Origin of the sequence: Nostoc sphaeroides, assembly GCF_003443655.1 — a bacterium.
GTDB lineage: Bacteria > Cyanobacteriota > Cyanobacteriia > Cyanobacteriales > Nostocaceae > Nostoc > Nostoc sphaeroides.
In genome coordinates this window covers 3,316,199-3,546,884 of the sequence record NZ_CP031941.1, presented here as the reverse complement: position 1 = coordinate 3,546,884, position 230,686 = coordinate 3,316,199, and the positions used below count along the sequence as shown (strand labels likewise).

Genomic DNA, 230,686 nt, shown 5'->3' with positions numbered 1-230,686 from the left:
TGAATCTTGCTCCCCTTCCCTTGTAGGGAAGGGGCTGGGGGTTAGGTCTGTATTCTATACAATTGAGAACCGCTATAATTCAGTTGATTGTCAGTGGTCATTTATCCCTAGTCCCTTGCATACTATTGACACTATCAGGGCTAAAGCCACTGAGATTCTGCGGACAGAGTGAAACTCTCGCTGCGGCCGTCAAACGCCGCTTAAACACTCAAAACAACTACCGACACTACCGATGTTGCAATCGCGTTTACTTTTATGTTTCAACGTTTTCAGAATCCATCACCAAGCCAAATCGCGGTACGCTCTACAACCTGCCATTGTTCACTCTTTCTTGTCATACTGCCATTAGGACTGTAAACCTAACCGTTGTTTCACAGGAGTCGGGATTTCTCCGATACTAGGATGCTTCAACACGTAGATGTTTTTTGTTCTTACTCACAATCTAATTTTAACATAAATAGCACATACCACTGCGATTAAAATCGCTCGTGCCGCTTCCCTAGTAAGGTCTGAAGACGCTGAGTTTCCCGCATCCCGCGAGGTTCTATGACAAATGACAAATGACAAATGACAAATGACAAACCAAATTAAAATTGCTGTTATCGGAGTTGGGCGTTGGGGAGTGCATCTGCTGCGGAATTTCTTAGCACATCCCCAAGTAGATGTAGTTGCTGTAGTAGATCCCCATCCAGAAAGATTAGCGGCGGTAAAGCAGCAATTTAAGTTAGATGAAGATGTAGTATTAACAACGCAGTGGGAAGATTTAAAGAAAGTGCCAGGATTGACAGGAGTGGCGATCGCAACTCCAGCTACCACCCACTATGCTTTAATTAAAGACGCTCTCCAACAGGGATATCATGTTTTAGCTGAAAAACCCCTAACTCTCAACCCAGCAGAATGCCGGGAACTTTGCCAGTTAGCAGAGCAGCATCATTTAATACTCATGGTTGACCACACTTATTTATTTCACCCAGCAGTTGAGCAAGGAAAAACTGTAGTACAAGCGGGTAAATTAGGAGATTTACGCTATGGCTACGCGACGCGCACCCATTTGGGGCCTGTCCGGCAAGATGTTGATGCACTGTGGGACTTAGCTATTCACGATATAGCTATCTTTAACGCATGGCTAGGTCAGACCCCTGTGAAAGTACAGGCAACGGGTATGGTGTGGCTACAGGGAGCAGGGGAGCAGGGGAGCAGGGGAGCAGAGGGCAAGAAAGATACAAATTCTCCTCTGTCTCAAGGTTTAGCTGACCTAGTATGGCTAACACTGACATATCCAGATAACTTTCAAGCTTATATTCATTTGTGCTGGCTGAATCCTGATAAGCAGCGACGGCTGGGAATTGTGGGCAGTCTTGGCAGTTTGATTTTTGATGAGATGTCGCAATCATCACCTCTCACCCTATTACATGGAGAGTTTCAACAGCAGGGCAATCAATTTATTCCTGTAAATCAAAAGCAGGTGGTGCTGGAATTAGAGCCAGGGGAACCATTGGGGCGAGTTTGCTCCTGCTTTGTTGTGTCTGTTCTCAACAATACTCCCTCTGAGGTTTCGTCTGGCTGGGTAGGCACTGAGTTAGTAGAAATTCTTGCTGCTTTAACAGTATCTCTTCAGCAAGGCGGCCAACCTGTTTTTCTTAACAAGGACTCTTAAACGTAACTCTCCTTTGAGATTCAAGTTTCTTCATTTTCATTTAAGTAAGTCGGTGTGAATAATTCAAACTATGTGTTTTTTAATGTAAAATTATTGTAATCCAGTTCGTAGTAAGGACTTCAGTCCTTCTTTTAGGACTAAAGTCCTTACTACAAACATGCAAATTATTTCCGCCGTCCTACTTAAATTGTGGCGAGAATTACCTCTCGGAAGCCCCATTTGCATAAACTTCTGTTTTTGGAAGAGTTACCAAGAGAGTTTGCTGCGGCGAAAGACTAATCTCGTAAGTCTCGTTCCCAAGTAACACCTGGAACTTCGAGGATTTTTCTTTGTCTACATCTGCTTTTACAGATTTGTTGATCCCCAAAGAGTGACTTCTTCCAGACTCCTGTAGGCTAGGGTAGCGGCTTGCTTTTGCCGCATCATTCACAGAGGAAAATCCAAGATCCCCTACATTTTCTTCTTTCTTGAGAACAGGTAACAGCGAGATATCAATCAAGGGTAAGGTAATCTTCAGCGTCGTACCTTGATGAAGCCCTGCGCTCTCAATAGTAATACTACCTCCCATGAGTTCGATTAAGTTCCGTGAAATTGCTAGTCCCAGTCCAGTACCTTCAAACTGGCGGGTGGTTGTACCATTCACCATCACAAAGGGGCGAAATAGTTTGTGCTGTTGAGTGGGATCAATACCTATACCTGTATCTTTGACAGCGATCGCCACCTGAGATTTACCATTACTATGTTGAATTTCTGTCGTAATGGTGATGCTTCCTGTGTCGGTGAACTTAGTGGCGTTGCCGATAACATTAATTAGCACCTGCCTCAATTTTGCCGCATCTGCCTTAATTGGTATAGCTTGGGGATCTAACTTGCATTTCAATTGCAAGCCTTTTTGTTGAACATTGACTGATTGTAAATTAATCACCTCTAACAAGATTTGTCGGAGATCAAGAGGTGTGGTAACTACAGAAAGTTTACCTGCTTCGATTTTAGAAATGTCGAGTAAATCATTAATAATATTTAGCAAATGAAGCGTTGTTTCATCGGCACGTTTGAGAAACTCCATTTCTTCTTCCCGGCTATCACATAAGCCATCTTCAACCAGGCGAATGCAGTTAATAATAGTATGTAATGGGTTTCTCAATTCATGGGAAGTCGTAGCCAAAAACTGGCTTTTAATTTGGTTAGCGCTTTTTGCTTCTTTCCAAGCTATTTCCAGTTCTTCTGACCCAGCTTTGAGCCGTTCTACCATTTGGTCTAATGCTTGGGCCAGTTGATTGAATTCCCGGATTTGAAAATTGTGCGGAACTGGTTGTGCGGCGTGGTGAGAGTGAATATTTAGAGCGTAGTCTCGCAATTCTTCTACAGGACGCGCTAAGTAAGGAGCTAGATATAAGGATGCTAACAAACTTGCACCAATCAAACCAACTGTCAAAACGATGAGAATGAGTTTGATTTCTTCTAAACCAAAAAGCGCATTATGAACACTAGTAACAGCTAAGACTACCCATTTTTGCTGCTGTTGGGTAAGTGGATTTGCAATAGCCGTATAGCCAGCTACTAATTCGTTCCCCTCTGTAAAAGACAAATTTATCGAATCATTTCGTCCGGCAATTGCATGTTTAATTATGCTCTTGACTTGAGAAGCATTTGGGTGCTGATTAATATTAGTTCCCACCCAGTTTGTGAATGGGTGTGCCAAAATTGTGCCATCTTCAGCAATCACTACCATAGCGCCTGTGAGCGATCCCGGCGGATTTCTGGTTTGTTGGTACAATGCAGACTGAATACTTAAGCTGTAAACTAAATTTCTTTGGTTATCGGAGACTGGTGCAGATAATACTACTTGCAGTTGATTTTGTGTGTTTCTTTTTCCAGTTATTCCTGCCGTTGGTGGAAAGATTGTTTTGACATCAATTCCGTCACTAGACAAAGGTAATGTTAACTCTCCTATTGCTTGATCCCCACAGCTACTAGCAATTATTTCCTGGCTTAACAGATTCGTTAATTGGATGCATTCAATACTGGCTGGAAGTTGTTGCTTTAACTGCGTGAGAATTTTTTGCTCTGGTATAGGTGAATCTGACGGAATCACGGTTGTTTTACTTACACTCAGTAAAGTAGCTTTTAAGAGAGCGATCGCATCTCCAATTCTCTCACCTTTACTGATAGCGCTTTCTGTTAAATTTTGACGGGCAGTCCCCAATATGCTAGAGCGTGCCTTATTTAAGGCAACAATCTCGCCTATAAGTAAAACTGGAACGAACAGAAGCAGTATTCTCGTTACTAAAATTCGACGAAAGGAAGATTGGCGGTGATTAGTCATCGAGTGTCTCACTTTGCATCTGCAAACCACAACAGCAAAGATATGTAATTAGATGAGCTAGATGAGACATTTTATTAAATTATCAGAATTTTATTTTCAATGTTTAAAGTTAACAAATTGCTATAATTCAAAAAGAAACGTGGTATACCAAAACTCATATATGCTAGATGCAAAAGGGGTTTGTGTTGCATATAAATACACTGGTGAAGTTGTAAAACAGTAGCTTGCAGGCATGGATTTTTTTGAGAATCTACACACTAGCAAAGAAAATATTCAAATTATCAAATCAATTTAATGTTGCAACATCGTCCTCACACTACAGTTGTTTTAGCAATGAGTGCAGATGGTAAAATAGCAGATTTTAGGCGATCGCCTGCTCGGTTTGGCTCAAAGATGGATAAAGCACACTTAGAAAAACAAATCGCTGCCTCTGATGCGGTTTTATTCGGTGCTGGTACTTTGGCAGCCTACGGAACAACACTTACTATATCAGATCCAACTCAAGTGCAACTTCGGGCGCAAGGAGGGAAGCCTCCGCAGCCAGTTCATATAGTGAGTACACACTCTGCAAACCTCAATCCGGAAATTAAGTTTTTTAAGCAACCAGTTAGACGCTGGCTACTCACGACAACAGCAGGAGAACTTTCATGGAAAGGACGCTTAAGGACGCTTCCTTCTACTCTGGGAACCAAAGTACAGGAATGCCCTCCAGAATTTGAGCAAATTCTGGTTTTTGAAACACCAACGCGAGAAATTGATATTTTCGCAGCTTTAAAGCATCTAGCCACTCTACATATAACACGCTTGGTGGTCTTAGGTGGAGGTGAATTAGTCGCCTCCTTGCTGGGATTAGATTTAATTGATGAATTATGGCTAACTGTGTGTCCGTTGATTTTAGGTGGTAATACTGCACCCACACCCGTAGATGGGAAAGGATTTTTACCCGATTTAGCTCCCAAGCTGCAACTGCTAGAAGTTCATACAGTTGAGCAAGAAGTCTTTTTGCACTATCGCCTGCAACGACCAGCAGATTAGATTACGCTAAGTAAAGTTATTGGGCATTGGGCATTGGGCATGGGCCATTGCGAAGAAATTAATCTCTACTTCCTCATCTCCCCCACTCATAACTCCTGTACAGACGCGATTAATCGCGTCTCTACTCATAACTCCTGTACAGACGCGATTAATCGCGTCTCTACTCAATACTTCCAACTCAATACTCCTAACTCCCCACTCCCCACTCCCTACTCCCTACTTTCTAAGATGGTGGAACAACTTAAGCCTCGCTATTCTGTCGTTTGGACGAACAAAATTGCTGAAGTACCCCAAAATGCCTGGAATGCTTTGGCAATGCCACTCAAAACGCCGTTTTTAGAATGGGAGTGGCTGAACAATCTCGAAACCTCCCATAGCGCTACGGCTAAAACTGGTTGGTTGCCGAATCACTTGACATTGTGGCGAGATAGAACGCTGATTGCTGCTGCGCCACTTTATCTCAAAGGACATAGTTCTGGTGAATTTGTTTTCGATCACCAATGGGCAGAGTTAGCCGATCGCATCGGAGTTCAATATTACCCAAAATTGCTGGGAATGACACCATTTACTCCTGCCGAAGGTTATCGGTTTTTAATTGCCCCAGGAGAAGATGAGGACGAAATCACAGCGATGATGGTGCATGAAATTGACACTTTTTGCGCCAAAAATCGAATTTCTGGGTGTCATTTTCTCTACGTTGATCCCCAATGGCGGCCGATGCTGGAACGGCATGGTTTTACAACTTGGCTACACCACAGCTACGTCTGGGAAAATGCTGGCTTTAAAACTTTTGATGATTACTTGAAAGTTTTCAACGCCAATCAGCGCCGCAATATCAAGCGGGAACGCAAAGCTGTGGAAAAAGCCGGTTTACGATTGCAACCTCTGAGTGGTGATGAAATTCCTCAGTCTTTATTTCCCTTGATGCACCAATTCTATGCTGACACCTGTGATAAGTTTGGCTGGTGGGGTAGCAAGTATCTCACACGGAGGTTTTTTGAGCAGCTATACGCCGATTATCGTCATCGAGTCTTGTTTGTTGCTGCATATAGCGAACAAGATAACTCTCATCCTTTAGGAATGTCCTTTTGTTTGTTTAAAGGTGACAAACTCTATGGACGCTATTGGGGGAGTTTTCAAGAAATAGATTGCTTACATTTTGATGCTTGCTATTATGCGCCAATTGAGTGGGCGATCGCTAACAATATCCAACTTTTTGATCCTGGCGCGGGTGGGCGTCACAAAAAACGCCGTGGTTTCCCCGCTATGCCCAATCACAGTTTGCACCGCTTTTACAATAATCGTTTAGGACAAATTATCCGTCCCTATATTAAGGAAGTGAATCAACTCGAACAGCAGGAAATTGAGGCAATTAATGCAGAGTTGCCATTTAGTAACCGAGATTCTTAAAAGTTTGCCAAGGCAGAGGGGGAACGACGAATTACACTTGATATAGAGTGAAAAAACCCTCAAGAAAGAAAATTTCTTTTTATAATGCTTATGGATTTGATAGTTGAAAATTTAGCTGCAATTGATGATAAACTTTCCCAGCGTCATATTGATCTTGATCCCGGTGGATATTTCATTATTTACTTGGATCGAGATGCAGGGTTAATTTATGCCAAGCATTTTACAAATGTGATTGACGATCGCGGTTTAGCTGTCGATCCCGAAACAGGAAAGGTAATTCCAGCTCGAGAAAAGGTAGAACGCACTCATACGACGGTTTTTAGTGCGAGGACGGCTAAAGAACTTTGCGTGAAAATATTTGAGGAAACTCAGCCCTCTCCTGTAACTCAATTAAATCATGCAGCTTATTTGGGTCGAGAATTTGTTCGGGCTGAGGTAGCTTTAGTCAAAGAGCAAGAGTATGTTCAAGATTAAGGCAATTTTAGATTTTTAATTTTGGATTTTGGATTGAAGGAAAAATCTAAAATCTAAAATCTAAAATTGAACAACTCTTTCATTACCCATCAGATGATGGCTGATTTATCTGATAGATATAGTAAGTCGCCATTGGGATAACGGTGGCGGCAATTAACAATCCTACAACCCAAGCAGTAGCGTTACCTTGATCAGTTTCTCCTGATTTCTTGAAAGTGCCTTCTACCTTTACATTGTCAGTAATTTTGGGTGGCCCTGGATCAGCTTTGCCAGAGAGGACAGCGACAAGGCGATCGCTTGCATCTAGAAATGCCTGATTGTATTTGTTACCATTGCGTAACGGCACACTTACTGTTTCAGTAGCTACACTCTCGGCAATCGAGTCAGTAAGTATTGGCTTGACTTCATCCCCGGTAATAATAGCAGTCCCATTAGTAACCGTATCAATAACTAATAAGGTTTCATTAGCTTGGGCTTCTTTTGTGGGAAACCATTTTTCAAACAGTTCTTTGCTGAAGCTTTCCGGTGTTTCACCGTAATCGAGGCGGCGAACAGTAACAATTCTAACTTTCTTACCTGTTTGCTTTGCCAAATCCTCGAAAGCGCTGTTAATCTTACCTTCATTCAGACGGCTGATGACTTCACCTTGATCTAAAACCCAGGTGTTATTCCCTGCTGTGAGGTTGGGTATTTGATTCACACCTGTGGCAAAAGCAGGTGCGACAAACAGCGAGGCTGCTAAAATAACCGTCACCAAAGGCAGAATTAGCCGGATGAGGTGTTTTTGACTATTAAATACTTGTTTGAAAAGCTGTTTCATCGTGTGATCCCTAAGACATACTTGCACCAAAAATACTACAAAATCACTGCAAAAATCACCTCGTTCCCGGTTTTCTCTAGGATGAAATTTCTCCTACTGCCAGCAGATATAGCAATTCTATTTGATTTGCTCTCCACTCAGAGGCTAAGATCCCCGACTTATAAGTAACTACGCAAAATTAATTACAGTCATTGCGAGCGTTCGCGCAGCGTCTCGTAGAGAAGCGAAGCAATCCCAGCTTTTGCGATTGCTTCATTTCGCTTCGCTGCATTCGCAATGACATTGTGTAATTAATTATGTTTACCTACTTACCAATTCACGAAAATCCTGATACATATAGATCAATACCGTTCAGTTAAGCCCAAAAACCTTGGTAGAGACGCGAAATTTCGCGTGTCTACAGGTTTAAAATCAGTACCAAAAATCTTTAACTGAACTGTATTGACATATAGATTTCTCGTAGGGGCATGGAAAAAGCCCATTGGTGTCAACTTAAGCTAAAACATTCAATTTACCGTCGTTAATGACTCAAGAATGTTTTTATTCAAATTAAACATTTGAATAAATGGTTATAAGTCTTACGCGTTGTCAGGAATCAACCTATTATCTGGATTATCAAATTCTGTTGTTTCCAGATTGAGAGAACAAAACTTTAATACTTGAAAACCACTACTTCATTTGCAAAACCAAGCACAAGTAATTTAGCACGATATATGTGAGCTTTTTAACAATATTTATTGAGATATATCTAGAAAATTTACGTAAGATGAAGCAGTATTAAATCTCCAAAAAGAAAAAGAACTGAACCGTTAACCCTTTACCTTAAAGTTGGGTTGTATCTCCTGTATGACTGCCGATGTTCAGGAAGTGCGCTGGAGGAATTGCAGCAGTTAATATTATATATATGACCATAATTTTAACTAACGACGACGGCATTGATGCCCCCGGTATCCAAGCTCTGCTGAAAGCTGTAAATGGCAAAAATGCTATTATTGCTGCTCCTGTTGATCATCAGTCTGGCTGTGGACATCAAGTTACCACTACTCGTGCCATCAACCTCCAGCGACGTTCTGAGACTGAGTATGCGATCGCAGGCACTCCCGCCGATTGTGTCAGAATTGCAATAACACAAATAATAGCAGATGTCAAATTTGTGCTTTCAGGTATCAACGCTGGGGGAAATTTGGGAGTAGACTCCTACATTTCTGGCACAGTGGCTGCGGTGCGAGAAGCCGCAATGCACGGTATTCCTGGAATTGCCATTTCTCACTATCGCAAAGCCAAGCAGAATTTTGATTGGGATCTGGCCGCCAAATTCACATCTGAAGTAATAGAAGACTTACTCCAGCGTCCCCTAGAACCGGGAAGCTTTTGGAATGTGAACTTGCCGCATCTGCAACCAGGAGAACCAGATCCGAATATCGTGTTTTGCCAAGCCTGTACCAAACCTTTACCTGTAAACTATCGAATTGAAGGCGATAATTTTTATTATGCAGGCGAATATGGCAAACGCGATCGCACTCCTGGTAGCGATGTGGATGTATGTTTTTCCGGCAATATTGCGGTAACTCAGTTAAGGGTTTGACGATTGAATCCATAATCCAAAATGGGTATTAGTCATCTAACGCTTGAATTAAGGACATATTTCAAAGTTTTGAAATATGGTAAAGTTTCAGTAGCACTCAACACTAATTTAAAAAAAAGCAGAAAAATATATTGATACGCAAATTTCCACCCCACAACTCATTGACTAATCTCATCTAGAACATTCAACTTTTATGCACTTACCCCATAAGAGTTGAACTAAAGCAATAGGATATTTAAAGGAAAATCTACAACCATTGAACAATCAACTTTTCATTAAGGAAAAATTACAAGCCACGCTTGAAAAGATTCAAATCAAGAGCGATGGCTCTCCCATTACTGATTTGCAGCTAGATAAAACCTTAGTCGAAGAAATTGAAAAATTGACGACGGAACTAGAGAGTGTCAATCCCAATCTTAATCCTCTTCTCTACGCTACTTCTTTGCTGAATGGAACTTGGCAACTACAATACTCCACTGCTAGAGAAATCCGTACTTTAGTTTCTCTCCCATTAGGATTAAAGCTGGGTAAAGTTTATCAAGTGATTGATGTTGCAAATAAATTGTTTTTCAATCTAGCTAAAGTTAAACATTCTCTGGGGCTAGCATCAGGATATGTGAAAGTGACAGCTAGCTTTGAGCCAGCCAAAGAAGATTTAGAGCCTCCAGCGAACAAACGTATCAACGTTTATTTTGACAAACGCTACCTATCGATTGAGAAGATTGTTGGCATTAATACCCCCCAACTCAACCCATTTAAGGTTGTTCCAGCCAATAATCCTATTAGCAGAAATGCAACACTGGACATTACTTACTTAGATGAAACCTTAAGAATTGGACGTGGAGGAGATGGAAGTTTATTCATTCTTAGTAAATCTGATGATTTACCTGACTTCAACTCCTAAATTTTAAATTGATCGCGCCGCAGAATTAATATGGCACTCTCAATAACGCATCTTTTCACCAAGCTAAAAACAGGTTCTGCGATGGTAGAGCTTAAAACATTAAATTTAAAATTAGGGCATGGTATAGAAGGAGATATTAATGCCGATCCTATAAGTCCAAGGCAAGTTTTAATTGTTAGGTATGAAGATATTTTAGATTTATTAAGCCATTTAAACAAAAGTTTTGTATATATTAAAGATTATCTATGGTAAGATGACACGATTTATTTAGAATAGATATTACTTTGATTTTTATGGTATTTGCAATATTTGGTAGAAAACATGTTTTATTTAATCAAGATGAACCCTGATTTTTGATTTGTTTAGATGTAGCTTCCATAAAATCGATAAAAACTTTTATGAGTTTATGAATTCCCTCACTACCTCCTGCAATTAAGCCTCCTGTCAACAATGCATCTAAACAACGTAAAATAACTACTTGTATTGGATTATCTAAATCAATAACTACAAGTGGCTCGATTGAGCGAATACCTATTGCGCTCATTAAAAGACCGAATAAAAGCGATGTCCATAAAGCAATTATTCGTGTATCAGATTTGTATGCTGTTTTTTGGCGCTCTTTTTCATTTATATCATTAATTTGTGGCTGGAAAATTTTTAATGAGTCTTGTTGGTTTTGTGTAAAATTTTGGATTATTTGCTGCTCTAAACTCATTCCTTCAGGTGGGAGTCCACTGATTTGATTGGATTCTAAATTCGGAAATTGGTTCTGTTGTCCTTCCATAAGTCTTATCTTCTCAGACATTAGAGCCTTTTCTTGCTGAATACTAATATCTAATTGCTCGACGAATGGGCCACGCCAAGTAGTTATAAAAACTTCTAAAGAACGCTCTAGCAATAAAGAAATAAATAAGAGTAATGTGAGTAGCTGGATAATATCATTAACCCCAAATGGTTTTAAAACAAATGGTTTAGATGATAACCAAGTTGACAAAGTTACTACTAGAAAAGTAATAATGATTAAGACAATAAATAGAGGAGATTCTGGAGAAAGCTTTCGCAACGTATCTATACTCCTATTTCACGTCACAATATCTAACACAGCCTGGAGGTGAGAACTACACCTGCTGAGTAATTTAACAACGTTAATTTGATAGAACAGTAAATAATTATTTATTACCCCGCCCTTTTTTCCAGGCGTGTGATATTGTGTATGACTGTAGAAGCGATGTTTTCAGCGAGCTACGCCTACGCACAGGGTAATCGAATGGTTCGTGATAAAACTATTGCTATACAAGCGTTCCAGAAATAAACGCTAGGCTTGAACGCACTTTGCGAAGCGGGGCAAGGGGCGATCGCGTTAAATATGAAAAGGTGCGTTGGACGACACTAGAGCAAGCGTAGCACCAACTAAAAACCCCTCCAAGGTTGAAGGGGTTAAAGTAATTTTTGGTAATGGGATGGTGGTTAGGGGAAGCAGCTTTTCCTTCTTTGTGAAGCATTTTCTGATCAAAGCAACGAGATGATAGTACAGCATTTCATAAATCCGTTAAGAACCTCTGCAATTATGTAGTTAGTAAGATAAGTTGCTGGTATTACCTAATGATGTCATCTGTGACTCGACAGCGTTTAGGTAATCTATATCATTCAAAGCTTGTACTGGTAACTTTTTAGCGTTGACAGCAGCTTTAACCACATCTAGTGCAGTCAGGCTTCCTGTTTGGTATTGAGAAACCAAAGCACTACCACTAGGAATACCTTGTGCTTTCAGGTGACCTTGATAAGCTAGAAATGCAGCATCAAAGGGTTTGAGGTAGCTGACGTTGGTAGCATGAGTGAATAAATTGTTAGAGTTGATAGCTATAGGTTCGCCACTATTGTTAATAGCTGTTTGAGCGCCATTGATTCCAGGTAATAAAGCAATAGAAGTAACAATCAGTACAGAATCAATCAAGGTGGAAAATTTCATAGGATTATCCTTAGTTAGAGTAAAGTGCAATTAGTGTTATTGAGTAATAGAGTCTTATTTTTTATCAGTCTCAACTTCCTGCACTCAGGTAACCTGAGCGGTTGGTTTATTCCTCACCCATTCGGGTGAGCTAATTGAGCGCAAGAACTGAAAAAATAAATCGAGAGCAAAGTTCAAGACAAACTTGAACAGATATATATTTAACTGAGGCAATCTAAAAATTTATGCAGCAACAGAATTTGTACGAGTAATTCTTCTCTCAATAACAGCTTCTCTTCCCGAACTGCCTCAACCAAGAAATTCCTTAACCGAACGGTATTGCTGACTTTTCACGTCATGTGGAAAAGCTAACCATTGACCTAACCCCCTAACCCCCTTAAGAGCTAGCGTTGGGGGAAAATTCAAAGTCTCTCTCCTTAAAGGAAGAGAGAAATAGAAGAGAGGTTTCCAGATACCGTGAAAAGTCAAAACGGTATTGGGGGTAGCCCAACCCAGGCATCGCATTTCTGTACTATATCCTTCAATAGCAGATTTATTGGTTCACTATGATTCAATCTATTTGTATATTCGGATTTACCGAACATACAAATTAGAGTAAACCGTAACTTTTTTTATGTCTAACTTGGGACGGTAATTATCAATTACTTGGTGGTAATAACCGAATTTACAGCAGGTTTAACTTTACATAATATAAATATGTAAGCACCAATTGAAGTGCAAAACTGATTCAACAAAAGCTAATTGATGCGAGGAAGAGTTATGACACTAGTTCGTTGGAACCCTTGGAGAGAAATTGACACTCTACAACGTCAACTCAATAATATATTTGAAGACACCAGAGTAGCATCTGCATTCTTGGACGGAGGCTTGAGCAAAGTTCCTGCTGCTGAAATACAAGAAACCGAAAATGCTATTCATCTGAAGCTAGAACTGCCAGGAATAGAAGCTAAAGACCTGGATGTGCAAGTCACAGAAAATGCTGTTTACGTTAGCGGTGAGCGGAAGTCTGAAACTAAAACTGAAGAAAAAGGCGTTACCAAAAGTGAGTTTCATTACGGTAAATTTGAACGCGTAATTCCTCTATCTGCTCGGATTCAAAATACTAACGTTAAGGCAGATTATAAAGACGGCATATTGAATCTGATACTGCCTAAAACTGAGCAAGAAAAGAATAAAGTTGTCAAAGTTAATTTGGAACAACCTGCTAACTAATAGGTTGCGTTCAGGCGGCTCTACCTCCTTTGCTTGATTGAGATAGCTAAGAGCTTGGTTACGCGAGTGACCAGGCTTTTTTGTCACAATTGTCTGCAATAGGCGCGTAATAAGTAAAGCTAATAGTTGATATCAGCTTTGCTGAAGTAATAAAACTTGATTAAATTTTGTAAAGCATTGTAAAGTACATTCACAGGCAAAAACAAAACCGCCTGATTCATAAATAACTAATCGCACTTATAAAACCATGACAGCAACCTTACAACAGCGCTCAAGCGCCAACGTATGGGATCGATTCTGTGAGTGGATCACCAGCACCAACAACCGTATTTACATCGGTTGGTTCGGCGTAGTAATGATCCCCACCCTCTTAGCCGCTACCGCTTGCTTCGTAATCGCCTTCATCGCCGCACCTCCAGTAGACATTGATGGCATCCGTGAACCTGTTGCAGGTTCCTTAATCTACGGAAACAACATCATCTCCGGTGCAGTAGTACCTTCCTCCAACGCCATCGGCTTGCACTTCTACCCAATTTGGGAAGCAGCATCCCTTGATGAGTGGCTCTACAACGGTGGCCCTTACCAATTGGTAATATTCCACTTCTTGATCGGCGTATTCTGCTACTTAGGTCGTGAATGGGAACTATCCTACCGCTTAGGTATGCGTCCTTGGATTGCGATCGCATATTCTGCTCCAGTCGCAGCAGCAAGTGCAGTATTCTTGGTATACCCCATCGGACAAGGATCATTCTCTGATGGTATGCCCTTAGGTATTTCTGGAACCTTCAACTTCATGATTGTGTTCCAAGCAGAACACAACATCTTGATGCACCCCTTCCACCAATTAGGTGTAGCAGGTGTATTCGGTGGAAGTTTGTTCTCTGCAATGCACGGTTCTCTTGTAACTTCTTCACTAGTTCGTGAAACAACCGAGACTGAATCTCAAAACTACGGTTACAAATTCGGTCAAGAAGAAGAAACCTACAACATCGTTGCAGCCCACGGCTACTTCGGTCGTCTAATCTTCCAATACGCTTCATTCAACAACAGCCGTTCACTGCACTTCTTCTTAGCAGCATGGCCTGTAATCGGCATCTGGTTCACCGCCTTGGGTGTAAGCACAATGGCGTTCAACTTGAACGGTTTCAACTTCAACCAATCCATCATTGATTCAAGCGGTCGCGTCATCAGCACTTGGGCTGATGTAATCAACCGGGCTAACCTGGGTATGGAAGTGATGCACGAGCGCAATGCTCACAACTTCCCCTTAGATTTGGCTGCTGGTGATGTTGCTCCTGTTGCTCTAACTGCTCCTGCTATCAACGGTTAATTCTAAGCTCTAACTAAATCTTAAAGCGCTCTCCCAATCTGGGAGGGCGCTTTTTAGTATCAACAAGAATATTAAAGAACTCGGAAGTACAGTTTTGTAACGGGGATTTAGACCCCGCCTAACATACTTGCGGCTTGTTAGAAGCCGGGGACTTAAACCCGCCGAAGTTTGTTAAGAAAGAAGATAATATTATATTTTGCGATCGCACATGCAAGTAGGAATAGAAGTCAGCTTTCAGGTAACTACAAATAGTGTGATCGAACGTAAGGCAGGACAAGCTAAATCTCGCTTTGAGCAAATTGAAACTTTTCTATTAAAGAGCTTGAGGTGCTTTGTAGTTTTTTAAAAGAATATTTTTTGTAAAAACAAGTAAAGCTACGTAATATATTAAAATTCGGGATAAAGCTAACTTAGTATCTATGGATAAAATTCGGTTTGTAGATTTATTTTCAGGAATAGGGGGTATTAGATTAGCCTTTGAACAGGCGGCTGATTCTTTAAATATAGAAAGTGAATGCGTTTTAAGCAGCGAAATCAATACAGATGCTCAATTAGTTTATGAAAAAAACTTTGGTCAAAAAGCATTAGGTGACATTCGATTAATTGATCAACTACCAGAACATGAATTTTTATTAGCTGGATTTCCTTGTCAGTCTTTTTCTCATGCTGGCAAAAAAGAAGGGTTTGTCGATATACGAGGTACGCTATTTTTTGAGATAACAAGATTACTTGATACCTATAAACCACAAGCTTTTATTTTTGAAAATGTCCGAGGGCTTTATAGTCATGATCAAGGACGAACTTTAGCAACAATTAAGCATGAAATTCAAAAAAGAGGTTATAGTTTTCATGCTTTTTTACTCAACAGTGCAAACTTTAGCTTACCGCAAAACCGTGTCCGCATTTATTTGGTAGGAATTTTAGATGCTTCTCCCACTTTTGAATTGATTTCTGACGTGGGGCCTAAAGACTCGCATTCATATAATCCTCAGCAGTTATCTTTGTTTTACCCACCAAAAAAATCTGTAACTGTCGCTGATATTTTGGAAAGTAATCCAGATGAAAAATATGATTGTTCATCAAGGTTTGTCAATGCGTTGAAACGAATATTTAATAATGATTTAAATCGCTTACATGGGATAAGGCTGATTGATTATCGGGGTGGAAACTCTATTCATTCCTGGGATTTAGGATTGCGTGGTGAGTGTAGTGCCGAGGAAATTGAACTGATGAACCGTTTCATATTAAAGAGACGAAATAAACAATTTGGGCAAGAACAAGATGGAAAATTATTAACTCAAGAGCAAATAGCTAGCTTTTTTGAACATTCCAATTTAGGCGATATTTTGAATTCACTAGTGACAAAAAAATATCTAAAACTTATTAATGATAAATATAAACCTCTGTCGGGTAACTTTTCATTTGAAGTTTATAAGTTTGTAGATCCAAATAAGATTTCGGTAACGTTAGTTGCTAGTGATGCTAATAGATTGGGAGTTTATCACAATCAGAGAGTGCGGCGACTAACTCCGCGAGAAGCTGCAAGGCTGCAAGGTTTTCCTGATAGTTTTATACTTCATCCCAATGACGATAAGGCTTACCATCAACTAGGAAATTCTGTGAGTATTAATGTTGTCAAAGCTGTAGCTCAGGAAGTGATTACAAAAACCTTATATTCTACTCAAGAAAGAAGAGTTAAATCTAAGCTTACACTTGCTAAATCTTTGAATTATGTTCCTTAACTTGTAGTAATAGCTGTTTGAGATTTATTAAGAACAGACTGAATAAATTTCGCTTTGGATTCTGATGCTGTCAGGCTGTTCCACTTTTCTACTGTTGGCTTATATAACCAATGCGCTATCTTCGCTTCCTCAACATACCCTTTTAGTTCAGGGTCAGGCCAAATATGAAGGCGATCCTCACATCCCACTTCTTTTGCTGCTACTTCAATATCATTCCATTGTCTTTTGAAGCATTCTCCCCATGAGCTTTTTGTCATAATAGAACTATTTTTATTCCCTAACACCTCTAAACCACAAATCCCAGAACTACATTTAAAGCTGTACGAATAAGTTCCCAGTATTCTGACTCCAGCACACCCACCAAACCCAAAATACGACTATGGTCAACAGCACGAATTTGCCCAACATCAATAAAACGGTCTTGGTCTAGTCCATTATTTGGTGTTGCTTTGACATTCACAACGTAGGGGGCTTGTTTACTTCCAGGTCGAAATGGCATAACAATTGTCAGCAACCCACACTGATTCATGATGTCATTTTGCACAATCAAACAAGCGCGGATTTTTTTTGCTTCAGCCCCCACTGTTGGATCAAGATTAACCCAACGTATTTCTCCTCGCCGATAAGTTAAATTATTCCCTGGCATTTATGCCATCTCCAGCAACGCTATCCCAGGCAGCAATTTCAACTTGATATTCTGGATCTTCGGCATCCTGCTTGAGGGCTGCAATCATTTCTGCTGCCAAAATTTGGCGGCGGTGTTCTGCCAGCAGTGTATTAATGTATGCACTACGATTTCCCTGTGCATACTGATCTACAAATCGCAGAATGTCTTCTTCTAAGGTAATTGTGACTTTGAGCATCTATAATTAATTTTTAGTATTACTATTTAGTATGATTTTATCATCATACTAAAATTTGCTAAACCTATACACCTAACCTATATAGGCAAATTACAGTAAAGCGTAGACACGTAGTGCCTTGCAGTCAGACATCGCTTTAGTCTATTTTTTTAGCTATAGACATTAAGCGGACAAATATTTTTGGCAATCAATATCAATCTTCTGCCCGCAACAACCAAAAGCCGCTATAAGTCATCCCGGAATCATCGGGTTGAACTAACAAAAAATGCAATCCTCGGCAATGCTTTTTTCGTTGTTCAAATGCTTGGGCTGCTGTTGTAACTTCTGGATCTTCAAATGTGGCAACAATCCATCTATCTACCAAGCCAGCCTCTAATATTAAACCGTCTGGTGCGCCAGATATGTAATTCAAGCCTACGGGACGGGCTTGCTGTAACCACCGCGCTAGGCGCATCGATTGCCGTCCACCATAAATTACTACACCGGGGACGGGCACTGTTGAAGCTAAACCCAAATTGATGGGTTTGCAATGTTCTGGGATGTGCAAAATGGGAATGGGGCGATCGCTAAAACTCGTTTCTACATCACTAGCAGCTAAACTTGCAAAACGCCATTGTTCTCCCCAAAGGTTTTCTGGCAATGGTGCTGGGGGTGGTTTATCCAGCGTTGAGGGATATTGCTTTTCTTGTAACCACTGCTTTAACGCCAAAGTGTGGCGGGTAGGTTCGACATTTATACTTAAATTGCGTCCAGCCGCTTCAATTAAACTTAGTGACTGCGGACGAAACACCTGGATCACATCTGGTAATTTTTCACCAGCAGCTAGCTCAAGTTGAGTAGTAACCCAATTAGAATTTGCTGCTGACTGGAGACAGGTGGCTTCATACTCAAAGCTACGACTTGCGTCACAAATCAACAACTCCCATAAAACTTGTCCAGATGCATCTTGTAAGGGACGACGATAAAAATCAACCTGCCAAATTTTCATAGTGTGGGGAGTGGGATGAGGGAGATGAGGGAGATGAGGGAGATGAGGGGGATGAGGGAGAAATAACCAATACGCCATTCCCCATCCCATGCCCAATGACTAATGACTAATGACTAATTCAAAAAGCCTGAATCCATTCTTTAACAGAATACTCAGTCCAAATGCCATTTTTCCAGTAGGGATCATTTTCGATTAACTGGCGCACAGTGGCTTCGTCTTCGGCTTCGTAAATTCCAAAAACTTTTGTGACATCTTTGGTGGGGCCAATGGTAATCAGCACACCGGATTCTTTTTGTTTTGCTAATCCGTCTAAATGAGCTTGACGGTGAGGGGTGCGTTTTTCTAGAACGTCTTCACAGTAAGTTCCCCAGAGTACATATTTAGTCATAATTGCTTGTTACTCCTACTGGTTAATAAAATATTGCTCTGGCGGTTTCTAAGAGGTTGAATGAACAAGTTTTTCCCTGTGACTTTAGGCACCTTGAGATCCCCCCTAACCCCCCTTAAAAAGCTACCGTGTATACACAAGTCTGAAATAGTTTATCTCACTTGGTTTTCACGTCAGTTTTACCCCACCCTAACCCTCCCCTTGTAAAGGGGAGGGAACAAGATTTTCCGGTTTCCCCCCTTTACAAGGGGGGATTAAGGGGGGTAATTTGACTTGTGTATACACGGTAGCCTTAAAAAGGGGGGAACCGGAATCAAAGTCCCCCAATTTATCGGGGGATTTAGGGGGATCTAAAACTTTTGATACCGATAAGAGGACTTTTCAAACATCCTCTAACCGCCCTTTTAACTCAAGAGCTAGACTCAATTTGTTGCCTCAACCAATTACGAAAACTAGCATGATAAATACTATAGTGGATTTCTGCTGCTATTGATTCTAAATGTAAAAACTCTCGCCACTTGTCTAAAATTACCTTGATTTCATATTCATCTGTATCTAATATTTCGGCGATCGCTTCTATTGATATTGGTTGCTCTTGAACTAAGATATTTAACACCTGCAAAGCTATTGGTTGCTGTTTACTGGTGGCTAAATTCATTTTTTCTAAATGATTTTGGTAATATATCTGTAAATTTTGGGGGTAAATATCCTCAGTAATATCTGCTAAAATTTCTTTAACATACATAAAATTCGTTTCATCATCAAAACCTTGCTCTGTCATGTTGAGCGAAAAGTCTCCGCGATTCTTCTCTTCGCTAACAATAGGCTCAGAATGAGATGATTCATTTAAATAAGTTTTAATATATTCTTGGATATCAGCGCGATTTTGTTCAGGGTAATTTGATAAATCTAAAGATTGGGCTGGTGTTTCAATTAATAATCCTGATTTATCTGCCAAAAAAGGACGACGACTAAGGATAAAATAAACTTTCTCAGGTAGATAACGGGGTAAATAGAAAATATTTGAGCCGCGTGGTTGATTGTTGATATCAATCCTATCGCAGCCATCTATAGTAATGATTAAACGTTGTTTTGGATGCAATCTATCGCTGATTTTTTGTAGTAATAATGATAAAAAACCACTGTCTTCTGTGGTAGAGTTAGAAAAGTTAGCGGTGAGATTTTTAATACCTTGATTTTGGGCGATTTCTATTAATTGAGTGCAAATTGTTGTCAGAAATTCCTCAACGCGATTTTTACCTGGAATTTCGACATTGTAATAAACAACTCCCGGATTTTGACTGACATAATGGGCAAGAATGGCACTTTTACCAATACCAGGAGCGCCGATAATAGTAAAGTAGCCCCGGTCAGATTGATTGAGAAATTTGTTGATAGCAGCAAAGACAAATTCACGACCGACAAAGTTTTGATTTTTAGCGGTAATGATTTGCTGAAATTCTAGGGGATATCTGGGGATATTGATCGGATTTTCAGCAATCGGTTTCATTTTTTAACCCCCTTCTAAATGGAGTAAATGAACACGCCCTGAACTGTCTCCTGCTATAATTGTCAATCCATCTGGAGAAACTGCACAGCAATATATAGGACTATCACCAATAAAAGTAGAGATTTCCTTACCTGTCTGCAAATCCCACACTTTCACAGTGTTGTCATAAGAACCAGAAACGGCTGTTTTTCCATCTGCGGCGATCGCTACTGCTAATACATAGCCGTTATGACCAGTCAGGGTAGAGATTTCCTTACCTGTCTCTAGATTCCACAGTTTCAGGGTCTTGTCATTTGAACCAGAAACGGCTGTTTTTCCATCTGGGGCGATCGCTACTGCTGTTACCGAGTCGTTATGACCAGTCAGGGTAGAGATTTCCTTACCTGTCTCTAGATTCCACAGTTTCAGGGTCTTGTCATTTGAACCAGAAACGGCTGTTTTTCCATCTGGGGCGATCGCTACTGCTGTTACCGAGTCGTTATGACCAGTCAGGGTAGAGATTTCCTTACCTGTCTCTAGATTCCACAGTTTCAGGGTCTTGTCATCTGAACCAGAAACGGCTGTTTTTCCATCTGGGGCGATCGCTACTGCTCTTACCCAGCCGTTATGACCAGTCAGGGTAGAGATTTCCTTACCTGTCTCTAGATTCCACAGTTTCAGGGTGTTGTCAATTGAACCAGAAACGGCTGTTTTTCCATCTGGGGCGATCGCTACTGCTCTTACCCAGCCGTTATGACCAGTCAGGGTAGAGATTTCCTTACCTGTCTCTAGATTCCACAGTTTCAGGGTCTTGTCAATTGAACCAGAAACGGCTGTTTTTCCATCTGGGGCGATCGCTACTGCTCTTACCCAGTCGTTATGACCAGTCAGGGTAGAGATTTCCTTACCTGTCTCTAGATTCCACAGTTTCAGGGTCTTGTCATTTGAACCAGAAACGGCTGTTTTTCCATCTGCGGCGATCGCTACTGCACTTACCGAGTCGTTATGACCAGTCAGGGTAGAGATTTCCTTTCCTGTCTCTAGATTCCACAGTTTCAGGGTCTTGTCATTTGAACCAGAAACGGCTGTTTTTCCATCTGCGGCGATCGCTACTGCTAATACATAGCCGTTATGACCAGTCAGGGTAGAGATTTCCTTACCTGTCTCTAGATTCCACAGTTTCAGGGTCTTGTCATCTGAACCAGAAACGGCTGTTTTTCCATCTGCGGCGATCGCTACTGCTCTTACCGAGTCGTTATGACCAGTCAGGGTAGAGATTTCCTTACCTGTCTCTAGATTCCACAGTTTCAGGGTCTTGTCATCTGAACCAGAAACGGCTGTTTTTCCATCTGGGGCGATCGCTACTGCTCTTACCCAGTCGTTATGACCAGTCAGGGTAGAGATTTCCTTTCCTGTCTCTAGATTCCACAGTTTCAGGGTCTTGTCATCTGAACCAGAAACGGCTGTTTTTCCATCTGGGGCGATCGCTACTGCTCTTACCCAGCCGTTATGACCAGTCAGGGTAGAGATTTCCTTACCTGTCTCTAGATTCCACAGTTTCAGGGTGTTGTCATCTGAACCAGAAACGGCTGTTTTTCCATCTGGGGCGATCGCTACTGCTGTTACCGAGTCGTTATGACCAGTCAGGGTAGAGATTTCCTTACCTGTCTCTAGATTCCACAGTTTCAGGGTGTTGTCATCAGAACCAGAAACGGCTGTTTTTCCATCTGGGGCGATCGCTACTGCTAATACGAAGGAGTTATGACCAGTCAAGGTACGCAGTAGGTTTCCGCCCGGAGTGGTTAAGCTGGCTGTAATGGGGCGAAATCTAGGAGTTTCACTTTTACTTTGTACTGCATCTGCCAAAATTTTCTGAATTTCTAGCTGGGGAAAACTCTGCAATCTTCCCCATAATTGTCCTATTAATTGATTGGGGTCTTGATTCAAAACATGGGCTGATAATTCTAGCGCACGTTGAATTAATTTCAGGATTTTGACTTTTTCGGAGTCTAGTTTTTCATTTGCTTCTAAATTATTTAATATTTCCAAATCTTCAATTAAGAAATAATCTCTAATTAGGGCTTCTACTCCAAAGTTATAATGATTAATTTTATCTTCTAAAAAATCAAACTTAGTCAATATTTCATAATACTGTTTTCTATCTTCGGAAACAAGAGTTTCTAGATTCCCTAGAAACGCTTTTAGTTTTGCAGGACTTTCTTTGTTACGATCAGCAAATTTACCCATATATTTATTTAGCCATCCTACATTTATAGTCTCTAGTAAATTAGTGAGTAAAGATGATCAAAATTACTTAGATTCACGAATTTAGGATCTTATTAATCTCATCATTACGATATAAAAATATATTCATATTTTTTTTAATATCTTCAAATATTTTTCTATTTTCTTTAAGTTCTACTTTTTTTCGTAAAAAGTCTAAAAAACTAGCATGAAAGATGCTGTAGCAAACTTCTTCTTCTATTTTCTGTTCTTTTAAATACTCACACCATCCAGCTAAAATCCTTTCTACTTCCAACTCTTCAACTTCTTTAAATTCTTCTTTTTTCTTAATAATCTCAGTAATTATTTTGCAGGTAGGAGATGTATTACTCTGCATTAGTATAAATAAAACAAATACCTCAATTTCTTTGTTTTTATCTTTCATTTTCATTCTGTCCCAATGACTATTATAATAATCCGTAAGACCTTTTGGAAAGTCACTTAACTTCAAATCATCGTATTCACCATTAGCAATTGCTGGCAATACATAACGCAAATACATGAAATTATTTTCACTTTTTACAACTACCTCTTGAATGAAAATATCATCATAAATCTTGCGCTCTTCAAGCCAATTACTCAACTTATTTTTATCATTTTTATCATTTTCCAAAAACAATTGCAGATATTCTTTTACATCTTCCTGACTTAATATTTGATATTTATGTATTCTTAAATCTAACTCATCGCTATGAGTTTCTGGAGACAAATTTAAACGTTTTGTTTTTTGGTTATAAGGTCTTCTAGTCAGCAAAAAATAGATTCCATCGGGAAGAATTTGTGGTAAATCTAATAGATTACTATTTTCTTTTTGTTTTACTTCATCCAGTGCATCAACAACAATGACAAGTTTTTGTCCTTTTAGTTCTTCACTGGTTTTTTGTAATAAAGTTTGTAAATTATCCGTTTCTGCGTTTTGTAGGGAATAACGCTTAATTAATTGTTGACGAATACTGGCTAAAAACTTTTCTGGTTTGTTGCGTCCTTCTGTGAAAACATTAAAATAACAAGGGCATTTATAACGTAAAACGTATTGAGCAGCGATCGCACTTTTACCCATCCCTGCATCACCAATCACAGTAAAATAACCCTTTTTTTCCTTTTCAACGAAATCTCTAATCGCCTCAAAAACAAAATCACGACCACAAAATAAACGATTTTTGTCATCCATTAAGGCTTTAAATTCTTTAGGATAAACATCTAAATCCCAATCGGGATAAGTTTCGTCTGGAGGAATCAGAAATTTTGCAGATGTACTCTGTTTAGCGACAGAGATAAAAATCTTACCAAATTCCTCTAATTCTGCTGATATATTAATGTTAGCTTTGCGGATCTCAGTATCTAAACCATTACTATCAATAAACTGGCGGATATATTCTACGAATTTAAACGGAATCATCAGGAATTTGGGTAGGGTTGAGTCCTAATTTTGTGAGAATTTTGATAACAGCTTCGTTTTTTTGAGCTTGTTTAATGAACTCTTGACCAGCTTGAGGAGCATATTTTTTAATTAGAGGAATAATTCCTGAAGTAATGGCAGCAAAATCTATCATTTTTATTCCCGAAAATTTATTTTTTTACTAGTAGCATCGGAGCTAACTATATAGTTAATACTGTTGATTAGTAGTATGGATGTAATATTACTTTATTTAATCAACTGGGATTAGTGTTATTAGATGCGATCGCCTCCTCTCCGTCTACCCATACACGATTATCATTATTAAGGATATTTTAAGTATTTTAACTCATTGACAAAAAGCACTTTATCTTAGCCTATCAGCGATGGGCTACGCCTACGCATTTGCTATTTCGGCGAACGCATTTGCTATTTTGGCGTGTCAACAAGTCTGAAATAGCTGATTAACCAGGGTTTTACCCCACCCTAACCCTCCCCCCAACGACTTGCTCAGGGCATCGCTTGTAAAGGGGAGGGAACTAGATTGATTTCCGGTTTCCCCCCTTTACAAGGGGGGATTAAGGGGGGTAATTACTCCTAACTTCTCAAGTTCACGCCGAATTTTTCCACTAAAGCTTCGCGGACTTTATTGTGTACTGGTTCCACTTCGGCCTCAGTCAAAGTGCGATCGCTAGCCCGATAAACTAGGCGGAATGCTAAACTCCTCTGTCCTTCGGGGACATTTTCGCCGCGATATTCATCAAATAATTCTACTGTTTCGAGCAAATCTTTACCCGCTTTGGTAATTACTTTTTCAATTTCGGTAACTGAGATTTTCACGGGTGCGAAAAAGGCAATGTCGCGATCGCTAGCTGGATAGGTAGAATAAGGCTGGAATGTTGGCACAAGAATTTCATCTTGTCCTAGAGACTCTAATAGCACATCTAGATCCAACTGGAAAACATAAACGGAATCTGGTAAACCTTTTTCTCGTCGCAATTGGGGATGGAGTTGTCCAAAAATACCCAGCCTGTTACCCCGAATCCACAGGGAAGCGGTGCGCCCTGGATGTAAGCGATTATCTCGGCAATCGGGTTGAAATTCTACCTGCAAGGCTAGTTGCCGAAATACACTTTCTAAAATGCCTTTAGCTTCAAACCAGTTGATGGGTTGTTCGCGTCCACTTTTTGACCATTTGCCAAGGGTGCGATCGCCTCCCACAATCCCAGCTAGGGTTTCTGTTTCTTGCAAACCGTCTTCTTCTTGCCAGAAAATTTGCCCGATTTCAAAACCGTTCAAGGCACCATTACCCTGCTCTAAATTGTATTGAAAGGCATCAATCAGCCCAGATATCAAATCGGTTCGCAGCGCTGAATATTCGACAAATAAGGGGTTTGACAATACTATATTTCTGTCTTCTCCTGGTTTGACTAAAGAATAGTGAATTAATTCTGTCAACCCTTCAGCCCGCAAGAAAGCTCGTAATTTGCGAATCAATTCTTCATCTAAAGGCAGATAGCCAGCTTCTGCTTTTTCTGGTAAAGTATCACAGAATTTGTTGTAACCATAGAGGCGGGCGATTTCTTCAATTAAGTCAATTTCTCGCTCTAAGTCGCGGTAACGATAGGGGGGAACAGAAACTGACCATTTAGGTTGATGGTTAGTATCTTCTTTTGAAGGAGTTAACTTACATCCCAATGCAGTCAGGATGCGCTCAACATCTTGTTCTTGGAGTTCACCTGTATCCTCTCCTAAATCTATCGGCCCCAATATTTGATTAACTCGGTCTAAACGCAGGGCGATAGAATGACTCCAGGTAGACGGATCGGGGCGGGTGTCGGCAATTTCCTGCTGGACAAGAATTCCACTAGCCAATTCGCTAATTAAGGATAAGGCGCGGCGATTAGCTATTTCCAATTCAGCGCGGTTAACTCCCCGTTCATATCTGCCAGAAGCCTCACTTCTTAACCCAACACTTCGAGAAGAACGGCGAATTGCTACGGAATCAAATAAGGCTGCTTCTAAAACTAGGCTTTGCGTCCCTTCATGGACTTCTGTCTCTTCCCCACCCATGACTCCCGCCAGTGCAACAGGCCTGTCGTTTGCGGTAATTAACAAATTTTGGGTTGATAGGGTGCGACTTTGTCCATCTAGGGTTTTGAGGGATTCTCCATTATTGACGAAGCGAACGCCGATGGTTAAATTTTCGCTACTTGCAACAGATTTTAGGCGATCGCCATCAAAGGCGTGTAGTGGTTGTCCCCATTCCAACAAAACGTAATTAGTAATATCCACAACATTACTGATGGGACGTACCCCAGCCGCCCGCAAACGCTGTTGCAACCATTCGGGAGATGGGGCAATTTTAACCTGTTCAATTACCGTACCGATGTATGCAGGACAAGCTTGGGTATCGGCAATTTTTAAAGCTAAATTTCCGCCACTTTTGGTAATGGAGACTTCACCAGGTTCAGGAATGCTCAACTTTCCACCAGTTAAAGCTGCTACTTCCCGTGCTACGCCTACCATACTCAGAGCATCAGCGCGATTGGCAGTTGCAGTCAAGTCTAAAATTACATCATCTAAACCCAACAACGGCCGCACATCACTACCCAATGGTAAATTTTCCTGGGTAAAAATATGAATTCCGTCTACATCGGTGGGCAAACCGAGTTCCTTTAAAGAACAAATCATGCCCTGAGAAGGGACACCACGCAATTTTGCAGGTTTAATTTTTAAATCGATGTTGGGTAAGTAAGTACCCGTAGTTGCCACTGGTACATAGATATCTGCCTTCACATTGGCAGCGCCACAGACAATATTTAAAGTCTCACCTGTACCGATATCGACTTGGCAAACACTTAATTTATCGGCGTTGGGATGGGGTTGACGCTCAAGCACTTTGCCGATAACCACGCCATTTGCCCAAGTGCGGCGATCTTCAATCTCTTCTACCTCAAACCCCGCCATTGTCAGGGTTTCGGCTAATTCTTCTGGACTAAGTTTGATCTCTACTAGTTCGCGCAGCCAATTTAGAGAAATACGCATGGAATGTGCTTGTTTTAGGAATCGTCTTTTGTTCTTATTTTAGGGTGCAAGAAGCGATCAATGGCTATTCGTCCCGCAAGGCTTACCCTTTCGCTTGAACAATCCTACTACGTTAGATTGGCAGAAGAATATATTACAAAAAATTGAGCTAATTATGTAAGAGATGCGATCGCAAAGAATAGTAGTGCTAAGAGTTGCAAATATTCAAGTAGAAATTTTGAGTAACGGAGAGGAAATCATTCAATAAGTCATTTAGATTATCAACAATTATTTGTAAAAACCCTGGAACGATATACAGGATAACGATATAATCTGGACTTGTTTTTTCTCTGTTATCAACCAATACGGTTCAGTTAATGCCAAAATCCTTAAACTGCGTAGGTTGGGTTGAGGAACGAAACCCAACATTTTTGGTGCTTTGTTGGGTTGCGCTTTGCTTAACCCAACCTACAATTTTTCTTAACTGAACCGTATTGTGTTATCAACAAGCCTGACAATTCAGGTCATCTGGAAAACCTCTCTTCTATTTCTCTCTTCCTTTAAGGACAGAGACTTTGAATTTCCCCCTTCTTGCTACGTGTTGGGGGTTAGGGGGTTAGGTCAATCGTTAGCTTTTCCACATAACGTGAAAAGTCAGATCAACAAGCCTAGTTTTTTGCTGTGAGCAATTACCACGATAGTGAGAAATCCGGGTGTTTTGTTTCCGAAAAAAAGCGTGTCAAAGGTTGGTCATCTAGTTTCTATTAACAACAAGTTGAACAATGTAGTCTTTGAGTGCGATCGCCTGTCCTTTTGGGTACGGGGAAACCTCTCTCAATGTCACCGAATATTTACCTAAAAATTGAATTGGTAAAGAATCACTACCTGGGATAAGGGTTAGCATTAATGTTGAAACTTGCAAATCATTTTTTATAATGTCTAATTCAATAATAACTTGCCCTTGCCAAATACAAGTTACATTAGTTGGACACCGAGAATCCTCGATAACTTTTGAAAATTTGATTTCAATATTTTCACTGGGTAGATAAGCTGTCTTTCCATATTTAAGATAAAATGGAGTATTTAAACTAGTTCCAACTTTAGCCATCAATTGTTGATGGTTACCTTGAGCAATTGATTGGACTTCTATTCTTGAAGGTTTGATATTTGATACAAGTCCATAGCTAGGAAGACAATTTACTCCACCAAGAAATGTTAATATAACTGCGCTTACTACACTTTTCATTTTTTATACTCCATAATCAAGAATTCTTATCAGTGCTTTTCAAAGAATTCGTTGCTTAATTTATCTTGAAGATTCACTCTAATTTTACTTTCTAGCATTATTACTCGATAGTTTAGCAATTATTACATTATGTAAAAGGGACATTATTTTTTCTCTGTTCTCAACAAGCCCAGATTTTTGCGATGAGCAATTACCACGGTTTTACAAGACTTTGGGTAATTATTATCTGTTAGGCTGTTAGGTGCGATCGCCGAGTCATGTGTAGATTATCGCACAAAGTAATGTGCATAAAAAACTCATTGGAGTAGTTAATTTAAGTCAAATGCATAAAGATTATTTTCAGTAATTCAGCGCGAGTAAACGGTTTGGTTAGATATCCAGATGCCCCAACTAGTTTGGCTTTTACTTTGTCTAAAACCCCTTTATTACCAGTGACAAAGATAATAGGAGTATTTTGAAATATGGAATTATTTCGTATAATCCGGCACAACTCATAACCGTCTATTCCTAGCATGTTTAAATCCAACAAAATTAAATCCGGTTTGTGCCTTATAATTGACAAAACGGCTTTTACTGGATCGTTAATAGTCACTACAGAAAAATTTTCATTTTCTAAGAAACGGCTAATTTCTTTGAGAATTGTGGGGCTATCATCTACAGAAACGATTTTGTGGACTTTTTGTGCCGTTACAGTAGCAGCCGTTACTGTTTGGCAAGCAGGATTTATGTTATTTGATAGTGTTGCTTCCTGAAAGTTCTCTTTTGAAGGAGCAGAAATCTCTGGTAATCGTTGAACAGGAGCTATATTCTCTTCAGAAATATCTTGGTAAGAGTTAAAGGTGATATTTAGTTCTTTTTTGGTGTCAACTAACTTGGGAATGAATTTTGAGATCAGCGATTGCTCCTCAAATAGCTTTGGTAATTTATCATAAGGTGGATCGGCTTCATGCAAGATAATCGCACCCTCAAGTATGTAAGGGTATAAAATGCGAGCCAGTTGGATTTCATTTTGATTCAAAATTACCGCCAGATGACACAGGCTGAAACCCTTCATCCAATTAGTTAAATCTGGCTGAAGTTTTGGTAAATCTTGCTTTTCAAATTTGCTGTTAATCAACAGATATGGACGTTGATATGGAGAAGAAATTTGGGGAACAAAAGCTTGCCAACTTTGTAATCTTACTTGGCAACGTTCTATAATTTTTTCTACCTCTAGCCGGCAAATTCTTGGCATTATCTCAAGTGGCTCTGCTAATTCATAAGTACCTTCTTTGATTAGCAAAAATGATTCAATCACCTCTTGAACTAATTCTTGAATCAGCACTGCTGCTTGTGTAGAATGTAGATGTTGTTGATTAATAAGCCAGGATATAGCCTGATATTCAGGAGGGTGGCTTCTCGAATTGCTGTCATCTTCGATTAACTGAGTGTGTGAATCAGGTTCAAACATTAGACGTAGTTGAACACGAACCTCACTGGTAAGCAGTGGAATTTGGCGGCTGAGGCGACGCAAATGACGTTCTAGCCGGTCAAAGGGTTCCACTGAGTGGGTAGCGTAGGTTATTCTTCCCTGTTCTAGGTAAATCGACCAAGAAACTGAGTTACTTAATGCTTGTAAACAAGTACTGTCGGAGCAATTGGATAACTGTCTTAACAAACTTAGAGGACGTAGTTTGGTGAATGCACCAGAATTATTCATATTTCTCAAGTTTTTTGCGGAATCAACAACCGAACATTTGTAAATTGAAAATATCAGCGATGAAATATTTTCTTCTTTGTAATATTTCTCTCTGCACAAAATATTCCTTTTGAAATATGTATATATGTTAAAAGGAATAGGGGCTTAGAACTTGTTTGTTACATTTGGCACATTCTACTTAATTGATCTATCTCAAAAAAAAATAGGTGGGTATGAATAAACATAAACACCTATCATAGCTAGACTATCAGTAGATGTTAGTTACCAACTCTTGGCTGAATACCTTAATAATGATGTTTATTTATGCCCACTTGCTTAAAAGAGTAAATTTGATTCCAAGTTTTTGCAGTTACACTGCTATACTTCTAGAGCTAATGAGCTTAATTATGGTTAATTATTTTTATGTAAAAGAACGATTCTTCTACATAAAATCTTTAAGAAGTTATCTAGGAAAGTTTACGTATTTATTGTACTGTAGGGTTAAAGGATATAAATTTTGGGTAGATACATTACAACAGGGAATGCTGGGTTTTGATAAACTCTTTTTTGCTAAACTAAGCTGTTCTCAAGTTCTTCTTAAATATGTCGAGAACTTCATGAAAAAAATTTGTTTAATAAAAGTTAGAGCATCTACCACTAGATACTATATTCTGTAAGTCGCCCTGGCGACTGTAATTATATACTCTGAGAAAAGGAAAAGAAGGCTTTGAATTATAACATAACACAAAAAGTTATGGATGATACATTAAGACTTGATGAAGTAGTAGAATTTGCTGAGAACCCAGAACCACGTTGTCCTTGTGTACTTTTACTAGACACATCTGGCTCGATGCAAGGAGATGCGATTGAGGCTTTAAATCAGGGTTTACTAAGTTTAAAGGATGAATTAGTCAAAAATTCCTTAGCCGCAAGACGGGTGGAAGTGGCGATCGTAACTTTTGATAGTAATATCAATGTAGTACAAGACTTTGTGACTGCCGATCAATTCAATCCGCCGATTTTGACAGCTCAGGGATTGACTACAATGGGTGCAGGAATTCATAAAGCTTTAGACATAATTCAAGAGCGGAAATCTCAGTATCGTGCCAATGGGATTGCTTACTATCGTCCTTGGGTATTCATGATTACCGATGGAGAACCACAAGGCGAGTTAGAGCATGTGGTGGAGCAAGCATCCCAGCGCCTACAGGGAGATGAGGCAAATAAGCGCGTAGCATTTTTTACAGTAGGTGTAGAAAATGCGAATATGACTCGTTTAAATCAAATAGCTGTGCGTACCCCCCTGAAGCTGAAAGGATTAAATTTTATCGAGATGTTTGTTTGGTTGTCAACTAGTATGTCGGCTGTTTCTCATTCACAGGTAGATGAACAGGTAGCACTACCGCCGATTGGTTGGGGAACTGTTTAATTAAAAATTAGAGCTTGATGTTTAAACACCTAGTATAGGTCGGCGGAAATAAACCTACCATTTCATTACAGCCAGAAAGCCCAAAATTAAAGCATGTCTGACTTTTGATTTTTGACTTCCGCCAAGCGGTACTAGCTGCTGAAAAAAAATCTATGAACATATCAAAACAGATTGCTCAATGGCGGATTGTGGCTGCGTCTGTATGTGGTACAAGTCACTTAAAAAATAATCAGTTATGTCAGGATGCTCATCACTGGCAAGTATTATCAGATAACGTTTTAGTGGCAGCCGCAGCAGATGGCGCGGGTTCTGCATTACTTGGGAAAGTGGGAGCGATGATTGCTGTGGAGACAGCAATAGAAAACATTTCCACTCTTAAACTCACCCGGAAAAGTTTGAGTGATGATGCTTATGTGCGATCGCTCTTAAATGATGCCATACTAGCCGCCAAAAAAGCTGTGGAGGATGAGGCGGCGACTTGTGACAAACAGCCTCAAGATTTAGCAACTACCTTAATTGTGATGCTCGCTACACCAGAAGTTGTGGCTGTAATGCAAATAGGTGATGGTTTGGCAGTGGCAAAAGATAGCATGGGCAACCTCCTCGCACTTACTATACCCGACAGTGGTGAATACATCAACGAAACTACTTTTTTAACTTCACCTACTGCCTTAGATACAGCGCAGATGAGAGTCTGGCGCACAGACATAGTAAATGTTGGCATCATCACCGACGGACTACAAATGCTGGCTTTGAATATGGTTGTTGGCGAACCTCACAAACCCTTCTTTTTTCCCCTATTTGAATTTGTAGCTAATGCCGAGGATAAGACAGAAGCGAAGGAGCAGTTGGTAAAGTTTTTACGCTCAGAGCGGATAACGCAACGCACTGATGATGATTTGACACTCATTATAGCTGCATTCAACAACTCATAAGCAAAAAATTTACAGGTTTCACATCTTACAATAACTCCGTTAGCGGTAATTTCATTATGCAGGTACTACGTTGTTCCCCTAGAAAAGAAATCCTCAGTCTCAATGTCAGTTTGGGACGTGGCGGTGAGGCTTGTGTTTATGCAGTGCCATCCGATAATAACTTGGTGGCAAAGATTTACCACAAGCCAACTACTGCCCATGCTGATAAACTCCAAGCGATGCTTGCCAACCCGCCAGAAAACCCGACGGCGAGTTTAGGGCATATCTCTATCGCTTGGCCAGAGGATTTATTACGGGCGGCAGATGGCAAAAATAGCATCTTGGGCTTTTTGATGCCACGCATTCAAGGGATGCGTCCAATCATCGACTTTTACAACCCCAGAACTCGCCGTCAACACTGCCCCCTATTCAACTATCAGTACCTGCTCCGCACGGCTCGTAACTTGGCGGCAGCTTTTGCTGCTTTGCACGCTAGTGGATATTGTATTGGTGATGTGAACGAGTCAAATATCCTCGTCAGTGATACAGCACTGGTGACTTTGATAGACACAGACTCTTTCCAAGTACTCGACGCAAACAGCAATGTTGTTTATCGCTGCCCAGTAGGTAAACCAGAGTTTACCCCACCAGAACTACAGAATAAAACTTTTGCCCAGCACGATCGCGAAATTTCTCACGATTTATTTGGGTTAGCGGTGCTGGTATTTCAACTCTTAATGGAAGGCACGCACCCATTTTCGGGGATTTTTCAAGGCGCTATTGAGCCACCGCCCTACGAAGCCCGTATTGCATCGGGTCATTTTACTTACAGCCAAAAGCGCTACGTACCCTACCTGCCTACACCCATTGCACCCGCTTGGGAAATTCTTCATCCTAGCTTACAAGAACTATTTGTCCGTTGTTTTGAAGACGGTCACAACAACCCACAACTGCGCCCCAGTGCCCAGGCTTGGCTATCAGCTATTGCTGAAGCCGAAGATTCTTTGATTACCTGCACGACAAATCCTCAGCATCGCTACAACAACCATATACGTAGCTGTCCCTGGTGTGAACGTACCGTGCGATTAGGCGGACGCGACCCCTTCCCATCACATCGGGCTATAGAAGCTAGAGAACATCTCCAACCGCGAATCAAACGGAAAAAGCACTACACCCAGACACCGCATTTTCCCCAGCGAACCATGTCACCGCACTCAGCTAATTATTGGCAACCAGTAATTACCCCAAGCGGTACATCTTATAAACCTTCCAAGAAGTCAAAGTTGTACCCGATTATTTGTTGCTTGCTAGGTTTTGGTTTATTGGGATATGCGGACGTAATGATTAAATTTACTCAGCCGTTGGTTACCCAAAATGCTTACACTCAACAAACACTGAAGTCTCCCCAGACAAGCAACAAACTCAGCTTCGCCGATTACTATCAGCAGGGTTATACTGCTTACAAAGACCGAGATTATGAAAAAGCAATTGCCAGCTTTACCGGAGCAATTGAACAAGAACCGACACATGCCAGAGCGATTGTAAATCGTGGCAATGCTCGCTATAACATGAAAGACTACGAAGGAGCAGTTGGAGATTATAGCGAAGCTCTTAAAATCAATCCCAATCAAACCAAAGCTCTTGTGAATCGGGGTAATGCCCGCTATATGCTAGCCGAATATAGCAACGATCCTGATTTAGAGTATAACCTAGCGATCGCAGACTATAATCGCGCCATTGGTCTGAATAATAATGAAATTGAAGCTTATATCAGACGCGGCATTGTCCGCACCCAAATGGCTAAATATAGCGGTGAATCTCAACAAGCTTACAAAAGAGCGATCGCCGATTTTACTCACGCGATAAAACTTAATGTATCCAAAGCAGAAGCTTACTTTCAACGTGGTGTAGTCTATTATCAAATTGCTCAATATAGCAGCAATTATGAGCAAGAATATCATCAAGCGATCGCTGACTTTAACCAAGCATTAACTATCAGCCCCAAACTAGCAAAAGTATATCTCAAACGAGGTATGGTTCGCTATGAATTAGCACAGTATGGCGGTAGTGAATCTAACAAAAATCAAGCGAAAGCTGTCGAGGATATACAGGCATCTGCCAAATTCTTCCTTGAGCAAGATGATATGGATAATTATCAGCAAGCACTCAGTAACATGTGTGTAGTCATAGAAAACAAATGTGACCCTTTATTCAACACTTCAAGTAATGTGGAAAAAACTAACTAAAAACAACAGGACTTCCGCAAAAACTGCCAAAAAGCTTAAATTATCGAACCGCCAAGACGCCAAGAGCGCCAAGGATTCGTAGAGTGTGCGTAAGTCCTGAACAAGTAAGTTTTTTAACTAGTATATTATTGGTTTGGATTTCAGAAATCAAGCCTGATTAGGGTTAGCGTCAGCTAACCCTAGTTATTTATTTGGTTAAATTTTTATTTAAAAGAGTAAATTATTTTCCTATTTATAGATATTCATATAGCTTTTATATAGAAAAGATTTTAATTTATATTTCCTTCATAATTTTACCGAAAATAACAGTTAGATTATTGACTGAGAAAAGAAAAAAGAAATCAATTTTTCTCTATCTAAGTGCATCCTCTTCATCTCGATAAAGTCAACTAATTTTGGATTTTGGATTTTGGATTAAAAGAGTTTTTTGGTACATGCCCCGCTAGGAAAATGGGCAGAACAAATCTACTCATAGCCTCGTGACGTTCGATGACTAATCCCAAATTGCAAATCTAAAATCTAAAATTGGCACGGTCAAATAATTATATCCCTACAAATCTCCGAGGTAATTGCATGAAAGCGGTGATTTTGGCTGGAGGACTTGGTACACGCCTCAGCGAAGAAACTAGTATCAGACCCAAGCCGATGGTTGAGATTGGTGGTAAGCCAATTCTCTGGCACATAATGAAAACTTACTCTGCTCACGGCATTAATGACTTCATTATTTGTTGCGGTTACAAAGGTTACATAATTAAGGAGTATTTTGCTAACTACTTCTTACACATGTCAGATGTTACCTTTGATATGCGATTTAACCAGATGAACGTGCATTCTGGTTATGCTGAACCCTGGCGTGTCACCTTAGTAAACACGGGTGATAATACAATGACAGGCGGACGCTTAAAGCGAATCAGTGAACATCTTGGTAATGAGACTTTTTGCTTTACTTATGGTGATGGTGTAAGTAATATTAATATCACCGAGCTAGTTAAATTTCATAAAGAACAAAAAACATTAGGAACACTCACAGCCGTTCAACCAGCCGGACGTTTTGGTGCTATTTCTTTAGGATATGAGCAAACTAAAATTACCAGCTTTCGGGAAAAACCCGAAGGTGATGGAGCTTGGATTAATGGCGGTTATTTTGTGTTAGAACCAGAAGTAATCAATTTGATTGCTGATGACTCTACCGTGTGGGAGCAAGAGCCATTAGAAAAGCTAGCTGATATGGAACAACTATCGGCTTTCAAACATGATGGTTTTTGGCAACCGATGGATACTTTACGCGATAAAAACTACCTAGAGGGGCTATGGACAAGTACTCAAGCTCCTTGGAAAGTTTGGTAAGAGAAGAGTTAGGAGTTAGGAGTTAGGAGTTAGGAGTTAGGAGTTAGGAGTTAGGAGTTAGGAGTTAGGAGTTAGGAGTTAGGAGTTAGGAGTTAGGAGTTAGGAGTTAGGAGTTAGGAGTTAGGAGTTAGGAGTTAGGAGTTAAATGACGAATGACTAATGACTAATGACTAATGACTAATGACTTTATAAATTTACTGTAATTTCAAGTGCGATAATACTAATGTATGATTTTGCAATTATAGGTGGGGGAATAGTTGGGCTTTCTACAGCGCTGGCTTTAGGAAAACGCTATCCCAATGCCCGTATTTTAGTCCTAGAAAAAGAGAGTCAATGGGCATTTCACCAAACCGGCAATAATAGTGGAGTGATTCATTCTGGTATTTACTACAAACCAGGAAGTTTCAAAGCTAAATTTTGCCGTGACGGTTCTCGCTCAATGGTAGAGTTTTGTCAAGAGCATGGAATTGAGCATGAAGTTTGTGGTAAGGTAATTGTTGCAACTGAAGAACAAGAACTACCACGCTTAGAAAATCTCTACAAACGCGGCTTAGATAATGGCATAGAAGTTAAGAGAATTAGCCCCGAAGAAGTTAGAGAAATTGAACCTCATGTAAAATGTGTAGGTGGACTTCGGGTATTCTCAACTGGTATTGTTAATTACAAGCAAGTTTGTTTGAAATATGCCGAGCTAATTAAACAGCAGGGCGGGGATTTACACCTCAATACAAAAGTTTTGAAAATCTCCCCAAGTGGTAAAAATCAGGTACTGCAAACAAACAAGGGTAACTTTGAAACCCGCTTTGTAATTAATTGTACTGGATTGCATAGCGATCGCACCGCCAAATTAGGTCAAGTTGAACCCCAAGCAAAAATTGTTCCATTCCGGGGAGAATATTACGAACTCACAAGAGAAAAACGCTATCTGGTTAAAACACTAATTTACCCAGTTCCCAATCCAGATTTTCCCTTCTTGGGTGTTCACTTTACCCGGATGATTGATGGTAGCGTCCATGCAGGGCCAAACGCGGTGCTGTCGCTCAAACGCGAAGGTTACAAAAAAACCGACTTTGACTTACGGGATTTTCTGGAAGTTATCACCTATCCTGGTTTCTGGAAATTGGCAGCAAAACATGCTGATGAAGGGATTCAAGAAATCATTCGTTCTTTTAGTAAAGCAGCCTTCACCAGAAGTTTGCAAAAACTAATTCCTGAAGTGCAAGCAGAAGATTTAGTTCCCACCCATGCAGGAGTCCGCGCTCAAGCCTTAATGAACGATGGCAAGCTTGTAGACGACTTTTTGATTGTTTCCGGTCAAAACTCCATTCATGTTTGCAATGCTCCTTCTCCTGCGGCGACATCTTCTCTAGAAATCGGTAAAGCGCTTGTGGCAGAAATTCCGCAACTCTCGCATCTAGATATTGCGGTAACTGCATAGATAACATCGTTATTACTTCCGGGCTGCTGAATAAAAGGATGAATCTTGTATAGTGGGCATCTTTTCCAGCCTGGAAATACAAGAGACGGGTAAGATACCCATCCCACAAGAAAAAGTGTAGTGCATCAATTAAGAACCGCTATAGAGTGCTGCTACCCAATAGGTTAGTCGCCAAACTATGTAATGACTGTTAGCCGAGTTACATATAGCGCTTCTGGGTTGAGTCCAATGACCTAACCCCCAACCCCTTCCCTACAAGGGAATGGGAGCAAGATTCAAAGCCTCTCTCCTCTTAGGAGAGAGGTTTGGAGAGAAGTCAAGTTATTTGCATACAAACGAAAAATATAGCGGTTCTCTCTTGAATGCAACACCCTTTAGGGCAAATATTTGTGCGCCCCTAATTTAACTCATCAATACAAAGGCATTAACCACAATGAAAATATTAGTAACTGGAACAGAAGGCTATCTTGGTTCGTTATTACCCCCTCTGTTAATTGAACGGGGACATGAAGTTATCGGTCTAGATACTGGTTTCTATAAAGTTGGTTGGCTGTATAACGCTAATGGAGTGACACCCAAAACCCTCAACAAAGATATCCGCAACATCACCCCTGATGATTTGGAAGGTGTTGAAGCCATAGTTCACATGGCAGAACTCTCCAACGACCCAGCCGGACAATTAGCGCCTAATATTACCTACGAAATTAATCATGTAGGTTCAGTTCGTCTAGCTAGCCTAGCTAAGGCTATGGGTGTGCGCCGTTTTGTATATATGTCTTCGTGCAGCGTCTACGGTGTTGCTACCGCAGGTGATGTCACCGAAAAATCCCCAATTAATCCCCAAACAGCCTACGCAGAATGCAAAACTCTTGTAGAAAGAGATGTTGCACCACTCGCAGATGATGACTTCTCTCCCACCTTTATGCGGAATGCAACTGCCTTTGGTGCTTCCCCCAGAATGCGCTTTGATATTGTTTTAAACAACTTAGCAGGGTTGGCATGGACTAGCAAACAAATCAAAATGACCAGTGATGGTACACCCTGGCGGCCATTAGTCCACGCACTGGATATTTGCAAAGCAATAGTCTGCACTTTGGAAGCACCACGGGACATTGTACATAACCAAATCTTCAATGTGGGAGATACAGCAAACAACTATCGCGTTAAAGAAATCGCGGAAATTATTGCTGATATTTTCCCAGATTGTAAATTGTCCTTTGGTGACAATGGTTCAGATAATCGCAGCTATCGCGTATCTTTCGAGAAAATCAACACAATCCTACCTGGATTTAAGTGTGATTGGAATGCCCGACTTGGTGCCCAGCAGTTATTTGATTTATTCAGTCAAATACACATGGCTGAAGATACTTTCTTGTTTAGAGGATTTACTCGCTTAAAACAACTAGAGTATCTGATTCGTACCGAGCAAATTGACAAAGATTTTTTCTGGAATAAAAAGTAGTTATAGTCGCCTAACAGCAGCGAACAAATAATCTAATATTCCGAATCAACACTATTTGATTCGGAGTTATCCTACCTATCAAATTATTTGCAATTAGTGAGTTAAAGTTTATGGCGATCGCAAAATGTCGTTTCAGTGGTCAACCCCTGCACCAAACCTTTATTGATCTAGGAATGTCGCCTTTAGCAAATGCTTATTTGACAGCAGAACAGCTAAATCATGCAGAGAAATTTTATCCTCTCCATGCTTATGTTTCTGAAGACACTCTTTTAGTTCAATTAGAACAGTTTGAAACACCAGATCACATTTTTAGCGATTATGCTTATTTTTCTTCTTACTCGGTAAGTTGGCTAAAACATGCCAAGGCTTACACCGAGATGATGGTAGAAAAGTTTGGCTTTAATCATCATAATCAAGTTATTGAAATTGCCAGTAACGACGGCTACCTACTGCAATATTTTCTAGAAAAGGGAATCCCTGTTTTAGGAATAGAACCAGCCGCAAATATAGCTAAAGTGGCTGAAGACAGAGGCATTCCTAGTATTAATAAGTTTTTTGGAGTTGAAACTGCCAAAGAATTATTGATACAAGGAAAACTGGCTGACCTTTTAATAGGTAATAATGTTTTAGCTCATGTACCAGATTTAAATGATTTCATTGCTGGAATGAAACTCATCCTCAAACCCAACGGTATTTTGACGATGGAGTTTCCTCACATTTTGCAACTTATTCAGCAAAATCAGTTTGATACTATTTATCACGAGCATTTTTCTTATTTTTCATTCCTGACTATCGAAAAAATCTTTGCAGCACACAACTTGCAACTTTTTGACGTAGAGGAATTATCAACTCATGGCGGTTCACTAAGAATCTATGCCAAACATGACTACGCTGTTCATCTTAGCATTAGTCAACGAGTTAGAGATTTGAAAGCTAAAGAAATTGCCGCAGGGCTGCATCGCATAGAGACTTACATTACATTTGGAGAAAAAGTCAAAGAAACAAAGCACAAGCTATTAAATTTTCTCTTGACAGCTAAAGCAGAAGGTAAGTCAATCGTTGGTTATGGCGCACCTGCTAAAGGCAATACATTGCTCAATTACTGTGGAATTGGTAAAGATTTTATCGATTATACAGTAGATTGCAATCCTTACAAGCAAGACTTATTTTTACCTGGAACTCATATTCCCATTTTTCATCCAGATAAAATCCGCGAAACTAAACCAGATTATCTTCTAATATTGCCTTGGAATCTCAAGGAAGAAATTATGGAACAAATGGCATTTATTGGCGAATGGGGTGGAGAGTTTGTAGTGCCAATTCCTGAAGTTAAAATTTACCCATCGCCTATTAGAGATAAGGTTTTAATAGTGTTGTAATTACTATTTATAAACCCAAAAATTGCCTGTTATTACTATACTTATCTGGCGTTGAGATCGTGGGCAATATTGAAGTGATTTCTAAAAAAAAATGCTTTGATGTTTTTCGGAAATCGCTAAAGAGTAATTAAAAGGTGTATCTACTATAAATTGTTGCTGCCGAACCATAAAAATTAGATTGGGAAGCAGCTTAATACCTTCTTAACTACAAATTAGAGCTTAATATGAATAAACTGCTGACTATTGCCATTCCTACATTTAATCGTGCCCACCTTCTAGATAAACAACTTACTTGGTTAGCTCAAGCTATTAAAGGTTTTGAAGACGACTGTGAAATTTTAGTTTCTGATAATTGTTCAACAGACAATACTCAGGAGGTGATCCAAAAATGGCAAAAAATACTTAGTAATATTACATTTAAATCGAATAAAAATTTAAAGAATTTAGGCGTAGTAAAAAATATTATGTATTGCCTAAATTCTACAACAACCAAATATGTTTGGACAATTGGTGATGATGACCCAATTCAAGATAGAGCCATTGCTTATGTTATTAGCAAGCTCAAGCAATATGAAGATTTATCATTATTGTTCCTCAACTTTTCTGGACGGAACCAAATTACTGGTGAACCAGTCCACCCACCAACAATTGTTGGTAATCGCTGGTTTGATATAGAGAGTGAAAATGGTGATGGTGATGGTAAAGCTATATTTGAACATTGTTTTTCAAAAAGTGTTGGCGCAGTGATTTTTCTGACTGCTACAATCTACCGGACTGACCTAGTAAAACGCGCTCTGCAAGATTGGCCTGATGCTGAGAATAACTGGATATCTTTAGCATATTTAGCCGGATATTGCGCTGCTAATGGTAGGGTAATTGTCACTAAAGAGACTTATTTGGAATGTGTTGTTGGTGTGAGTTATTGGCAGAAAGAACCAAAATCTGCACTGTTAATGCAATACAAACACATCCCCGAAGTGATTTTGAAATTAGAGAAAAGTGGATATTCTAAGCAGTTTTGTAGACGGATGCTTTTGCAGAACGGTAAAGAAGTCAACTTGAAAGTTTTCTTAGGTGCTTTAAGAAGATGGCCTATGTCCGCTATCAAAATAGTAGTTCCATTTTTGGCTTTAGTTAGTTTGTGTGCTTTTGACGTGATGGTTTCTAAAGAACTTGCTTTAGCAGAATCAAGTGAAATACCGACTCAAGAAGTGCGGACTTATAAGCCGTAAGCTATGAAATTGCTCACAAATATGTATTAAAAATAGGAGGAATTTACACCATGTTTAGCGTAATTAAACGCAAAATAGCTACATTGTCTTTTGACTTTGAATATTACATAGCCCGTTGGAAGCATAGCAGAAATTTGCCAGCATTAGAAGGAAGCGATCGCCAAATTCTTAAAACTCTCAAAAAAGATGGCGTTTACGTCACAACACTGGCAGATTTAGGGTTAAACTCTAGCTCAGAACTGCTCAGAGCTGCTTACCATCAATTGTCTCAGATGGAAAATCCCAACAACGACCATCTAGACGAAAAGTTACCGCAAATTTCTACAGTTACAGGTTTACCAGAATTTTATGCTTGGGGAATCGAGAAAAGGCTTCTTAACATCATCGAAAATTATATTGGTCTTCCTGTTGCTTTTCATGGTGTACATTTACGCAAAGATTTCAATAACAAACATCAGTTTGGGACGCTATTATGGCATAGCGATGCAGAAGACCGTCGAATTATCAAAATCATTATTTACTTGAATGATGTAGAAGAAAAAACTGGGCCTTTTGAATACATCCCCCGCTCTTTAACTTCCTTATTTAGTTGGAATTATTTTCAACTTTACTACAAACTTTGGAAGTCAGGTTATATGGGTATCGACGATGAACAAGTAAAACCAGTCATCCCCAAATCAGCTTGGAAATCCTGCCCAGGCCCAGCAGGTACTGTCATTCTTGTAGATACGAAAAATACTTTGCATCACGGCACAGTCCGCACAGAAGACCGGTCAACACTATTCTTGTGTTACACCGCCAATCCTCCTGAAAGACCAGACCTCTGCACCCAATATTGGGATGATACTTATCCCAGAGCAGAATTACGTTCTGCATCAGATGCAGTTAAAGTTTCGACTTAAAAACGCGCCGGAAGAATATCTAATTTAATTAACCGCAGAGGCGCAGAGGAAGAGAAAGACCCGATGAAATTTCTAGATTCCTGACACAAAATATCTCTCAAACTCTCATCTCTCTGTGCCCGGTTATTGAGCGAAGTCGAAATACTGCGCCTCTGCGTCAACGTTTAATTTCTTTACTCAACATTCATCTCAAAGCAATCAAATGATTTTTACCAAAACCGCACTCAAAGACGCATTCATTATTGATTTAGAAGAAAAGCCAGACCACCGTGGTTTTTTTGCTCGGTCTTTCTGCGCTCAAGAATTTGAAGCACACGGATTAAAGCCAACAGTTGCCCAATGTAACCTGTCTTTTAACTATAAAAAAGGCACTATCCGGGGAATGCACTATCAAATTCTGCCAGCCGCAGAAACAAAATTAATTCGCTGTACTAAAGGCGCAATCTATGACGTAATTATTGATATGCGTCCTGAATCTCCTAGCTTTTTATCACACATCGGTGTAGAGCTAACCCCAGAAAATCGCCGCGCTTTGTATGTTCCAGAAATGTTTGCTCACGGCTATCAAGCACTCACAGATGAGACTGAAGTCGTATATCAAGTAGGTGAATTTTACACGCCAGGGTATGAAAGAGGTTTACGCTATGATGACCCATTCTTTGCCATTGATTGGCCTCTAGATGTGACTGAAATATCTGAGAAAGATTTAAATTGGCCTTTGTTGAGAATGATGACTGTTGGCGGTACAGTTTCCAGATAACTATAGACTATTTCTCTGTGCCAGGTATTTTAGTGCAGAGAACTAATGGTCTGTCTCGTTAAATTTGAGTGATAAGAGAACGAACCGCAAAGGACGCAAAGAGCGCGAAGAAAGAAAGAAAGAAAGAAAGAAAGAAAGAAAGAAAGAAAGAAAGAAATTGAAATTTGATTTACCTATCAGAATTACTGACTTTTCACGTTATGTGGAAAAGTCCACCAAAAACCTAACCGCCTAACCCCCTTCCCGACACTCTAAGGGGGAAAATTCAAAGTCTCTCTCCTAAAAGGAGAGAGAAATAGAAGTGAGGTTTTTCACATCCCGTGAAAAGTTAGATCAGAATTAATGGGACAGACCACTAGTCGGATGTCAAGTTTAAATTGATGGGTAAGTAAGTTCGTAGTAAGGACTTTAGTCCTTATCCTCTAAGCAAGCTTTGTACTTACTACAAACTTTTCATTACTAGCTTAGATATTGTACTAGCACAACACACTGGCTCGTCTGCATGAAGTAATACAATAATTAATTAGGATAGAAATAAATGCCAAATAATCTTCTATCTCGTGTCGGAAATACTATCTCTTTTGTCTCTAAAAAAGTCCAAGCTCGCATCAATTACGCTAAGACGTTACAGGTTGTTTCCCTAAAGCCTAAACAGCCTTCTAAGGGGAATGTACTTCTTTCTTATCGGATTGAGCCATTCCTTTTAAAACCTGGTCAGCCAATGCCTAATGACCATACTTGGTACTGGGAAGTTTGGCAAATTGCCCAAACTTTTTTAACTTTAGGCTATAACGTTGATGTTATCCAATTTCACAATGATAAATTCGTTCCCCAAAAAGATTACGCATTTTTCATTGATATCCGTCATCGAATGGAAGCGCTTGCACCAAAACTCAATAAGGATTGCATCAAGATTTTCCACGTTGATATTGCGAATATGGTGTTTCGTAATGCAGCAGAATGCAACAGACTTCTAGAACTACAACGGCGCAAAGGTATCACCTTAAAACCACAGCGATTTGAAGTTCCTAACTTGGGAATTGAATATGCCGATTGTGCGATTGTGTTAGGTAACGATTTCACAACTGATACATTTAAGTATGCCAATAAACCAATGTATCGCATCCCAATTTCTTCGCCCGTGCTTTATCCTTATGCCGACAATAAAGATTTTGAAGCGGTAAGAAAGCGTTTTCTGTGGTTTGGTGGTAGTGCTTTAGTCCTCAAAGGATTAGATTTAGTTTTAGATGCCTTTGCCCAAATGCCGGAATACCATTTAACAATTTGTGGCCCGGTAAGTAGTGACAAAGAATTTGAGCAAGCTTTCTATAAAGAACTGTATGAAACACCTAACATCCACACTTATGGTTGGATTGATGTTAGTAGCTCTGATTTTATAGAGGTGACAAATAACTGTCTAGGGCTTGTTTATCCTTCCGTTTCTGAAGGACAGTCAGGAGCAGTAATTAGTTGCTTGCAAGCCGGGTTAATCCCGATTTTAAGCTACGAATCTGGTGTAGATGTTCACGATTTTGGTGTGATTTTTGATAATCTTTCTGTTGACGAAATTAAGGCGAAAGTTAGAAGTATTTCCAATTTGCCTGTAGAAGACCTAAAGCTGATGTCTCGTCAGGCTTGGGAATATGCAAGAGCAAATCATACCAAAGAAAAGTTTGCCCAAGTTTACAAAAATGTTGTGGAGCAAATTATCGAAAATCATAGCCAGAAAAAACAGACTGCTTCTATAGCGTCTAGCAAAGAACCAGTTATTAGCCATAGCTAATCTTAATTCCCATGAAAATGTACTTAATATTTAGCCGTAAAAAATTATTAAGTGCAAAATTATCCAGAATTTGTATCACAACCAACAGTTCCAAAAAGGAGTTTAGTTCATGATTATTATCGATCGCGCCTTACAAGCCCGTGCAGCAGCAGGAAATCCTATCAAGGTGGGAATGATTGGTGCTGGTTTTATGGGTCGAGGAATTGCCAACCAAATTGTCAATTCAGTGCCAGGAATGGAGTTAGTTGCTATCTCCAATCGCCAGATTGATGCAGCTAAACAAGCTTATTCGGAAGCAGGAATTGAAGATATTCAAGTTGTTGCAACTGTCAGCGAATTAGAAGATGCGATCGCTAACGGTAAATATGCAGTCACAGAAGACGCTAAGTTACTGTGTCGGGCCGAGGGCATCGATGCATTAATCGAAGTCACAGGTGCAGTGGAATTTGGCGCTCACATCGTTATGGAAGCGATCGCCCATTGCAAGCATGTGATCATGATGAATGCCGAACTCGACGGCACCATTGGCCCCATCCTGAAAGTCTATGCTGACAAAGCAGGTGTGATTCTCAGCGCCTGTGATGGCGATCAGCCAGGGGTGCAAATGAACCTCTACCGCTTTGTCAAAAGCATTGGTCTAACTCCCTTATTGTGCGGTAACATTAAAGGACTCCAAGACCCCTATCGCAATCCCACCACCCAGGAAGGATTTGCTAAACGTTGGGGTCAAAAGCCCCACATGGTGGCTAGCTTCGCAGACGGAACCAAAATTTCCTTTGAGCAAGCGATCGTTGCCAATGCCACAGGGATGAAAGTCGCTCAACGGGGAATGTTGGGATATGACTTCAACGGTTATGTCGATGAAATGACCCAGCTATATGATATTGAACAACTCAAAGAACTGGGCGGCATTGTCGATTATGTAGTTGGAGCAAAACCTGGCCCAGGCGTATATGTATTTGCCACACACGACGACCCCAAGCAACAGCACTATCTCAACTTATACAAATTAGGCGAAGGCCCACTTTACAGCTTCTATACTCCTTATCACCTCTGTCATTTTGAAGTTCCCTTGTCCGTAGCGCGGGCTGTCCTATTCGGTGATGCGGTTATGTCTCCATTAGCAGGCCCGCTAGTAGATGTTGTCACCACTGCTAAAATCGACCTGAAAGCAGGAGAAACCTTAGATGGCATCGGTTACTACATGACCTACGGACAATGTGAAAATTCTAATATCGTTCAACAGCAAAATCTTCTACCAATTGGTTTAGCTGAAGGATGTCGCCTCAAACGAGATATTTCTAAGGATCAAGTTCTCACTTATGAGGATGTAGAATTACCTGAAGGCAGACTCTGCGACCAACTAAGAACTGAGCAAAACAATTATTTCGCCTCAGAAAAAATCTTAGCAGCAGTTGGGTAATATCGGTTCCAAAAATATTCGCAACAAATCAATTGGCTGTAGGGGTGTACAGCTGTACGCCCCTAATACGTTTCGGATAAGATCCCCCCGCCTGCGGCGATCCCCTTAAAAAAGGGGGTAAAAAGAAGAAAAAAGCCCCCCTTTTTAAGGGGGGTTGGGGGGATCTCCGAGGCCCCTACCAACATATTTGTCACAAGAATTTCGTGAAGAGGATAAGAAGCTATACTGCGGGACACTAAAGTTGTTGATAATAACTTGCTGGGGAGCGTTGAAACAAACCCGATCGAAACTTTAGGTCAAATTCATGAAAATTGCTCTAGTCCATGATTATTTAACCCAGCGAGGTGGGGCAGAGCGTGTGTTTGAACTGCTTTGTAAGCGTTATCCCGAAGCAGATATTTTCACATCTCTGTACGATCCAGAAAAAACTATTGATCTAGGCGATCGCATAGTCAACACAACCTTTTTACAAAAGATTCCCGGTGCAGCAAAATATTTTAGGTCAATGGCTCCTCTATATTTTCCTGCCTTTCGTGCCTTGGATCTGCAAGACTACGATTTAATTATTAGCAGTAGCACCAGCTTTGCTAAAGCTGTGCGAAAAAATCCCAATGCCCGCCACATTTGTTTTTGCCATAATGTCACCCGTTTCTTATGGGATACAGCAACCTATTTAAGAGAGTACGGAGACTATAGATATTTTGCTCCTTTAATCGAACAAATATTTCAAGTAATGAGAAAGGTAGACCTGAAATATGCACAGGAACCTGACCTTTACATTGCTAATTCTAGTGTTGTTGCCCGCCGTATTGAAAGTATTTATGGCAAAAAGGCAATGATGGTAAACTATCCAATTGATACTAGTAAATTTCTTTTTTCCGATATAAAAGAAGAATATTATCTGGCCTCAGCCCGGATGATTAGCTATAAGCGCCTTGATATAATAGTTGAAGCTTTTAATTGGCTGGGATGGCGCTTATTAATATCAGGTGATGGGCCAGAACTTGCACGGTTAAAATCCAAAGCATTAAAAAATATTGAGTTCTTGGGACACGTAAGTGATAGAACCCGCAAAGACTTGTTTTCCAAAGCCAAGTCTATTATTGTCGCAGCCTTAGAAGACTACGGATTAGTTCCAGTAGAGGCTAATGCTAGTGGCACACCAGTCATCGCCTATGGTGCAGGTGGAGTATTAGATACCCAAATACCAGGTGAAACCGGAGTCTTTTTCAAAAGGCAAACACCCGAATCTCTACAAATTGCATTACTAGAAGCCAATGGCATCTCTTGGGATTACGATCGCATCCGTAATCATGCAGTAGCAAACTTTTCCGAGAATGCCTTCTTTGGGAAAGTTGAGCAAATCATTAACCAAGCTTGTGGTGTGCATCAATTATTCATTGGTCATTAGTCATTAGTCATTAGTCATTAGTCATTGGTCATTAGTTATTGTTTTTTGGTACATACCTCACTTTAAAAGTGGGCAAAAGAACTTTCTGATATCAGACTAATAATTCAAACCATGTTCTTTATAGACGTGGTATCTCAATGAATAATGGCTCTGGCGTTGCAGTTTTATTTCGTAATCTCTTCCCCCTATAAGATTACCTATTTATTTTTCTCTCTCCTTCTTGGCGTCCTTGGCGTCCTTGGCGGTTCGTAAAAAAAAGAATAGGTATTCTTCGGAGAATCTCTTAGCGTAAGTCTCGAAGACAAGGATAATAAAAGTGGTTCAAACTAGTCTAAATCCTCAGATAACTCCAGCTTCTGAAACTGAACCAAGCTATGGACAATTGTTTGCCGTATTTGTGCGAAGATTTCCTTGGTTTCTAGCAGTATTAATTACTTCTATTGCTATTGCAGGCATGGTAACTTTTAAAACCAAACCTACTTATAAAAGTTCCATGCAACTGCTAGTAGAACCAAACTATCAAGGTAAAAAAGAAGGAGCGGGGGTAGACAACCAATTTACCGACTCTAATGTGGTCATCGATACTGCAACCCAGCTTAACTTAATGCAGAGTTCAGGACTCATCCAAAAAGCAGTTGATAAACTTCAGTCTGATTATCCAGATATAAGTTCAGGTGAAATTAAAGCTTCCTTAGTCTTAACTCAATTAAGGAGCAAAGAAGATAATGTCGCTACTAAAATATTTCAAGTAGAATATACTGCTGGAGATCCAGAAAAAACACAAAAAGTTCTGGGCGCAATTCGACAAGTTTATGTGGAATATAACAAACAACAACAGAATTCGCGGTTACAAAAAGGTCTGCAAATTATCAGGGAACAGTTAAGTAAAGCCAGTGAAGAAGTAAACGCGGCTGAGACAAATTTACAAAGGTTCCGCAGAAATCAGAACTTAATTGATCCAGAGTCACAAGCCAAAGCGATTGAGACAGCTTTAAATAATATTGCCCAAGAAAGACAGACAACTCGTGCCCAATATGGCGAAGCATTAGCACGCCAAAAATCTTTGGAAGAACAACTTAACCGTTCTCCCCAAAATGCTCTAGTTGCTTCTCGTCTGAGTCAATCTACTCGCTATCAAGGTTTACTGAACGAAATTCAAAAAAGCGAACTGGCACTAGCACAGGAACGCTTACGTTTTACAGATCAAACTCCGAGTGTGCAAAAGCTCAAAGAACAGCTTCAAAGCCAGAAGGAATTATTGCAACAAGAGGTAGGAAGAACTTTAGGCGAAAAGTCTGCTGGTGCATTCACGAATGGAGACTCTCTTCTCGAAAAAGGACAGCTTGGCCAAATTGATCTCAGCCTAGCTGGTCAGTTAGTAGAAACGCAGACAACTATAGTTGCTTTAACTGCTCGCGATCAAACTTTAGCCCAAAAAGAAAACGAGTTGCGTTTTGAAATCAAACGCTTCCCGCCTCTTTTAGCTTATTACAATCGGATGTTACCGCAGTTGCAATTTAGCCGTGAAAGGTTAGAGCAACTTTTAAGAGCAGAACAGCAATTGCGGCAAGAACTTTCCAAGGGTGGATTTAATTGGGAAGTTGTGGAAGAACCTCAAAAAGGCGGACAATTAGGCCCCAATCTCCAACAGAACTTGCTGTTAGGTGCTGTGGTTGGGTTTATGTTAGGAGGCATTGCTGCCTTTATTCGAGAATCGGCTGATGATGCAGTTCACACTACTGCTGAGTTGGAGAAGCAAATGGCTATGCCGTTGTTGGGAACAACTCCCAAATTACCGCCAGCCAAACCCAAAGAATCAATGATCAAATTGCCTTTTGGTAAGCCAGAAGTTCTCGCGCCCTGGACAATTCAGGTATTGCAATCTCCACCGCGTTGGGAATCGCTGGATCTGATTTACAAAAACATTGAACTTTTAAATACTGTTGCTAACCTGAAATCTTTGATGATTACCTCAGCTTTAGCTGATGAGGGTAAGTCGGCTTTGGCGTTGGGTTTGGCGATGAGTGCTGCCCGTTTACATAAAAGGGTACTGCTGATTGATGCCAATTTACGCGATCCCAGTCTGCACGAACAACTGAATCTTCCTAATGAACAGGGGCTTTCAACTTTATTGGCGAGTGATGCAACTCTACCCAACCAGATTAGTCTTCAATACTCAGGTTCCGCCTACATCGATATTTTGACCGCTGGCCCCAGACCTGCTGATCCAGCTAATCTGTTGAGTTCCCCTCGGATGATAGAATTAATGGCAGCATTTGAGGAAAGCTATGATTTGGTACTCATAGATGCTCCCCCAGTTCTCGGCTTGGTGGATGCTATGCTCACCGCATCATCTTGTCGTAGCGTGGTTATGGTGGCAAGCATTGGGATTGTGACGCGAAGTCAGCTTAGTCAAGCTACAGCCATGCTGAGTAAGTTAAATCTGATTGGGGTTGTAGCTAATGGGGTATCAGACTCTAGTAGTAATTACGTACCTTATATCAAACAACAGCAATTAGCTCTGCGGCAAGCTGTGGAAAAGTAGTTAGTAGGGCGACGAAAGATCCCCGACTTCTTAGAGAAGTCGGGGATCTTTCTCGTTTCTAGCCTCTGGCTGGAAATGCATTAAAAGCGGCTTTGCCGCGAGTAAGGGAGGCGGAGCCTCAATGAGGGGCATTCCCAGTCGGAGACTGGGAACGAGGTAAACTCTCAATACGGTTCGCGGTTCGGTTAAGGCAAGAGACGCGATAAATCGCCGTCTCTACAAAGGGCTGATTATTTTGTCCAAAGTCCAATAGATTTTGATGAACAAAATTTAATTTTATTGCTATCAGGAAAATTTCAGTATATTTATGCTATCTTTATGGGTTATCAGAGAAATCACTGGCTCTTTAAAGAGTAAATAAAGAATTTATTTAAGCGATCGCTATTTCTACATACTCTTATATTCTAGATATTAAAGCACCTTCATAAAGGCTAGAAGACAATAGGGGACTGGTTTTGTTAAATATATCGATACAATCAACACCAAGCGTGCAATTAAACGTCGATATAGATTCATGGGTAATTTACCTCTACATTTTTCTACTGTCAGTAGTTACCGGAAAATACTGATTGCTCATGAATATTGATAGTAACGTTGATTTGTACACCTCTACACCGCAGAATTCTGCACAATGTGTGCTTGGCTGAGTGGCAAATAGTAATAACATATTTTGCCCTCAATTATCTCCAATTTGGACTGACAACAAGATTCGGATTTGGGTCTTTGGCATTGATAGCCTTTGATAACGCCTCAGCAATTCACTTTTGTATAAACCCAAAGACATTATGACAAGTTCAATAATCCCAACTCTAGAGAATTTATATGATGTAACCCAGGAACACCAAGATAATGGTGGGTACTGCACACTCCAGTGGCGACGGGGTAAGCTGTTGGTGAAGCCGCTTGGACATGTGAAACAACCATATCTGCCTTCATTAAATAGTAAGCGATCGCTAGTAGAATGCTTACAACATTCTCCGGTAAGTTTGGTAAGCATAGATCCCAAATTGGGTGAGGCTTTGCTCAGATTTTGGGCAGATGCATGTGAAGAAGCTGAAAAACCAATATTCCTAAGCATAGCCGCTAGTAATAAACTGTCTAACCAACCCTTCTGGCGACTAATTGATTGGATTGCTGCTTTGGTGTTATTGCTATTAGTAAGTCCAGTCATGTTGGGATTGGTTGTGTTCATGCAGGTTTACTCGCCAGGGGCAGTTTTTTGCCATGAGTGGCGTGTTGGAGAACGAGGTAAACTGTTTCGGACAATGAGGTTTCGCACGCAAAACACCACACCATTAGGGCGTTGGATAGGTAAATTCAGTCTCGATAATCTGCCACTGTTATTTAACGTGCTGCGGGGTGACATGAATTTGACCGGATCTCGTTGTTGGACTTTAGAAGATGCAGTACAGCTAAATAAATTACCAGAAATTAAAGCTTCGTGGGAAGTAGAAGCACAATCTCACTTGTTACATCTAGATAGCCAAACACTGTAATTTATCTGTGCGGTAATTGATGGTTTCATCTACCGCACTGAGGCTAAATCGGTCTATCTACCTTGCCAAACTATTATTATAAAATCGATGCATTTCCAACTTCCTCAAAAACTTCGGAGTCTGCTTAAAGCTTCTAGCTTCTGGCAGGATAACTATTTACTATTGCGAGAATTTAAACACTTTCGCAAGATTGTAATTTTAGCTCTGATATTCTCGATTCTAGCGGCAACTTTTGAAGGTGTAAGTATTGGTTTTTTACTAACATTTTTGCAAAGCTTAACTAGTCCCGATGCGAAACCTGTCCAAACAGGAATAGAATGGTTTGATAATTTAGTATTGGGGGCAAATACATCGGCAATTAATCGTCTGTACCGAGTATCTTCGCTGATTTTGTTGAGTACTTGGTTACGTGTTGCCTTCAATTACTTTGGACAAGTCTATACTGAATTATCTCAACTGCATTTTGGCGATCGCTTACGTAAGCAAATTTTTGAACAGTTACAATCCTTATCCTTAAGTTACTTTGCCAAAACTCGTTCTGGTGAACTAATTAATACAATAACTACAGAAATTGAAAGGATAAGACAGGGTTTCAGTGGCGCAGCCTTTTTAATAACTAGGGGAATCACAACTTTTGTCTACTTGATTTCAATGTTTTTGATATCATGGCAACTGACTGTAATTTCAGCATTACTATTTACACTTTTAGGTGTAGGTTTATCTAATCTCAATGCCAGAGTCAGAGAATCAAGTTTTGGCATGACAACTGCTAATGCTAATTTTACATCAACAGCCATAGAATTTATTAATGGCATTCGCACAGTTCATTCTTGTGGCACTCAAGAATTTGAGCGCCAGCGTTATTACAAAGCTAGCGATAAGGTAGTAAGCACTACAACTAAAGTTGTATTCACTTGGACACTTGTTAAACCAATTGCCGAAGGCGTAGCTACTACGGTGTTGGTGGGAATGATTATTTTGGCATTCACTAGCCTGGTTAGCAATGGAACGCTACAAGTTGCTTCTCTGCTAACATTTTTCTTTGTCCTATTTCGCTTCATCCCGTTTGTTCAAGATATTAATGGCACTAGAGCATTTCTCAATACTCTACATGGCTCGGCAGATAACATTAAGAATCTGCTCAAAAGCGATGATAAACATTATTTTCAGAATGGAAAACTTGAGTTTAAAGCCTTAGAAAGAGCAATAAATTTAGTATCTGTAGATTTTGGATACGATGAGAAAAATATAGTCTTGCATAATGTTACCCTAACCATTGAAAAGGGGAAAATGACTGCATTAGTCGGAGCTTCTGGTGCTGGTAAAACAACTCTTGCTGATTTAATTCCCCGATTTTATAATGCTACAGAGGGAAATATTTATATCGATGAACTTGATATCCGGCTGTTTGAAATTAACTCTCTCCGTCGTCAAATAGCTGTCGTCAGTCAAGATACTTTTATCTTCAATACTGATGTTTGGCAAAATATTGCTTATGGTACTCCACAAGCCACTAATGAGCAAATTCAAGAAGCTGCTAAACTAGCCAATGCGCTGGAATTTATTTTAGAAATGCCCGAAGGTTTTAATACCCAATTGGGAGATCGGGGTGTTAGATTATCTGGAGGACAAAGACAGCGAATTGCTATCGCACGGGCGCTACTAAGGAACCCAGAAATTTTGATTTTGGATGAAGCAACTAGTGCCTTAGATTCTGTATCTGAGCGCTTAATTCAAGATTCATTAGAAAAGCTATCTGTGGGTAGAACAGTAATTGCGATCGCTCACCGTCTTTCTACTATTTCTAAAGCCGATAAAGTCGTAGTGTTGGAAGCAGGGCGGATAGTAGAACAGGGCAAATATCAAGAATTACTCGGACGTAAAGGCAAGCTTTGGGAATATCACCAGATGCAATACTATAATTCGTAATTCGTAATTCGTAATTCGTAATTTTTAATTTACAAAATATAAATTACGAATTTACTCCATACTCAATTATTTATATAAAAAGGAAAAATAAATGGTAAATTTAGGCTATCATACTGCTAAAATTCAGGGTAGATTTAATCGCTCCTTATATAAAGCAGCCCTTTCTCAGATTGTCAGTATTCCGATAAAACAAACTCGGCAAGTTCCGATAAGTGTCTATGCTTTATCATGTGAACGTGATTTACCAGAACAAGTAGCAAGTATTCGCTCATTCATTCGTCATGTCGGCATTCCAGATACATTCGCTGTAGTTTCTGATGGCAGTTACACTGAGTCTAGTTGTAATTTACTCCGCCGCGTCCATCCCTGCGTTAAGGTAATACTTTTACAAAACTTCCTAAGAACGGATTTACCTCAATGTGTTCTTGATTATGCCCAACTGCATCCAATGGGCAGAAAATTGTCGGCATTAATGTCAATTCCTGTTAATGGAGCTACGATTTACACTGATTCAGATATTTTGTTTTTCCCCGGCGGGATTGACTTAATTGATTTGAGTAAGTCGGACGATAAATATTCGCTTTATCTACCTGATTGTTCTATGTCACTAGACGATCGCATTATTTATGATGATTCTGAAAAATTAAATCCAGTCAATGGTGGATTTATATTATTTAGGCATGAATTTGACTGGAGTTTTGCTATCGAACGTTTAGCAAATCTTCAAGAAACTCCTACTTATTTTACTGAACAAACAATTGTCCATTTGACAATGCATCACAATCATGGTGAGCCTTTATGCACAAATAAATATGTTCTAAATGTAGAAGATCAGTTCATTTATCCAGATAAATCTGCAAGTAAAAACATTGCTCTCAGACATTATGTGAGTGATGTTAGACACAAATTTTGGTTTAATGTTGGCATATAATTTTGATGAACTTAAGCCTCTATTTAGATGAGGAATGCAGTTAGTAATAACGTAAAAAATGGTGGTTAATGCTTAACTCAATCAATGATGCCAAGCGAAATGACGAACAATTGGACAGAGGTATTTTTGAAGAAGACTTAATTTATCAATGCTCCAATTTCGATGTAGGCGAGGGCGGAGGTGTTGAAACTTATTTAGCTTCTCTGTTTGAACATCGACCACCTGAAGTTAGCGATCGCGTGATAAGATCGCTTCAGAATGTTGACCAAAGCCAGTTTAAGCTGCTGCACCTCCACAGCCCAGATTTACTCTTGCAGCTTACAGGCGAGTGTCCTACGGTTTTCAGCGTTCATAATCACTCATTGTACTGTCCTAGCGGCACAAAGTATTTAGCAGGACAGCGAACAATCTGCGATCGCAACTTCTCTTACTTAGGTTGTACCTGGGGTAAATTAGCAGATAAATGTGGTAGCCGTAGACCATTAAAAACTTTTAAAGAACTTCAAATTACTCATCAGTTATTAGATGTCTTAAAAAAGGTAAAAATTACTTTTGTTGCTAATAGCGAATACGTGCGTCAAGAGTTGATTAAAAACGGTGTAAACCCTGAGCAGATTGTAACATTACATTGTGGTATTTCTATACCAAAAATAACAACTGCACGTCTAAGTTTAGATATCCATCAAAATCATAGAATTTTGTTTGTTGGACGAATTGTTTCTGACAAAGGTTTGGAATGGTTACTCAAAACCTTAATACATACTAATCCGCAAATTCAACTTGATATTGCAGGTGAAGGCTGGGAACGACCACGGTTAGAAAGGTTAGCGAATACACTCGGATTAAGTAACCGAATTACTTGGCATGGTTGGTGCGATCGCAACACATTAAATAACCTTTACGAACAGTGTTTTGCAGTCATCTTCCCTAGTGTTTGGCCTGAACCTGCCGGTCTTGTAACTCTAGAAGCATACTCTCGTTATCGACCTGTAATTGGTAGTGCAGTGGGAGGGATTCCAGAACATTTACGAGATGGAGAAACGGGTATTCTTGTTCCAGGGAATGATATCAAAAAGCTAGCTGATGCGATTCATGATTTGTATGGAGATTATGAAAAAAGCCGACACATGGGCGAACAAGGTCATGCTTTATTAATGAAAGAATTTACCATGAATGCTCATGTGAATAATCTCCGAACAATTTATGCAAAAACAATAGCTGAATTTCCTTCTAGAGGGAAACAAATATATAGCCTTTCTCAAGGGAAATAAGCTTAGTTTGGTACACAAAATTGTCTATTTTTTACCTATTAAATATAAAGGAAAAAACTATGTCATTGTCTCAACATTCTCAACAGCCTTTAGTTAGCGTTATTATCCCCACCTATAATAGACCAGAGTATCTCAAGCAAGCGATCGCTAGTGCTATAAAGCAAACTTATCAAAATATCGAAATTATTGTTTCTGATAATTGTAGCCCAGAAAATCCTCAAGCACTTGTCGAATCTTTTGGTGATTCACGCATCAGATTTTGGCGGCATCAGCAAAATGTGGGGATGATTGCTAATCAGCAACATGGCTTCAAAATGGCGCAAGGTAAATATGTTGCTAGTCTCCATGATGATGATATCTGGAATGAAGATTTTTTAGCAAAGCTAGTACCACCTCTAGAAGCAAACTCTGAGTTAATTCTCGCTTTTTGCGACCAATATATTATAGATGCAGATAGCATAATTAATCATGCTGGAACTGAAGAAAATACACGCGGTTATAAGCGAGACAAACTAGCAAAAGGAATTCATCAACCTTTTTACAAAATTGGATTGGTAGATAAAAGCATACCCACTGCTGCATCTTGTGTGATTCGTAATAATATTATCGATTGGGATAGTATGCCCTCAGAAGTTGGCGGGATGTGGGATTTATATTTAACTTATCTCTGTTGTATATCTGGTTACGGTGCTTACTATTATCCAGAAAGATTGACGCGATATCGTGCCCATGAGCAAACTGATACCATGCTCAGTGGTAGTCGAGATATGCAGGCAAAAATCCGCAAAGCTAAAAGCGAAATGTTTTGTTATCAAGTCTTTATGGAAGATGCTCGGTTACAGCAATTTAAAAGTTACTTTCAACAGAAATGGTTAGAAGCTAATACTACTTTAGGAATTGGCTTGCTACGAAGTGAACAGATAGCCGCAGCACGTCCTTATTTTTGGCAGGCGTTGAATCAACAAAGATTTGATGTGCGAACTGTGGCTGCACTTACTCTCAGTTTTACTCCGCGTTTTTTCGCAGACAAATTAATAGGGGTATCTAAATAATAGAGTAATAGTGTCTGAATTGTAATTTTTTTTTAACGAACCGCAAAGGACGCAAAGGACGCAAAGAGAAAGAAACCTTATCTAAAATTATTTCTTTGCGGCTCTCTTTGAGGTTTTATCATTAAGCAAGGTAGTGTATGAAACTTTGTATTGTTACTCATAAAATCAAAAAAGGTGATGGTCAGGGGCGGGTAAATTACGAAGTTGCTCAAGAAGCAATTTGTCGTGGTCATGAATTGACATTATTGGCTAGTGAAGTCGCACCAGAATTAGAAGATAATAGCCAAGTTAATTGGATTAAAATTCCAGTTAAAGGCTATCCGACAGAATTTGTGCGGAATTTTATATTTGCCCAAAAAAGTGCAGATTGGTTACGTCAACATCGCTCTGAGATTGATTTAGTTAAAGTCAATGGCGCAATTAATCTGGCTGCGGCTGATGTGAATGCTGTACATTTTGTCCACAGTTCATGGTTGCGATCGCCTGTTCATATTTCCCGCAATCGCCGCGATTTATATGGTTTCTATCAATGGCTATTTACGGCTTTTAATGCCCGTTGGGAAAAACAGGCTTTCCAAAAAGCGCAGGTTGTCGTAGCGGTATCCGAAAAGGTAGCGCAGGAATTAGTCAATATTGGTGTGCCGCGTTCTCGCATCCGCGTAATTATCAATGGCGTTGATTTAGAAGAGTTTGCCCCTGGTGAAAGCGATCGCCAAAAATTAGGTTTACCGGAAAATGTCACCTTAGCACTGTTCGCTGGAGATATCCGCACACCGAGAAAAAATTTAGATACGGTGCTGCACGCCTTGGCGAAAGTTCCCGATTTACATTTGGTGGTGGTGGGACACACTCAAGGTAGCCCTTTCCCAGAATTAGCAGCATCTTTAGGGTTAAGCGATCGCGTGCATTTTGTGGGATTTCGCCGTGATATCCCCCAAATTATGCAAGCAGTAGATTTATTTGTTTTTCCTTCCCGATACGAAGCTTGCAGCCTCGTATTGTTAGAAGCACTTTCTTCAGGGCTGCCTGTAATTACTGCCACAGCCACCGGAGGCGGTGAGTTGGTGACACCAGAATGTGGCATCGTCTTATCCGACTCAGATGATATTAATGCTTTAGCTGTGGCGTTGATGTCCTTGGTGAGCGATCGCGCCCTCATACAGCAAATGGGCAAAGCAGCTCGTTCTGTGGCAGAAAAACATAGCTGGACTACTATGGCACAAACTTATGTGGATCTATTCGAGGAGTTAAGCAAGAATGCGGAACACCGTTCTGATACCGACTTATCGCCGTCCACAAGACCTATCACGCTGCCTTTTGGCGCTACAGGAGCAAACTAAACCCGTTGATCAGGTGATAGTTGTTGTCCGTGACACGGATGCAGAAACTTGGCAATTTCTAGCGCAATTAAACGCGCCCAATCTGCCACTGCATACCGTAAAAGTCACACAACCGGGGGTAGTAGCAGCCCTCAACGCCGGACTAGCAGCAGTGGAGGGCGATATTGTTTCCATTACTGATGATGATGCCGCACCCCACCCGGATTGGTTAGAGCGCATCGCCGCTTACTTTACCTCTGATAGTCGCCTCGGCGGACTTGGCGGGCGTGATTGGATATACCACGGTAGCAAATTAGAAGACGAATCCCGCTCAGTAGTGGGACAGTTGCAATGGTTTGGGCGAGTGATTGGCAACCATCACCTGGGAGTAGGAGAACCCCGCGAAGTCGATATTCTCAAGGGCGTAAACATGAGTTTTCGTAAAGAGGCAATCGGACAATTGCGCTTTGACGAGCGGATGCGCGGCACTGGAGCGCAAGTACATTTTGAAATGGCATTCACTCTAAGATTAAAACGGGCTGGTTGGAAGATAATTTATGATCCTAATGTTGCTGTGGATCACTATCCAGCAAAACGTTTTGATGAAGATCAGCGAAATAATTTTAATGAAATTGCCTTTATTAATTTAGTCCATAATGAAACTTTAGTTTTGCTAGAGCATCTGCCATTTATCCGCCGGATTATATTTTTATTCTGGGCAGTATTCGTGGGTACATGTGATAGTTTGGGTTTCGTTCAATGGCTGAGATTTTTACCTAGCCAAGGGCAGTTAGCAGGGAAAAAATTGTTAGCATCCTGGCGGGGGCGTTGGCAAGGATATAAACAATTCGTAATTCGTAATTCGTAATGAATTTAATTTCTTTTTAGCTCTAGTAGTCTGTAAAGCTTCTTCTTAGTTTTAGTTCCCAGTTAGAACCTGGGAATTAAGACGGGTGGGCTGCTGTCTCCAGAGAGCCAGTAATCCAAAATCTAAAATCTAAAATCTAAAATTGAATGAATTCTAGACAGATACTTTTCAATAGTTTTTTACAAGAAAGCTATTCTCCTGAGGAGCGATCGCAACAGGGTTGGATGGCGATCGCAGGCTTTATATTACTAACTGTAGCTTGCTATTTTGCTGGTGCTACTGCCGCATTACGCCTAATTTACCCAGTGATGGCTTTAGTAGTAGCCATATTTTTATACTTGCGGCATCCCATTCTCTACATCAGCTTTACCTGGTGGATCTGGTTTCTCACGCCCTTAGCTACCCGCTTGGTTGACTATCGGGTGGGCTGGGATGCTACCCGTCAGATGCTCATAGCACCTTATTTAGTGGTATTTGTCACCATCGCAACATTCTTGCGACACTTTCCCCGCGCCTCACGTCAAGGGGGGTTGCCGTTTGTTTTGGCTTTTATCGGAGTCTTCTATGGCTTTTTAATCGGTCTGATTTATAACCCACCGATCCCAGTAGCACGCGGACTGTTAGATTGGCTCAGTCCAATTATTTTCGCTTTTCACTTATTTATAAACTGGCGAGATTATCCCAGTTATCGCCAAAATATTCAGCGAACTTTTCTTTGGTCTGTGTTAATTTTAGGAGCTTATGGCGTATGTCAATTCGTAGTAGCTCCTGAATGGGATAGGTACTGGCTCATCCAATCAAAACTATTCATGAGTTCTGGAAACCCTGTACCTTTCGGAATGCGCGTCTGGAGTACATTGCACTCAGTTGGCCCCTTTGGTTCCGTCATGCAAGCTGGGTTGCTGTTGTTATTTACCAGTTCAGGAAACTTAATTTTTCCTGCTTCAGCCGTTGGTTACTTGTCCTTCCTGTTGACACAAGCACGTACTAATTGGGGAGGCTGGTTATTAGGAATAATTATGATCGTGGGTTCAGTCAAAACCCGGATTCAAATGCGCTTAATCATCATAATTGTGTTAATGGCAATTTGTGTTGTGCCATTGACAACCATCGAGCCAATTGCTGGGGTTGTAGCAGCCCGTTTGGAAACATTTTCTAATCTTGAAGATGATAACAGTTTTAAAGATAGATCGGGAAGTTATGACAAAAACCTTGGTTTAGCCCTTTCTAATGGTCTAGGTAACGGGTTAGGAAATATTTGGAAAGTTAATGAAAAAACTGGTCAAATTGAAGTAGTGGTAATTGATAGTGGCATTTTAGATATGTTTTTCACCCTTGGTTGGTTTGGAGCCATCTTTTATATGGGTGGATTACTTTTGTTAATTATTAGTGTCAGCAGTTATGGAGAAGGTCGTTTCGATAGTTTTATCAGTGCTGCCCGCGCTATTGGTATCAGTTCTTCTACACAGCTAATTATCGGTAGCGGCATGTTAAGTGTGGCAGGGATGATTCTTTGGGGATTTTTAGCTATGGCTATGGCAGGACATAAGTATTATCAAAATCAAAAGAATTCATTAAGTAGTCATTAGTCATTAGTCATTAGTCATTAGTCATTAGTCATTTGTCATTTGTCATTAATAGGATTCCTATAGATTATGAAAGCAATTATTGTAATGCCACTAGCCGAGCAACGAGGTGGCGGTGAAATGATGCTTTGGGATTTGGTGCAGCAAGGGCGTAATGCTGGTGTTGAGTGGCTGGTGATATTTTTAGAAGATGGCCCGATGGTAGAACAAGTAAAGTCCCTTGGCATTGATGCGCGAGTTGTAGAAAGTGGACGTTTACGCCAAATCCACCGTTTTATTGCCGCCGTTTTTCGGATAGCTGCGATCGCCCGCCATGAACGTGCAGATATAATTGTCAATTGGATGTGGATCACGCATATATCTGGAGGTTTGGCGGCAATACTGGCAGGATTACCTGCTGTGTGGTATCAGCTAGAAGTACCTAGCGATAAAACTTGGTTAGTACGAATCGCTACTTTAATCCCAGCCCGTGCAATTATCACTCTCTCCCAAGATGGCAAGCAAGCACAGGCAGAGATTTGGCCTCACAGACCAACACCTTTGGTTTATCCTGGTGTTGCATTAGACCGATTTGAGCCTAATGCTTTACCAACTCCAGAAGAAGCACGGCGAAAACTGGGCTTACCTTTACACGGGCCATTGATTGGAATTGTTGGACGATTGCAACGATGGAAGGGAATGCACGTACTGGTGCAAGCGATGCCCAAAATTTTACAGAAGTATCCTGATGCTCATTGTGTAGTAGTTGGCGGTAAGCACGATTTAGAACCAGATTATGAGGACTTCTTAAAAGCTGAAATTGCCGCCTTGGGCTTGAAAGAGCAAGTAATTATGGCTGGGCTACAACGTAATATCCCGGAGTGGGTGCAGGCGATGGATGTATTCGTTCATGCATCAGATAAAGAGCCATTTGGGATTGTGATTATTGAGGCGATGGCGCTGGGTAAACCTGTGATTGCTGGTGATGCAGGCGGCCCGACGGAGATTATTACCGATGGCATGAATGGATTATTAACACCTTATGGTGATGCAGAGAAATTAGCGATCGCAATTCTCCGTTATCTTGATGAGCAAGAATTTGCCCAAAGTGCCGGAGTAGCTGCAAGACAACGCGCCCTCGATTTCTCAACGCAAAATTATGCTCAAAACTTTATTAGTGTACTTCGTTCTGCTAAGGCTTGATCCTCCCTAACCCTCCTTTTTAAGGAGGGAATTTAAAACCTGGTTTCCAGCAAGAGGCTGGAAATGCTTTTCATTGGGCTGCTGGCGCAAGTGTTGAGGCAAAGCCTCATATTAGGCATTCCCAGTCGGAGACTGGGAACGAGACGAAGGCGCTTTATCTTAAACTCTCACCCATGATTTATCCTTGCTCTTTAATTACTTGAGCTACTAGCAAGGCTAATGCTGCTGTAGCAGCGATCGCACCCCACTGAAGAACCGGATTTTTATCTAGCCAGTCGGAAATGCTAGGTATAACTAAGTTACCAAAATCTCCGTTAACTCTTTCGTCTTCAGCAACAGGTTGGTAAAAATTATTTGATGCATCTTCAGATTTCAGCTCAGAAGTATGTTGTAAATTGAAGCCGACGAGCAGTAACAGTGAATCTACTAATGATGGTGAGACGCGCTGTACCAAATCTAATATTTTAGCTACATCCCCAACTAAGTAGTCACGAGTTGGATGTTCGGCTGTATGGAGGATAGCATCAGCTACAAGTTTAGGCTCGTAGTAAGGTGGTATCCCGGTAGGCTTTACGCCTAATTTCGTCAGACCATTGTTCCAGAAGGGGGTATTAATGACTGCTGGCTTTACACTTGTGACACTGATAGGCCATTTTTCATGTTGCAACTCAACGCGCATCGCTTCGATAAAACCCTCCACCCCGTGCTTGGCTGCCGAGTAAGCACTTTGATAAGGGAGCGATCGCCTACCTTCCATTGAAGAGACATGGATCAATGCTCCCCTTCCCTCACGCTTCAGATGGGGTAGGGCCGCCATTGCACCATATACCTGTCCCATGAGATTGACATCAATGACATGCTTAAACTCTTCTGGTGTTGTATTGTCGAAAGTGGCAAAGATGCCGATAGCGGGGACATGTACCCATGTATCGAGTCGCCCGTAAACTTCCACAGTTTTATCTGCGATCGCCTTAACTTGCTCAAATACTTCCACATCACCTACGCAATAAGTTGCCTCGCCGCCAAAGCCGCGAATCTCCTCCACTAAAGACTTTAGCTTCGACTCACCGCGAGCCGAAACTACCACTTTTGCCCCGCGTCTAGCAAACTCAACAGCTGTAATCCGTCCGATACCACTGGAAGCTCCAACCACCGAAACAACCTGCTGATTAATTGGCTTTAATTTCATAAGTGTTACTCCTTAATAAAAATAGGGATTCGGGATTAAAACAATTGTTTCCCAATCCCCTCTCACAGGTGACAAGCAAGAAACTGGTTTAACGGATCTGTCAATAACTACTGGAGACAAATCTGCTAAGACACCTCAAAATTTACCAAGTGGCGTGCGTACTGCTGAGATAATATAAGCTTCTTCCATACTTATCATTACTTTAGTAAATTTGGAATTTAAAATAATGAAACAACTTTGAATTTTAAATCAATTATTTCTAGCTCTTGTAATAAATTGCTTTTGCTTGAATGATTTATCTTGCAATAACAAGCTTAGTTTTAGTTTAATTAAAACTAAAATAAGTTTATTTAACATTACTTTACAATAGCCTTTTTAACAATAAATCTTTCTTTAGAAGGAAATAAATTTTTCTAAAAAAAGTCGGGCTGAATAAAATGTTTGAATTTTGTTAGCGCCACGGAGAGCGAGTCCGCGTACCTTTACAGGGATCTTGCTAGCAAGAGCGTCTCGTAGAGAGCGTCATTTTGAATTTTGAATTGATTTATGTCTATGTGTACTAGTGCCAGCTAAATTTTAAGACTTTTCTGCAAAGGTATTAATTCTTAAGAGTGAATTTGGTAAATATCGATTATTTTATTGTCACAAAATACTAATTAGCTGCTAAAAGTATATACATAAGGAAGTTTTTAGCGAAATTTGTATACATAGAATTTAATTTATGTCAATTAATTGGCTTTTTTGATTAGAAGCCCAAGCGCAGCTATATAATACCTGTTTTTTCTGCAAAAGCAGCTTATAGCCAATACTTGCTATGAACTAGGGCGCGTTTTTAAAGCCTTAGATCCCCCCAACTCCCCGATAAATAGAAAGGCTTTAAGAGACTCCGACGAAGCCTTTTTAAGGAGAGTTAGTGCTATCTTGCGGTTTACCGAGCAAGTGCCGCGGATTTAGGGGCATCTAAAAATTTAGCAGGCTAAATGAGTAGTTTGAAAACACACTCTAGTCTTTTGCCCAAGCAAGGGATTGCAATGCGTTAAAGCTTATTGATGAAATATTATATAAGTTTTACTAATTATGGCTAATAGTAGCTATAACAATTTAACTGTTTAAATATTGATTAGATAATATGGTTCAGTCCCAAGAAGATGACATTTCAGTAGAAGCTAGTTCTCTTCCCCCTGTCCCCATTCAAGAAATCTCTGAGGATAGGGCATTAACAGAGACGGTACTTTTTCCAACTCCGAAACTGTTTTTGAAAATTTCTAAGCTAGAAATTCGCAAAAGCCTTAAAGCGCTAACTTGTGAGAGTGTCTTTGCTACGATTTTTTATAGTGTCATCGGCGGCGCGTTGCTCAGTAATTTCTTGCTAGAGTTAGGTGCTGGGCCAGTACAAATTGGTCTGCTGGCCGCTATCCCTCAGATGGTGAATCTGCTGCAACCACTGGGAGCGTATTTGGTAAACCGAAGTACTAGTTTTCGCTGGTATTTCCTGTGTATTTTCATCCCATCGCGGTTGGTGTGGTTGATTCTTCTACCAGCAATTGTGTTGGTTACTTCATCTGATCTGCCTGGATACCAAGTAGTGCAGTTGACTTTGGCAATTCTTTTGGTAGGTAATATCATCGAAGCTTTCGGTCGTGCGCCTTGGCTTGGGTGGTCTGCTGTGTTAGTACCTCAGCGCTTGCGGGGGCGATATTTTGGCTTTCGCAATAGCATTGTCGGCTTGACTAACCTCATTGGTATACCGTTGCTAGGTTTAGCAGTATCGGTTTGGCCTGGTGGAACAGTTCAAGGCTATGGTGCAATGTTAGTTCTAGGAATTTTGCTAGGGCTAATCAGTCAAATGTGTCAGTTCTGGATGACCGACGTAAATCCACAGCTTTTAAAAGCCACGGGTTCAGACACATCTCAACCGCAGACTCAGGGGATAGATTTTAGCTTTATCAAAGATGCTAATTTTTGCAAGTTTGTACTTTACCTAAGTATTTGGTGCTTTGCTGTTAACATCAGCGCTCCCTTCTTTAACCTCTATATGCTGGATAACCTGGATATAGATATTAGTGTGGTAACGATTTATCACGGTTTAGGAACTGGTGCGAACATGTTAATGCTGCTTTTATGGGGGAAACTGGCCGACCGAATTGGGAATCGTCCACTACTGCTATTAGTAGGAGTTTTGGTGGCGGTGACACCTCTGCTGTGGCTCTTAGTTAGAAGCGATCAAATTTCTTTTTGGATCTGGTTACCCTTGTTGCATATACTAGCTGGCGGGACGTGGGCGGCAATTGATTTGTGTACCAACAATCTGATGATGGGAATATCACCAGTGCGTTATCAGTCGAGTTATTTTGCGATCGCAGGTGCGATCGCTGGTATAACTGGAGCAATGGGTATCACTGTTGGTAGCTTTCTAGCAACTCTACCTTTTATGGAGGGTTTGCTGGGGCTGTTTCTTCTCTCAGGCTTATTACGAATGGCTGCACTTGTGTTTTTGGCTTTTGTTCAAGAGCAGCGCTCAGTACCAGTGAGTCAGTTAATGCGAGTCCTGTTTCCCATCAGGCAATCACCTAATTTGATTGAAGTAGAGGAATAAGTTTTTAACTATTAAGCTAAACCACATCTAGTGGTCTGTCTCATAAGTTCTGATTGATTAGTTTGTTACCAAAACCCTGTAGAGACGCGAAATTTGGGGTCTTTACAACCCCGCTACTAGTTTGCATATTCCAAATTAATATAACTCTTGTGGGGTGGGGCGATTTGCCCGCCCTAATTATGCAAGGTTATTTGTGGAACACCTTAATAGGGGCAGGGTTTGCCTTTGCCTCAGTTACACTCTCATAGCGCAATACAGTTCAGTTAAGGATTTGTGGTACTGATTTTAAACCTGTAGAGACGCGAAATTTCGCGTCTTTACCAAGGTTTTTGGGCTTAACTGAACGGTATTGTCTTATAGCGTTTCCCGGCCTAGTGACATACACTCGTAGGGGCACAGCAGTGCCCATTGGTGTCAACTTAACGTGAAAGCTTTTTCTAGACTGGCTTTTAGAGATCGTCTCTTTCGTCTCGTCGTCTCATTCCCCTGCTCCGACTGGGAATGCCCCTCATTGAGGCTCCGCCTCCCTTGCTGGCGGCAGAGCCGCCAAGAGCAGCATTTCCAGCCCAGAGGCTGGAAACGAGGTTTTAAAAGAGTTTTTGCTTAAGTTGACACCTATGAGCAGTGCCGTGCCCCTACACCTTGCGATATAATTTTGTACCTCATTTGAATGGGAACCGCTATATCTTGTAAAATACTAAGCTAAAAGTAGTGCTTTTTAAGGAAGCCATTGTAATCCTTTGCTCTGTAATTTACGCTCGATATGCTGCATTTCCTGGATAGTTTCTCCAGTAACGATCGCATAAATGTCAGTGTTGATTTTTCCGTATTTGATTTTCTCTAAAGCCGACAGAATAATTAAATCCTTGCGATCTAGTTCTGGTTTTAAGGCAACTAAAATTGAATCCAGCGTACCTTCCATGCGGTAATCGCTGGAATATTTAGCTACTTCCTTTCCCAATCCCACTAGGGTATTACGCTGTAAGCACAACGGAGTCGAGCCATTGACTCGGAAGTTGGCATCGATCGCAAAAAATTGTCCGTCTTTATCTTCCAGCACATCAAAGCCAATCACGCCGAAATAACCCTGTTTGTGAGCATACTGACCAAGGTTGGTAATCATCTCAAAGAACTTGCTCATGTCAGTGTTGCGGTAGTCAATCAGTCCGCCTAAATAGTTGCCTTCTGGAGTGACGAGTTGTCTGGTAGTGCCGATGAGGGTTATCTCTCCTAGTTTGTTGACATAGAACTGTACGCAGTAATTCTGCACTTCATTTTTGACGAACTCCGAGACAATAATCGTATCGAGCAACTTAATATCAAGATATTTCCTAATTTCTTCAAGGCAGTAGTTCAAATCGCTGGGATTTTTGATGATATAAGTGCCTTCTCCTGAAAGTCCGTGGGACGTTTTAATTAAGTAGGGGTATTGTGGTAATTGAATGTCTTCAAGATTTACTTGGTGCAGATTATAGCTCTCGTATTTTGGACATTGCACCCCCAATTCAGCTAGAGTTACTTTGCTCAGTAAGCGGTAATGCGTGTCTGGATCAACAGCGTGTTTTTCAGGTTTGAGGTGATCAAAGGGAAATAGACTAATGAGTTTGTCAAAGCGTTCGCCCTTGGCGTTGGCGCAGCCATCGCTGTGGCTGAGATCATCCAAATAAGTTAAGCGATCCATCATTGATCTATTGGAGTAGCTGAAGCCGAAATGCTCTTGCCAGTATTCAAGCAGCGACTTTGGCGGTGGTATAATCACAATTCCAAGAATGCGATCGCCTAACACAGCCAGATTTTTCCAAGGTTCTTTCTGACAAATCTTGTCGAAGGAGGTTTTGGTGGCTTCACTACTCCCATCTTGGATAAAATATTTTTTCAGGTTGGGATAAGCAGCCCAACTGGCAGTTGCAGGGTAATTTAAAATAAACCCATAAGATGCATCTGTGATATCTTCAGCAAACAGATCAGAAAGAGTACTCCCTTGAAAGTATTGAAAGTTATATTTTGAGTTCATTTAGCCCTCCATTGAAACCGCATAACCAAAGCGTTGCACAGATATATTTTCTGTCTCCACTCCTAGCAGCAGCACCCTGTTTTGGTCAGAAACAATTTCTTGAGATAAGAATATTGCCATCAACTTTTTGTATAAAGCTAACATTTAATAATCTGTTTTTTCGCTGTATATTTTATATTTTACTGGCTTAAATTTTCATTAACTCTATCAAACGAAATAAGAAAGTTAGTTTATTTTTGAATTTTAAATTGTTAAGGTTCATATATTATAGAAGTTAGGATGCAACAAGCATGAAGGTGTAGATATGTAAATATCGCTGTGGTTACAATACGGTTCGGATAAGGTTTTTTGATGACACACCGCTAATCGCAAAGACGCGATAAATCGCCGTCTTTACAATAATCAGTCCTTTGTAGAGACGGCGATTTATCGCGTCTCCTGCCTTAATCGAACTGAATATTAATCTTCACAACTCAACGATAAAACTGTCTCGCAAATGAAAGTCAGCCTCCGCGCCTCGATGAGTTAACGCCCAGTAATTCACCTCACTATCTCTATTTTTGATGACAGTCGTAATGGCAACTTCAATAGCTTGCTTGACAGAGATAATTTTATCCAAATCGACATTTAAAGCCAGTGCTAAACTATCAGCTTGATTTTGAACCTTAAACGGTAGGTTTTCAAACGCTGTTTCTTCTTGCATTCCTTGACGATATCCATCAAAGCGATAGACATTCCAGTTTCCGGTGGGGGAGAGGTTAAATTCCCAATACCGTTGAGAATCTTTGATACCAAGAAAGAACTCGAAGCAGGTGTCTTCCCAAAGTTTATGCTTGCGTGATGGATTATTTGATAGTGGAGCGATTGCAATTTCTTTTAAATCGCCCTCAAGCATATAGCGGATGGCAAGTTGATTACCATTTCTGCCAATATTACCTGCAATTTTCAAATTAGGCAGGGATTTTGTAGAAGGAAAAGGTTGTAGGGAAAATTTCTGTTCGTTCATTTCATATCTTTAATAATATTACAAATCTGCGTTTCTTGCGATTCAATACTTTCGGTAAGTTTAAACTGGACGATCGCTCTTGCCAAATTATGTTCTGGGTGCTTAACTTTAAAGTAGACATTCCCTGCCAAATAATCAGCAAAAAACCTCAATCCTAGTTCAAAAGTAATTAGACGAATTGCATCATATATGTATGCATAATCATTCTCAGTCAGAAATGCCTTTGCTACCGAGAGATAACCTTGTAAGATTCCCTGACACAGGTCGGTATCAAAATAAACACTATCCCAATTCTCAGTTTCTTCTCCAGCCGGATTGCAACCCGATCGCAGGCAATCACCAATATCGTAATGTACCAGACCGGGTTTAACGGTGTCCAGGTCGATGACGCTGACGGCTTGCAGGGTAGCAGTGTCAAACATCACGTTATTGATTTTTGGATCGCCGTGCATCAGACGCAGGGGTAGCTTGCCTTCAACTTTGGCATTTTCTAGGATATGTGCAAAGGTTTGGCGATCGCTAACAAACTGCAAGCAATAATTAACTTCCGAAGATTGACACGCACTAGTTTTCGCCAACACTTCTTCATAATGCTGGAGATAAAGCGGTGTAATATGGAATCCTTGAAGAGTATCAGCGAGTTTTTCTGGTGGCAAATCGCTGATCAAATTGTGGAACATCCCCAAGGCATAACCGATTTCTTTCGCGTGTGAGCGATCGCGCATAGTATCGAAAGACTGGGAGCCTTCAATAAAGCTAATCGCCCGCCAAAAGGAGCCATTTGCATCCTTCCAGTAATCTAGAGCATCCTTAGTTAATAGTACGCGTGGCACTTCCCAGCGACGATTTAGAGGCGTATCCTGTAACCGTTTGCGAACATGCTCAGTGAAGGTACGCATATTCTGCATAATCAGTTGTGGCTGCCGAAATACCTGTGTATTGATGCGTTGCAGAACAAAATATTGTTCTTGTGAAGAATCTAGAGTTACTAAGAAGGTGTCATTGATATTACCACTTCCAAATGCTTTAACCCCTGTAACCTTCCCTAGCCCAGCGAATTGAGATGCGATCGCAACCAGATTCTCTGCGCCCTGTGTATTGAATTCTTCTGTCATGTTTTTGACCTATACTACTCCTCATATACATTGCACAAAGGCAATAGGGGATATCGTAGCGCAAGTGTCAAGATAATTCGTAATGACGCTCAGTTTTGCGGCTCATAACTAAAGTCCGTTAAAACGGACTTTAATCTTTTCTCAGTCGTCTTTAGACGACTTTAGCTATTAGACTCAGAATTCATTCTGAGGCGGGCTAGATGAGAATGAAATAGCCATGCTAACACAGGGCGCGACACGAAATAGCCCATCGGAGATAAGCTGTTCCACAAATAACCTTGCATAATTAAGGCGGGCAAGATGCCCACCCCACAAGAGTTATATTAATTTTGAATATGCAAACTAGATGTAGTTTAGCTTATTGCTGTTGCCCACCCTGTGCCAATTCAACAGTTAGGAAATTTCGTCACTATCAACCCACTCATCATAGGATGAGTCATAACCAATGTAGTGAAGAAAGTATTGCTGACCTTGGATTTGCTGAATCGTTGCAGAATACCAAGCCTCTTGGTCATCATCCCAACATTTTACCTTTTGACCCACTGCATATCCATTGTCATCAGAGGAGCGAAGATCGCGAGTCCGAATGTCATCTTCGCCTACCCACTCGTTATGAGATGAACCGTAACCAAGGTAATGAATAAAGAATTGGTCATCTTGGATTTTCTCAATTGTTCCCTGATACCAATCTTCTTCCTCACTATCCCAGACTTCTACTGTTTTGCTGAGTTCATACTGATTTTTATCTGACTTAACAGCAGATGAAACATCTTGGATAGGCTTTTGTTCCTCTTGTTTAATTTCCTCTTTTACTAAAGTATAGGCTTCCAAAATCAAGCTGCGAACGACAGTTTGAATTCCTGTATGTTCGTAATAATTAGTAGTTTGATCTAGAAATGCTGCGACAAAATCTAAATTATCATCAGCAATCTGAATAAAATTACCCAAATGACTAGAAACTGATTGCGGGGTGATGCCTGTTTTGGATACTAAGTTATTCATCCAACCTTGCACAGAGTTGAAACCTTGACTGATAAAACCAACTTTATCAGAGGGGTTACTACCTGGGAGAAAGTTATTGATGGCTAAGAAAACCGGATTTTGAGTTATTGCACCAGTATCAGTACCACTAATAACTCCGTGAATTTTGCTAAGAAAGTCGGGGCCTAGTGGTAGAATTCCGTCTAGACAAACTAAAGCTACCATCCGCATTAGGGATGCATTTTGATAGTTGTTAGCGAGGGAATTAGCAAACTCTTGGGGATTCGGTTGAGGAATGCCATTTAGTTTGCAAAAGGCAATGATTTCGACAGTGATTTTCAGTACTAAGTCAATGGATTGAGTTACATCAGCTTTCGGAGTAATTTTGCCTAAAAAGGAGAGAAAGCCGATTTTCTCACTAACTTTATTTGCTAAAGCCGCCGTTGCCATAGCTGTGTCTGCCTTATCAATTGTTTGATAAAGTTTGATTGCGAACTGGTAGCCTCGTTGAGGATCTTCGTATAAAACAACAGCGCGATCGCGGATTTTCTGAATTACCTTAGCATCGCTAACTCCTGTAATGCTGCGAATATTATTCTCAAATCCCGTCAAATTGCTCCATTCACCTGGTGCTACATAATCAAGAGCTTTTAAAACTTTGACAGTGATATTGTCAGTCGGTAATTCGTCAACCAACTGAATAATTGATTTATCCATCAGCCGATCCTCAAAACTCAAAATATTTTTACAACACAGTTCAAGTAAACCTACAACAACTCTCTCCCAGTTGCTACCCTACGGAAAGCCTTTCTCTGGTCAACGCTGCACGAATTACTGAATCGTATTAATAGAATTCCCCGATCTGACCAAAAAATAACAGAGGATGACATTGCCTCGTTCCCAGTCTCTGACTGGGAATGCCTACTAAGAGGCTCCGCCTCTCTTTCTGGCGCACAGCCGCAACGATCGGCATTTCCAGCCTCTGGCTGGAAACGAGGTTTTAAAAGAGTTTTTGCTTAGGGACTTCCAAGTAAAAAAATATTCCATTGCTATTGTTCACTGTTGGCCGTTGACGGTTCACGAGTTTTCAGTCAACAGTCAACAGTCAACAGTCAACAGTCAACAGTCAACGACTTTAAGTGGAATAATTTATTTTTTGGAGTTCCCTTAAGTTGACACCTATGGCAAGATGCCCACCCTACAAGATTGGATATTGCCTATTTTTCCGTATCCAATTGCTCCCGTTGCTTACCATACTCCCGCAGTTGCTTCAAAAGGTCTTCTTGGGATGAGTTAGAGATAGACGGACTGGGGGTTGAGGTTGGTTCAGGGTTGATGTCGCTACTGACAAAATTAGCAGGTGGGGGATTAATTACGTAGACAGGTAGAGACTTATCATTAGACATCGCCTCTTGAGTTGGTGCTGGGGTAGGAATTAGATTCTTTGGTTTGCTCACAGCAGTTTTTACCGAATCTAGAGTAGTAGCAACTTGCACTTGTTGCTGCATCTGTTGTGTAGAAGATACTAAACTACTTAGACCATTCACCAATTGCCGCAAATTTTGTCGGAAAGTTGGATCGCCTGTCAATTCATCCAAATCAGATGTAATTTTTTGGCTATTTTCAAATGTTACTCGTGCTGAATCTAAAGTTTGTTGTAGCAGCACCGCATTCTTTGGATCATTTAAGGTTTTTGAAGCATCACGTAAATTAGCTGAGGCTTGCGCTGCATTTGCTGAAAGAGTTTCTAAATTGTTGATTAATTTTCCTTGAGTGAATCGATTCACAGCAGGTGATAGGCTACTGACTGTAACACGCAGTTGGTTGCTGGTTTCGGTGATATTGTTCAAAGCACCAACCAGCGAAGAACGATTTGTTGTCAATAAATTATCCAGGTTGTTGAGCAAACGATTTGCTTGAGTTGCAGTTGCACCGAATTGATTTACTGTTTGAGTAGAGGATGCACTAAGTTGGTTTGTCGCTCGTTGCACTGAATTAGCAGTGGCTGAAAAGGTATTAAGTTGTTGTCGCAAGTTTTTGGTCAAACCTTGTAAATCCTGACTTAGCCCAGTAAAACTGGTTGCTGCGCTTGTGGTAGTTTCTAGAACCCTATTGACATTTCTATAAAATTGGGGGTTACTGTATGCAGATGCTAGCTCACTTGAACTGCGAATTAGTTCATCAACACTGATGCCAACCTGACCTTTTAACCGAGAGCCATTACAAATTATCAGGCTCTGATCGCAATTTTTATCTAGAGGTTTAGCAATTATAACCCCAGTAGGTAACGTTGCTTTTGGCGTGATGTCGATAATACTTTCGCTAATTAATCCGCTTTGATTAGCTTCTACCACTACATTCCGGGGAAGAAGTAAGTCAGTTTGGCCAATTTCAATCTCTACATCAACGGCATTTGGCCCTGGTCGAACCTGGGAAATAGTTCCTACCTTAACACCACGATAGCGAACTGATGCTCCCTTTTGCATTCCGCCAGCGTTAGCAAATTCCACAATAACTTTGTATGACCGCCCAGAAGGAGTGAATCTATTTAACCACAGAAAGAGTAACCCAAATACCCCTAGTCCTAGCAAGAGTAACAACCCCACAGAGCCTTCTCTAAATGTTCGCCCAGACGCATTGGCGAAGCCTCTCGAAGAGAAGAGGCTTGTCATAAGACCTCGCATTTTTTTCCTCCACCCAATAATTAGTTATGAGTTATGAGTTATTAGTTATGAGTTGAATTTAATCGCTCCTGATTCTTAACTCCTCACTTTCTAGCCGGCGACTTGAATCGGTCCTTGCACACTTCCACTGAGAAATTGTTTGATTAAAGGATTTTCTGTATTGTATGTTTCACTAACTGTACCCTGCCACTGCACTCTACCTTCATAGAGAAATATAAGTCTATCAGCTGTACGGCGCATAGTGCTGTCTTGGTGGGTAACAACAGCATAAGTACTACAAACTCCATGTAAACATTGCAAATAGCGGATTAAATCTTCGATTACTGTTGAGGCAATGGGATCAAGTCCGGCTGTTGGTTCATCGTATAGTAGAACTTCTGGCCCAACTGTTGGATCATCGGGATTAGACATAATCGCACGAGCAAAACTTACCCGTTTTCGCATTCCCCCAGAGAGTTCGGCTGGGTACAGATGGCCTACTTCTGGCAAACCCACCATATCCAATTTTTCTTTTACCAAATCTTGGATGCGCGATCGCGGTAGGTTTGAATTTTGATAAAGTAAAAATCCCACATTCTCCTCCACCGTCAGCGAATCAAATAGCGCCGCCTGCTGAAACACCATACCAATGCCAACCTCCTGGCCACCATCCTCAATCAAACCGTCTCGCCGCACTCCTTGCACATAAATTTCTCCTTCATCGGGACTAAGTAACCCCGCTATTACCCGTAAAATTGTTGATTTACCAGTCCCTGATGGCCCAATAATCCCTAGTGCTTCTCCCCGGTAAATGGTCAAGTCTACATTATCTAGAACTTTATGCCTACCAAAGGACTTAGAAACACCTTTCAGTTCAATCAATGGTTCAGTCATTAGTTATTAGTCATTGGTCACTTGTACTGAGCGGAGCCGAAGTATTGGTCATTGGTCATTTGTCATTTGTCATTTGTCATTAGCAAAGGACAAATAGCCCAATAGTGATGTCATAGTTATTGTTCGGGCATTGCATGATACATTATAAGTATATGATTAGCATTTTAATTAATAAAATTTATTTTTTTGGCATAATACTTAGTTATTTGCAATGTTTAACGTCTTACAATCCCCTCAACGCAAGCCTGACGAAGACACCATAGTAATTTAACGTCTCAGTAACGGAGAACTAAGACTCCAGTTTTTAGGGGATATTAGCAAAGTCATACAATAGTATAAACTACTTAGCATAAATATGCTGATTGTTGTTATAGATACTTCGATAAAAGCTCCGAAAACAAAAAATAATTAACAGGTTGATCCAAGACATAGCAGTTATATTTAATTTTTGATAATCAAAAGGTTAAGATGCACGACTTTTTAGATAAGTCGGAAATTTTTGTTCACAAATTATTAAGTATGGCTATATAGGAGTCGGAAATTATTTTTGAAAAAATTTAAAGCATTGCGTAACGCACCAAAAGCTGAAAATGGCGCCGTACTTTCTGCTCTAACACACCTTATGTATATTTAAAAAATCAAATCGAAGTGCTATATAAACATTTAGTTTACTACCACCAAGTTCTAATAGCAAAATTATTAGATAACTTGAGATTTAAAAGCATCTACGTCAAGTTTGGAGTTGCCAAATGTCGAATTTATTCACTAGAATTAAAACAATTACTTAAAAAAATTAAAGTAGACATTATGAGTAGCCAATTAGAACAGTTTGCAAGTGATAATTCCTCTGGAATTTGTCCAGAAGCCCTGGAATATATGATTAGGGCAAATCAAGGTAGTGTTCCAGCCTATGGAAATGATGAATGGACTCAAAAAGCCACAGATTATTTTCGGCAACTCTTTGAAATTGATTGTGAAGTATTTTTTACGTTTAATGGTACAGCCGCGAATTCTTTATCTTTAGCAGCCCTTTGTCAGTCATATCACAGCGTCATTTGTCATGAAACATCTCACATAGAAACAGATGAATGTGGCGCACCTGAATTTGCATCTAATGGCTCGAAATTGTTACTTGCTCAAGGTAAAAATGGCAAGTTAACATCAGAGGCTATAGAGGCAATTGTCACTAAACGTACTGATATTCATTATCCCAAACCTAAAGTTATTAGCATCACCCAATCAACTGAATTAGGGACTTTATATTCTATTGAAGAACTTCTGAAAATCAAAGAAGTTGCTACAAAATATAACTTAAAAATTCACATGGATGGCGCTCGTTTTTCAAATGCAGTTGCCGCTATGAATAAAAGCCCTGCTGAAATTACTTGGAAAACTGGAGTGGATGTATTGTGCTTTTGTGGTACAAAGAATGGAATGGCATTAGGTGAAGCCATTCTTTTCTTCAACAAAGAGCTAGCAGAAGATTTTGATTATCGATGCAAGCAAGCAGGTCAGCTAGCCTCAAAAATGCGGTTTATCTCTGCTCCCTGGTTGGGTTTATTGGAAACTGGTGCTTGGCTAAAAAATGCCAGACATGCGAATCAATGTGCTGAATACTTAGAAAATCAACTATTGAATATAGAAAATGTTGACTTGATGTTTCCGAGAGAAGCCAACGCCGTGTTTGTTAAACTACCTGAGCAAGTCATTCACGCCTTAAAAGCAAAGAACTGGCAGTTTTATACATTTATTGGTGTGGGAGGAGTACGTTTTATGTGTTCTTGGAATACGACTCAAGCAAGAATTGATGAATTGATAGATGATATTAAGAACGCAACTAATTCCAAAAACTAAATATGGAAAATTTCAATTAATCAAACAAGTATAGCAATCCTAAAACTGCTTAATACAGAATTGGTATTACTTGGCATGAAAGTTCAATTTAACTTTTGATTGCTGCCACAATCCCAAGTGCTTATTTTTAGCATTAGCTTCTGCAATTAAAAATTGGGTTTTGCTCTCGTAGCAATTTTGTAAAGATTCTCGGTCAACTACGGCATTACCTGACTCTACCAAAAGGAGATTTACTGAGCGATTATCCACAAACACTTCACCAACTGTGTGACCACTTTTGAGTTCTTCTGTGCTTCTAATCACAACAGGAGTCTGAGGTGGTAATAGCTGTTTTAGCCTTTGTATTGCTGCTAAACGATAGGGCTGGCCAGTCACCTCTGGTGCATTAATACACGCTAGCCTGATTGGAATTGTTTGTCCTGCATTATCTTTAACGACAATTGTGTTCCCGTCTGCAACACCAACTACTGTAGCTAGCACCAAAATTAATTCAAGTAATTCCATTATTTTGTCTGTAATATTTTATGCATAATATAATTTTATGACAGTGGTTAGATTACTAGTGTGATTTAACTCACAAGTTATAAGTAAAAGACTTAGGGAGTTTAAAATAAATAATACCCCACAGATTGAATAATTGATTTGTTGGAAATCCCCTAGAGGTTATGAAAATAGCGATCGCGCTACTTGCCACTTTGCTACAATTTCTTTGAGCCAATAATTATATTGCGGATGACAGGTACGGATGACATCAAACGCCGCAAGTACTCGCCCGACATCCAAATTCATGAGTTGTTACAGCAGTTAGGGGCGCAAGATAGCGAGTAGTTGGTTGTCAGGCAAAGATGCCGATTATATTTTCAGATTGTCACAAACGCATTTCAGCAACTATAAAATTGAAAATTTATCCCTCTATTATGCAACGCCAGTTTTTTCATCGTCTGAGAATTTTAGCTGTAACTTGCGGTGTTCTGATAGCCCTTTTGCTTGACTTATGACTCCTGACTCCTGACTCCTGCCCAAACTGTAAGTGGTTATTCAACTTGTTTATACAACAAGCTTTCTAAAATTACGCCATTATTGTTGGCGGTGAGAGTTTTATTCAGCTGATCAAATAATTATTAATTCATAATTCATAATTCATAAATTTTAAAATGGGTACAGCAGCCCCCACGCTCATTTTTAAATCAGTGGTCAAAAAGACAGTGGAGAGTTCAAAGCTCCCACTGATAGCGTTGCGGAAAGCGAGTCATCGAGCGTCTTTAAATTATGAATTATTAATTATCAATTATGAATTAGTTTGACTACTACAATAAAATAGTCACGCACCCGATCTCTGGAGTTCTAGCAGTGGGATTATTTGATGATTTGAGTCGGTTTCTAGAAAACCGTTTAGAAGAATTCTTGCGTAACAATCCACATTTGGAGTTAGAGGCGCTGCTAGAACAGCTGCGTGAGCAAGAGGAAGGCACATTAAAGCTGATCGCAGATTTACGAATACAAGAGAAGCGATCGCAAGAAGAAATTCTGTCCACCGCTCAAGAAATTCAGCGTTGGCATATCCGTATTCAAAAAGCCAAAAACGCCGGCAGAGAAGATTTAGCGGCGGCGGCGGGTGAGCGAGAAGCAGCCCTGTTGCGCGAAGGAAATCAGCGCTGGGGACACATGCAAGGGCTGAAAGAACGCATTAACCAATCTCAGGAACTACTGCGAAAAATTCAGCAACGACGACAGGAAGTGCAAGCTAAAGCAGCCGAAGCACAGACAGCCCGTGCTAAAGCGCAAACTCAGCAGCGTTTTGAAACCAGTGGCTGGTCGAATAAAACTAGCAGTTATTCTGGTGGGTTTGATGACTTAGAAGAAAAGTTCCGTAGCTGGGAAACTCAGGATGAGTTAGAACAAATGAAGCGGAATTTAGGGAAATAGTCATTGGTCATTAGTCATTAGTCATAGGAGAATTGTTTTGACGTAGCAGTGCTACGTCAAGACAAGGATTCTGGGTAACGCATATTTAATTTCACCAGATGTCTACTATATTTTGTCCTAGTTGGCACAATTACCCCTAAATATGTATGGTGTTATTGACCTGACTCATTGTTAAAGAAAGAATGAATTACGATATTTCGCACAAACGAAACCTTCACCGATTTGATCCTGTTGCGTATCTAGTAATTGAAAAATTTCGTCTTTCTCCTCTAACTTTTGGACTGTTGGCAGCAGTTAGCGCTACTGTAGTTTATTTGTTTACTGCATGGATAAGTGATACGCTGTGGTCTAAGCAAGGGCAGACGGGGTTGCTTCGAGACTGGATTCCCTGGTTAGTAGGACTTTTCATTAATCCAGTAACATTGGGATATTACTTGTGGAGTTTTCAAGCAATCGATAAAGTTATTCAAGAGCTTGAAACATCTGACGTATTAGAAACTGACAAATCAGAGATTGATCAATTTGTTATTAACCTCTATTCCAAAAGATGGCGCAAGCTTTCTGCACTTGCCAGCGCTCTCTTTTTCAGCACTATTGTTTTTATAATCAGACCTAGATTAGAAGAGAGTTGGACTAGCTCTAGTCTTCTGCCAGGATTGACCATTACGATCGCCACATTTGCAGTCGTATATATGGGTACTATACTTGTTCTCAATCTGATTACAAATATTTGGATTTTCTATCAAATTTTAGGAAATAAGGATCTCGATATTAATCCTCTTCATCCCGATCGCTGTGGCGGTCTTCGATGTCTTAGTGATTATTCGCTTAAAACTGCCTATCTAGTTGCTGTTTTAGGTATCTGGATAGGCGTGATTGAGTATCAGGTGATTACACAAGATGTTGGAAAGGGATTCTGGTTTGTTCATCTGGTAATTCCATTGTATATTTTTTTATCAATGGGATGTTTTTTTGGGCCATTGCTGGCAGCACATAGCGGGATGAAAAGAGCTAAAGAAGAGTCTTTATATAAAATCGCTCGACAGTTCCGAGCAGAGTATTCAGGGATTTATACTAGTCTGGCTGAAGAGACAGAAGCTTTCAAGAAAAAATCTGAAAAAATTCAGCAGCTACGCACTTTATACACTATGACTGATGAGTTGCCAGTTTGGCCCTTCGATGTCAAAACTTTCCGCCGATATCTCCTAACTGTTCCTACTCCTCTTATTGGTATCCTAAGTGGCATATTTAAAAACTTCTTGATAAATCTACTCAAGCAACAGGGTATCAAACTTGGGTAGTTAAAAGCGTTATCAGATAAAACTCAAATTCCTTTATCTAGTACCGCAAGGCGGAATTCAAAATTCAAAATTCAAAATTCAAAATTCAAAATTCAAAATTCAAAATTCAAAATTCAAAATTCAAAATTAAGACAGAGTAAGCGTTCCGTTGATTTTGAATGGTCTGTTTATTTACGCCGCGCTGTACTAGGGACTTCCAAAGATTGAAGGGGGCAGGAGGTAAGTAAGTCGGTGCGAATAAATCGAACTATGTGTTTTGTAATGTAAAATTATTGTAATCGAGTTCGTAGTGAGGACTTTAGTCCTTCTTTTAGGACTAAAGTCCTTACTACAAACCTTTAATTGTTTACACCGTTTTACTTAGTGAAAAGATTAGTGATACTATGACCACTAACTTAAACTTGGCTGAACTTACCAGAGTAAAGTTCATCAGACACTTCTTTGAGTTCTGGTTCAACTACTGTCAAATGTTGCTCCAAAATTGCCAAATTGCGAATATTAGACTTATAGAAAGCATCAAATAAATCACCCACTAAAGGCACAGTACCAACGACTGTTTCCAAACCAACATTAAAAATCATTTTGGCTAAATCTTGACGTGGGATGCCAAAACGAGTAGCTAAAAATATGATGTAAGCTGAAAACGCTGTACTGATTAAATCACCAGCACCTGGAACCAAACCGATAATTGGGTCTATTCCAATGCGAAAACCTGTTAGAGGAATGCGTATAGATGTATCCATCAGACGGCTGAGTTTGCGGATGCGATTGAGAGTACCAAGGCGTTTAGCAGCGTCCATAATTTCTGATATTTACACTACTCTTAAGTTGCACCATTTTTAGTTATTTTTCCTGTACCGTCAGAAATAAAAAGTAGTGAACTACTAGTCTGTCCCAAAAGTTTTGAGAGGTTAGGGACTTCCAAATAAAAAAATATCCAATTAACTCCTGTGGCAATACTGCTCGGTTAAGAATATTCGTAGGTTGGGTTGAGGCTTTGAGAAACCCAACAAACCCTGCAAAATGTTGGGTTTCGTTCCTCAACCCAACCTACACATTTTTATTTTTTAGGCTTAACCGAGCAGTATTGACTCCTGTGGGGTGGGCAACATGAGCGCCCAGTCTATATGGCAATACGCTTGGGTTAAGGCTAAACTCTTTATCAAAGTCAATTTTTTTAACGAACCGCAGAGGCACAGAGAGAACAGAGATAAGAAAAAAATGCTTAACTGAACCGTATTGGTCTATATGGCGGGCAAGATGCCCACCCCACAATATTGGATAATTTCTTTCTTGGAGTTCCCTTAGTGGTGTTCAGATCCCCGACTTCGCGGAAGTTGTCGGGGATCTAGCAGCCCCGCACACTACCCACACTAACTTGCAGCTTGCCTTGTACAGTGTCGGCTTCTGTAATCACGGAGGCAAGCTTTTCTTTGTGTTGTTTGAAGCTACGATGTGGCTTTTGGTCTAGTATAGTTGCTGATATATGCAGGTATATCAATTTGAGGATGCAAACCTGAATCAGCAATGGGTTTTGCCACATGCAATTGCAAAGGAATTTCCCCAGCCCATACTGGTAGTTCATAATCAGAGACATCATCATTAGGCCCACCCGTGCGAACTTTAGCTGAAGCTTCAACTAGAGGTAGAGATAGTACTAGCGTTCCAGCTAATTCACTGCGACTAGGCGATCGCACTTCTTGCCAACGTCCAGGTATAACATGTTCTGTAAATGCTTTCAGAGCAGCTAATTTTTGCTTTGAATCCTGTACAAGCGTAGCCGTACCAAATACTACCACCGAGCGATAATTCATTGAATGATGAAAAGCCGATCGCGCTAGTACCAAACCATCAAGTAAAGTTACACTCACGCAGACATCAATACCTTGCTGGAGAAAACGTAGCATCCGACTAGCAGGTGAGCCATGAATATATAAGGTATCGTCAATTCGTCCATAAGCTGTAGGGATCACAAAAGGCTGTCCGTCAGCGACAAAACCCAGATGACAAACTAATCCTTCATCCAAAATTTGATAGATAATTTCAGACTCATAGCTTCCCCTTTGAGGTATGCGTTTGATAGTTGTTCTTTGGCTAGGAGGCTCTTGTTGACTCATGATTGGAATTTAAACTCTACATCGCCAGAGTAATTCTGAAAGTGGCATAATACAAGTGCCACTTTTTTACTAAACTACCAGTCCACTTTGACCTATGGACTTTGTGATTCCTATCGACTCCCAAGCAGATATACCACTGCATCGCCAAGTTTATGAAAAAATACGACTTCAGATTCTTTCCGGGAGATTAACACCAGGACAAAGATTACCTTCAACACGATCGCTTGCTCAATCTCTCGGTATTTCCCGCGCCACTGTTACCCAAAGTTATGAGCAGCTACTGAGTGAAGGCTACTTAGAAACAACTCTGGGATCGGGTACTTTCGTTTGCGATCAACTCCCTGACGATCTGCTCAATACTGTACCGATTGAGTCAACTTCTTCAGCCACTAATTCATCAATAACACTATCAGCCTATGGCAAAAATTTGAATAATAAAGCATTCTTACGCTTACCAGAACTAGAATTGCAGATCAACTTTACCTATGGGCGGCCAGCATTTGATAAGTTTCCTATAGACTTGTGGCGCAAACTACTATCTCGCCATTGCCGTTCTCACCCAAGTGTGCTTGATTATGCTAATGACTCAATGGGATATCAACCACTACGGCAGGCGATCGCTTCTTATCTTTCTCGTTCCAGGGCAGTAAAATGTACTCCTGAGCAAATCATCATTATTGGTGGTTCCCAGCAAGGACTTGACTTGATTGCACGTCTGCTAATTGATACAGGTGACTTGATTGCTGTGGAAGAACCAGGTTATTTAGGAGCGCAACGAGCTTTTTTGTCCCAAGGAGCTTGTTTATTTCCTATATCTGTGGATAAATCAGGTTTAGAGGTTACTAACCTGATAACAACATCGAATATTAAACTTATTTACGTCACTCCCTCCCATCAATTTCCTACAGGGGCGGTGCTATCCTTAGAGCGCAGGTTAAAGTTATTAAATTGGGCGCAGCAATCAGGAGCGATAATTATTGAAGATGACTATGATAGCGAATATCGTTATAGTGGTCAGCCTATCCCAGCCTTACAAGGATTAGATCAGGGCAATTCAGTTATTTATATCGGCACATTTTCCAAGGTACTCTTTCCGGCTTTGCGTCTGGGTTATTTAGTATTGCCAGATAATTTAGTGCATATATTTACCCGTGCTAAATGGTTAACAGATCGTCAGTGTAGTTTATTAGAGCAGCACGCCCTGACAGATTTTATTGGCGAAGGACATCTAGAACGTCATATCCGACAAATGCGATCGCTCTACAATCAAAGGCGGCAAATTTTGGTGCAGTCTCTAATTTCCCAGTTTGGCGATAGAGTCCAGATTCTGGGGGATAACGCTGGAATGCATCTGATGATCAAAATAGATACATATATGAGTGATGAAGTAATAGTCCAGAATGCTGCCCAGCTTGGGTTAGGTATTAGCGCAGCCCATCCCTACTACTTAAATAATAGCCCTGGTAGTGAATTTATTTTGGGTTACGCTGAATTAAATGAGCAGCAAATTCAGGAAGGAGTACGCCGATTAGCTCAGGTAATTTTGGGTGTTTAAGCAAATGTCAGTAAAATAGTTTAGAATCCGAGCCGCGCACTGGCTACCCTAAAGTCTTTTTATTTTTGCTTGACAAATTCCCTCTGATACTTACTATTTTATAAATATTTTGTATTGCTAATAACAAACTTTGTTATTTATTTAATATTAAAAATTTGAGATATTCTTATTTATACAGATTATCTATAAGACAATACGGTTCAGTTAAGGATTTTTGGTACTAATTTTAGACCTGTAGAGACGCGAAATTTCGCGTCTTTACCAAGGTTTTTGGGCTTAACTGAACTGTATTGATCTATAAGATTGCTTCCGAACAATTTGCTCAACCCCCAAGTCTGTCCAAGCTTGATTTTGTGCAGCTTCAAAAATAATTGGTATTAGTACAATTATCAAGCAAGTAAATTTGGGAAATTGTATTGAATTTACTAATCAGGATTTATTTTTCTGATAAGGTTTAGTAAAGCCAAGTTTTACCTCTTATTTGTATTAGGGACTTCCAAGTAAAAAAATATTCCACTGCTATTGTTCACTGTTTAACGTTGACGGTTCACGAGTTTTCAGTCAACAGTCAACAGTCAACGACTTTAATGTGGAATAATTTATTTTTTGGAGTTCCCTTACTACTATCACATCGTAAAAACACCTAAGTTTTTGGTTAGCCATCAAGGAGGAGGAAATATCAAAAATATTATGGTATTCAAAGATAACGTGTAATTAAATACACTTTTCTATTCGCTATTTTGTGTTGTTGCCACAGTATTTCCCAAATGTTTTATATGAGAACTGAGGCAGAGAGAATAATATGTTTTTAGACATTTTAGCTAGTCTACAACGGTTATTTGTCGGTTATATTCCAGCCGTTGTCTTGGGTAGTTTTATCGGATATTTCATAGGCATGAATAACATGATTTATCAGTTATTTAGGCTGATATTTCAGATACCACATAGTATCCCTCCTATAGCTTTGCTACCTATTGCCTTAATAGCATTTCAAGAGAGCGAATCGGCTGCTATTATAGTAGTTTTTTTGGGAACTCTCTGGACGATGATTATTAATACGGCAATAGGGATGCGGCATTTTCATAGACAGAACAAGAACTTTCGAGTAGCGATATTTCATCTATTTCACGCCTTGAAAGTTAGCATTTGGGTAGCTTGGTTTATAGTTATTGCTACAGAAATGTTAATCGGCCCAAAAGGACTTGGCTTTACCCTTTGGGATGCTTATAAAGCTGGCAATGCCGATTACATAATTCAGGTGATCATCTACATCGGTATCATTGGCTTTTTGCTAGATCAATTACTAGATTTTGCAGCCTATATTCTCTCGCAAATCGTTTCTGATGGGAAAAAGTCTTCCTAAATTTTATCTGAACCAGAGGCAGGCACAAAGCTAGTAAATAAGCAAAATGTCAGCAGTAGTGGCAGCTTACTCCTAAAACCATTGGGCATCTAGTTACACCTAAAACTTTAGTTGAATTATCTGCTCCTGACGCTAACTTTCAACAATTTGCTCCCTTTTATCCAGTGATGCGTTACTGATATTATGTCCGCATAATTGGTTATGCTAACCACAGTCATTACACCCCACCCCCTTTACGGTGTACACATATCTCTACACACTATGTATGTCATCTGATCCTCCTAAATCCTCCTTAAAAAGGAGGACTTTGAGAGGGTTTTGTCCCCCTTTTTAACGGGGGTTGGGGGGATCAAAAGCTTGTGGGGCAACTTTAAAAGACTTGTGTGTACACCGTAGGCTGTTCGGGAGGCGAGACAAAGCGTAGCTTTGGCGGGGTGGGGTGATTCGGGTTTAATAAGCAATTAAGCTGACATGATATGATTTGCCTCAATGTAGCACACACCCAGCTTACTAACCGATTAAGCTGTTGTTGGGTCTTCATTGACCTTAATAATCAACTTGCCAAAATTATCACCTCTAAGTAAACCGATGAATGCATCAGGAGCGTTCTCTAAACCAACAACTACATCTTCTTTATACTTGAGTTTACCAGACTGCAACCATCCAGAAACATCACCTAAAAAATCATTAAAGCGATGTTGATAATCGCCAACTAAGAAACCTTTAATTAAAGCTCGTTTGATTAGTAGTGGCATTAAATTAGGCCCTGATGGAGTAGATGTAGCGTTATACTCTGAAATCAAACCCACTAGTGGAATTCTTGCCCCAAGGTTGATTTGCTGCAACACAGCTTCTAAAATTACACCTGCTGTATTGTCATAGTAAACATCAATGCCATTAGGGGCAGCTTCTTTTAGCGCTGAATTAAGTTCTTGAGTTTTGCGATTAATGCCAACATCAAAACCTAATTCTTTAACTATATAATCCCGCTTATCGTCACTCCCGACAATTCCCACGACTCGCGCCGCACCTTTAATTTTGGCAATTTGACCTACTACTGCACCGACAGCACCAGAAGCGGCTGAAACCACAACAGTTTCACCTTCTTTTGGTTGACCGATATCAAGTAGAGCAGCATAAGCAGTCAGACCTGGCATACCCAATACACCTAGACTATAGGATAAAGGTGCTTGAGTAGGATCAAGTTTACGCAGTGTCTCACCCTTAGATACAGCATAAGTTTGCCAACCGTTATTGCTAAGAACAAAATCCCCAACTTGAAATTGAGGATGATTTGATTTAATTACTTGGCTGACTGTACCACCTACAATAACTGAACCCAATTCTACTGATGCAGCATAAGACTCGCCTTCACTAATGCGACCACGCATGTAAGGGTCGAGAGATAGATAAATGGTGCGGCTAAGAATTTCACCTTCACCCGGTTCGGGAGTTGGTGTTTCTACTAAAGCAAAATCACTCTCCTTTGGTTCGCCGACTGGACGGCTTTTAAGGATGATTTGTTTGTTAATTAAATCAGACACAAATTATTTTCCTCTAAATTCATCTGACCATTTATATATATAGCAATCCTATCTGATTTGTGAAAATTCGCAGTGTCCAGATCCCCGACTTCGTAAAAGTTGTCGGGGATCTAACTTTTTACGAATGATTTAGGATTGCTATAGATGTGGGTACTCATTCTGATAATACTTCTACCTTGAGTATGAGATTTACAAAAAAGTATAAGATTCCTATTTTATTTAAAAAAAAGGTTTAATGCGTGAATAATAAAATTGATAATTTTGAATTGGAGCGAAGCCATTGACCCTCAATAATAGGACGGCATGTTTTTGTTTCTAGCGCTAGTTACAATCCCGAAGCTGATGCTTGGAAAAACGTTCAAGAATTTTTCCAAAACTAAATTCAATTTATAGAATGTCAATATCTTTACTTGGGCTAAAAATTAATCAAGCAAACTCAACATACTCAATAATGGTTCCATCAGGGTGCATCGCTCGCATATTGACTCCAGTGGGAACTTTGTTAGGTTCCGCCAGAATCACTGCACCCTCTTGAATAAGTGCTTCTCGAAAATCATTGAGTGAGTCAACGAGAAATGTTGCGTGTGTACTCTTGAATGAAGAGAGTGCTTCTGCCGAACCCGCAATTAAAAGAATAGAACCCACACCTGCAAGTTCCAACTCAGCTTCGGAATATTGAAGCCACAACCAACATTTTTCTGTAAAGAGGTTTTCATAGAAAGCGATCGCCTCATCCAAGTCTATCGGACTAAGATAGACTCTGGTTAGTACTTTAATAATTTGCATTGCAAACTGTCTGTTAGGCAGCTAGTGGATTTTATTTTTTTACTTCGGCAACCATAGTTAACTAAGATTGATCAATAATTTATCTTCAATTTTAAAAAGGTCTTCAACTCTCTGTTCATCTAGCTCTAGATAACGTTGTTCGCTGTCAATCAAAATACATTTCATTTCTACTCCTTTAGTCCCATAAAAGTCATCTGTATAGCTATCACCAATATATATACATGATGAAGCATCAGTACTTGGTACAACTTTGCGTAAGAGGATGTTTGAAAAGTCCTCTTGTCGGTATCAAAAGTTTTAGCTCCCCCTAAATCCCCCGATAAATTGGGGGACTTTGATTCTTCCACCAATTTATCCGGGGGTTAGGGGGGATCAAAAGTGCCTAAATGTCACAGCGAAATACTTTTCAAACAACCTCTAAGGGACTTCCAAGTAAAAAAATATTCCATTGCTATTGTTCACTGTTGACCGTTGACGGTTCACGAGTTTTCAGTCAACAGTCAACAGTCAACGACTTTAATGTGGAATAATTTATTTTTTGGAGTTCCCTAAATGATCTCAATCAAAAACCTCTAAGAAGGTTTTAAGTAGTAGGTACAATTAAACCAAACTACATAAACTTATGTAAAGCACCAGAAACGCTTTGAATATGAGCTTTTAAGCAATTTATATTTCTTAATTTAGTTGTATTTTTTAGCGCCCACCTACTTACTACGTAAAACCGTCCCTCTCCGACTTGGAGAGGGATAGACTTGAACTTTAGTTCAAGGCAGGGAGAGGTTCATCGAACTCACGCTAGACTAATTACGAGCTTGTCGGGTCACTAAACCACCAACAAACGCCCCTAAGATAGTGCCTGTCCATAGTCCTGCTGTGCTACCTTGCCATATTGCTCCTGGTGTCATCCAAGTGTTGCACATTTCCTTGAAACCCCAAGGTTGGTTTTGGCACTTTTGGCTATGCAGCATTATGGTAATTTGCCCACTAGTGTAAGCGCCTAAAAAACCTGATGATAGTGCCAAAAAAGTGCAAATTAAAATTCTATTTTTTGTCATTAGTCATTAGTCATTAGTCATTAGTCATTAGTCATTAGTCAATTTCTTCCCCTGCCTCATCCCCCATTCCCCACTCCCAATCAACCTGTATTTCTCATCCCGGCTGCAATCCCATTAATAGTTAACAATGCTCCTCGCAGTAACTCACCTTTGCTGTAACGAGAATGAATTACTCCAGAAGTAGCAGTAGTATTTTGGGACTGCCGTAAGCGCTTGAGTAGTGAAACTTGGATAAATCCCAAGGGGACAATTGTGCCATTGCGTAACTGCACAGATCGTTGCAACACAGGATCGCCATCTAACAGTTGATTGTGATCGGTGATTTTTAACACTAAATCTCTTGTGAGATAGAACTCGCTGGCAATTTGATCAAAAACTTTGGCAAAACGAAGTTGATCTTCTGGTTTTGACAATTCTTGAACGTAGTGATGTGCCATTTGCATATCTACTTTTGCCAAGGTCATCTCGGCTTTAGAAATCACCATCTTGAAGAACGGCCATTTAACGTAAAAGTAGCGGAGCAATTTCAAATGTTCTTCTGGTTCTTCGTTCAAGAATTCTTGTAAAGCTGTGCCAACGCCGTACCAGGAAGGAAGTAAAAAGCGGGTTTGTGTCCAGCTAAATACCCAAGGAATAGCTCGCAGACTACTTAAATCTTTCTTACCAGATGGACGGCGGGCTGGACGAGAACTAATTTGTAGCTGGCTAATTTCTTCAATGGGAGTTACTTCGTGGAAGAAGTCAACAAAATCAGGCTGTTCGTAGATTAAAGCCCGATAATGTTGACGCGATCGCACTGCTAATTCTTCCATAATCTCATTCCAGGGTTCAATATCATCAAACCCTGTCCGCAGCAGACTAGCTTGAATTACAGCAGTGGTAATGGTTTCCATGTGGTATAATGCCAAGTCCAACAAGGAGTATTTAGAAGCCAAAACTTCCCCTTGTTCGGTAATCTTGATTCGCCCATTGATACTATGACCTGGTTGAGCCAAAATTGCCTCGTAAGCAGGGCCACCACCCCGTCCCACAGAACCGCCGCGTCCGTGAAAAATCCGCAAATTTATATCATAGTTTTCTGCTATTTGTTGCAGTGATTTTTGAGCTTTATGAATTTCCCAGTTGCTGCTTAAAAACCCAGAGTCTTTGTTGCTGTCAGAATACCCCAGCATTACTTCTTGTAAGTTTGGGGGGAGGGGGGAGGCGGGGGCAGGGGATGAATTTTCATCCACAACACTCTCTGTTTTTGTTTGTTCGTAGCCGCCAGCTAATAAAGCGCGATATAAGGGGAGTTCAAACAGTTTCCGCATGACGCTTCTGGAGCGTTGTAAGTCTTCTACTGTTTCAAATAGGGGGACTACTTGAATCGTTCCGACAGCAATTGCGGGGTCAAAAAGTCTGGCTTCTTTGCCTAAAAGCAAGACTTCCAGCACGTCGCTCACGTCGCGGCACATGCTGATAATGTAAGTTTGGCAGATTTTAAGACCAAATTCTTGTTGCAGCGATCGCACGACGCGAAAGGTTTCAATGACATCGTTGGTTTTTTGAGAAAATGGCAATTCTGCCGGAATTAATGGCCGCCTGGTTTGTAGTTCTCCTGTGAGCCAAGCGACTCTTTGCTCCTCGGATAGTTCGTTGTAAGGTTGAGGTAATATTTGCAGGTATTGTAGTATCTCATTGAGCGCATCGGCGTGGCGAGATGATTCTTGGCGGATATCTAGCTGTGTCAAGTTAAAACCAAAAATTTCTACCTGACAGATCAGATTTTCTAATTCTCGACAGCTTAAACCTGTTTCTGTCAAGTTGCGCTGAATCATCCGCAGTTCTGCTAAAAAATCGTCTCCCGAAAGATACAGGGGGCTATCTTGATTTTTTGGCGTTTCCCGATTGTACAAAGCTAGATTGCGATCGCGAGTATTTTCTAGGCGTTTGAGCACATAAGCCAGTTTCAGCCGATAGGGTTCTTGGCGATAACGCAGCGCTAGTGCGTCATATACCTCACTCAACTGGGACTGATCCAACTCTAGAGATTCCAGCAAATCTGGTAAGACATCACTCCAGTGCATCGACACACTCAATAATTCAATCAGATTTTTCACTGACTGAATATATCTCCCTAGCACCATTTTGCGTTGATAGCAAGCTGTCTGCCAGGTAATTTCTGGTGTGACTGAGGGGTTCCCATCCCTATCTGAGCCTACCCAAGAACCGAAAGAGCAAAAGTTTTTGCTCGGTGGTTCTAGCCAAGGAAAGGTACTAGATAGGGTGTGTTTGAAACGTTTATAAAGTTGAGGAATGCCATCAAATAAAACTTCTTGGAAGTAGTGCAGCGCATAATCTACTTCATCTAGCACAGTGGGTTTGAACTGGTGAAGCTCGTCTGTACGCCACCACAGGCGAATTTCTTCGAGCAATTGTTCGCGCACATCTGCTGCTTCCCAAGCATATCCCCCAGCTGTCGCACCAGAATGGTTTTCCAAGGCATCCAGCTTTTGCAATAGTTGTACTACCTGGCGCTGCTTATCCCGGATGGTATGACGAACAATTTCCGTCGGGTGCGCTGTGAAAACTAACCGTATATCCAGATGTGCAATTAAACGTTGAATTTGCTGGGGTGGTACATTCAGTTTGAATAAATAGGGAAACAAGGCAGCAAAAGTACCTTTTGGTTTGACTTGCGCTTTTTCTAGATAATTCTTTCTGAGCAAGTCTGCTGCTATTCCCTTGCTAACAGGCGCGTCATCTTCTCTTTGATTGGAAGAATAGTTGACATTGGATGCTCTTTCTGCATCTGTAGCCTCTGTTTCTGCCTCATAGCGACTCAATTGCTGCCGTTGTTCGTATTCCTGCTCAATGATGTTAATCAACTGAAAATACAGAGCGAAAGCACGAGCTGCGCGAATTGCTTCGTTGATATTTAGTTGTTCAATCAATTTTACGGCTGAGGATGCTTGGTCATTTGTTGCTTGTCCTTCTGGTGAACACAAATTGCGCAACTGCCGCAACAAGTCTACCATGTTTTGACCGCATTCTTGCCTCAGAACTGACTCCCACAATTCTTCCACTACCTGGAGACGATGACGCAAAAATAATTCCGACACCGGGTATATATCCGCAGTTTGAGACGAAGAGTATAAAAGGGAACCCATATTCTCTATTGTTGTAAAGCTAATTACTGTTTACGCTTCTAGGTTGTGCAATTAATGCTCACCAAGTTTTTCCTGAGCAAATAATTATTTGGTGTATATTTTCTAAGTTTGATTAGTTTCGCTATCTTCTGGGAAGTCGAGATTGGGTAAGCGATCGCCTCGCAATAATTCTTCACTGGCTTCCCCTATGGCTTCTAATGCCCTTACTGTACTTTTTCCGGTAATGAGCAGCAGTAATATAGACGCTGTACCTATTTGTAAAAGGAAAGATTGGGGAATGCTAAAGAAATCCAGATTGGATACGGGGTTAGTTGAGGGTTGTTGATTGGCGGGAGGCATTGCTAATTCTTGGTTATGGGAATATGAGTTAAAAAGAGTTAGGAGTTAGGAGTTAGGAGTTAGGGGTTAGGGGTTAGGAGTTAGAAGTTATGATTACTCCAAAGATCATCAAGAGACGGAGTTTAAATGAGATAAGCTTGTTGTTTGTTTCGCCCATCAGGGCCGTTAGCTTAGTGGGACACGAGTCCAGCTTTAAACGACAAGTGATCAGCCAGTCATATAGAATTATTCTGACTCCTGGCTCCTGTACAGACAAGGGTTAATCACGTCTCTCATAACTCCTAACTCCTAACTCCTAACTCCTAACTTCTTAATTCTGACTCCCTATTAGTAAAATAAACGCAAAACTCAACATTAGTCAGACTTGCAACCTGTACAAGACTATCTTGGCCGATTTTATGAGCTACGAAGGTAACAAAATTGTTAAAAAAAAACGTCGGAGTGTGGTAGACCTATGGTTCTAGTTTACAAGTGCAGGCACTATCCCCCAACAATCGCTTCTTGTAAAGTTAACTGAGCATGAAAACAGTATTACCAGATCGCCAGCAATCCTTAGTGCAGTGGATAAGCCAAGCAACAGGGATCAACACTTTCGGGGTGAAAGTCCGGTTACGGGGAAATAACCTTCATATTCTTTGTGAAGGTACAGAATGTCCGCAGCGTTGGCATACTTTGTCTGACTTGCTGCAAGCACTACAGCAGACAGACTTGGATATTCTCACAAGCGACGAACAACCCTCAATATATCAAGTATTTGTCTATGGCCGAAGAAAAGGGGAACAGCGCCCCTCATGGTGCCATCGGGTTTACTTGAATCAAATAGATAAGCATCTAGAGCAGGTAAAGGAAGCGCTGCTAGAAGATTCGGAAAAATCAAAACAATCGGCTGGGGCGCTGATTGTCTCTAACGAAAGTTTGGCACGCCAAGGAAACCCAGAAGCGATCGCTCGATATTTGAGCGAAACTCTGAGTACGTTAGGTGTATCAGTACAGGCAAAGATTAAGCCATATAAGCCAAAGAACTCTCAGCCAGAAGAAAATCGCTTGTGGATATTTTGCCAGTCGAGCTATAGCCCTGATGCATCATTGCTTGCTGAACCAATAGCACAAAAGTTGCGTTATCTCAAGCTTATCGGCTACCAAGATGCAATAATTGTTTCCCAGGTGAGCGGCGAGACTGCCCCTGATTGGCTGCTGCGGGTGGATTTGACGCCACCAGAGGTAATGCTGAAGGAATGGGCGCGTTGGGGCGATATACAAGCGATCGCGCGATTATTAACTGAGGTATTGTCAGGGTTAAAAGTTGCTGTCCAAGCTTTTCTGAAAGAATCAACGCTACATATCTTTTGTAGTCCAGCTTTTGATCCTTTGGGAACTACGCCAATCCCCGACAAGGAAGTGTGCTTAGAGGCGATTTTACCCCAGTTAGAAGCGATCGCACCTCAAGGCATTCTCGCCGCCACCATATACGGACAAAAAGCAGGCGACAATGAACCAACTTGGATTGATTGGGTAGCTTTACCTGCGGCAAATTATCCCGCCTTTGCTACATCACCGCTAGATTTGGCGAATACTGGTGATGAACCAGCCATCATATTTTTACTAGAGCGTTTACTCAATCCTGACCTAGATTGGCGTTTATTAACAGGTGGAGTTCGCGTCCTTCTGCTGAACAAAAATGATTTATTGCACATCATGTGTGATGCACCTGTTTGTCCAGGGCGTCAACAAGTAGCAACTAAAGTTACCCAGTTTATCCGCCAGTTAAAAATTCCCGGTATTATGGGGGTACGTGTCTACGGTCGTCGGGCTGGGAATAAAGAACCTTTTTGGAACTATGGTGTTGATATTGAGCATCGCCAACGTATAGTACCAGAAGCAACCCCAGAATTTGCTGCTACTTCTAAATACGTTAACGAGCTAGTAACCTCTGACACTAGTGAGCCAATTTTGCGCCCCGACTTAACGACAGAAGAAATTCAAACTTTTGTCACAGAAATCGCGCGAGATTGGCTGACAACGGCGAGTACAACCGCGAAAAAATTCCTGTTACAAAGCCAGTTATTTATCGAAAGCGATCAGTCAGCAGAACAAAGCCCTGATGTTCAAGGACTTAAGGTTGCTATAGTGTGGGGAACACTGGGATTATTACTTACCCTTCAAACTGATTGGGTATTGGGTCGAATTATTGCAAGTACTACACCTTCGCCAAAAGCTGCCAGTGTCTTGCCTTCATCATCTTCTGGGCAAAACGCATCTTTGACATCTGGGAAAACTCAGAGTGAGAAAACAACATTTTTTACCAGCACTTCCAAAACAAAATCTTCTCCAAATCAGAGTTCTGTATTTAATGCTTCGGAGTTTACCCAAACTGATGATACTCCGACAAATAATTTGGCAGCCGCACCACTGAAAGAAAAAGCAACCGCTACCGCTATTCTATTAGCAGCGCGATCGCAGATGCCAAGTTTTAATGTCAGGCAGTTAGACGAGCAACTAGCACTGTATAAACAGCGTTTGGCTAGAACAGGTACTCCACCAGATGTGTTGATTATTGGCTCCTCCCGCGCTCTCAGGGGAGTAGATCCCGCAGCACTTTCTAAAGCTTTAGCGACTCAGGGCTATCCAAATATTGATGTATTTAACTTTGGAATCAACGGTGCCACCGCCCAAGTTGTAGACTTTGTGATTCGCCACGTACTGGAACCATCAGAACTGCCTAAAGTAATTATCTGGGCAGATGGGGCCCGTGCTTTCAACGGTGGACGCGAAGATATTACCTTTAAATCCATCGCTGCATCAGCTGGTTATAAACAAGCATTCCAAAAAGCCCCAACAACTGCTAATAACAGCGATTCGCCCGAAAATCAGGTAAATTCGGGAGAAGAAAAGATAAAAGAAGAAAAACCGGAAATTAGCGCATACCAAGCTGTCAATCAGTCGTTAAATCAGGCTCTAGCATCTCTTTCTGCTAGCTATCAAAACCGCGACCAAATAAAAAGTTTACTGCAAAAACTACCGCTTATAATTGGTCGCAATCAGACAGTTGCATCACAAAGACAGCTAACAGATGGTACTTTAGATGAGAGTATTTCTCAGCAAGCAGTTGATTTTGATGGCTTTCTACCTTTGTCAATTCGCTTCAATCCTGCTAGATATTATCAAAAACATTCTAGAGTTCCCGGAAATTACGACAACGACTATAAATCTTTCCAAATAGAAGGACAGCAAGATGCTGCCTTTCAAGAAGTGCTTCAGTTTGCCCAGTCTCAGAAAATTTCCTTAGTGTTTGTCAACATGCCTCTGACAGAAGATTATTTAGATCCAGTGCGTAGACAATATGAGCAAGAATTTCAGCAATATATGCTGCGTCTAGCTACTAATCCCAACTTTATTTATCGAGATTTGAGTCAACAGTGGCTAAAAGCAAATGATTATTTTTCTGATCCCAGCCACCTCAACCGCTTTGGAGCATACGAAGTCTCCAAAAAGCTGGCTAATGATCCGATGATTCCCTGGCCAGTAAAGTAGCGTCTTTACAATAATCAGTCCTTTGTCTTGACGGCGATTTATCGCGTCTCTTGCCTTAACCGAACCGTATTGGGAGCAGGGGAAGAATAACCATTAATTATTGATCAATGCCCAATCACAAATGACAAATGACAAATGACAAATGACAAATGACAAATGACAAATAACTAAAAAATGAACTTTATATCAATTTTTTATGGGCTGTTCTTGTTGAGTGTACTAGGAATTTATTGGTCTTTAGCACAACAGAAATTGCGATTGTGGACGCTGCTAATTGCCAGCTTGGTTTTCTACGCATCTTTGCAGATGCAGTACATACCATTACTACTAGCATTGACGTATATTAATTTTCGTGTGGGGCTAGAGATTGGGAAAAATACCTCACCCGGAAAACATTCTCTTGACTGGCAAATTTCTAATGAAGAGTGGCAATTTGCCCAAGGTGACTGGAATCGCCGTCGTTTAAAAGTTTTGTGGCTGGGGATATTTCTAAATGTTTTACTATTATTAGGTTATAAGTATTTTACTCCTTTATTCAAGTTTGTTTTTAATGTGCAAACAAACTCACCCGATAGCTCTTTTAAATTAATTGCACCTTTGGGAATTTCATTTTTTACCTTTGAATGCATTGCCTATTTAATAGATGTCTATCGCGGTGCCCCTGCTACTGAGCAGTTTCTCAAATTTGCTACCTACAAATTATTCTTCGTCAAACTGATTTCAGGCCCCATTACGCGCTACCACAACTTAGGAAATCAATTCAATACACTAAACTTACCCAATAGCGATAAAGTAGCTGAGGCGCTGTGGTTGATTGCTAGAGGGGCAGTCAAAAAAGGTATTTTTGCAGACCACCTTGGTATTTTCGTCGATTTATGTTTTGGTAATCTACAAAGGGCGGGTAGTACCGATTTGTGGTTAGCTACATTTGCCTACGGTTTGCAATTATATCTAGATTTCAACGGTTACGTAGACATCGCCCGTGGTAGTGCGATGCTTTTCGGCTTGGTTCTACCTGAAAATTTCGATTTTCCCTACTTCAGCACCAATATTTCCGAATTTTGGCGGCGCTGGCATATCACTCTAGGAGATTGGCTACGTAATTATGTATACTTTCCTTTGGGTGGTTCCCGTCGGGGTTTAGTCCGTACCTGCTGGAATTTATTTATTGTGATGCTAATTGCTGGTATCTGGCACGGTGCTGCTTTGGGTTATGTAGTTTGGGGCATCTTGCACGGATTAGCCTTGGTGGTTCATCGACTTACAGATACTATGAGCGATCGCTTTGAAAATCTAGAACAATTCTGGCAAAATCCTCTAGGTATCTTTTTCGCTTGGTTATTAACCCAACTGATGGTTTTTACCTCTTGGATTTGGTTCCGTCTACCTAACCTCGAAGACTCTTCTTTGGTAATTCGGCATCTTTGGGGTTATCCGGCTGACGCTCAGTTTGCTCAAAAAGTCTATGTAGATGCCTTAAATATGAGCCAATCTCAACTTGCTTGGGTACTTGTAGCTATAGCTGCCCTTATGGCTCTAGTCTATACCTTCAACCGAATACTGAAGTTAGAGTTTAACTGGCCTCTTAAGCTTGTCTTCGTTCCCCTATGTTTCTACGCTGTTTGGTTATTAGCTCCTGAAGGCAGTTTGCCCTATATCTACTTTGATTTTTGATAAACATAAGACAACTTACAACTTATTATTTCTTTACAAATAAACAAAACTTAAAACTTTTGCAATCAGCTTTTTGTAAAGGAATGTAAAGAGAATTAACTAGGCGATCGCGTCATTGAAAGTTATAGCTAGTTTGGAGTTGAAACGCCTTAATATACTACTTTTATCACTATTGTTTATAGTAGGAAAACTTTACAGTTCGATGAGTTTGTTAAAGAATTATGTTACAGAATATTAAGTCAGAGATCGCGTCCAAGTAAATTCATGTAGACTGTATTTCAACAGGCAAAATAAATCTTGCTTGTTCCATATTTAACAACCCATAGCACTTATAAAACAATGACCACAACCTTACAACGGCGCTCTGACGCCAACGTATGGGATCGCTTTTGCGAGTGGATCACCAGCACCGACAATCGTATATATATCGGTTGGTTTGGTGTACTCATGATCCCAACCCTACTAGCTGCTACTGCTTGCTTCGTAATTGCTTTCATCGCAGCACCTCCAGTAGACATCGATGGTATCCGCGAACCCGTTGCAGGTTCCTTGATCTACGGAAATAACATCATCTCTGGCGCAGTTGTTCCTTCCTCCAACGCTATCGGCTTGCACTTCTACCCCATTTGGGAAGCAGCTTCCTTAGATGAGTGGTTGTACAACGGCGGCCCTTACCAATTGGTAGTTTTCCACTTCTTGATCGGTTGCGCTTGCTACCTTGGTCGTCAGTGGGAACTTTCTTACCGTTTAGGTATGCGTCCTTGGATTTGCGTAGCTTACAGCGCACCTTTGGCTTCCGCTACCGCAGTATTCTTGATCTACCCAATCGGTCAAGGTTCATTCTCTGATGGTATGCCTTTGGGTATCTCTGGAACCTTCAACTTCATGATTGTGTTCCAAGCAGAACATAACATCTTGATGCACCCCTTCCACATGTTAGGTGTGGCTGGTGTATTCGGCGGTTCATTGTTCTCTGCAATGCACGGTTCCTTGGTTACATCTTCCTTGGTGCGTGAAACCACCGAAACCGAATCTCTTAACTACGGTTACAAGTTCGGTCAAGAAGAAGAAACCTACAACATCGTTGCAGCCCACGGCTACTTCGGTCGTTTGATTTTCCAATATGCTTCCTTCAACAACAGCCGTTCACTGCACTTCTTCTTAGCAGCTTGGCCTGTCGTCGGTATCTGGTTCACCGCTTTGGGTATCAGCACGATGGCGTTCAACTTGAACGGTTTCAACTTCAACCAATCAGTTATTGACTCCCAAGGTCGCGTTATCAGCACCTGGGCAGACGTAATCAACCGCGCTAACTTGGGTATGGAAGTAATGCACGAGCGTAACGCTCACAACTTCCCCTTAGACTTAGCTGCTGGTGAAGTTACTCCTGTCGCTCTAACTGCTCCTGCTATCAACGGTTAATTCTGAAAATTTAGCTAAATAAAAAGCGCCCTCCAGAGATGGGGGACGCTTTTTTTGTTAGATTCAAGCTACAACTCCTATGGATGAGGAATCAGGTAATGACTGCTTCTGTGGAACATGGCTATGGCTTAAATAATAGCGCTTTTATCCCTCCTTTAGAAAGTGGCGATCGCTTAACCCGCCACGAATTTGAGCGGCGTTATACAGCAATGCCCAATAAAAAAGCAGAATTAATCGAAGGAGTAGTTTACGTGGCATCACCACTGCGTTTTAGAAGTCATGGTTTACCTCATGGAAACTTAATTGTCTGGTTAGGAAATTACAAAGTTTCCACTCCAGGCGTAGAGCTAGGCGACAATGCTACCGTGCGCTTGGATTTAGACAATGAACCACAACCTGATGTTTTGCTGTTGATAGATAAACCAACCAGAGGACAGGCACAAATCAGTGAAGATGATTACGTAGAAGGCGCACCGGAATTAGTAGCAGAAGTAGCAGCCAGTAGCGCATCTATTGATTTGTACGACAAAAAACGTGCCTACCGCCGCAACGGAGTGCAGGAATATATCGTCTGGCAAACTTTAGAGAATAAACTCGACTGGTTCTGTTTGCAAAATGGTGAATATTTACCACTTGTGGCAGATGCAGATGGTGTGATTAAAAGTAAAGTATTTCCAGGTTTGTGGTTAGCTGTCACCTCACTCATTACAGGAGACATGACCACAGTTTTAGCAGTGCTGCAACAAGGGTTAAATTCAAAAGAACACACGGAGTTTGTTGAGCGTTTAACTTAGTAAAACTTAATACAATTGTCTTGAAAAATAAATATAAATTATTCGTGTAAAACGTGATATGTTGATCGCACCTGCAATCTACGGTTAATTGTAATTTAAAATTCACCGCGCCCTCTAGACAGAGAGCGCTTTTTTTATACAGATAAAATATAAAAAAATATCTGGTGTATTTGGGTACAATTCGGTTAAGGCAAGAGACGCGATAAATCGCCGTCAAGACAAAGGACTGATTATTGTAAAGACGGCGATTTATCGCGTCTTTGTGATCTAGGATGTGTCATGAAAAAACCTTATCCGAACCTGATTGTGGTGTATTTGGGTACAATTACTAAATTGTTACTCATTTATATTAGTAAATGCTTTGGTATAAATAAAAATAATTATCAAAACTTTGAGTAGTGAGTAAACTAACTACTGTGGTTATACCCAGAGTTAAGATTGATTGTATTTCCACTGACTAGAAATCTCAGATTTTAATTTTCGTCTCAATTCAATATAAAATCTAAAACTTAAAATCTAAAATCAACATGGCAAACCTAACTCCTAATTCTAGTTTTAGTTTGACACTGCGCTTGCAGATTCCCAATCGTGTGGGGATGTTAGCATCGATAACCCAGGCGATCGCAACTACTGGTGGTAATCTCGGTCAAATTGATTTAATCGAGCAAACCCGCAAAGAATCCACCCGCGATATTACCGTTGATGCTGCTAGTACTGAACACGCTGAAACCATTGTGCAAGCAGTCAAAGCATTGCCAGACATCAAGTTACTCAGCGTCTACGATCGCACCTTTAATTTGCATCGTGGTGGCAAAATCAGCATTACTAGCAGAATTCCCTTAAAAAGTGTGTCTGATTTAGCAATGGCTTACACACCTGGAGTTGGTCGAATTTGTACAGCGATCGCTCAAGATCCAGAGGAAGTTTACAAATTAACCATCAAACAAAACACTGTTGCCATTGTTACCGATGGTAGTGCCGTTTTGGGATTGGGAAATCTCGGCCCAGCAGCAGCCTTACCAGTTATGGAAGGTAAAGCAATGCTATTTAAGGAATTTGCGGGGCTAGATGCTTTTCCCATTTGTCTGGCTACTCAAGATACAGAAGAGATTATCCAGACAGTCAAGAACATCGCGCCAGTTTTTGGGGGTGTGAATTTAGAGGATATCGCTGCACCTCGCTGCTTTGAAATTGAAAGAAGATTGCGCGAAGAGTTAGATATCCCCGTTTTTCATGATGATCAGCATGGTACAGCAATTGTCACCTTGGCAGCGTTGTTTAACTCACTAAAGCTGGTAAATAAGTCAATGGCGGAAATCCGCATCGTGATTAATGGTGCTGGGGCGGCGGGAGTAGCGATCGCTCGATTACTCCGTAAAGCTGGGGCAGAAAAAATCTGGATGTGCGACTCTAAAGGGATTATCTCTACTAGTCGTACCGATTTGACAGAAGAAAAACTCGAATTTGCCGTGAAAGCGCAGGGTACATTAGCGGGTGCAATGCAAGGGGCAGATGTATTTATTGGAGTCAGCGCACCGGGAGTTTTGACACCAGAAATGGTGCAATCGATGGCGAAAGATGCAATTGTGTTTGCAATGGCAAATCCGATTCCAGAGATTCAGCCAGAATTAATCAGCAAAGATGTAGCTGTGATCGCTACCGGTCGTAGTGATTACCCGAATCAAATCAATAACGTTTTAGCTTTTCCTGGGGTATTCCGTGGTGCTTTAGATTGTCGGGCCCATACAATTACCACCACAATGTACCTAGAAGCCGCAAATGCGATCGCTTCTTTAGTTAAGCCTTCAGACTTAGATCGGGAACATATTATCCCTTCCGTCTTTGATGAGCGCGTCGTCACTGCTGTTGCTGCTGCTGTACAACAAGCAGCGCGTCAAGAAGGTATCGCTCGGAATTAATTCAAATAATGACTTTTATGGGATGGGCATCTCGCCCGTCCCACAGCACATCCTTATATGCAATTTCCTATAGGGAAATTGCCAAAACCAGCAAAGCATTTTGGGTACTCTCCATCATTTTATGATTTCGGTTGTACAGCTTGCCTAACAACTTGTTCGTCCAAACCTAATGCTTGGGCTATTTGTTCAATACTCAATCCTAACGCCCATAGCTGAGGTATTGTTTCTAACTTGCCTTCTAGCTTGCCTTCTAGCTTGCCTTCTAGCTTGCCTTCTTCTTTACCCTCTTCTTTACCCTCTGCAAAAACTTCTTGGTAAAATTTAGTTTGCTTTAACTCACTTAATCCGAACATTTTTCCCATCTCCTCCCGGCTCAAGCGCGGCAATTTGTAGATTAATATCGTTTCTATCAATTGTATAATTTCCCTTTGTTGGGCGGCATTGAGAATTTCTTTTCGGGCGCTGTTTACAATCTCTATAGCTTTCGCTGTTGCAGTTGATTCTGGTTCTATGATTAGTTTGACTGTCTCAATCCCGATTGATGATGTGGGAATTGAGCTTAACTCGTTGAGGTAAACGCGAGTCACTCGTTGTGAGTTAAGTAATTCTGCATATCTTTCTGTATCTCCACTATCAACGCTGCGATTGGGAAAGATGACAACACCACGCCAGGTGTTAGTTAATTCAGTTTTGTCGAGATAGTTAAAGATTTCGGCGAATAAACGGGAATAAATTTTTTTATCGGGTTGAAATTGCACCTCAGCAAAATAAATGGGTAGTTCTGGAGTATTAGGTAAAAATACACCATCAATTCTAAATGCCAATTGTTTGACTTCGACTGAAGAAAATTGATAAGCACTGGCTAGTGATGACGGTTGGTTAATGAGTTCAAAGAACGTGCTGGGGAAGCTTTGAAAGATGCGATAAAAGATACTGTCGGTTTTCACTCTAGACAATTGAAGCTAGTTTTACAGTTGATGAGCATATTTTACAGTTTTGCCATCGCTCATTATGATTGAAGGCTAGCGAAACACTCGTCCCCATTTGGTGATTGGATTATAAATAAAGCAGGATCATCCAAAACACCATCGTGTCAACTGTTTGCAATGAAGTATCAAGCTGGCGACGAGTTTTTACAAGAACTGCCACTAATTTTAGCGGGGCCAATTCTAAAACATACCGAAACGAAGTCAGTAACGGTATGGGTGGCACTGAAACAGTCTTGTCAGATAGAACTCAAGGTTTATAGCACAACAAATGATGGTGAAGTATTAAGAGATTGCTTATTAGAAGGCCAACACTCTACCGTCGCTTTGGGCAAGTATCTTCACATTGCTGCTATAACGGCTCGGTCTACGGAGGGGCATTGTTTAACTAATAACCGCATCTATGCATACGACCTCCAATTTACTCTCGCTGACCAAAACCCCCAAACGCTGCAACAAGCATTATGCTCAAACTCCTCTCCTACAGTCAGCATCAGCTACTTTGAACATCAAAAACCAACCTTTGTTCTACCGCCAAACCGTCTGCAAGATTTGCAAATTATCCATGCTTCCTGCCGTAAACCTCATGGTCATGGGTTTGATGCACTGCCAATTCTCGACAGTTTGATTGAGTCAAAAGCAAATCAACCCCAACACCGTCCGCACCAGCTATTCCTCACCGGAGATCAAATTTACGGCGACGATGTAGCAGATCCCTCCCTGTGGGTTGCTAGTACTCTTGGTGATGCCCTCTTGGGTTGGGAAGAACAACTTCCTGTAAATGGAGTTTACAGCACTCCCCAGCAACTACCCCCTGGAGAACGGGCTGATGTTGCGACAAATCAAGCTGGGTTGACCGCAGGATTACATAATAAAGCTGAGAAAGTTAACAGTCATCTTTTCAGCCTGGGTGAATATTACGCTACTTATTTACTAGCTTGGTCGCCAGTATGCTGGCCCGCCGCATTTCCCAAAGGACACCAAGTAACGCGCGATCGCCATGCTATCAAGCACTGGAATCGAGCAGTGCGGCATTTACGCCAATTCATTTATACCCTTGGGAAAGTGCGCCGCGCCCTTGCCAATATTCCCATGTACACCATCTTTGATGACCATGATATTACTGATGACTGGAATTTGAACCAAGCTTGGTGTTTGCGAGTATTAGGGCGTCCCTTGGGGCGAAGAATAGTCCAAAATGCATTGTTAGCTTACACGGTGTTTCAAGCTTGGGGCAATACGCCTGAGCAATTTGCAGAAGGGAAACCAGGTGAAAAGCTGTTGCAGGCTGCACAAGCTTGGTCAGCTTCTCAAGGAAGAGATGCCAAGGCTGATGAAGCGATCGCTCGCTATGTAGGTATGCCAGCCTATGATCCCCACACAGATTTACCTATTTTAGTCCGAGATGGTGCAGTGTTCATTCTGGATCGACATCCTGAAGCAATTACTTGGAATTACATAGTCAGGAGCGATCGCCATGAAGTAATTGTGCTGGATACGCGGACTTGGCGTGGTTATCCAGCCGATCAAAAAGCGATCGCACCACCGATGCTATTGTGTCCAAAAGCCTTTGAACAACAACTAGTTTTACCTTTACAACAAATAGCTGAACAAACTCAGATTCAAACTACATTTGTGATTGCGCCCACAAACGTATTTGGACTACAGGTGATTGATTGGATTCACCATTGGCAGTTACAACAAGAGAAAGTTTTTTCAACGGATGTTGGAGATGCTTGGAACATTAATGTTGAAGCACTAGCGAAATTTTTAACCACTTTGTTTGAGGAACGTCAACAAGTTGTTATTCTATCAGGAGATATCCACTACAGTTCTGTTGCTCACTTGTCTTATGCACGCACTCATTCCAAATTACAGTCTGTTTTAGTGCAATTAACCGCTAGTGCATTAAAGAATGAAGAGATTTTGACGCGGCTGATTCATACACGATTAAAACATTGGCTGCTACCAGAAAAGGTGCGACATTGGATAGGTTGGAGCAATCCACCCAATATGGTAGAAATTTCAGAGAAACAATTACACCATAATCGCCAGTTGCTGACTAACTCTGAGTGGCATTGTGTGTTGGAGTGGATACCTCGAAACAGCGTTCAGAATTCTCGCTTCCAAGCAGATATATCATCGTTGATAGCTCCCTGGAAACGAGCCGAAAATGCCAAATGGAAATGGTTACAACCCCTGATGTTTTGGAAATTTCGTTGGGTTCAGGAGGGTCGAGAAGTTGTTGGATTTAACAATTTAGGTCTGGTTCACTTTGAGTTAGTAGATGGGAGTAGTTATTGCAAAGTTATTCAAGATTTGTACTGGTTTTCTTCTTGGTATCCAACTCAAGTTGTTTACAGCCGTTTTGAGAGCCAGCTAACGCCTAATAAGTCATTATTACGATGACCCCGGAAGCTCCCCCCAACCCACCGAAGTAAAGTTTAGTTGCAAAAAAAATTCCTCCCATCCAGAAGTGATAATCTAATAATTGAAGCTAATAAAGCTATCCCTGGCAGATATAACAGCTGCATTTGGAATGTAGTAAGAGGTAAAAAACGCTGTTTAACTTAAATCTGTCTCGTCAAAACACAGCAACACCCAACGCGAAAACTGCTATTTCCTCAAATATCGAAGATTAGGGGGCACTGTAACTGATTTTCAGAACTTGTTTACACAAGCGATGAAAGTTAGTATATCCCTGGCTATGATAAAGAATGAGAGGAGATAGTTCAGCGAGTAGAGGTTAGGGTGTTGTTCTGTTTAAAGAGAAGTCTAAGATAGGGACTGTTCTTAGTGTAAGATTATACAAAGTTAAATAGTAAAAAATAGTTTAAATAGCGCCTTATGTCAATTATTGCGCTCAGAGCGTGGTATCTACAGGATTACGAGCCGATTGCAGAACTGGAAAAACGTCCGCCGGACATTCGCTTAAGCAAAAAAAGCTTGCTGAGATCAGCATTGAGAGCAGACTTTTTAGAAGAAAGCGACGAAGTTAAGAAATCAATTTGGTTTGGACGCTATCTGGAAGGGGAAAATATTGAATTTTATATTGAAGGTAGTGGTGGCTATTGCGTCGCCAACATTGACTTAATTAGTCATGAAATTTATTTTACCAAACAGGCGCTGTTGGCTCAGTTAGAACCAACGATTTTTTTATCGTATCAAACAGAGTATGCCGCAGCGACGAATGTTCTCAGAGAAGAACTGCGAAAAAGTTTGGACATTTTAAACAAGCGATCGCGACAACATTTAACATTAGTAGAATCCTCTCGCCCCAGTGATGCTACTGTACGGATTAACCGCACGATCATGCGAAAAATCCGTAAGAGTTTGTTATTTATCGCTGATACCACGCCCATTGCTACTATTGACGGTAAAGAAACTCCTCAAGTAATTCCTAGTCCGAATGTCTGTATTGAGATTGGCTATGCCATCCAAAGTAAGCGGTCTGAACAGATTTTATTAGCGCACATGCAACGCCCCGATTTTGAAGGGCAATTTCCTTTCGACTTACCGACACAGCAAATTTTGCAATTCCAAGACACCACAGAACTAAATAAAATCCTAACAGGAACGCTTCAAAATCAACTAGCACGATTCAAGTTGTTTTATTGAGCAATTTATCATAAGTTATCCAACTATAGCAGTTCTCGTTTACGTCAATTTAGCGTGAAAGCCAGCCTAGAACTAGCTTTTAGATTGTCTCGTTCCCCTGCTCCGACTGGGAATGCCCATCGTTGGGGCTGCCGCCTCCCGAACTCGCGGCAGCAGCCCAACGATCAGCATTTCCAGCCTCTGGCTGGAAACGAGATTTGAAAAGCGTTTGAGCTTAAGTTGACACCAATGGGCAGTGCCGTGCCCCTACACCTCGTGATGTAAAAGAGGGGAAATAGTCTCTTAAAGCCCCCCAATATATCGGGGGGTTGAATAACTTTGAGGTAATAGAGATATAAAACATAAAAACCCCTTTGAATTAGGATTTAAAATATACGAACAGGTTTACTTTGCAGCTTGGAAGTAATAGAACTGACCCGATCAACCATAGAAATCATGTATTTGTAATCTGGTACTTGTCCATTGGGTACATACCCTACTTCTTGAGCTAAACCTGAAGGCGCATCGCTCATTACTTTACGGATGAACTCTTGACGGTTACGTTCGACATTAGGCCCAATCAAGACCACACCCAAGGGTACATAGTGAGGGTCTTTAAATAGGATGCGGAATTGGGTTGATCCCAACTGTGAACCGTAGAGACTCAATTCAGCCTCCGAGACAGCACAGGCGATCGCTTTTCCCTCAGCAACCAATTCCAGCGCGGCTTTGGGCGTCGGTGCAAATAGAATCTCTGCTAATGTTGTACCAAAAAGATTGTAAAGTGGGAAATAGTATCCTGTTGCTGAACCTAACTGACCTAAAGCCACTGTTTGACCTTGTAGCTGTTTTAAGTCGGTTATGGGATTGTCTTTGCGGACAACGAAGATTGAACGCAAATTACTAATACCTATTAAAGGAAACAGAGGTAGATATTGGTGACGTGCGATCGCGATCGCAGCTAAACCCGGTGGAGCAAATACCAACGACCAAGCACGAGCCTCAAGGCGCTCAACCGCTTTGTTTTCATTAAAAACAGGCTCTAGCTGAATTAATGCATTTGTCTTCTCACCCAAGTAATTGTTAAATTTAGCATATTGGTTAATTATTTGTTCGCCTCCACCATAGTTGATCACACCAATAGTTAATGTGCCCTCAAACTCTCGTGGTGATTGGCAAGCGGCAAATGTCAAACCTAGCAGATTAAACAGAAAGAAACGACGGGGAAATCGCAAAAACATCACTAATTATGCTTAAGGGAATAACTTGGTCAAGACTAATTTAGATAACTTTGATTGCTGCCTAAATAGGTTATATTGCAGCAAAAAATTAATATTTATTTAAATGTTACTGGGATGGTTTATAATAGGTATAAATAAATATTAAACAAACTTATATACCGCCTTTGTTGCTTAGGTTATGTTAAACAAAATTACGTTAAAAAACTTAAAAATAGGTGCTAAATTTAACTTACTTTTAATATTAGTTTTCATTATCAGCATTTTGGGTAGTGGCGTTGCCTTATCCAGTGTACTTCAGGGAAGGGCGCAAAATGAAGTCGCTTCCCAAGCAGAGATTCTCATCCAAATGGTAAACGCAGTTAGAAACTATACACAAAATCGTATAATTCCCCTATTGGAAGCTAGAGTAGATACTAACCCAACGTTCATACCTGAAGTAATACCAACCTTTTCCGCTAAAGAGGTTTTTGAAAATTTTCGTAAAAACCCGGAATATAGTAACTTTTTTCATAAAGATGCAACACTTAATCCAACTAATTTAGCAGATAAAGCCGATAGTTTTGAAACTCAACTTGTAGAGCGTTTTCGCAACGAACCCAATACTTTAGAAATTACCGGCTTTCGCACCTTGTCAGAAGGCGAAGTATTTTATATTGCGCGACCACTTAAGATTACAGAGCAGCGATGTCTGCGGTGTCATTCTACACCAGATAAAGCTCCTAAGAGTCAGTTGATAACTTATGGCTTGGAAAATGGTTATGGCTGGCAGCTAAATGATATTGTTTCTGCCCAAATAGTCTCTGTTCCTTCTGAAGATATTTTTACCAATGCCAAACGGACTTGGATATGGATAATGGGACTTTTAATTGCGATCTTTGCGATCGTACTTTTCTTAATTAACTTTTTAATCAAAAAATATGTGATTCAGCGTATTAGAAGAATAGAGAAAATAGCTCAAAAAGTCAGCATTGGTGATATGAATGCTGATTTTGAAGAAAGTTCTAAAGATGAAATTGGCGGTTTAGCAGAAGCATTTAATCGGATGAAAGCTAGCTTAAAAATAGCTATGGAGATGCTGAATAACCAAAGCTGATACCATTTTGGATTATCAAATAAACATAAAATAAAATCCTAGTTTGTAGTGAGCGATTCATCGCTCAAAAGAAGGATTATCAGGACTAAAGTCCTTACCCTTCGGGTGACGCTCGTACCTCGCTAACGCTGCGCTATCGTTAGTCGCTCATGGGGGAAACCCCCAAGACCGCGCTAACTCACTACAAACTTTAATTTATTTAGGACTTAGGCGTTGCTGAAATTGCAAAGCTTTTTGAGGTTCGGGAATTTGTGATGCTAAAACATTCACAAAATCTGCACGAGAACCTTGCCCAGAAGACCTAACAGCTTTTTGGACTAATAACCTAGCTATTGGCCCAATTAAATCAGCCAATTCTCGTTCGCACTGATGCACAAAACTATCGTTGATTACTTGAGGTTCTTGATTTGGTAAATTATTTGGCTTAATTTCAGATTGAACACTAAGTTGCTGTAGCGAAGTACGTTTATCTAGTAAAAACATTGTTTTCTTCTTAAAATCAATTTGTTGATTTCCTCGAAGATGAAGCGCCAATTGACTAATTAACTCTTCACAGTTGGGCGCTGATGCTGCAACTTGTCGTAGTAATCTTGAGGCAACGGGGCCGACAAATTGCAAAAGAATTGTTTCCAACCGACTATAATTTTCCCCAGAAAGGATAAAAGCAGACGGATACTCAATTGAGTTTTGTTGAGATGAAGCTTCAGGCGGTTGTGTAAAAGATAGTAGTTCAAGTGATTGCGCTTCTACTTTAGTATCGAGATGCTTAAGCACCTGTAGAACTTCAGCCGCAGACTGATAGCGCTGTTTAAAGTGGTGTAGCACCATCTTAGATAGCACAGATGCCAACTCAGAACTGACGTTAGCCTGATGCTGCCAAGAAATTTCTCCTGTATCTGGGTCTTCCTCAAAGTTTATCGGATGTAACCCCGTTAGCGATTGAATACCAATAATGCCCAAGGAATAAATATCGCTGTTGGGGCGCGGCTTACCTTGCCCCTGTTCTGTAGACATATATCCTGGAGTACCAATGGCAATAGTAGCCACAGTGCGTGCTGGCAATGTAAGCAGTTGAGTTTGGACTTGTTTGACTGCGCCAAAGTCAATCAGCACTAACTTGTCGTCTTGTTGCCGCCTGATTATATTGTCCGGCTTGATATCTCGATGGATAACGTTGCGGCTGTGAATAAATTGCAGAATATCCAACATCTGTTGGAGAAATTGAATTACTTTCTCTTCTGTCCAAGATTGATTGGGGAACAGTTCCGCTTTTAGAGTATGCCCTTCAATAAACTCTTGCACCAAGAAGAACTCTTGGTTTTCTTCAAAATAGGCTAAAAGTCGAGGAATCTGGTCATGGTAACCCAGTTGTTCTAGTGTTTCTGCCTCACTAGTAAATAGCCGTCTGGCAGTTTCGAGAAATTCAGGGCTACGAGTGACGGGCTTAAGGTGTTTGACAACGCATTTCGGGAAACCTGGTCGGCGGGTGTCTTGGGCTATGTAGGTTTGACCGAATCCACCTTTACCTAAGGTCTGGAGAACTTGGTAACGTCCGTCTAATAATTGTCCTAACATTGTGTCACAAGCCTTAAGTCCTCAAATTCATCTTGGCACAACTACCAGCTTTAGTAAGGTTTCTTGAGATAGAAAGTAGGTAGTACTGAGATTTGAAGGTTTTTTGAGGATTGTACTAAAGGTTCACTTGATAACTGTTTTTCAACAATGCCAATGATTTATCAGAGGTTGATTGGAATGTCATGCAAGAGCTAAACAAACTTACACTTTTTCAGTAAATTCATGTAAATAATTGCATTTTAAGTGCTTATCATTACTATCAATATCTTTGAGATTGGATTCAGGGTGGATTAGAGTCAGAGGTAAAGAAGCTTATGTTTAAGTTTTGCTGATGCACACGCAAAGACTCTAAAATCCAAAAAGATTTTAGAGTCTTACATCCTTATAGAGTGTGATGAAATACGATACAACAATGTCTGTTACTACAACAAGGGGAACCCCAACAACACACAGGGTAAGCGCGTCTCAAACGCTATTGACAAGCGGATTGTGAGGCATCATTATTATGTTGGGATAAACAAGCAGCAAGAATAGTGAGCATATAATTGTTATCCATTGCAGCTCGATTCGATTTTTGACGATTACTGCGTTTCAAAGATTGTTCCCGGTTCAAAGCATTAAGAGCAATTCGTCTGAGTAAAGACAGATTGTATGGTGCATGTCCGGTACGAACACGGCAAGCATCTTCATTGAAAGTGACGTCCAAAGTCCAATGTAGACCATTCTCAACGCCCCAATGGAGACGGATAGCTCGTCCCAGAATAAGCGCGTCACTGTCTAAGCTAGTTAAATAAAATTGAACCTCATGGGTAATTTTGTTCCATAAGTGTCGCAGTCGTACCACCATGACAACGGTTTTCAGACCTAACCAATCAGCTTGTTGATGCAATGGAGGTAATTGAGAAATAGGCACAGTCCAAACTTGTCTTTTTTCAGTGCGATGATGCCCCTTTTCTATCCGCTCGTCGTAGCTAAAAGTTATACCCTCAAAATTGAGAGCTTGTGCTTGTTCAAACCAAGTTTTAATTTGCCCATGAAGTGTAGGATGGTTGGCTTTCAGTGCTAGGACGTAATCAGCATGGGCCTTATGTATTTGAGCGGCTATTGCCGTTTGTGTACCCATTGCATCAATGGTAATGATACATCCAGCCAGATCAAGTAACTCTAGTAGCGCGGGAATTGCCGTGATTTCGTTCGATTTATCTGTCACCTTCACTTGCCCCAGAACAAGACGATGTTCAGTTGCCCATGCGCTGACTAAATGTAAAGCTGATTTTTTCTTCTCTCTGTCGTATGAACCTCTGAGAGTCTTGCCATCAATGGGAATTACCTGCGCTCCCATTGTTTCAACAATCGACTGTACCCACCTCTGAAAGCAACGCTCAAATACTTTGGGGTTAATCCGTTCAAACACTCGGCGAAAGGTATCTGGACAAGGAATGCCATTTGGTAAAGCTAAAAATTCTCTCAACCAATCAAGTTTACTCAACCCATAGTTTTCCATATCTTCCCATGCTTTACCTCCTGCGATCGCAGATAAAATACCGATGATTAAAATATCTGTTAACAAGTGGGCACGGGTGCGTTGTACACGAGGGTCTTCTATCTCGCTAAAATAGCTCTGTATTTGTTCTGTTACTGCTGTGGCACTGGGCACGTTCGGCTGGAAATTAGTTTGACGCCGTGAACGAGTAGAGTTTAAGCGTGATGCCATAAGACAGCCTCTGATATGTGAATAAAAGCTCTGCTTATTAACGTACTACTTAATACATTTCATGCTTACACAAATATATTTCACTCATACTTTGGCAAATTAGTCTGTACTTTTAAGCACAAATTTAGATGCGCTTACCCTGCAACAACACACTGGCTCCTTTTAAGTGCCGTGACAAACTAGTTTGTGTTACTAAAAGCTTTGCTCATTTTCGGTAATTCGATCATCGCATTACTTACGGGTGCTGTGCGCGATCGCAGACTGTTAAGCGCGAATGCAATCTTGGCGAACAAAGTGCTGACTAGGTAAAGATGAAGTCTCTGGAGACACTGACATTGGTAGTGTCTTGAACGACAGCAATCAAGTCACTAGTTTGAGTTCGTGATTTGGCGATTCGCTCCTCCCTAATCCTTCAGTTAACGATCTCCTCGCAGACCTGATTGCCGTCCTATCCAATGGAAAAGAAACCGATCTGCCAGAACCATTCAATCACAAAATTTCACGACTGATTCATTATTTGCAACGTCATCGTTGCTTACTGGTTTTAGACGGCGCTGACACAGTTCTCCAAGAATGTGCTGCCCCAAAGATCACCTGTCGAGACTGTATCTGGCTCGATCACACAACCATCGGGGAGTACTGCGAGTTGTTTAGGAGAGTGGGAGAAGCCACCCATCAAAGTTGCTTAATCTTGACCAGTCGGATCAAATTCCATGAGATCGCCTCGCTTGAAGGAAAGACACGACCTGTGCGAGTATTCTGTCTCCAAGGATTACAGGTTAAAGACATACAAGAACTTTTCAAAACAAAAGGAATCTTTAGAGGAACACCAGACAACTGGAATCAATTAATCGAATCCTATGCAGGGAATCCCTATGTCCTAAACCGCATTGCCACAACGATTCAACAGTTATTTGATGGCAGCATCACGGAATTTTTAAAACAAAAAATTAGAGTTTTTGGTAGAATTTTCTATAATTTAGACCAAGAATTTAAACACCTGTCAGATACAGCGAAAGCAACGCTTCAATGCATGGTAATCAATCGTCAACCCATTTCTTTTTCACAGCTACGAACAAAGATGCCATCTTCTGTTTCATCCCAAGAACTCCTGGAAACCTTAGAACTACTGCAAGCGCGATCGTGGATTGATGCCAAATCAGGTCTGTTCTCTCTCCAAGCGATGATGGTTGAATATGTCAAATCTTTTATTCTTGACGAGAAGATCGCCAAATTTCAGCCGACCGCATTTCTGGAGCAAGAACATCAACGTCAGGTAGCAAGCTAGAACTGCTAGGGGAACTTTTGTCTCAGACTATGTTTCTTTGAATTCATTACCACAATACCCAACAATCACAATAAGCTGTCGCGCATCTAAATTGTACTTTTTGGAGCCTGAAAAATTCGCTGTGAGATTTTCAGCTTGAAAAATTAAATGCATCTCAGCTTTATCTACACAATTCGGCGTTTAGCTGCATCTGCTTCTTGAATATCCCCTTGCCAAATTTTAAGCACTATTACTTATTGACAAATTGTTTATGACCTTAACCAGTCAAGGATGACCTCAAAATCCCCTGCTCCCGTATGCTTACCCTTTTCATTCGGGGGTTACGTGGTTAACAATGGGTTGAATGTTTTTTAAATGATTCAACCTTATGGCTAGAACTGCAAATGAATATGCCGTATTCCTCCTACTGGAAAGCGGCCACAGAGAAGAAGTACGTTTTCCGACTATTCAAGAGTTTCAGAAGTGGTATAGCGGCGAACTTGTGCCAAAATCTGCTTCTAATGACTTTATTAGCGTGCCGATCAAAAATATTCAAGGGGAATATATGGTAGTAAGACCTTCCCGAGTTGTGGCAATCCGGGTAGAACCCGTTTTTAGTTCTAGTGTTGAAAGATTCAACTAAATGATGAGAAAAACCTTTGCTTTGCTTTCCTTAAGTCTGGGAATTGCCCTTGTAAACCCTCTCTGGTCGGCTGTTGCTCAGGTTCCTAACTTCCTGCCGTTGCCAGTACCCATAGCTCCTGATCTTCCACCTATACCAATACCAATTACTCCTGAGATAACGCCACCGCTAAAACCAGTTGCTATTGGAAGCGATTGTACGTTCCAACAGACTTGCTTAGGTTTAGATGACCAAATTTGGGGTCAAAGGGGTAAAATAGGCGATCGCAATGCGCTGTTGGCTTCCATTGATAACAGTCTGCTTTACTTAAGAAAGAAAGAGGCGATCGCAGCATATCAAAATTATCCGATGAAGGAAATTACCCTTGATCGCGTCTTGAGGAGTTTGCTACGCTTCCGCCAACTAGTTATCAGTTCTCAGTCAGCAGCGCAATTACAAGCTGCTGTCAGCCGAGAGTTTGTCTTGTACCAGTCTGTGGGCAACGATGGCAAGGGTACTGTCAAGTTCACTGCTTACTACGAACCTGTTTACACCGCCAGCCGTGTCAGGACTGCAATATATAAGTATCCTCTTTATCGGCTACCACCTAATTTCAGCCAATGGCCTAAACCCCACCCAAAACGAATTGATTTGGAAGGGAAGGATGGTTTAAAAGGGAATAAGAGTAAATTGCGCGGTTTAGAACTGCTTTGGTTCCGCGATCGCCTAGACGCATACATGGTACATATCCAAGGTTCTGCCCAAATTAAATTAACTAATGGCAAAACAACGTCAGTTGGCTATGCAGGTGGAACTGATTACCCTTGGACTAGTATCGGCAAAGAACTAGCCAAAGATGGCAAACTTCCACTGGCAGGATTGACAATGCCCCGGATGACTGCTTTCTTCCGACAAAAACCTTACGAGTTGAGTAATTATTTGCCTCGGTGGGAAAGATTTATTTTCTTCCAAGAAACAAGCGGTAGACCAGCTACTGGTAGTATTCATGTGCCAGTAACAGCAGAACGTTCCATTGCTACAGATAAGTCTCTCATGCCACCGGGAGCGCTAGCGCTGATTTACAACTCATTTCCCTATCCTGCTGGTGGTGGCAAACTAGAGAGGCGTACTGTCAGCCGCTTTGTGCTTGACCAAGATACAGGAAGCGCCATCAAAGGCCCAGGCCGGGTGGATTATTTCATGGGGTCTGGTAAACTAGCAGGCGATCGCGCTGGCATCACAGGCGGTAATGGTTCACTATATTATTTGCTGCTCAAGGAATAAAGTTAGAAGTTAGGAGTTGGGAGTTAGGAGTTGGGAGTTGGGAGTTAGGAGTTAGGAGGTAGGAGTTAGGAGTTATTAATTCAAAACTCATCACTCCTCACTCATCACTCCTCACTCCTCACTCCTCACTCATCACTCCTCACTCCTCACTCCTCACTCATCACTCCTCACTCCTCACTCCTCACTCATCACTCCTCACTCCTCACTCTTTTTAGTACGGTGGATAAGCAAAATCATCTTCATCAGCATAAACGTAAGAGTTGGAAACTCCTGCCATTGCCAATTTAGGCGTTTCAGCTTTCACAGGTTCCTTCCCAAAATCTTTGTATTCTTCAAAAGTCTTGCAAATCATTGCAGACTCAAGAGAATCGGAAGCAATTAAGTATTGTGTTAAAGTCCCTACTGTGGGATGTTTGTAGTCTACAGTTGAAGCTACCAGAACTGTATTTGGTTCAATACCTCTTTCTTCACACTCAATTATCGGGCAAAAAATCCCGTGAGCGTGGAACAAAGGGCCTTTTGGTGTCAAAGGTTGCTTGCGATAAATAGCATAAGCTTTTTCTAGTTCAGCGACGAATCCACTAACTACTTTGCCTTGTTGATATTCGCAGTAGGTTTTGCTGAAACTCGCTCCAGCGGCACCATTAAGAGTTAGTTGTAGTGGTGATTCATGTAAAAACTTTTGATTCTCTCCCACTATAAAAATTAGATAGCGAGTAAAGGTTTTAAATTTAAGTTTGTCGGCTAAAAAAGCATCATAATTCTCTTTGAGCGTACCCAGTTTTAGACCACTTTCCCGGTCTTTGACAGACAATGGCCCCCGACGCACTAAAACCAAACGTGGAGTAGTGGTAATAAAGACCGTTTCGACTCCAGAGCTAAATTCATGCTCCACTTGCTGCCAATTATCATCTGGCACAAAGCCGACAGCATTGGCATTATCCAGCTTAATCGCCAAACCGTGGGATTGCATACCATCCGTGCCATATCGAGGATTAATCATCTGACACCAGGGAATGACTTGAGAAGGCGGTGCATTAAATTTATCGTCTTCAAAGTCGAAATTAGCAGATGCTTTCATCGTTTTAGGCTATCAAAGTGTTTTATTGAACAAGTTTATCGGCAGGGCGCTCAGGAAACGAGAGCCAGTTATGTGCTGTAGTTCGCAAATAGGAACTCAAACTGCCATAGTAGTTTTTCCAGAGTAAGACAGAATCAATCTATGTTGCAATCCCTGTTTCTTTTTTTAACAACAGATTATCACTTTAGCATTTCCTTATCTCCGTCCAATTTTCTCCTATTTTCGGGCGATAATCCGATAAAATTACTCAATCGGGACTTCCGCAAAGATTGCCAAAAAGCTTAATTTATACTAGACACGTCGTGGTTTGTCGCAGGCTATGGCCAAGACGAGCCAGTGCCGTGCTTATTTCCCCCCCCCATTGAGGAGTCACTGCGCTGACTGCCCTTAAAAAATTACTATGAACTCAAAGCAGCGAGAGTTTTTAAATCCGGCACTTCTAAGTCAGATTGACTTATTGCTGTACCTGTGGTATGAAGTCCTTTTTTGACTGCTCGACGATTTACCCAAACGGTTGATAGTCCGAGAGATTTGGCTGTAATAATATCGTGATATACACTAGCAGCAACGTGTAATATTTGGTCTAGCGGCAAATCAATTCTTTCAATAGCCAGTCTGAAATTGTTGAAGGAGGGTTTGTAGCTTTTTGCCTGTTCTGCTGTGATTATCTGGTCAAATTTCACCTGCAAGTGCTCTGCCGAGAAAGCAAAGAGATCGTCATCTACATTTGAGATAATTACCAGCTTAAACTTTTGCTTGAGGCTTTTAAGTGCCTCAATTGTATCAGGGAAAGGCAGCCAATGCTGAATCGAATCAGCAAGTGAATTTATTTCCTCAGTAGTTGGCTCAAAGCCAAATCGTTCACCAAATTTCTGGACTACTCTCTTCAAAACTTCCCGATATTTGATATAGTCTCCAATTTCGAGTTCTGCTTCAAATTCAGCAAACAGTTCCAGAATTTGATCGTCATCCAAATTAGTGTTATGTGCCAGCAGAAGTGGCTTTAGCACCTCTAAGATACCGTTTTCCCAATCGATTAGGGTTCCGTAACAGTCGAAAGTTAAAGCCTTGTACTGATTGAATTCAATCATTTTTTATACTCCAGAGCTTGATTAATAGTGTTCAGTTTTCACAAACCAAAAGACGGGTAAACCCATCTGCGTTGGCGCAGCCCGCACTTCGACATGAACTTTGAAAGCATAGTTCTATTCCAAAAGTAAGCCCAATTCTTGCGCCTCTGGTATGGGTGTTAGTTTGAGGGTCTAGAGGGATACTTGAATGTCCCACTGTCATCACGAGATGTCAGGAATCCCCATCCGCCTATGGCTTAGGGGTGGTTCAAAATCAAAGCAGAGTTTAAGTAGGTAGACAATAATAGACCAAACTGTGTGAAGATAAGCAAGTAGATTGGCACAACAAAACTAAAGTATTTTTTAAAGATAAAGTAGGCTAAAACTCTTTCGCTTCTTGCCTTCAGCATACCTACTTACTATTTTATTATTTAAACGAAAAATATTTACACTGAGCTAGTTCGGGTGTGGGATAATATTATCCTACAGAGGAAATTCTTCCTAAGATATTTGTATGGATGCTAAATTTAAGGATATAAAAGCAAATACCAGTAAAGAATTAAACTCAACCGAACAGCAATCTCATAGCAAGCCATCCACACATTTTTTGGTAGCGGAGGCACTCGTAAAAATCCTGGAAGATATGGGAGTGCAGTATGCATTTGGTGTATCGGGAGGCGCGATCGCCCCAATGTGGGCTGCGTTACATGAAAGTCCCGTTCAGGTGTTGCACTTTCGCCACGAAGCCGGAGCAGCTTTTGCGGCCATTGAGGCGGATTTTGCTAGCGATCGCCCGGTTGTGGTATTCACTACCACAGGGCCGGGAATCACCAATGCTTTGACAGAGTTGTTAGCTGCCCGTTGGGAGGGCGCTAAGGTTATTTTCGTGTCAGCTTCGACCTCAGCACCACAGCGTGGCCGGTGGGCTTGCCAAGAAACTAGCACCTATACAATGGCTAGCGCCGGGATTTTTACTTCTTGGTCTGTGGGATATTGTTGACATCATCTCTTGAGCCGAAAACTTCTTGCACTTGGGTAATGGCAGATTAATTACGTGTGGTGTTAGTTATTTAATACCTTAAATTTTCAGTAATAGGCTTGGGGCGTAAAGCTTAAGTTCAACCTAAAAATCCTGATTTTCACTGGTAAAGACGTTTCGGAATTGGCAAGCTTGATAAAGAAAGTTTGTATACATATAGCGTATCAATCAATGAATAAAACTGCTGCACTTAAATTTCCCCGTTTGGCAACCTCCAGTAAAAAAAGGGCGCTTAAGCGAATTACCTTAAACTTGACATCAGATGAAGCTCAGAACCTTGAAAAGTATTGTGAACAGACAGGCAAACCAGCAATAGATGTAATTCGGAAACTCATTCAAGCCTTGCCTTGACCTGTTGAAATTAGTAGGTTGAGATGATGAGGCGGGGAAATATTCATTCTTTGCGTCGCTCTCTTTGCTGATTGATAGCCTACTAAGTAGAGCAGCATAAATAATTCAAGGTTCGTAGTGAGCGGCTCCAGCCCTACTTTGAGGGCTGGAGCCGCTCACTACAAACTAATTTCAATATGTTTTATATTAGTTAATATAGTTTGAATTATTCTCACCCACTTACTTAGTCAGGGACTTAAACCACAGTTTATCAAAACTTTTAACTGTTTACTGGTAACTGATAACTGTTAATCTAATTGTCAATCAGCTTTCCTCACCTTGATAACCCAGGTTACCTTGGCATAATGCCTATTTCTATTGTTCTGATTAGATTTTTAATTAAAGCTTAAATACTGAAAAACGTCTTAACCTAAATTTGTACTAATTTTAACCCAACCTTTGCTTACGCTGTATGCCTTAGTAAGAAGATTATCTAGTAACTATGGTAAAACACAGCATTCCTATCGGAATTTAGATGTATTACTACCATTAATCCAGAGTTAAAAGCCAAATTGGAGGTTATTAGGAGTTTCTGTTTACTGCATTAAGGATTGTAGATTCATGAAACTGCAAACCCAATTACATATACTCTGAGCCAAATTAACTGGAGTGTAGACCCATAAAATGCACAGATGATGCAAGCATCATAGAAAATCAGGTGTCTACGCCTACAGCATAAAATTTGCATATTTTTTGTGGAGTTTTCTTAACTTACTTGAGGAGTACAAATGCTTGAGGCTATCGCTGTTGCTTGGTTATTACTGTTTTTTGGCGATTTTTTATCTACATTTTTTTACCATGTACCCGAGCACGTTTTTGGTAGCCTACATTTAAAAACGCACCACTCCTGGAAAAAGGACTTCCGCCACTACGCTATTTTGACTTTTAATCCCCAGGTTCTTTTAGATGGTATCTTGGGAGCTTTGCCTTATCTACTTGTAGCAGTAGTCTTGTGGTCTTTCTCTCCCATCGGCGTTATCTCTGGATTACTGCTTGGTCAGTTTCATGTATGGTGGAGACACATAAGTGTACTAGGCTGGCAAACTTCAAAGCCTGTCAATATTTTATGCCTAATTCTATTTATTACTACTCCTGAGAGACACTGGTTGCACCATCACAAAACTAATTTGGGTTTCGGTGATATTTTCACGTTCTTTGAACAACCTGCACAAATGTGGTTACGCTGGCTTCGGCTACTCAGACTTCGTTTTCGCTACTCTCGGATCTAACTGAAGCTACTGGTGACCTAAATACTTTTTAAAATTAGCAAAATCAGCTGCGTTAGCGAAGCTTACCGAAGGTATCGCAGCTTTTTTTGCTACACTCTTCTATTATTTTGCCAGAGAGGGGATTATTCCAGTCTCAAAAATGCGCTCACCTACATACTCAAAAAAGTTTTACACTGAGCTTGTCGAAGTGCTGAGTCCCAATTTACGAGTAATAGCAACAAGAGACTTGAACTTACCATAGATTTAAATCTATGGTTGTTTTTAATTATGAATGTTTTACTTATAGTTCTAAAACTTATCAAAAAATAAGCGAGTTATCCGATTACCACCCAACTTCGCTGTTATATCGCCGATCTTTTTGGGAAAACTAGTCTTAATTAGTAAATTATTATATTACTAGATTTTTATGACAATTCCTCTCTTTTTTGGAGATACTAGGCGTAGCTTGCGTATCCGTTCGCGGAGCGTCCCGCAGGGAAGGGGTATGGATAAGCAAGCTAACGCAATCGTTCAGATTTTTGGCTATATTATCAGCAAAGAGATTGACTTTGAGAGTCGCACCTTGATTTATCAGGCACTTCGCTATATTGATCAATTCTCTGTTGCCAACAAACAGTCTAGAAAAGTATTTACACGCAATTTCAACGAAATCCTCAACCTGCTCTCCCCTCAAGCCGCGTCTTTAGAAAATTCAGGCCTTTATCAACAGGTGCGGCAGCAGACTGAGAAAATGCCTGTCTTGGAAAACTTAGCGACAAAGGTGGCAGATGAAATTAATAACCTGGTTGGCTTGAATGCGGCCAATTTGCAACCTGCTGCTTATGAGGTGTTTCATGTCTACAGTTAGCCTCAGAAAGATGTTCAACAAAAAAGAGTTGCCATCTCTCCTTCATAACTTAGCCTACCAGTTCAACATTGCAATTGATGTTGAACTAGTAGACGGCACGAAACTGATTAGCATTGGTGAGCAAACTGCAAAAAACCGATATCCAATCGAGGTGTCAGGAGAAATCATCGGTTGGGTTGTTGGGGGAGAACAGGCAACTTTACTTGCGACTTTGCTCTCCTTTCTGGCCAAGCAGGAAGCTGAGAAGAAAGTACTCGCTAAAGAATTGCTGGAGCGATACCAGGAAATTGATTTGTTTGAGGATATCTCGACTCAACTGACAACAAGTTTGGATACTCGACAAATTGCCCAACTCGTGCTTCAAGAATTGAGACAATTAATTGAATCATCTGCGGGGATGATTCTGCTTTTGAGTCCAGATGCAACTGCATTTGAAATCATTGCTGAATTTGGAGTGTTTTTTGACCACAGTCAGCCAGAACCGGGTAAGGGAATTATTGGCAACATTGTGCAATCCAATCGCGCAGAACTAATCAATGATGTGCAAGCCGATCCTCGATTAGAGAAGCAAAAAAACGTTAGTGCAATGATTTGTGTACCGTTGCGAGCCAAGGAGCGGGTACTGGGAGCGATCGCTATTGGAAACCCCAAAACGGACTCATACAAGGCAGAACACCTGAAACTTGTGAGTATCTTTGCCTCTCAAAGTGCGATCGCCATTGACAAAGCTTTGCTTTACGAACAAAGCACTCAAGTAGCTCTCCAGGCAAAAGCCCAGACAGAGAAGCTTCAGCAAGCTCTCCATGAGTTGCAATTGGCTCAAACTCAGTTAATCCAAAGCGAAAAAATGTCCAGCTTAGGACAACTCATTGCCGGAGTTGCCCACGAAATCAACAACCCGGTTAACTTTATTTGTGGCAATTTAAGGTATGTTGCCCAATACTCTCAAGACTTGTTGCATCTCTTAGAAAAGTATCAAAAATTCCTACCTGTTGCCCCTCCAGAACTGGAATCAGAGTTAGACAACATAGACCTGGAATTTATTATCCAGGATCTCCCCAAACTGCTAGATTCAATGAAATTGGGCACAAGTCGCATCGTTGAAATTGTCCAATCCCTAAAAAACTTCTCCCGCCATGACGAAGCAGAAATGAAAGCCGTCAACATCCACGATGGCATTGATGGAACCTTAATGATTCTTCATCATCGCCTGAAAGCAGATGTTCGTCGTCCGGCAATTGAAATCGTTAAAGACTATGCAAAACTTCCTCTAATTGAATGCTACCCCGGACAGTTGAATCAGGTATTTATGAACATCCTGGCAAATGCCATTGATGCTTTAGAAGAAAATATGGAAAATTCCAGATTCAGGAGTAGCCTCCAATCTCTAACCCCCAATCCCCAAATCACTATTCGTACCAAACTCCTTGACCAACAGTGGGTTGTGATTCGTATCGCTGACAACGGCCCAGGCATGAAAGAGGAGGTAATTCACCGCATTTACGATCCCTTCTTCACCACGAAAGATATTGGTAAGGGAACCGGGTTAGGTATGGCAATCAGCTACCAAATTATTGTAGACAAACATGGGGGAATACTCAAATGTCGTTCTCAATTGGGTGAAGGAACAGACTTCTGGATTCAGATTCCGTTAAATTGTGCATTAGTGGATGCTACTGAAGAACAGAATAGCGCCTCTGTCTCGCAAACTCACACAACAGAATTATCCCATACTCCCGATACCGATGGTTTCATTCCATCAACAACTCCAATGCTCAAACCAACGGATTTGTTGATTAGCCATACTCAATTGATCCAGCGACTTTCACAGCACAGTCCAGATATGGAAGGTACATCACCCGATCAAATTTACCAGATGTTCCAGCGTTACCCAATTTCATTAAGGCTTTACGCCACTTTGTTGTCTTGGTTCTGTTGTTCTACCCCTAACCAAATACGCCACTAATAGAAACCTCAACCATGTTTAACCAACTTGATGAATACAACAGTCAGCTATTTGAACAATGTCCCGTTGGGCTGGTACTGTGCCGAACAGATGGGACGCTAATTAGCATCAACCCTGCCTATGCTGCCATTTTGGGGCGGACTGTTTCAGAAACCCTGAATCTCAACGATCGCCAGATTACTCCTGAAAACTATGCGATCGCTGACCAAGCTATGCTAAAGCAACTAGAACAAACTGGTCGCTACGGCCCCCATGAGAAAGAGTTAATCCATAAAAACGGGCATCTGGTTCCGGTGAGGATTTCTGGACAGATGATTGAGAAAGATGGGGAGCAACTGATCTGGTCTAGTGTGGAGGACATCAGCGACCTTCGACGCATTCAGCAGGAACGCCAACATACTGAACAAATCCTGAAACAGAGTGAAGCTCGATACCGTTCTTTGGTAACTGTTAATACACAAATTGTCTGGGTAAGCACACCACAAGGAATTTGCTTTGAACTGGCAAGCTGGATAGCCTATACAGGTCAAAGTCTAGCTGAAGCGGAGAATGGCGGCTGGATTGATGCCGTTCATCCTGACGATCGCGCCTACACCGGAGAAGTCTGGAGTGCTGCCGTGGCAAACCTGAGTATGTATCAAATTGAATACCGAATTCGTGGCAAGGATGGCAACTATCGCTACTTTTGGGTCTGGGGTGCGCCCGTTATAGAAGAAGATGGCAGCGTCCGGGAGTGGATCGGCACCTGCACCGATATTCACGAGCGCAAGCTGGCAGAAGCCGAAAATCAGCGTCTAAAAGAACGATATCGCTCCTTAGTAACTGCGACTTCACAGATTGTCTGGGGAGCTACCCCGGAAGGGCTGGGAATAAGTAGTGAAATGCTCACCTGGATGGACTACACGGGGCAGAGCGAAACTGAAGTTGAGGGTTGGGGCTGGTTCGATCCAATTCACCCCGATGACCGTGCCAACTCCACAGAAGTTTGGAATGCTGCTATGGCAAACCGAGGTATCTACCAAACCGAATATCGGCTGCATGGTAAGGATGGCACATACCGCTACTTCTCTGTCTGTGGTGCCCCCGTCTTGGAAGAAGACGGCAGTATTCGGGAATGGATTGGCACCTGTACTGATATTCACGATCGCAAACAGGCAGAAGCTGAAAATCAACGTTTATTGGATATGTTGAATCATTCCAGCGATGCCATTATCGTCCGTGACATGAGCGACAAAATCTCTCACTGGAATCAGGGTGCCGAAAGGCTCTACGGTTGGACGCGTGAGGAAGTAAAAGACCAATGCATTCAAGCTTTTATCAAAAAAACTTTTCTAAAGCCAAAGGAAGAAATTGCAGCAGAGTTATTAGAGCAAGGTAATTGGGAAGGAGAAGTGGAACATCTCACCCATGAAGGCAAAGTGATTACCGTCCAAAGCCGATGGACGTTACAACGGGACATCTCTGGTCAGCCCTGCGCGGTGCTGGAAATCAATACCGATATTACTGCTCGCAAACAAGCAGAAATTGCTCTGCGGCAACTAAATCAAGAACTGGAAGCCAGAGTTGTCGAGCGGACGGCTGCTCTGCAAAATACCCTAGCAGAAGCGCAGGGATTAAATGCCATTTTGGATAACTTAGCAGATGGTTTGTTAGTGGCAGACACCGCAGGACAAATCACCCACTTCAATCCTGCTTTTTTAGCCATGCATGGATTAACAGCTACCGCCCTCAACGGCCACTACCGAGAATTGCCGATATCTGGTTTAGCAGACCTAATTGCACGAACTCAGTCCTATCCCAAAGAGGTGTTTTCTGCCGAAGTTGCACTGACAAAGGAACGCATTGGTCAAGCAGTGGCAACCGCCATTTTCAAAAAGACGACAGATTCAGAACCCGATGCCTGCTTTGGTTCGGCGCTGCTAATTCGGGATGTGACGGCAGAAAAGGAAATCGACCAGATGAAAACCGATTTCATCTCAACAGTTTCCCATGAACTGCGGACACCACTGACTTCTGTTCTCGGTTTTGCGTCCATCATTCAAGAAAAGTTGCAAACCGATGTGTTCCCAATGATTGCTACCGAAGACCGCAAGCTTCAAAAAACGATTAAGCGGGTGGCTGACAATCTCAACATTATTGTATCGGAAGCAGAACGGCTCACATCTTTGATTAACGATGTCTTGGACATCGCCAAGATGGAAGCAGGTAAGGTGGAATGGCAGATGCAGCCGATTGATCCCAGCGAATTACTCGATTGGGCAACCAATTCTACCGCCGGGTTATTTGAAACCAATGGCTTGCAATTAGTCAGCGAAATTGAACCAGGACTGCCTCAGATAATAGGCGATCGCAATCGTTTGCTGCAAGTTTTAATCAACCTGATTTCCAATGCCGTTAAGTTTACCGAATCTGGTTGTGTTACCTGTCGCGTCAAACAAGGAAACGACGGTGTTTGCATCAGCGTCATCGACACAGGCATTGGGATTGCACCTGAAGACCAACCAAAAGTATTCGAGAAATTCCGCCAAGTTGGCGACACCCTCACCGACAAACCCAAAGGCACAGGGTTAGGACTGCCCATCTGTAAACAAATCGTCGATCATCACGGCGGTAGAATCTGGGTTGAGAGTGAAGCAGGTAAGGGCAGCATATTCTCATTTATCATTCCCACCTACACCAGCGATCAAAAAACCAATGCTAATCTAAATTTGGATACGCTAGTCAAGCAACTCAAAGAACACGTCATCACCAAAAACGCTGTACTGAACCAAAACCGTAAAACCATTTTGGTTGTAGATGATGACGCTAACATTCGAGAACTATTGCGTCAACAACTGGAAAACGAAGGTTACAACGTTCGGGAAGGAAAAGACGGCATGGATGCAATTCATCAAATCAAATTAGCCCGTCCCGATCTGATTCTTTTGGACGTGATGATGCCCCAAATTAACGGCTTTGATGTGGCAGCCGTCCTCAAAAATGATCCTCAGACCGCAGACATTCCAATAATAATTCTGTCAATTATTGAAAACAAAGAACGCGGCTACCATATTGGTATTGATCGCTATCTCACTAAGCCCATTGACACAGAAAAACTCCTTACCGAAATTGGCTCACTACTTTACCAAGGCACTTCTAGTAAAAAGGTATTAGTTGTAGATAAAAATGCATCAGCCTTAAAAACCTTATCAGATGTACTGCAAACTCAAGGATACAGCGTGATTGAAGCCTCCAATCCGCAAGAATGCATTTATAAAGCCTTGTCAGCCAAACCTGACATGATCATCATCGATTCTATCTTCTCTCAAGAAGCCGATTTGGTGAAAACCCTACGGTTTGAAAAGGAGTTGGAAAATGTATTTTTTATTATGCTGTCCGAACAGTAATCGCTGTGACTGGGAATTGGGGGCTAGCGACTGGGAAGGAATTCTTCTAATCCCCAATCCCTAATTCCCAATCCCTAATCACTAATTCCCAATCTCCAATCCCTATGACCCAAAAAATTCTGATTGTTGACGATGAACCCAATATCTTGATTTTGATGGAACAAGCCTTAGAAGCATTAGAAGAGGAGGGTGTTGAGCTTCTAACTGCTAGAAATGGAGAAGAAGCTCTCGAAACTATTAAAACTGAAAAACCAAACCTGGTTTTTCTTGATGTGATGATGCCTAAAATGAATGGTCTGCAAGTCTGTCATATTGTTAAACACGAACTACAAATGACTGACATCTATATCATAATTTTGACAGCTAAGGGACAGGAATTTGATAAACAAAAAGGAATTGAAGTTGGTGCAGACTTATATCTAACTAAACCATTTCGCCCCAAAGAAGTACTTGAGAAATCAATGCAGGTGTTGGGCTTTTGAGGAAAGTTATGAATGCGTTTTACTTGCTTTTGCTTCCATTAGTAAGAACTGGCTCACCTCGACTGTACTCGGCGACCATTTGCCTTCTGCCTCCTTGTGATTGATTTATTCTCGCCTACTTACTTAGTACAGGATTTCACAAGTTCGTAGCGTTATTAAATTTCGCAACTATTACTAGTAGGTCGCTCAATTCGTCACGGATTTATGAAATTCTGTACTTAGTTATGGATTCAGGCGATCGCTCCCATTGTGATGTGTCTGAACTTGATAACCACAACTTGGGTTACTTAAGCAAATCCTCTGTTATACTACCTGCGGCAGCTCCGATAACAGCACCTCCTGGCCCACCGAGAACGAATCCTACAATACCTCCTATTATTGCCCCTTTGAGACCGCCTCCATTGATAGCAGTAATTTCTTCTCTAGAGAGTGTATTTAACAGAGAATTTTCCTCTAGCTCGGCCAAAGGCAGTTCAGAAATTGTAATTTTAGCCATTTCTTAACATCCTTATCAAGTGTTTTTGAGATAATTATTGGAATTGCTTTAAGTAAGTCGATGGTCAGAAAAAAACTATATTACGAAAACTCAACACACATGAAAGCCTTAATAATCAACAATGAAAAATGACAGCCTTCTCCTGTGGTCGGTGCTACGCGAACATTAGTTAGCTTTATTAGCACCGACTTACTTATTTATTTAATAGAAATAACAATTATTTGTGAGACTTGCAAGTTATTAATCACTAAGAAATAGGACAAAATAGATACAGATTATTGAAAAATAACATCAGAGAATAATTCAGTTTTTTACCAAACTAACAAAGTTGTATCAAGGGGTAAAGTTACGGAAGCTGTCACCAGGGACAAAGGAGCCTGGAATTACTATGCTACAAACGTTTCAGTCTTGATGAGCTTTGAGGTATAACTGTAGCATTTATGTCCCTTTTACATTTTTAATTTTTACAATCTTGACTGGAGTTTAATACCTTGTGATGCGGGTTACGCAAGAGCCAAGACGTGCGATCGCATCTAACTTTGGTATAGTAATCCTATCTAACTTATGAGAAATAATTTTTTATAACGTCAATACGGAGTGGCTTGCCGTAGGCGATCGCTCCAGACGCCGAGAAAATCAAGAGAAATTTTCACGAATTATTTAAGATTGCTATACGTTATTTATATGATTAAATAGTTTAATCTGAAAATTACAATCTACATTTTTATACTAATCTCAGGAAATTAGAAGCTCCTGAATTTATGCTTGATGTAAATAAAACCATAGATAAACACAAATGTATACAGATGAAGTCATTACTAATATTAGTCAAATTAACCTTGACTGGCTCAATTCAGCACTCGCCACTGACTCTATCCAAAATTTTGCTATTGAAGCCTTAAATAGTGATAATTCTCAGATTACTAAAATTCAGCTTCAGTATCAATCAGAAACAACAGGTACATTACCAGCATCCCTGCTGCTGAAAATTTGTGCAGATAACAATGGCATTTTCGGTGAATCTGAAGTCAATTACTATATACGGGATTACATTGAACTAGCAAATCGACCTATACCTACTTGCTACCATGCAAGATATGCAGAAAATCCTCGTCGCTATCACCTTCTTTTAGAAGACTTATCTACAAGCCATCGTCACAACCGACGAATTCAGCCGACACTTGCCTATGGCTGTGCAGTTGCTAAAGCATTAGCCACATTACACGCTCATTGGTGGGGTGTTGAAAAATTACGAGCTATTGGCAGTAATATTACTAGTCAGACTGAAATTGAGCGATATGTAGCTCACGTTCAACCTGGATTATTACCAATGTTAGAGGAGATTAAGACCGAAATCGATGATTCATGGAAGTCATTGTTAATGGATGTATTTGAAAATCATCCTCACAAGATGATTGAGCGTACAAAAAACCCATCTGGCTTTACGCTAATTCATGGCGATCTCAACCCTGGTAATATCCTCTCTCCCCGAAATGGAAACGGCAAAACCTATCTCATTGATCGCCAACCGTTTGATTGGTCTTTAACTACCTGGCTGGGAGTAAGCGACCTTGCGTATGTAATGGTGCATTGGTGGGAGACTGATTTACGTAGGCAATGGGAAATTCCGATTTTGCGTGAATATCATGCAAATCTCATCAGCAATGGTGTTTTTGGCTATGATTGGGAGCAACTGGTCAACGATTATAAACTTGCCGCAGTTCAAAGTCTTTACGTTGCTACACAGTGGTGTGTTTTAGAAGAAGACCGCCAACGGATGAAATGGCTATGGTTTTCGCAATTGCAAAAATCCATAACAGCTTTCTTGGACTTGGAATGCTCTGAATTATGGACACAGAAAGTGGACTAGTTAGCATTGTCGCTTTCCCAACCCCAAGTCTCTATACAGTTTTTTAAAACTCGATCTTGCCGAAGAGAAGCTTTCATCCTTACCCTTGCCCCTGCTTGTTCAATCAGAAGGAATTCTGGGAAAGCTTAATTTGTGAGAGCGAGAGGCTTTTGCCAGAAGGAACTAGAATTAGGAAACACCTAGCTGGGTTCTTCTGACTTTTGAAATTAGGAGTGCATGTGTGCCAAAATCCCCTAAATATTTGCTGATTGGATCAACCGAGAATTACAGCGGTAAATCTGCAACTGTTCTGGGTTTGTCTCATCAGCTACAGCAAAAAGGTCTGGATATTACCTACGGTAAACCACTCGGTACGTGTTTTAATTCGTCTAGTGGAACCGTAATTGAAGAAGATGTCCAGTTCATCGCTCTTAGCCTCAATTTGCCGGAAAACCGCGTTGCACCTACAATGCTGGCTTTGGATGAACCAAATGTGCAAAAGCGCTTGCGGGGGGAAGACAAAACCGATTATCAGCAGTCCCTAATACAGCAATATTTACATAAGTCTCAAGGAGATTTGGTGTTATTAGAGGGGCCTGGTGATTTATCCGAAGGCAATTTGTTTGACTTGTCTTTGCTGCAAATGGCTGAAGTATTAGATGCTGGCGTGCTGTTAGTAGCCCGCTATAAATCGTTGCTTTCGGTTGAGGCGCTATTGGCTGCAAAAGGGCGTGTGGGCGATCGCTTGATCGGAGTTGTGATCAATGATATCCCTGTCACCCAACTAGAAGCAGTTGACACTCTCTTGCGCCCATTTTTGGAACAACAAGGGATTCCAGTGTTAGCAATGCTGCCTAATAGCGATTTGCTCCGCAGTGTCAGTGTTGGCGAACTAGTCAAGCAGTTAAAGGCTGATGTTCTCTGTCGCAACGATCGCATGGATTTGTTGGTAGAGAGTCTGGCAATTGGAGCGATGAATGTCAATTCAGCTGTGAAATATTTCCGCAAACGCCGGAATATGGCAGTGGTGACAGGAGGCGATCGCGTGGAAATTCAGCAAGCGGCTTTGGAAACTTCTACCCAATGTTTAATTCTCACCGGACAACTACCACCCCCACCGTTCATTCTCAGTCGCGCTGAAGAACTAGAAATACCCATTTTGTCTGTTGACTTAGATACCCTAACTACTGTAGGAATTGTTGACCGCACTTTTGGTCAAGTCCGTGTCCACGAGCCGATTAAGGTTCAGTATATTCGCCAATTGATGTCCGAGCATTTTGACATTGACCGTTTGTTATCCAAATTAGGTTTAACTCCGGCAACGGCATTGTCTTAGATTCATTGCTCAGTTATCAGTTAGGAGGCTGTATTACTGGTGAGGGTACAGCTGGCTCGCTGTCACCTCCCAAGGGACGGCGAGCTGTTTCCTTCCGCCCCATAGCTGGGATGTGCTTAGTTGCAGCAGCTAATCCAAAGACAGGCATATTGCCGTAAATAGCCTTATATCTTCCGGGTTCGATTAAATAAGTTTCGTGCCAAATGCCGACACTGCCATCAGCACCAATGGCTTGATTAAACCTTTGCCAAGCTTTTAGATGTGCATCGGCTGGATTTCTGGCAAAACGCTCCAAATCCTCGAACGATCGCCAGTATTGAATCAGTCCTACCCCTCGCGGATAGATAAACCCTTCTCCTCCTAAAAACCCTTTTTCAGGATTCTGATTAAGGCTTCGTAGCATGGGCGACATTGCCCTGGCTGTGGGAATCCATTTGGAAAAAGCGAATAATTTATTAATTCGCATCCCAATTAGAAATACAACAAAAGGTTCATCAATCTCGGCTGTAAATCGTCCCGGTATTACTTGAGGCATCTCTCACTCCTTGTTGTTTAATACCAATTTGAAAAAAGAATGCGACAAATAGACCATTCATCGCGTCTCCATTCATCGCGTCTTTACCCAAGGATATGTTGCAATCATTAATTAAATTGGTATAAGTTTTATGCAACTAATTGCATATAATTATTTTATGCAATTAGTTGCATAAGTCAAGTGGTGAATTAAAAATTATGGCATTAGCGCACGCAATACTAGCGGCTCTGCTTGATGCACCCTGTAGTGGGTATGATTTAGCAAAACGATTCGATGGCTCTGTAGGCTTTTTCTGGTCAGCAAGTCACCAGCAGATTTACCGGGAGTTGGCGAAGCTAGAAGATCAAAGATCGATTAGTTCCGAGTCGATTCTTCAAGCAGGACGGCCAGATAAAAGACTCTACAGCGTTACAGACTTGGGAGAACAGCAGCTCAAAGAGTGGATTGCTCAACCTTGTGAACCCACACCGATTAAAGATGATTTACTGGTAAAAATTTTTGCTGGTCATATTGTTTCTAACCAAATTATCTTGGCAGAGCTAGAACATCACCAAAAAGCCCATCTAAAAAAATTGTCTACGTACAAGCAATTAGAACAGCGTTACTTTCAGAATCCGCAAGAACTGCCAGAATCAGGCAAATTTCAGTACTTGACTCTCCTAAATGGTATTAGTTACGAAACACATTGGCTAGCCTGGTGTAACCAAGTAATGGAGTTACTGAACCAAACAATCAAAAATTAGTAGCAATGTTTAACTCAAGTTTTCCTCGCATCTACACGCTGTTTGGTAGAATATCTGGGTCGTTTAATCTGATTATCTCCATCTTTGAGCCAATCAACAGACCTTATTAACCTAGATACATTAGCGCAAGAACTAGCGACAATCCAGCAAACGGGTTCTAAAAAAATCGCCTTGCTGGGTTCTCGTCATGTCCCGATTACGCATCAGAATCTTATTGAAATGATGACTTATGCCCTAGTTTTATCGGGTAATCGAATCATTACTTCTGGTGCTACAGGTACAAATTCAGCCGCCATCAAGGGAGCAACCCGGGCTGATGCAAATTTGTTGACGGTGATTCTACCCCAAAGCCTGGAACGCCAGCCTTTGGAATCGCGCCAGCAACTAGAACAGGTAATGCATCTAGTCGAAAATCCCAGTAATGATACTCTGTCTCTTGCTGAAGCTAGTTACCTGTGCAACAAGGAGATTGTCTCCCGTTGCCAGCAACTAATCTGCTTTGCCTTTCACGACAGTCGCACCCTGTTACAAACTTGTCAGGATGCAGAAGAACAAAGAAAAGTGGTGACGCTTTTCTACTTTGATTAGTCATAAGTCATTTGTCTTTTGTCATTTGTATTTGACTAATACTTCGACTTACCTCGGCTCCGCTCGGCACGAGTCGCTCAGTACAAGTGACTGATGACTGATGACTGATGACTAATAACCAACGACGTAATAAGTAATGATAATTTTTTTGTACTCGATCGCTGCTGCTGCCGTTCTAATTTACGTGCCATTTTTGCTAGTAGCTTATGCCCGTGTGCGTATTGGGTATGAAATGTTTTCTACTCCTCGCGCTCTGTTTGATAAATTGCCACCTTATGCCCAACGAGCTACTTGGGCACATCAGAACACCTTTGAAGCGTTTATGGTGTTTGCCGCAGCCGCATTGATGGCTTATGTAACTGGTGTAAATTCTTTTACAGCCCAGGTAGCTGCGATCGCCTTTGTAGTAGCCCGTTTGCTATACTCAATTTTTTATATTTTGAATATACCCCTTTTGCGATCGCTCATGTTTGCCATTGGCATCTTTAGCTCTGGCACTCTCTTTTTCTTGAGCATCATCCAAACTAGTAGTGGTCTGTCAAATTCATTTTGACGGTTAGAGAGACGCGATAAATCGCCGTCTCTACTCTTAATTTATCCGTCAATTAGTTCTTGACAGACTACTAGTAGTCTGTTTCATAAGTTCTGATTGATTAGTTTGTTACCAAAACCCTGTAGAGACGCGAAATTTCGCGTCTTTACAACCCCGCAAAATTAATGGGACAGACTACTAGTTAGGGGAGTGGGGAGACAAGGGAGACAAGGGAGACAAGGAAAATGACCATGCCCCATGCCCCATGCCCACTTGCCCTGAGCGAAGTCGAAGGGATGCCCAATACCCAATCTAAAATCCAAAATGTTTTATGGCTTCTACTTTTTCTTTTGACATTGTGAGCGACTTTGACCGACAAGAGTTGGTTAACGCTGTCGATCAAGTTATCCGAGACATCAAAGGTCGTTACGACCTCAAAGACACTGAAACTACTGTCGAGTTAGTCGAAGAAAGCATTAACGTTAGTACTGACAGCGAGTTTACCTTAGATTCTGTACACACCATTCTGCGAGAAAAAGCCGCCAAGCGTAACCTCTCCCAGAAAATCTTTGATTTTGGCAAGGTTGAATCAGCCAGTGGTAATCGCGTGCGTCAAGAAATCAAACTCAAAAAAGGCATAAGTCAAGAAATCGCCAAACAGATTTCCAAATTGATTCGAGACGAATTCAAAAAAGTACAAGCTTCAATTCAAGGTGATGCTGTACGGGTTTCTGCCAAATCTAAAGATGACTTACAAGTAGTCATGCAGCGCCTGAAACAAGAAGACTACCCAGCTGCTTTACAATTTACAAATTATCGTTAACAGATTCGTAATTCGTAGTTAAAAATTCAATTACGAATTACGTTAGCCTAGCGGTAGCGACGTAGGAGCGTCATTACGAATTATTTTAACAAGTGGTAGGGGTTTAAGTCCCCTGCTTCTATCAAGCAGCGCGAATTGAACGCCTAAATCTAAATCCCCGTCACAAAACGTAATTGCGAATTGCGAATTGCGAATTGCGAATTGTTTTAAGCCCCTCCGCCAATACTTTTTTGAAATGCTGGACGCTCAGATAACTGCTTGATATAGTTCAACACGGCTGGGTAGGGGCTGAGGTCTAGCTTTAGCATCATGGGAATATAACTCAGAATAGACCCAACTGCCACATCAGCAACAGTAAACTCATTACCCAACAAAAAAGGTTGCCGTTCGAGAATCTCATTCAAGAAAGTCAGCAAGCGGGGCATTTCTCGCTCCCGATTTGCTTCCACAAAAATCCCTGTAGCGAGGGTAGAATTGCCAAACAACGTCCATTGGGAAAATACAGCACGTTCTTGAAGTGAAAGTGCTGTTTTACCATACTTATCGGTAAGATACAGCAAAATTGCCCCAGATTCCCAAAGTTTAAAATCCCCATCAACAATCGCTGGAACTTTACCAAATGGGTTAATTGCCAAATATTCAGGTTTGAGGTGTTCACCCGCCTGCATATCAAGCTTGACAAATTCGTAGGGAATTTCTAATTCTTCTAAATACCAGTGAACAATTGACGCTCTACTACGAGCGCCACCGTAAAGTTTGAGCATAATTACTTAAAGAACTTTGTGAGTGTGAGAATGTTGTTTAACGTTATCTTCTTTGGTGACGACTCTAGCGGCATTTAACACCCGCTTGCGCTCAATAGAATACTTAAATTCGCTGTAGCTTGTACCCAAGGGAATTAAAGATTTTGCAGATTCACGACGCTTATAAGTACGAGCTGCTGCAAATGCCCGTGGGACAAATTCTTCTCCAAACTGAGCCGACTCTGGGAAGCCATCTGGCAACAGTTGTGAATCGCCATCCAGCACAGATCCCAAAGTTGTTGCATGAGCCAGCTTATAGGACGTAGGAATGCCCTTTAAGAGCGCTTCCAAAGCCGCAGAGGGAATCGGTTCTATAACTTCGATTTGATAAACTTCTCCATCTTCTTTGACGAAGCAGGTTGCCAAGCCGATAACAATGTAATCATCGGTTGCTAAATCAGGGGCATTGGGATAGGAAATTGCAGTTGTCATCGGAAAATTTCTCAAAATTTAAAAATTGGGCATTGGGCATCCCTTCGACTTCGCTCAGGGCAAGTGGGCATTGGGCATCCCTTCGACTTCGCTCAGGGCAAGTGGGCATTGGGCATTAGTTATTCTCCTCCTGCTTCCTCATCGCCCTCATCCCTTCTTTAAGGGACTTCCAAATAAAAAAATGTTCCAAACACTGACGCGAAAACTCTCTCTATTCCTCCTCTCTCTGTGTTCTCTGTGTCTCTGTGGTTCGTTTATTTGGATAATTTATTTCTTGGAAGTCCCTAATGAACGGCTTGTTGGCATTCTACCAATTTGTCGCTCTCACTACATGACTAGTACGCCACGGCGGAAATAGGGCAACCATTTAAAATCCCTAAAGAGCTTATTCCATAATACTTTTGACTTCCGCCTTGCGGTGCTAGCCTTTGAGATTCACATCTGCTATTTCTGGAATTCACCCTGAGGATGAAGTATTCATGATTAGGTTTGAGGATCAATTGTTTATTTGGGGCGTAGATTTCTCTTGTGCGACTAGGTTAAGTTCTCTCTTGAGATGGCTTCTAGGTAAGCCTAAATACTTTAAAAATAGAGATAGTAGTAAAACCACTAGCAAACGAAAACTAGAATTTAATTCCACAAAGCACGGATTTAGTATAGGTAAATATGAATATTCACTCATTTTTAGCTGATGGTGACCAGCAAAATTGCAAATGTAAAATTGTTTCAAATATTATACATAAAGCCCAAGCACACAGGAAAAATGACGGTGGCGAATCTGTTTTAGGCGATCGCTATTTACGTTCTTGTGCTTTGAAGTCGGCTCAACAAGGAGATTATACTGAGGCGATCGCACTTTTAAGCCAACTAATTTCCCGCCATCCCTACAATGCCATTGATTACAACAACCGGGGGCTAATTTATTTCCAAAGTGGTGAAAGACAAAAAGCGCTTGCCGACTATAATACCGCCCTCAAGCTTAATCCCTATTTAGCTAGTGCTTATAATAACCGGGCAAATTACTACGCGGCTTGTGGAGAATTAGCAGCAGCACTTGCCGACTACGATCAAGCAATTAATTTGAATCCTCGCCATGTCCGGGCGCGGATTAACCGAGGCATTACCTGGCGTGATTTGGGGCAATATGAGGAGGCAATTGAGAATTTTGAGGTAGCACTGCTTTTTGGTCAACTAGAAGGTCATATCTGGGCTGAACGCGGCAGAACTTACCATCTTTGGGGCGACTGGAATTGTGCGATCGCTGATTATCGTCGCGCCCTCACTCAACTGCCCTCTTTCGACAACAGTAAGGATATTACTGGTTGTCGTTTGCGCTTACAACTCGAAAATTGGCTAAACGAGCTGCTATCTGAATCAGCGTCCTAATTGGTAGATTAGTTCTTCTGGAGGATTCAAAATTCAAAATAAATTATTAAATTTTGAATAGGAGTTTAGTGACACTGTATCGCTAATGACTAATAGATGATAGCTACATAGCTATTCAAAAATTAGCTATTAACCATTATTTATTAGCAATAATATAAATTAACACCCGGTTTATCCGTAGCCTGAATCACAAGAAGCTTAAATAATCTCAAATTCGCTATTTGTCTTAAGGTGATGACTCTGTTTGTTGATCTTCTAGGCGATCGGGATTCATCAACACGATCCGACGCTGATTAGGATCAAATCGGTATCCTTGTTCTTGCATAATACTTTTAGTTTGCAGAGGATCGAAGTTACGGCTAAATTGCACCTGTAAACCATTGACATGTCCTTCCATCAGCTTGACTTCAGTACTAATTTCGCGCAACTTTACTTGCTGTGACCAATGATAAGGCAAAAGTTGTGCTAAGGCAGATGCTGCAACGGCTGTAATCACAACATTAACCGCTATTTTAGCTGTGCTTTCCAGTGCCATCACCTGGTAAGAACGTTGGCGAAGATGCCGCTTTGGTCGAGGAGTGACCCGGCGTTTTTGTATAGGTTGTAACGGTGGTCTGGAGGGTTGAATCGCGTTCATGATGCTAACAAATAACCTCGCTGAGTGAAGGGAAGCACTGTAAAAGCTCTCTGGCGCTAATTACTGCTGATTTAGCTGTCATATTACTTCATTTTTTTGAAATAGCTACAAGTGTTGTACCAGTTAAAAAATAACCTGGCTTACGTAAGTGCAAGGTTCCTAGATACTTATGGCATAAAGCCGTAAGGTCTGGAATTTGCACCCCGTACTGCCAGGATTATTAACCTTTTAACTGTGTCACATCGAAGGCTTATTTGTAAAGTTCTGTGGCTAATCGCCAAGCTAGAACTCCGGGGATCAAGGCCACAACTAGAGCGATGTAGACTTGAGTATCTGAGATGGAAGATATCTGAGCGATGTACAGAGTATCTAAGATAGGCATGGCTGAAAACCTCCTAAACTGAATAGATTTTGAACAGTTCGTTTACTACTTTTCCTTGTTTTGCCAAGATTGGGGAATATCTTGTTACAAGATGCAACAAAAGCAGTTATTAATCAGTACTCCTTATTAAAAAAATTCATAAAACTATGGATTTGTATTTGGGTATCGACTTTGGCACCTCTGGCGCACGCGGTATGGTGATTGACGAGGAAGCTTGTTGTATTCAGGCACAGGTGCGATATCCCTTCCAGGACTCACCAAACGCCGTTACGCCAAATTTTTGGCAGGAGGCTTTGTTTGTGCTGGTGGAACAAATACCTCACCAATTGCGGCGACAAATTAAAGCGATCGCAATTAATGGTACTTCTTCCACTGTCTTACTGGTCGATGCTGCTGGCAATCCAACAGATGCACCATTGCTGTACAACGATGGGCGGGGATCATTGGTGCTAGAGCATTTGAGGAGTATCGCACCCCCTAATCATACCGTGTTGAGTGCCACCTCCAGCCTCGCTAAACTTTTGTGGATGAGGCAACAACCCTCTTTTAGTGAAGCTAGATATTTCCTGCATCAAGCAGATTGGCTGGCGTTTCTCCTACATGGACAGTTGGGGATTAGCGATTACCATAATGCTTTAAAGCTGGGTTATGACGTGGAAGAGTTGAAATATCCAGAATGGCTAGAAAATTTGCAAATACCGATTCAGCTACCCAAAGTTTTATCTCCTGGGACTCCCATTGCCGAATTGCGTCCTGAAATTGCCGATAAATTCGGTTTCCGCCGTGATTGTCTGGTGTGTGCAGGTACAACTGATAGTATTGCCGCTTTTCTCGCTAGTGGGGCAAAATTACCTGGTGAAGCCGTGACTTCCCTTGGTTCAACATTGGTAGTAAAGTTGTTAAGTCGTACCCGGCAAGAAGATGCCAGATATGGAATTTACAGCCATCGGTTGGGGGATTTGTGGCTGACTGGGGGTGCTTCTAATACTGGGGGTGCAGTACTAAAGCAATTTTTCACGAATGCTGAGTTAGAAAGCCTTAGTCGGGAGATTGATGCTTCAATTGCCAGCGAGTTAGATTATTATCCGTTATTGAAGGCAGGCGATCGCTTTCCGATTAACGATCCCAATCTACCCCCACGATTGTCACCACGCCCAGATAATCCAGTGGAATTTTTACATGGGTTGTTAGAAAGCATTGCCCGCATAGAAGCGCGAGGGTATGAATTATTACAGCAAATGGGCGCAGATAAATTGAGCCGTGTTTATACTGCTGGCGGTGGCGCGGCGAATGAAACTTGGACTGCGATTAGGGCGCGTCATTTGCAGGTTCCTGTAGTCGCGTCAGTGTACACAGAAGCAGCTTATGGAACGGCGCTGTTGGCGATGGGAGGCGGAATTAAGGGTGAACTAGAGTAATTGTGTAACAATCTTTTCGTAGGTATTTCGTAAATCAGTATCTATCCCAGTGACAATCGACATATCTCGGCCGATACTGGGGTCATTAGATACCGGACTATAGATTCCAGGTTCATGATCTGGGCAGCTATTCGGGGATGGGTGCTTCGCAGCAAGCGAATGTCATCTATCCCCTTTATTAATTACTAGTGTGAGTTCTGAGGGATTAGGAGAAAAAGGTTTTTTAAGAAGGTTTGACCTGCGCGATCGAGATTATCATCTAGGGAAAAAGTGAGGCTGCGGACTCGAATTTGATCGCTTTTAATATCTAGTGGCTGTGTCAAGTCTTTGGGGTATATCAAAAAGGCTTGGTTGCATTTTGTTGTGTTGGCGTAGCTGATCATTTGATGAATATCTGTATTTACTGTAGATTCAGAGGCTTTATACTTTGTATCTAGAACTGCTATTGTTTTGCCAGTAGCAGCATCACAGAGTAATATATCTATAATAAAGTGTCGATTCTGACTAATTTCTATTGGATATTGCTGTTTTAAAAAATAGGTTTGCGGCGTATTTTTATTAAGCCATTCTGCAACAAAAAGTTCATATAAATGTGCCATATCGACGAGAAAGGGTAGGGTTTTGTAATTTCCCCTTTCATGACTGGGGCTACTATTTTCTAAAAAGAATCGACATAAACTATGTAATAGTTGATAGTCTGGATTGAGGCGATTATACTGTCTAGCGATACAATCATGTGCGCTACAAGGTTGCAGCGTTACTAATCCTTGTAGAGCGTGATAAGCTTTTCGTATTGTTGGTGATACCCTTTCTGAACATAAACTGCTACGACCAATGATATAAAGTGTCCATGCCAGGATTTGATTTTCTTTAACATCAGGCGTATGTTCTTCGTAATCGCATTTAAGTTTAACATTCCACGGCTTTTGAATTAGCTGTTGCACATCTAGCCTTCCCCGCACATAAGAAAGCTGCTGTGTTTTAGGCAAGTAAGTACGATATAATCCTTTGCGGCATCGCTCTAAAACTTTATCGGCTAAGATATGAGCCAGATTATTATAAAAATTCTCTAGAGATTCACAATCCATCAGCCCTTCGAGAAAGCGAAAACCTTTCAAATTGTAGGCATATTCCAGCATTCCGAAGAGATTTTGGATCGGCACTTTCGGATTTATTTTTAGATGCAATTCAGGAGTGACAGGAATGTAACCTACCCATTCTTTAGCTTTAAGTTTCCAATGTTCTTCCCTTTTATAGCTAATAAATTCTATATCCACTTGTGTTTTGTATTTCTCATATAATTCGATCCTGGCTGAATAGGCTATTTCATCAAGCTGAAATAATTTATTTTCGTATTCTGTAAGTTGAATAATTATTGGTTTTGCTGGTTTTGTATGCATAGATTATCCTTGATGTTTTTCCAGCGAAACTTCTCTACTTCTTCTTGCTGATTAAAAAAATACTCTTCTAAATATGGCTCAATTTCCATACTCCATATATCTTCTAAATCATCATCTAAGTTGTCTGTTAAAAAGAATGAAATACCAATTTCGTAATTTTTATCTGCGATCGCCTGATTTAATTGCTTTAAAATATTAATTAATTTCTCTACAAAATCCTTTTTTAGATGATAATGCCGTCGCAGTATTTCATAGTTTGGGCGAAGTTCAAGAAATGCGAAGCGACGGCGTAGTGCATAATCTATATTGGCGATAGACCTATCTGCTGTATTCATTGTACCAATAATGCGGACATTTTCCGGGATGCGAAACCTGTTACCGCTAGCTAATGGAATTTCTCTATCTCGATACTCAAGTAAGTACATTAATTCGCCAAAAACTTGTGCAAGATTAGCGCGGTTTATTTCATCAATAATCAAAACACAAGTATCTTGATAAGACTCTGCTTTTTTGCAAAATTCTAAAAAACGTCCTGGAACCAGTGGATATGTTAATTTTCCTTCTTGACTTTGGGGACGGATACCTTGGATAAAATCTTCATAAGAGTATGCTGGATGAAATTGTACAAGTTCTGAAAATCCATAATCACCGATTAAGTATTCAGCAATTTTCTCAGCCAAGAATGTTTTTCCTGTTCCAGGTGAACCGCATATAATTGCTTGTCCTTTACGATTTACTGTGTGTAACCAGCGTTTAAGTTTTTTATCATCCAAACCAGTTTTTTCAATCAAAGAGTTAAAATCTCGTTCTTTTGGCTCACTTAGGTATTGGCGAATAACTGGTATTGGATCATCAGCACTTGCAAGTATAAGTAAAGGAAGATACTGTTTAAACCATTCTGCAATTTCATACACTAAACGCTTAAATCCTAAATAATATAAGATGTCTGATTTTTCAATAAGTACATATTTATCAGGATAAAAAATAGATGCTTTATATGAAATAAGCTCCATCATAGCTTTAGATTTTTTTTGAGCAACTTCACGTAGAAGATTTTGATATATCTCCTCACGAACACCACCTTTAATACCCCATTGTGTTATTTGGATGTATAGTAACTTAATTTCGCTAAAATCAGCCTGTAAGCACAATTCATAATCTTCAACATGATCTGCATCAATCATAACTTTTTCTACAATAGAGGCATTTTGAACCAATGAATTATTTGGTTGAAATGCAAGATATGATGGCAATGTTTTAGAAATTTCTTTACATAACTGAATAAATGGTTTTTCTACATGCTTGAGAAAGTCCTCATGATCATTAGATTCACAAATAAGATTAAAAAGATCGCCGAATTTCATATACCATTGTTCTATCAAATCAAAAGTATATTCGGAAAAAAATCCTTCTGGTTTTCCACGCATATTCATACTGTATGACTGTCTAATGTAATAATTTTAGGGTTATTTATATCACTTATATTTTCAGTGTAGCTGACTTTAGCACTGAGTAGGTAGTGCTGAAATCTAGTAATTTTCTAGTTCAATATCTGTGTAATTTGCGCCTCTGAGGTTAGTAAATAATGCGTAGACGAGCAGCACGCTCAGATTTCCTCTTCCACTGCGAATCTATGCAACACTTTCACTGGGCATATTAAACGATCGCAGTAGTGATAAAAGAACGCCAAATTGTGGGTTGAAAGTAACCGGATGCTGCGGCGCTATAGTGTAGAAGCTAATGACAGCAAGCGTAACACGGAGACAAAAAAGTGCAAATCACTAAGCGCAATGTTGAATTAAGAGTAGATGGCAGCTTAATGCGTGTTTATGTTGCAGCTCCCAAAGCAGCAGGAAAATACCCTGGTATTGTCTTCTACAGTGATATTTATCAGTTAGGTGATGCAATGATTCGTCTAGCTAACTACTTAGCAGGATACGGCTATGTAGTAGCAGCCCCAGAAATTTTTCACCGAATTGAGCCAGTTGGTTTAGTAATTGAGCCAGACGATTTGGGAAGGATGCGGGGAAATGACGATGCGCGTCGAACCTCCGTAGCTGATTATGATGCCGATTGTCTTGCTGTGATTGAATTTCTGAAAACAGAGAGTGCGGTTTCTCCAAATCAAATAGGCACTCTCGGCTTTTGTATTGGTGGACATTTAGCTTTCCGCGCCGCATTTCAAAGCGAAATTCGGGCTTGCGTTTGCTGTTACCCTACTGGGATTCCCAGTGGTAAACTGGGTAAAGAGGTAGCCGATACAATCCAGAGGGTAAGTGAAATCAAAGGTGAGATGTTAATGGTATTCGGTACTCTTGATCCTCATATACCAGAGAGCGATCGCCAAACCATAATCAAAGCAATTGAGAATGCTAACATACCTCACCAAGTTTTCTTGTATGAAGCAGAACATACATTCATGCGCGACGACGGTTATCGTTACGATTCTAGTGCTACCACCGCAGCTTGGTCAGAAATAGTAACTTTTTTTGGGCGCATATTTGCAGACTGAAAACTCCTATTATTGCTTTATTCGTGTCAATTTTGAGTTGTCTGCAACGCTAATAACCCAGCACCATAAGCAGGTTCATACCTCGGAAAAATCACGTTTACATTAGGAAACTTTTTAATAAGAGATGCTGCAAATTTTTCATGGATATTGCATCTACCGCGCCAGACACTTCCTGTTGTGATTACTTCCAAAACTGAGTCAGCACTAAAAATTGCATCAATTACTGTAGATGTAGCTTTTACTAACTCTTTTACAGCATTATCAATTATGATATTCGCTACTATATCACCTGACGCTGCTGCAAAATCTACAATTGGTGCTAAAGCTGCTATCTGTTTAACTCCCCATTCTCGGCGATATACTACTTCTATTAAATCTTCTATACTTTCCAAATCAAGATACTGTTTGAAAGCCGCTACTAAACTCGTTGATATTTCCCGTCCATCATAAGATTTTAATGCTGCATTCATGCCTGCGATCGCAATTTTATAGGCGCTACCTTCATCTCCTAAAATATACCCCCAGCCGCCGACTCGCTTAGTATCTCCCTGGTGATTTCGTCCAAAAATTATCGAACCAGTACCTGCTGCAACCACAATTCCTACAGGTTGACCAATTCCACTAACTAAAGCAATTAAAGCATCGTTACAAATTATAATATTCTCTGGCTTTAATGCCCAATTAATAGTCAAAAATTTGTTATTTTGTAACTCTTTAACTAAACCTTTTACTACTTCAATATCTGCTGCACGACCTACACCAGCTAAACCCAAACATATCGCATCAATATTCACATAATTTGTAATTATTGCTGCCTCAACCGCATTTTTAATTGCAGATTGAATAGATTGTAGAGTGGCTTCGATACCTATACTATGATAATTAGATGGGCCTGCTTCACCACGACCTAGCACTTGACGCAAATCATTCATCAAGACACAAACAGTCTTGCTACCACCACCATCTATTCCCAAAACATAACTCATGGATTGCAATAATCTTAATTATTTTGATGCTTCGGTTCTTCTTTTAAAGGTATAAAAAACAGAGCAATCATCCCAGGAATAGTCAACAAACAAACCAAGAAAAAAAATAATGGATAGCCAAAAGCTTTTTGCAGATAACCGCTAATTAAACCTGGTAGCATCATTCCTAAAGCCATAATGCCAGTGGATATGGCAAAATGAGAAGTTTTATATTCGCCTTGGCAAATATGCATTAAATAAACACTAAAAGCTGTAAATCCAAAACCATAACCAAATTGCTCCAAGGAAACCAAGGGATAGACTAATGTGAGTGAAGGTTTAGTGTAAGCCATATACACATAAAATATATCGGGTAGATTCAAAGCTAAAGCCATAGGAAACAGACACTTTTTTAATCCATATTTGGAAATTAACAAACCTCCTAAAATTCCTCCACAAATTAGGGAGATTACCCCAAACGTTCCGTAGACTAACCCCACATCTGATGTTGATAGCCCTAAACCCCCTACTTCTGGTTTGTCCAATAAAAATAAAGAGGCCATTTTCACAAGCATTGCTTCGCCAAATCTGTAGAGTAAGATAAATGCTAAAATATTTATAATTTTATTCTGAGTAAAATATGAGCTAATGATTGACCAAAAGGGTATATTTTCTCTAGCTTGTATTTGTCGTTGATTATCTGATTCGGGTAAGGGTAAAATTAGGCGATGGTAAATAAACAAAATTGCTAAAATTAAAGCTGAGAAGCCAATAGTTATAGTCCAGCTTAAAGGAATGTTGTTGAGAGATACTTCAAGCTGACCTGCTAAGACTACTAATATTCCAGAACCAAAAATGACAGCCATTCGATAAAATAGTGAGCGAATGCCGACAAATAAGGCTTGTTGTTCTGGAGATAAAGCCAGCAGATAGAAGCCATCTGTGGCAATGTCATAAGTTGCAGAAATAAATGCTCCTATTGTTAATGCTGCGAGGGAGATGAAAAAGAAATTTGGCAGTTGTAAGGAGATGGCTATCAAAGCCAAGCAGCAGAACATGGCAAATTGGGTGTAAAGTATCCATTTGCGTTTGGTAGAGTAAATATCAACAATTGGGCCCCAAAACATTTTGATGACCCAAGGTAGATAGAGGAAGCTTGTCCAAAGGGCAATTTGGGCGTTATCGATTCCGAGTTTTTTGTAAAAGATTACGGAAACTGTGTTGATGATAATGTAAGGGATGCCGGAGGTGAAATATAGGGTGGGGATGAATGTCCAGGGGGAGGTTGTTTGGTGTTTCATGGGATTTGGGGAACGAACCGCCAAGACGCCAAGTGCGCCAAGGGAAGATTAAGAGAGGATGATGCGTTTGATGCCGTCTTTGAGAAGGGGGACGTTAAAGTTGATGAGAAGGGCTAAGGGGTAATTAGTCATTTTAAGGTATGAGAGGACTTGAGCTTCGTGGATTGGGGCTAAATTTTGAACAGCTTTTAATTCCACAATTAAACAATTGGCAACTAGAAAATCTAATCTCCCCTTGCCTACTTCATGTCCTTTGTAATTCACTGTTACCGACTTCTCAACCAGATGGGGTATCCCGCACCTGAAAAATTCTATAATTAGCGCCTCCTTATACACCTCCTCTAAAAACCCTGGCCCCAACACCCTATGCACCTCAATCGCCGCCCCAATCACAGCGTAGACTTAATCTATCCACCTCCTCACTTGGCTCCCTTCTCTTGGCGTTCTTGGCGTCTTGGCGGTTCGTTTCCATCAATCCCTCTCCAACCCTATGGCAAAATTTATTAAAGTCCTTCCTTAGTTTTCCCGCATGACCGCAACCATTCCCAATCTCCCCAGTCTCTACGACCCCTTTTCCACCGAAGCCAAGTGGCAAAAATTCTGGGAAGACAACCAAGTTTACAAAGCTGACCCCAACAAAGGCGGCGAACCCTACTGCATCGTCATTCCCCCCCCCAATGTCACCGGCAGCTTACACATGGGTCACGCCTTTGAAAGTGCCTTAATTGATACTCTCGTGCGCTACCACCGGATGCAGGGACGCAATACCCTATGGCTACCCGGAACTGACCACGCCAGCATCGCTGTCCATACTATGCTGGAAAAGCAACTCAAAACAGAGGGTAAGACTCGCTATGAATTGGGGCGCGAAAAATTCCTAGAACGCGCTTGGCAATGGAAAGGGGAGTCTGAAGGAACGATTCTGAATCAGCTACGACGCTTAGGTGTCTCGGTGGACTGGTCACGGGAAAGGTTTACCCTGGATGAGGGTTTATCTAAAGCTGTTGTCGAGGCGTTTACTCGCCTCTACGAGGAAGGCTTAATTTATCGTGGTGAATATTTAGTTAACTGGTGTCCAGCTTCTCAATCGGCTGTGTCTGACGTAGAAGTGGAAAACCAAGAGGTGAATGGAAATCTCTGGCACTTCCGCTATCCCCTCACCGATGGTTCCGGTTTTGTCTCGGTGGCGACAACTCGACCAGAAACGATGCTGGGCGATACAGCAGTAGCAGTTAATCCCAATGACGATCGCTATAAACATCTCATTGGCAAAACTCTAACTCTGCCCATTCTACAACGAGAAATTCCCATCATTGGCGATGAATTTGTTGACCCCACTTTCGGCACGGGTTGCGTGAAGGTAACTCCCGCCCATGACCCGAACGATTTTGACATGGGTAAGCGTCACAATCTGCCGTTAATCAACATTATGAATAAAGACGGCACTCTCAACGCCAATGCTGGGGAATTTCAAGGACAAGACCGCTTTGTTGCTAGAAAAAATGTGGTTTCTCGCCTAGAAGCAGATGGCTTTTTGGTGAAGATAGAAGATTATAAACATACCGTTCCCTACAGCGATCGCGGTAAAGTACCTATTGAACCTCTCCTCTCAACTCAGTGGTTCGTCAAAATTCGCCCCCTAGCTGATAACACTCTCGAATTCCTCGACCAGCAAACTTCTCCAAGGTTTGTCCCCCAAAGCTGGACAAAGGTCTATCGTGATTGGCTAGTAAAACTCAATGATTGGTGCATCTCTCGCCAATTATGGTGGGGACACCGAATTCCGGCTTGGTACGCTATCAGTGAAACCGATGGGCAAATTACCGATAACACGCCGTTTGTGGTGGCGAAATCGGAAACTGAAGCTTGGGAGAAAGCTAAATCACAATTTGGTGAAAATGTCAAGTTAGAACAAGACCCAGATGTGCTAGATACTTGGTTTTCTTCTGGACTCTGGCCGTTTTCGACTTTGGGCTGGCCAGAACAAACTCAGGATTTAGCAACTTACTATCCAACTACTACTTTGGTGACAGGCTTTGACATCATCTTTTTCTGGGTAGCCAGAATGACCATGATGGCTGGGCATTTTACGCAGCAAATGCCTTTCCAAACAGTTTACATCCACGGCTTGGTGCTGGATGAAAAAGGCCAAAAGATGGGAAAGAGCAAAGGTAATGGTATTGACCCGTTGTTATTAATTGACAAATATGGTACGGATGCCCTGCGCTATACCCTCATTAGAGAAGTTGCGGGGGCTGGACAAAATATCCGGTTAGAATACGATCGCAAAAAGGATGAATCAGCATCAGTTGAGGCATCTCGCAACTTTGCAAATAAGTTGTGGAATGCTGCCCGGTTTGTGATGATGAATTTGGATGGACAAACGCCGCAACAATTGGGGAACCCAGTCGCTATCGAATTGAGCGATCGCTGGATTATCTCGCGGTATCATCAAGTTATTAAACAAACCACTAATTACATAGATAATTACGGTTTAGGGGAAGCAGCAAAAGGACTCTACGAATTCATCTGGGGTGATTTCTGCGATCAATATATTGAACTGGTGAAATCTAGATTGCAAGCAGATGCCGATCCAATATCGCGGCGCGTAGCACAGCAAACCCTTGGCTACATATTGGAAGGAATTTTAAAACTGCTTCATCCGTTGATGCCTCATATTACCGAAGAAATTTGGCAAACTCTCACCCAACAACCAGCAGATTCACCGCAAACTTTATCATTACAAATCTATCCCCAGGTAGATGCAAACCTAATTGATTCGGCTTTAGAAGAACAGTTTGAATTGCTGATTGCTACCATCCGCACAATTCGGAATTTGCGGGCTGAGGCGGATATTAAACCAGGGGTAAAAGTGACAGCGAATTTGCAAACTGAAAGTGAGAAAGAGCGGGAAATTCTCACTGCTGGACAAGATTACATTAAAGATTTGGCGAAGGTTGAGACTTTAACCATTACTGACAAGCAAGAAAAGCCAACTGTTGCAGTTAAAAAACCTGAAAGGGGTTTGAAGACAATTGGCTTAATTATCGTGGCCATTGTCTTTGGTAGATTGGGTTTAGCTGTTGGTTATGCCATTGATGATATTCCCATCGTCGGAACTTTCTTTGAACTAGTTGGTTTTGGTTACACAGCGTGGTTTATTAGCCAAAATTTACTAACTGCTCAAGCAAGACTTAGGTTATGGAGCCGATTTTTCCCGCAGAAAGAATTAGAACAATCACAAGAATCAGAAAATGCGATCGCAGGTGTAATTGGTACAATACAGGTGCTAATTCCTCTAAGCGGTGTGGTAGACATTGAAGCTGTGCGTACCAAGCTAGAAAAAAGCTTGAGTAAAGCTGAAGCCGAAGTTCAATCCCTGAGTACCAGATTAAACAATCCTAGTTTCGTAGATAGAGCTAGGGCTGATGTGGTAAAGGGAGCGCGGGATGCCTTAGCAGAAGCACAGAAGCAAGCTGAAATTTTGCGCGATCGCCTGCGTGGCTTAGGATAACTGTAATGGGTAATGGGAGTGTCAATAATTCCCAATTACCCATTGCCAATTAATAAAATATCAATTTTGACACTTATTTTTATTAAATTGTTTTGAATTTTGAATTTTGAATTGGAGCAAAGCGACCCTCATGCTATATCTAGCCCAGGTGCGTAAAAACGATTTTTTAGAGCAGCACCAGTTACGCTTGTTGGCGCGTCAAGAAGCTGATAACTTGTGGGCGATAATTCCCGAAGAGGCTTTCATTTTGCTAGGCAAGGGAAAGATCATGAGTGAGAACTTGCTTGTTTTGGTGGAACTTTCCCCTACAGGCGACATTGAAAGACTAGAAGATGCCACCAACTGGGTACTCCATCTAGTACAAAGCTACCTCACCATCGGCATTACCCCAGAATTTTTGCAGCACGAAGCCGAACGAGCAGAACATTGGCGACAATCCCTGACATTGCAAAACCAAGACTTAGCAAGGCGTTCCTTAGAGTTGGAAGCTCGACGCGAACAAATTCAAGCCTTAGAAGAAAGCCTCAAACGCGAGAAAAATGGTTATCCCCAAGAGGAAAGTTAAATCAGTGAACAGTTAACAGTTATCAGTTATCAGTTATCAGTTATCAGTTAAGTGTTAATTTGCAATTGTATTGCCCACCGAATTTTAGATTTTAAATCAATCTAAAATCCAAAATTGTGTAACAAAACCACAACATCCTCAAGTATGTATTTATTGACTTAAAATTAGCCAAAAAAGCATTTTTTGGGTCAATACAGTTCAGATAAGACCAAAACACTTGTAGAGACGGCGATTTATCGCGTCTCAAAACCCACGATTTTGTACAAGTAGCGCTTTGAACCGTATTGTTTTTTTGGTCTGCCATTTTAAATGTACGGCGGAGGTAAAATGAGACAACAAGAGTATGGCGTGACAGTATGGTTTACTGGTCTAAGTGGTGCAGGTAAAACTACTATCTGCAAATTCGTGGAGAAGGAACTGCGGATACAGGGATACAGAGTTGAAGTTCTAGATGGCGATGCGGTACGTCAAAACATCTGCAAAGGATTGGGTTTCAGTAAAGAGGATCGAGAAGAGAATATTCGGCGCATTGGTTTTGTAGCTCATCTTCTTACCAGAAATAATGTAATTGTATTGGTTTCGGCCATTTCCCCATACCGTGAAATTCGGGAACAAGTGCGCCAAAGTATTCCATCTTTCATTGAAGTTTACGTCAATGCATCATTAGAAGTTTGTGAACAGCGAGACGTAAAAGGTTTATATAAAAAAGCAAGATCCGGGGAGATTAAGCACTTCACTGGTATTGATGATCCTTATGAAATACCACTCCATCCAGAAGTCGAATGCAAAACTAACCAAGAAAGTGTTGCCCAAAGTGCGAATAAGGTCTTAGAAAAGCTGGAAGAGTTGGGTTATATAGTTGCTAGAATGAATGAGTTATGAGTTAAAACGAAACGGGATTACTTAGTTGAGGGTTGATTTCAAATTCGGGATTACTTAGTTGAGCGTTGATTTCAAATTGTACAAGTTCTGGTTTACTGTCTTTCACCAACCACAAAAAAGTTTCACGAACAGATGATTTAGAGAATACTGTCATGTAGCGAAGAAGAATGTATTTATCAGAGTCCTTGTCAGTAGGTTGTCCCCACCAATCAGTTATTTGAGCCGAGTTTACAGTTCCAATTTGCTGTTTTAGTCTTGCACAAACACTGAGCATTTCTGACTGACTTAAACTCTTCTTCAACATCTCATTTGCTTGGTCATAAATATCTTGACATTTGCCTTGTCCTAGTTGGGTATGAAATTTTTGCACAGCTTCCTCAGCGAGTTTCTTACTGGACTCCAAATCAGTTAAGTAGTTATTAATAATTTGTTTTTGATCAATTGGATTTTTACCTAGCACAAAACCAAAGCTACCAACCCTCATTAAAACTCCTCCGCCAAAGAACATTGAGCCAATGAAGGTCAAGACGACCAAAGCGCCTAAACAACCAAGACAACCAGATCCTTTATCAGACATAATTGCTCCTGAGAATCACTGTTTTAAACTATTACTTGGTGCTGCTGAGTTATGCACATGGCAATTCCCTTCTCGTAGTAAGCCGCTTCGTTAATAAAAACCGGATAGATTGTTGAGGTTCCTTCATAGGCGATCGCTTCCCCTTCAAATGTTAAAAATATCGGTTCACCGGGAGTAAGTGGTTGATAATCTTTAAACTGAAGTTGGGGATGAATCATTGCTTGAATCTCACCAGACTCATTTCTGGGATAATCAATTGTTCCACTATGCCGATAAAAGGTTAGCTTGTTATCAAATAATAGAATTTCTCCCCGATTATATTGCTCGAAATAATTCAAAGCAGTGTCAATCAACGCTTCAGTTTGCTGAAAGAGATCGGCTTGCAAAACCCCTTGAGGCACTGCTCCCACCTCAATCGTGCAGCCTAATTCACAAATGGATGGCAAACTTGAAGATTCTTTCGATTTTGGGATAATATAAACTTTTACTAAGGGATTTACGCTCTGAAGATAAGTAACTAATTGCAAGTTGAAAGGATGCTCATTGGTAATTACAGTTAAACCCATATTTGCAGTAGTACTATGGATATCTACAATCACATCAACTGGAGTTTTACCATTTGCACCAAATAAATTATTGATTTCTCTAGCTCGAATATCTTCGTAACTAGAGCGCGTCAAATCTTGCAGATCGATTTGTCGAAAAGAACGGTTGAGGTCTTGATCAATGTATCGCCGCACTGCTGCAAATGCTTTCGGATTTGCCAACAAAGTTACAGTTTCAAAGTTTGCGCGACGCACCAGATTAGGATGCTGATCAAGTTTTTTGATTATATAAGCACCAGTGAACTCATTCCCATGAGTTCCTCCAACAAGCAAAACTCGTTGAATTGGAGGTATTGAATTTGTAATCAAGTCTCTAGTTCCTAATGATTGATATAACGAATCTTAGGAGATGACAGACCATAACTCAATGATCAAATTAGACATCGTACTATATGTAAATACATATAGTAAATCTGTTCTATGATGAATCTGGAACGTTTAGCCCGTTTTGTTTTTTTAGCTACACTCAAGAATGACGCTGGACAAAAAGATATCAATGTAAGTCGTGCTGCGGAAAAACTGCATATTCCTCAGTCGCATCTCAGTAAGCAAATTAAACAACTAGAAGAAGAATTAGGAGTAGAACTGTTTGTGCGTAAGCCTCGCTTGGAACTCACACCATACGGTAAGGTTTTTCTCCAAGAAGCACAACGCCTTCTCGAACAAGTCGAGCGAATTCATATATCTGCAAAACAAGCAAGTCAGGGCGAGATTGGACGGTTAGTTGTCGGCATTGGTACTTCAATTTCTAACAGCTTGCTGCCAAATATCCTACGCGTTTTTCGCCAGAAATACCCGAATGTAGATTTAGTATTACAAGAGCTTTTGTTTGAAGATAGTCGCCAAAAACTTCAAGATCGCACACTAGATGTGGATTTTGAAAATTTTTATAATCTCCAAGACGTAGACGATCGCCATTTTCTGACCTACGAAGTTGTGAACCAAGAGCCTTTGGTGATGGTACTTCCCAAGGAACATCCCCTAACTCATTACCCACAAGTTCAACTTCAAGACTTTACGGCTGAACCATTCGTACTTCCTTGTTATGAGAGAGTAGCAGGATTACATACACTAATTCGTATGGCTTGTTTGTCAGCAGGATTTCACCCCAAGGTGGTACAGGAAGCCGCCTGGATGACAACAATTCTGGGTTTGGTTGCAGGTGAAATTGGGGTAGCATTACTACCTGCGAATGTGATGAATCTTCAACGCACAGGAGTTGTTTATCGAAAAATCCAAGGACAATTACCTGTATTTAAAATAGCGATCGCTTGGCGACGAGATAATCAATCGAAAATCTTGGCTAACTTCCTCAATGTGGTCAGAGAAGTTTCCCGTAGCTAGCTTCAGTAGTGCTGAGTGCATAGTTAAAATAATTCGTAATTCGTAATTCGTAATTAAGTTTTGTAATGGGGATTTTACCCCAACACAAAACTTACTTATTTATTGAACCGGGGGACTTAAACCCACGGACAGCAGTTAAAAAACTCCTAACTCTTACTACGATTACGATGCCAATAATTGCCGAATTAACCTGGCTACAGCCTTTTGCGTAAAGCGGTTGGCAATTTGTTGACCCAAACGCTGTACATCAGAATTTACCAATAACTGGGCAATTTGGGGCACAAGTTGCATTGGGTCAAAGCCTCGTGTTTCTTGAAGAATACCTAATATACGTTTGATATGCTCCAAGGTTTGTTGTTGCTCAACTGTCGCCGCCGGAGTTTGATTAACTGCTGTCAACCCAACGCGTTCCCGCAGCAAATAGGTGAAGTTATGCAAAACATTTTTACCTAAAGCATCGAGTCCGTTAACAGATTCATCTACTAGTTTGTCACGAATAAAAGCACCGCGTTCAGATGCCAGAAATTCTATGCCCTGATTCAGCACTAAATTAAAGTCGTAGTCTTGACTATTACGCGCATTTTTTAACAAGTTTTCTAAGCGGTTCCAGCGAAATCTGCCATCTTTAAATAGCAAATCTTGCAATGATGCTCTTAATTGCGGTGCTGGATCTGTTAACAGGCGTTTAGAAACGTAGGGATAAGCTTCACTGAGGACTTTAAAGTTGGGATCTATATATATTGCAATACCTTCGAGTGTCACAAGAGAACGAATAATTAAGGCGTAGTAGGGCGGTACACGGAAAGGATACTCATACATCAAAGCCGATAGTTCATCGGTGATGCTTTTAATATTAAGATCGGCAACACTGGCTCCTTCGGCATCAGCAAAGACTCTCGCAAAAGCTGGGATAATTGGTGTTAAATCGGTTTCTGGTGATAAAAAATCTAACTTAACGTAGTCTTTTGCTAATCCTTCAAAGTCGCGGTTGACGACGTGAACGATCGCTTCAATTAAACCATAACGTTGTGGTGGCTTAATCTCGCTCATCATCCCAAAGTCGAGATAAGCTAACTTACCATCAGTTGTTGCTAACAAATTACCAGGGTGGGGATCGGCATGGAAAAATCCATGCTCTAGCAACTGGCGCAGAGAACACTGCACACCGACTTCAATTAGATAACGAGCATCTATACCTTGGGCGCTAATTTCTTCTGTCTGGGTTAATTTAGTGCCGTTAATCCACTCCATCGTCAAGACGCGGCGATTGGTGTATTCCCAGTAAATTTTCGGTACATATACGTCTTTCATGTGACCGTATAACTCGAAAAATCGCTCGGCATTTTCGCCTTCATGGATGTAATCCATCTCTTCAAAAATGCGATCGCCTAATTCATCAAGAATCCCAACTAAATCACTTCTTACCCGTTTGACCTTTTTCTGCACCCAAGCGGCGAGGTTACGCAAAATATACAAGTCAATGGTGATTCCCTCTCTTAAGTCGGGGCGTTGAACTTTAACAGCGACTTCTTCACCAGTTTTTAGCTTACCTTTATACACTTGCCCCAATGAAGCCGCAGCAATTGGCTGGGCCGAGAGTTCGGCGTAAACCTCTTCTGGAGGAGCGCCTAATTCTTCTTTAATAAACTGGTAAGCAATTTCGTTGGGAAAAGGCGGTAATTGGTCTTGTAGTTTAGTTAATTCTTCTAGATATACGGGAGGAACTAGATCGGGTCTAGTGGATAAAGCTTGGCCAATTTTGATGTAAGCAGGCCCCAGTTTAGTCAGCAATACTCGTAATTGACTAGCTCGGCGGCGATCGTTTTTGACAACAACTCCCCGTTTACTATCCGACCACAATCCAAAAACAAAGGATAAAGTTGGCCCCAACACGGCGAAAATCCGCCGTAGAACTTGCACTTTTCTCTTTTGGTAATGCGCCGCGATGCCTACAGGATCGTAAAGCGTCTCAGGTTGATCTGTTGTCCTCACCTTTTGCGCTGCTAACAGCCTTGGCGAGCGCACAACTAAGCTTGCTGTACCATCTTCTGGCACTATATCAATAACGTCCAGTTCGCCTCGGCTATTTGTGCCGTTGCTACTGTCCTCCTGAATCGGTCGGGAACTAGGGGGAAGTGTCTTAACAATCATGAAGAAGGCCACCAGTCAGAACGATCACATTAAGTATTGTAACAATATGTTGAGGGATTGGGCATAGGGCATTGGGCATTGGGCAGTTATCAGTTAAGAAAATCGTCTGTGATAACTGTTCACTGATTTGAGTCTCCCTCATCCCCCACTCCCTACTCCCCACTAGTCTGCTACACTTAAACGGGCATACTAGTTCAATAGTATTAGGTATTGCTAGTTGCTCAAAGATAAGACTTATTATCCTGTAAGTTGGAAGTATCCGGCATCTGCCCTCATGGAGAATTTGGCTTGATGTTGCTTTGCCTGCGAATAGAAAACTTTGCCCTAATTGACCAACTGGAATTGGAATTTGGCGCGGGACTAAATGTGTTAACAGGTGAAACCGGCGCTGGAAAATCTATTATCTTGGATGCCATTGATGCCGCTTTGGGCGGTAAAGTCTCTAGTCGAGTCATTCGCACGGGAACAAGTCGGGCGATGGTAGAAGCTACTTTCACCTCAAATGCCCCCCTAGCCGCTTGGTTAACCGAACAAGAAATAGATTTGCTTGATGAAAATTCCGTAGTTATTAGCCGAGAAATCACAGCCACTGCTAGTAATATCCGCAGTCGATCGCGGGTGAATGGCGTCTTGGTAAATCGGCAGATTATGGGAGGAATGCGCGATCGCTTGGTGGAAATCACTGCCCAAGGGCAAACTGTACAAGTGGGACAATCTGCCCAAGTCCGCGATTGGTTGGATTTATATGGCGGTGACTCTTTGATGCAGCAGCGTCATAAAGTCGCCACGAGTTTCAATGCCTACCAACAGGCGCATTTAGCACTAGAAAAACGCCGCACATCGGAACGGGAACGGTTGCAACAACTCGACTTGCTTGCTTATCAAGTGCAAGAATTGGGAGCGGCTAATCTATGCGAACCGAATGAATTAGAACAGTTGGGACAAGAACGGGAACGCCTAAATCATGTCGTCGATTTGCAACAAATGAGTTACAAAGTTTATCAGGCTTTGTATCAAAACGATAATGAAACTCCCGCCGCAGGTGATTTATTGGGAGACAGTGAGGCGATATTAAATGACATGGTGGAATATGATACGCAATTGCAACCCTTATTAGAATTGGTGCGGGACGCGCAAGCTGCGGTAATGGAAGTGGGAAGGCAGATTAATGCTTATGGGGATGGTTTAGAAGCAGATCCGCAGCGATTGGAAGAGGTGGAAGAAAGAATTCAGGAATTAAAGCAAATTTGCCGCAAGTATGGGCCGACACTTACAGAAGCGATCGCTTATTACGAACGTATCCAAGGGGAATTAGCCCAACTAAACGATAGCGAACAATCTATCGAAAGTCTAGAACAGCAAGAAAAGACGTGTTTTGAGAAACTTACCCAAACAAGTAATCAGTTAACTCAATTGCGGAGTAAGGCGGCTGCTAATTTAGAATCACGTTTGATCGCTCAACTCAAGCCCCTAGCGATGGAAAAGGTAAAGTTTCTGGTTGAGATAATGCCTGCTCCCCCAACAGCTATGGGAGCAGATAAAATTACCTTTATGTTTAGTTCCAACCCTGGAGAACCCCTGCAACCTTTAACAGAAGTTGCCTCTGGCGGGGAAATGAGCCGCTTTTTACTGGCGCTGAAAGCTTGTTTTTCTCAGGTTGATGTGGCTGGGACAATGGTTTTTGACGAAATTGATGTCGGGGTTTCGGGAAGAGTCGCCCAAGCGATCGCTGAAAAATTACACCAACTAAGTCAACGCAATCAGGTATTGTGTGTTACCCACCAGCCTTTAGTTGCAGCAATGGCCGATCGCCATTTCCGCGTCGATAAGCAAACTATCAATCAAGGCAAAGGTAAAAAAGCTAACAATGACAACGCCGAACAGCGTACCGTTGTCAGAGTTACTACCTTGGAGAACTTAAATACTCGCCGGGAAGAACTAGCACAGTTAGCTGGTGGTAAATCTGCAAGTGATGCGATCGCTTTTGCCGAATCTTTGTTATTACAAGCTGCTAACCACCGTCAAAAAATTCAAAATTAAACATAAATCTACACTTTGGTGGGTTACGGACTCCGCCCCAATACTGTTGACCGTTGACCGAATAATTCGTAATTCGTAATTCGTAATTCGTAATTAAAAATTACTAAATTAATTATTAATTAATTCATTCTGGGTACAGAGCCACCTAATTTTAATTATGAAAAAGAAAAAAATGCGTAGCATCTTTACTACAGAGCAAGTGCATTTATACATGGGGTAATAATTACGAATTACGAATTAACAATTACGAATTATTGTGACGGTTCACGATTTTTCAGTCAACAGTCAACAGTCAACAGTCAACAGTCAACAGTCAACAGTCAACAGTCAACAGTCAACGACTTTAATGTGGAATAATTTATTTTTTGGAGTTCCCTTAAAGGCTGCAAAGGGATCGTGTTGTGCAACCTCAAAGTTATGGGGCTTTGAGTTCTGTTTTCTCGAAGACATTTTTTAGTAGAGTTAAGCCTTCTTCAATGTTGGAAATTTGGTCTTCTGAAAGACCTTTGAGCAAGTCGGTAATATGAGCGCGAGTTTGATCTTGGGATTGCTTAAGATGGTGTTTTCCATCTTCAGTTAAATTGAGCAGCACCCGCCGCCGTTCTTGAGGATGAGCAATCCGCTGCACGAAGTCGCGTTGTACTAAGCGTTCTATGGTTGCTGATGCCGTAGCAGAGGTGACACCTAAATGCTCTGCTAAGTCAGATAATGAAGCCCCAGGATTCCGGTTGATAAATGCTAGCGATCGCAATTGAGGTATAGATAAAAAAGCGGCACTATGGGCACGCATATCCGCTCGGATAAACCGCATCACTAATGGAACTGTCTCCATTACTCTAGCGGCACATTCTTCGGAAGTTGCACCTTGATTAGGTTTATCCAAGGTCATGGGCTTGTTGTTCTCCTAGTTACATGGCCACCCGTGGATAAAGTTTTCCACCAAGGATGGCCAAAATGATTAATGTGAATAAGAGAATTGTACAATCCAGACCAAAGCCATAGACGCTAGTGCCGTTTAACAGCATGGTGCTGCGTAACCCGTCAACCAGATAAGTCAACGGATTTAAATGGGAAATGAACTTTAACCAACTGGGCATCAACGAGATCGGATATATGGCGTTGCTAGCAAAAAATAACGGCATGGTTAACAATTGTCCAATACCCGTCATCCTTTCTCGGCTTTTCACCAAACAGCCAATAATTAATGAAAAAATACAAAATGTTCCCGCCCCTATTATGACTAGCAGCAGTACTTGGAGAATAGCTAGGGGATGAAGATTTAGTTTGACACCTAATAAAAATGACAATCCGTAAATGAATATTACCTGAGATAAGCACCGTACCCCACATGCTAGACCTTTGCCTAACACCATCGCCACGCGAGGCGTTGGACTAGCTAAAAATTTATGGACAATCCCTAAATCCCGCTCCCAGATTAGCGTCATTCCCCCACTGAAAATTGCCACAAACAAAATACTCTGAGCCAATATGCCAGCAGAAATAAAGTCTAAATAGGGTAAGTTCCCTGTAGGAATAGCGCGAGTTCGAGCGAAAACTTGCCCAAAAATTAGCAGCCATAAAGCTGGTTGCACAGCCCGAACAACTAAATCAGTGGGATCGTGGCGGAGTTTACGGATTTCTAATTCTGCGATCGCCAGGGTTTTTGTAAATAGCTCTTTAATTGCAGAGATCAAATTTACTCGGACTGTGGGTGGTGCTTTAACCCAACCGTTGAGCAGTACGTCTGGTTGTTGCTGTGTCACGGTAATTGACTCCTGATGTTAACTGGTCGCCTGTATAGTGAATAAAGACATCATCCAAAGTTGCATTTGGGTTATCTAAAGAAGCTTTTAAGTCGTTTGGTGTACCTGTGGTAACGACTTCACCTTGCTGCATAATCGCTACTCGGTTACATAAACTATCCGCTTCTTCTAAAAAGTGGGTTGTTAAAAATATAGTTGTGCCGTAATCAGCACAGAGTTGTAGTACAAGCTGCCATACTTGAGTTCGAGCGATGGGATCTAGTCCGACAGTCGGCTCATCAAGAAACAAGATTTGGGGTTGATGTAGAACTGATATGCCAATTTCCAGCTTGCGGATCATCCCACCAGAGTAGTTTCGTACCAAGCGTTTCGCCGCATCTTGCAAACCCATGTATTCTAGAATTTCATAAATGCGGCGATCGCGTCCTTTGGCAGGTATTCCATACAGCTTGGCGAAGATTAAGAGATTTTCGTACCCCGTGAGGCTACCATCAGCAGACAGCGCCTGGGGTACATAGCCGATAGCCCGTCTCACAGGATTAGATTCACGAGCCACGTCATAGCCAGCTAAGGTTGCTTTCCCTGCACTGATAGGTAGCAAAGTTGTCAACATCTTAAGAACTGTACTTTTCCCTGCGCCATTGGGGCCAAGCAGTCCAAATACTTCGCCCTGTTCTACAGATATGCTCAGGTTATTAACTGCGGTTAACTTCCCAAAACGGCGTGTGAGTCCCTGAGTTTCAAGGATTAGCGGCTTTGGTTCTTCTTGAGATTGCGATCGATTTATTTTTCCCGTCAGTATTGTCACAAGTTTGATGCACTTCTATTAATTAGTAAATCTAACTATTAGTTTCTCAATAGATTTACTAGAAGTCAATAGACTTCTGGCATAAATTTGAATCAGAGTAAAAGGAAACTCAGTAGAGTGGCGGCAAGGTTTTTGATCGTTAACTATTATGCAACGCCAGAATTCCAAAAAAGCGAGTAGGCAGGTTTGGTGTCAGCAAGACTGGTAAAATCTACCCATAGCGAACAAAAGTAAATTACCATGCCTACCGAAACTAACCCAGGAAATCAAACTACCACAGGTGCTGATGCTATTGATGAAGCGATCGCACAGGGAATTGATTTTGATGGTTCTCCCATTCCAACTGCCAAGCTAGAACTTTATGGTAAAGTTATGGCGCTAGAAGGCAATAGACAGCGCAGTGGCGTATCTAATACTATGCGATCGCGCATTGTGCGAATTGGTGCAAAACACATTCCCCAAGCTGAACTCGACCAATTACTTGTAGATGCTGGTTTCGCACCCCTAAAAGAAAAAGAAATTGCCTTCTTTTATAGTGGTAAATAATTGTTAATGTTTTACAACAGTTTTCATTTATCAAATCGCTGTAATACCCCTGCCTCAACGTTTCGTAGGCAGGGGATGTAAAGCGGTCAAAAACGAAACACCTTCTGACCAAAATTGAGCGTAAGGGAAATCAGGGAAGAAGGTAGTTGAGTTTTTGACAATCATGATCTACTATTTATGTAGCAAAAATGGACATAAATGATCGTATTTGAGGCAAAACTTGAGGGACTAGACGAGCAGTATCGAGCGCTTGATGAAGCTATTCGTACTGCTCGTTTTGTGCGTAATAGTTGCCTGAGATACTGGATGGACAACAAGGGTATTGGACGCTATGACCTCAACAAATTCTGCGCTGTGCTTGCAGCCAGTATTGAGTTTCCTTGGGTTGCCAATCTGAACTCAATGGCAAGACAAGCACACGCCGAAAGGGCGTGGTCTGCAATCGCTCGGTTTTTTGAGAACTGCAAAAAAAGCAAACAAGGATTGAAGGGATTCCCAAAGTTCAAGAAAGAACAGACTCACGGTTCTGTAGAGTACAAAACCTGTGGGTGGCGACTTTCTGATGACCGCAGGTATATCACTTTCTCGGATGGCTTTAAAGCAGGAACTTTCAAGCTTTGGGGAACTCGTGACCTGCATTTCTATCAACTCAAACAGTTTAAGAGAGTGCGGGTTGTGCGTCGTGCGGATGGGTACTATGCCCAATTTTGCATTGACCATGAACGAGTAGAAAGGCGAGAACCAACGGGTAAAACTATTGGTATTGATGTAGGTTTGACTCACTTCTACACCGATTCTTTCGGGGAAACCATCGCCAATCCCCGACATCTTCGTAAAAGCGAGAAGTCTTTGAAACGGTTGCAACGCCGATTGTCTAAGACTAAGAAGGGTTCCAATAACAGAATTAAGTTTAGAAATAAACTTGGCTTAAAGCATCTCAAAGTAAGTCGCCAGCGTAAAGACTTTGCTGTTAAGACAGCAAGGTGCGTAGTGAAGTCTAACGACCTCGTGGCGTATGAAGATTTGCAGGTGCGAAATATGGTCAAGAATCACCCCTTGGCTAAATCGATTAGTGACGCGTCGTGGTCGCTGTTTCGTGAGTGGGTTGAGTATTTTGGTAAAGTTTTTGGCGTGGTAACTGTTGCAGTTCCACCCCACTACACCAGTCAAAATTGCTCTAACTGTGGTGAGGTTGTTAAAAAGACTCTTAGCACTAGAACTCATGTTTGTCCTCACTGTGGGCATACCCAAGATAGGGACTGGAACGCAGCAAGAAATATATTAGAAAAAGCATTGAGTACGGCGGGTCACGTCGGAACTAACGTCTCTGGAGACATCGACCTCTGCGTGGGTGGGGAAACTCCTCCAAGTAAGTCGGGTCGTGGAAAGAGAAAACCCAAAGAGTGATCTTTGGAATCCCCACCCTCAACTCTTAGTAGGGTGGGGAGGATGTCAATTGAACCAAATATGTTGTAGGGGCACAGCAATGCTCATTGGTGTCAACTTAACGAGAAAGCCAGTCTCAAACAAGCTTTTACATTGTCTCGTTTGTCTCGTTCCCAGTCTCCGACTGGGAATGCCATCATAGCGGCTCTGCTGCCTCTCTGACTTGCGGCAGAGCCGCTTTTGAGTTGCATTTCCCGACTCTGGCTGGAAACGAGGTTTTACAGGAGTTTTACCTTAAGTTGACACCAATGAGCAATGCTGTGCCCTCAATTCTTTATCTCACACATCCCAATTTGCCATCGCTATTTTGGCTTCTTCAGTAATTTCTTGATCGGGTTGAAAATTCTATCTTCAGCAAGATATTCTCAACTTTCCCTTGTTTTTGAAATGGCACACAGCTATATGTACTTAAGTCATAGCTGAAAGACTTGGAGAACAGATGTCAGGAACTACGTCAAATTCAGAAATGCTATACCGAGTTCTCGGCAGTACAAAAGAGAAAGTTTCCGCCATCGGATTGGGTGGTTGGCACATTGCCTTGAAGCATGTTGATGAAAAACTGGGTATCCGAATTGTTAGAACAGCCATTGATCGTGGCATTACCTTTATGGATAACAGTTGGGATTACAACGGTGGAGTCAGCGAGATTCGCATGGGAAAAGCGCTACGCGATGGCTATCGAGACAAAGTGTTCTTGATGACGAAAATCGATGGTCGTTCTAAGAAAGCAGCAGCAAAACAGCTAGACGAATCACTCCAACGTCTGCAAGTTGATTGCATCGATCTCGTTCAGCACCACGAAATGCTTCGGTACGAAGACCCACATCGAGTTTTCGACGAAGAAGGGGCGAATGCTGCTTTGATTGAGGCACGGGAAGCTGGCAAACTCCGATATATTGGTTTCACTGGGCACAAAGACCCCCATATTCACCTGCATACACTGGAAGTTGCAGCCACTAACGGGTTTAAATTTGATACAGCGCAGATGCCGCTCAATGTGATGGATGCCCACTATCGAAGCTTTGCAAAGCTGGTTGTTCCAGAATTGGTTAAACAAAACATCGGCGTTCTGGGAATGAAAAGCTTGGCAAACGGTATTCTTTTACGGTCAAATACTGTAACGCCAATTGAATGTTTACACTATGCTTTGAATCTGCCCACATCGGTTGTAATTACCGGAATTGACAGCATGGAGATTTTAGAGCAAACTTTTGAAGCAGTGCGGACGTTCCAGCCAATGAATGACGAGCAAGTGCGATCGCTCTTAGCTAAAACGGCTTTATCGGCATCACGCGGCGAGTTTGAGCCTTTCAAAACCTCATCAATTTTCGATAGCACTGCCCAAAATCCAGATTGGCTAGGAGACGAACCACAGCGCCTCCAGCAATTGATGTCAGGGTGATGCTTTCTTAAATATGGGTCAGATAGCGATCAAGCCCAAGGGTTTGGACTGAAGAAAAATCAGAACGCAAGCCTCCTAATCGGAAAAAGTCAGTTGCGATGGCGTAACCACCAGATGGAAGCGATCGCAAGTTAATTAACTGAAGTGCGATCGCTCATACCCAAAATTTGTAAATTGTTAAATTCGCTCTTTAATTACCAGCAAAAAAATCTTTACTCAAAATTCAATCTATCAAAATAGTGAATTCATTTCATAACTAATGACGCAAAAACTTCTATCTAGGGATCGATATGGCTGATCAGCTAAATGAAGTAGAAATAGTATACTAAGTCACATGAGATTGGATTCTATGAAATTGAATTATGTTACAAAACAGCTTTCTACAGTAAAACGCTGGATGGCTACAACACTGTTTTGTATGTTAGCGATCGCTTTTGTTTGGCAAGGTGCATTTTTATCGAACACTTCAGCAATGGCTGCTCCTACTGTAACCTTGATCGCATCATCAGACGCAGGCGATAAAGTTCAAGAAAAAACCAGTAAAGATGCTGGACGAGCCAAAAATTTCATCGAAGATACGAAAGATAAAGTTAAGGAAGCTGCCAAGAGCAACGCCAGTAAAGTTGATCAAGCAACAGACAATGGTAGTTTTGCTGAACGCAAAGCCAAGAAAGATGCGGCTACAATTCAAAAAAGAGCAGACGAAGATGCCGCTCGGACTAAAGAAGCAGTAGACAAAACAAAGAATGTTGTTGAGCGCACTGTTGATAATATCAAGGATGCTTTTGGTAAGTAGTAATCCTATTTGATTTCGTTCAAATCTAAAAGCTTAGATTCCCGATTTCTTAGAAAAGTCGGGAATCTTGTTGTTTACGAATAATTTAGGACTTATACCAATTTACGAAAATCCTGATCCATATAGATTTCTCGTAGGGGTAAGGCGCAAAGACCATTGGTGTCAACTTAAGCTAAAATGCATGTCCCACAGGCGTTTTACCCCCCCCCTTAATCCCCCCGATGTATTGGAGGGAAACAGGAAGTTTAGTTCCCTCCCCAATATATCGGGGAGGGTTAGGGTGGGGTGACGCGGTGAGTGATGGGAAGCCAGAGAACTGAATATCATGTCTTGACAAGGGTTTCACGTTAAGTTGACACGTATGGGCATTGCGCCTTGCCACCAAAAGAGCGTATTTGTATCATTATTGCCTCGTTCCCAGTCTCCGACTGGGAATGCCTAATTAGAGGCTCCGCCTCAAGACTAGCGGCAGAACCGCAACGAACAGCATTTCCAGTCGGAGACTGGAAACGAGATTTGAAAAGAGTTTTCACGTTAGGGAACTCCAAAAAATAAATTATTCCACATTAAAGTCGTTGACTGTTGACTGAAAACTCGTGAACCGTCAACGGTCAACAGTGAACAATAGCAATGGAATATTTTTTTACTTGGAAGTCCCTAAAATGGCAAAAGCGAGTGCTCTAGTTAAGGAATTTCCGCAAACTACTTTTAAAATACTTGCTTTTTATACAAATAAATGGCTATTTCTTTCAGTATTATCATTTATTGACAAATGTGGTATGACTTTAATTAATTTCAACCTTGTTTGAACGAATTGTTAACGGTTAACAAATTTTTCACCATTATCAATTACGAAGTTATACTTTCCGCTACAACTTAGTAACAATGTAAGAGTCTGAATTATATGAACAACCCGACCGTGGGAAAATCAAAATACCGAAAATCTGAAGTTAGAGAGGAAAACCCTATAATATGCATCTGAGCGAAATCACCCATCCTAATCAGTTGCACGGTTTATCTGTTCGCCAACTGCAACAGATTGCCCGTCAGATTCGAGATAAGCATCTCCAAACCGTAGCAGTTAATGGTGGACACTTGGGGCCAGGGTTGGGTGTTGTAGAATTAACGCTAGGCCTTTACCAGACACTGGACTTAGATCGGGATAAAGTGATTTGGGATGTAGGACACCAGGCTTATCCCCACAAGCTGCTTACAGGACGTTACGATCGCTTCCACACCCTCAGACAAAAAGACGGAGTTGCAGGTTATCTCAAACTCTGTGAAAACAAGTTTGATCACTTTGGGGCTGGACATGCTTCTACAAGTATTTCAGCAGCATTGGGCATGGCTTTAGCACGAGATTTAAAAGGAGAAAAATTTAAAGCCGTTGCTGTGATTGGAGATGGGGCGCTGACTGGCGGTATGGCTTTAGAAGCCATCAACCATGCCGGACACTTGCCAAAAACTAACCTGTTGGTTGTTCTCAACGACAACGACATGTCTATATCTCGCAACGTCGGCGCAATTCCCCGTTATCTGAACAAAATGCGCCTCAGCCAGCCGGTGCAATTTATTAAAGATAATCTTGAGGAACAATTTAAGCAAATTCCTTTCGTGGGTGAATCCCTGTCTCCCGAACTCGGACGCATCAAAGAAGGCATGAAACGCTTGGCCGTTCCCAAGGTAGGTGCAGTTTTTGAAGAACTCGGCTTTACCTACATTGGGCCAGTCGATGGGCATAATCTCGAAGAATTGATTGCCACCTTCCAACAAGCACATCAAATACCAGGCCCAGTTTTGGTACATGTAGCAACAGTCAAAGGCAAAGGTTATGAAATTGCCGAACTAGATCAAGTTGGCTACCACGCCCAAAGCCCCTTCAATGTAGCAACTGGCAAAGCCATTCCTTCCAGTAAACCTAAACCCCCGGCTTATGCCAAAGTCTTTTCTCATACTCTGGTGAAACTTGCCGAACAAAACCCCAAAATCGTTGGGATTACTGCGGCGATGGCAACGGGGACAGGCTTAGATAAACTTCAAGCCAAACTGCCGAATCAATATATTGATGTCGGCATTGCTGAACAACACGCAATCACCCTAGCAGCAGGACTTGCAACTCAAGGGATGCGCCCCGTAGCCGCCATTTATTCTACCTTTTTGCAACGCGCTTATGACCAAATAATTCACGATGTCTGCATCCAAAACCTGCCAGTATTTTTCTGCTTAGATAGGGCGGGAATTGTCGGATCTGATGGGCCAACCCACCAGGGTATGTATGACATCGCTTATCTGCGTTGCATTCCCAACATAGCAATAATGGCACCCAAGGACGAAGCAGAATTGCAACGCATGGTAGTAACTGGCGTTAACCATACCAGTGGCCCGATCGCTATGCGCTATCCTCGTGGCAATGGCTACGGTGTCCCTCTGATGGAAGAAGGTTGGGAACCTTTGGAAATTGGCAAAGGCGAAATTCTGCGTACAGGCGATGACGTGTTAATCGTCGGCTATGGCACAATGGTTTATCCAGGAATGCAAGCTGCGGAAATTCTCAGCGAACACGGCATTGAAGCAACTGTAATTAATGCCCGTTTTGTTAAGCCTTTGGATACCGAGTTGATTTTACCTTTAGCTAAGAAAATCGGCCGCGTTGTCACCTTAGAAGAAGGCTGTGTCATGGGTGGCTTTGGTAGTGCGATCGCTGAAGCTTTACTAGATGCAGATATTCTCGTTCCTGTCAAGCGATTCGGTGTTCCAGATGTATTAGTAGATCATGCTGAACCCAATGAATCTAAGACAGAACTAGGTTTAACTAGTCATCAAATAGCAGAGAGAGTGTTGCAAGCTTTCTTTAAGCAGCAAGTATCGGCTGTGGTTTAGTAGCGGCTAGTGTTAGTGATGAAATATATATGTTTTTTCACTGACTCAACAAAGCTACAGTGACATAATTAACAAAGCGGAGGCTGTCGCATACATAGTCGAATGCCTCCGCTTTGTATACAAGTTTCTGATAGTGATTAGCGATATTTATTGGCGACATTGTTGCCCTTCAAGCACTTCAAGCAATTTAAATTGTTCGTTGTCATTCTGAATCTTTGGGTCTGGAGTCACTAATAATCGATCCTCGATTTCCTTGCGATCGCCAGTGATCAGATGAAAACTAATGTCTTTATTTTTAAACACATCGCTTTTAATCGGGGATAGACGCATATTTTCAAGTTCTTGGGGAAGAGTTTTTCTTATAACTGCTGTTTGCGAGTTTTCAAAGACAGGAAATAAGACTTGCACTGCTTCATACGATAAAGCGGTTAGTCGATTCACGTCTCCGCCCCATGTTTTATTTGCAACATCGTTAAATTCATCCTTACCACATTTAAAATGCCAGTCTGTTGCAAGTACGAATTTTTCTCCTAATTTAACTTGCTTAGTGATCGCTTGAGACTGAATAAGAGGATTTGAGCCTAGAATTTTTTGTATTGTTTGTACTTTATCTGATTTAAGCACAGCAATAGCATTTTTATAGGCAGTATTCGTATCTGTACTTCCATCAGGAAACAGAACAAGAATATTTGCATCCTTGACTTTCTCTAATTCTTTATCCAAATTAAATTTGCTATCATTTAAGTTAATTTTAAATTCATCGCGGATTGTTACACCTCCTCGTGACTCTAATTCTGACTGAAAACTTTCAAATAGAGCTTGACTATAGTCATCTAGAGTTTGACTGTAGTCATCTTCTTGAAATTTGTAGAAAGCAGCTATTTTTGGTTGTCTTATTTGACCATTGTTTTTCAAAGAGACTACGTACTTAGCCAAGGCTTTTGCTTCATATTCAACAGACGAAGCTGTTCTGAAGAATGCTTCGTGCCTGCATTCTTTTCGCAGTCCACTAACTGAACTGCTTGGGGAAATTACAACTATGTCTTTATCATATTTTTGTAGTGCAGCACAAGTAACAGTGCTAGCATAGTGACCAATCACAGCAAGAATTGATCGACCTTCAAACGTTTCATTCAGTTCTTGTGCAACTAATTCTGCTTGATCCTTAGAGTTGCGATCATTCGCAATCACTACTTCTAGGTTAATTCCTTTTGCGATCGCTTTAGTTTGTGCTTGAGCCACGCCAAATAGAATTTGTTGTCCTTGAGCAAAAAATTCGGATTTTCCTGTAGAATTCACGTTACTTATGGGAGCAACAACAGCAATGGTATCTATCTGTCCTGGGTTTTGCTGCTGTTGTCTTGCTATGGCGTTATTTAAGAAAATCAGAACTTCAGGATCAGTAAGAGCAATACGCGCTTCCTTATTATTCTTATTGTTCTCTGCCTTCTTGCGAAGTTCAGTAAACTTATTTTTAGCATTTTCATAATCTTTGCGTTTAAATGCGTCAATTCCATCTTTCTTTATCTGTTTATAATCATCACTAAGTGGGCGAATATCGTTATAAAGTGACTTATCTCCAGCACTAATTAGCTCTTGAACAGAATTCGATTTTATGGAGGTAGGTGAAGGCGGTGAAGGCGTGGGAGAAAAGGATGATGCAGTAGGGGATGTTATGGGGGGTGTTGGTCTGTATTGATCTATAAATAGTTTAACTAGTGAGCAGAATCCAAAAGCTGCTAAACTCAATATTACAATTAGACCAATTCCAGCTAGAATATCACGTAACGAAAAGGGAACTATGGGGGGTGGAGTTTGTCTCAATTCCCTATTACGGATTTCTTCAATTCTTTGAAGTATCTGTGTTGTTGATTGAGGCCGTTGTTCAGGGTCTTCTTTCATTAAGTCATTAATCAACTTGATGATACCAGAATCAGGAAATACAGTATCTCTATTCCAAGCTTGTAGTTGATCTCTATACTCAAAAGGGTGCTTCTTTGTTAGAAGATAAACAAATGTTCTACCAAGAGCATAAAAATCTGATTTAAAACTAGGCTGACCCTTCTGCACTTCTGTAGGAGTATAATACGAAGATCCTTCTATAGCGCTTCCTGGTTCACTAATGTCAGATTTAGCTATGCCAAAGTCAATTAGTGCCAGTTCTTTACCCCTTCTACCATTTGCTCTCAATATGATATTTGAGGGTTTAATATCTCGATGTATGACACCTTGCTTGTGAATTGAAATCAATATATTAGTTAATTGCTCTAGCCAATTTAAGGCTTCTATCTTAGCTTCTATGAATGATAAGTTAGTGCCGATTTTTCCATTATTTCTTATCCAACTTTCCAGATTTTCTCCATCAATATATTCCATAACTAAACATAGGATTTCCCGACGCTGTGGGTTAATAATCATCATTGGAAAGCTATCTTTACCCTTTGGTACAGCAGGATCGTTCAAATTCAGTAGTAAGTCAATTTCTCGATTAAAATATCTATCAAGAATTCTGTCACGCCTGATTTGAGTTTTCAAAACACTTCGTTCGTTATTATCTACATCAATAACTGTAAATACCTCATAGTTATCTCCAGGAGAAGGCGATCTTAAAGGTTTTAACAATCGGTATCTACCGTTTATTACCAAATCGGTTCCGCAATCTTGACATGAAGAGGCATTTTCTGAATTTAATCGACCATGAACGCCACGACACCAAGGATTTATGCAGTAACTCATAGAATTCAACGCTAAAGTAGGCTTCTTTAAGAAATTATTCTTTAGTTTTGCATAAAAACACACCAAATAAGAAGCAAATTTAGATTTAGGACTCTAAATTTTTCAATAATTCCGGGTCTAAAATCCAACTTCAGTCTGTAATATTCTACTCAATAATAATTTTATATTTACTTTATATATCACTTGTAGCGTTAAGTTTAAACTAGTTGTCAGTGTGATTGATTTTGCAAGCTTCGTAGCGAGCAACTTATAAATTTCAATGATGAAACTAACTGATGTAGGCACTAAAGTGCTTGCTAATAACTTTCTTAAGTTATCATAAGAACCCTTGTATCAATTTAATGTGAAGTTGCATATATCTCGATCCCCCTAAATCCCCCGATAAATTGGGGGACTTTGATAAATGTTTTTTCGGTTCCCCCCTTAATAAGGGGGGCTAGGGGGGATCAAATTCTATGCAGCTTCATAAAAAATTAGTATTAGTAGATTAATAGAGTACTATGTGAGTTGACGCAGAACAAACTTTCTCACCATTGGTTGCAATGTATGAAAAACTTTATTTCCCTCAGAAACTGTAATTATTAGAGAGCGCCGCGTTAAATCTCGCAATACTATTGGAAGTTTTGAACCGTGCATTCCAGTCGGTAAATTTTCATATAGTTCGTCATTAGAAACTGAATCAGATACTTTTGCTAAGTAGCACAAAATATTTTTTTCAAATGGGTCTAAAGCTTCTGTTAGCGATGTGAGAATAGTTTCAATTTCGTCTGGTACAACCATACTTATGTCGTTTCTATTAAGAAACTTTCCTTCATTACCATGAAATTGCTTTTTAATCAAACCAGCTACAAGTTTTAGTGCTAAAGGATTTCCACCATATCTCCCTACTAGCACTTTCCTAGCTTTCTCATCAGATGTGAGATTCTTTGGAGGTTCGTTATCATCGCTGCTCAAAATATCGGCTACGATTTTGCAACCTGCATCAACATCTAATCCTTTAAGCTCATGAGCTTTGACAAAACTTGCTACTGTCTCAAGATTATTAGGTTTTTCACGGGTAGTTAGCAAAATACAACTTTTATGACGTTCCAAGCTTAACTGACGCAAAAAATCACAATAGTATTTGTAGCTGTCTCGGTTACTGTTGCTATCCTCTCCCTTTTGGGATAATTCATGTTCATCCAGAATTATTAATATCCGTTGCCGTTTTAACTCTTCCAAAAACCTTTTTTCTAAATCGCTCGTTATTTGATCGGTATTGGGCGATAGGCGATAGAGCAATTCACTCAATAGCACATCTTTAGGAGTGGTATAAGACAGCTTTTGCCAAATGAATCTGTCAAATTTATTTTCTTTTTCCACCTGTTCTCCCAATTTCACTGCTAATTGAGTTTTACCAATTCCACCGAAACCATAAAGAATAATCAAACGGTAGCGTTCGTCCAGCACCCATTTTTCTAATGTTTTCAGATCCTCATCACGCCCATAGAAGTCAGGTTCAGGTGACGGTGCTGAATTCCAGTCATATTTAGATGGTTGTGATGGTTGCGAGGAATCAGCAATTTCTTCCCAGTTCAAATCATCTAAGAACTTGCAACATTTCTTAAAGTTTTCATCTGTAATAGGACGGTCTGCATACACAAAACGTCTCCAAGTTTTTTCTGATATAGAAAGTTCAGAATCTACCATTTCCAAAGTTTTTATACTTAGAGGCTGCAATTTCTTCTTTTTAAGAGCTTCCCTAATTTTGCGCTTGCCTTCTTCAGATGCCTTTAAGCCCATATATCTTAAATATAAAAGTCTGAGGTTATTACATTATATGACCAAAATTGACTCAGGAAGTATCCGAATAACGTTTAAAAAATAGACCCAAAGTGACCCAGAGTGGGGACTAAAAAGTGACCCAGAGTGGGGGCTTACTGGAAATAGAGTGCAAAGTTACGATGCTTTTGTCGGTGCAAAACCTATCTGGTTTGAAGCTAAATAACCCAAGTCATCTTTTGGAGGCATTACAGTGAAAAATTTTCTAGTTATTCCTTTTGTTGCATGTATTAGCATGGTTTTATCTCTACCAGCTAACGCTCAGTTTCATTCATCATCTGACGATATGTTTCTTCAAGCTGTTAACAACAAGTTAATAGATGATGGCAATCCCCTGTCTATGATTCCAAACAATGATAAAGTTGAACATGGGCTATCGGTTTGTCGTGCATTCAATGCCGGTGTAACAGTGAATGAATTTGCTGAGTACATTATCAAGAGTTTTAAAGACCGCGACATACCCCCACAGGATGCAAAATATATCACACGCTATGCGGCAACTATAGCTGCTGGGGGCGTGGCTTACTATTGCCCGCAATATAGACAGCAGGTTTCGACGACGGATTAGTAAAAGCCTTAGAGCAATTTGTGGTACATCTCAAGCACAGTTTTATTTTGGGAACAGTTGGAAATGTACGTAATCAAGGTGTAAAAATAGAAAGTTATTTTTACCCTAAATACAGTAATCCAATTGGGTTGTGGGAAGAATTTAATTCGCTAAACTTATTTAATACAGCCTACCATTGAATGAGTTTTGACGAAACATAATTCTTCCCAATAAACTAAACATTCATAACTAAATTGAGATAAGCGATGCCATGACTTTTTGAATTACTCAGATCAAGTAGCAATCAGTACTCTAATGTTGTTGGTTTATTGAGTTTTGACTAACTATAACAATCCTGAATCATTCCTGAGAAACAAGAACCCCGACTTCTTTGAGAAGTCGGGGTTCTGTGGCTTGTAATTCTTATAAATAAAATAGAATTGCTATATATAAAAGAAGATTATATCTAAAAATTCAGAATCCATAATTAAGAATTCAGAAGACTTTGATACCCAAGCTTAAAGAACTTAAAACCATGATTGTGCGAGGTGCGCCTGCAATTGGTGTAGCTGCGGGGTATGGAATGTATCTTGGTGCAAGGGAAATAGCAACAAGCGATCGCTGAAGCTTTACTAGATGCAGATATTCTCGTTCCTGTCAAGCGGTTTGGTGTACCAGATGTGTTGGTAGATCATGCTGAACCCAATGAATCTAAAACAGAACTAGGTTTAACTAGTCATCAAATAGCAGAGAGAGTGTTAAAAGCTTTTTTTAAGCAGCAAGTATCTGCTGTTGTTTAGTTAATTCTTTGTAGTAATAAATCGCCCACACTTGTGAACTCAGGTGTGGGCGATTTGCTTACGGAAACGGTACTGCTACTATTGTGCGATCGCAATGTTAATTAGGTAATTTTAGTAAAATATCTAAAATTATCAGGTGCTAAACGATTATTCAAATTAACTTTGGCGGCTTCATTTTCTGTATACTTAATATTGTTAATGATTAGGAATACTATACCATCAATGTAATAGCAATATCAGGATAGTAACAGCTGATCGCTTGATAGTTTTCATGGGTTCAACGAGTAAAGTTGATCCCCTATTCTGTCGTAGTCTTTTTCAAAAATCAAACCGGATTCCGATCGTAAATTTATATCTCCACTATCTTACTTAAATCCCAAAAAGCACAGTAAAACTATGGCTATTCAAGGAACAAACAACAACGATAATTTAGTCGGAACTTCTGGAAATGATACTATTGAAGGCTTAAACGGTAATGATACCCTTTCTGGGCAAGGTGGAAACGATCAATTATTAGGTGGTTATGGAAGTGATACCTTATCTGGTGGTGCCGGAAACGATCAATTTGTCTTAGAGAACTTTCGTGGTTCTGTTGGCGCTCAAAACCTAGACATCGTAACAGATTTTCAGAAGGGAGCAGACAAAATTGATCTGAGAACTCTTGGCATCAGTGACTTCAATACTATCTCACTGCTGACAACTGAGGATACAGATAATAATGCCATAATCAGTACTCGCTATAACTTATATGACGGCGATTATTATTATCGACTCCAAATCAATGGCATTCGCAAAAGTCAATTGCAAGTCACTGATTTTATTTTCAACAGTGCAGTTGTGAATGACACCATTAGTGGAAGTGGTAACAATGATGATTTGTTTGGTGGTTTAGGTAATGATAGCCTGCTAGGTGGTGACGGTGATGATCGTTTGTTTGGGGAACAAGGAGATGACAAGTTATTAGGTGGTTATGGAAGTGATACCTTCTATGGTGGTGCCGGAAACGATCAATTTGTCTTAGAGAACTTTCGTGGTTCTGTTGGCGCTCAAAACCTAGACATCGTAACAGATTTTCAGAAGGGAGCAGACAAAATTGATCTGAGAACTCTTGGCATCAGTGACTTCAATACTATCTCACTTCTGACAACTGAGGATACAGATAATAATGCCATAATTAGCACTCGCTATAACTTCTATAACGGCGATTATTATTATCGACTCCAAATCAATGGCATTCGCAAAAGTCAATTGCAAGTCACTGATTTCATTTTCAACAGTGCAGTTGTGAATGACACCATCAGCGGAAGTGGTAACAATGATGATTTGTTTGGTGGTTTAGGTAATGATAGCCTGCTAGCTGGTGACGGTGATGACCGTTTGTTTGGGGAACAAGGAGATGACAAGTTATTAGGTGGTTATGGAAGTGATACCTTGTATGGAGGTGCAGGAAACGATCAATTTGTCTTAGAGAACTTTCGTGGTTCTGTTGGCGCTCAAAACCTAGACATCGTAACAGATTTTCAGAAGGGAGCAGACAAAATTGATTTGAGAACTCTTGGCATCAGTGACTTCAATACTATCTCACTGCTGACAACTGAGGATACAGATAATAATGCCATAATCAGTACTCGCTATAACTTATATGACGGCGATTATTATTATCGACTCCAAATCAATGGCATTCGCAAAAGTCAATTGCAAGTCACTGATTTTATTTTCAACAGTGCAGTTGTGAATGACACCATTAGTGGAAGTGGTAACAATGATGATTTGTTTGGTGGTTTAGGTAATGATAGCCTGCTAGGTGGTGACGGTGATGATCGTTTGTTTGGGGAACAAGGAGATGACAAGTTATTAGGTGGTTATGGAAGTGATACCTTCTATGGTGGTGCCGGAAACGATCAATTTGTCTTAGAGAACTTTCGTGGTTCTGTTGGCGCTCAAAACCTAGACATCGTAACAGATTTTCAGAAGGGAGCAGACAAAATTGATCTGAGAACTCTTGGCATCAGTGACTTCAATACTATCTCACTTCTGACAACTGAGGATACAGATAATAATGCCATAATTAGCACTCGCTATAACTTCTATAACGGCGATTATTATTATCGACTCCAAATCAATGGCATTCGCAAAAGTCAATTGCAAGTCACTGATTTCATTTTCAACAGTGCAGTTGTGAATGACACCATCAGCGGAAGTGGTAACAATGATGATTTGTTTGGTGGTTTAGGTAATGATAGCCTGCTAGGTGGTGACGGGGATGACCGTTTGTTTGGGGAACAAGGAGATGACAAGTTATTAGGTGGTTATGGAAGTGATACCTTGTATGGTGGTACGGGGAATGATACCTATTCTTTCCTAGCTAATAGTGCTTTGGGAACCGACACAATTATAGAAACCACAACAGGTGGTACTGATACTCTTAACTTTAGCGGTACTACAACTGCCGTCAACGTCAATTTAGGTGTAACCACCTTGCAAACGGTTAATAGCAATCTCCAACTCATTCTCTCTGCCAATAATGTGATCGAAAATGCAACGGGTGGCACAGGTAATGACAGTCTCACCGGTAATACACTAAATAACACTCTGATTGGTGGTAACGGAAATGACCGACTGCAAGGGTTAGCAGGAAACGATACCTATTCTTTCCTAGCTAATAGTGCTTTGGGAACCGACACAATTATAGAAACCACAACAGGTGGTACTGATACTACTAACTTTAGCGGTACTACAGTTGCCGTAAACCTAAATTTAGGTTTAACCACCTTGCAAACGGTTAATAGCAATCTCAAACTAATTCTCTCTGCCAATAACGTTATCGAAAATGCAACGGGTGGCACAGGTAATGACAGTCTTACTGGTAATACACTAAATAATACCCTGATTGGCAGTGGCGGAAATGACCAACTACAAGGGTTAGCAGGAAACGACACCCTTGAGGGAGGTAATGGTAATGATATTCTCACAGGTGGAATCGGTAATGATTTTCTCTGGGGAGGACTGGGCAATGATACTTTGACTGGAGCAGTTGGTAGTGATAAATATGTATTCCAAGGCAATGGTGTATTTAACACAAGCTTAGGTATTGATTACATCACTGAGTTTGAAGCCGGACAAGACCAGATTGTGCTGAGTAAAACCACCTTTAATGCTATTACTAATACTGTGGGACAAGCTTTAACTGACTTTGCAGTTGTTACTAACGATCAATTTGTCAACGCTAGTAATGCACGTATTGTCTTTAGTCAAGGTAGTGACAAGTTATTCTATAACCGAGATGGGAATGTTTTGGGTGCAGGAACAGTGTTTGAGTTTGCCACTTTAGGAAATCCTGATATTACTCTCAGTAGTAGCAATTTCAGTTTAATTGCCTAATACCGCTTCGTCCAATTCCAAATAAAAAATATCCAACTATTTATTGTGAGGTGGTTATCTCGTAAGCAAAGGCGGGCAAGATGCCCACCCCACAAAGTTGGATAATTTTTGTATTGGAAGTCTCTTAACTTCCTTCAGCGATCGCAATAAAATAAATTCTGGCTCCTAATTCCTGAATTCTTTCTTGTTAAAGTAAAAAATATTGCCCATCTATTAACTACCTCTTTCTATGACACCTTCCACAAATCAGGTTTATCCCGTTATTTGGCACAACGACTCGGTGTCATTAATTGACCAAACTCGCTTACCCAACGAATATACATTTGTGGAAATTCACCGCAGTGAAGATATGGCGCGGGCGATTAAAACTATGATTGTCCGAGGTGCGCCTGCAATTGGTGTAGCTGCGGCTTATGGAATGTATCTTGGTGCCAGGGAAATTGCAACAAGCGATCGCACCGAATTTTTGCAACACTTAGATAAAGTAGCCCAGTTGTTGCGTTCTACTCGTCCAACAGCAGTAAATTTATTTTGGGCAATTAGCCGGATGCTGAAAGCCGCCTACGAAACGCTGGGAACAGTAGAAGATATCAAGCAAACCCTTTTCCAAACAGCCCAAGCGATTAATATTGAAGATTTACAAACTTGTCAAGCGATCGGCGACAATGGTTTGGCAGTCTTGCCCACTACCCCAGAAAAGCTAAGGTTACTTACCCACTGCAACGCCGGGGCATTAGCTACTGCTGGTTATGGCACTGCTTTAGGTGTTGTGCGTTCCGCTTGGAGGGAAGGACGTTTAGAACGTTTATTTGCCGACGAAACCCGTCCTCGTTTGCAAGGCGCAAAACTCACCACTTGGGAATGTGTGCAAGAAGGTATTCCAGTGACATTAATTACTGATAATATGGCAGCCCATTGCATGAAACAGGGTTTGATTCATGCTGTAGTTGTGGGTGCCGATCGCATTGCTGCTAATGGTGACACTGCTAATAAAATTGGTACATATAGTGTTGCGATCGCAGCTAAAGCACATAATATCCCCTTCTTTGTGGCTGCGCCCCTTTCTACCGTTGATTTTGAATTAGCCGATGGCAGCAAAATTCCCATTGAAGAACGCGAACCAACAGAAATTTATCAAGTTGGCGATACCATTCTCACACCTGCGGGTGTAGATTTTTACAATCCAGCTTTTGATGTGACTCCGGCTGAGTTGATTACAGCAATTATTACAGAGAATGGAGCGATCGCACCTGATCAATTAGCAAAATCACACCTAAAGCAAGTAGCTTAGGGACTTCCAATAAATTTGGTTGTTATCAAGAGGAATTTAGATGTGTTTGCCCTACCTTTAATCCCCAGAGCAAACGACATCTAATTACCCCTTATAGGCAAATTTAGAAATCAGAAAGTCCAACGTAAGTGCGATTGATGTCTCCTGTTTCGTTCCAAATCAAATCAGTCCGACTATCGCCATTAACGTCACCTGCCAAAACGTCATAATTACTCCATCCTCGTTCGGAACGATCCTGTGCCCCCAGAAATGTAAAAGTTCCATTCCGGTTAGCAAGTCCGACATAAGTGCGATTGATGTCTCCTGTTTCGTTCCAAATCAAATCAGTCCGACCATCGCCATTAACGTCACCTGTCAAAACGTCATAATTGCCCCATCCTCGTTCGGAACGATCCTGTGCCGCCAGAAATGTAAAAGTTCCATTACCGTTAGCAAGCCCGACGTAAGTGCGATTGATGTCTCCTGTTTCGTTCCAAATCAAATCAGTCAGACCATCGCCATTAACATCACCTGCCAAAACGTCATAATTGCCCCATCCTCGTTCGGAACGATCCTGTGCCGCCAGAAATGTAAAAGTTCCATTCCGGTTAGCAAGTCCGACATAAGTGCGATTGATGTCTCCTGTTTCGTTCCAAATCAAATCAGTCCGACCATCGCCATTAACATCACCTGTCAAAACGTCATAATTGCCCCATCCTCGTTCGGAACGATCCTGTGCCGCCAGAAATGTAAAAGTTCCATTCCGGTTAGCAAGTCCGACATAAGTGCGATTGATGTCTCCTGTTTCGTTCCAAATCAAATCAGTCCGACCATCGCCATTAACGTCACCTGCCAAAACATCATAATTGCTCCATCCTCGTTCGGAACGATCCTGTGCCGCCAGAAATGTAAAAGTTCCATTCCGGTTAGCAAGTCCGACGTAAGTGCGATTGATGTCTCCTGTTTCGTTCCAAATCAAATCAGTCCGACCATCGCCATTAACGTCACCTGCCAAAACATCATAATTGCTCCATCCTCGTTCGGAACGATCCTGTGCCGCCAGAAATGTAAAAGTTCCATTCCGGTTAGCAAGTCCGACGTAAGTGCGATTGATGTCTCCTGTTTCGTTCCAAATCAAATCAGTCCGACCATCGCCATTAACGTCACCTGCCAAAACATCATAATTGCTCCATCCTCGTTCGGAACGATCCTGTGCCGCCAGAAATGTAAAAGTCATAGCTTGCCTCGGTTTTTAACTAATTTAGTTATTTACCGTAAAACCGTTGTTGAAGTCAAGATCAACTTTTTCTCCGATTTTTGGTGAAAAAAGCTATTTTATTTTTAGAGCTTTTTCGCAACGTAATTAAAAGTTATGCACTGTAAAAATGAATCATCTTATGTATTAACGTAAATAGGTTATTTCAGGCTTTTACAAACCATCCTTTGTTAATTGCGTAGGCGTAGCCCGCATGGGAAACGCATCTAATTTGTTTTGACAAAATATAACTTATATGAATGGAGAAAAAGGAAAGCATTAGTAGGTTAATATTAATACAATAGATGTATAAACAGAAGATTTGATGGTAAATTCGTTTCTATTAAGAATCAATAAAATGGGATGAAGTGGTATTCTCAATTCATTTGAATGAGACAAAATCTGGAAATGAAGCTACCACCAAAAATCACAATTGCAAATTATTTTAAAGATTTAGAAGACAAGAGAGTTGAGCGCACCAAAAAGCATAAATTAATTGATACAGTTACCATCGCTATTTGTGCAGTGATTTGTGGAGCAGATAGTTGGGTATTGATAGAGGCTTATGGAAAAATCAAACACAGTTAAATCCGAATTAATGGAGAACTTGCGCCGAGTTGTCGATAACTCTAAATCCGAATAACGGAAACTTTATAGGGCAATACGGTTCAGTTAAGGATTTTTGGTACTAATTTTAGACCTGTAGAGACGCGAAATTTCGCGTCTTTACCAAGGTTTTTGGGCTTAACTGAACTGTATTGCTTTATAGGGGATTGCCCCAAAAAAATCTCCGACTTTTTAGAAAAGCCGGGGACTTTATTTTTTGACTAGTTTTAAATCTGACGCGATACCGTTCGGTTAAGGCAAGAGACGCGATAAATCGCCGTCTCTACAAGAATCAGTCCTTTGTAGAGACGGCGATTTATCGCGTCTTTGCTTTGCAATTAGCGGCGTGTCATCAAAAAACCTTATCCAAACCGTATTGAAATCTGACGGATCAAAATTTATCAGCAATTTTTTCAATAATTTTATCTAAACTTCATATTTTGACTAAATTCAATAAGTAAAATCCGCAATTACTTTCTCAAAAGAAGCTTTGACTTTCTCAAACCCCAGTTTGCTTTCTGATTTTGGTGTTTTCCGCAAGTAAAAGAAGCTTCGACTTTCTCAAAATGCCATTTGACTTTCTGATTTTGGTGTTTTCCGTAAGCAAAAGAAGCTTTGACTTACTCAAACCCCAGTTTACTTACTCATTTCGGTGTTTTCCGCAAATAAAAAAAGCTTTTGCTTTCTCAAAATGCCATTTGACTTACTCAAACCCCAGTTTGCTTTCTGATTTTGGTGTTTTTTGCAAATAAAATGCCATTTCGCTTTTTTAAAATGGTTGATTTATCAGAGGATGTCTGAGAAGTATTAAAAAAGCGTGTATACACAAGTCAAATTACCCCCCTTAATCCCCCCGATGTTTTGGGGGGAAACAAGAAATCTAGTTCCCTCCCCAATACATACGGGGAGGGTTAGGGTGGGGTAATTCGACTTGTGACTAATTAACCCTAATAGAATTAACCAAAATGCTGAATAATTGCGTCGGCAAACTCAGAACATTTTAAGGGTTCAACTGGCGGTTCTAGCAACCGAGCTAAATCGTAGGTGACTTGACTATTTGCGATCGCATCGCTTAAACCTTTCTTAACTAGGTCTGCGGCTTCTTGCCAACCCATAAATTCCAGCATCATCACACCAGACAAAATCACTGAACCTGGATTAATGCGATCCAAGCCGGCGTGTTTGGGTGCAGTGCCGTGGGTAGCTTCAAATATGGCACTAGAATCACCAATATTCGCCCCTGGCCCCATTCCCAATCCCCCAACGATCGCAGCAGCAGCATCAGACAAGTAATCGCCGTTCAAGTTCATCGTCGCCAAAATCGAATACTCATCCGGTCTGGTTTGGATTTGTTGAAAAATACTGTCAGCAATCCGGTCATTCACCAAAACTTTCTCTTTCCATTTGCCATCGCCGTGAGTTGCCCAAATTGTGTTAAGAACAGTTTCAACTTCCTTGACAACTTGCGCTTTCTTGTCTGGAGTCAGATTATCAAACCCAGGTTCAATCTGGCGGGCGTTTTCTTCCAAAGAAATATTCGGATTTTTTTCCTTGTTACTCAAAATCCAAGATTCTTGTTCTGTAACAGTTTCTTGGCGAAATTCACTGGTTGCTAATTCATAACCCCAGTCGCGGAAAGCGCCTTCGGTGTACTTCATGATGTTGCCCTTATGCACCAAAGTCACTTGTTGCTTGTTTTTGGGCAATAGCAAGGCGTGTTTGATGGCACGTCTGACTAGGCGTTGGGAACCAGTTTTGCTGATGGGCTTGATGCCAATACCAGAATCAAGAGGAATGCGTTTTTTCCCGTGTTCTGGGGTGGCAGGGATTAATTCTTCATTGAGAATTTTAATTAAGCGATCGCCGATTTCGCTACCTTGTCGCCACTCAATGCCTAAATAAATATCTTCCGTATTCTCCCGATAAACAATTACATCCAGCTTTTCGGGATTTTTATGGGGTGAGGGCGTACCTGCATAGTAACGGCAAGGACGCACGCAGGCATACAAGTCAAAAATTTGCCGCAGCGCTACATTTAAAGAACGAATTCCCCCCCCAATGGGAGTAGTCAAAGGCCCTTTAATCGCTACACCATATTCTTCAATTGCTGTCAGAGTATCTTGAGGTAAATACTGATAAGTCCCGTATAAATCACAAGCTTCATCCCCAGCGTAAACCTTAAACCAGCTAATTTGACGCTGACCCTTATATGCTTTGGCTACCGCAGCATCGAGAACTTTTTGGGTAGCAGGCCAGATGTCGATACCTGTGCCGTCACCGCGAATAAAGGGGATAATTGGATTGTCCGGTACGATTGGTTCACCATTTTTGAAGGTGATTTTTGCTCCGGCTGCGGGGGGGGTAATCTTTTCGTACATCGTTCACACACTCCTAATCGATACGCTGCTATTCAAAAAAACCTTATGTGGCAGGCTTGTATATTGGGGATTGGGTACTGGGTATTGGGGATTGGGAAGAGACACGAAGTGATTTTTTCAATAATTCACCCTTGTCCTCCATGTCCCCTCCGTAGTACGCAGTCCCTAGTCCCCAGTCCCCAGTCCCCAGTCCCTAGTCTCCAGATTTTCCCCCTATTCTCCTTGTACATTATTTGGGGATTAAGTGTGGGATTCAGTGAAGCGATCGCAATTTTGTACGATCAAAAATAGTAAACTACTTTTCGCTATCAATGCTCCACTTTGGAGAAAACCGATAGCTTACCACTCTTTCACTGACCGCTAAAACTAGAATGGCATGACAGACCCAATGATTTTATCAGGCCCTGCAAATGACATCGACTCTCTCCGACGACCGTTAATCGCCGGGTCTGAAAAAGTCCAACAACAGATAATCCCACAGTTAGCTGAGTTGGGTAATGAGGGATTAGACGTGTTGATGGAATTTTTACTGAAACGACGGGAGAACCCAGCTACTTGGGTTGATGGCAAAGCTTACCAAGTCCTCTATAACTCCGATGCACCTCAAGCCAAAGAATTTCTGCGCTCTTGTTTTCCTGAGGGAATTGTACCTCTAAAATCAGAATGCGGGATTAACTACAATTCTTTGCAACAGCTACTAGCTGTTCAAGACTTCCAAGCAGCCGATCGCGTCACCATTGAAAAAATGTGTGAACTATCAGGGCCAACGGCTGTACAACGAAAATGGTTGTACTTTACTGAGGTAGAAAATACCTCGGCTGTTGACTTGCAAACCATTAACAACCTTTGGTTAGTCCACTCTGAAGGTAAATTTGGCTTTTCAGTACAGCGAGAAATCTGGTTAAGTTTGGGTAAAAACTGGGAGAATTTCTGGCCGAAGATTGGCTGGAAAGCAGGTAATAGCTGGACACGATACCCTAACGAGTTTACCTGGGATTTGAGTGCGCCTAGAGGTCACTTACCTCTCTCTAATCAACTTCGGGGAGTACGAGTCTTTGCTTCTTTACTCTCTCACCCAGCTTGGTCAAAGAATCCAGAAAAATGATTTTGAGCCTACGTACAAATAGATTATGATCAATCCCACCAACCGAGAATTCTACGTCATCATTGAACGGGATGAAGATGGTTATTATGTTGGAGAAGTCCCTCAGCTAAAAGCCTGTTATAGTCAGGGAAAAACAATTGATGAGTTGATGGATAATATGAAAGAAGTAATTGAACTTTGTTTAGAAACAGAAAATGATGAAGAAATACCAGAATTTATAGGGATTCAAAAGGTAGTAATTTAATAATTCCATGAAGTTTGAGTGGGACGAAAATAAAGCGGCAAGAAATCTTTTAAAACATCAGGTTTCCTTTGAAGAAGCCAAAACTGTTTTCGACGATCCACTTTATGTTGACTTCTACGATCCAGACCACTCTGATGATGAGGAGCGTTACCTTATTATTGGAGAGTCAAATCGGGGACGCTTACTAATCATGTCGTATACGGAAAGAGGAAATTCGATTCGTATCATTAGTGCAAGAGAGGTAACACGATCCGAGCGAGAAGCATACAAAGACGGGTAAGGTAGAAATGGAAGATGATTTGCGATCAGAGTATGACTTAAAGAGTTTAAGGGTCAGAAAGTTCGGCCCTGAACGAAAAAGCTTTGGGAAGACAACAATTCGTTTAGAAGCGGATGTTGCAGAGGTTTTTCCCAATGCTGATGCCGTCAATGAGGCTTTAAGATTTCTGATTAGAGTTGTGCAGAACGACCAAGTTTCTGCACTTATAAAGCAGCCTCACAGTTCCTCGGAGGGAGCGGATCAAACCTCCTAGTGCTTAGTTGGAAGTGTCGCAGATCCCAAACTGAAAATATCAAATTAGATAATGGCAAACGTTCGTCTAGAAGATATTAAGCGTAAATTTAATAATGTCACCGCTATTGAGGATATTACCTTTGAAATTCCTGATGGCGAGTTTTGGGTTTTAGTTGGGCCATCTGGTTGTGGTAAATCTACAATTTTGCGAACGATCGCTGGTTTAGAAACTGCTACATCTGGCAAACTCTTTATTGGCGATCGCTTGGTGAATAATATCCCAGCCAGACAACGGGATGTAGCGATGGTATTCCAAAACTACGCTCTCTATCCTCACATGAGTGTGGCCCAAAACATCGGCTTTGGCTTGCAAATGCGTCAGGTTGATCGAAAAATCATTCAAGAACGCGTGATGAATGTGGCGCGATCGCTTTCTCTGGATCATTTGCTGGATCGTAAGCCCAAACAACTTTCTGGGGGACAGCAACAACGAGTAGCATTAGGAAGAGCGATCGCTCGTGAACCACAAGTATTTTTACTTGATGAACCTTTATCTAATTTAGATGCCCAATTGCGCGATGATACCAGGGCAGAATTGAAACAGTTACATCAAGAATTAGGCATTACCACAATTTACGTCACCCACGATCAAGTCGAAGCGATGACTTTGGCTGATAAAATTGTCGTGCTAAATCGCGGGCGCATTCAACAAATTGGCGATCCCCAAAGTATTTATGCAAGTCCTGCTAATCAGATGGTGGCAAGTTTTTTAGGTAGCCCACCAATGAATATTTTGCCTGCAATCTATGAAAGTAATGGTTTTGATGTGAGTGGACAATTACTAACGATTCCAGCAGTTGTGAAAGAAAAATTACAGCTGCGTCAGGGACACAGTTATGATTTAGGGATTCGCCCAGAGCATATTTTTATTAACGAACCGCCAACCCGCCAAGAAGTAAATGAGAGTCAGCTGATTGTGGAAGTTAAGGTGGTGGAACCTTTGGGAAGGGAAACTTTGATTCGTGCTGGTTTACCAGGTTCGGCGGTGGTGTTGAATATTCAAGTGGGCGGGGATGTGCGTCCGCGTCCAGGCGATCGCTTTTCTTTGCAACTAGATTTAAATCAATTGTTTGTGTTTGATCCCAAAACTGGGGACAGAATATTATAAGCGCTTCGGAGTGTAAAATATAATTGTTTTGTGTGCGATCGCTGTGACGGGGTGTAGGATAGGTTAGCGATCGCATCTAGAATCATCACCACACCGCCGTTAATCCAATTTTTGACCGTAATGACCGTAATCGACCACGGGGCGATCGCGGTCATTTGTTAACCCAATAGCGAAAATTTGGTGTATCTCTTGCTGAGTAAGAACCTTGGCGCGTCCATGCCGATTTCCTTTCACCTTTGGCCGCTACACCCCGTTAACTTTTAATTTTCAGGTTACAGCAGTGAGAACTGTTTATATCCATAATCAGGATGAAATAATGATTCAATCACTACAAAAACTATTTACATTTGATGAATATTTAGAGTTTTTAGAAACACAACCGGAAAACATTCGTTATGAATTACACGATGGAGATATTATTCAAATGCCACCACCATCAGGTAAACACGAGCAAATAGTAGCATTTTTAACAATGGTGTTAGGGTATGAGTGTCTTCGTCTTAAACTTAATTACGGTATACCTAAAACCGCTACAGTCAAGCCAGAAAATAAAATTTCAGGGTACTATCCTGATGTTTTATTAATGAATTTTTCTAACTTGGGTAATGAACCATTATGGGAGAAACAATCTATTCTTAGTAAACCAGATTCAATTCCATTAGTAATTGAAGTCGTCAGTACTAACTGGAGAGATGATTATCATAAAAAGTTTGCTGACTATGAAGAAATGGGTATTCAAGAATATTGGATTGTGGATTATGCTGCTTTAGGTAGCAAAGAATTGATAGGCGACCCTAAACAGCCAACATTCACAATTTACTCTTTAAGTGATGAGGGTGAATATCGTGGTAAACAGTTTAGAGGAGACGACCGTATAGAGTCGCCAACATTTCCAGATTTCAATCTAACTGTTGAACAAATTTTTTCAGTGCGTTATTGATAAAAATCTATTTGCCGCGCTGATAATCGCCAAAAAGAATGCTGAGGTAATTGATATACAAAAAGCAAAGAAAACTATTAACAATATAACACAATACGGTTCAGTTAAGGATTTTTGGTACTAATTTTAGACCTGTAGAGACGCGAAATTTCGCGTCTTTACCAAGGTTTTTGGGCTTAACTGAACTGTATTGCAATATAACATTCACTAACAAGGGGGAATGGATTATTATCTATGAGAACGGAGCTAGTACTGTTTGGAGTACAAATTTTCCACAACAGGTTAGTACTATAGGAATCATATTTGATTTCTGAAAAAATCTCGGTAGTCTTGTAGTAGTGCGACACAGCTAAAATGATGCAATAATTTTTCTTGTGGTGTGGGCATCTTGCCCGCACTGGACGGGCGAGACGCCCATCCCACAAGAGGAAAGCTAGTGCAGTATTTTAGCTGTGTCATCACACTACGTGTATTTCACGCAATCAAATACTAATCCTATACAATCAAGAAACGTTTTGAATGTTAGTACTTAATATTACAAGTCTAAAAAAGTTTCTTAAACTCCCAGAAATAATTGTAAATTCCCAATTTATTTTAGCCAAAATCTAAGAAAATAAAAACGGTAATAGAGACTTAATGGATTGGCTGCAAAAACTTATATGACTATTAATCGACGTAATTTCTTGTTTTTATTCACAGCAGGTGTGGGTACTTTTGCATTAAATGCTTGTGCATCGGCAGAGACATCTCCTGAAAGAAACACTGCAATTCCTGAAACAACACCAAACACAATAGCAAATACAACACCAAATAAACCAGGTACTATCCAACTACCGCCTTTACCTTACGCCTACGAAGCACTGGAACCACACATCGATGCCAAAACGATGCAATTTCACCACGATAAACACCACGCAACTTATGTAAAAAACCTGAATGCAGCGTTAGCTAAACATCCAGAACTAAAAGGTAAAAGCGTTGAAGAACTGTTGCGGAAACTTGATAGTGTACCACAAGATATTCGTAATACAGTACGCAATAATGGCGGTGGTCATGTGAACCACTCAATGTTCTGGCAAATTATGAAGCCGAAAGGTGGGGGAGAACCAACAGGAAATATAGCCTCCGCGATTAATCAAAATTTTGGCTCTTTTGCAGCTTTTAAAAAACAGTTTAACGAAGCTGGTGCTGGTCGTTTTGGTAGTGGTTGGGTTTGGCTAGTGCGTAACAAAGGTGGCAAATTGGAAGTGACAACTACAGCTAACCAAGATACTCCCTTAAGTGCAGGTAAATATCCCATCTTGGGTAATGACGTATGGGAACATGCATATTATCTCAATTACCAAAATCGCCGCGCTGATTATTTGGAAGCTTGGTGGAACGTGATTAATTGGGATGAGATTAACAAGCGGTTTGCAGCTGCAAGTAAATTTGCCTGAAACCAGACAAGAATTTAGAGTTATAAGCGCTTAAAAACTGGCGACAGAAACAATATTCTGTTGCCAGTTTTTTGATGTGATACCAAATGTGGAAAGCAAGGGGCGTGAAAATCTCCCTTACCACGCAACTGCCCTACTCTGCGTTTATGGTTCAGATAAAAAATGTAGTTTATTTAAAATAGCTTCCTTCAACCGTTACACTTAATTTTTTTCTTTTTTGGAGATTTAATATAGCTTGATTTTACGTTAAAAATATGCATTTATCTTAACAAAGATTGTAATTAAGCTTACACTTCTCGTGCTAAATTACTTATGCTTGGAAAAGCTCTATAAGATGAAAATTTAAGATTTTATCATAATAACGCGTAAAACTTAGAATCATTTCTTCAAATGTGCAATTTGAGTAAAACTTGAGTCATTTTGATTATAAGGAGGATGTTCTCATGAAAATTGGTTCCAAATTATTCACCGTTGCTTTAACTGTTCCATTATTTCTTGGAATTTTAAATTTTAAAGCACAAGCTCAAATTACTAGACAATGGGGAACAGGTGGCGATATTCCCGTTCCCGGCAATTATGATTATGATGGTATAACTGATTTTGCAGTATGGCGACCAAGTAATGGTACTTGGTATGTAATTAACAGTTCTACAGGTCAAGTAGTTACTAGACAATGGGGAACACGTGGCGATATTCCCGTTCCTGGCGATTATGATAATGATGGTATAAATGATTTTGCAGTATGGCGACCAAGTAATGGTACTTGGTATGTAATTAACAGTTCTACAGGTCAAGTAGTTACTAGAGAATGGGGAACACGTGGCGATATTCCCGTTTCCGGCGATTATGATAATGATGGTATAAATGATTTTGCAGTATGGCGACCAAGTAATGGTACTTGGTATGTAATTAACAGTTCTACAGGTCAAGTAGTTACTAGAGAATGGGGAATACGTGGCGATATTCCCGTTCCTGGCGATTATGATAATGATGGTATAAATGATTTTGCAGTATGGCGACCAAGTAATGGTACTTGGTATGTAATTAACAGTTCTACAGGTCAAGTAGTTACTAGAGAATGGGGAACACGTGGTGATATTCCCGTTTCTGGCGATTATGATAATGATGGTATAAATGATTTTGCAGTATGGCGACCAAGTAATGGTACTTGGTATGTAATTAACAGTTCTACAGGTCAAGTAGTTACTAGACAGTGGGGAACACGTGGCGATATTCCCGTTTCCGGCGATTATGATTTCTCTATTGGGAGTGACTTCGCAGTATGGCGACCAAGTAATGGCACTTGGTATATTCTTGGGAATTAGGGCTAATATTTTGTCTGGTTAATTTCCTCCAAACAATATCTTTACCAACCACGCTCTAACAAAGTTTAGTTTTTGCTTATCTCCTTCCCGCAAGCGGGGAGGAGTTCTTTTATCAAATATGATTCCTATAGTAAGCAAAACCACTGCATTGCATAGAGTTGTCTAGCAGGAAAACTCTGCTCATAACTCCTCCCATCGTAAGAAGTGGCGTTACACCTATCGTGCTAAATTACTTATGAAAAGCAAAAGCTACATAACATTAAAACTTAAGATTTCGTTATGACAACGCATAAAGCTTAAAATCACTTATTCAAATGTGCAATTTCAATAAAAACACTCTTAAGTCATTTTGATTATAAGGAGGATATTCTCATGAAGATTGGTTGCAAATTATTCATGCTTGCTTTAACTGTTCCATTATCTCTTGGAATTTTAAATTTTAAAGCACAAGCTCAAGTTACTAGAAAATTGGGTGTAGCTGGTGATATTCCCGTTCCCGGCAATTATGATAAGGATGGTAGAACTGATATTGCAGTATGGCGACCCAGTAATGGTACTTGGTATTTAATTAAAAGTTCTACAGATCAAACAGTTACTAAACAATTGGGCGTAGATGGCGATATTCCCGTTACCGGCGATTATGATGGTGATAGGATAACTGATATTGCAGTATGGCGACCAAGTAATCGCACTTGGTATGTAATTAACAGTTCTACAGGTCAAACAGTTACTAAACAATTGGGCATAGATGGCGATATTCCTGTTCCCGGTAGTTATGATAATGATGGTAAAACTGATTTTGCAGTATGGCGCCCCAGTAATGGTACTTGGTATGTAATTAACAGTTCTACAGGGCAAACAGTTACTAAAAAATGGGGTGTAAATGGCGATATTCCCGTTCTCGCCGATTATGATTATGATAGTAGAACTGATTTTGCAGTATGGCGACCCAGTAATGGTACTTGGTATGTAATTAATAGTTATAGCCGTCAAGTAGTTATTAGAAAATTGGGCGTAAATGGTGATGTTCCTGCCCCTGGTAAATACGATGATGATGGTAGAGCGGATTTTGCAGTATGGCGACCAAGTAATGGTACTTGGTATATAATTAACAGTTCTACAGGTCAAAGAGTTACTAGAGAATTGGGCGTAAATGGTGATATTCCTGTTCCTGCCATTTATAATTTCTCTATTAAGAGTGACTTCGCAGTATGGCGACCGAGTAATGGCACTTGGTATATTTTGAGGAATTAAGGCTAATATTTTGTTTGATTACAGCAGTTTTCATATATTTGAACCACATCTATCGTAAGCGCACAGCATTGCTATATTCTTACCGCGTGGTCTATTAGAGATTGTCTCGTTCCCAGGCTCCGACTGGGAATGCCTAATGCGAGGCTCTGCCTCAAGACTGGCGGTAGCAGCCCAATTGAAGTGCATTTCCAGCCTCTTGCTGGAAACGAGGTTTTAAATCAATACAGTTCAGTTAAGCCCAAAAACCTTGGTAAAGACGCGAAATTTCGCGTCTCTACAGGTCTAAAATTAGTACCAAAAATCCTTAACTGAACCGTATTGGGTTTTAAATGGGTTTGGGCTGAAGTTGACACCAATGAGCAATGTTGCCTACCGCGTGGTGTGAGGCTAAACACCCCTCAAAGCGGTTTTTGGGTAGGTACACCAATAGCACGGGGAAACTGAACTGCTGTAGTGGCTACCTTACGCAAATAGATACAATGCCGGATGCTGTGACTCAGAGGTGTTGTAAATTGTTCGATTGATTCAATCGCACCACCCAACTGCTTCAAAGCATTCTGCAAAGCAGTTGTTTCATCCTCTGTCCAATTACCGCGATAAATTATGGCTAAACCTCCCTGTTTGAGCAGTGGTAAGGTATATTCTGCACAAACAGAGGCTGCCCCTACAGCACGAATCAACGCAATATCGTAAGCTAATCGATGCTGGGGGTGATGACCGATTTCTTCAGCCCTACCAACAAGAGTTTTGGCATTGGTAAAGGCAAGTTCAGTTAATATATTGTCGATAAAAGTAATTTTTTTCCGAGTGGAATCCAGAAGAGTAATTGTGCAATTAGGTACAGTAATTGTCACTGGAATACCCGGAAAACCCGCACCTGTACCGATATCAATGATAGCAGGGAAAGCAGCGGAGAAATTTGTTGATAAAAGAGGTGCAATTCCTCGCAGAGAATCCCAGAGATGTTTTTCCCAAAACTCTTGAGGGTCAGTAATGCGAGTTAAATTTAGTTGGCGATTACCTTCTAGGATTAACTCATAAAGCCTTTGGAATTGCGCTTGCTGTTGGAGAGTTGGTTGCCAATTGAGAGTTTGCTGCCAGATTTCTGCCATCTCAGGCAATAGGTTTGTCATTTGTCATTTGTCATTTGTCATTTGTCATGGGGCATGGTTATTCTCCTTGCCCCATGTTCTCCTCTCACACCGTTGGTAAAGGTTCTTTAACTTTGGTTTCTAGTGTCTTTGGGTCTACTGATTGTAGTTCACCGTGGTTGAGTGTCCAGCAACGATCTGCGATCGCTAACATATCCCCAGCATCGTGTGTCACTACCAACAGTGTCCAATCTTGTTTCAGTTTCGCTAATAAATTTACCAGTTGCCGACGCATTGACCAATCTAACCCAGCTGTAGGTTCATCCAATAACAGTAAATTTGGCTGGCGAATCAATTGCACTGCCAAAGCTAAACGTCGTTGCTGACCACCACTCAAAGCATAGGGAGCGGCGGAGAGCGATAAATGGTCTAATCCCACTTCGGTTAGGGCCTGTCTAACTCGTTCTGACCCTAACTCAGGATGTCCTAAACGCAATTCTTCTAAAATTGAACCACCGCAAAAGTGACGCTCTGGAAATTGAAATACCAACCCAGCTAATTGTTGTAGCTGTTCGGCTATAAGTTCTTGTTCCCGCCAAAAGAGTGCGCCGCTAGTGGGTTCGGCTAGTCCCGACAAAATTTCTAGTAAAGTACTTTTACCCGAGCCACTCGCGCCAATAATCAGACCTAGCTGCTGGGGTGCTAATTCCAAGTTGATTGATTTGAGAATCGCTGTTGGGCACGCTGTGGGGTGATAATTTAGATTTCGGAGATAGAGCATTTGTTAAGATTACCAAAAAGTCAGCAAATTACTGATTAGCTACACTGGGAGCACCAGGAAAATTCCAAGAAAGGATTAACACCTTAATCTAGCAGCAAGAATCATCCACATTTTCTCCATTGTGGCAGACTCACCCTAAAAACTTTGGCTATAACCAGCCTGGGAACATGGAAAAATTACCAAAGTCAACCTTTATATAAGAAAATTTTGGTTGAAGCAGAGGCAAGTTCACACTTCGACTCCTTTCGACTGCGCCCTTACTTCGACGCCGCTCAGTACAAGTCGGCTACGCTCAGGACAGGCTCAAGGCAAGTCGCTCAGTGTAAAAATTAACCATTTTTTGCATTCTAAGTAACACATACAACTATTTCAACCGCAATTATTCTGAGAGTTAAAATGACTAAAAGGTTTTCTTCGCCTCGATTAGTAGTGTCTGCGAGACTCACTACCTTTGCTCAGACTGCTTTTGGCGCTGCGTTCGCCTTTGGCGTTGCCCCTTGGGCAATCGCACTTAATCTGTGGGTAAATCCCTCATTGGCTGGCGATCCGTTTCGTAATCGTGAACCTCATCAAATTGGCGACCAAACAGAAGCCGCTTTTAAAGCGATTTTCCAACAAGGCAATTATCCAGCAGCAGAGCGTTATCTGGAACAAGCAATATCTAAAGAACCAAATGAACCTCTAGCTTATGCTATGAAGGCATCTTTAGCATACGGAAATAAGGATTGGGCTAAACTAGATACCTACAGCCAAAAAACTCTAGAAGCCGGACAAAAACTAATTCCTAGCGATCCCTTGCGTGGTAATTTATACACTGCTGTTGGTCATTTTTTAGAGGGAGCAGTAATTATCATCCGTGATGGTACTGTCAATGGTGTACCGCAAGCCTTTAGTCGGTTGCGGCAAGTTTATGAATATTTAGACAAAGCTGAAGCAATTTCTGCCAACGATCCAGAACTGAATTTAATCAAGGGTTATATGGATTTATTGTTGGCAGTTAATTTGCCATTTGCTAGCCCAGATCAGTCAATTGGACGCTTAGAACGAAATGCTGCTCCTGGGTATCTAGTAGATCGGGGTATTGCTCTTGCTTACCGGGATTTAAAACGGTATCCACAGGCACTAGAGTATGTCAACCGGGCGATAAAAACCACATCCGATAATCCAGAAATTTATTATCTCAAAGCCCAAATCCTGAAAGAACTGGGGCAAAAAGAAAAAAGTCAGCAGATGATCGAGGAAGCGATCGCTAATTTTGACAAAGCACTAACTAAAAAATCCCAACTCCCAGGCGGTTTAGTCAAACAAATTGAGAGTGAACGCAAAAATGCTGTTAGCCTTAAGAATCCTGAATAATTGGGCATTGGGCATTGGCGATTAAGTTTTTTCTCTATTCCCTATGCCCCATTCCCCATGCCCTATGCTCCATTTTGATATGCTTATTTGCAGAACAGTAATTGAGATACTAGACCAAAATGGAGATTCAGTTCCGCGAAATTAATCCTTTTGATGTGTGGATTTGGCTGAAATTCAGCACAAATCCTTCTGCACGTGAAAAGCAGTATGTAGAAGAAGTTTTCAATTCTTGGTTTTATCTGGGTAAATTGGGTGCATTTAATGCAGAGAATCTCCAGGTGCAGGACACTGGACTTGATATCAGCTACATGAATTATGATGAGCAAGGGTATGACAAAAGCCTGCTAGCACTGATGCACAACATCGGTGAGTTTGAATATGAGGGACAGTGGGGGCGTTGTTGGTTTGACTTAGGAACCAGTGATGCGATCGCATTGGATATTTTAATCAACGCCCTCAGCCAGCTAAGTCAGGAATATGTCACCATTGAAGAATTGTACATCGGTGGGGAAAACCCAGATTGGCCTATTGAGGGTAGCGAAAGCCGTCCTCAGTCTATTTACGATAATTAGTTACCAAAATGAATAAAGCAGGCGAAATTCGGGTAATAACCTTGGGGCTAATTCGGGATGGCCAACGCATATTTCTTTCTGAAGGCTACGATCCCGTCAAACAAGAAACATTTTATCGGGCTTTAGGCGGTGGTGTTGAATTTGGCGAAACCAGTCGCATCGCCTTAGAACGCGAGTTTCAAGAGGAAATTCAGGCAGATTTAACGAATATTAAATATTTAGGTTGTATAGAGAACCTGTTTACATTTAATGGTAGGCAAGGTCATGAAATTATTCAGCTTTATCAATGTGACTTTGTTGATTCCAAATTTTATCAACTAGAAAGTTTAGTTTTTTCAGAATCACAAACTCATAAACATAGAGCCTTATGGATAGATATTTCTCGCTTGAAATCTGGGGAATTCAGATTAGTACCTGAAGTATTTTTTGAATATTTATAAATCATCTGGAAATCGCACTCAACAAAGATACAATTACTAAACTCGTGTAAAATGTTTGAGTTTCATGATTCGCAAAAGTTGATTTGCAGACAGTGCTGAAGTACCATAGCGATCGCCTTGAAATGCTAAACTCCACCTTCTAACTCCTCTAGGTCATCTACTGTCAGTGGTGCTTGGCCACTGTGGCGCACATACAATACATTAACTGTAGTACCTCGAATTGTAAGCTCAATCTGAGCTTCGGCGATTGGGGTAATCTCAACCTGAAATGCCATACTTTTGCTGCATTTCTTGAACGAAATCCCCAATGGGGCGAGTTTTGCCAGCGTTGAGTTCCTCGAAACCTTGTCCAATTCCAGCAATTGTCTCCAACTGATCAATCAGTTGGCGTAATTTACTGGGGTCGATTTTACCAGGGTCTAGAAAGGTGACGAGAACTTGAGAGCGATCGCTGACATCTTGTGGTAGCTGGGTGAGGTGAATTTGTCCATCCTGATAAATGCCTTCGATAGTTTTTATCATAAGTTTAAGTTGAGTTGGTATTTACCTTAATTCTACCAACTAGACTCAAAGGGCTGGGTTGGAATTCCCGCCTGCTCAAAAGCTTTGCGGCAGTCTGCCACTCTTTTAAAATACAAGCGATCGCTCTCAATAGCAGAACTAGTATTTGAGACAGTTCTACAATAAAGGCAAAGACGTTGAGGTTGAACTAACCTAATGGGTGTACCTGAAACAAACCCAAAGATACCAATGCTTTCACCAAGCCTCTACGAAACTGATTTTTACGCTTGGACACAGGAACAAGTAACTTTACTTCGCAATGAACACTGGAGTCAGATTGATCTGCAAAATCTGATTGAGGAGATTCAATCTTTGGGTAAACAGCAACGTCAAGAACTGCGAAACCGTCTTAGTGTTTTGATTGGACATTTACTAAAATGGCAGTACCAGTCAGGGCGTCGTAGCCGTAGTTGGTTAGCAACACTTCGTATTCAACGCTTAGATATTGCTGAACTGCTCGAAGACAATCCTAGCCTCAAACCCTACCTTGAAGAAGCACTTCGCAAAGCCTACCTTAGAGGTGTCGAATTAGCTGTTGGAGAAACAGATTTGCCCAAGCGGACTTTTCCGGTAGAGTGTCCTTACAGTTTGGTAGAGATTGTGGACTATGATTTCTACCCCGGTGAACCAAGCAAATTACTAGATGAATCAGAGCAGTAATTGGAAATTAAAGTAAATCTTCTTCAGATAGCTGGGCTATTTTCATCAAGGCTTTCAAGGTTCCAACTTTCAAATCTTGATTGCGGCCTCTAAAAGAGCTTTTTGTAAACTTTTATTTCTGCGATTGAGTTAGGTATCCAATGGCTGGGATAAGTAAGTTGGCATGATAAAACCCATGTATATTTCAATACGCTTGGGTTAGCGCCAAAAACCTTGAAATGTGTAGGTTGGGGAGCCACTGCGTTGGGCGGGTTTCCCGACTTGAAGCAAGTGGCGTTTGAGGAACGAAACCCAACATTTCGGGACTTTGTTGGGTTAAGCTTTAGCGTTACCCAACAAAGCAATTTTCCACAAAGCCAAAATCCACTAGCATCAGCAGCCGGACGCGATGTTTTACGTCGTGGAGGTAGTGCTATAGATGCTGCGATCGCGAGCAAAAAGAGTAAGGAAATAAAACTACATTAACTCAGTACAGTTGCTAATCTCCGCTAATTTCGACTAACACTTCACCTGTTCGCAAAAGCTCTAATGCTTCTAGCAAAGTAGCACTCAAAATCTCTTGCAACCGAGCATTTGATGTGTTTCCGCACGTTAACCAGATAATTTGTGGTGGTGATCCAAGACGAACAACCAAGTCAACAAAGTCGCTATCCTTGGTTATCAAGATAACTCCTTGAGCTTTTGCTGCCTCAAAAATCTGAAGGTCTTCAGCATCTCTCAGACCAACATCACGTAAAGCTAAAGCTGTTATACCAAAAGTGTTGCTGATCCAAGTTGCGATCGCAGGGGATAAATGTGCATCTACCCAGATTGTCATGCTACTAAGACTGGATGATTAAGCTTCCGCGAAGCATATATTAGTGCTGCTTTGAGATCGTCGGCTTCAAGATCAGGCATTTCTTCTAAAATTTGTTCTGCACTAAGTCCAGCAGCAAACAAGTCCAGTACATCTGATACCCGAATTCTCATGCCTCGAATGCATGGACGACCACCACATTGTTTGGGATTAACTGTAATTCTTTTAAGTAATTCTGACATAGATTTTCACTTGATTACTAATCTTTTTCTACCACTCAAACAACAGCTGCCTCTGGAATCGCACCCTGCATTCTCCCGAAAGCATCAATCAAATTCTGCAATTGTTGATCTGCTTTAAATACTCCTAATCCGCGCACCGTCACTTTACCAGGAGAATAGACAAAACGCGTCTTGAGATTGTCTGGTAAATTCGCCGCTAACAAATTCCAAGCGGGTTCCTCCATCGGTGTTTCTAAAACAACGTGCTGCTTGTTTTCTGGTTTAATTCGGCTAAATCCAAGTTTTTTTGCTAGCTGTTTGAGTTCCATGACTCGCAAAAGTTGATTTGCAGGGACAGGTAAACTACCATAGCGATCGCTCCACTCGGCTGCAATCTGTTTTAATTCTGATTTAGATTTAGCTGTGGCCACTGCCCGGTATGCACTCATCTTTTGATCCAAATCGGTGATATAATCTGCCGGAATAAACGCCGTCAGGTTGAGGTCAATTTGGGTATCCTCCACTTTCGGAATTTCTTGTCCTCGGATTTCCCGAATTGCTTCTTCTAGCATTTCCATGTATAAATCAAAACCGATGGCATCCATTTGACCGGATTGTTCTGCACCTAGCAAGTTACCTACACCTCTGATTTCCATGTCACGCATCGCTAGTTGATATCCAGAACCCAACTGAGTAAATTCCTGAATCGCTCGTAATCGTTGCCGTGCTGCATCAGATAATGCCCGTTGCTTTGGATAAAATAACCAAGCATGAGCTTGGATACCTGCACGTCCCACACGACCGCGTAATTGATACAACTGTGCTAATCCAAAGCGGTGAGCATCTTCAATTAAAATGGTGTTGACTCGCGGAATATCTAAGCCAGATTCAATAATTGTTGTACAAACCAGGATATCTGCATCGCCATTGCTGAAAGTGAGCATGGTTGATTCTAACTCGCTTTCATCCATTTGACCGTGAGCGATCGCAAATCTAGCTCCTGGTAAAACTTCTCGTAAATTGGCTGTTGTCTCTTCAATGCCATCTACTCGTGGAACTACATAAAATACCTGTCCGCCTCTGTCTAATTCTTGACGAATTGCGGTGCGGATACTTTCAGAATTTATCGGTGAAAGATGGGTTTTAATTGGTCGTCTAGTTGGGGGTGGCGTGGTAATCAAACTCATTTCCCGAATTCCCGACAAGGACATATACAAAGTCCGGGGAATGGGAGTGGCTGAGAGGGTAAGCACATCAACCTGAGTTTTCAGGCTTTTAATTTTCTCTTTTTGGTTTACCCCAAATCGTTGTTCTTCATCCACTACTAATAATCCTAAATCCCGGAATGTCACGCCTTTACCTAAAAGTTGGTGTGTACCAATTACTACATCTAATTCACCCGTTGCCAATCGTTTTTGAATATCGCGGCGTTCTTCAGCAGACCGAAAACGGTTGAGCAAACCGACATTTACCGGGTAAGGTGCAAAACGTTCTTTGAGTGTATGGTAATGCTGCTGTGTTAAAATAGTCGTTGGCGCAAGGAGTGCCACTTGTTTACCGGCGGTGACTGCTTTAAAAACAGCACGAATCGCCACTTCCGTCTTGCCAAAACCGACATCGCCACAAACTAACCGATCCATTGGGCGATCGCTTTCCATGTCGCGTTTTACATCTTGTACAGCTTTGAGTTGATCCGTTGTGGGTTGGTAGGGGAAAGAATCTTCTAATTCCTCCTGCCAAGGCATATCTCCTGGAAAGCTAAAACCTTGTTGTTGCGATCGCGCTGCATACAGTTTCAACAAGTCCACCGCCAATTTTTTAATCGCTTTGCGGACTTTATTCTTGGTATTTTCCCAAGCTTTCCCAGTCATCCGATTGAGTTCCGGCGCTTTATCACCTGCGGCGCGGAACCGAGATAAAGCACCTACTTGATCGGCTGCGACTCTTAATAACCCATCAGCATACTGCACCACCAAATAATCACGGGTTTCATTATTAATTGTCAAACTTTCCAGCTTGACAAATTTGCCAACACCATGATTTCTATGAACCACATAATCGCCTGGACGGAGTTTATTGGGATCAACTTGCTTAGAAGTAGCTTTGTGACGCTTGCGGATATAGCCGGGAGTCGCCAAAGAATGCTGCCCAAAAAATTCCCGATCTGTGACGATTACTATTCGGTAAGTAGGCAGGATAAAACCTTCTAGTTCCGCAAGACCAGAATATTTTAAGGCTATGGGAGTATGGTTAATTTGCAGCTTATCGATCGCTTGGTAGTCGCGGGGATTGGGGATAAACTGAGCCGGACAGTCATGTTCTTGCAACAGTGAGACAGAACGCGAAGGTTGAGCAGAAAGTAGCCAGATTGAGAAATTGCGATCGCGTTCTTGGCGGATAGTTTCAGCTAGTTTAGCAAACTGGTGCGGCGTGACAGGAACAGGACGGCTGGCAAGATTAATCCCATCATTTTCCTCTGATAATTCCGATAAATATAATGTTTTAAACTTGGCAACATCAGCCAAACACTCATCAAACGACCGATGAATTTTCGGCAATCTTAGGGGAGTAGATTCTTCCCCATGCCCAATTTCCCACTGTTCCTCGGCATTTTCCACCCAGCGATCGCTATGAGCATGACACTGTTCAGGCTCATCAATGGCAATCAGGGTATTTTCTGATAAATAGTTTAGCAAAGATGCTGGTTGCTCAAAAGCCAACCCCAAAAAGCGACGACTACCCTCCAAAAGTGATGACTTCTCAGTGCTAAGTTCTGACTCAGAATTTAACTCATCACTCATAACTCCTAACTCATAACTATTCTTCAGCGCCGCCATGACGATGGGAGCAAAGCTAGTGGGGGTAAGAATTAACTGATCAACTTTGTCGAGGGCGGAACGTTGGGTTGCTGGGTCAAATTCCCGCATTTGCTCGATTTCATCACCAAACCATTCCAGGCGGACTGGAAACTCAGATGAAACTGGGTACACATCAACAATATCGCCCCGTCGGCTCCACTGTCCTTCTGTTTCCACCAAAGGTACTCGTTCGTACCCCAAAATAGTTATTTTCTCACTGAAGGAATTCAAGTCTAATTCCATCCCCCGCTTCAAAGTCAGACAGAATTGCCCAAAAGCTTCTGGTGGTGGTAAGTGGGGTTGTAGCGCCCCTTGGGTAGCCACAATTGCCAAAGGTCGCTTCGCTCCGGTACTGGGAATTGGGAATTGGGGATTGGGAACAGACAAGGGAGTAACTTTTTCAATAGTTCCCTCTTGTCCTCCTAATCCCCAGTCCCCAGTCCCCAGTCCCCTATCCCCTGTTACCAAATCTGCCAATACCTGCATTTGCCCCCAACTCATCTCAGTTTCCGGGTCAAAAGGTTCGTAGGGAGAAGCCTCGGAGGTGGGGTAAAAATGTACTGTTTGCCATCCCATTGCCTCCAGTTGTGCATAAACGCGTCCAGCTTCTTCCAGAGTGGCGCAAACCACAAACAAATCCTTGCCCGTAGCCTGTGCCAATGCCGAAGCCACCAAACCCTTGGGTAGTCGAGGAACGCCATTTAACCGCAATTCTTGTTGTCGGTTTAGCTTAGAAATAAATTCAGTGGTGAGCGGCGATCGCGCTAAGGCACGCACAATAGAAGAAAATGACATAAGTACTACTAGCGGTGGGAGTCTTTGTGGATCAGAAAATCTTCAGGCAGTTTATGTCAACTATTTTAAAAGGTTAACGGTTGACGGTTGACGGTTAACAGTCAACGTGAAAATAACTATTACTTTGTGTACAGTCAAAGCATTTATAGAAGCACCTTTAATACTAGATACTAGGTATTGAGCTACGTTCGCTCTGATAAGCGGCAATTTTAAACATGTCCTCCATAAATTTTGAAATTTTAATCATTTTGGTGCTAATTATTGCCAACGGCGTGTTTTCTATGTCTGAGATGGCGATTGTCTCAGCCCGGAAAGTTAGGCTACAACAGCTTGCCAATCAAGGAGATGCCAAGGCAAAGGCAGCATTGAAACTTGCTGAGTCTCCAAATCATTTTCTGTCAACCGTCCAAGTAGGTATTTCCCTGATTGGTATCCTGACTGGTGCTTTTGGAGGAGCAACAATTGCTAACCGACTGGCAGTCTATGTAAAACTTGTGCCCTTGTTAGCACCTTATAGTGAACCGCTATCTTTCGGAATAGTGGTTTTGATCATTACCTATTTGTCACTGATTGTTGGCGAATTGGTACCGAAGCGTTTGGCATTAAACAACCCAGAAAGGATTGCATCGATTGTAGCGATTCCTATGGAAGCCTTGGCGGCGATCGCTTCTCCTGTAGTCTTTCTCTTAAGCGCTTCTACTGATTTGATCCTGCGATTACTGGGAATTACAGCTTCTACCGAGCCGCAAGTTACCGAAGAAGAAATTAAAATCTTAATCGAGCAAGGTACTGAGGCGGGAACCTTTGAGGAAGCTGAACAGGATATGGTGGAGCGAGTTTTTCGTTTAGGCGATCGCCCTGTCAGCTACTTAATGACACCCCGCCCTGATATCGTCTGGCTAGACTTGGATGACTCTGCCGAAGAAAATCGCCAAAAAATGGTTGATAGTGCCTATTCTCGATATCCAGTTTGTCAGGGGGGACTTGACAATGTGCTGGGTGTTATGCCTGTTACTGACTTATTAGCCCGGAGTTTTCGAGGAGAACCGCTAGATTTGACAGTGGGATTGCGACAGCCCGTATTCGTGCCAGAAAGCACCCGTGGTTTGAAAGTTTTGGAATTGTTCAAGCAAACAATCACTCACATGGCGTTAGTAGTCGATGAATATGGTGTGATTCAAGGATTAGTCACTCTCAACGACATCATGAGCGAAATCGTGGGTGATGTTCCTTCAACAGATGGGCAAGATCAACCACAAGCCGTGCAACGCGAAGATGGTTCCTGGCTTTTGGATGGGATGTTGCCTGTAGAGGAGTTTTTGGAACTTTTCGGTATGGAAGAGTGGAAATCCGAGGAAAGCGGCAGTTATCAAACCTTAGGTGGTTTTGTGATCACCCATTTAGGCCGTATTCCTGCCGCAGCAGATCATTTTGAATGGCAAAGTATGCGAATTGAAGTGATGGATATGGATGGTAACCGCGTTGATAAAGTCCTAGTCGTACCAAAGGGAAGTAAATCAACGGATACGGCGCAATCTGATTAGGAGTTAGGAGTTAGGAGTTAGGAGTTAGGAGTTAGGAGTTTGGAGTTAGGAGTTTGGAGTTAGGAGTTTGGAGTTTGGAGTTATTTCCCCCCTAACCCCATGCCCCATGCCCTATTTATGCAATTTGTCAAGTTTTTGATAGACGTTGGACGGCCTCACCTGCCAACATCTGATGGGCTTGTGCCAAAACTTGGGGGATTTTATCGGCGTGGGGATTGCGGGCGAGACATTGGCGCAAGTCTAATTCATCTAGCCGATCGGCTTTGTTGCCGGGGAACCAGTGGCCACCATTGCCAAGCAGGTTGTAACGCATTTTGGCATACTCTACCAGATCGTAGGCGATCGCTAAATTTCGCAGCCACAAAATCACCCGAATATTTACCTCACCAGGGGTTTGGTTAAAGGTTGGTAGATTTGTTTCCCAGGATTTTACCCAATCTTCTCCCAAAGTAGCGATCGCTTCTGATTCCAACCTTGCTAAAATTGGCGGCAAAATTTCTGATGCCCGATCTACTAATTCTAAAGTCTTCAGGTGTTCATCAAAATCTTCTGGTTTTGCTGCTCCCAAACTTAAGGTATGCACCTCTTGATGACTCAAACAAAACAAATCATTAAACACCATTGGACTCAACGGGGCGCAAAGATTTACTAATTTTTCTGGAGGTTCATACAATAAACCTCCTTTATTAGATGGGCTAATGATAAACACCCCCATATCCTGGCGTTTAGCTGCTTCAATTGCCGCCCAATTCCATTGATTAATGTAGTACCAATGCAAATTCACGTAATCAAATAGATTGGTATTAATTGTCTGCACAATCATATCTGTTGATCCGTGTGTGGAAAAGCCAATAAATCTAACTTTTCCTTCTGCTTGCAACTGCTGCGCTACTTCCAAACAGCCACCAGGGCGGATGCTGTCATCAAACGACTCAGGATGATTGATACCATGCAACCCTAAAAGGTCAACATAATCTAGCTGGAGATTTTGCAATGATTGTTCAAATGTCTCGCGGAATTCTTTCGCATCTGCCTTTGGGCTGATTTTGGTCTGAACAATCAACTTTTCACGGGGAAATTGAGGTAGAACTCTTCCCAATTGCATTTCGGAAGTGCCATAACCACGAGCAGTTTCAATATGATTAATCCCAACTTCGACTGCCCTTCTAATAGTCGCTTCCAGATTCGCCTGACTATCAGCAGGAATTTCATTATTGGGAACATCTTTCCATGTAAACTGATATCTCATGCCACCGCAGGAAAACACTGGCATCTGTAATTCTGTGCGTCCAAATCGTCTGTATAGCATTAGTAGATTGTGAATTGCTTGTCAACTTAAAATCTAAAAACAACAGCCATTCAAGTCTACAGTGCCACAATAATTAAGGATTTTCAAAGAATATAGCGGTTCTCGTTTGGATGCAACACAGTAGGGGCACAGCATTGCTCACAGGTGTCAACTTAACGTAAAAACCAGTCTAGACAGAGCTTTAAAAGATTGCCTCGTTTGCCTCGTTCCCAGTCTCCGACTGGGAATGCCCGTCCTTGAGGCTCCGCCTCTCTTTCTAGCGGCAGAGCCGCAATTGAATAGCATTTCCAGCCTCTTGCTGGAAACGAGATTTGAATTAAGAACTTCCAAAAAATAAATTATCCAGTCGGGTGAGTTACGGCGTTAAGCCTAACGCACCGCCTACAAATAACAGGTGTGTTACGCTGCGCTATCAAGCCCCGTACCCTCTTGGTTTCTTTCAATCCTAGTACTTACGCATTGACAGGAAAGCCGAAATGACAGGTATGCTTTTCAAGGCTTTTAACCAGATTTTTCAACTATCTTTTTGCGATCGCGGCTAACAAAGGATAGTTTGTAAAGGCCTGAAACAACCTATTTACGTTAATACATAAGATAATTCATTTGTACAGTGCGTAAGTCCTAAATCCTAAATCCTAAATCCAAAATTGGTTGACTTCTTTTGCAAAATTAGGGGGTTGTTAGATTAATTCTTTGGAGACTGCGCTTGGATTAAGCAATTTCTCAATGTTTCGGCTAACACCTGTACATGCGGCTCATTAAGTAGTCCAAGGTGAGATCCGGGAACATAATGGATATCTAATCCTCCAGCAACTACTTCGCCCCAGCCAAATTGAGGATCGTATTCTGTGCCTATAGCTTCGTCCCGATTTTGATCCTCTGTTCGCAAGAGGATAACTCGATCAGGGTAAACCGGGAAAATATATTCACTAACGGCTTGAGTGTTAGCATCTATAATCTTTAAATGCTTATCACTTATAGGTATATCTAGTGCCACTTCCAGGTAACGGTTATATGTATTTTGAAGAAGAGACTTACGCCAATAACTCCATCTCATAACCCTTTGCCAAAGGTAGGCTGGCCCTTGTTGAACGATATTATTTAAATGCAAGAAAAATCGCCTGAACAATGACGCCCGCCAGCTATAACCTGGACGGCAACTATCAAGCACAACTAGAATACCAACTTGTTCGCCTTGCTCTCGCAGTTGCCTAGCCATCTCGAAAGCAACTACACCCCCAAAAGAATAACCTCCCAGAAAATAAGGGCCATTGGGCTGAAGGGTCTGGATTTCTTGAATGTAGTGAGTTGCCATGTCTTCAACCCGTGTATGGAAAGGATGTTTTCCATCTAGCCCTTGTGGTTGTAGTCCGTAGAATGGTTGGTTTGGCCCCAAATGCTGTGCCAATTCACGGAAACACAAGACTTCTCCACCCAGTCCGTGAATACAGAAAAAAGGTGGCTTGGAACCATTGGGTTGAATTTCTACCAGAGATGACCAAGTAGTTCTTGATTTGTCTAAGGTATTTACTAAAGTTTTGTTTGCTGCTAAATCATCTTGGCAGATTATTTTGGCTAAAGCCTCTACAGTTCCTGACTGGAAGAGAATGGCAAGAGGCAGATTTTTATGAAATGTCTTCTCAATTTGCCAAAATAGTTTTACTGCTAATATGGAATGTCCTCCTAGCTCAAAGAAGTTATCCTTGACGCCAATGGGATGGACACCTAAAGTTTGTTCCCAAATCTTTATTAGCTGGCGTTCCACTTCATTACGGGGAGCAACAAAGGTGGCTTCCGATTCTTGCCTTGATAAGTCGGGTGCTGGTAAGGCTCGACGGTTTACCTTGCCGTTGGGGGTTAAGGGCATGGTGTCCAGCAAGACGAAAGCTGAAGGGAGCATATACTGAGGCAGCTTTGTCAAAAGAAAGCTACGTATGTCAGTAATTGTAGATGCCCAGTCTTGATTCGGGATAATGTAAGCCACTAAACGTTGATCCCCAGGAACATCTTCACGGGCAATTACTACGGTTTGGAGTACATGCGGGTGCTGGGCTAATACCGTCTCAATTTCCCCTAGCTCAATGCGTATCCCACGGATTTTAACTTGATGATCTCGGCGACCGAGAATTTCTAGAGAGCCATCTGGACGATAACAACCGCGATCGCCTGTATAATAAAGCCAATCTCGTTCGTCATTCCGAAAGAGGTTTTTCACAAACCGAGAACGGTTTTCTTGTTGAGCATTTATGTAACCCAAAGTGCGGAATGGCGTTCTCATAACGATCTCGCCTGGTTCACCAATGCCACAGAGTTGGTTATTTGCTGTTAAAACTAGTGCTTGAGTTTCAGGAAGCGGCAATCCTACTGGCTGTATCCCTGGTGTACACTCCACAGGTATTTTGTAATAACACTTCGCCAAAGTTGTCTCTGTCGGGCCATAGAGATTAACAATTTCACCTGATTCTGGAAAAGCATCCCGCCACCTATATATAAGTGTCTCCTTGAGAGGTTCTCCAGCCAAGAACAACCAGCGTAAGTTACGTAGATAGACTCCTGACGGCACATTGGCTAACCATGATTGCGCCAGCGATGGAACTGTATGCAGCACAGAAATTTGCTCATGTTCCAAGTAATTCAGAATTTTAGTTGGTTCCAGGTTATGCCCTTCTTCTGGCAAACACAGGGTTGCACCACTAGTCAAGGGTAAGAAGATGTCTCTGAGAACTACATCAAAGGAAAGACCTGTCAATTGGGCTACCCGGTCTTGCTGACCAATTTCAAATGTCTGCCTCTGCCAGTTGAGAAAATGCGCCAGCCCTTTGTGACATCCCAGCACCCCCTTAGGTATACCAGTGGTGCCAGAAGTAAAGAAAATATAAGCTGGATCATCGGCAGTGATTTCAGGCAATTTTATTGCTTCACTGCTGTCCTGGGGTGGATTTATCGCTTCCCCTGTGTCTGGGTTTACACGGATGATAATTAAAGAATTGTATATTTCTTTGTCTTCTGGACGCTGACTATCGATGTGTAATATATATTTAGCTTTAGCTTCCTTTAACATGAGCAGGTGGCGATCGCTAGGAAGTTTCGGATCGAGAGTCAGCAGAACACCGCCACTCAAAAGTACAGCGTTCATACTCGCAATCAGTCCAAAGCTTCGTGTCCCGAACACGGCTACAACATCTCCCCGTTGGACTCCATGAACCAACATCACCCCCGCTAAAGCTTGAGCGCTTTTGCCCAATTCCCCATAATTCCAAATGCGAGATCCTTGACGGAGTGCCGAATGTTCTGGGGTACGATTTACCCAAGAGGTAAACATTGTTGTTACCAATTCGTACCCTGGTTCTGGCAAAACCGCCCTTGGTTCTGGCAGCAAAATTTGTGCTTTTGGTGTCACCAGAGAATACAAACTAATCTGGCATTCCGTTGCAGCAACAATTTGATTCAACAAATGATGAAATTGATGCAGCATTTCCATCATCCGCTCTGAAGCAAACAGATCGGTGTTGTAGACTAAATCAAGTTGGATTCCCTGGTTTTTTTCTGTTACATACAAGGTTAAGTCGAACTTAGAAGCTGTTTCTAACATCGAAACTGGTTCTATCGCCACCCCAGGTAGTTCTAGTTGGATATCCTTGAAATTGAGCATATTAAACCACACTTGAAACAGTGGGTTCCGGCTGGTATCTCGCTCTGGTTGCAGTTCTTCTACCAGCTTCTCGAAGGGCATATCTTGATGGGCATAAGCACCTAATGCCATCTGGCGAACTCGATTCAACACTGAACGAAAACTAGGGTTGTCGGAAAAATCAGCCCGTAAAACGACGGTATTAATAAAAAATCCAATTAACCCTTCAATTTCAGAACGGTTACGTCCAGCAATGGGAGAACCAATGAGAATGTCTTCTTGCCCACTGTAACGGTGCAGGATTGTCCCAAAGGCCGCCAGCAAGGTCATAAATAGGGTGACACCTTCCTGACGCGAAAGTTCTATGAGCGATGCACTCAGAGTCTGCGGTAGGATTAAGGATTGGGCTGCCCCTTGGTAAGTTTGCACTGGTGGCCGTGGGCGGTCGGTAGGCAATTCTAGTACAGTATTAGCACCTGATAACTGGGTTTTCCAGTAGTTTATTTCACTGGAGAGGACTTCACCCGATAGCCATTGGTGCTGCCAGACAGCAAAATCGGCATACTGAATGGGTAATTTTGCTAAAGGAGAAGGCTTACCGCTCAACAAGGCTTCATAAAGAGATGCTAACTGCTGCCAGAGAATACCCATTGACCAGCCATCGGAAGCGATGTGGTGCATCACCAACAAAAGTATCTGCTCCTGTTCGTCTATCTGGAGCAAGCAAGCCCGCAACATTAAGTCAGATTCTAAGTTAAAGGGGCGTTTCGCCTCTTGATTTAGTAGAGATTGTACCTGCTCCTGTGTTACTTTAATTATCTTGAGTTCAACTGGCCGGGGCTTGCCAATAACTTGTATGGGGCTACCATCCGGTGATGTAATAAAGTTTGTTCGCAATGCTTCGTGATGGATAACGATCGCATTTAGTGCCTGTTGTAATATACTCGCCCTGAACTCGCCCGTTAAGCGCAGTGCATTGGAGATGATATAAGCTGGGCTATTAGGTTCCAACTGCTCCAAAAACCACACTCGCTGCTGGGCAAAGGATAAAGGAATTGACTCGCGGTTGGCTATTGGGGGAATTGTCTGGTTTTGAGGATGATTTTCTTGAGTCTGGGTTTGAGCGATCGCTTGAGCTAAACTAGCGATCGTTGGATTCTCAAATAGGATTTGCAACGGCATTTCTATTTGAAAGGCTTGGCGAACCCTAGACATGACTTGAGTCGCCAGCAGTGAATGGCCTCCCAACTCAAAAAAATTGTCGTAAATGCCTACTTGTTCCAAACGCAAAACTTTTACCCAGATGTTAGCTAAGACTTCTTCTGTAGCATTCTGTGGTGGGACAAAGTTAGTTGACAGACCAAGGTCAGATATATGCGGTGCAGGTAAAGCGCGGCGGTCTATTTTGCCGTTGGGGTTTAATGGCAGGTTGTCCAAAAATACAAAGGAGGCAGGCACCATATATTCAGGTAACCGACCTTGCAAAAAGCGACGCAATTCAACCGGACTAGGAATTTGCTCTGGGTTGGCAACAATATATGCTACTAGTTGTTTGTCACCAGGAACATCCTCTCTCGCTATGACTAGAGTCTGTGTCAGTGCCGGATGTTGACCTAATATCGCTTCAATTTCTCCCAATTCAATTCGGAAGCCACGAATTTTCACTTGGTAGTCAATACGACCAAGGAACTCGATATTACCGTCTGGTAAAAAACGTGCCAAATCTCCAGTTTTGTAAAGACGTGCCCCAACTTCAGAGCTAAAAGGGTTGAAAATGAACTTCTCTGTGGTTAATTCTGGACGGTTAAGATAGCCTCGCGCTAGACCAATCCCGCCAATGTGCAGTTCACCTGATTCACCAACAGCCACAGGCTGTAAATTTTCATCAAGGATGTAAATCTCTGCATTAGTAATAGGGCGACCAATAGGAGCAATGGTATAATTATTACCGCGCTGACAAGTCCAAAAAGTGGCATCAATAGAAGCTTCTGTCGGGCCATAGCAATTATGGAAAACATTGTCCAAATTCAGTTGGGCAAAGAAGCGTTCTATGAGTTCGCTAGGTAAAGCTTCACCACCGCAGGTAATATGCCTAAGAAATCGGCAATTCTCAATTCCCTTCTCTTCTAGTAAAACACGCAGTATAGAAGGTACTAAAGCCAAGACAGTGATTTGCTGCTCAATAATCACCTTCACTAGGTAAGCAGTGTCTTGCTGTCCACCAGGGCGAGCCAGGATCAATTGCCCCCCAAAGCACAATGGCCAGAATATCTGCCACACTGAGGGGTCGAAGCTGAAAGAGATAGTCAGTAAAACTTTATCTGCTGGAGTTAATCTAAAGTTTGTTTGCCGCCAGTATAGTTGATTGCAGATACCACGATGAGGGATCATTACACCCTTTGGCTGTCCTGTAGAACCAGATGTGTAGATTACATAGATCAGGTTATCAACTGTCGTTTGATTTACAGGATTTTCTTGACTGTTTTGGGTGTCACTTTGCCAATTTGAATCTAGACAAACCACTTGCGCCTGATGCGGTGGTAAGTTATTGACCAATTTCTCTTGGGTCAACAATACTGGTGTCTGGGTATCTGATAAGATGAACGCTAAACGCTCTGGGGGATATGCCGGATCTAAAGGCACATAAGCGCCTCCAGCTTTGAGAATAGCCAGTATTCCTACGATCATCTCCAAAGAGCGCTCCAGGCAAATTCCCACAAGGACTTCAGGCCCAACTCCCAAACTACGTAAGTGATGCGCTAGTTGATTCGCCCGCTTATTTAACTGTTCATAAGTAAGTTGTATATCTTCAAATACTACAGCAATTGCTTGAGGCGATCGCTCTACTTGCCTCTCAAACATCTCATGAATGCACAGATCGTGATCAACTACTTGAGTGTCATTACATGCTTCTAGAACTTGAGTGCCGATAATGTGAGTTAGGGTATTTAACTGAATATTTTGCTTATACTCTGGAGTCTGGCTATTTATCTGCATTTTATATATATCAACTCCATCAACAAATACCATTGTTTTAATTTATTATTTATTGTAAATGTTTTTATACAAAATTCTCTGCTAAACCGCACATTAATAAATTCCCTCAGGATCGAAGTCTAGCTAGGCTTCTATAGCAGTCCAGTGTACGAAAGGCTTCTGGCTTGCACTACCCAGGCTAATTATTATACGCATATTCAAATATAATTGATACTTAAAACTCTAACTATTCGATTTTATTCAACATAAAAATTACCAAGTTTTTCCCAAATATTTTATTCTTAGCTAAAACTTTAAAAATGCATTTAAATTTAAAAAATAGCGTGATTAAATTGTTGAGGTATCAGGGAGAAGCATTTAATTTCCGGCTTGACGTTTACTTTACAAATCTTTTTTTGCTTTTTTGTATAACTATATGGTTTAAATACAATAACTGAAAAGACTTTATCTTTTTTTACGAAAATTTGCTGAAGTAAAAAATAATTATTACCGAATCTTCATTGTGTTTATTCAAATGTAAAAATAGTGTAAAGACAAAAAAATGCTTCTCTGTCAGTAAGAGAGCATTTATAAAGTAAATCTTTAGACAACAAGACGACGCAACATGATACGAGTCATGACAGCATAGATAGCAGCTTCACTCATTTCTGGAAGACGTTCATAATCCTTACTGAGACGACGGTACTGATTCAGCCACCCAAATGTTCTTTCTACTACCCAACGTTTGGGCAAAACCTGAAATTCTTGCTCAGTACGCCGCATTACCTCAACATGAGCTTGAATCATCAACCAGACACAAAGCGCAAATTTATCACCGTCATAGCCAGAATCAACCCATAAAACTTCAACTTTTTCCAGTAATTCTGGACGTTCCTCTAACAGTTCCATCAAAGCATAGGCAGCAAGTACTCGTTCTGGGGCATTTGCTTCACTTACGACCACTTTCAACAACAATCCCAAGCTATCAACTAAAGTCTGCCGCTTTCTTCCTTTTACCTTTTTACCGCCATCAAAGCCGTACACATCCCCCTTTTTTCAGTCGTTTTTACCGACTGGCTGTCTGCGGCGATCGCAGTGGGTTGAGTTGATTTTCCTATTTTTTGACGAACTTGGTCACGCAAAGTATGATTCATTTGCTCCCAGATACCTCGTTTTTGCCATTTGCGATAGTAGTTGTAAACAGTTGAACTGGGAGCAAAGTCTCGCTCGTTGCATATCCCATTGACAACCCGTTTTCAGGTGGTAGTAGATGGCGTTACATACTTCTGGCATATCAGTTGTTCGAGGATGTCCACCGGATTTAGCTGGAGGAATCAAAGGAGCTAGAATTGCCCATTCTGAGTCATTAAGGTCTGTAGAATAAGACTTTCGTCTCATTGTTTCCTATGTAAATATACTGTACAAACAGTATTTTATCGTTGGCTTTTTATCTGATGGGTCTCCTTTAGATTTACTTTATAAATAGCCTCTAAGTAAAAATGTTTATAATGCAGATATGACAGGACTTACAGATATCAAACACTGTTGATATTACTTATTATAATGACCAATTATCGAGAGATGCCCATAAAACTCACTCAAGCTCAACCACAATAGGAAGATATGTAAAGTTTTGTAACGAAAATCAAATTTTTGATGCATTTTGTTATACGTTATGTGTGTAAGTTTTGTTAATCAGTAATCATGCGTAAACAAACAGACAACTTCTAAGCAAAGCTGAATTAGTCTAGCTAAACATGCTACAGTAATTCCCGAAGAGATATCATTGTCTCATAGAAGTGGAAATCTGCAATGGAACTGTAGTAACTCAGTTCAACTGTTACGCACCTTAAAAATCCTTCCTAATATTTTTACCTGACCTACTTGATTATTTACGTCAGAAATTTTATTCAACTATTAAGTTAACTCACCAAAAAACCCTTTTTTGGCATCAAAGCTCAAAATTTCCAGGCTAAACCGGATTCTACCCTGTACCAAAAGCTAAGGATCTGGGTAGTAACTGCACTAAAACCCACCTTGGAAGATGCTTTTGATCAAGAATTTAAAGTTAGTGCGAAGAAAATGGTTACTAGTAGACTATCAAGTCCAGGTTTCTTTGAAAGAAAAATGTGAGATCCCCCACTTGTCTTAAAATAGTTTTCCATCAAATTTTAACTACACCAGGTGTTTCTAACTATGAGTAATCAAAGCATTACAACAAGTAAATTCAGTGAAGTGCCTTTAGATTTACGTGCATCTTCATTTGCCAGGGTACGCAAGGGTTCGTGGTGGTTGAGATTAACAACATTATTTCTAGTAGACTCTAGTCTTTTATTATTGGCTTGGGTTTTAGCTGGATATCAATCTTATGATGAGCATTTTACTTCGTATATACAGAGTCATTATTTGCCGATTTTAATAACCATTGGCATTCAAATAGGCTCATTAGCTATCGAGGGTATTTATCGAGAAGGTCAAAAACGCTATGACTATCTCAATATTATAAAATCGTTAACTTTTGCTCATGGATTAATCCTCCTAATTTCCTTTTTATATAAGCCAGTTATTGATGTTACACGCCCAAGAATAATATTATTATCTTGGTTGCTAAGTATATTATTTATTTGTACTGGTAGGTACGCTATAAATATTACCTTAGAATACTTGCGTAAGCAGAAAAAAATAGTTCGTTCTTCTGTCTTCATTATTTGCGATCCTCAAGACCATGAGCAGATAGCTAGCTTTATAAAAAAAGAAAAGCATTATATTGTATCTGGAACAGCTCATGCTAATTCATTAGATAGATATAAACGTCAACAAACATTGAATCAACTCAATGAATTAGGTGTAACAGAAGTTTTTATATCTTGGGATGCTCTAAAAAATAGAATGTTTTTATGCTGGTTATTTCAAGCATCGGGCATCCAAGTACATATCTTACCGATGGAATTAAAACCAATTTATAAAAACATAGAATTTAATAAAATAGGAGGAATGCCTTGTCTGAGTTTGGATTGTCCGATAATTACAGGGAAAGATTTTTGGATAAAGCGCAGTTCTGATTTTTTGTTTGCGACTTTATTTGTAATGTTATCATTCCCTATTTATATAGCTATAGCTATAGCTATAAAACTGGACTCTCCCGGCACAGTATTTTACAGACAAACCCGCATAGGTTTACATGGGCAACAGTTTAAAGTATGGAAATTCAGAACTATGAGGTCTGATGCAGAAAAATTCCAGAAAGAATTAGAAGCATTAAATGAAACGAAAGATGGGATTATCTTTAAAATTAAAGACGATCCTCGCATTACCCGTGTTGGAAAATTCCTTCGACGTTACAGCTTAGACGAATTACCTCAACTTTTTAACGTTATCTTTGGAGAAATGAGTATAGTAGGACCTCGCCCTTTACCTACTAGAGATGTAGATAAGTTTTCTGAACATCATTTTATTCGCCATGAAGTTTTACCTGGTATTACAGGTCTTTGGCAAGTCTCAGGTCGCTCGGATATTTTAGATTTTGAACAAGTGATAAATCTTGATCTTAACTACATCGAAAATTGGTCGCTTCGCTTAGACTTTGAAATTCTCCTCAAAACAGTTATGGTAGTTTTGAAAAAAGAAGGTGCTTACTAAGCAAAATCATCACGGACAGCAATAATTATAGTATTTACATATTGATATAATTATTGCAGTTTTCAGTAGAGTTTCTGTTTCTCACGCATTAAATTTAAATTTTCTACTTTGCTGAGTGATTAACTACCTACTTAAGGGCAATAAAAAGTCTTCCATTTACTACTCAGAGTCTTTGTTTTTGTTAATATAACGGAAATTTTGGCACTGAGTAGCACGCTCAAGCGTGCGATTATCGAAAGCAAACAAAAATGTAATGAAAATGCATTTTATGCTTTGACTGGTATGTATGGAAAAGCTAGAAAAGGTTCTAACGATATATCCCAAAAAAAGTCCAGTTATGAGATATACAGGTATTGGCAATTCAAAATGAGTGAATTAAGGTGAATTAATAATTTAAGAATGGTAGAAAAGTACAAATTCATAAGTAATTCCCTCTCAATGATAGCCAATCGGTTAGCGCAAAGCATAACAGCTTTTGTATTAACCGCTGCTATTGCTCGTAATCTAGGAGCTGAAGCTATAGGCCAGTATCTACTAGCCTATACCTACTACTTTATCTTTGTGGGCATTGCTTCACAAGGACTAAAGATATTATTTACAAGAGAACTAGCCCGTGAACCACAAAAAACATCAATTTATTTGATGAGTGGTACTTGGCTGCAATTAATATTTAGTTTGCTTACTTATGGGGCGTTGGTGATTGTAGTATTTTTACTTCCCTATAGTTCCAAAACCTCGACTACTTGCTACATAATGGGCTTAACGATCATTCCCTTTGCTCTTTCCAACGTAACAGAGGCAATTTTCCAAGCTAAAGAAAAGATGCATTTGATTGCGATCGCTACAGTCCCAGTGTATGTACTACGCCTAATAATAATGATCTGGGCGATGCAACTGAAGTATGGAATTGAATCTCTGGGAGCGATACTATTTTTCTCGGAAACATTAATTCTGATAATTGAATGGATTCTGATCGCACAGTTCGTCAAAATAGAATGGCAGATTGATAAACATTTTATATGGACTACAATTAAAAGTGCGCGGACATTTTTTGCTATTGAAGCAATAGCTGTAGTCAGTAGTAGAATTGAAATACTGATTCTTTCATTGTTAGGAAATGAGTTTTTAGTAGGTCTTTTTGGTGCAATAGTTCAACTGCTACAACCATATTTAATTATTGCCAACAGTATAACTGTAGCAATGTTTCCGAGACTCTCAAAAGTAATAGATCAAGGACGAGAAAAGCAGCAGAAGATAGCTGAAAGCTTTATTGAAATTTTACTATTTATGGGATTACCCTTATTCCTTGGATTGTTATTTTTTGGTAAAGACTTACTGATTTTTATTTATGGTTCTAGCTTTGCTCAAGGAAGTTTAGCTCTTAGTATAAGTGCTATATCACTGATTATACTGCCCTTCACACGCACACTATGCTCTCTACTTGTAGCCAATCATTTTGAGATGGTAAACCTGCGTGAAGTGGTTATTACAACTACATTAGGAAGCTTGGCAGGTGTAGTATTAGTTTCGCGATATCAGTTAGTAGGTGCAGGTATAATGGCATTGCTAATGACTACTCTTGCATTTAGCCAGTATGTTTACTTCACTTATACTCTCCTATTTCCATTAAAATTATGGCGAGTTATTCGCCGTCCTCTTATCATAAGCACTTTGATGCTAATTGTATTCTTAATTTTAAAAAAAATAAATTTAGACTTTTTATTCACTTTGATTATTGCAATTCCCTTCTATATTTTATTTATTATTTTTCTGAGTATTCATGCTTTAGGCGGAATTAATGTTGTCAGGGAAAAAATTGTAAAAATAAGGATGAACTTTTAATGACTCACCCTGCTTATAAAACAGTAAATTTTGCATAATTTAAGATAACCAAAGCCATGAATATTGAATCCCTTCAAGCAACAAAACCAACAAGCAAAAAATTAGCAATGCTAAATGAAAGTAACCAAATAATAGTCAGCGTCGTGATTCCTACCCGCAATAGACCACAAATTGTTGCCAGAGGTGTCAGAACTGCATTAGCTCAAACGCTACAATCAATTGAAGTGATTGTAATAATAGACGGACCCGATCAGGAAACAGTCAATGTACTATCTCAGATAGCCGAGCCAAGATTGAGAGTGATAGAACTATCAAAAAATATTGGGCCATCAGGGGCTAGAAATGCTGGTGTGAGAGAAGCGAAAGGCACTTGGATAGCCTTTTTAGATGATGATGATGAATGGCTTCCAGAAAAATTGGAGCGTCAACTTGAAGTAGCAAACAATTCCCATTATGATTTTCCGGTTGTCGCCAGTCGTTTTATTTCCCAGACTCCAAAAGGTGAGTTTATTCGTCCGACAAGGCTACCTAACCTCTCTGAACCTCTAAGCGAATATCTTTTTGCACGTAACTCCTTTTTTAAAGAAGAGGGCTGCATACAAACCTCAACTATTTTCGTACAAAAAGAGTTAATGCAAAAAATGCCTCTGGAAGAAAAATTTTACAGACATGAGGATTGGGAATGGTTGCTTCGGGTTACTGCTATGGAAGGTGTAGGAGTAGAGTTTGTGCCTGAGCCTATGGCGATCTGGCATTCAGAAATGGGAATTAAGCGCTTAAGCAACATCAACGACTGGCAATATTCCTTGGATTGGATTCGTGCTACCCGCAATTTAGTAACACCAAAGGCTTATTCAGGCTTCATTGCAACAATGATCACGCCTTCTGCGTCCTCAGTAGGTGATTGGAAAGCCTTTTTTCCTTTGTTGTGGGAAGCTATACGCTGCGGCAAGCCCCGCCCAATTGATATATGCTTGTACTTAATTATGTGGCTGTTCCCTCAGCAGTTAAGGCAGAAAGTTAGCTCTATTTTGACCAATAAGTTCAAAAAATAAGAGGTTCTTCACACAAAGAAAGGCAGAAGGCAGAAGATAAAAAGAATGACAAAAAACCTGGAAGCGTGAATTTAAAGACTACAAAAAAAGCGAGTTTTAGCCATAGCGCGAGGTACAAAACTTCTGTAGTTAAATTATATGCGTTTAAATTTAGGTTACTTCTGTCTTCGGGTTTAATGAAAAAATGTCCATTCAAAAAAGACAGCGCTTTCATCAAAAGTGAGTGAATAGAGATAGTAAAACATTTTTTCAAATTCAGAAGGAGTAGTCATCACAATTTTGTAACTTGTTTAATATATATACAATTGATAAAAAATGAGAAAATTTTTAATTTCCGCCGAAGAAATAGTTACAATAATTTGTTTGATGATCTATTCAGGAACTCCACTAGAACCGTTGATGACCAATGGCTTTACCCTCAAAGAAGGTGATAGACTCATAGCGCGATTGCTTTTCACTTGTACGTATATAGTTGGCCTTTCCTTAATTACTCTACGTTGGAAGAAGGCTAGTTACGTCTTTAGTAAAGATAAATTTATTTGGATATTGCTCGGAGTTTGTATACTTTCTAGCTTTTGGTCTTTAGATTCAGATACTACTCTACGTCGTATTTTAGGTCTGGCAGGAACAATGTTCTTTGGGGTTTATTTAGCCTCACGCTATACCTTAAAAGAACAACTGAAGTTATGTGCATACATGCTTGGGATCTCAGCATTTATGTGTATTTTATTTGCTGTAATATTTCCACAGTACGCTATAGGAAGCGCTGGAGATTCAACAGCTTGGCGAGGAATATACCACCAGAAGAATGTTCTTGGCATGAGATTTTTGCTTAGTGGAGCAATATTTTTCTTCCTTGCCATGACTACTCGAAAAAATCGCTGGATTTTATGGTTTGGCTATGTTGTTTCTGGGTTACTTGTATTATTATCAAAATCCACAACATCTCTAGGTAACTTTATAATTATTACGGCTGCTTTTCTTATATATTATCGAATTTTAAATTTAAAGTATAAAGTAATGATACCTGTGGTCACGTTCCTGGCAACATTTGGTATAGCTTTCTATACTTTGTTTGTCTCACACGCTGATACAATTCTAGGCACAGTAGGTAAGGACACAACACTCACTGGACGTGCAGAACTATGGCCTGCTGTGTTGCAGATGATTGCGAAAAGGCCGTGGCTAGGATATGGCTATGGAGCATTCTGGGAGAATAGTAGTGAGTCTTCTCTTATTGTACAAACGGTACAATGGAAAGCTCCTAATGCTCACAATGGTTTTCTGGATCTCTGGCTAGAGTTGGGTCTATTAGGACTTATTGTTTTTGGAATTGGGTTCGTTATTAATTTATTAAGAGCGGTATATTTAATCCGGTGGAATCAAACATCTCAAAATTTATGGCTCTTAGTTTATTTTACCTATACTATTCTTTCAAATCTAACTGAAACTACATTCTTAGAGCCAAATAGTCTGGAATGGACACTTTATGTATCAGCAATATTATCAAGCAAACTTTCTACACGTGCAAATCTGTAAAAAGAAAATCAATAAGCTTACTCCATATCAGGAGAAGGCTAGGCAGCATTTTGAATCTGGTAAAATTAATCAAACCTGAACTTGTTATTTTTTTGTTCATATATTAATCAAAGAAAGACCAAGTATTTAACAATTACACAATGGTGAAACTAATAGTCTCAAGATTAGATTCTCACATTAAGTTCTAGCTGACTCCAGCAGAGTGGTATTTTAGGTTAGGAGAAACTGTCATGGTCGAACCAGAGAAAATTGATTATCTTCTGAGATAGAAGCCGAAGGGCGACGCAGAATGGAGAAGATAGTTGAGTGGCAATATCAAGCTCCGAAACTGTTAGAGTCTTATGATAAGATTTGGCAAAACTAGTAATCACTTTAAATTTCAGATGTAAACTAAATTTGTAACTGAGATAGTCTATACTATTGTCATATTGTCAAATAGATCAGTCTTGTCAATTGCAGTGGTTTGTGCATTCTCTTAAGTTAAGTCAATTTTTAGTTTCTTGCTTAAAACCTGTACTTTTGAAGATTTATGTCAGAAAAATCTATGGAATCTAGAGAATCTATCGATTTAGACCTTGGTCGTTACTTATTGATATTAAAACGATGGTGGCTACCTGCTACTGCGATATTTGCAGCTACAGTTATGCTCAGTGCTATAGCTACACAATTTATGAAGCCATCCTATGAAGCCGAAGGAAAACTGTTATTTAGAATTCCTTCTTTTAAAGTAGTAGGCTCCAATCTTTTGCCAACTAACACTGAAGGAGGAGATGCAGGAGATTTAAAATCCCTACTAGCAACTCAAAATCCTATAAACACTCAAATAGAAGTTATTTCTTCACCTACTCTATTGCAGCGAACAATAGATAAACTAGGGCTTAAAGACGACGAAGGTAAACCTATAGAGGTAGAGAAGCTACGGAAAGCCGTGATCATGAAAATTGTTAACGGCACAGATGTATTGCGAATTAGCTATACCAGCCGTGACCCCAAGCAATCGGCGGATGTGGTCAACACAATCATGAATCTTTATTTAGAAAATGATATTTTGACAAATCGCTCTGAGGCAGCAGCAACTCGTCAATTTATTGCCAAGCAGCTTCCTAAAACTCAACAGGCTGTTAATAATGCAGAAGTAGCGCTACGTATATTTAAACAGAAGCATCAGATAGCAGATCTATCAGAGGAGACAAAGTCAGCCGTTGCAACTATTGGAAATCTAGACAGTGAGATGAATACTGTTCAGGCTCAACTGGATGAGGTAAACGCCCAAACCAATGAACTGCGCCAGAAAGTAGAGCTAAATTCTCAGGAAGCGATCGCTGTGAGTGCCCTTAGTCAGTCGCCAGCAGTGCAGGGAGTTCTTACACAACTTCAAGATACCGATCGACAGCTAGCAGTTGAGCGTAGCCGTTTTCTAGATGACAACCCCGTAATTATTAACTTAGAAGCAAAGAAAGCTAGCTTAAAATCCCTCCTGCAACAGCAAATTGGGCAGACTGTTGGTAATCAAACACAAATTCCGCAGAACCTATTGCAGATTGGAGAACTCAGACAAAACCTGATCCAAAGTTTTTTGCAGTCAGAAGTACAGCGCTTTGGTTTAGCTAAAAGACTCTCCTCTCTGTCTAATTCCCGTTTAGCCTACGAGCAGCGAGTGAAAATCATACCCCAGTTAGCACAAAATCAGCGGGAATTAGAACGGAAAGTTGAAGTTGCAGAATCGACATATCAAACTCTTTTGAAAAAAGTTCAAGAATTACAGTTAGTTGAGAATACAAATACAGCGAGTTCGCGGATTATTGTTCCAGCTTTAGTGCCAAATAAGCCAGTAACAGGCAAAAAAATTATCGTTCTATTGCTAGGAGTGATGTTCGGTTTATTTTTGGCTACTACAGCTGTTCTCTTTTTAAGCATGAGAGATAGATCCTTAAAAACACTTAAGGAAGTCAGAGATATATTTAGATATACATTACTGGGAATTGTTCCTTTGTCTGTTAAAAAGGTTCGCTCCCGTCATTCAAATTTAGAATCAATAACTCAAAAAATTGCTGTCAGAGATACGCCTTACTCTTTAACTAGCGAAATGTACCGAATGATTCAAGCAAATCTGAAATTCCTGAGTTCAGATAAAGTACTCAAAACTATTGTGGTAACTAGCGCAGTTCCTAAAGAAGGCAAGTCTACAGTTTCGGCTAATTTGGCAGCAGCGATCGCTCAACTAGGGCGTAAAGTTTTACTAATTGATGCAGATATGCGAGTTCCTTCTCAGCATCATCTTTGGCAGCTAACCAATGCAGTTGGTTTGAGTGAGGTTCTTGTCGGTCAGGCTGAATTTGACGTTAGTGTATCTAAGGTAATGGATAATCTTGATGTCTTAACTGCTGGGGTTAGACCTCCCAACCCACTTGCTTTGCTTGACTCAAAACGCATGGCATCATTAATTGAAAATTTCTCATCTCAACATCACTATGATTTTGTAATTATTGATGCTCCTCCCCTCCTTTTGGCAGCCGATGCTTTGACTTTAAGCCAAATGACTGACGGGATTTTGTTAGTGGCTCGACCTGGGGTAATTGATTCTAACAGTGCTAACGCTGCTCAAGAGATGTTAGAAAGATCCAATTACAACGTACTAGGCTTAGTCGTGAATGGAATCATTGATAAAAATGAATCTAGTAGTTATTTATATCACGATCATGAATATTTTAAACCAACAAAGTTGGCAAAAGAGTTTCAGCGACTTGCAAAAAAATAAAACTTTCAGAGGTTAGTAACTACTCCAATACATATTAATAAACCACGAACCTAATTCCTGTGCAAGCTTGAGATGGGGAATGTAAGTGAAAACTTGCAGTTCGCCCATTTTATTTTTATTAGAGTTAGGAAAAATTAGGAATCTAGCTTTGATCGGAGATTGAATATAGAAAATTTATTGCCCTTGAAGCAACAACTAGCTTTAGCACGCAATTACCTATGCATTAGCGTAGCCTAATACACGTATTAACTATCTTCGCAAACGCTGAAATCCTGATTATTTACCACAACACTTTTTCTTGCTTTCTAATAAATGAACGAATGGTGTATTACAAAAATGGGTTGTATGCAAAAATGCTGGATAAATCAGGATTTTGCTATACAACCCAATTCCATCAATAGGACTTTTAAAACATCCTCTTAACTACTATTGCATTTCGTATGCCCCTATATCGGATCGTGAACCCTTCACGCGAGATCCACCTAGAAAATCGGTTGTCACACTATTGAACTTCATACCACTATTGATTGCCGGACTCGTCGACTTCAGCCTAAAATCACCAGCCGAAACATTCATAAACTGTGGATTTGCAATCATATCATTAGATCCGGAAGTCTTTATCAACTGACTATTGGCGTTAAGGTTGTAGTCAAACCTGATGTTTTGACCACGGGATGAGTTTATCGCTTTTCCACGCTCAGAATAAAGAATGTTATTAAGAACGTTGATATTATTTGAAGCATTAATCGAGATTTGTCCACCTGAAATTTCCGGGCTCTGGTTATTCAGATAAGTAGTGTTGTAGACAATATCAATATTCTCACTTTGGAATGTATGAATGCCGCCACCACCATTTTTATATGAGATGTTATTGGCAATCAAAGTACGTCCTCGATATGGACTCAATTTTGATCCTTTTTGCTTATTCATTCCACGATCAATAATAATGCCATTACCGTCTTGAATCTTGCCAGTCTGAAGCCAGGGAACTAGCATTCGATTGTTGTAGACCTTGTTTCTGGTAATAAACATCTTATAGTTTTGGTTGTTGTCAGAATTCCAATTGTTGAGCAGCGAAATGCCACTACAGCCGTGAACTGAGTACCAGGCATTATTGAACACCTCATTATTATCTATTGTTATATAGTCCGCTGCAGTCGCTCCAATGCCTCCGCCTCCACAATCATGTACCTTATTGTTAAGAATACGTATATGGCGGGAGTAACTATTTTGTTCTCCATTTATGCTGATGCAATTTCCATTCGTTAAGGGGTTTAATTGGTTATATTTCTGACTTAGCCCATAAGCACGGCTTATATTGCCATTATTCCCTACAACCTCCAGCCCGTTCACCTCAATATATGATGCTCCTTCAATAATCCAAATTCCATGCCATCCATTGTGCTGAAGTTTCGGTCGATGTTCAGGGTATGCTTTATACGTAATCCATGCATTTGCCCTTCCAGAGCGTTTAATATTTAGTACCGATCCAGATGGGTGTGCATTATTGTATACCCCGTTCATAATAAGTACCGTGTCCCCAGGCTTAGTCAGGTCTGCCGCCCTTTGAATTGTCCTAAAGGCGGATGAGGTAGTGAGTCCGCTATTTCTATCGTTTCCTTTACCACTAACATAATATTTTGTCCCAGTTGGAACCTGGCTGATCAGCTTGCGGCTTGGTAGTGGTATTTCTTGATCAGTGGATGACTGACGAACATCTTTAATTAAAGACTCTGTTATTCTCTGTCCTTGAACCAGACCTGTTAATGCCCAGGGAAGTACAAGAGATGCGCTTAAACTGAGAAAACCTAAACCATGAATCATCATAGGGAAAAAATAGGGTATGTTGCAAAAACTGATTCGTCAACGGTCAGTAGCTCTAGCCTTAGTCAGTAACTCAGTATTGGATACAGTCGTGTAACTGCCATTTGTAAGTTTATACACCGTTTATCAGGTTTCTACCTGAGAATTCCCACGTAGATATGCCTGAAAAGCCTTTTTAGCTTGTCTTCCAAAAAATAGCGACTATATAGTAAAACTACTGAAGCAAAATGATTCAGTATCCAGAACTACTTCATTAATGGACACCAAGCAACTGTACAAATGGCGTCATTTCCAATTCGCATTGTACTGTGTATGCGCGATATCTGTAGTTAAAATACTGTATCTGTCATCAATTAGTTACTTTACTTAAATAATTCTTATGATAATAAGAATCAATTAATAGCTATAAGCCTTTAAGCACGCTTTTTCATGTCTAAACCTTCTAAAGTATTATCATTATCATAAGAAATCAGAGTAACTAAAACAAAGTTTGAAAAGCCTATCAATAGCAGATTAAGAATTTTCAGTGAAAATTTTAGGTATACAGTATTTGTAAATGAGTAATACTACTTAAAAAGATCCTCAAATTGAGATAGAAAATACAATTATCGAGAAAGCGATCGCTCCATGCAAGCCAGTTACGTACCGTAGAGCAGCTATAAGTTGCATATAATACACACTTAACCCTTAGCCCCTTCCCTTCGTTCGCGCATCGTCTCGTTGGCGTCTCTGAAAGAGAAGCCTTTCGTAGAGAAGAGAGGGAAGGGGAATAAAAAACTCCACGCCACTTGCGGGATGGAGTTTTTAGTCATTAGTCATTAGTACCAATGACTAATAACTAATGACTAATGACTTTCTTCGGCGGGATGGCTATCCCTCTACAGACAGCTGGGGATGGAGCTTCCCGCCGCTTTCGTAAAATTCAAAGCCTCTCTCCTTTTAAGAGAGAGGAATGGAAGTGAGGTCAAAGTGTATTGCATCCGAACGAGAAACGCTATAGTCTTGTCTTATCCTGTGGCCGAGGCGGTACGTAGCTTGCTTTCCCATAGGAGTACGAGAATAGCTATTCTAACCTACAAGTTTTTCTTGCGAATAAGAGACGCGTTGCATAGCTTGCTTCTCTGGAAGTTTATTGTGCAGTAGGTTATAATTTTAGGATTGCGCCTTTATCTTTCCCTAAGACCTCTACCTGTCTAAGCATGGTTGCTTGGGTAGATTTCTTCACCTACATGGATAATGAGTTGTCATCTTGTTTTTATGAAAATACCTATTTATAAGCTTTTCAACTTTTTTCTCTCACAAATGATTAAGTAGCGCTATATTAACTCTTGACTATTGAGCCTTGATTCATAGATAGTGCAATTCTGGGGACGAAGAGGGTTGACCAACGTCCCCTATTTACAACCGTATTTTAAACTAGATTCCGAACAACCTCAGAATATTAAAAATAACCCCTAGAGGGCCAGTTATAGTGTTTGTGGTATCGCCAGTCTGAGCTAAACCAGATCGGTTGACTACCACAACATCATTATTGCGGAGTATGGGATTAGTTTGCTCATTAATCCCAGCGGAGAAATCCACTTTTACTATACGTTTAGTCACAGAACCATTAGGATTGAGGCGAATCAAATCAACAGCATCACTACTAGCTCTGGCATCATTAAATCCTCCAGCAGCGAGTATAGCTTGATTTAAAGAGCTATTGGGCTGAACGTCTGTTAACCCTGGTTTTTTAACTTCACCTACCACACCAACTTGAATGCGTGCAGGAGACAAAGTAGTGGTAGCTAATTGAGTGGCTTCTGCGGGGTTGATTTCAGTTGCCGTCGGAATAACAATTGTATCTCCGTCTTGCACGATAATATCTTGATTAGCGTCACCACTCTGCAATAATTGCCAAAGATTGATATCTATAGCTTGTTCTGAGCCGGTTCTTGTAGGTCGGCGTAACTTGAGATTACGAATATCAGCCTGTCCTGTAATTCCCCCAGCTAGTTGAATTACCCGCGTCACATTTGGTAGACCAGAGGGAGAAGCAGTGCCACTATTAGCAGTTGCACCTCCCCCCTGTGCATCTGTGTTGCCTGAGGTGACAAGATATGAACCGGGACGGTTGACTTCACCAATAATTGTTACCGTGCGGGGTGTGGTTTGGCTAGCGGCAAAGTTAGATGCAAATATATTGCGGGATTCTGCCACGTTGAAGTTGGTTGCAGTTGGTACAACTATAGTATCTCCATCCCGCAAGGTAATATCCTGTGATAACCTGCCTGTTTGGATGAGTTCCTTCAAATTGATACTGACGGTTTGCTCTGAGGAGCGCCCTATTTTACGCCGTAATTGAACTTGAGTCACATCCGCAGCCAGGGTTACCCCCTGCGCTGTTGTCAATGCGGCTAATACAGTGGGGTATTGTACGCCTGGATTGTCTCCCGCGCCTCCGCTCAAGCTCAGGGTGTAAGCGCCTGGACGTGTCACCTCTCCAGCAACGAAAATATTGATGGGACGAGACGATAACAAATTGACTGAGATCAAAGGACGTTTCAGGAAGCGAGCATATCTTCTAGCAATTTCGTCAGCAGCCTGTTCAGTTGTTAGACCGAGGACTGACACACTGCCAATTAAAGGTAGGTTGATTGCTCCACCTGGGGGAATTTGATATTCACCTGTATATTCAGGTACTTCAAATACATTTACACGGATGCGATCGCCGCCTCCTAATGAATAATTAGTATCTAATTGTGTTTGTGTTGTTGGTGTTGGTATTGTTGGTGGTAATGGTTGTCCCTGAGCTACCAGGGCAAATGGCACAACGGCATTGACAGCAGTTAACAAAGCCACACCCACAACTGGCTGAGTTAGGAATTTAAACAAACTTGTATTAAGCATATTTACCTGAGACTATGAAACTACAATCAATAATGTACTGTCTAAACATTTTTATTTGGACTATACCTAAGTATTCAAGTTCCCCGACACTCTTATTTTCCTCGAAAAGTGTGATTTTCCGGAGGAAATTTGTCTATTGAATTTGAATTTTTAGTGAAGCTAATTTAAAGTTAAGCCAACTTGAATATAAAGATTATCAAAAAATACTAAGACTTCCCCAAATAAACGCAGTCGATACAATAAATTATCTGTTAATCAACAAGGCAGTCACGAATAAAATTTTCTTGTGTAAGTCAATTTTATGACATTTAAACTGCGGTTTAAAATTTGCTATGAGTACCAAAATTATGAACAAGTTTATTAAATAAATAGAAACCACCTTAAAAAGAGATTGGAATTTAATTCTTTGCCGATTGGCTTCAGAAAGATAAACTCAAAAAGGCATAAACTTTGGTTTTGCTCCTCAAGTTAACCCAAAATTTGGTATTTGGCAATAAGCAGGAAGACTAATTTAGTGAGTCATTTTTTCTTTGGATTTGTTGAATAAAAAACTCTTCTAGGGAGTAACGCGATAAATTCATGGCAATAATTTTACCCTCCATGAGACGAAGACTGGCAAGAAAATCATAGTAATCGTCTTGTAGTGTACCTTGCCAGGAACCATCTGGTTCAAATCTGAGAGTGGGTATCCATTTTTGAAGAATTTCCCAGTCACCACCTTGACCTTTGACGTGATATGTGTTGTTTCTGCCTAAGAGTTCATTGAGGGAACCAGAGCAAATTAATTCACCTTGAGCGAGGATGGCAATGCGATCGCAAATCTGTTCTACTTCACTAAGAACGTGGCTGTTGAAAAAAATTGTCTTACCAGCAGCTTTTAGCGACAGGATAATTTCCCGCATTTGGTAGCGTCCTACAGGGTCAAGACCAGACATCGGTTCATCCAAAAAAACCAAATCTGGCTCGTTAATTAGCGCCTGTGCCATACCAACACGCTGTAGCATTCCTTTAGAATAGCGACGCAGCAACTTTTTACGGGCATCGGCTTGGGATAAACCCACTAATTCCAGCAGTTGGGGAATGCGTTGGCGTTGCACACTTTGGGGAATTTGGAATAACCCGGCGGCTAGCTGCAAAAATTCCCAGCCCGTGAGATAGTCATACAAATAGGGATTTTCCGGCAGATAGCCGATATGTTGCTTGATAGTGCGATCGCCTATTGGCTTACCCAATAATAATCCCCGTCCAGAGCTAGGGCGAATAATTCCCAGCAATAATTTTAAAAGGGTGGTTTTACCAGCACCGTTTGGCCCCAGCAACCCAAAGGTTTCGCCTTTATAAACTGTTAAAGAACAGTTTTTGAGAGATACGACTTTTTGATTTAGCCAAAAACCAGTGCGATAGACTTTTCGCAACTCAGAAGTCAGGACTACTGGCGGAGTGTCCGTCGGATTAAGTTGAGAATCAGGGTCATCTGCAACAGACTTCATCTCGGTTCAATTACTAATTACCAGCTTGGCACTAATTACAAGTTACCGGATAGGCTGATAATAACCATCACTAACCTGTGTGTCAATTATTGGGAACTGGGGAGTAGGGAGTGGGGAGTGGGGAAAAGGCAGAGCAGCATCCCGTCCCTCTGCCTTTTTTGAATGCCCAATACTTCGACTTCGCTCAGTACAAGTGCGCCATGCCCCATGCCCCATTTGACTCCTTTCATAGAAAGCCTTTAGAACTGGGAATTAAACCAGCACGACGAGGGTCGATTTCCACCGCCAGCCGTGTTGCCCTCGCAAACGCCTTAAATGTCGCTTCAATAATGTGATGGGAATTAATGCCATCCAGTTGCCGAATGTGCAGTGTCATTTGGCTATGGTTCACCAAAGCCACAAAAAATTCGCGTACTAACTGGGTGTCATAGGTTCCTACACGCTGAGTAGGAATTTGTAAACCGTAGCTGAGGTGAGGGCGTCCAGAAAAGTCTAGGGCTACCTGAACTAAAGCTTCATCTAGTGGCGCGAGAAAATTACCAAAGCGGACAATACCTTTTCTGTCGCCTAGTGCTTGGTTAAAAGCTTGGCCCAAGGTAATGCCTACATCTTCGTTGGTGTGATGGTCATCAATTTCCCAGTCTCCCTTGGCTTGAACATCTATATCAATCAGCCCGTGGGAGGCAATTTGATGCAACATGTGATCTAAAAACGGAATGCCAGTTGCTGCTGTGCAAGTTCCTCTACCATCCAGGTTGATGGTAACTTGCACAGCAGTTTCCCCTGTGGTGCGGTGAACAGTGGCAATCCGAGGGGTTTCAGTTGACTGGTCGTAGTTTGAATTAACTTGGCGATTGGTTGTTTGCATGGAGAGTGGAAAGAGTTAAAAGTTAGGAGTTAGGAGTTATGAGTTATGAGTTATAAATTTTTAACTCTTAACTCCTCACTCCTAACTCATAACTTTATCGCGTCACATTCCCATAATTTCATATCCTGCATCTACATATAGAATTTGTCCGGTAATACCGCTAGACAAATCACTACATAAGAAAGCGGCAGCGTTACCCACTTCTAGCTGAGTTACGGTGCGTCGTAGGGGAGCTACTTCTTCTACATGATGAATCATATCCAAAATTCCACCCACTGCTGAAGATGCCAAGGTGCGGATGGGGCCTGCGGAGATGGCATTGACGCGGATATTTTGTGGCCCTAGTTCAGCAGCCAAGTAACGTACACTCATTTCTAAGCCAGCTTTGGCAATTCCCATGACATTATAGTTAGGGATTGCCCTAACACCGCCTAAATATGTGAGGGTGACGATACTACCTCCCTCTGTCATCAAAGGTTTAGCTGCACCACTTAACTGCACCAGCGAGTAGGTACTGATTTCTAAGGCGGTGTTGAAGCCAGAACGAGAGGTTTGACTAAAATCTCCAGTCAAATCGTCTTTGCTGGCAAAGGCCAGACAATGGATGAGGATGTCTAGCTTCCCCCACTTTTCGCGGATTGTCTCAAAGGTAGATTTAATCTGGTCTTCATCTTGGACATTACAGGGAAGAAATAAACTGGGGTTGAGAGGTTCTACCAATTCCGCAACTTTTTTCTCCATCTTGCCGCGTTCATCGGGCAGGTAGGTAATACCCAGGTTTGCACCGGCTTTATGCAGCTGTTGGGCGATGCCCCAGGCGATCGAGCGGTTATTGGCAATACCTGTAACAAGAGCATTTTTTCCAGTCAGATTTAGCATATAAATTGTTAATGCGATCGATCATCTAGGAGCATACTAGAATCTGAGGCACGTTTTGTCTTTGTTTTATACAGGATTTGCAAAAATGAATATTGGTAAGAGTGTTTGCTATGACAAAAATCTTGATTTTTCCTAAAGATATTTCCAAAATAACTTTATTTGTTCTTTAAAAAACCCTTTCTAATACTGCTATTGGAAGTACTTATCAACAATTTGTAGCTGAAAGGATCAACAATTATGTATCATTATAAACAAAGAGTTATGAAGAGATTAGTTTGAGTATAGGAAAGTACAGAAAGGTTGACGGTGCTTTATTCATTTTTCGGGTGTATTCTTAGGTAATCAGTTTTTGTTTTTCCGGCATTGGGTAGGGGAAGGGAGATGATCGTGACACAAGATAAAGCCCTAGCAAATGTATTTCGTCAGATGGCGACCGGGGCGTTTCCGCCAGTTGTGGAAACGTTTGAACGCAATAAAACGATCTTTTTTCCTGGCGATCCTGCCGAACGAGTTTATTTTCTTTTGAAAGGTGCTGTTAAACTTTCCAGGGTGTATGAGGCAGGAGAGGAAATAACGGTAGCGCTATTGCGGGAAAATAGTGTTTTTGGTGTATTGTCATTGCTGACAGGAAATAAGTCGGATAGATTTTACCATGCAGTTGCATTTACGCCTGCGGAATTACTGTCAGCACCAATTGAACAAGTGGAGCAAGCGCTCAAGGAAAATCCAGAATTATCAATGTTAATGCTGCGAGGTCTGTCTTCGCGCATTTTACAAACGGAGATGATGATTGAAACTCTCGCTCACCGAGATATGGGTTCTAGGTTGGTAAGTTTTTTGCTAATTCTTTGTCGGGATTTTGGAGTTCCTTGTGCAGATGGGATCACAATTGATCTGAAGTTATCTCATCAAGCGATCGCAGAGGCAATTGGTTCAACTCGTGTTACTGTTACTAGGCTACTAGGGGATTTGCGTGAGAAAAAGATGATTTCTATCCACAAAAAGAAGATTACTGTGCATAAACCTGTTACCTTAAGTAGGCAATTCACATAAAATCAATTGGAGAAAGGGGAATCGGCGCGTGTTCTATTTTAAAAAATGACACTAATAGCTAGAGGTAAATCTAAAATTGAGTAATTTCAGCTATTGCCCATTTCCACTTCTTTCCAGACAATGCTTAAAAGTAGTAGGCTGTATCTGGAAGGATTTCGGTAGCTAAAGATGACCACCGGATACATCCTCATCGCAGCAATTTTGATTCTGGGAGGCGTAATTGCAACCGTGGGCGATCGCATCGGCACACGAGTTGGCAAAGCCCGCCTCTCACTTTTTAACCTTCGTCCGAAAAATACTGCTGTACTGGTAACTATTTTTACGGGCGGTTTGATTTCCGCATCAACTTTAGGAATTTTATTCGCTGCCGACGAAGGCTTGCGAAAGGGAGTCTTTGAATTAGAAGATATTCAAACAGACCTCAGACAGAAGCGGGAACAGCTAAAAACCGCAGAAACTCAGAAAAGTCAGGTAGAGAGCGAGCTAAATCAAGCAAGAATTGCCCAAGCAAAAGCACAACAAGACTTGCAGGTAATTAATCAATATTTGCAGGCGGCGAATGCCAAACAACGCCAAACACAAGCTCAGTTGAACCGCACCATTAGTCAACAAGCTCAAACTCAAACTCAACTCCAACGCACTCAAAGTCAGCTAGAACAGGTTGTACCTCAGTACCAAAAAGCTATAGCTGAATTGCAAAGCGTTTACAATCAGAGAAAGGAGCTACAAGCGGCAGTTGAACTACTGAAGACAGAACGTCAACGACTATACGCTGAAGCTAAAAAAGCTATTGACGAAGCCAAAACAGCGATTGAAAAACGCGATCGCGAACTTGCTAATCGCCAAGAAGCCATAGAAGTGCGCGATCAAAAAATCTCCCAACTCGATCAATTGATTCAAAAGCGTAATGTAGAAGTTGCAGCGCGAGAGCAAGTAATTGCCACACGGGAATCGCGCCTCAAAGAATTGGAAGCACAACAGGAGCAACTAGAGATAAAAGTTGCCAGGTTGGAAAAATATTATCAGTCTTACCGCGACCTGCGTCTGGGTAAGCTGGCTTTAGTTCGCGGTCAAGTTCTATCTGCTGCTGTAATTCGTGTTAACCAACCTGCTGCCGCTCGTCAGGCAGTGATACAACTTTTACAAGAAGCTAATCGCAACGCTAACCTCGAATTAAGTGAACCTGGGGCAAATCCTGCCAATGTAGAGCTACTGCGCGTAACCCAGGATAGGGTTGACCAATTGAGCAAGCCGATTGGCGATGGTCAAGAATACGTCGTGCGAATTTTTTCGGCTGGTAATTACGTCAGGGGAGAAAAGCAGATAGAATTTTTCGCCGATACAGCCCGAAATCAATTGGTTTTTTCGGGAGGCGCAGTGCTGGCCACAACGACTGCTGATTCCAAAACCATGACATCCTATCAGTTACAGCAGCGACTGGAAATACTGATTTCTGCTTCCCAATTTCGGGCCCGTAATGCCGGAATTGTCGAGGATGTGCAAGTAGAGGGGACTTTCTTACGCTTTGTCAGCCAATTAAGACAGTACAATCAACCTTTGGAGATTAAAGCGATCGCAGCAGAGGATACTTATACAGCTGGGCCATTGAGAGTAAAATTAGTGGCAATAGTCAACGGACAAATTATTTTTAGTACTTAAAACATTATTTGTACACTGTTATTAGTAAGATTTAAACATATCGAACAGCAGTCAAAATAGTTGCTGTGATTGCATTTATTCATTTCTAAGACTTACGCACAGGTAACGGAAAATCGTAGACGCAAAGCGGCTTGCCGCAGGCTACCACAGAGGCACAGAGAACACGGAGGAATAAGAGTTTGAGAGGTATTTTGCGTAAGTCGTGATTTCTAATTCTTAATTTTTAATTTTTAATTTATTATGACTTTCCCGGAATTTTCACCAACGCAACCAGTCATATTGGGGTTTGATCCAGGTCGAGATAAGTGTGGTTTAGCGGTGATGGGACTGGATCGGCAATTGTATTATCATCAGGTCGTCTTAGCAAAAGAGGCGATCGCTAGCATTGAGACACTGCGTCAAAAGTTCCCGATCTCTTTGATGGTGATGGGCGACCAAACTACAGCCAAGGAGTGGAGACAGAAATTATATCAGGAATTGACAGAACCGTTGAGTATTATTTTAGTGGATGAACGCTACACAACTTTAGAAGCACGCGATCGCTATTGGCAAATGTTCCCACCCAAAGGGCTAATAAAGCTATTGCCACAGGGTCTACGACAGCCACCAAGACCGATAGATGACATTGTTGCCATCCTCTTAATCGAAAGATACTTAAATCGCCTCACTGAATCAGCAGTCAGGAGTTAAAAGTTAGGAGTTATGAGTTATGAGTGAGGAGTTAATATTTTTACAACTCCAAATTCCTAACTTTTAACTTCCAACTTCAAACTCCAAACTCCAAACTCCTAACTCCCAACTCCTAACTTTTAAAGTTCCGCCCGAATAGTAAAAGCATAATCTCCTCCAGGCTCTAGCTGATAATCTTGTTGCTCCAAAAATCGACCGAGGGGTTCTTTGATTAAGGCGCGGCCTTGGGAAGGCTTGACGGCAAGTTCTCCCCGGCGAAAATGCCACTGGAAATGCCACTCAAACTCACCCGCATTCACTTCACCTTCAAGGAAGCCGTGTTGCCAGGATTGGCGAGTAATTCTGACATGGGCAATGGTTTCTGGCAGACGTTTTGCACTCACAATGCTTTTTGTCAAGTGTAGAATAACAGCCACTCATATAGGCTGGCTACTTATTCTATTTACCAAACATAGCTTAATTAGACAAACCGACAAAGTGGGTATTTGTAGTTGAGTTGGTTGTGTTTATGAGCAAAACGACTTCAGAATACTGAACTCGCGGCTAAAACTCAATAAGGTTTTAAACTATTGGGTGAATAGAATTCGCTACTATAGCGCAATACAGTTCAGTTAAGCATTTCTTCCTTCTCTCTGCGTTCTCTGCGCCTCTGCGGTTCGTTAAAAAAATTGATTTTCACAAAGAGTTTTAGCCTTAACTGAACCGTATTGCCCCTGCTCCGACTGGGAATGCCCATCGTTGAGGCTCCGCCTCCCGAACTCGCGGCAGAGCCGCTAAGAGCAGCATTTCCAGCCTCTGGCTGGAAACGAGATTTGAAAAGGGTTTTAGCTTAAGTTGACACGTATGCAGCATGCTGTGCCCCTACGACAGATGTGGTTCAAATACATGAAAACTGCTGTAAGTACTAGGGAGGATTTATGATGAATCGTGAAAAAAGCTTTGGCTAACTGATAGATAATTGGGGCAGAAAGCTATAGCTAAAAGTATGGAAACCAAACAGCTAGGAAAAACTGGTATATTTGTGAGTGCGATCGCTTTGGGTGGTATGCCCATGTCAATCTCCAATCGCCCTCCCGAATCGGAATCAATCCAAGTTATTCATCGGGCTTTGGATCTGGGTATTACATTTATTGACACTGCCGATTCCTACTGCAAAGATGAGTCAGATAAGCACCACAACGAGCGGCTAATTCACAAGGCACTTACTAGTTACAAAGGCGATGTTAGCCAAGTAATTGTGGCAACGAAGGGCAGGTTGATGCGTCCCGATGGAAACTGGGCAAGCAA

Annotated in this window: 183 protein-coding genes and 6 pseudogenes (1 of these 189 only partly in view); 110 read left to right on the top strand and 79 right to left on the bottom strand. The window is 41.1% G+C overall.

Going from position 1 to position 230,686, the window contains the following annotated elements:
* Positions 1 to 574: 574 nt before the first annotated feature.
* Positions 575 to 1,657 carry a Gfo/Idh/MocA family protein gene (locus D1367_RS15540; protein WP_181984848.1) on the top strand — a complete coding sequence of 361 codons (1,083 nt, stop codon included), beginning with the start codon at positions 575 to 577 and terminating at the stop codon, positions 1,655 to 1,657.
* A gap of 199 nt (positions 1,658 to 1,856) precedes the next feature.
* On the opposite strand, the gene D1367_RS15535 is transcribed toward D1367_RS15540, so the two are convergent.
* Complete coding sequence (locus D1367_RS15535; RefSeq protein WP_118167248.1) at positions 1,857 to 3,983, bottom strand: ATP-binding protein; 2,127 nt, start codon at positions 3,981 to 3,983, stop codon at positions 1,857 to 1,859.
* Positions 3,984 to 4,277: 294 nt separating this feature from the next.
* On the opposite strand from D1367_RS15535, the gene D1367_RS15530 reads away from it, so the two are divergent.
* The 3 genes from D1367_RS15530 to D1367_RS15520 all read left to right on the top strand — a co-directional run bounded on the left by D1367_RS15530 (position 4,278) and on the right by D1367_RS15520 (position 6,902).
* Positions 4,278 to 5,018, top strand: a complete 741-nt coding sequence (locus D1367_RS15530) for a RibD family protein (RefSeq protein WP_118167247.1) — start codon at positions 4,278 to 4,280, stop codon at positions 5,016 to 5,018.
* Between the two features lie 228 nt (positions 5,019 to 5,246).
* Positions 5,247 to 6,428, top strand: coding sequence for a GNAT family N-acetyltransferase (locus D1367_RS15525; protein ID WP_118167246.1), 1,182 nt, complete (start codon positions 5,247 to 5,249; stop codon positions 6,426 to 6,428).
* 90 nt (positions 6,429 to 6,518) lie between these two features.
* Positions 6,519 to 6,902: a DUF4346 domain-containing protein gene (locus tag D1367_RS15520; protein ID WP_118167245.1), complete on the top strand. Its 384-nt coding sequence runs from the start codon at positions 6,519 to 6,521 to the stop codon at positions 6,900 to 6,902.
* 82 nt (positions 6,903 to 6,984) lie between these two features.
* On the opposite strand, the gene psb32 is transcribed toward D1367_RS15520, so the two are convergent.
* Positions 6,985 to 7,722, bottom strand: a complete 738-nt coding sequence (psb32, locus tag D1367_RS15515) for a photosystem II repair protein Psb32 (protein WP_118167244.1) — start codon at positions 7,720 to 7,722, stop codon at positions 6,985 to 6,987.
* Positions 7,723 to 8,626: 904 nt separating this feature from the next.
* Between psb32 and surE the strand changes: the two genes are divergently transcribed.
* From surE to D1367_RS15500, 3 genes are all read left to right on the top strand, one after another.
* On the top strand, positions 8,627 to 9,307 hold the full coding sequence (surE, locus tag D1367_RS15510) for a 5'/3'-nucleotidase SurE (RefSeq protein WP_118167243.1): 681 nt from the start codon (positions 8,627 to 8,629) through the stop codon (positions 9,305 to 9,307).
* A gap of 256 nt (positions 9,308 to 9,563) precedes the next feature.
* Positions 9,564 to 10,211 carry a PAP/fibrillin family protein gene (locus tag D1367_RS15505; RefSeq protein ID WP_118167242.1) on the top strand — a complete coding sequence of 216 codons (648 nt, stop codon included), beginning with the start codon at positions 9,564 to 9,566 and terminating at the stop codon, positions 10,209 to 10,211.
* A gap of 30 nt (positions 10,212 to 10,241) precedes the next feature.
* Positions 10,242 to 10,463: a hypothetical protein gene (locus D1367_RS15500; RefSeq protein WP_118167241.1), complete on the top strand. Its 222-nt coding sequence runs from the start codon at positions 10,242 to 10,244 to the stop codon at positions 10,461 to 10,463.
* Positions 10,464 to 10,545: 82 nt separating this feature from the next.
* Here the strand turns inward: D1367_RS15500 and D1367_RS15495 are convergent, their stop codons facing one another.
* From D1367_RS15495 to D1367_RS15490, 3 genes are all read right to left on the bottom strand, one after another.
* On the bottom strand, positions 10,546 to 11,274 hold the full coding sequence (locus D1367_RS15495) for a hypothetical protein (protein ID WP_118167240.1): 729 nt from the start codon (positions 11,272 to 11,274) through the stop codon (positions 10,546 to 10,548).
* Positions 11,275 to 11,500: 226 nt separating this feature from the next.
* Positions 11,501 to 11,713, bottom strand: coding sequence for a hypothetical protein (locus D1367_RS30880; RefSeq protein WP_152589917.1), 213 nt, complete (start codon positions 11,711 to 11,713; stop codon positions 11,501 to 11,503).
* A 71-nt stretch (positions 11,714 to 11,784) separates the two neighbouring features.
* On the bottom strand, positions 11,785 to 12,180 hold the full coding sequence (locus D1367_RS15490; protein WP_118167239.1) for a hypothetical protein: 396 nt from the start codon (positions 12,178 to 12,180) through the stop codon (positions 11,785 to 11,787).
* A 759-nt stretch (positions 12,181 to 12,939) separates the two neighbouring features.
* On the opposite strand from D1367_RS15490, the gene D1367_RS15480 reads away from it, so the two are divergent.
* The 4 genes from D1367_RS15480 (at position 12,940) to dcm (ending at position 16,464) form a co-directional block, all read left to right on the top strand.
* Positions 12,940 to 13,392: an Hsp20/alpha crystallin family protein gene (locus D1367_RS15480; protein WP_118167237.1), complete on the top strand. Its 453-nt coding sequence runs from the start codon at positions 12,940 to 12,942 to the stop codon at positions 13,390 to 13,392.
* A 247-nt stretch (positions 13,393 to 13,639) separates the two neighbouring features.
* Positions 13,640 to 14,722, top strand: coding sequence for a photosystem II q(b) protein (psbA, locus tag D1367_RS15475; RefSeq protein WP_118167236.1), 1,083 nt, complete (start codon positions 13,640 to 13,642; stop codon positions 14,720 to 14,722).
* A 208-nt stretch (positions 14,723 to 14,930) separates the two neighbouring features.
* Positions 14,931 to 15,068 carry a hypothetical protein gene (locus D1367_RS33340; protein ID WP_420819792.1) on the top strand — a complete coding sequence of 46 codons (138 nt, stop codon included), beginning with the start codon at positions 14,931 to 14,933 and terminating at the stop codon, positions 15,066 to 15,068.
* 73 nt (positions 15,069 to 15,141) lie between these two features.
* Positions 15,142 to 16,464 carry a DNA (cytosine-5-)-methyltransferase gene (gene dcm, locus D1367_RS15465; protein WP_118167235.1) on the top strand — a complete coding sequence of 441 codons (1,323 nt, stop codon included), beginning with the start codon at positions 15,142 to 15,144 and terminating at the stop codon, positions 16,462 to 16,464.
* Here the strand turns inward: dcm and D1367_RS15460 are convergent.
* The 12 genes from D1367_RS15460 to D1367_RS15410 form a co-directional block, all read right to left on the bottom strand.
* Positions 16,461 to 16,721, bottom strand: coding sequence for a hypothetical protein (locus tag D1367_RS15460; protein ID WP_181984847.1), 261 nt, complete (start codon positions 16,719 to 16,721; stop codon positions 16,461 to 16,463). The genes dcm and D1367_RS15460 overlap by 4 nt on opposite strands.
* A 29-nt stretch (positions 16,722 to 16,750) precedes the next feature.
* Positions 16,751 to 17,110, bottom strand: coding sequence for a type II toxin-antitoxin system PemK/MazF family toxin (locus tag D1367_RS15455; protein ID WP_118167234.1), 360 nt, complete (start codon positions 17,108 to 17,110; stop codon positions 16,751 to 16,753).
* The gene (gene mazE / locus D1367_RS15450) at positions 17,097 to 17,327 is read right to left on the bottom strand and encodes a type II toxin-antitoxin system MazE family antitoxin (RefSeq protein ID WP_118167233.1); all 231 of its coding nucleotides are present in this window, start codon (positions 17,325 to 17,327) and stop codon (positions 17,097 to 17,099) included. The genes D1367_RS15455 and mazE overlap by 14 nt, the downstream gene beginning before the upstream one ends.
* 193 nt (positions 17,328 to 17,520) lie before the next feature.
* Positions 17,521 to 18,315, bottom strand: coding sequence for a Tab2/Atab2 family RNA-binding protein (locus tag D1367_RS15445; protein WP_118167232.1), 795 nt, complete (start codon positions 18,313 to 18,315; stop codon positions 17,521 to 17,523).
* Positions 18,316 to 18,433: 118 nt separating this feature from the next.
* Positions 18,434 to 18,703 carry a YciI family protein gene (locus D1367_RS15440; protein WP_118167231.1) on the bottom strand — a complete coding sequence of 90 codons (270 nt, stop codon included), beginning with the start codon at positions 18,701 to 18,703 and terminating at the stop codon, positions 18,434 to 18,436.
* A gap of 409 nt (positions 18,704 to 19,112) precedes the next feature.
* Positions 19,113 to 20,213, bottom strand: coding sequence for an ATP-binding protein (locus D1367_RS15435; protein ID WP_118167230.1), 1,101 nt, complete (start codon positions 20,211 to 20,213; stop codon positions 19,113 to 19,115).
* 3 nt (positions 20,214 to 20,216) lie between these two features.
* Positions 20,217 to 22,439, bottom strand: coding sequence for a WD40 repeat domain-containing protein (locus D1367_RS15430; protein ID WP_118167229.1), 2,223 nt, complete (start codon positions 22,437 to 22,439; stop codon positions 20,217 to 20,219).
* A gap of 73 nt (positions 22,440 to 22,512) precedes the next feature.
* The gene (locus D1367_RS15425) at positions 22,513 to 23,874 is read right to left on the bottom strand and encodes an AAA family ATPase (RefSeq protein ID WP_228674860.1); all 1,362 of its coding nucleotides are present in this window, start codon (positions 23,872 to 23,874) and stop codon (positions 22,513 to 22,515) included.
* Complete coding sequence (locus tag D1367_RS32240) at positions 23,861 to 24,028, bottom strand: hypothetical protein (RefSeq protein ID WP_228674861.1); 168 nt, start codon at positions 24,026 to 24,028, stop codon at positions 23,861 to 23,863. The genes D1367_RS15425 and D1367_RS32240 overlap by 14 nt, the downstream gene beginning before the upstream one ends.
* 440 nt (positions 24,029 to 24,468) lie before the next feature.
* Positions 24,469 to 26,919, bottom strand: coding sequence for a phenylalanine--tRNA ligase subunit beta (pheT, locus tag D1367_RS15420; protein ID WP_118167228.1), 2,451 nt, complete (start codon positions 26,917 to 26,919; stop codon positions 24,469 to 24,471).
* Positions 26,920 to 27,652: 733 nt separating this feature from the next.
* A complete protein-coding gene (locus D1367_RS15415) occupies positions 27,653 to 28,144 on the bottom strand; it encodes a hypothetical protein (protein WP_118167227.1) in 492 nt (163 codons plus the stop codon).
* Positions 28,145 to 28,457: 313 nt separating this feature from the next.
* Positions 28,458 to 29,843 (bottom strand): response regulator, encoded by a 1,386-nt coding sequence (locus D1367_RS15410; RefSeq protein ID WP_118167226.1) that lies wholly within the window; start codon positions 29,841 to 29,843, stop codon positions 28,458 to 28,460.
* A gap of 733 nt (positions 29,844 to 30,576) precedes the next feature.
* On the opposite strand from D1367_RS15410, the gene D1367_RS15400 reads away from it, so the two are divergent.
* The 23 genes from D1367_RS15400 (at position 30,577) to D1367_RS15290 (ending at position 61,727) form a co-directional block, all read left to right on the top strand.
* Positions 30,577 to 31,251: a vWA domain-containing protein gene (locus tag D1367_RS15400; RefSeq protein ID WP_118167224.1), complete on the top strand. Its 675-nt coding sequence runs from the start codon at positions 30,577 to 30,579 to the stop codon at positions 31,249 to 31,251.
* Between the two features lie 152 nt (positions 31,252 to 31,403).
* On the top strand, positions 31,404 to 32,186 hold the full coding sequence (locus D1367_RS15395; RefSeq protein WP_118171481.1) for a PP2C family serine/threonine-protein phosphatase: 783 nt from the start codon (positions 31,404 to 31,406) through the stop codon (positions 32,184 to 32,186).
* 56 nt (positions 32,187 to 32,242) lie between these two features.
* Entirely contained in the window at positions 32,243 to 34,411 is a 2,169-nt protein-coding gene (locus D1367_RS15390; RefSeq protein WP_118167223.1) for a tetratricopeptide repeat protein, read from the top strand.
* A 573-nt stretch (positions 34,412 to 34,984) separates the two neighbouring features.
* On the top strand, positions 34,985 to 35,758 hold the full coding sequence (gene rfbF / locus D1367_RS15385; RefSeq protein ID WP_118167222.1) for a glucose-1-phosphate cytidylyltransferase: 774 nt from the start codon (positions 34,985 to 34,987) through the stop codon (positions 35,756 to 35,758).
* A 223-nt stretch (positions 35,759 to 35,981) separates the two neighbouring features.
* The gene (gene lhgO, locus D1367_RS15380; RefSeq protein ID WP_118167221.1) at positions 35,982 to 37,196 is read left to right on the top strand and encodes an L-2-hydroxyglutarate oxidase; all 1,215 of its coding nucleotides are present in this window, start codon (positions 35,982 to 35,984) and stop codon (positions 37,194 to 37,196) included.
* Positions 37,197 to 37,629: 433 nt separating this feature from the next.
* The gene (locus D1367_RS15375; protein ID WP_118167220.1) at positions 37,630 to 38,658 is read left to right on the top strand and encodes an NAD-dependent epimerase/dehydratase family protein; all 1,029 of its coding nucleotides are present in this window, start codon (positions 37,630 to 37,632) and stop codon (positions 38,656 to 38,658) included.
* A 110-nt stretch (positions 38,659 to 38,768) separates the two neighbouring features.
* Positions 38,769 to 40,037 (top strand): class I SAM-dependent methyltransferase, encoded by a 1,269-nt coding sequence (locus D1367_RS15370; protein ID WP_118167219.1) that lies wholly within the window; start codon positions 38,769 to 38,771, stop codon positions 40,035 to 40,037.
* Between the two features lie 224 nt (positions 40,038 to 40,261).
* Positions 40,262 to 41,269, top strand: a complete 1,008-nt coding sequence (locus D1367_RS15365) for a glycosyltransferase family 2 protein (protein ID WP_118167218.1) — start codon at positions 40,262 to 40,264, stop codon at positions 41,267 to 41,269.
* A 50-nt stretch (positions 41,270 to 41,319) separates the two neighbouring features.
* Positions 41,320 to 42,171, top strand: coding sequence for a phytanoyl-CoA dioxygenase family protein (locus D1367_RS15360; RefSeq protein ID WP_118167217.1), 852 nt, complete (start codon positions 41,320 to 41,322; stop codon positions 42,169 to 42,171).
* A gap of 202 nt (positions 42,172 to 42,373) precedes the next feature.
* Complete coding sequence (gene rfbC / locus D1367_RS15355) at positions 42,374 to 42,931, top strand: dTDP-4-dehydrorhamnose 3,5-epimerase (RefSeq protein WP_118167216.1); 558 nt, start codon at positions 42,374 to 42,376, stop codon at positions 42,929 to 42,931.
* A gap of 538 nt (positions 42,932 to 43,469) precedes the next feature.
* Positions 43,470 to 44,714 carry a glycosyltransferase gene (locus D1367_RS15350; protein ID WP_118167215.1) on the top strand — a complete coding sequence of 415 codons (1,245 nt, stop codon included), beginning with the start codon at positions 43,470 to 43,472 and terminating at the stop codon, positions 44,712 to 44,714.
* Between the two features lie 109 nt (positions 44,715 to 44,823).
* A complete protein-coding gene (locus D1367_RS15345) occupies positions 44,824 to 46,137 on the top strand; it encodes an NAD(P)H-dependent oxidoreductase (protein WP_118167214.1) in 1,314 nt (437 codons plus the stop codon).
* Between the two features lie 304 nt (positions 46,138 to 46,441).
* Complete coding sequence (locus D1367_RS15340) at positions 46,442 to 47,548, top strand: glycosyltransferase (protein ID WP_118167213.1); 1,107 nt, start codon at positions 46,442 to 46,444, stop codon at positions 47,546 to 47,548.
* Positions 47,549 to 47,864: 316 nt separating this feature from the next.
* Positions 47,865 to 50,093, top strand: a complete 2,229-nt coding sequence (locus D1367_RS15335) for a GumC family protein (protein WP_118167212.1) — start codon at positions 47,865 to 47,867, stop codon at positions 50,091 to 50,093.
* 785 nt (positions 50,094 to 50,878) lie between these two features.
* A complete protein-coding gene (gene hepC, locus D1367_RS15330; protein WP_118167211.1) occupies positions 50,879 to 51,589 on the top strand; it encodes a heterocyst development glycosyltransferase HepC in 711 nt (236 codons plus the stop codon).
* Positions 51,590 to 51,676: 87 nt separating this feature from the next.
* A complete protein-coding gene (hepA, locus tag D1367_RS15325; protein WP_118167210.1) occupies positions 51,677 to 53,518 on the top strand; it encodes a heterocyst formation ABC transporter subunit HepA in 1,842 nt (613 codons plus the stop codon).
* 91 nt (positions 53,519 to 53,609) lie between these two features.
* Positions 53,610 to 54,449 (top strand): hypothetical protein, encoded by an 840-nt coding sequence (locus tag D1367_RS15320; protein ID WP_118167209.1) that lies wholly within the window; start codon positions 53,610 to 53,612, stop codon positions 54,447 to 54,449.
* 68 nt (positions 54,450 to 54,517) lie between these two features.
* Positions 54,518 to 55,720 carry a glycosyltransferase family 4 protein gene (locus tag D1367_RS15315; RefSeq protein ID WP_181984846.1) on the top strand — a complete coding sequence of 401 codons (1,203 nt, stop codon included), beginning with the start codon at positions 54,518 to 54,520 and terminating at the stop codon, positions 55,718 to 55,720.
* A 59-nt stretch (positions 55,721 to 55,779) separates the two neighbouring features.
* Entirely contained in the window at positions 55,780 to 56,772 is a 993-nt protein-coding gene (locus tag D1367_RS15310; protein ID WP_118167208.1) for a glycosyltransferase family 2 protein, read from the top strand.
* 137 nt (positions 56,773 to 56,909) lie between these two features.
* The gene (locus D1367_RS15305) at positions 56,910 to 58,112 is read left to right on the top strand and encodes a glycosyltransferase family 4 protein (protein WP_118167207.1); all 1,203 of its coding nucleotides are present in this window, start codon (positions 56,910 to 56,912) and stop codon (positions 58,110 to 58,112) included.
* Entirely contained in the window at positions 58,030 to 58,959 is a 930-nt protein-coding gene (locus D1367_RS15300; protein ID WP_118167206.1) for a glycosyltransferase family 2 protein, read from the top strand. The genes D1367_RS15305 and D1367_RS15300 overlap by 83 nt, the downstream gene beginning before the upstream one ends.
* Before the next feature lie 146 nt (positions 58,960 to 59,105).
* Positions 59,106 to 60,548 (top strand): O-antigen ligase domain-containing protein, encoded by a 1,443-nt coding sequence (locus D1367_RS15295; RefSeq protein ID WP_118167205.1) that lies wholly within the window; start codon positions 59,106 to 59,108, stop codon positions 60,546 to 60,548.
* 66 nt (positions 60,549 to 60,614) lie between these two features.
* A complete protein-coding gene (locus D1367_RS15290; protein WP_118167204.1) occupies positions 60,615 to 61,727 on the top strand; it encodes a glycosyltransferase family 4 protein in 1,113 nt (370 codons plus the stop codon).
* 178 nt (positions 61,728 to 61,905) lie between these two features.
* Here the strand turns inward: D1367_RS15290 and D1367_RS15285 are convergent, their stop codons facing one another.
* On the bottom strand, positions 61,906 to 62,916 hold the full coding sequence (locus D1367_RS15285) for an SDR family oxidoreductase (RefSeq protein ID WP_118167203.1): 1,011 nt from the start codon (positions 62,914 to 62,916) through the stop codon (positions 61,906 to 61,908).
* A 1,129-nt stretch (positions 62,917 to 64,045) separates the two neighbouring features.
* On the opposite strand from D1367_RS15285, the gene D1367_RS15280 reads away from it, so the two are divergent.
* Positions 64,046 to 65,512 carry an MFS transporter gene (locus D1367_RS15280; protein ID WP_118167202.1) on the top strand — a complete coding sequence of 489 codons (1,467 nt, stop codon included), beginning with the start codon at positions 64,046 to 64,048 and terminating at the stop codon, positions 65,510 to 65,512.
* 718 nt (positions 65,513 to 66,230) lie between these two features.
* Here the strand turns inward: D1367_RS15280 and D1367_RS15275 are convergent.
* The 7 genes from D1367_RS15275 to D1367_RS15250 all read right to left on the bottom strand — a co-directional run bounded on the left by D1367_RS15275 (position 66,231) and on the right by D1367_RS15250 (position 74,185).
* On the bottom strand, positions 66,231 to 67,526 hold the full coding sequence (locus D1367_RS15275) for an ATP-grasp domain-containing protein (RefSeq protein ID WP_118167201.1): 1,296 nt from the start codon (positions 67,524 to 67,526) through the stop codon (positions 66,231 to 66,233).
* Positions 67,527 to 67,670, bottom strand: a complete 144-nt coding sequence (locus D1367_RS30875; RefSeq protein WP_181984845.1) for a hypothetical protein — start codon at positions 67,668 to 67,670, stop codon at positions 67,527 to 67,529. It lies immediately after the preceding gene.
* 322 nt (positions 67,671 to 67,992) lie between these two features.
* Complete coding sequence (locus D1367_RS15270) at positions 67,993 to 68,532, bottom strand: DOMON-like domain-containing protein (RefSeq protein WP_118167200.1); 540 nt, start codon at positions 68,530 to 68,532, stop codon at positions 67,993 to 67,995.
* On the bottom strand, positions 68,529 to 69,647 hold the full coding sequence (locus tag D1367_RS15265) for a phosphotransferase enzyme family protein (RefSeq protein WP_118167199.1): 1,119 nt from the start codon (positions 69,645 to 69,647) through the stop codon (positions 68,529 to 68,531). Before D1367_RS15265 ends, D1367_RS15270 begins: the two co-directional genes overlap by 4 nt.
* A 393-nt stretch (positions 69,648 to 70,040) precedes the next feature.
* Positions 70,041 to 71,345 carry a Tudor-knot domain-containing protein gene (locus D1367_RS15260; protein WP_118167198.1) on the bottom strand — a complete coding sequence of 435 codons (1,305 nt, stop codon included), beginning with the start codon at positions 71,343 to 71,345 and terminating at the stop codon, positions 70,041 to 70,043.
* 500 nt (positions 71,346 to 71,845) lie between these two features.
* Positions 71,846 to 73,312 (bottom strand): MlaD family protein, encoded by a 1,467-nt coding sequence (locus D1367_RS15255; protein WP_118167197.1) that lies wholly within the window; start codon positions 73,310 to 73,312, stop codon positions 71,846 to 71,848.
* 90 nt (positions 73,313 to 73,402) lie between these two features.
* Positions 73,403 to 74,185: an ABC transporter ATP-binding protein gene (locus tag D1367_RS15250; protein WP_118167196.1), complete on the bottom strand. Its 783-nt coding sequence runs from the start codon at positions 74,183 to 74,185 to the stop codon at positions 73,403 to 73,405.
* 807 nt (positions 74,186 to 74,992) lie between these two features.
* Here D1367_RS15250 and D1367_RS15245 point away from each other — a divergent pair.
* Positions 74,993 to 76,039 (top strand): threonine aldolase family protein, encoded by a 1,047-nt coding sequence (locus D1367_RS15245; protein ID WP_118171475.1) that lies wholly within the window; start codon positions 74,993 to 74,995, stop codon positions 76,037 to 76,039.
* 66 nt (positions 76,040 to 76,105) lie between these two features.
* Here the strand turns inward: D1367_RS15245 and D1367_RS15240 are convergent, their stop codons facing one another.
* The 3 genes and pseudogenes from D1367_RS15240 to D1367_RS32235 form a co-directional block, all read right to left on the bottom strand.
* On the bottom strand, positions 76,106 to 76,543 hold the full coding sequence (locus D1367_RS15240) for a thermonuclease family protein (protein ID WP_118167195.1): 438 nt from the start codon (positions 76,541 to 76,543) through the stop codon (positions 76,106 to 76,108).
* A gap of 159 nt (positions 76,544 to 76,702) precedes the next feature.
* Positions 76,703 to 76,828 carry a DUF3131 domain-containing protein gene (locus tag D1367_RS15235; RefSeq protein ID WP_118167194.1) on the bottom strand — a complete coding sequence of 42 codons (126 nt, stop codon included), beginning with the start codon at positions 76,826 to 76,828 and terminating at the stop codon, positions 76,703 to 76,705.
* 145 nt (positions 76,829 to 76,973) lie between these two features.
* Positions 76,974 to 77,148, bottom strand: a pseudogene (locus tag D1367_RS32235) (DUF3131 domain-containing protein); the annotation flags it as partial.
* A gap of 241 nt (positions 77,149 to 77,389) precedes the next feature.
* Here D1367_RS32235 and D1367_RS15225 point away from each other — a divergent pair.
* Complete coding sequence (locus tag D1367_RS15225) at positions 77,390 to 77,965, top strand: TIGR04376 family protein (RefSeq protein WP_118167193.1); 576 nt, start codon at positions 77,390 to 77,392, stop codon at positions 77,963 to 77,965.
* Positions 77,966 to 78,147: 182 nt separating this feature from the next.
* Positions 78,148 to 79,266: a hypothetical protein gene (locus tag D1367_RS15220; protein ID WP_118167192.1), complete on the top strand. Its 1,119-nt coding sequence runs from the start codon at positions 78,148 to 78,150 to the stop codon at positions 79,264 to 79,266.
* A gap of 395 nt (positions 79,267 to 79,661) precedes the next feature.
* Here the strand turns inward: D1367_RS15220 and D1367_RS15215 are convergent, their stop codons facing one another.
* Together D1367_RS15215 and D1367_RS15210 are read right to left on the bottom strand one after the other, a co-directional pair.
* Positions 79,662 to 80,066 (bottom strand): DUF4112 domain-containing protein, encoded by a 405-nt coding sequence (locus D1367_RS15215; protein WP_118167191.1) that lies wholly within the window; start codon positions 80,064 to 80,066, stop codon positions 79,662 to 79,664.
* A 648-nt stretch (positions 80,067 to 80,714) separates the two neighbouring features.
* The gene (locus D1367_RS15210; protein ID WP_118167190.1) at positions 80,715 to 81,383 is read right to left on the bottom strand and encodes a pyridoxamine 5'-phosphate oxidase family protein; all 669 of its coding nucleotides are present in this window, start codon (positions 81,381 to 81,383) and stop codon (positions 80,715 to 80,717) included.
* Between the two features lie 94 nt (positions 81,384 to 81,477).
* Here D1367_RS15210 and pdxR point away from each other — a divergent pair, with 94 nt between their 5' ends.
* Positions 81,478 to 82,938 (top strand): MocR-like pyridoxine biosynthesis transcription factor PdxR, encoded by a 1,461-nt coding sequence (pdxR, locus tag D1367_RS15205; RefSeq protein WP_118167189.1) that lies wholly within the window; start codon positions 81,478 to 81,480, stop codon positions 82,936 to 82,938.
* 802 nt (positions 82,939 to 83,740) lie between these two features.
* A complete protein-coding gene (locus tag D1367_RS15200) occupies positions 83,741 to 84,301 on the top strand; it encodes an ABC transporter permease (protein WP_118167188.1) in 561 nt (186 codons plus the stop codon).
* A 518-nt stretch (positions 84,302 to 84,819) separates the two neighbouring features.
* Here the strand turns inward: D1367_RS15200 and D1367_RS15195 are convergent.
* Together D1367_RS15195 and D1367_RS15190 are read right to left on the bottom strand one after the other, a co-directional pair.
* Positions 84,820 to 85,845, bottom strand: a complete 1,026-nt coding sequence (locus tag D1367_RS15195; protein ID WP_118167187.1) for an NADP-dependent oxidoreductase — start codon at positions 85,843 to 85,845, stop codon at positions 84,820 to 84,822.
* Between the two features lie 426 nt (positions 85,846 to 86,271).
* Positions 86,272 to 86,631 (bottom strand): VOC family protein, encoded by a 360-nt coding sequence (locus tag D1367_RS15190; RefSeq protein ID WP_118167186.1) that lies wholly within the window; start codon positions 86,629 to 86,631, stop codon positions 86,272 to 86,274.
* A gap of 386 nt (positions 86,632 to 87,017) precedes the next feature.
* Here D1367_RS15190 and D1367_RS31805 point away from each other — a divergent pair, with 386 nt between their 5' ends.
* Positions 87,018 to 87,161, top strand: coding sequence for a hypothetical protein (locus D1367_RS31805; protein ID WP_220450958.1), 144 nt, complete (start codon positions 87,018 to 87,020; stop codon positions 87,159 to 87,161).
* A gap of 270 nt (positions 87,162 to 87,431) precedes the next feature.
* Here D1367_RS31805 and D1367_RS15185 read toward each other — a convergent pair whose 3' ends face one another.
* The 3 genes from D1367_RS15185 to D1367_RS15175 form a co-directional block, all read right to left on the bottom strand.
* Complete coding sequence (locus D1367_RS15185) at positions 87,432 to 87,686, bottom strand: hypothetical protein (protein ID WP_118167185.1); 255 nt, start codon at positions 87,684 to 87,686, stop codon at positions 87,432 to 87,434.
* 80 nt (positions 87,687 to 87,766) lie between these two features.
* Positions 87,767 to 90,835: a phosphoenolpyruvate carboxylase gene (gene ppc / locus D1367_RS15180; protein WP_118167184.1), complete on the bottom strand. Its 3,069-nt coding sequence runs from the start codon at positions 90,833 to 90,835 to the stop codon at positions 87,767 to 87,769.
* A 102-nt stretch (positions 90,836 to 90,937) separates the two neighbouring features.
* Positions 90,938 to 91,174: a hypothetical protein gene (locus tag D1367_RS15175; RefSeq protein ID WP_118167183.1), complete on the bottom strand. Its 237-nt coding sequence runs from the start codon at positions 91,172 to 91,174 to the stop codon at positions 90,938 to 90,940.
* Between the two features lie 519 nt (positions 91,175 to 91,693).
* Between D1367_RS15175 and D1367_RS15170 the strand changes: the two genes are divergently transcribed.
* The 5 genes from D1367_RS15170 to D1367_RS15150 all read left to right on the top strand — a co-directional run bounded on the left by D1367_RS15170 (position 91,694) and on the right by D1367_RS15150 (position 100,514).
* Entirely contained in the window at positions 91,694 to 94,705 is a 3,012-nt protein-coding gene (locus tag D1367_RS15170; protein WP_118167182.1) for a DUF1574 family protein, read from the top strand.
* 174 nt (positions 94,706 to 94,879) lie between these two features.
* The gene (locus tag D1367_RS15165; protein ID WP_118167181.1) at positions 94,880 to 96,379 is read left to right on the top strand and encodes an MBOAT family O-acyltransferase; all 1,500 of its coding nucleotides are present in this window, start codon (positions 94,880 to 94,882) and stop codon (positions 96,377 to 96,379) included.
* 339 nt (positions 96,380 to 96,718) lie between these two features.
* On the top strand, positions 96,719 to 97,801 hold the full coding sequence (gene psbA / locus D1367_RS15160; RefSeq protein WP_118171473.1) for a photosystem II q(b) protein: 1,083 nt from the start codon (positions 96,719 to 96,721) through the stop codon (positions 97,799 to 97,801).
* Positions 97,802 to 97,899: 98 nt separating this feature from the next.
* Positions 97,900 to 98,595: a Uma2 family endonuclease gene (locus D1367_RS15155; RefSeq protein ID WP_118167180.1), complete on the top strand. Its 696-nt coding sequence runs from the start codon at positions 97,900 to 97,902 to the stop codon at positions 98,593 to 98,595.
* A 527-nt stretch (positions 98,596 to 99,122) separates the two neighbouring features.
* Positions 99,123 to 100,514, top strand: coding sequence for a malic enzyme-like NAD(P)-binding protein (locus D1367_RS15150; protein ID WP_118167179.1), 1,392 nt, complete (start codon positions 99,123 to 99,125; stop codon positions 100,512 to 100,514).
* A 119-nt stretch (positions 100,515 to 100,633) separates the two neighbouring features.
* Here D1367_RS15150 and D1367_RS15145 read toward each other — a convergent pair whose 3' ends face one another.
* Positions 100,634 to 101,461 carry an Rpn family recombination-promoting nuclease/putative transposase gene (locus D1367_RS15145; RefSeq protein ID WP_118167178.1) on the bottom strand — a complete coding sequence of 276 codons (828 nt, stop codon included), beginning with the start codon at positions 101,459 to 101,461 and terminating at the stop codon, positions 100,634 to 100,636.
* A 159-nt stretch (positions 101,462 to 101,620) separates the two neighbouring features.
* On the opposite strand from D1367_RS15145, the gene D1367_RS15140 reads away from it, so the two are divergent.
* The gene (locus D1367_RS15140) at positions 101,621 to 103,909 is read left to right on the top strand and encodes an alkaline phosphatase D family protein (RefSeq protein WP_118167177.1); all 2,289 of its coding nucleotides are present in this window, start codon (positions 101,621 to 101,623) and stop codon (positions 103,907 to 103,909) included.
* A 438-nt stretch (positions 103,910 to 104,347) separates the two neighbouring features.
* Positions 104,348 to 105,118: a hypothetical protein gene (locus tag D1367_RS15135; RefSeq protein WP_118167176.1), complete on the top strand. Its 771-nt coding sequence runs from the start codon at positions 104,348 to 104,350 to the stop codon at positions 105,116 to 105,118.
* 365 nt (positions 105,119 to 105,483) lie between these two features.
* Here the strand turns inward: D1367_RS15135 and D1367_RS15130 are convergent, their stop codons facing one another.
* A complete protein-coding gene (locus D1367_RS15130; RefSeq protein ID WP_118167175.1) occupies positions 105,484 to 106,338 on the bottom strand; it encodes a phosphate/phosphite/phosphonate ABC transporter substrate-binding protein in 855 nt (284 codons plus the stop codon).
* Between the two features lie 178 nt (positions 106,339 to 106,516).
* On the opposite strand from D1367_RS15130, the gene D1367_RS15125 reads away from it, so the two are divergent.
* Complete coding sequence (locus D1367_RS15125; protein WP_118167174.1) at positions 106,517 to 107,431, top strand: c-type heme family protein; 915 nt, start codon at positions 106,517 to 106,519, stop codon at positions 107,429 to 107,431.
* Between the two features lie 195 nt (positions 107,432 to 107,626).
* Here D1367_RS15125 and D1367_RS15120 read toward each other — a convergent pair whose 3' ends face one another.
* Both D1367_RS15120 and D1367_RS15115 read right to left on the bottom strand, forming a co-directional pair.
* Entirely contained in the window at positions 107,627 to 109,006 is a 1,380-nt protein-coding gene (locus tag D1367_RS15120) for a serine/threonine-protein kinase (RefSeq protein WP_118167173.1), read from the bottom strand.
* 472 nt (positions 109,007 to 109,478) lie between these two features.
* A complete protein-coding gene (locus tag D1367_RS15115; protein WP_228674863.1) occupies positions 109,479 to 110,720 on the bottom strand; it encodes an ISAs1 family transposase in 1,242 nt (413 codons plus the stop codon).
* Between the two features lie 517 nt (positions 110,721 to 111,237).
* Here D1367_RS15115 and D1367_RS15110 point away from each other — a divergent pair.
* The 3 genes from D1367_RS15110 to mltA all read left to right on the top strand — a co-directional run bounded on the left by D1367_RS15110 (position 111,238) and on the right by mltA (position 113,893).
* A complete protein-coding gene (locus D1367_RS15110; protein ID WP_147337372.1) occupies positions 111,238 to 112,008 on the top strand; it encodes a hypothetical protein in 771 nt (256 codons plus the stop codon).
* A gap of 367 nt (positions 112,009 to 112,375) precedes the next feature.
* Positions 112,376 to 112,630, top strand: a complete 255-nt coding sequence (locus tag D1367_RS15105; protein ID WP_118167171.1) for a hypothetical protein — start codon at positions 112,376 to 112,378, stop codon at positions 112,628 to 112,630.
* A gap of 3 nt (positions 112,631 to 112,633) precedes the next feature.
* Entirely contained in the window at positions 112,634 to 113,893 is a 1,260-nt protein-coding gene (gene mltA / locus D1367_RS15100; RefSeq protein ID WP_118171467.1) for a murein transglycosylase A, read from the top strand.
* Positions 113,894 to 114,104: 211 nt separating this feature from the next.
* Here the strand turns inward: mltA and D1367_RS15095 are convergent, their stop codons facing one another.
* Positions 114,105 to 114,974, bottom strand: a complete 870-nt coding sequence (locus D1367_RS15095; protein ID WP_118167170.1) for a DUF5895 domain-containing protein — start codon at positions 114,972 to 114,974, stop codon at positions 114,105 to 114,107.
* Between the two features lie 398 nt (positions 114,975 to 115,372).
* Positions 115,373 to 116,065 carry a haloacid dehalogenase type II gene (locus tag D1367_RS15090; RefSeq protein ID WP_118167169.1) on the bottom strand — a complete coding sequence of 231 codons (693 nt, stop codon included), beginning with the start codon at positions 116,063 to 116,065 and terminating at the stop codon, positions 115,373 to 115,375.
* A gap of 493 nt (positions 116,066 to 116,558) precedes the next feature.
* Here D1367_RS15090 and D1367_RS15085 point away from each other — a divergent pair.
* The 7 genes and pseudogenes from D1367_RS15085 to D1367_RS15055 all read left to right on the top strand — a co-directional run.
* A pseudogene (locus D1367_RS15085) lies at positions 116,559 to 117,023 on the top strand (thiamine pyrophosphate-binding protein); the annotation flags it as partial.
* A 231-nt stretch (positions 117,024 to 117,254) separates the two neighbouring features.
* Positions 117,255 to 117,434 (top strand): ribbon-helix-helix domain-containing protein, encoded by a 180-nt coding sequence (locus D1367_RS15080; protein WP_118167167.1) that lies wholly within the window; start codon positions 117,255 to 117,257, stop codon positions 117,432 to 117,434.
* Between the two features lie 767 nt (positions 117,435 to 118,201).
* Complete coding sequence (locus D1367_RS15075; RefSeq protein WP_118167166.1) at positions 118,202 to 118,702, top strand: sterol desaturase family protein; 501 nt, start codon at positions 118,202 to 118,204, stop codon at positions 118,700 to 118,702.
* Positions 118,703 to 119,186: 484 nt separating this feature from the next.
* Complete coding sequence (locus D1367_RS15070; RefSeq protein WP_118167165.1) at positions 119,187 to 119,549, top strand: hypothetical protein; 363 nt, start codon at positions 119,187 to 119,189, stop codon at positions 119,547 to 119,549.
* A complete protein-coding gene (locus D1367_RS15065; protein ID WP_118167164.1) occupies positions 119,536 to 121,515 on the top strand; it encodes an ATP-binding protein in 1,980 nt (659 codons plus the stop codon). Before D1367_RS15070 ends, D1367_RS15065 begins: the two co-directional genes overlap by 14 nt.
* A gap of 14 nt (positions 121,516 to 121,529) precedes the next feature.
* On the top strand, positions 121,530 to 124,901 hold the full coding sequence (locus tag D1367_RS15060) for a PAS domain S-box protein (protein WP_118167163.1): 3,372 nt from the start codon (positions 121,530 to 121,532) through the stop codon (positions 124,899 to 124,901).
* Positions 124,902 to 125,005: 104 nt separating this feature from the next.
* Complete coding sequence (locus D1367_RS15055) at positions 125,006 to 125,383, top strand: response regulator transcription factor (protein ID WP_118167162.1); 378 nt, start codon at positions 125,006 to 125,008, stop codon at positions 125,381 to 125,383.
* A 283-nt stretch (positions 125,384 to 125,666) separates the two neighbouring features.
* Here the strand turns inward: D1367_RS15055 and D1367_RS15050 are convergent, their stop codons facing one another.
* Complete coding sequence (locus tag D1367_RS15050) at positions 125,667 to 125,879, bottom strand: hypothetical protein (protein WP_118167161.1); 213 nt, start codon at positions 125,877 to 125,879, stop codon at positions 125,667 to 125,669.
* A 796-nt stretch (positions 125,880 to 126,675) separates the two neighbouring features.
* Here D1367_RS15050 and D1367_RS15045 point away from each other — a divergent pair.
* Positions 126,676 to 127,749, top strand: coding sequence for a phosphotransferase (locus D1367_RS15045; protein WP_118167160.1), 1,074 nt, complete (start codon positions 126,676 to 126,678; stop codon positions 127,747 to 127,749).
* Between the two features lie 220 nt (positions 127,750 to 127,969).
* Positions 127,970 to 129,064, top strand: a complete 1,095-nt coding sequence (locus D1367_RS15040; protein WP_118167159.1) for a phosphotransacetylase family protein — start codon at positions 127,970 to 127,972, stop codon at positions 129,062 to 129,064.
* A gap of 16 nt (positions 129,065 to 129,080) precedes the next feature.
* Here D1367_RS15040 and D1367_RS15035 read toward each other — a convergent pair whose 3' ends face one another.
* Positions 129,081 to 129,599: a DUF4188 domain-containing protein gene (locus tag D1367_RS15035; protein WP_118167158.1), complete on the bottom strand. Its 519-nt coding sequence runs from the start codon at positions 129,597 to 129,599 to the stop codon at positions 129,081 to 129,083.
* A 197-nt stretch (positions 129,600 to 129,796) separates the two neighbouring features.
* Here D1367_RS15035 and D1367_RS15030 point away from each other — a divergent pair, with 197 nt between their 5' ends.
* The 4 genes from D1367_RS15030 (at position 129,797) to D1367_RS15015 (ending at position 132,285) form a co-directional block, all read left to right on the top strand.
* A complete protein-coding gene (locus D1367_RS15030; RefSeq protein ID WP_118167157.1) occupies positions 129,797 to 130,342 on the top strand; it encodes a PadR family transcriptional regulator in 546 nt (181 codons plus the stop codon).
* An 84-nt stretch (positions 130,343 to 130,426) separates the two neighbouring features.
* Complete coding sequence (locus tag D1367_RS15025; protein ID WP_118167156.1) at positions 130,427 to 130,930, top strand: DNA recombination-mediator protein A; 504 nt, start codon at positions 130,427 to 130,429, stop codon at positions 130,928 to 130,930.
* Between the two features lie 136 nt (positions 130,931 to 131,066).
* Positions 131,067 to 131,483 (top strand): MAPEG family protein, encoded by a 417-nt coding sequence (locus D1367_RS15020; protein WP_118167155.1) that lies wholly within the window; start codon positions 131,067 to 131,069, stop codon positions 131,481 to 131,483.
* 310 nt (positions 131,484 to 131,793) lie between these two features.
* Positions 131,794 to 132,285, top strand: a complete 492-nt coding sequence (locus tag D1367_RS15015) for a YajQ family cyclic di-GMP-binding protein (protein ID WP_118167154.1) — start codon at positions 131,794 to 131,796, stop codon at positions 132,283 to 132,285.
* 206 nt (positions 132,286 to 132,491) lie between these two features.
* On the opposite strand, the gene D1367_RS15010 is transcribed toward D1367_RS15015, so the two are convergent.
* Positions 132,492 to 133,049, bottom strand: a complete 558-nt coding sequence (locus D1367_RS15010) for a glutathione S-transferase family protein (protein ID WP_118167153.1) — start codon at positions 133,047 to 133,049, stop codon at positions 132,492 to 132,494.
* Positions 133,050 to 133,055: 6 nt separating this feature from the next.
* Positions 133,056 to 133,520, bottom strand: coding sequence for a hypothetical protein (locus tag D1367_RS15005; RefSeq protein ID WP_118167152.1), 465 nt, complete (start codon positions 133,518 to 133,520; stop codon positions 133,056 to 133,058).
* Between the two features lie 666 nt (positions 133,521 to 134,186).
* Here D1367_RS15005 and D1367_RS15000 point away from each other — a divergent pair.
* Positions 134,187 to 134,906 carry a tetratricopeptide repeat protein gene (locus tag D1367_RS15000; protein ID WP_118167151.1) on the top strand — a complete coding sequence of 240 codons (720 nt, stop codon included), beginning with the start codon at positions 134,187 to 134,189 and terminating at the stop codon, positions 134,904 to 134,906.
* A 226-nt stretch (positions 134,907 to 135,132) separates the two neighbouring features.
* Here D1367_RS15000 and D1367_RS14995 read toward each other — a convergent pair whose 3' ends face one another.
* The gene (locus D1367_RS14995; RefSeq protein WP_118167150.1) at positions 135,133 to 135,543 is read right to left on the bottom strand and encodes a slr1601 family putative cell division protein; all 411 of its coding nucleotides are present in this window, start codon (positions 135,541 to 135,543) and stop codon (positions 135,133 to 135,135) included.
* A gap of 250 nt (positions 135,544 to 135,793) precedes the next feature.
* Positions 135,794 to 135,883, bottom strand: coding sequence for a photosystem I reaction center subunit XII (psaM, locus tag D1367_RS14990; protein WP_040630342.1), 90 nt, complete (start codon positions 135,881 to 135,883; stop codon positions 135,794 to 135,796).
* Between the two features lie 188 nt (positions 135,884 to 136,071).
* Here psaM and D1367_RS14985 point away from each other — a divergent pair, with 188 nt between their 5' ends.
* Entirely contained in the window at positions 136,072 to 137,343 is a 1,272-nt protein-coding gene (locus D1367_RS14985; RefSeq protein ID WP_118167149.1) for an FGGY-family carbohydrate kinase, read from the top strand.
* Between the two features lie 185 nt (positions 137,344 to 137,528).
* Here the strand turns inward: D1367_RS14985 and D1367_RS14980 are convergent, their stop codons facing one another.
* Together D1367_RS14980 and D1367_RS14975 are read right to left on the bottom strand one after the other, a co-directional pair.
* Positions 137,529 to 138,743 (bottom strand): McrC family protein, encoded by a 1,215-nt coding sequence (locus tag D1367_RS14980; RefSeq protein ID WP_118167148.1) that lies wholly within the window; start codon positions 138,741 to 138,743, stop codon positions 137,529 to 137,531.
* Positions 138,716 to 140,170: an McrB family protein gene (locus D1367_RS14975; protein WP_228674864.1), complete on the bottom strand. Its 1,455-nt coding sequence runs from the start codon at positions 140,168 to 140,170 to the stop codon at positions 138,716 to 138,718. Before D1367_RS14975 ends, D1367_RS14980 begins: the two co-directional genes overlap by 28 nt.
* Positions 140,171 to 140,514: 344 nt before the next feature.
* Here D1367_RS14975 and D1367_RS14970 point away from each other — a divergent pair, with 344 nt between their 5' ends.
* The gene (locus D1367_RS14970; protein ID WP_118167146.1) at positions 140,515 to 141,255 is read left to right on the top strand and encodes a dienelactone hydrolase family protein; all 741 of its coding nucleotides are present in this window, start codon (positions 140,515 to 140,517) and stop codon (positions 141,253 to 141,255) included.
* A 26-nt stretch (positions 141,256 to 141,281) separates the two neighbouring features.
* Here the strand turns inward: D1367_RS14970 and D1367_RS14965 are convergent, their stop codons facing one another.
* The 3 genes and pseudogenes from D1367_RS14965 to D1367_RS14955 form a co-directional block, all read right to left on the bottom strand.
* Positions 141,282 to 142,241, bottom strand: a complete 960-nt coding sequence (locus D1367_RS14965) for an N-acetylglucosamine kinase (RefSeq protein WP_118167145.1) — start codon at positions 142,239 to 142,241, stop codon at positions 141,282 to 141,284.
* A 14-nt stretch (positions 142,242 to 142,255) separates the two neighbouring features.
* Positions 142,256 to 143,521, bottom strand: coding sequence for an AmpG family muropeptide MFS transporter (locus tag D1367_RS14960; protein WP_118167144.1), 1,266 nt, complete (start codon positions 143,519 to 143,521; stop codon positions 142,256 to 142,258).
* Positions 143,522 to 143,569: 48 nt separating this feature from the next.
* Positions 143,570 to 143,993, bottom strand: a pseudogene (locus D1367_RS14955) (GxxExxY protein).
* Between the two features lie 57 nt (positions 143,994 to 144,050).
* Between D1367_RS14955 and D1367_RS14950 the strand changes: the two are divergent.
* From D1367_RS14950 to cysC, 3 genes are all read left to right on the top strand, one after another.
* The gene (locus D1367_RS14950; RefSeq protein WP_118167142.1) at positions 144,051 to 147,035 is read left to right on the top strand and encodes a valine--tRNA ligase; all 2,985 of its coding nucleotides are present in this window, start codon (positions 144,051 to 144,053) and stop codon (positions 147,033 to 147,035) included.
* 130 nt (positions 147,036 to 147,165) lie between these two features.
* Positions 147,166 to 147,600, top strand: coding sequence for a hypothetical protein (locus D1367_RS14945; protein WP_118167141.1), 435 nt, complete (start codon positions 147,166 to 147,168; stop codon positions 147,598 to 147,600).
* A 327-nt stretch (positions 147,601 to 147,927) separates the two neighbouring features.
* On the top strand, positions 147,928 to 148,482 hold the full coding sequence (gene cysC / locus D1367_RS14940) for an adenylyl-sulfate kinase (RefSeq protein WP_323808700.1): 555 nt from the start codon (positions 147,928 to 147,930) through the stop codon (positions 148,480 to 148,482).
* Position 148,483: 1 nt separating this feature from the next.
* Here the strand turns inward: cysC and D1367_RS14935 are convergent, their stop codons facing one another.
* Together D1367_RS14935 and D1367_RS14930 are read right to left on the bottom strand one after the other, a co-directional pair.
* On the bottom strand, positions 148,484 to 149,059 hold the full coding sequence (locus D1367_RS14935; protein ID WP_118167139.1) for a DUF4019 domain-containing protein: 576 nt from the start codon (positions 149,057 to 149,059) through the stop codon (positions 148,484 to 148,486).
* Positions 149,060 to 149,082: 23 nt separating this feature from the next.
* On the bottom strand, positions 149,083 to 149,958 hold the full coding sequence (locus D1367_RS14930) for an aspartoacylase (RefSeq protein WP_118171464.1): 876 nt from the start codon (positions 149,956 to 149,958) through the stop codon (positions 149,083 to 149,085).
* Positions 149,959 to 150,084: 126 nt separating this feature from the next.
* Here D1367_RS14930 and D1367_RS14925 point away from each other — a divergent pair, with 126 nt between their 5' ends.
* A complete protein-coding gene (locus tag D1367_RS14925; protein ID WP_118167138.1) occupies positions 150,085 to 151,008 on the top strand; it encodes a LysR family transcriptional regulator in 924 nt (307 codons plus the stop codon).
* A gap of 162 nt (positions 151,009 to 151,170) precedes the next feature.
* Here D1367_RS14925 and D1367_RS14920 read toward each other — a convergent pair whose 3' ends face one another.
* Positions 151,171 to 153,159 carry an ABC1 kinase family protein gene (locus D1367_RS14920; protein WP_118167137.1) on the bottom strand — a complete coding sequence of 663 codons (1,989 nt, stop codon included), beginning with the start codon at positions 153,157 to 153,159 and terminating at the stop codon, positions 151,171 to 151,173.
* 291 nt (positions 153,160 to 153,450) lie between these two features.
* Here D1367_RS14920 and recN point away from each other — a divergent pair, with 291 nt between their 5' ends.
* The gene (recN, locus tag D1367_RS14915; protein WP_118167136.1) at positions 153,451 to 155,199 is read left to right on the top strand and encodes a DNA repair protein RecN; all 1,749 of its coding nucleotides are present in this window, start codon (positions 153,451 to 153,453) and stop codon (positions 155,197 to 155,199) included.
* 256 nt (positions 155,200 to 155,455) lie between these two features.
* Positions 155,456 to 155,656, top strand: a complete 201-nt coding sequence (locus D1367_RS31800; RefSeq protein ID WP_220450957.1) for a hypothetical protein — start codon at positions 155,456 to 155,458, stop codon at positions 155,654 to 155,656.
* On the opposite strand, the gene D1367_RS14910 is transcribed toward D1367_RS31800, so the two are convergent.
* Genes D1367_RS14910 through D1367_RS14900 form a run of 3 tightly spaced genes read right to left on the bottom strand, consistent with a single transcriptional unit; the run spans position 155,615 to position 157,770 of the window.
* Positions 155,615 to 156,088 carry a MarR family winged helix-turn-helix transcriptional regulator gene (locus D1367_RS14910; protein ID WP_118167135.1) on the bottom strand — a complete coding sequence of 158 codons (474 nt, stop codon included), beginning with the start codon at positions 156,086 to 156,088 and terminating at the stop codon, positions 155,615 to 155,617. The genes D1367_RS31800 and D1367_RS14910 overlap by 42 nt on opposite strands.
* A 19-nt stretch (positions 156,089 to 156,107) precedes the next feature.
* On the bottom strand, positions 156,108 to 156,962 hold the full coding sequence (locus tag D1367_RS14905; protein WP_118167134.1) for an ABC transporter permease: 855 nt from the start codon (positions 156,960 to 156,962) through the stop codon (positions 156,108 to 156,110).
* A complete protein-coding gene (locus D1367_RS14900; RefSeq protein ID WP_118167133.1) occupies positions 156,919 to 157,770 on the bottom strand; it encodes an ABC transporter ATP-binding protein in 852 nt (283 codons plus the stop codon). Before D1367_RS14900 ends, D1367_RS14905 begins: the two co-directional genes overlap by 44 nt.
* Before the next feature lie 240 nt (positions 157,771 to 158,010).
* Here D1367_RS14900 and D1367_RS14895 point away from each other — a divergent pair, with 240 nt between their 5' ends.
* The 6 genes from D1367_RS14895 to dxs all read left to right on the top strand — a co-directional run bounded on the left by D1367_RS14895 (position 158,011) and on the right by dxs (position 164,840).
* Positions 158,011 to 158,316 (top strand): small RNA NsiR4-regulated ssr1528 family protein, encoded by a 306-nt coding sequence (locus tag D1367_RS14895; RefSeq protein ID WP_118167132.1) that lies wholly within the window; start codon positions 158,011 to 158,013, stop codon positions 158,314 to 158,316.
* 198 nt (positions 158,317 to 158,514) lie between these two features.
* Positions 158,515 to 159,723 carry an RNA-guided endonuclease InsQ/TnpB family protein gene (locus D1367_RS14890; protein WP_118167131.1) on the top strand — a complete coding sequence of 403 codons (1,209 nt, stop codon included), beginning with the start codon at positions 158,515 to 158,517 and terminating at the stop codon, positions 159,721 to 159,723.
* Positions 159,724 to 160,201: 478 nt separating this feature from the next.
* Positions 160,202 to 161,164 (top strand): aldo/keto reductase, encoded by a 963-nt coding sequence (locus D1367_RS14885; RefSeq protein ID WP_118167130.1) that lies wholly within the window; start codon positions 160,202 to 160,204, stop codon positions 161,162 to 161,164.
* A 349-nt stretch (positions 161,165 to 161,513) separates the two neighbouring features.
* Positions 161,514 to 161,960, top strand: a complete 447-nt coding sequence (locus tag D1367_RS14880; RefSeq protein ID WP_118171461.1) for a hypothetical protein — start codon at positions 161,514 to 161,516, stop codon at positions 161,958 to 161,960.
* A 596-nt stretch (positions 161,961 to 162,556) separates the two neighbouring features.
* Positions 162,557 to 162,769, top strand: coding sequence for a hypothetical protein (locus D1367_RS30870; protein ID WP_152589984.1), 213 nt, complete (start codon positions 162,557 to 162,559; stop codon positions 162,767 to 162,769).
* Between the two features lie 163 nt (positions 162,770 to 162,932).
* The gene (gene dxs, locus D1367_RS14875; protein WP_118167129.1) at positions 162,933 to 164,840 is read left to right on the top strand and encodes a 1-deoxy-D-xylulose-5-phosphate synthase; all 1,908 of its coding nucleotides are present in this window, start codon (positions 162,933 to 162,935) and stop codon (positions 164,838 to 164,840) included.
* 147 nt (positions 164,841 to 164,987) lie between these two features.
* Here dxs and D1367_RS14870 read toward each other — a convergent pair whose 3' ends face one another.
* Both D1367_RS14870 and D1367_RS14865 read right to left on the bottom strand, forming a co-directional pair.
* Positions 164,988 to 167,486, bottom strand: a complete 2,499-nt coding sequence (locus tag D1367_RS14870) for a bifunctional serine/threonine-protein kinase/ABC transporter substrate-binding protein (RefSeq protein WP_220450956.1) — start codon at positions 167,484 to 167,486, stop codon at positions 164,988 to 164,990.
* A 588-nt stretch (positions 167,487 to 168,074) separates the two neighbouring features.
* Positions 168,075 to 169,265 carry an NB-ARC domain-containing protein gene (locus tag D1367_RS14865; protein WP_181984843.1) on the bottom strand — a complete coding sequence of 397 codons (1,191 nt, stop codon included), beginning with the start codon at positions 169,263 to 169,265 and terminating at the stop codon, positions 168,075 to 168,077.
* Positions 169,266 to 169,590: 325 nt separating this feature from the next.
* Between D1367_RS14865 and D1367_RS14860 the strand changes: the two genes are divergently transcribed.
* The 4 genes and pseudogenes from D1367_RS14860 to mtnA all read left to right on the top strand — a co-directional run bounded on the left by D1367_RS14860 (position 169,591) and on the right by mtnA (position 175,416).
* Positions 169,591 to 169,965 (top strand): DUF732 domain-containing protein, encoded by a 375-nt coding sequence (locus D1367_RS14860; RefSeq protein ID WP_118167126.1) that lies wholly within the window; start codon positions 169,591 to 169,593, stop codon positions 169,963 to 169,965.
* Between the two features lie 593 nt (positions 169,966 to 170,558).
* Positions 170,559 to 170,744 (top strand): annotated as a pseudogene (locus D1367_RS14855) (hypothetical protein); the annotation flags it as partial.
* A 396-nt stretch (positions 170,745 to 171,140) separates the two neighbouring features.
* Positions 171,141 to 174,125, top strand: coding sequence for a beta strand repeat-containing protein (locus D1367_RS14850; protein ID WP_118167125.1), 2,985 nt, complete (start codon positions 171,141 to 171,143; stop codon positions 174,123 to 174,125).
* Between the two features lie 229 nt (positions 174,126 to 174,354).
* Positions 174,355 to 175,416, top strand: coding sequence for an S-methyl-5-thioribose-1-phosphate isomerase (gene mtnA / locus D1367_RS14845; RefSeq protein WP_118167124.1), 1,062 nt, complete (start codon positions 174,355 to 174,357; stop codon positions 175,414 to 175,416).
* A gap of 103 nt (positions 175,417 to 175,519) precedes the next feature.
* Here the strand turns inward: mtnA and D1367_RS14840 are convergent, their stop codons facing one another.
* Entirely contained in the window at positions 175,520 to 176,632 is a 1,113-nt protein-coding gene (locus D1367_RS14840; RefSeq protein ID WP_118167123.1) for an FG-GAP repeat domain-containing protein, read from the bottom strand.
* Positions 176,633 to 177,058: 426 nt separating this feature from the next.
* Between D1367_RS14840 and D1367_RS14835 the strand changes: the two are divergent.
* Positions 177,059 to 177,229, top strand: a pseudogene (locus D1367_RS14835) (transposase family protein); the annotation flags it as partial.
* A 983-nt stretch (positions 177,230 to 178,212) separates the two neighbouring features.
* On the opposite strand, the gene D1367_RS14830 reads toward D1367_RS14835, so the two are convergent.
* Complete coding sequence (locus D1367_RS14830; RefSeq protein WP_118167122.1) at positions 178,213 to 179,634, bottom strand: NADP-dependent isocitrate dehydrogenase; 1,422 nt, start codon at positions 179,632 to 179,634, stop codon at positions 178,213 to 178,215.
* A 376-nt stretch (positions 179,635 to 180,010) separates the two neighbouring features.
* On the opposite strand from D1367_RS14830, the gene D1367_RS14825 reads away from it, so the two are divergent.
* Genes D1367_RS14825 through D1367_RS14805 form a run of 5 tightly spaced genes read left to right on the top strand, consistent with a single transcriptional unit; the run spans position 180,011 to position 182,665 of the window.
* On the top strand, positions 180,011 to 180,739 hold the full coding sequence (locus D1367_RS14825; protein ID WP_118167121.1) for a GUN4 domain-containing protein: 729 nt from the start codon (positions 180,011 to 180,013) through the stop codon (positions 180,737 to 180,739).
* A 25-nt stretch (positions 180,740 to 180,764) separates the two neighbouring features.
* Positions 180,765 to 180,983, top strand: a complete 219-nt coding sequence (locus tag D1367_RS14820; RefSeq protein WP_118167120.1) for a type II toxin-antitoxin system HicB family antitoxin — start codon at positions 180,765 to 180,767, stop codon at positions 180,981 to 180,983.
* Positions 180,984 to 180,990: 7 nt separating this feature from the next.
* A complete protein-coding gene (locus tag D1367_RS14815; RefSeq protein ID WP_118167119.1) occupies positions 180,991 to 181,263 on the top strand; it encodes a BrnT family toxin in 273 nt (90 codons plus the stop codon).
* A gap of 7 nt (positions 181,264 to 181,270) precedes the next feature.
* Entirely contained in the window at positions 181,271 to 181,516 is a 246-nt protein-coding gene (locus tag D1367_RS14810; protein ID WP_118167118.1) for a hypothetical protein, read from the top strand.
* Positions 181,517 to 181,567: 51 nt separating this feature from the next.
* A complete protein-coding gene (locus tag D1367_RS14805; protein WP_118167117.1) occupies positions 181,568 to 182,665 on the top strand; it encodes an ABC transporter ATP-binding protein in 1,098 nt (365 codons plus the stop codon).
* Here D1367_RS14805 and D1367_RS30865 read toward each other — a convergent pair.
* Positions 182,620 to 182,820 carry a hypothetical protein gene (locus D1367_RS30865; RefSeq protein WP_181984842.1) on the bottom strand — a complete coding sequence of 67 codons (201 nt, stop codon included), beginning with the start codon at positions 182,818 to 182,820 and terminating at the stop codon, positions 182,620 to 182,622. The genes D1367_RS14805 and D1367_RS30865 overlap by 46 nt on opposite strands.
* A 161-nt stretch (positions 182,821 to 182,981) precedes the next feature.
* Between D1367_RS30865 and D1367_RS14795 the strand changes: the two genes are divergently transcribed.
* From D1367_RS14795 to D1367_RS30860, 5 genes are all read left to right on the top strand, one after another.
* Positions 182,982 to 183,605, top strand: coding sequence for a Uma2 family endonuclease (locus D1367_RS14795; RefSeq protein WP_118167116.1), 624 nt, complete (start codon positions 182,982 to 182,984; stop codon positions 183,603 to 183,605).
* Between the two features lie 659 nt (positions 183,606 to 184,264).
* Positions 184,265 to 185,044 (top strand): Fe-Mn family superoxide dismutase, encoded by a 780-nt coding sequence (locus D1367_RS14790; RefSeq protein WP_118167115.1) that lies wholly within the window; start codon positions 184,265 to 184,267, stop codon positions 185,042 to 185,044.
* A gap of 443 nt (positions 185,045 to 185,487) precedes the next feature.
* The gene (locus D1367_RS14785; protein WP_118167114.1) at positions 185,488 to 186,369 is read left to right on the top strand and encodes an FG-GAP-like repeat-containing protein; all 882 of its coding nucleotides are present in this window, start codon (positions 185,488 to 185,490) and stop codon (positions 186,367 to 186,369) included.
* A gap of 372 nt (positions 186,370 to 186,741) precedes the next feature.
* Positions 186,742 to 187,623 carry a VCBS repeat-containing protein gene (locus D1367_RS14780; protein ID WP_118167113.1) on the top strand — a complete coding sequence of 294 codons (882 nt, stop codon included), beginning with the start codon at positions 186,742 to 186,744 and terminating at the stop codon, positions 187,621 to 187,623.
* Between the two features lie 129 nt (positions 187,624 to 187,752).
* Entirely contained in the window at positions 187,753 to 187,935 is a 183-nt protein-coding gene (locus D1367_RS30860) for a hypothetical protein (RefSeq protein ID WP_118167112.1), read from the top strand.
* An 86-nt stretch (positions 187,936 to 188,021) separates the two neighbouring features.
* Here D1367_RS30860 and rsmG read toward each other — a convergent pair whose 3' ends face one another.
* Entirely contained in the window at positions 188,022 to 188,756 is a 735-nt protein-coding gene (rsmG, locus tag D1367_RS14770) for a 16S rRNA (guanine(527)-N(7))-methyltransferase RsmG (protein ID WP_118167111.1), read from the bottom strand.
* A gap of 64 nt (positions 188,757 to 188,820) precedes the next feature.
* On the bottom strand, positions 188,821 to 189,495 hold the full coding sequence (locus D1367_RS14765; protein WP_118167110.1) for an ABC transporter ATP-binding protein: 675 nt from the start codon (positions 189,493 to 189,495) through the stop codon (positions 188,821 to 188,823).
* A gap of 396 nt (positions 189,496 to 189,891) precedes the next feature.
* Here D1367_RS14765 and D1367_RS14760 point away from each other — a divergent pair, with 396 nt between their 5' ends.
* From D1367_RS14760 to D1367_RS14750, 3 genes are all read left to right on the top strand, one after another.
* Positions 189,892 to 190,851 carry a Sll0314/Alr1548 family TPR repeat-containing protein gene (locus tag D1367_RS14760; protein ID WP_118167109.1) on the top strand — a complete coding sequence of 320 codons (960 nt, stop codon included), beginning with the start codon at positions 189,892 to 189,894 and terminating at the stop codon, positions 190,849 to 190,851.
* Positions 190,852 to 190,970: 119 nt separating this feature from the next.
* Positions 190,971 to 191,423, top strand: coding sequence for a DUF3531 family protein (locus D1367_RS14755; RefSeq protein ID WP_100898442.1), 453 nt, complete (start codon positions 190,971 to 190,973; stop codon positions 191,421 to 191,423).
* Positions 191,424 to 191,431: 8 nt separating this feature from the next.
* Positions 191,432 to 191,863 (top strand): NUDIX hydrolase, encoded by a 432-nt coding sequence (locus D1367_RS14750; protein ID WP_118167108.1) that lies wholly within the window; start codon positions 191,432 to 191,434, stop codon positions 191,861 to 191,863.
* 125 nt (positions 191,864 to 191,988) lie between these two features.
* Here the strand turns inward: D1367_RS14750 and D1367_RS30855 are convergent, their stop codons facing one another.
* Both D1367_RS30855 and D1367_RS14745 read right to left on the bottom strand, forming a co-directional pair.
* Positions 191,989 to 192,138 carry a hypothetical protein gene (locus D1367_RS30855; protein ID WP_181984841.1) on the bottom strand — a complete coding sequence of 50 codons (150 nt, stop codon included), beginning with the start codon at positions 192,136 to 192,138 and terminating at the stop codon, positions 191,989 to 191,991.
* Positions 192,122 to 192,385, bottom strand: coding sequence for a hypothetical protein (locus D1367_RS14745; RefSeq protein WP_118167107.1), 264 nt, complete (start codon positions 192,383 to 192,385; stop codon positions 192,122 to 192,124). Before D1367_RS14745 ends, D1367_RS30855 begins: the two co-directional genes overlap by 17 nt.
* A 228-nt stretch (positions 192,386 to 192,613) precedes the next feature.
* Here D1367_RS14745 and D1367_RS14740 point away from each other — a divergent pair, with 228 nt between their 5' ends.
* Both D1367_RS14740 and D1367_RS14730 read left to right on the top strand, forming a co-directional pair.
* Positions 192,614 to 193,084 (top strand): DUF29 domain-containing protein, encoded by a 471-nt coding sequence (locus D1367_RS14740; RefSeq protein ID WP_220450955.1) that lies wholly within the window; start codon positions 192,614 to 192,616, stop codon positions 193,082 to 193,084.
* A gap of 213 nt (positions 193,085 to 193,297) precedes the next feature.
* Positions 193,298 to 193,549 (top strand): hypothetical protein, encoded by a 252-nt coding sequence (locus tag D1367_RS14730; RefSeq protein WP_147337370.1) that lies wholly within the window; start codon positions 193,298 to 193,300, stop codon positions 193,547 to 193,549.
* A gap of 13 nt (positions 193,550 to 193,562) precedes the next feature.
* Here the strand turns inward: D1367_RS14730 and D1367_RS14725 are convergent, their stop codons facing one another.
* Genes D1367_RS14725 through mfd form a run of 3 tightly spaced genes read right to left on the bottom strand, consistent with a single transcriptional unit; the run spans position 193,563 to position 197,754 of the window.
* Positions 193,563 to 193,901 carry a DUF5615 family PIN-like protein gene (locus D1367_RS14725; RefSeq protein WP_118167104.1) on the bottom strand — a complete coding sequence of 113 codons (339 nt, stop codon included), beginning with the start codon at positions 193,899 to 193,901 and terminating at the stop codon, positions 193,563 to 193,565.
* Positions 193,898 to 194,122, bottom strand: a complete 225-nt coding sequence (locus D1367_RS14720; protein ID WP_118167103.1) for a DUF433 domain-containing protein — start codon at positions 194,120 to 194,122, stop codon at positions 193,898 to 193,900. The genes D1367_RS14725 and D1367_RS14720 overlap by 4 nt, the downstream gene beginning before the upstream one ends.
* A 35-nt stretch (positions 194,123 to 194,157) precedes the next feature.
* Entirely contained in the window at positions 194,158 to 197,754 is a 3,597-nt protein-coding gene (mfd, locus tag D1367_RS14715; protein WP_118167102.1) for a transcription-repair coupling factor, read from the bottom strand.
* A gap of 215 nt (positions 197,755 to 197,969) precedes the next feature.
* On the opposite strand from mfd, the gene D1367_RS14710 reads away from it, so the two are divergent.
* Positions 197,970 to 199,298, top strand: coding sequence for a hemolysin family protein (locus D1367_RS14710; RefSeq protein WP_118167101.1), 1,329 nt, complete (start codon positions 197,970 to 197,972; stop codon positions 199,296 to 199,298).
* A 127-nt stretch (positions 199,299 to 199,425) separates the two neighbouring features.
* Here D1367_RS14710 and D1367_RS14705 read toward each other — a convergent pair whose 3' ends face one another.
* The 3 genes and pseudogenes from D1367_RS14705 to D1367_RS14695 form a co-directional block, all read right to left on the bottom strand.
* Complete coding sequence (locus D1367_RS14705; RefSeq protein ID WP_118167100.1) at positions 199,426 to 200,607, bottom strand: aldo/keto reductase; 1,182 nt, start codon at positions 200,605 to 200,607, stop codon at positions 199,426 to 199,428.
* A 685-nt stretch (positions 200,608 to 201,292) separates the two neighbouring features.
* Positions 201,293 to 207,268, bottom strand: a complete 5,976-nt coding sequence (locus D1367_RS14700; RefSeq protein WP_228674866.1) for an amino acid adenylation domain-containing protein — start codon at positions 207,266 to 207,268, stop codon at positions 201,293 to 201,295.
* Positions 207,269 to 207,817: 549 nt separating this feature from the next.
* Positions 207,818 to 208,612, bottom strand: a pseudogene (locus D1367_RS14695) (IS5 family transposase).
* A 798-nt stretch (positions 208,613 to 209,410) separates the two neighbouring features.
* On the opposite strand from D1367_RS14695, the gene D1367_RS14690 reads away from it, so the two are divergent.
* The 5 genes from D1367_RS14690 to D1367_RS14670 all read left to right on the top strand — a co-directional run bounded on the left by D1367_RS14690 (position 209,411) and on the right by D1367_RS14670 (position 218,047).
* Positions 209,411 to 210,853: a sugar transferase gene (locus D1367_RS14690; protein ID WP_181984840.1), complete on the top strand. Its 1,443-nt coding sequence runs from the start codon at positions 209,411 to 209,413 to the stop codon at positions 210,851 to 210,853.
* Between the two features lie 399 nt (positions 210,854 to 211,252).
* Positions 211,253 to 212,695, top strand: a complete 1,443-nt coding sequence (locus D1367_RS14685; RefSeq protein WP_118167099.1) for an oligosaccharide flippase family protein — start codon at positions 211,253 to 211,255, stop codon at positions 212,693 to 212,695.
* 56 nt (positions 212,696 to 212,751) lie between these two features.
* Positions 212,752 to 213,750, top strand: coding sequence for a glycosyltransferase family 2 protein (locus tag D1367_RS14680; protein ID WP_244944941.1), 999 nt, complete (start codon positions 212,752 to 212,754; stop codon positions 213,748 to 213,750).
* A 315-nt stretch (positions 213,751 to 214,065) separates the two neighbouring features.
* Positions 214,066 to 215,289, top strand: a complete 1,224-nt coding sequence (locus D1367_RS14675) for an O-antigen ligase family protein (protein ID WP_118167098.1) — start codon at positions 214,066 to 214,068, stop codon at positions 215,287 to 215,289.
* 529 nt (positions 215,290 to 215,818) lie between these two features.
* Positions 215,819 to 218,047 (top strand): GumC family protein, encoded by a 2,229-nt coding sequence (locus D1367_RS14670; protein ID WP_118167097.1) that lies wholly within the window; start codon positions 215,819 to 215,821, stop codon positions 218,045 to 218,047.
* Positions 218,048 to 218,473: 426 nt separating this feature from the next.
* On the opposite strand, the gene D1367_RS14665 is transcribed toward D1367_RS14670, so the two are convergent.
* The 5 genes from D1367_RS14665 to fabI form a co-directional block, all read right to left on the bottom strand.
* On the bottom strand, positions 218,474 to 219,874 hold the full coding sequence (locus D1367_RS14665) for a choice-of-anchor Q domain-containing protein (RefSeq protein WP_225892243.1): 1,401 nt from the start codon (positions 219,872 to 219,874) through the stop codon (positions 218,474 to 218,476).
* Between the two features lie 1,413 nt (positions 219,875 to 221,287).
* Entirely contained in the window at positions 221,288 to 222,760 is a 1,473-nt protein-coding gene (locus tag D1367_RS14660; protein WP_118167096.1) for a polysaccharide biosynthesis/export family protein, read from the bottom strand.
* Positions 222,761 to 223,266: 506 nt separating this feature from the next.
* Positions 223,267 to 224,250, bottom strand: coding sequence for an ABC transporter ATP-binding protein (locus D1367_RS14655; protein WP_118167095.1), 984 nt, complete (start codon positions 224,248 to 224,250; stop codon positions 223,267 to 223,269).
* A gap of 226 nt (positions 224,251 to 224,476) precedes the next feature.
* The gene (gene hisB / locus D1367_RS14650) at positions 224,477 to 225,118 is read right to left on the bottom strand and encodes an imidazoleglycerol-phosphate dehydratase HisB (protein ID WP_118167094.1); all 642 of its coding nucleotides are present in this window, start codon (positions 225,116 to 225,118) and stop codon (positions 224,477 to 224,479) included.
* Between the two features lie 102 nt (positions 225,119 to 225,220).
* A complete protein-coding gene (gene fabI / locus D1367_RS14645) occupies positions 225,221 to 225,997 on the bottom strand; it encodes an enoyl-ACP reductase FabI (RefSeq protein ID WP_118167093.1) in 777 nt (258 codons plus the stop codon).
* 381 nt (positions 225,998 to 226,378) lie between these two features.
* On the opposite strand from fabI, the gene ntcA reads away from it, so the two are divergent.
* The 3 genes from ntcA (at position 226,379) to D1367_RS14630 (ending at position 229,399) form a co-directional block, all read left to right on the top strand.
* Complete coding sequence (gene ntcA, locus D1367_RS14640; RefSeq protein ID WP_017652326.1) at positions 226,379 to 227,050, top strand: global nitrogen regulator NtcA; 672 nt, start codon at positions 226,379 to 226,381, stop codon at positions 227,048 to 227,050.
* 168 nt (positions 227,051 to 227,218) lie between these two features.
* Positions 227,219 to 228,709 (top strand): DUF3084 domain-containing protein, encoded by a 1,491-nt coding sequence (locus tag D1367_RS14635; protein WP_118167092.1) that lies wholly within the window; start codon positions 227,219 to 227,221, stop codon positions 228,707 to 228,709.
* 240 nt (positions 228,710 to 228,949) lie between these two features.
* Positions 228,950 to 229,399 (top strand): pre-16S rRNA-processing nuclease YqgF, encoded by a 450-nt coding sequence (locus D1367_RS14630; protein WP_118167091.1) that lies wholly within the window; start codon positions 228,950 to 228,952, stop codon positions 229,397 to 229,399.
* Positions 229,400 to 229,518: 119 nt separating this feature from the next.
* On the opposite strand, the gene D1367_RS14625 is transcribed toward D1367_RS14630, so the two are convergent.
* Entirely contained in the window at positions 229,519 to 229,782 is a 264-nt protein-coding gene (locus D1367_RS14625) for a DUF3146 family protein (RefSeq protein WP_118171445.1), read from the bottom strand.
* 602 nt (positions 229,783 to 230,384) lie between these two features.
* Here D1367_RS14625 and D1367_RS14620 point away from each other — a divergent pair.
* Positions 230,385 to 230,686, top strand: the 5' portion of a protein-coding gene (locus D1367_RS14620) for an aldo/keto reductase (protein ID WP_118167090.1). The gene runs 565 nt beyond the window's last position; the window shows 302 of its 867 coding nt (coding positions 1-302); it begins with the start codon at positions 230,385 to 230,387; its stop codon lies beyond the right edge, outside the window.

Excerpts from the sequence above, each read along its gene's own strand:
- D1367_RS15540 (WP_181984848.1), top strand. The coding sequence starts at position 575 with ATGACAAACCAAATTAAAATTGCTGTTATCGGAGTTGGGCGTTGGGGA.
- D1367_RS15535 (WP_118167248.1), bottom strand. The coding sequence starts at position 3,983 with ATGACTAATCACCGCCAATCTTCCTTTCGTCGAATTTTAGTAACGAGA.
- D1367_RS15530 (WP_118167247.1), top strand. The coding sequence starts at position 4,278 with ATGTTGCAACATCGTCCTCACACTACAGTTGTTTTAGCAATGAGTGCA.
- D1367_RS15525 (WP_118167246.1), top strand. The coding sequence starts at position 5,247 with ATGGTGGAACAACTTAAGCCTCGCTATTCTGTCGTTTGGACGAACAAA.
- D1367_RS15520 (WP_118167245.1), top strand. The coding sequence starts at position 6,519 with ATGGATTTGATAGTTGAAAATTTAGCTGCAATTGATGATAAACTTTCC.
- psb32 (WP_118167244.1), bottom strand. The coding sequence starts at position 7,722 with ATGAAACAGCTTTTCAAACAAGTATTTAATAGTCAAAAACACCTCATC.
- surE (WP_118167243.1), top strand. The coding sequence starts at position 8,627 with ATGACCATAATTTTAACTAACGACGACGGCATTGATGCCCCCGGTATC.
- D1367_RS15500 (WP_118167241.1), top strand. The coding sequence starts at position 10,242 with ATGGCACTCTCAATAACGCATCTTTTCACCAAGCTAAAAACAGGTTCT.
- D1367_RS30880 (WP_152589917.1), bottom strand. The coding sequence starts at position 11,713 with ATGCTTCACAAAGAAGGAAAAGCTGCTTCCCCTAACCACCATCCCATT.
- D1367_RS15490 (WP_118167239.1), bottom strand. The coding sequence starts at position 12,180 with ATGAAATTTTCCACCTTGATTGATTCTGTACTGATTGTTACTTCTATT.
- D1367_RS15480 (WP_118167237.1), top strand. The coding sequence starts at position 12,940 with ATGACACTAGTTCGTTGGAACCCTTGGAGAGAAATTGACACTCTACAA.
- psbA (WP_118167236.1), top strand. The coding sequence starts at position 13,640 with ATGACAGCAACCTTACAACAGCGCTCAAGCGCCAACGTATGGGATCGA.
- D1367_RS33340 (WP_420819792.1), top strand. The coding sequence starts at position 14,931 with ATGCAAGTAGGAATAGAAGTCAGCTTTCAGGTAACTACAAATAGTGTG.
- dcm (WP_118167235.1), top strand. The coding sequence starts at position 15,142 with ATGGATAAAATTCGGTTTGTAGATTTATTTTCAGGAATAGGGGGTATT.
- D1367_RS15460 (WP_181984847.1), bottom strand. The coding sequence starts at position 16,721 with ATGACAAAAAGCTCATGGGGAGAATGCTTCAAAAGACAATGGAATGAT.
- D1367_RS15455 (WP_118167234.1), bottom strand. The coding sequence starts at position 17,110 with ATGCCAGGGAATAATTTAACTTATCGGCGAGGAGAAATACGTTGGGTT.
- mazE (WP_118167233.1), bottom strand. The coding sequence starts at position 17,327 with ATGCTCAAAGTCACAATTACCTTAGAAGAAGACATTCTGCGATTTGTA.
- D1367_RS15445 (WP_118167232.1), bottom strand. The coding sequence starts at position 18,315 with ATGAAAATTTGGCAGGTTGATTTTTATCGTCGTCCCTTACAAGATGCA.
- D1367_RS15440 (WP_118167231.1), bottom strand. The coding sequence starts at position 18,703 with ATGACTAAATATGTACTCTGGGGAACTTACTGTGAAGACGTTCTAGAA.
- D1367_RS15435 (WP_118167230.1), bottom strand. The coding sequence starts at position 20,213 with ATGAAACCGATTGCTGAAAATCCGATCAATATCCCCAGATATCCCCTA.
- D1367_RS15430 (WP_118167229.1), bottom strand. The coding sequence starts at position 22,439 with ATGGGTAAATTTGCTGATCGTAACAAAGAAAGTCCTGCAAAACTAAAA.
- D1367_RS15425 (WP_228674860.1), bottom strand. The coding sequence starts at position 23,874 with ATGATTCCGTTTAAATTCGTAGAATATATCCGCCAGTTTATTGATAGT.
- D1367_RS32240 (WP_228674861.1), bottom strand. The coding sequence starts at position 24,028 with ATGATAGATTTTGCTGCCATTACTTCAGGAATTATTCCTCTAATTAAA.
- pheT (WP_118167228.1), bottom strand. The coding sequence starts at position 26,919 with ATGCGTATTTCTCTAAATTGGCTGCGCGAACTAGTAGAGATCAAACTT.
- D1367_RS15415 (WP_118167227.1), bottom strand. The coding sequence starts at position 28,144 with ATGAAAAGTGTAGTAAGCGCAGTTATATTAACATTTCTTGGTGGAGTA.
- D1367_RS15410 (WP_118167226.1), bottom strand. The coding sequence starts at position 29,843 with ATGAATAATTCTGGTGCATTCACCAAACTACGTCCTCTAAGTTTGTTA.
- D1367_RS15400 (WP_118167224.1), top strand. The coding sequence starts at position 30,577 with ATGGATGATACATTAAGACTTGATGAAGTAGTAGAATTTGCTGAGAAC.
- D1367_RS15395 (WP_118171481.1), top strand. The coding sequence starts at position 31,404 with ATGAACATATCAAAACAGATTGCTCAATGGCGGATTGTGGCTGCGTCT.
- D1367_RS15390 (WP_118167223.1), top strand. The coding sequence starts at position 32,243 with ATGCAGGTACTACGTTGTTCCCCTAGAAAAGAAATCCTCAGTCTCAAT.
- rfbF (WP_118167222.1), top strand. The coding sequence starts at position 34,985 with ATGAAAGCGGTGATTTTGGCTGGAGGACTTGGTACACGCCTCAGCGAA.
- lhgO (WP_118167221.1), top strand. The coding sequence starts at position 35,982 with ATGTATGATTTTGCAATTATAGGTGGGGGAATAGTTGGGCTTTCTACA.
- D1367_RS15375 (WP_118167220.1), top strand. The coding sequence starts at position 37,630 with ATGAAAATATTAGTAACTGGAACAGAAGGCTATCTTGGTTCGTTATTA.
- D1367_RS15370 (WP_118167219.1), top strand. The coding sequence starts at position 38,769 with ATGGCGATCGCAAAATGTCGTTTCAGTGGTCAACCCCTGCACCAAACC.
- D1367_RS15365 (WP_118167218.1), top strand. The coding sequence starts at position 40,262 with ATGAATAAACTGCTGACTATTGCCATTCCTACATTTAATCGTGCCCAC.
- D1367_RS15360 (WP_118167217.1), top strand. The coding sequence starts at position 41,320 with ATGTTTAGCGTAATTAAACGCAAAATAGCTACATTGTCTTTTGACTTT.
- rfbC (WP_118167216.1), top strand. The coding sequence starts at position 42,374 with ATGATTTTTACCAAAACCGCACTCAAAGACGCATTCATTATTGATTTA.
- D1367_RS15350 (WP_118167215.1), top strand. The coding sequence starts at position 43,470 with ATGCCAAATAATCTTCTATCTCGTGTCGGAAATACTATCTCTTTTGTC.
- D1367_RS15345 (WP_118167214.1), top strand. The coding sequence starts at position 44,824 with ATGATTATTATCGATCGCGCCTTACAAGCCCGTGCAGCAGCAGGAAAT.
- D1367_RS15340 (WP_118167213.1), top strand. The coding sequence starts at position 46,442 with ATGAAAATTGCTCTAGTCCATGATTATTTAACCCAGCGAGGTGGGGCA.
- hepC (WP_118167211.1), top strand. The coding sequence starts at position 50,879 with ATGACAAGTTCAATAATCCCAACTCTAGAGAATTTATATGATGTAACC.
- hepA (WP_118167210.1), top strand. The coding sequence starts at position 51,677 with ATGCATTTCCAACTTCCTCAAAAACTTCGGAGTCTGCTTAAAGCTTCT.
- D1367_RS15320 (WP_118167209.1), top strand. The coding sequence starts at position 53,610 with ATGGTAAATTTAGGCTATCATACTGCTAAAATTCAGGGTAGATTTAAT.
- D1367_RS15315 (WP_181984846.1), top strand. The coding sequence starts at position 54,518 with ATGCTTAACTCAATCAATGATGCCAAGCGAAATGACGAACAATTGGAC.
- D1367_RS15310 (WP_118167208.1), top strand. The coding sequence starts at position 55,780 with ATGTCATTGTCTCAACATTCTCAACAGCCTTTAGTTAGCGTTATTATC.
- D1367_RS15305 (WP_118167207.1), top strand. The coding sequence starts at position 56,910 with ATGAAACTTTGTATTGTTACTCATAAAATCAAAAAAGGTGATGGTCAG.
- D1367_RS15300 (WP_118167206.1), top strand. The coding sequence starts at position 58,030 with ATGCGGAACACCGTTCTGATACCGACTTATCGCCGTCCACAAGACCTA.
- D1367_RS15295 (WP_118167205.1), top strand. The coding sequence starts at position 59,106 with ATGAATTCTAGACAGATACTTTTCAATAGTTTTTTACAAGAAAGCTAT.
- D1367_RS15290 (WP_118167204.1), top strand. The coding sequence starts at position 60,615 with ATGAAAGCAATTATTGTAATGCCACTAGCCGAGCAACGAGGTGGCGGT.
- D1367_RS15285 (WP_118167203.1), bottom strand. The coding sequence starts at position 62,916 with ATGAAATTAAAGCCAATTAATCAGCAGGTTGTTTCGGTGGTTGGAGCT.
- D1367_RS15280 (WP_118167202.1), top strand. The coding sequence starts at position 64,046 with ATGGTTCAGTCCCAAGAAGATGACATTTCAGTAGAAGCTAGTTCTCTT.
- D1367_RS15275 (WP_118167201.1), bottom strand. The coding sequence starts at position 67,526 with ATGAACTCAAAATATAACTTTCAATACTTTCAAGGGAGTACTCTTTCT.
- D1367_RS30875 (WP_181984845.1), bottom strand. The coding sequence starts at position 67,670 with ATGTTAGCTTTATACAAAAAGTTGATGGCAATATTCTTATCTCAAGAA.
- D1367_RS15270 (WP_118167200.1), bottom strand. The coding sequence starts at position 68,532 with ATGAACGAACAGAAATTTTCCCTACAACCTTTTCCTTCTACAAAATCC.
- D1367_RS15265 (WP_118167199.1), bottom strand. The coding sequence starts at position 69,647 with ATGACAGAAGAATTCAATACACAGGGCGCAGAGAATCTGGTTGCGATC.
- D1367_RS15260 (WP_118167198.1), bottom strand. The coding sequence starts at position 71,345 with ATGGATAAATCAATTATTCAGTTGGTTGACGAATTACCGACTGACAAT.
- D1367_RS15255 (WP_118167197.1), bottom strand. The coding sequence starts at position 73,312 with ATGCGAGGTCTTATGACAAGCCTCTTCTCTTCGAGAGGCTTCGCCAAT.
- D1367_RS15250 (WP_118167196.1), bottom strand. The coding sequence starts at position 74,185 with ATGACTGAACCATTGATTGAACTGAAAGGTGTTTCTAAGTCCTTTGGT.
- D1367_RS15245 (WP_118171475.1), top strand. The coding sequence starts at position 74,993 with ATGAGTAGCCAATTAGAACAGTTTGCAAGTGATAATTCCTCTGGAATT.
- D1367_RS15240 (WP_118167195.1), bottom strand. The coding sequence starts at position 76,543 with ATGGAATTACTTGAATTAATTTTGGTGCTAGCTACAGTAGTTGGTGTT.
- D1367_RS15235 (WP_118167194.1), bottom strand. The coding sequence starts at position 76,828 with ATGAATTTGGATGTCGGGCGAGTACTTGCGGCGTTTGATGTCATCCGT.
- D1367_RS15220 (WP_118167192.1), top strand. The coding sequence starts at position 78,148 with ATGAATTACGATATTTCGCACAAACGAAACCTTCACCGATTTGATCCT.
- D1367_RS15215 (WP_118167191.1), bottom strand. The coding sequence starts at position 80,066 with ATGGACGCTGCTAAACGCCTTGGTACTCTCAATCGCATCCGCAAACTC.
- D1367_RS15210 (WP_118167190.1), bottom strand. The coding sequence starts at position 81,383 with ATGAGTCAACAAGAGCCTCCTAGCCAAAGAACAACTATCAAACGCATA.
- pdxR (WP_118167189.1), top strand. The coding sequence starts at position 81,478 with ATGGACTTTGTGATTCCTATCGACTCCCAAGCAGATATACCACTGCAT.
- D1367_RS15200 (WP_118167188.1), top strand. The coding sequence starts at position 83,741 with ATGTTTTTAGACATTTTAGCTAGTCTACAACGGTTATTTGTCGGTTAT.
- D1367_RS15190 (WP_118167186.1), bottom strand. The coding sequence starts at position 86,631 with ATGCAAATTATTAAAGTACTAACCAGAGTCTATCTTAGTCCGATAGAC.
- D1367_RS31805 (WP_220450958.1), top strand. The coding sequence starts at position 87,018 with ATGTCACAGCGAAATACTTTTCAAACAACCTCTAAGGGACTTCCAAGT.
- D1367_RS15185 (WP_118167185.1), bottom strand. The coding sequence starts at position 87,686 with ATGACAAAAAATAGAATTTTAATTTGCACTTTTTTGGCACTATCATCA.
- ppc (WP_118167184.1), bottom strand. The coding sequence starts at position 90,835 with ATGGGTTCCCTTTTATACTCTTCGTCTCAAACTGCGGATATATACCCG.
- D1367_RS15175 (WP_118167183.1), bottom strand. The coding sequence starts at position 91,174 with ATGCCTCCCGCCAATCAACAACCCTCAACTAACCCCGTATCCAATCTG.
- D1367_RS15170 (WP_118167182.1), top strand. The coding sequence starts at position 91,694 with ATGAAAACAGTATTACCAGATCGCCAGCAATCCTTAGTGCAGTGGATA.
- D1367_RS15165 (WP_118167181.1), top strand. The coding sequence starts at position 94,880 with ATGAACTTTATATCAATTTTTTATGGGCTGTTCTTGTTGAGTGTACTA.
- psbA (WP_118171473.1), top strand. The coding sequence starts at position 96,719 with ATGACCACAACCTTACAACGGCGCTCTGACGCCAACGTATGGGATCGC.
- D1367_RS15155 (WP_118167180.1), top strand. The coding sequence starts at position 97,900 with ATGACTGCTTCTGTGGAACATGGCTATGGCTTAAATAATAGCGCTTTT.
- D1367_RS15150 (WP_118167179.1), top strand. The coding sequence starts at position 99,123 with ATGGCAAACCTAACTCCTAATTCTAGTTTTAGTTTGACACTGCGCTTG.
- D1367_RS15140 (WP_118167177.1), top strand. The coding sequence starts at position 101,621 with ATGAAGTATCAAGCTGGCGACGAGTTTTTACAAGAACTGCCACTAATT.
- D1367_RS15135 (WP_118167176.1), top strand. The coding sequence starts at position 104,348 with ATGTCAATTATTGCGCTCAGAGCGTGGTATCTACAGGATTACGAGCCG.
- D1367_RS15130 (WP_118167175.1), bottom strand. The coding sequence starts at position 106,338 with ATGTTTTTGCGATTTCCCCGTCGTTTCTTTCTGTTTAATCTGCTAGGT.
- D1367_RS15125 (WP_118167174.1), top strand. The coding sequence starts at position 106,517 with ATGTTAAACAAAATTACGTTAAAAAACTTAAAAATAGGTGCTAAATTT.
- D1367_RS15120 (WP_118167173.1), bottom strand. The coding sequence starts at position 109,006 with ATGTTAGGACAATTATTAGACGGACGTTACCAAGTTCTCCAGACCTTA.
- D1367_RS15115 (WP_228674863.1), bottom strand. The coding sequence starts at position 110,720 with ATGGCATCACGCTTAAACTCTACTCGTTCACGGCGTCAAACTAATTTC.
- D1367_RS15105 (WP_118167171.1), top strand. The coding sequence starts at position 112,376 with ATGGCTAGAACTGCAAATGAATATGCCGTATTCCTCCTACTGGAAAGC.
- mltA (WP_118171467.1), top strand. The coding sequence starts at position 112,634 with ATGAGAAAAACCTTTGCTTTGCTTTCCTTAAGTCTGGGAATTGCCCTT.
- D1367_RS15095 (WP_118167170.1), bottom strand. The coding sequence starts at position 114,974 with ATGAAAGCATCTGCTAATTTCGACTTTGAAGACGATAAATTTAATGCA.
- D1367_RS15090 (WP_118167169.1), bottom strand. The coding sequence starts at position 116,065 with ATGATTGAATTCAATCAGTACAAGGCTTTAACTTTCGACTGTTACGGA.
- D1367_RS15080 (WP_118167167.1), top strand. The coding sequence starts at position 117,255 with ATGAATAAAACTGCTGCACTTAAATTTCCCCGTTTGGCAACCTCCAGT.
- D1367_RS15075 (WP_118167166.1), top strand. The coding sequence starts at position 118,202 with ATGCTTGAGGCTATCGCTGTTGCTTGGTTATTACTGTTTTTTGGCGAT.
- D1367_RS15070 (WP_118167165.1), top strand. The coding sequence starts at position 119,187 with ATGGATAAGCAAGCTAACGCAATCGTTCAGATTTTTGGCTATATTATC.
- D1367_RS15065 (WP_118167164.1), top strand. The coding sequence starts at position 119,536 with ATGTCTACAGTTAGCCTCAGAAAGATGTTCAACAAAAAAGAGTTGCCA.
- D1367_RS15060 (WP_118167163.1), top strand. The coding sequence starts at position 121,530 with ATGTTTAACCAACTTGATGAATACAACAGTCAGCTATTTGAACAATGT.
- D1367_RS15055 (WP_118167162.1), top strand. The coding sequence starts at position 125,006 with ATGACCCAAAAAATTCTGATTGTTGACGATGAACCCAATATCTTGATT.
- D1367_RS15050 (WP_118167161.1), bottom strand. The coding sequence starts at position 125,879 with ATGGCTAAAATTACAATTTCTGAACTGCCTTTGGCCGAGCTAGAGGAA.
- D1367_RS15045 (WP_118167160.1), top strand. The coding sequence starts at position 126,676 with ATGTATACAGATGAAGTCATTACTAATATTAGTCAAATTAACCTTGAC.
- D1367_RS15035 (WP_118167158.1), bottom strand. The coding sequence starts at position 129,599 with ATGCCTCAAGTAATACCGGGACGATTTACAGCCGAGATTGATGAACCT.
- D1367_RS15030 (WP_118167157.1), top strand. The coding sequence starts at position 129,797 with ATGGCATTAGCGCACGCAATACTAGCGGCTCTGCTTGATGCACCCTGT.
- D1367_RS15020 (WP_118167155.1), top strand. The coding sequence starts at position 131,067 with ATGATAATTTTTTTGTACTCGATCGCTGCTGCTGCCGTTCTAATTTAC.
- D1367_RS15015 (WP_118167154.1), top strand. The coding sequence starts at position 131,794 with ATGGCTTCTACTTTTTCTTTTGACATTGTGAGCGACTTTGACCGACAA.
- D1367_RS15010 (WP_118167153.1), bottom strand. The coding sequence starts at position 133,049 with ATGCTCAAACTTTACGGTGGCGCTCGTAGTAGAGCGTCAATTGTTCAC.
- D1367_RS15005 (WP_118167152.1), bottom strand. The coding sequence starts at position 133,520 with ATGACAACTGCAATTTCCTATCCCAATGCCCCTGATTTAGCAACCGAT.
- D1367_RS15000 (WP_118167151.1), top strand. The coding sequence starts at position 134,187 with ATGAATATTCACTCATTTTTAGCTGATGGTGACCAGCAAAATTGCAAA.
- D1367_RS14995 (WP_118167150.1), bottom strand. The coding sequence starts at position 135,543 with ATGAACGCGATTCAACCCTCCAGACCACCGTTACAACCTATACAAAAA.
- D1367_RS14985 (WP_118167149.1), top strand. The coding sequence starts at position 136,072 with ATGGATTTGTATTTGGGTATCGACTTTGGCACCTCTGGCGCACGCGGT.
- D1367_RS14980 (WP_118167148.1), bottom strand. The coding sequence starts at position 138,743 with ATGCATACAAAACCAGCAAAACCAATAATTATTCAACTTACAGAATAC.
- D1367_RS14975 (WP_228674864.1), bottom strand. The coding sequence starts at position 140,170 with ATGCGTGGAAAACCAGAAGGATTTTTTTCCGAATATACTTTTGATTTG.
- D1367_RS14965 (WP_118167145.1), bottom strand. The coding sequence starts at position 142,241 with ATGAGTTATGTTTTGGGAATAGATGGTGGTGGTAGCAAGACTGTTTGT.
- D1367_RS14960 (WP_118167144.1), bottom strand. The coding sequence starts at position 143,521 with ATGAAACACCAAACAACCTCCCCCTGGACATTCATCCCCACCCTATAT.
- D1367_RS14950 (WP_118167142.1), top strand. The coding sequence starts at position 144,051 with ATGACCGCAACCATTCCCAATCTCCCCAGTCTCTACGACCCCTTTTCC.
- D1367_RS14945 (WP_118167141.1), top strand. The coding sequence starts at position 147,166 with ATGCTATATCTAGCCCAGGTGCGTAAAAACGATTTTTTAGAGCAGCAC.
- cysC (WP_323808700.1), top strand. The coding sequence starts at position 147,928 with ATGAGACAACAAGAGTATGGCGTGACAGTATGGTTTACTGGTCTAAGT.
- D1367_RS14935 (WP_118167139.1), bottom strand. The coding sequence starts at position 149,059 with ATGTCTGATAAAGGATCTGGTTGTCTTGGTTGTTTAGGCGCTTTGGTC.
- D1367_RS14925 (WP_118167138.1), top strand. The coding sequence starts at position 150,085 with ATGATGAATCTGGAACGTTTAGCCCGTTTTGTTTTTTTAGCTACACTC.
- D1367_RS14920 (WP_118167137.1), bottom strand. The coding sequence starts at position 153,159 with ATGATTGTTAAGACACTTCCCCCTAGTTCCCGACCGATTCAGGAGGAC.
- recN (WP_118167136.1), top strand. The coding sequence starts at position 153,451 with ATGTTGCTTTGCCTGCGAATAGAAAACTTTGCCCTAATTGACCAACTG.
- D1367_RS14910 (WP_118167135.1), bottom strand. The coding sequence starts at position 156,088 with ATGACCTTGGATAAACCTAATCAAGGTGCAACTTCCGAAGAATGTGCC.
- D1367_RS14895 (WP_118167132.1), top strand. The coding sequence starts at position 158,011 with ATGCCTACCGAAACTAACCCAGGAAATCAAACTACCACAGGTGCTGAT.
- D1367_RS14890 (WP_118167131.1), top strand. The coding sequence starts at position 158,515 with ATGATCGTATTTGAGGCAAAACTTGAGGGACTAGACGAGCAGTATCGA.
- D1367_RS14885 (WP_118167130.1), top strand. The coding sequence starts at position 160,202 with ATGTCAGGAACTACGTCAAATTCAGAAATGCTATACCGAGTTCTCGGC.
- D1367_RS14880 (WP_118171461.1), top strand. The coding sequence starts at position 161,514 with ATGAAATTGAATTATGTTACAAAACAGCTTTCTACAGTAAAACGCTGG.
- dxs (WP_118167129.1), top strand. The coding sequence starts at position 162,933 with ATGCATCTGAGCGAAATCACCCATCCTAATCAGTTGCACGGTTTATCT.
- D1367_RS14865 (WP_181984843.1), bottom strand. The coding sequence starts at position 169,265 with ATGGTAGATTCTGAACTTTCTATATCAGAAAAAACTTGGAGACGTTTT.
- D1367_RS14850 (WP_118167125.1), top strand. The coding sequence starts at position 171,141 with ATGGCTATTCAAGGAACAAACAACAACGATAATTTAGTCGGAACTTCT.
- mtnA (WP_118167124.1), top strand. The coding sequence starts at position 174,355 with ATGACACCTTCCACAAATCAGGTTTATCCCGTTATTTGGCACAACGAC.
- D1367_RS14840 (WP_118167123.1), bottom strand. The coding sequence starts at position 176,632 with ATGACTTTTACATTTCTGGCGGCACAGGATCGTTCCGAACGAGGATGG.
- D1367_RS14830 (WP_118167122.1), bottom strand. The coding sequence starts at position 179,634 with ATGTACGAAAAGATTACCCCCCCCGCAGCCGGAGCAAAAATCACCTTC.
- D1367_RS14825 (WP_118167121.1), top strand. The coding sequence starts at position 180,011 with ATGACAGACCCAATGATTTTATCAGGCCCTGCAAATGACATCGACTCT.
- D1367_RS14820 (WP_118167120.1), top strand. The coding sequence starts at position 180,765 with ATGATCAATCCCACCAACCGAGAATTCTACGTCATCATTGAACGGGAT.
- D1367_RS14815 (WP_118167119.1), top strand. The coding sequence starts at position 180,991 with ATGAAGTTTGAGTGGGACGAAAATAAAGCGGCAAGAAATCTTTTAAAA.
- D1367_RS14810 (WP_118167118.1), top strand. The coding sequence starts at position 181,271 with ATGGAAGATGATTTGCGATCAGAGTATGACTTAAAGAGTTTAAGGGTC.
- D1367_RS14805 (WP_118167117.1), top strand. The coding sequence starts at position 181,568 with ATGGCAAACGTTCGTCTAGAAGATATTAAGCGTAAATTTAATAATGTC.
- D1367_RS30865 (WP_181984842.1), bottom strand. The coding sequence starts at position 182,820 with ATGACCGCGATCGCCCCGTGGTCGATTACGGTCATTACGGTCAAAAAT.
- D1367_RS14795 (WP_118167116.1), top strand. The coding sequence starts at position 182,982 with ATGATTCAATCACTACAAAAACTATTTACATTTGATGAATATTTAGAG.
- D1367_RS14790 (WP_118167115.1), top strand. The coding sequence starts at position 184,265 with ATGACTATTAATCGACGTAATTTCTTGTTTTTATTCACAGCAGGTGTG.
- D1367_RS14785 (WP_118167114.1), top strand. The coding sequence starts at position 185,488 with ATGAAAATTGGTTCCAAATTATTCACCGTTGCTTTAACTGTTCCATTA.
- D1367_RS14780 (WP_118167113.1), top strand. The coding sequence starts at position 186,742 with ATGAAGATTGGTTGCAAATTATTCATGCTTGCTTTAACTGTTCCATTA.
- D1367_RS30860 (WP_118167112.1), top strand. The coding sequence starts at position 187,753 with ATGCCTAATGCGAGGCTCTGCCTCAAGACTGGCGGTAGCAGCCCAATT.
- rsmG (WP_118167111.1), bottom strand. The coding sequence starts at position 188,756 with ATGACAAACCTATTGCCTGAGATGGCAGAAATCTGGCAGCAAACTCTC.
- D1367_RS14765 (WP_118167110.1), bottom strand. The coding sequence starts at position 189,495 with ATGCTCTATCTCCGAAATCTAAATTATCACCCCACAGCGTGCCCAACA.
- D1367_RS14760 (WP_118167109.1), top strand. The coding sequence starts at position 189,892 with ATGACTAAAAGGTTTTCTTCGCCTCGATTAGTAGTGTCTGCGAGACTC.
- D1367_RS14755 (WP_100898442.1), top strand. The coding sequence starts at position 190,971 with ATGGAGATTCAGTTCCGCGAAATTAATCCTTTTGATGTGTGGATTTGG.
- D1367_RS14750 (WP_118167108.1), top strand. The coding sequence starts at position 191,432 with ATGAATAAAGCAGGCGAAATTCGGGTAATAACCTTGGGGCTAATTCGG.
- D1367_RS30855 (WP_181984841.1), bottom strand. The coding sequence starts at position 192,138 with ATGGCATTTCAGGTTGAGATTACCCCAATCGCCGAAGCTCAGATTGAG.
- D1367_RS14745 (WP_118167107.1), bottom strand. The coding sequence starts at position 192,385 with ATGATAAAAACTATCGAAGGCATTTATCAGGATGGACAAATTCACCTC.
- D1367_RS14740 (WP_220450955.1), top strand. The coding sequence starts at position 192,614 with ATGCTTTCACCAAGCCTCTACGAAACTGATTTTTACGCTTGGACACAG.
- D1367_RS14725 (WP_118167104.1), bottom strand. The coding sequence starts at position 193,901 with ATGACAATCTGGGTAGATGCACATTTATCCCCTGCGATCGCAACTTGG.
- D1367_RS14720 (WP_118167103.1), bottom strand. The coding sequence starts at position 194,122 with ATGTCAGAATTACTTAAAAGAATTACAGTTAATCCCAAACAATGTGGT.
- mfd (WP_118167102.1), bottom strand. The coding sequence starts at position 197,754 with ATGTCATTTTCTTCTATTGTGCGTGCCTTAGCGCGATCGCCGCTCACC.
- D1367_RS14710 (WP_118167101.1), top strand. The coding sequence starts at position 197,970 with ATGTCCTCCATAAATTTTGAAATTTTAATCATTTTGGTGCTAATTATT.
- D1367_RS14705 (WP_118167100.1), bottom strand. The coding sequence starts at position 200,607 with ATGCTATACAGACGATTTGGACGCACAGAATTACAGATGCCAGTGTTT.
- D1367_RS14700 (WP_228674866.1), bottom strand. The coding sequence starts at position 207,268 with ATGGTATTTGTTGATGGAGTTGATATATATAAAATGCAGATAAATAGC.
- D1367_RS14690 (WP_181984840.1), top strand. The coding sequence starts at position 209,411 with ATGAGTAATCAAAGCATTACAACAAGTAAATTCAGTGAAGTGCCTTTA.
- D1367_RS14685 (WP_118167099.1), top strand. The coding sequence starts at position 211,253 with ATGGTAGAAAAGTACAAATTCATAAGTAATTCCCTCTCAATGATAGCC.
- D1367_RS14680 (WP_244944941.1), top strand. The coding sequence starts at position 212,752 with ATGAATATTGAATCCCTTCAAGCAACAAAACCAACAAGCAAAAAATTA.
- D1367_RS14675 (WP_118167098.1), top strand. The coding sequence starts at position 214,066 with ATGAGAAAATTTTTAATTTCCGCCGAAGAAATAGTTACAATAATTTGT.
- D1367_RS14670 (WP_118167097.1), top strand. The coding sequence starts at position 215,819 with ATGTCAGAAAAATCTATGGAATCTAGAGAATCTATCGATTTAGACCTT.
- D1367_RS14665 (WP_225892243.1), bottom strand. The coding sequence starts at position 219,874 with ATGATGATTCATGGTTTAGGTTTTCTCAGTTTAAGCGCATCTCTTGTA.
- D1367_RS14660 (WP_118167096.1), bottom strand. The coding sequence starts at position 222,760 with ATGCTTAATACAAGTTTGTTTAAATTCCTAACTCAGCCAGTTGTGGGT.
- D1367_RS14655 (WP_118167095.1), bottom strand. The coding sequence starts at position 224,250 with ATGAAGTCTGTTGCAGATGACCCTGATTCTCAACTTAATCCGACGGAC.
- hisB (WP_118167094.1), bottom strand. The coding sequence starts at position 225,118 with ATGCAAACAACCAATCGCCAAGTTAATTCAAACTACGACCAGTCAACT.
- fabI (WP_118167093.1), bottom strand. The coding sequence starts at position 225,997 with ATGCTAAATCTGACTGGAAAAAATGCTCTTGTTACAGGTATTGCCAAT.
- ntcA (WP_017652326.1), top strand. The coding sequence starts at position 226,379 with ATGATCGTGACACAAGATAAAGCCCTAGCAAATGTATTTCGTCAGATG.
- D1367_RS14635 (WP_118167092.1), top strand. The coding sequence starts at position 227,219 with ATGACCACCGGATACATCCTCATCGCAGCAATTTTGATTCTGGGAGGC.
- D1367_RS14630 (WP_118167091.1), top strand. The coding sequence starts at position 228,950 with ATGACTTTCCCGGAATTTTCACCAACGCAACCAGTCATATTGGGGTTT.